The sequence below is a fragment of the Mucilaginibacter sp. P25 genome (assembly GCF_050859465.1).
Lineage (GTDB): Bacteria > Bacteroidota > Bacteroidia > Sphingobacteriales > Sphingobacteriaceae > Mucilaginibacter > Mucilaginibacter gossypii.
In genome coordinates this window covers 113625-343676 of record NZ_CP193937.1, presented here as the reverse complement: position 1 = coordinate 343676, position 230052 = coordinate 113625, and the positions used below count along the sequence as shown (strand labels likewise).

Annotated in this window: 239 protein-coding genes, 1 tRNA gene and 8 pseudogenes (2 of these 248 running past the window's edge); 121 read left to right on the top strand and 127 right to left on the bottom strand. The window is 42.8% G+C overall.

The features are described 5' to 3' along the window. From gyrB to ACRQ5D_RS01760, 3 genes are all read left to right on the top strand, one after another. A protein-coding gene (gyrB, locus tag ACRQ5D_RS01770) for a DNA topoisomerase (ATP-hydrolyzing) subunit B (RefSeq protein ID WP_091166682.1) crosses the window boundary here: on the top strand, window positions 1-394 show its end. Its footprint begins 1565 nt before the window's first position; the window shows 394 of its 1959 coding nt (coding positions 1566-1959); its start codon lies beyond the left edge, outside the window; its stop codon occupies window positions 392-394. Window positions 395-677: 283 nt separating this feature from the next. Then, window positions 678-1163: a YdeI/OmpD-associated family protein gene (locus ACRQ5D_RS01765; RefSeq protein WP_431199007.1), complete on the top strand. Its 486-nt coding sequence runs from the start codon at window positions 678-680 to the stop codon at window positions 1161-1163. Window positions 1164-1195: 32 nt separating this feature from the next. After that, entirely contained in the window at window positions 1196-1492 is a 297-nt protein-coding gene (locus tag ACRQ5D_RS01760; protein ID WP_091166687.1) for a YciI family protein, read from the top strand. Window positions 1493-1494: 2 nt separating this feature from the next. Here ACRQ5D_RS01760 and ACRQ5D_RS01755 read toward each other — a convergent pair whose 3' ends face one another. The 5 genes from ACRQ5D_RS01755 to rpsF form a co-directional block, all read right to left on the bottom strand. Further along, the gene (locus ACRQ5D_RS01755; protein ID WP_091166689.1) at window positions 1495-2580 is read right to left on the bottom strand and encodes an alpha/beta hydrolase; all 1086 of its coding nucleotides are present in this window, start codon (window positions 2578-2580) and stop codon (window positions 1495-1497) included. Between the two features lie 116 nt (window positions 2581-2696). Beyond that, complete coding sequence (gene mtgA, locus ACRQ5D_RS01750) at window positions 2697-3368, bottom strand: monofunctional biosynthetic peptidoglycan transglycosylase (RefSeq protein WP_218117281.1); 672 nt, start codon at window positions 3366-3368, stop codon at window positions 2697-2699. Window positions 3369-3574: 206 nt separating this feature from the next. Beyond that, the gene (gene rplI / locus ACRQ5D_RS01745) at window positions 3575-4018 is read right to left on the bottom strand and encodes a 50S ribosomal protein L9 (protein WP_091166691.1); all 444 of its coding nucleotides are present in this window, start codon (window positions 4016-4018) and stop codon (window positions 3575-3577) included. Between the two features lie 15 nt (window positions 4019-4033). Then, on the bottom strand, window positions 4034-4297 hold the full coding sequence (gene rpsR / locus ACRQ5D_RS01740; protein WP_022833472.1) for a 30S ribosomal protein S18: 264 nt from the start codon (window positions 4295-4297) through the stop codon (window positions 4034-4036). Continuing rightward, entirely contained in the window at window positions 4297-4665 is a 369-nt protein-coding gene (gene rpsF / locus ACRQ5D_RS01735) for a 30S ribosomal protein S6 (RefSeq protein ID WP_090528512.1), read from the bottom strand. Before rpsF ends, rpsR begins: the two co-directional genes overlap by 1 nt. A 148-nt stretch (window positions 4666-4813) precedes the next feature. On the opposite strand from rpsF, the gene ACRQ5D_RS01730 reads away from it, so the two are divergent. The 7 genes and pseudogenes from ACRQ5D_RS01730 to ACRQ5D_RS01700 all read left to right on the top strand — a co-directional run bounded on the left by ACRQ5D_RS01730 (window position 4814) and on the right by ACRQ5D_RS01700 (window position 9488). Next, a complete protein-coding gene (locus ACRQ5D_RS01730; protein ID WP_129571863.1) occupies window positions 4814-5434 on the top strand; it encodes a hypothetical protein in 621 nt (206 codons plus the stop codon). A gap of 86 nt (window positions 5435-5520) precedes the next feature. Beyond that, entirely contained in the window at window positions 5521-5757 is a 237-nt protein-coding gene (locus tag ACRQ5D_RS01725; RefSeq protein WP_090528506.1) for a hypothetical protein, read from the top strand. A gap of 469 nt (window positions 5758-6226) precedes the next feature. Then, window positions 6227-7606, top strand: coding sequence for a capsule assembly Wzi family protein (locus ACRQ5D_RS01720; protein WP_431199003.1), 1380 nt, complete (start codon window positions 6227-6229; stop codon window positions 7604-7606). Window positions 7607-7700: 94 nt separating this feature from the next. Beyond that, window positions 7701-8179, top strand: a pseudogene (locus tag ACRQ5D_RS01715) (AAA family ATPase); the annotation flags it as partial. Between the two features lie 72 nt (window positions 8180-8251). Continuing rightward, complete coding sequence (locus ACRQ5D_RS01710; protein WP_432329684.1) at window positions 8252-8401, top strand: hypothetical protein; 150 nt, start codon at window positions 8252-8254, stop codon at window positions 8399-8401. Between the two features lie 14 nt (window positions 8402-8415). Next, the gene (locus tag ACRQ5D_RS01705; RefSeq protein ID WP_432329682.1) at window positions 8416-8847 is read left to right on the top strand and encodes a hypothetical protein; all 432 of its coding nucleotides are present in this window, start codon (window positions 8416-8418) and stop codon (window positions 8845-8847) included. A gap of 65 nt (window positions 8848-8912) precedes the next feature. Then, the gene (locus tag ACRQ5D_RS01700) at window positions 8913-9488 is read left to right on the top strand and encodes a hypothetical protein (RefSeq protein WP_432328393.1); all 576 of its coding nucleotides are present in this window, start codon (window positions 8913-8915) and stop codon (window positions 9486-9488) included. A gap of 73 nt (window positions 9489-9561) precedes the next feature. Here ACRQ5D_RS01700 and ACRQ5D_RS01695 read toward each other — a convergent pair whose 3' ends face one another. Both ACRQ5D_RS01695 and ACRQ5D_RS01690 read right to left on the bottom strand, forming a co-directional pair. Then, window positions 9562-9984 (bottom strand): hypothetical protein, encoded by a 423-nt coding sequence (locus ACRQ5D_RS01695; RefSeq protein WP_091166701.1) that lies wholly within the window; start codon window positions 9982-9984, stop codon window positions 9562-9564. An 82-nt stretch (window positions 9985-10066) separates the two neighbouring features. After that, the gene (locus tag ACRQ5D_RS01690) at window positions 10067-10777 is read right to left on the bottom strand and encodes a hypothetical protein (RefSeq protein ID WP_091166703.1); all 711 of its coding nucleotides are present in this window, start codon (window positions 10775-10777) and stop codon (window positions 10067-10069) included. A 212-nt stretch (window positions 10778-10989) separates the two neighbouring features. Between ACRQ5D_RS01690 and ACRQ5D_RS01685 the strand changes: the two genes are divergently transcribed. From ACRQ5D_RS01685 to ACRQ5D_RS01675, 3 genes are all read left to right on the top strand, one after another. Continuing rightward, window positions 10990-12219, top strand: a complete 1230-nt coding sequence (locus ACRQ5D_RS01685; RefSeq protein ID WP_090529643.1) for an NADP-dependent isocitrate dehydrogenase — start codon at window positions 10990-10992, stop codon at window positions 12217-12219. A gap of 139 nt (window positions 12220-12358) precedes the next feature. Then, a complete protein-coding gene (locus tag ACRQ5D_RS01680; RefSeq protein ID WP_091166704.1) occupies window positions 12359-13339 on the top strand; it encodes a type I phosphomannose isomerase catalytic subunit in 981 nt (326 codons plus the stop codon). A gap of 25 nt (window positions 13340-13364) precedes the next feature. Beyond that, window positions 13365-13835, top strand: coding sequence for a hypothetical protein (locus ACRQ5D_RS01675; protein WP_091166706.1), 471 nt, complete (start codon window positions 13365-13367; stop codon window positions 13833-13835). Between the two features lie 54 nt (window positions 13836-13889). Here the strand turns inward: ACRQ5D_RS01675 and ACRQ5D_RS01670 are convergent, their stop codons facing one another. The 8 genes from ACRQ5D_RS01670 to ACRQ5D_RS01635 all read right to left on the bottom strand — a co-directional run bounded on the left by ACRQ5D_RS01670 (window position 13890) and on the right by ACRQ5D_RS01635 (window position 19875). Further along, a complete protein-coding gene (locus ACRQ5D_RS01670; RefSeq protein ID WP_091166708.1) occupies window positions 13890-14294 on the bottom strand; it encodes a response regulator in 405 nt (134 codons plus the stop codon). A gap of 16 nt (window positions 14295-14310) precedes the next feature. Continuing rightward, a complete protein-coding gene (locus ACRQ5D_RS01665; RefSeq protein WP_431199001.1) occupies window positions 14311-15444 on the bottom strand; it encodes a sensor histidine kinase in 1134 nt (377 codons plus the stop codon). A 99-nt stretch (window positions 15445-15543) separates the two neighbouring features. Next, window positions 15544-15735, bottom strand: a complete 192-nt coding sequence (locus ACRQ5D_RS01660) for a hypothetical protein (protein WP_432328392.1) — start codon at window positions 15733-15735, stop codon at window positions 15544-15546. A 494-nt stretch (window positions 15736-16229) separates the two neighbouring features. Then, window positions 16230-16421: a DNA alkylation repair protein gene (locus ACRQ5D_RS01655; protein WP_432328391.1), complete on the bottom strand. Its 192-nt coding sequence runs from the start codon at window positions 16419-16421 to the stop codon at window positions 16230-16232. Next, window positions 16399-16887, bottom strand: coding sequence for a DNA alkylation repair protein (locus ACRQ5D_RS01650; RefSeq protein ID WP_432328390.1), 489 nt, complete (start codon window positions 16885-16887; stop codon window positions 16399-16401). Before ACRQ5D_RS01650 ends, ACRQ5D_RS01655 begins: the two co-directional genes overlap by 23 nt. Then, on the bottom strand, window positions 16888-17358 hold the full coding sequence (locus ACRQ5D_RS01645) for a YciI family protein (RefSeq protein ID WP_091166714.1): 471 nt from the start codon (window positions 17356-17358) through the stop codon (window positions 16888-16890). Between the two features lie 127 nt (window positions 17359-17485). Further along, window positions 17486-18631, bottom strand: coding sequence for a 4-hydroxyphenylpyruvate dioxygenase (hppD, locus tag ACRQ5D_RS01640; RefSeq protein WP_091166716.1), 1146 nt, complete (start codon window positions 18629-18631; stop codon window positions 17486-17488). Between the two features lie 86 nt (window positions 18632-18717). After that, window positions 18718-19875, bottom strand: a complete 1158-nt coding sequence (locus tag ACRQ5D_RS01635; protein WP_091166718.1) for a homogentisate 1,2-dioxygenase — start codon at window positions 19873-19875, stop codon at window positions 18718-18720. Window positions 19876-20439: 564 nt separating this feature from the next. Between ACRQ5D_RS01635 and ACRQ5D_RS01630 the strand changes: the two genes are divergently transcribed. Continuing rightward, window positions 20440-21435 (top strand): fumarylacetoacetate hydrolase family protein, encoded by a 996-nt coding sequence (locus ACRQ5D_RS01630; protein ID WP_091166719.1) that lies wholly within the window; start codon window positions 20440-20442, stop codon window positions 21433-21435. Window positions 21436-21789: 354 nt separating this feature from the next. Further along, window positions 21790-22680 (top strand): flavin reductase family protein, encoded by an 891-nt coding sequence (locus ACRQ5D_RS01625; protein ID WP_091166721.1) that lies wholly within the window; start codon window positions 21790-21792, stop codon window positions 22678-22680. Window positions 22681-22724: 44 nt separating this feature from the next. Here ACRQ5D_RS01625 and ACRQ5D_RS01620 read toward each other — a convergent pair whose 3' ends face one another. From ACRQ5D_RS01620 to ACRQ5D_RS01585, 8 genes and pseudogenes are all read right to left on the bottom strand, one after another. Then, window positions 22725-23768 (bottom strand): ligand-binding sensor domain-containing protein, encoded by a 1044-nt coding sequence (locus ACRQ5D_RS01620; RefSeq protein ID WP_091166723.1) that lies wholly within the window; start codon window positions 23766-23768, stop codon window positions 22725-22727. A 229-nt stretch (window positions 23769-23997) separates the two neighbouring features. Then, the gene (locus tag ACRQ5D_RS01615) at window positions 23998-24540 is read right to left on the bottom strand and encodes a L,D-transpeptidase family protein (protein WP_091166725.1); all 543 of its coding nucleotides are present in this window, start codon (window positions 24538-24540) and stop codon (window positions 23998-24000) included. 371 nt (window positions 24541-24911) lie between these two features. Further along, entirely contained in the window at window positions 24912-25658 is a 747-nt protein-coding gene (locus tag ACRQ5D_RS01610) for a LytR/AlgR family response regulator transcription factor (protein WP_091166727.1), read from the bottom strand. Then, window positions 25655-26689 carry a sensor histidine kinase gene (locus tag ACRQ5D_RS01605; RefSeq protein ID WP_256337400.1) on the bottom strand — a complete coding sequence of 345 codons (1035 nt, stop codon included), beginning with the start codon at window positions 26687-26689 and terminating at the stop codon, window positions 25655-25657. The genes ACRQ5D_RS01610 and ACRQ5D_RS01605 overlap by 4 nt, the downstream gene beginning before the upstream one ends. 28 nt (window positions 26690-26717) lie before the next feature. After that, the gene (locus ACRQ5D_RS01600; RefSeq protein WP_090528450.1) at window positions 26718-27053 is read right to left on the bottom strand and encodes a DUF4288 domain-containing protein; all 336 of its coding nucleotides are present in this window, start codon (window positions 27051-27053) and stop codon (window positions 26718-26720) included. Between the two features lie 36 nt (window positions 27054-27089). Then, the gene (locus ACRQ5D_RS01595) at window positions 27090-27245 is read right to left on the bottom strand and encodes a hypothetical protein (protein ID WP_431198999.1); all 156 of its coding nucleotides are present in this window, start codon (window positions 27243-27245) and stop codon (window positions 27090-27092) included. A gap of 3 nt (window positions 27246-27248) precedes the next feature. Continuing rightward, window positions 27249-27341: pseudogene (locus ACRQ5D_RS01590) on the bottom strand (LiaF transmembrane domain-containing protein); the annotation flags it as partial. A gap of 2 nt (window positions 27342-27343) precedes the next feature. Next, window positions 27344-27943: a LiaF transmembrane domain-containing protein gene (locus tag ACRQ5D_RS01585; RefSeq protein WP_431198998.1), complete on the bottom strand. Its 600-nt coding sequence runs from the start codon at window positions 27941-27943 to the stop codon at window positions 27344-27346. Window positions 27944-27993: 50 nt separating this feature from the next. On the opposite strand from ACRQ5D_RS01585, the gene ACRQ5D_RS01580 reads away from it, so the two are divergent. Genes ACRQ5D_RS01580 through ACRQ5D_RS01570 form a run of 3 tightly spaced genes read left to right on the top strand, consistent with a single transcriptional unit; the run spans window position 27994 to window position 29786 of the window. After that, a complete protein-coding gene (locus ACRQ5D_RS01580) occupies window positions 27994-28131 on the top strand; it encodes a hypothetical protein (protein ID WP_167516053.1) in 138 nt (45 codons plus the stop codon). Between the two features lie 29 nt (window positions 28132-28160). Then, entirely contained in the window at window positions 28161-29366 is a 1206-nt protein-coding gene (locus ACRQ5D_RS01575) for a hypothetical protein (protein WP_091166730.1), read from the top strand. Between the two features lie 36 nt (window positions 29367-29402). Beyond that, a complete protein-coding gene (locus tag ACRQ5D_RS01570; protein WP_091166733.1) occupies window positions 29403-29786 on the top strand; it encodes a hypothetical protein in 384 nt (127 codons plus the stop codon). Window positions 29787-29872: 86 nt separating this feature from the next. Here the strand turns inward: ACRQ5D_RS01570 and ACRQ5D_RS01565 are convergent, their stop codons facing one another. Next, the gene (locus ACRQ5D_RS01565; protein WP_091166735.1) at window positions 29873-30280 is read right to left on the bottom strand and encodes a LiaF transmembrane domain-containing protein; all 408 of its coding nucleotides are present in this window, start codon (window positions 30278-30280) and stop codon (window positions 29873-29875) included. A 14-nt stretch (window positions 30281-30294) separates the two neighbouring features. Here ACRQ5D_RS01565 and ACRQ5D_RS01560 point away from each other — a divergent pair, with 14 nt between their 5' ends. Continuing rightward, window positions 30295-30465 (top strand): hypothetical protein, encoded by a 171-nt coding sequence (locus ACRQ5D_RS01560; RefSeq protein WP_176844434.1) that lies wholly within the window; start codon window positions 30295-30297, stop codon window positions 30463-30465. A 206-nt stretch (window positions 30466-30671) separates the two neighbouring features. Here the strand turns inward: ACRQ5D_RS01560 and ACRQ5D_RS01555 are convergent, their stop codons facing one another. From ACRQ5D_RS01555 to ACRQ5D_RS01545, 3 genes are read right to left on the bottom strand one after another with little or no spacing between them, the layout of a single operon-like run. Then, window positions 30672-31739 carry an agmatine deiminase family protein gene (locus ACRQ5D_RS01555; RefSeq protein ID WP_091166737.1) on the bottom strand — a complete coding sequence of 356 codons (1068 nt, stop codon included), beginning with the start codon at window positions 31737-31739 and terminating at the stop codon, window positions 30672-30674. Between the two features lie 11 nt (window positions 31740-31750). Continuing rightward, window positions 31751-32122, bottom strand: a complete 372-nt coding sequence (locus ACRQ5D_RS01550; protein WP_091166965.1) for a four helix bundle protein — start codon at window positions 32120-32122, stop codon at window positions 31751-31753. A gap of 17 nt (window positions 32123-32139) precedes the next feature. Continuing rightward, window positions 32140-33009: a carbon-nitrogen hydrolase gene (locus ACRQ5D_RS01545; RefSeq protein ID WP_091166739.1), complete on the bottom strand. Its 870-nt coding sequence runs from the start codon at window positions 33007-33009 to the stop codon at window positions 32140-32142. Window positions 33010-33326: 317 nt separating this feature from the next. On the opposite strand from ACRQ5D_RS01545, the gene ACRQ5D_RS01540 reads away from it, so the two are divergent. The 6 genes from ACRQ5D_RS01540 (at window position 33327) to ACRQ5D_RS01515 (ending at window position 39243) form a co-directional block, all read left to right on the top strand. Beyond that, on the top strand, window positions 33327-34223 hold the full coding sequence (locus tag ACRQ5D_RS01540; RefSeq protein ID WP_432328389.1) for a lysylphosphatidylglycerol synthase transmembrane domain-containing protein: 897 nt from the start codon (window positions 33327-33329) through the stop codon (window positions 34221-34223). A 100-nt stretch (window positions 34224-34323) separates the two neighbouring features. Next, the gene (locus ACRQ5D_RS01535) at window positions 34324-36105 is read left to right on the top strand and encodes an aromatic amino acid hydroxylase (protein WP_091166742.1); all 1782 of its coding nucleotides are present in this window, start codon (window positions 34324-34326) and stop codon (window positions 36103-36105) included. Window positions 36106-36223: 118 nt separating this feature from the next. After that, window positions 36224-36928, top strand: a complete 705-nt coding sequence (locus ACRQ5D_RS01530; protein WP_091166744.1) for an SDR family NAD(P)-dependent oxidoreductase — start codon at window positions 36224-36226, stop codon at window positions 36926-36928. 68 nt (window positions 36929-36996) lie between these two features. Continuing rightward, window positions 36997-38430: a PAS domain S-box protein gene (locus ACRQ5D_RS01525; RefSeq protein WP_091166746.1), complete on the top strand. Its 1434-nt coding sequence runs from the start codon at window positions 36997-36999 to the stop codon at window positions 38428-38430. A gap of 146 nt (window positions 38431-38576) precedes the next feature. Continuing rightward, window positions 38577-39104: a DUF6624 domain-containing protein gene (locus ACRQ5D_RS01520; protein WP_143020734.1), complete on the top strand. Its 528-nt coding sequence runs from the start codon at window positions 38577-38579 to the stop codon at window positions 39102-39104. A gap of 10 nt (window positions 39105-39114) precedes the next feature. Next, window positions 39115-39243: a hypothetical protein gene (locus ACRQ5D_RS01515; protein ID WP_431198994.1), complete on the top strand. Its 129-nt coding sequence runs from the start codon at window positions 39115-39117 to the stop codon at window positions 39241-39243. Window positions 39244-39343: 100 nt separating this feature from the next. Here ACRQ5D_RS01515 and ACRQ5D_RS01510 read toward each other — a convergent pair whose 3' ends face one another. Continuing rightward, on the bottom strand, window positions 39344-39829 hold the full coding sequence (locus ACRQ5D_RS01510) for a rhodanese-like domain-containing protein (protein WP_091166751.1): 486 nt from the start codon (window positions 39827-39829) through the stop codon (window positions 39344-39346). Window positions 39830-39870: 41 nt separating this feature from the next. On the opposite strand from ACRQ5D_RS01510, the gene ACRQ5D_RS01505 reads away from it, so the two are divergent. Continuing rightward, the gene (locus ACRQ5D_RS01505; RefSeq protein WP_091166753.1) at window positions 39871-40488 is read left to right on the top strand and encodes a class I SAM-dependent methyltransferase; all 618 of its coding nucleotides are present in this window, start codon (window positions 39871-39873) and stop codon (window positions 40486-40488) included. 177 nt (window positions 40489-40665) lie between these two features. Here the strand turns inward: ACRQ5D_RS01505 and ACRQ5D_RS01500 are convergent, their stop codons facing one another. The 4 genes from ACRQ5D_RS01500 to ACRQ5D_RS01485 all read right to left on the bottom strand — a co-directional run bounded on the left by ACRQ5D_RS01500 (window position 40666) and on the right by ACRQ5D_RS01485 (window position 42358). Further along, the gene (locus ACRQ5D_RS01500; RefSeq protein WP_431198993.1) at window positions 40666-40845 is read right to left on the bottom strand and encodes a hypothetical protein; all 180 of its coding nucleotides are present in this window, start codon (window positions 40843-40845) and stop codon (window positions 40666-40668) included. A 128-nt stretch (window positions 40846-40973) separates the two neighbouring features. Then, complete coding sequence (locus tag ACRQ5D_RS01495; protein WP_431198992.1) at window positions 40974-41144, bottom strand: hypothetical protein; 171 nt, start codon at window positions 41142-41144, stop codon at window positions 40974-40976. A gap of 160 nt (window positions 41145-41304) precedes the next feature. Further along, a complete protein-coding gene (locus ACRQ5D_RS01490; protein WP_091166757.1) occupies window positions 41305-41757 on the bottom strand; it encodes a hypothetical protein in 453 nt (150 codons plus the stop codon). 262 nt (window positions 41758-42019) lie between these two features. Beyond that, complete coding sequence (locus ACRQ5D_RS01485) at window positions 42020-42358, bottom strand: single-stranded DNA-binding protein (protein ID WP_091166759.1); 339 nt, start codon at window positions 42356-42358, stop codon at window positions 42020-42022. Window positions 42359-42509: 151 nt separating this feature from the next. Here ACRQ5D_RS01485 and ACRQ5D_RS01480 point away from each other — a divergent pair, with 151 nt between their 5' ends. After that, entirely contained in the window at window positions 42510-42872 is a 363-nt protein-coding gene (locus tag ACRQ5D_RS01480) for a hypothetical protein (RefSeq protein WP_091166760.1), read from the top strand. 13 nt (window positions 42873-42885) lie between these two features. Here ACRQ5D_RS01480 and ACRQ5D_RS01475 read toward each other — a convergent pair whose 3' ends face one another. Continuing rightward, window positions 42886-43059 carry a hypothetical protein gene (locus tag ACRQ5D_RS01475; RefSeq protein WP_189549455.1) on the bottom strand — a complete coding sequence of 58 codons (174 nt, stop codon included), beginning with the start codon at window positions 43057-43059 and terminating at the stop codon, window positions 42886-42888. An 83-nt stretch (window positions 43060-43142) separates the two neighbouring features. Between ACRQ5D_RS01475 and ACRQ5D_RS01470 the strand changes: the two genes are divergently transcribed. From ACRQ5D_RS01470 to ACRQ5D_RS01460, 3 genes and pseudogenes are all read left to right on the top strand, one after another. After that, the gene (locus ACRQ5D_RS01470; protein WP_091166763.1) at window positions 43143-44699 is read left to right on the top strand and encodes an amino acid permease; all 1557 of its coding nucleotides are present in this window, start codon (window positions 43143-43145) and stop codon (window positions 44697-44699) included. Between the two features lie 115 nt (window positions 44700-44814). Further along, window positions 44815-45959, top strand: a pseudogene (locus ACRQ5D_RS01465) (MFS transporter); the annotation flags it as partial. 12 nt (window positions 45960-45971) lie between these two features. Then, window positions 45972-46544 (top strand): MarC family protein, encoded by a 573-nt coding sequence (locus tag ACRQ5D_RS01460; RefSeq protein ID WP_091166768.1) that lies wholly within the window; start codon window positions 45972-45974, stop codon window positions 46542-46544. A gap of 602 nt (window positions 46545-47146) precedes the next feature. On the opposite strand, the gene ACRQ5D_RS01455 is transcribed toward ACRQ5D_RS01460, so the two are convergent. From ACRQ5D_RS01455 to ACRQ5D_RS01405, 11 genes are all read right to left on the bottom strand, one after another. Then, entirely contained in the window at window positions 47147-48319 is a 1173-nt protein-coding gene (locus ACRQ5D_RS01455) for an RNA methyltransferase (RefSeq protein ID WP_091166770.1), read from the bottom strand. Next, complete coding sequence (locus ACRQ5D_RS01450; RefSeq protein WP_431198990.1) at window positions 48316-49377, bottom strand: ABC transporter substrate-binding protein; 1062 nt, start codon at window positions 49375-49377, stop codon at window positions 48316-48318. The genes ACRQ5D_RS01455 and ACRQ5D_RS01450 overlap by 4 nt, the downstream gene beginning before the upstream one ends. Before the next feature lie 146 nt (window positions 49378-49523). Beyond that, window positions 49524-51053, bottom strand: coding sequence for a glutamine-hydrolyzing GMP synthase (gene guaA / locus ACRQ5D_RS01445; protein ID WP_091166967.1), 1530 nt, complete (start codon window positions 51051-51053; stop codon window positions 49524-49526). A gap of 540 nt (window positions 51054-51593) precedes the next feature. Beyond that, entirely contained in the window at window positions 51594-52559 is a 966-nt protein-coding gene (locus tag ACRQ5D_RS01440) for an SRPBCC domain-containing protein (protein ID WP_091166773.1), read from the bottom strand. Continuing rightward, complete coding sequence (locus ACRQ5D_RS01435; RefSeq protein WP_090528388.1) at window positions 52556-52876, bottom strand: ArsR/SmtB family transcription factor; 321 nt, start codon at window positions 52874-52876, stop codon at window positions 52556-52558. Before ACRQ5D_RS01435 ends, ACRQ5D_RS01440 begins: the two co-directional genes overlap by 4 nt. 290 nt (window positions 52877-53166) lie before the next feature. Further along, window positions 53167-53652 (bottom strand): DUF1572 family protein, encoded by a 486-nt coding sequence (locus ACRQ5D_RS01430; protein WP_432328387.1) that lies wholly within the window; start codon window positions 53650-53652, stop codon window positions 53167-53169. A gap of 180 nt (window positions 53653-53832) precedes the next feature. Further along, complete coding sequence (locus tag ACRQ5D_RS01425) at window positions 53833-54330, bottom strand: hypothetical protein (RefSeq protein ID WP_091166777.1); 498 nt, start codon at window positions 54328-54330, stop codon at window positions 53833-53835. After that, window positions 54314-54808 carry a sigma factor-like helix-turn-helix DNA-binding protein gene (locus tag ACRQ5D_RS01420; RefSeq protein ID WP_176844435.1) on the bottom strand — a complete coding sequence of 165 codons (495 nt, stop codon included), beginning with the start codon at window positions 54806-54808 and terminating at the stop codon, window positions 54314-54316. The genes ACRQ5D_RS01425 and ACRQ5D_RS01420 overlap by 17 nt, the downstream gene beginning before the upstream one ends. A gap of 800 nt (window positions 54809-55608) precedes the next feature. After that, window positions 55609-56595, bottom strand: a complete 987-nt coding sequence (locus tag ACRQ5D_RS01415) for an MlaD family protein (protein WP_091166782.1) — start codon at window positions 56593-56595, stop codon at window positions 55609-55611. A 28-nt stretch (window positions 56596-56623) separates the two neighbouring features. Further along, complete coding sequence (locus ACRQ5D_RS01410; protein ID WP_431198989.1) at window positions 56624-57265, bottom strand: ABC transporter ATP-binding protein; 642 nt, start codon at window positions 57263-57265, stop codon at window positions 56624-56626. A 142-nt stretch (window positions 57266-57407) separates the two neighbouring features. Beyond that, entirely contained in the window at window positions 57408-58124 is a 717-nt protein-coding gene (locus ACRQ5D_RS01405; protein WP_431200926.1) for an MlaE family ABC transporter permease, read from the bottom strand. An 877-nt stretch (window positions 58125-59001) separates the two neighbouring features. On the opposite strand from ACRQ5D_RS01405, the gene ACRQ5D_RS01400 reads away from it, so the two are divergent. The 5 genes from ACRQ5D_RS01400 to ACRQ5D_RS01380 all read left to right on the top strand — a co-directional run bounded on the left by ACRQ5D_RS01400 (window position 59002) and on the right by ACRQ5D_RS01380 (window position 65575). Next, entirely contained in the window at window positions 59002-59880 is an 879-nt protein-coding gene (locus ACRQ5D_RS01400) for an AraC family transcriptional regulator (protein ID WP_090528369.1), read from the top strand. Window positions 59881-60127: 247 nt separating this feature from the next. Beyond that, window positions 60128-61960 (top strand): sodium:solute symporter family protein, encoded by a 1833-nt coding sequence (locus ACRQ5D_RS01395; RefSeq protein WP_432328384.1) that lies wholly within the window; start codon window positions 60128-60130, stop codon window positions 61958-61960. A gap of 11 nt (window positions 61961-61971) precedes the next feature. After that, entirely contained in the window at window positions 61972-63168 is a 1197-nt protein-coding gene (locus ACRQ5D_RS01390) for a glycoside hydrolase family 130 protein (protein WP_091166790.1), read from the top strand. A 14-nt stretch (window positions 63169-63182) separates the two neighbouring features. Beyond that, the gene (locus ACRQ5D_RS01385) at window positions 63183-64406 is read left to right on the top strand and encodes an AGE family epimerase/isomerase (protein ID WP_091166792.1); all 1224 of its coding nucleotides are present in this window, start codon (window positions 63183-63185) and stop codon (window positions 64404-64406) included. A gap of 44 nt (window positions 64407-64450) precedes the next feature. Further along, complete coding sequence (locus tag ACRQ5D_RS01380; protein WP_091166793.1) at window positions 64451-65575, top strand: glycoside hydrolase family 26 protein; 1125 nt, start codon at window positions 64451-64453, stop codon at window positions 65573-65575. Window positions 65576-65647: 72 nt separating this feature from the next. Here the strand turns inward: ACRQ5D_RS01380 and nhaA are convergent. Beyond that, window positions 65648-66954 (bottom strand): annotated as a pseudogene (nhaA, locus tag ACRQ5D_RS01375) (Na+/H+ antiporter NhaA). Window positions 66955-67049: 95 nt separating this feature from the next. Between nhaA and ACRQ5D_RS01370 the strand changes: the two are divergent. Continuing rightward, on the top strand, window positions 67050-67337 hold the full coding sequence (locus ACRQ5D_RS01370; protein WP_091166797.1) for a hypothetical protein: 288 nt from the start codon (window positions 67050-67052) through the stop codon (window positions 67335-67337). Here the strand turns inward: ACRQ5D_RS01370 and ACRQ5D_RS01365 are convergent. The 3 genes from ACRQ5D_RS01365 to ACRQ5D_RS01355 all read right to left on the bottom strand — a co-directional run bounded on the left by ACRQ5D_RS01365 (window position 67300) and on the right by ACRQ5D_RS01355 (window position 70257). After that, a complete protein-coding gene (locus ACRQ5D_RS01365; protein ID WP_129571424.1) occupies window positions 67300-68538 on the bottom strand; it encodes an MFS transporter in 1239 nt (412 codons plus the stop codon). The two genes, ACRQ5D_RS01370 and ACRQ5D_RS01365, sit on opposite strands and share 38 nt — an antisense overlap. Window positions 68539-68729: 191 nt before the next feature. Further along, complete coding sequence (locus ACRQ5D_RS01360) at window positions 68730-69425, bottom strand: hypothetical protein (RefSeq protein WP_091166800.1); 696 nt, start codon at window positions 69423-69425, stop codon at window positions 68730-68732. A gap of 121 nt (window positions 69426-69546) precedes the next feature. Then, a complete protein-coding gene (locus ACRQ5D_RS01355) occupies window positions 69547-70257 on the bottom strand; it encodes a DsbA family oxidoreductase (protein WP_223266280.1) in 711 nt (236 codons plus the stop codon). Window positions 70258-70394: 137 nt separating this feature from the next. Here ACRQ5D_RS01355 and budA point away from each other — a divergent pair, with 137 nt between their 5' ends. Together budA and ACRQ5D_RS01345 are read left to right on the top strand one after the other, a co-directional pair. Then, window positions 70395-71189 carry an acetolactate decarboxylase gene (budA, locus tag ACRQ5D_RS01350; protein ID WP_091166804.1) on the top strand — a complete coding sequence of 265 codons (795 nt, stop codon included), beginning with the start codon at window positions 70395-70397 and terminating at the stop codon, window positions 71187-71189. 126 nt (window positions 71190-71315) lie between these two features. Then, window positions 71316-72554: a DUF3179 domain-containing (seleno)protein gene (locus ACRQ5D_RS01345; protein WP_090528340.1), complete on the top strand. Its 1239-nt coding sequence runs from the start codon at window positions 71316-71318 to the stop codon at window positions 72552-72554. 13 nt (window positions 72555-72567) lie between these two features. Here the strand turns inward: ACRQ5D_RS01345 and ACRQ5D_RS01340 are convergent, their stop codons facing one another. The 9 genes from ACRQ5D_RS01340 to ACRQ5D_RS01300 all read right to left on the bottom strand — a co-directional run bounded on the left by ACRQ5D_RS01340 (window position 72568) and on the right by ACRQ5D_RS01300 (window position 79485). After that, window positions 72568-72861, bottom strand: a complete 294-nt coding sequence (locus ACRQ5D_RS01340) for a hypothetical protein (protein ID WP_091166807.1) — start codon at window positions 72859-72861, stop codon at window positions 72568-72570. A 418-nt stretch (window positions 72862-73279) separates the two neighbouring features. After that, window positions 73280-73483 carry a heavy metal-binding domain-containing protein gene (locus tag ACRQ5D_RS01335; RefSeq protein ID WP_432329680.1) on the bottom strand — a complete coding sequence of 68 codons (204 nt, stop codon included), beginning with the start codon at window positions 73481-73483 and terminating at the stop codon, window positions 73280-73282. Window positions 73484-73503: 20 nt separating this feature from the next. Beyond that, window positions 73504-74421 carry a hypothetical protein gene (locus ACRQ5D_RS01330; RefSeq protein ID WP_432328380.1) on the bottom strand — a complete coding sequence of 306 codons (918 nt, stop codon included), beginning with the start codon at window positions 74419-74421 and terminating at the stop codon, window positions 73504-73506. Further along, window positions 74313-74951, bottom strand: a complete 639-nt coding sequence (locus ACRQ5D_RS01325) for a hypothetical protein (protein ID WP_432328378.1) — start codon at window positions 74949-74951, stop codon at window positions 74313-74315. The genes ACRQ5D_RS01330 and ACRQ5D_RS01325 overlap by 109 nt, the downstream gene beginning before the upstream one ends. Before the next feature lie 3 nt (window positions 74952-74954). Next, a complete protein-coding gene (locus tag ACRQ5D_RS01320; RefSeq protein WP_091166813.1) occupies window positions 74955-77309 on the bottom strand; it encodes a TonB-dependent receptor in 2355 nt (784 codons plus the stop codon). Between the two features lie 443 nt (window positions 77310-77752). Next, window positions 77753-78019: a hypothetical protein gene (locus ACRQ5D_RS01315; RefSeq protein WP_432328376.1), complete on the bottom strand. Its 267-nt coding sequence runs from the start codon at window positions 78017-78019 to the stop codon at window positions 77753-77755. Window positions 78020-78170: 151 nt separating this feature from the next. Next, on the bottom strand, window positions 78171-78530 hold the full coding sequence (locus tag ACRQ5D_RS01310; protein ID WP_091166816.1) for a hypothetical protein: 360 nt from the start codon (window positions 78528-78530) through the stop codon (window positions 78171-78173). A 242-nt stretch (window positions 78531-78772) separates the two neighbouring features. Continuing rightward, window positions 78773-79093, bottom strand: coding sequence for a hypothetical protein (locus ACRQ5D_RS01305; protein WP_431198985.1), 321 nt, complete (start codon window positions 79091-79093; stop codon window positions 78773-78775). A 155-nt stretch (window positions 79094-79248) separates the two neighbouring features. Continuing rightward, entirely contained in the window at window positions 79249-79485 is a 237-nt protein-coding gene (locus tag ACRQ5D_RS01300; protein WP_432328375.1) for a hypothetical protein, read from the bottom strand. Window positions 79486-79905: 420 nt separating this feature from the next. Between ACRQ5D_RS01300 and ACRQ5D_RS01295 the strand changes: the two genes are divergently transcribed. Next, the gene (locus tag ACRQ5D_RS01295) at window positions 79906-82122 is read left to right on the top strand and encodes a putative Ig domain-containing protein (RefSeq protein WP_091166824.1); all 2217 of its coding nucleotides are present in this window, start codon (window positions 79906-79908) and stop codon (window positions 82120-82122) included. Window positions 82123-82477: 355 nt separating this feature from the next. On the opposite strand, the gene ACRQ5D_RS01290 is transcribed toward ACRQ5D_RS01295, so the two are convergent. The 3 genes from ACRQ5D_RS01290 to ACRQ5D_RS01280 all read right to left on the bottom strand — a co-directional run bounded on the left by ACRQ5D_RS01290 (window position 82478) and on the right by ACRQ5D_RS01280 (window position 83965). Beyond that, window positions 82478-82879 (bottom strand): hypothetical protein, encoded by a 402-nt coding sequence (locus tag ACRQ5D_RS01290; RefSeq protein ID WP_431198984.1) that lies wholly within the window; start codon window positions 82877-82879, stop codon window positions 82478-82480. Next, window positions 82879-83331: a hypothetical protein gene (locus ACRQ5D_RS01285; RefSeq protein WP_431198983.1), complete on the bottom strand. Its 453-nt coding sequence runs from the start codon at window positions 83329-83331 to the stop codon at window positions 82879-82881. Before ACRQ5D_RS01285 ends, ACRQ5D_RS01290 begins: the two co-directional genes overlap by 1 nt. 190 nt (window positions 83332-83521) lie before the next feature. Further along, the gene (locus tag ACRQ5D_RS01280) at window positions 83522-83965 is read right to left on the bottom strand and encodes a hypothetical protein (protein WP_091166828.1); all 444 of its coding nucleotides are present in this window, start codon (window positions 83963-83965) and stop codon (window positions 83522-83524) included. A 313-nt stretch (window positions 83966-84278) separates the two neighbouring features. Here ACRQ5D_RS01280 and ACRQ5D_RS01275 point away from each other — a divergent pair, with 313 nt between their 5' ends. From ACRQ5D_RS01275 to ACRQ5D_RS01260, 4 genes are all read left to right on the top strand, one after another. Continuing rightward, window positions 84279-84707 (top strand): HAD hydrolase-like protein, encoded by a 429-nt coding sequence (locus tag ACRQ5D_RS01275; RefSeq protein ID WP_432328372.1) that lies wholly within the window; start codon window positions 84279-84281, stop codon window positions 84705-84707. Window positions 84708-84823: 116 nt separating this feature from the next. Next, on the top strand, window positions 84824-85168 hold the full coding sequence (locus tag ACRQ5D_RS01270) for an HAD family hydrolase (RefSeq protein ID WP_431198981.1): 345 nt from the start codon (window positions 84824-84826) through the stop codon (window positions 85166-85168). Next, entirely contained in the window at window positions 85161-85652 is a 492-nt protein-coding gene (locus ACRQ5D_RS01265; protein ID WP_091166833.1) for a hypothetical protein, read from the top strand. Before ACRQ5D_RS01270 ends, ACRQ5D_RS01265 begins: the two co-directional genes overlap by 8 nt. Beyond that, complete coding sequence (locus tag ACRQ5D_RS01260; RefSeq protein WP_091166835.1) at window positions 85643-86020, top strand: hypothetical protein; 378 nt, start codon at window positions 85643-85645, stop codon at window positions 86018-86020. Before ACRQ5D_RS01265 ends, ACRQ5D_RS01260 begins: the two co-directional genes overlap by 10 nt. A 166-nt stretch (window positions 86021-86186) precedes the next feature. Here ACRQ5D_RS01260 and ACRQ5D_RS01255 read toward each other — a convergent pair whose 3' ends face one another. The 9 genes and pseudogenes from ACRQ5D_RS01255 to ACRQ5D_RS01215 form a co-directional block, all read right to left on the bottom strand. Further along, on the bottom strand, window positions 86187-87155 hold the full coding sequence (locus tag ACRQ5D_RS01255; protein WP_431198980.1) for a fatty acid desaturase: 969 nt from the start codon (window positions 87153-87155) through the stop codon (window positions 86187-86189). Further along, complete coding sequence (locus tag ACRQ5D_RS01250; RefSeq protein ID WP_431200925.1) at window positions 87152-87223, bottom strand: hypothetical protein; 72 nt, start codon at window positions 87221-87223, stop codon at window positions 87152-87154. The genes ACRQ5D_RS01255 and ACRQ5D_RS01250 overlap by 4 nt, the downstream gene beginning before the upstream one ends. A 130-nt stretch (window positions 87224-87353) precedes the next feature. Next, on the bottom strand, window positions 87354-88355 hold the full coding sequence (locus ACRQ5D_RS01245; RefSeq protein WP_091166840.1) for a YncE family protein: 1002 nt from the start codon (window positions 88353-88355) through the stop codon (window positions 87354-87356). A gap of 56 nt (window positions 88356-88411) precedes the next feature. Next, window positions 88412-91431, bottom strand: a pseudogene (locus ACRQ5D_RS01240) (efflux RND transporter permease subunit). Window positions 91432-91661: 230 nt separating this feature from the next. Continuing rightward, window positions 91662-92588 (bottom strand): efflux RND transporter periplasmic adaptor subunit, encoded by a 927-nt coding sequence (locus ACRQ5D_RS01235; RefSeq protein ID WP_091166844.1) that lies wholly within the window; start codon window positions 92586-92588, stop codon window positions 91662-91664. Between the two features lies 1 nt (window position 92589). Further along, complete coding sequence (locus ACRQ5D_RS01230; RefSeq protein ID WP_431198979.1) at window positions 92590-93438, bottom strand: TolC family protein; 849 nt, start codon at window positions 93436-93438, stop codon at window positions 92590-92592. Window positions 93439-93487: 49 nt separating this feature from the next. Then, entirely contained in the window at window positions 93488-93835 is a 348-nt protein-coding gene (locus tag ACRQ5D_RS01225) for a hypothetical protein (protein WP_431198978.1), read from the bottom strand. Window positions 93836-93913: 78 nt separating this feature from the next. Then, on the bottom strand, window positions 93914-95161 hold the full coding sequence (locus ACRQ5D_RS01220) for a sensor histidine kinase (protein WP_091166847.1): 1248 nt from the start codon (window positions 95159-95161) through the stop codon (window positions 93914-93916). Next, entirely contained in the window at window positions 95161-95838 is a 678-nt protein-coding gene (locus ACRQ5D_RS01215) for a response regulator transcription factor (RefSeq protein ID WP_091166849.1), read from the bottom strand. The genes ACRQ5D_RS01220 and ACRQ5D_RS01215 overlap by 1 nt, the downstream gene beginning before the upstream one ends. Window positions 95839-95985: 147 nt before the next feature. Between ACRQ5D_RS01215 and ACRQ5D_RS01210 the strand changes: the two genes are divergently transcribed. Both ACRQ5D_RS01210 and ACRQ5D_RS01205 read left to right on the top strand, forming a co-directional pair. Next, window positions 95986-96399: an EamA family transporter gene (locus ACRQ5D_RS01210; protein WP_091166851.1), complete on the top strand. Its 414-nt coding sequence runs from the start codon at window positions 95986-95988 to the stop codon at window positions 96397-96399. 147 nt (window positions 96400-96546) lie between these two features. Then, entirely contained in the window at window positions 96547-99033 is a 2487-nt protein-coding gene (locus ACRQ5D_RS01205; RefSeq protein WP_091166854.1) for an outer membrane beta-barrel family protein, read from the top strand. 124 nt (window positions 99034-99157) lie between these two features. Here the strand turns inward: ACRQ5D_RS01205 and ACRQ5D_RS01200 are convergent, their stop codons facing one another. After that, complete coding sequence (locus ACRQ5D_RS01200; protein WP_091166857.1) at window positions 99158-99805, bottom strand: DUF47 domain-containing protein; 648 nt, start codon at window positions 99803-99805, stop codon at window positions 99158-99160. Between the two features lie 291 nt (window positions 99806-100096). Here ACRQ5D_RS01200 and ACRQ5D_RS01195 point away from each other — a divergent pair, with 291 nt between their 5' ends. The 19 genes from ACRQ5D_RS01195 to ACRQ5D_RS01105 all read left to right on the top strand — a co-directional run bounded on the left by ACRQ5D_RS01195 (window position 100097) and on the right by ACRQ5D_RS01105 (window position 116661). After that, complete coding sequence (locus ACRQ5D_RS01195; protein WP_091166858.1) at window positions 100097-100303, top strand: hypothetical protein; 207 nt, start codon at window positions 100097-100099, stop codon at window positions 100301-100303. Window positions 100304-100417: 114 nt separating this feature from the next. Beyond that, entirely contained in the window at window positions 100418-101011 is a 594-nt protein-coding gene (locus ACRQ5D_RS01190; RefSeq protein WP_432328367.1) for a hypothetical protein, read from the top strand. A gap of 13 nt (window positions 101012-101024) precedes the next feature. Beyond that, the gene (locus ACRQ5D_RS01185; protein WP_431198976.1) at window positions 101025-102821 is read left to right on the top strand and encodes a hypothetical protein; all 1797 of its coding nucleotides are present in this window, start codon (window positions 101025-101027) and stop codon (window positions 102819-102821) included. Window positions 102822-103093: 272 nt separating this feature from the next. Beyond that, the gene (locus tag ACRQ5D_RS01180) at window positions 103094-103612 is read left to right on the top strand and encodes a DUF2911 domain-containing protein (protein ID WP_091166863.1); all 519 of its coding nucleotides are present in this window, start codon (window positions 103094-103096) and stop codon (window positions 103610-103612) included. Between the two features lie 169 nt (window positions 103613-103781). After that, complete coding sequence (locus tag ACRQ5D_RS01175; RefSeq protein WP_431198975.1) at window positions 103782-104039, top strand: DUF3810 family protein; 258 nt, start codon at window positions 103782-103784, stop codon at window positions 104037-104039. A 2-nt stretch (window positions 104040-104041) separates the two neighbouring features. Further along, window positions 104042-104845 carry a DUF3810 domain-containing protein gene (locus tag ACRQ5D_RS01170; protein WP_431198974.1) on the top strand — a complete coding sequence of 268 codons (804 nt, stop codon included), beginning with the start codon at window positions 104042-104044 and terminating at the stop codon, window positions 104843-104845. 470 nt (window positions 104846-105315) lie between these two features. After that, window positions 105316-105945: a penicillin acylase family protein gene (locus ACRQ5D_RS01165; protein ID WP_431198973.1), complete on the top strand. Its 630-nt coding sequence runs from the start codon at window positions 105316-105318 to the stop codon at window positions 105943-105945. Further along, window positions 105939-107195, top strand: coding sequence for a penicillin acylase family protein (locus ACRQ5D_RS01160; RefSeq protein ID WP_431198972.1), 1257 nt, complete (start codon window positions 105939-105941; stop codon window positions 107193-107195). Before ACRQ5D_RS01165 ends, ACRQ5D_RS01160 begins: the two co-directional genes overlap by 7 nt. Continuing rightward, window positions 107192-107551, top strand: coding sequence for a penicillin acylase family protein (locus ACRQ5D_RS01155; protein ID WP_431198971.1), 360 nt, complete (start codon window positions 107192-107194; stop codon window positions 107549-107551). Before ACRQ5D_RS01160 ends, ACRQ5D_RS01155 begins: the two co-directional genes overlap by 4 nt. Window positions 107552-107578: 27 nt before the next feature. Next, entirely contained in the window at window positions 107579-107770 is a 192-nt protein-coding gene (locus ACRQ5D_RS01150; RefSeq protein ID WP_432328363.1) for a hypothetical protein, read from the top strand. A gap of 155 nt (window positions 107771-107925) precedes the next feature. Beyond that, window positions 107926-108066: a hypothetical protein gene (locus tag ACRQ5D_RS01145; protein WP_432328361.1), complete on the top strand. Its 141-nt coding sequence runs from the start codon at window positions 107926-107928 to the stop codon at window positions 108064-108066. A gap of 334 nt (window positions 108067-108400) precedes the next feature. Further along, window positions 108401-108709, top strand: a complete 309-nt coding sequence (locus ACRQ5D_RS01140) for an L-rhamnose mutarotase (protein WP_432328359.1) — start codon at window positions 108401-108403, stop codon at window positions 108707-108709. 34 nt (window positions 108710-108743) lie between these two features. Continuing rightward, window positions 108744-110096, top strand: coding sequence for an alpha-L-fucosidase (locus ACRQ5D_RS01135; protein WP_091166873.1), 1353 nt, complete (start codon window positions 108744-108746; stop codon window positions 110094-110096). 49 nt (window positions 110097-110145) lie between these two features. Beyond that, window positions 110146-111807 carry a UxaA family hydrolase gene (locus tag ACRQ5D_RS01130; RefSeq protein ID WP_432328357.1) on the top strand — a complete coding sequence of 554 codons (1662 nt, stop codon included), beginning with the start codon at window positions 110146-110148 and terminating at the stop codon, window positions 111805-111807. A 373-nt stretch (window positions 111808-112180) separates the two neighbouring features. After that, complete coding sequence (locus ACRQ5D_RS01125) at window positions 112181-112945, top strand: SDR family NAD(P)-dependent oxidoreductase (RefSeq protein ID WP_091166878.1); 765 nt, start codon at window positions 112181-112183, stop codon at window positions 112943-112945. Window positions 112946-112958: 13 nt separating this feature from the next. Next, complete coding sequence (locus ACRQ5D_RS01120) at window positions 112959-114248, top strand: alpha-L-fucosidase (RefSeq protein WP_091166880.1); 1290 nt, start codon at window positions 112959-112961, stop codon at window positions 114246-114248. Window positions 114249-114260: 12 nt separating this feature from the next. Next, on the top strand, window positions 114261-115112 hold the full coding sequence (locus ACRQ5D_RS01115; RefSeq protein WP_091166882.1) for a fumarylacetoacetate hydrolase family protein: 852 nt from the start codon (window positions 114261-114263) through the stop codon (window positions 115110-115112). Beyond that, a complete protein-coding gene (locus ACRQ5D_RS01110) occupies window positions 115099-115932 on the top strand; it encodes an amidohydrolase family protein (RefSeq protein WP_091166884.1) in 834 nt (277 codons plus the stop codon). Before ACRQ5D_RS01115 ends, ACRQ5D_RS01110 begins: the two co-directional genes overlap by 14 nt. A 522-nt stretch (window positions 115933-116454) precedes the next feature. Beyond that, window positions 116455-116661 (top strand): hypothetical protein, encoded by a 207-nt coding sequence (locus ACRQ5D_RS01105; RefSeq protein WP_091166886.1) that lies wholly within the window; start codon window positions 116455-116457, stop codon window positions 116659-116661. Between the two features lie 81 nt (window positions 116662-116742). Here the strand turns inward: ACRQ5D_RS01105 and ACRQ5D_RS01100 are convergent, their stop codons facing one another. Next, on the bottom strand, window positions 116743-117240 hold the full coding sequence (locus ACRQ5D_RS01100) for a DinB family protein (protein WP_091166888.1): 498 nt from the start codon (window positions 117238-117240) through the stop codon (window positions 116743-116745). Window positions 117241-117479: 239 nt separating this feature from the next. Here ACRQ5D_RS01100 and ACRQ5D_RS01095 point away from each other — a divergent pair, with 239 nt between their 5' ends. The 5 genes from ACRQ5D_RS01095 to ACRQ5D_RS01075 all read left to right on the top strand — a co-directional run bounded on the left by ACRQ5D_RS01095 (window position 117480) and on the right by ACRQ5D_RS01075 (window position 120752). Further along, window positions 117480-117959, top strand: coding sequence for a lipocalin family protein (locus tag ACRQ5D_RS01095; RefSeq protein WP_091166890.1), 480 nt, complete (start codon window positions 117480-117482; stop codon window positions 117957-117959). Window positions 117960-117985: 26 nt separating this feature from the next. Then, the gene (locus ACRQ5D_RS01090) at window positions 117986-118783 is read left to right on the top strand and encodes a HipA family kinase (RefSeq protein WP_091166892.1); all 798 of its coding nucleotides are present in this window, start codon (window positions 117986-117988) and stop codon (window positions 118781-118783) included. Next, a complete protein-coding gene (locus ACRQ5D_RS01085; protein ID WP_090528220.1) occupies window positions 118770-119144 on the top strand; it encodes a DUF3037 domain-containing protein in 375 nt (124 codons plus the stop codon). The genes ACRQ5D_RS01090 and ACRQ5D_RS01085 overlap by 14 nt, the downstream gene beginning before the upstream one ends. A 192-nt stretch (window positions 119145-119336) precedes the next feature. Further along, window positions 119337-119747 (top strand): hypothetical protein, encoded by a 411-nt coding sequence (locus ACRQ5D_RS01080; RefSeq protein ID WP_091166894.1) that lies wholly within the window; start codon window positions 119337-119339, stop codon window positions 119745-119747. Window positions 119748-119906: 159 nt separating this feature from the next. Continuing rightward, on the top strand, window positions 119907-120752 hold the full coding sequence (locus ACRQ5D_RS01075; RefSeq protein ID WP_218134398.1) for a ThuA domain-containing protein: 846 nt from the start codon (window positions 119907-119909) through the stop codon (window positions 120750-120752). 225 nt (window positions 120753-120977) lie between these two features. On the opposite strand, the gene ACRQ5D_RS01070 is transcribed toward ACRQ5D_RS01075, so the two are convergent. Continuing rightward, entirely contained in the window at window positions 120978-121868 is an 891-nt protein-coding gene (locus tag ACRQ5D_RS01070) for an IS1595 family transposase (protein WP_189549506.1), read from the bottom strand. 127 nt (window positions 121869-121995) lie between these two features. On the opposite strand from ACRQ5D_RS01070, the gene ACRQ5D_RS01065 reads away from it, so the two are divergent. Together ACRQ5D_RS01065 and ACRQ5D_RS01060 are read left to right on the top strand one after the other, a co-directional pair. Next, on the top strand, window positions 121996-122229 hold the full coding sequence (locus ACRQ5D_RS01065; protein ID WP_091175333.1) for a hypothetical protein: 234 nt from the start codon (window positions 121996-121998) through the stop codon (window positions 122227-122229). Between the two features lie 302 nt (window positions 122230-122531). Further along, window positions 122532-123383 (top strand): alpha/beta hydrolase, encoded by an 852-nt coding sequence (locus ACRQ5D_RS01060; RefSeq protein ID WP_091175330.1) that lies wholly within the window; start codon window positions 122532-122534, stop codon window positions 123381-123383. Between the two features lie 60 nt (window positions 123384-123443). Here the strand turns inward: ACRQ5D_RS01060 and ACRQ5D_RS01055 are convergent, their stop codons facing one another. The 5 genes and pseudogenes from ACRQ5D_RS01055 to rhaT all read right to left on the bottom strand — a co-directional run bounded on the left by ACRQ5D_RS01055 (window position 123444) and on the right by rhaT (window position 130601). Beyond that, window positions 123444-124226 (bottom strand): polysaccharide deacetylase family protein, encoded by a 783-nt coding sequence (locus tag ACRQ5D_RS01055; protein ID WP_091175327.1) that lies wholly within the window; start codon window positions 124224-124226, stop codon window positions 123444-123446. Window positions 124227-124470: 244 nt separating this feature from the next. Continuing rightward, window positions 124471-125859, bottom strand: a complete 1389-nt coding sequence (locus ACRQ5D_RS01050; RefSeq protein ID WP_091175325.1) for an FGGY-family carbohydrate kinase — start codon at window positions 125857-125859, stop codon at window positions 124471-124473. A gap of 4 nt (window positions 125860-125863) precedes the next feature. Then, entirely contained in the window at window positions 125864-127138 is a 1275-nt protein-coding gene (locus tag ACRQ5D_RS01045) for a sugar isomerase (protein WP_091175323.1), read from the bottom strand. A 173-nt stretch (window positions 127139-127311) separates the two neighbouring features. Beyond that, window positions 127312-129432, bottom strand: coding sequence for a bifunctional aldolase/short-chain dehydrogenase (locus tag ACRQ5D_RS01040; protein WP_091175320.1), 2121 nt, complete (start codon window positions 129430-129432; stop codon window positions 127312-127314). A gap of 33 nt (window positions 129433-129465) precedes the next feature. Continuing rightward, window positions 129466-130601, bottom strand: a pseudogene (gene rhaT / locus ACRQ5D_RS01035) (L-rhamnose/proton symporter RhaT). Between the two features lie 213 nt (window positions 130602-130814). Here rhaT and ACRQ5D_RS01030 point away from each other — a divergent pair. Continuing rightward, the gene (locus ACRQ5D_RS01030) at window positions 130815-132329 is read left to right on the top strand and encodes a gluconokinase (protein WP_256337557.1); all 1515 of its coding nucleotides are present in this window, start codon (window positions 130815-130817) and stop codon (window positions 132327-132329) included. 19 nt (window positions 132330-132348) lie between these two features. On the opposite strand, the gene ACRQ5D_RS01025 is transcribed toward ACRQ5D_RS01030, so the two are convergent. Continuing rightward, a complete protein-coding gene (locus tag ACRQ5D_RS01025; protein WP_256337555.1) occupies window positions 132349-132987 on the bottom strand; it encodes a sphingomyelin synthase family protein in 639 nt (212 codons plus the stop codon). 145 nt (window positions 132988-133132) lie between these two features. Between ACRQ5D_RS01025 and ACRQ5D_RS01020 the strand changes: the two genes are divergently transcribed. The 3 genes from ACRQ5D_RS01020 to ACRQ5D_RS01010 all read left to right on the top strand — a co-directional run bounded on the left by ACRQ5D_RS01020 (window position 133133) and on the right by ACRQ5D_RS01010 (window position 135019). Continuing rightward, entirely contained in the window at window positions 133133-133552 is a 420-nt protein-coding gene (locus ACRQ5D_RS01020) for a MerC domain-containing protein (RefSeq protein WP_091175313.1), read from the top strand. 214 nt (window positions 133553-133766) lie between these two features. Then, window positions 133767-134213, top strand: coding sequence for a Fur family transcriptional regulator (locus tag ACRQ5D_RS01015; RefSeq protein ID WP_091175311.1), 447 nt, complete (start codon window positions 133767-133769; stop codon window positions 134211-134213). Beyond that, window positions 134210-135019 carry an N-acetylmuramoyl-L-alanine amidase family protein gene (locus tag ACRQ5D_RS01010; protein WP_091175307.1) on the top strand — a complete coding sequence of 270 codons (810 nt, stop codon included), beginning with the start codon at window positions 134210-134212 and terminating at the stop codon, window positions 135017-135019. Before ACRQ5D_RS01015 ends, ACRQ5D_RS01010 begins: the two co-directional genes overlap by 4 nt. 119 nt (window positions 135020-135138) lie before the next feature. Here the strand turns inward: ACRQ5D_RS01010 and ACRQ5D_RS01005 are convergent, their stop codons facing one another. Next, entirely contained in the window at window positions 135139-135975 is an 837-nt protein-coding gene (locus ACRQ5D_RS01005) for an aminotransferase class IV (protein ID WP_091175305.1), read from the bottom strand. Between the two features lie 75 nt (window positions 135976-136050). After that, a complete protein-coding gene (locus tag ACRQ5D_RS01000; RefSeq protein ID WP_091175303.1) occupies window positions 136051-137085 on the bottom strand; it encodes an RluA family pseudouridine synthase in 1035 nt (344 codons plus the stop codon). 75 nt (window positions 137086-137160) lie between these two features. Between ACRQ5D_RS01000 and ACRQ5D_RS00995 the strand changes: the two genes are divergently transcribed. Together ACRQ5D_RS00995 and ACRQ5D_RS00990 are read left to right on the top strand one after the other, a co-directional pair. Further along, the gene (locus tag ACRQ5D_RS00995; protein WP_432328346.1) at window positions 137161-137634 is read left to right on the top strand and encodes a pyridoxal-phosphate dependent enzyme; all 474 of its coding nucleotides are present in this window, start codon (window positions 137161-137163) and stop codon (window positions 137632-137634) included. Continuing rightward, on the top strand, window positions 137619-138032 hold the full coding sequence (locus tag ACRQ5D_RS00990; RefSeq protein WP_432329678.1) for a 1-aminocyclopropane-1-carboxylate deaminase/D-cysteine desulfhydrase: 414 nt from the start codon (window positions 137619-137621) through the stop codon (window positions 138030-138032). Before ACRQ5D_RS00995 ends, ACRQ5D_RS00990 begins: the two co-directional genes overlap by 16 nt. Before the next feature lie 178 nt (window positions 138033-138210). On the opposite strand, the gene ACRQ5D_RS00985 is transcribed toward ACRQ5D_RS00990, so the two are convergent. Together ACRQ5D_RS00985 and ACRQ5D_RS00980 are read right to left on the bottom strand one after the other, a co-directional pair. Further along, window positions 138211-139314 carry an ATP-binding protein gene (locus ACRQ5D_RS00985; RefSeq protein WP_432328344.1) on the bottom strand — a complete coding sequence of 368 codons (1104 nt, stop codon included), beginning with the start codon at window positions 139312-139314 and terminating at the stop codon, window positions 138211-138213. Window positions 139315-139393: 79 nt separating this feature from the next. Continuing rightward, complete coding sequence (locus ACRQ5D_RS00980; RefSeq protein WP_432328342.1) at window positions 139394-140233, bottom strand: PAS domain-containing protein; 840 nt, start codon at window positions 140231-140233, stop codon at window positions 139394-139396. A gap of 333 nt (window positions 140234-140566) precedes the next feature. On the opposite strand from ACRQ5D_RS00980, the gene ACRQ5D_RS00975 reads away from it, so the two are divergent. The 3 genes from ACRQ5D_RS00975 (at window position 140567) to ACRQ5D_RS00965 (ending at window position 142559) form a co-directional block, all read left to right on the top strand. Then, window positions 140567-141586, top strand: coding sequence for an aminotransferase class III-fold pyridoxal phosphate-dependent enzyme (locus ACRQ5D_RS00975; RefSeq protein WP_431198966.1), 1020 nt, complete (start codon window positions 140567-140569; stop codon window positions 141584-141586). Further along, window positions 141586-141897 carry an aminotransferase class III-fold pyridoxal phosphate-dependent enzyme gene (locus ACRQ5D_RS00970; RefSeq protein WP_431198965.1) on the top strand — a complete coding sequence of 104 codons (312 nt, stop codon included), beginning with the start codon at window positions 141586-141588 and terminating at the stop codon, window positions 141895-141897. The genes ACRQ5D_RS00975 and ACRQ5D_RS00970 overlap by 1 nt, the downstream gene beginning before the upstream one ends. 224 nt (window positions 141898-142121) lie before the next feature. Then, on the top strand, window positions 142122-142559 hold the full coding sequence (locus tag ACRQ5D_RS00965) for a hypothetical protein (protein WP_091175294.1): 438 nt from the start codon (window positions 142122-142124) through the stop codon (window positions 142557-142559). A gap of 102 nt (window positions 142560-142661) precedes the next feature. Here the strand turns inward: ACRQ5D_RS00965 and bshB1 are convergent, their stop codons facing one another. Genes bshB1 through ACRQ5D_RS00950 form a run of 3 tightly spaced genes read right to left on the bottom strand, consistent with a single transcriptional unit; the run spans window position 142662 to window position 144526 of the window. After that, window positions 142662-143387, bottom strand: coding sequence for a bacillithiol biosynthesis deacetylase BshB1 (gene bshB1 / locus ACRQ5D_RS00960; RefSeq protein WP_091175290.1), 726 nt, complete (start codon window positions 143385-143387; stop codon window positions 142662-142664). A 13-nt stretch (window positions 143388-143400) separates the two neighbouring features. Further along, window positions 143401-143907, bottom strand: coding sequence for a glutathione peroxidase (locus ACRQ5D_RS00955; protein ID WP_091175288.1), 507 nt, complete (start codon window positions 143905-143907; stop codon window positions 143401-143403). Between the two features lie 4 nt (window positions 143908-143911). Next, entirely contained in the window at window positions 143912-144526 is a 615-nt protein-coding gene (locus ACRQ5D_RS00950) for a DUF4294 domain-containing protein (protein ID WP_091175285.1), read from the bottom strand. Between the two features lie 109 nt (window positions 144527-144635). Here ACRQ5D_RS00950 and ACRQ5D_RS00945 point away from each other — a divergent pair, with 109 nt between their 5' ends. The 6 genes from ACRQ5D_RS00945 to ACRQ5D_RS00920 all read left to right on the top strand — a co-directional run bounded on the left by ACRQ5D_RS00945 (window position 144636) and on the right by ACRQ5D_RS00920 (window position 152362). After that, entirely contained in the window at window positions 144636-146858 is a 2223-nt protein-coding gene (locus ACRQ5D_RS00945) for a RelA/SpoT family protein (RefSeq protein WP_090529622.1), read from the top strand. Window positions 146859-147017: 159 nt separating this feature from the next. Beyond that, window positions 147018-147485, top strand: coding sequence for a Fur family transcriptional regulator (locus ACRQ5D_RS00940; protein ID WP_091175283.1), 468 nt, complete (start codon window positions 147018-147020; stop codon window positions 147483-147485). 46 nt (window positions 147486-147531) lie between these two features. Continuing rightward, complete coding sequence (locus ACRQ5D_RS00935; protein ID WP_091175280.1) at window positions 147532-148809, top strand: adenylosuccinate synthase; 1278 nt, start codon at window positions 147532-147534, stop codon at window positions 148807-148809. A gap of 90 nt (window positions 148810-148899) precedes the next feature. Continuing rightward, a complete protein-coding gene (locus tag ACRQ5D_RS00930; protein WP_431198960.1) occupies window positions 148900-149286 on the top strand; it encodes a hypothetical protein in 387 nt (128 codons plus the stop codon). After that, window positions 149169-150164, top strand: a complete 996-nt coding sequence (locus tag ACRQ5D_RS00925) for an anthranilate synthase component I family protein (RefSeq protein WP_431200922.1) — start codon at window positions 149169-149171, stop codon at window positions 150162-150164. The genes ACRQ5D_RS00930 and ACRQ5D_RS00925 overlap by 118 nt, the downstream gene beginning before the upstream one ends. A gap of 239 nt (window positions 150165-150403) precedes the next feature. Then, window positions 150404-152362: a M1 family metallopeptidase gene (locus ACRQ5D_RS00920; RefSeq protein WP_091175278.1), complete on the top strand. Its 1959-nt coding sequence runs from the start codon at window positions 150404-150406 to the stop codon at window positions 152360-152362. A gap of 228 nt (window positions 152363-152590) precedes the next feature. On the opposite strand, the gene fmt is transcribed toward ACRQ5D_RS00920, so the two are convergent. Continuing rightward, complete coding sequence (fmt, locus tag ACRQ5D_RS00915) at window positions 152591-153508, bottom strand: methionyl-tRNA formyltransferase (protein WP_176844577.1); 918 nt, start codon at window positions 153506-153508, stop codon at window positions 152591-152593. Between the two features lie 33 nt (window positions 153509-153541). After that, window positions 153542-154783: an exo-beta-N-acetylmuramidase NamZ family protein gene (locus ACRQ5D_RS00910; RefSeq protein ID WP_091175274.1), complete on the bottom strand. Its 1242-nt coding sequence runs from the start codon at window positions 154781-154783 to the stop codon at window positions 153542-153544. A 155-nt stretch (window positions 154784-154938) separates the two neighbouring features. Here ACRQ5D_RS00910 and ACRQ5D_RS00905 point away from each other — a divergent pair, with 155 nt between their 5' ends. Next, window positions 154939-156090 (top strand): ABC transporter permease, encoded by a 1152-nt coding sequence (locus tag ACRQ5D_RS00905; RefSeq protein WP_311085185.1) that lies wholly within the window; start codon window positions 154939-154941, stop codon window positions 156088-156090. Window positions 156091-156092: 2 nt separating this feature from the next. Here the strand turns inward: ACRQ5D_RS00905 and ACRQ5D_RS00900 are convergent, their stop codons facing one another. The 5 genes and pseudogenes from ACRQ5D_RS00900 to mazG form a co-directional block, all read right to left on the bottom strand. Next, a complete protein-coding gene (locus ACRQ5D_RS00900) occupies window positions 156093-156845 on the bottom strand; it encodes an outer membrane beta-barrel protein (RefSeq protein ID WP_091175268.1) in 753 nt (250 codons plus the stop codon). Next, on the bottom strand, window positions 156842-158362 hold the full coding sequence (locus tag ACRQ5D_RS00895) for a hypothetical protein (RefSeq protein ID WP_091175265.1): 1521 nt from the start codon (window positions 158360-158362) through the stop codon (window positions 156842-156844). The genes ACRQ5D_RS00900 and ACRQ5D_RS00895 overlap by 4 nt, the downstream gene beginning before the upstream one ends. Beyond that, window positions 158355-158834, bottom strand: coding sequence for an RNA polymerase sigma factor (locus ACRQ5D_RS00890; protein ID WP_432328335.1), 480 nt, complete (start codon window positions 158832-158834; stop codon window positions 158355-158357). The genes ACRQ5D_RS00895 and ACRQ5D_RS00890 overlap by 8 nt, the downstream gene beginning before the upstream one ends. Before the next feature lie 238 nt (window positions 158835-159072). Next, window positions 159073-159498 carry a hypothetical protein gene (locus tag ACRQ5D_RS00885; protein WP_091175261.1) on the bottom strand — a complete coding sequence of 142 codons (426 nt, stop codon included), beginning with the start codon at window positions 159496-159498 and terminating at the stop codon, window positions 159073-159075. Between the two features lie 74 nt (window positions 159499-159572). Continuing rightward, window positions 159573-160375: pseudogene (gene mazG, locus ACRQ5D_RS00880) on the bottom strand (nucleoside triphosphate pyrophosphohydrolase). 138 nt (window positions 160376-160513) lie between these two features. Here mazG and ACRQ5D_RS00875 point away from each other — a divergent pair. Beyond that, window positions 160514-161344, top strand: coding sequence for a hypothetical protein (locus ACRQ5D_RS00875; RefSeq protein ID WP_091175255.1), 831 nt, complete (start codon window positions 160514-160516; stop codon window positions 161342-161344). Window positions 161345-161352: 8 nt separating this feature from the next. Here ACRQ5D_RS00875 and mnmD read toward each other — a convergent pair whose 3' ends face one another. Then, window positions 161353-162030 carry a tRNA (5-methylaminomethyl-2-thiouridine)(34)-methyltransferase MnmD gene (gene mnmD / locus ACRQ5D_RS00870; protein ID WP_091175252.1) on the bottom strand — a complete coding sequence of 226 codons (678 nt, stop codon included), beginning with the start codon at window positions 162028-162030 and terminating at the stop codon, window positions 161353-161355. 118 nt (window positions 162031-162148) lie between these two features. Next, window positions 162149-163498, bottom strand: a complete 1350-nt coding sequence (locus ACRQ5D_RS00865) for an MBL fold metallo-hydrolase (protein WP_091175249.1) — start codon at window positions 163496-163498, stop codon at window positions 162149-162151. A 149-nt stretch (window positions 163499-163647) separates the two neighbouring features. On the opposite strand from ACRQ5D_RS00865, the gene ACRQ5D_RS00860 reads away from it, so the two are divergent. Next, the gene (locus ACRQ5D_RS00860) at window positions 163648-164043 is read left to right on the top strand and encodes a hypothetical protein (RefSeq protein WP_091175246.1); all 396 of its coding nucleotides are present in this window, start codon (window positions 163648-163650) and stop codon (window positions 164041-164043) included. Between the two features lie 49 nt (window positions 164044-164092). Here the strand turns inward: ACRQ5D_RS00860 and ACRQ5D_RS00855 are convergent, their stop codons facing one another. The 3 genes from ACRQ5D_RS00855 to ACRQ5D_RS00845 all read right to left on the bottom strand — a co-directional run bounded on the left by ACRQ5D_RS00855 (window position 164093) and on the right by ACRQ5D_RS00845 (window position 166776). Continuing rightward, complete coding sequence (locus ACRQ5D_RS00855) at window positions 164093-164404, bottom strand: DUF1569 domain-containing protein (protein ID WP_431198956.1); 312 nt, start codon at window positions 164402-164404, stop codon at window positions 164093-164095. Then, window positions 164379-164540 (bottom strand): hypothetical protein, encoded by a 162-nt coding sequence (locus tag ACRQ5D_RS00850; RefSeq protein ID WP_432328331.1) that lies wholly within the window; start codon window positions 164538-164540, stop codon window positions 164379-164381. The genes ACRQ5D_RS00855 and ACRQ5D_RS00850 overlap by 26 nt, the downstream gene beginning before the upstream one ends. Window positions 164541-164700: 160 nt before the next feature. After that, window positions 164701-166776, bottom strand: a complete 2076-nt coding sequence (locus ACRQ5D_RS00845) for a M13 family metallopeptidase (RefSeq protein ID WP_218134515.1) — start codon at window positions 166774-166776, stop codon at window positions 164701-164703. Between the two features lie 765 nt (window positions 166777-167541). Between ACRQ5D_RS00845 and ACRQ5D_RS00840 the strand changes: the two are divergent. Next, a pseudogene (locus tag ACRQ5D_RS00840) lies at window positions 167542-170193 on the top strand (valine--tRNA ligase). 144 nt (window positions 170194-170337) lie between these two features. Then, window positions 170338-172104, top strand: a complete 1767-nt coding sequence (locus tag ACRQ5D_RS00835) for an ATP-binding protein (protein ID WP_431198954.1) — start codon at window positions 170338-170340, stop codon at window positions 172102-172104. A 192-nt stretch (window positions 172105-172296) separates the two neighbouring features. Here ACRQ5D_RS00835 and ACRQ5D_RS00830 read toward each other — a convergent pair whose 3' ends face one another. Both ACRQ5D_RS00830 and ACRQ5D_RS00825 read right to left on the bottom strand, forming a co-directional pair. Further along, the gene (locus tag ACRQ5D_RS00830; protein ID WP_091175242.1) at window positions 172297-174108 is read right to left on the bottom strand and encodes a glycoside hydrolase family 2 protein; all 1812 of its coding nucleotides are present in this window, start codon (window positions 174106-174108) and stop codon (window positions 172297-172299) included. Window positions 174109-174499: 391 nt separating this feature from the next. Continuing rightward, the gene (locus ACRQ5D_RS00825) at window positions 174500-174952 is read right to left on the bottom strand and encodes a type I restriction enzyme HsdR N-terminal domain-containing protein (RefSeq protein ID WP_091175240.1); all 453 of its coding nucleotides are present in this window, start codon (window positions 174950-174952) and stop codon (window positions 174500-174502) included. A 134-nt stretch (window positions 174953-175086) separates the two neighbouring features. Here ACRQ5D_RS00825 and holA point away from each other — a divergent pair, with 134 nt between their 5' ends. Both holA and ACRQ5D_RS00815 read left to right on the top strand, forming a co-directional pair. Beyond that, the gene (holA, locus tag ACRQ5D_RS00820) at window positions 175087-176109 is read left to right on the top strand and encodes a DNA polymerase III subunit delta (protein WP_091175238.1); all 1023 of its coding nucleotides are present in this window, start codon (window positions 175087-175089) and stop codon (window positions 176107-176109) included. A gap of 22 nt (window positions 176110-176131) precedes the next feature. Beyond that, entirely contained in the window at window positions 176132-176509 is a 378-nt protein-coding gene (locus tag ACRQ5D_RS00815) for a hypothetical protein (protein ID WP_091175236.1), read from the top strand. Between the two features lie 169 nt (window positions 176510-176678). On the opposite strand, the gene ACRQ5D_RS00810 is transcribed toward ACRQ5D_RS00815, so the two are convergent. Then, window positions 176679-177164: a hypothetical protein gene (locus ACRQ5D_RS00810; RefSeq protein WP_432328328.1), complete on the bottom strand. Its 486-nt coding sequence runs from the start codon at window positions 177162-177164 to the stop codon at window positions 176679-176681. A gap of 339 nt (window positions 177165-177503) precedes the next feature. On the opposite strand from ACRQ5D_RS00810, the gene cysC reads away from it, so the two are divergent. The 3 genes from cysC (at window position 177504) to ACRQ5D_RS00795 (ending at window position 179719) form a co-directional block, all read left to right on the top strand. Further along, window positions 177504-178064: an adenylyl-sulfate kinase gene (cysC, locus tag ACRQ5D_RS00805; RefSeq protein ID WP_091175231.1), complete on the top strand. Its 561-nt coding sequence runs from the start codon at window positions 177504-177506 to the stop codon at window positions 178062-178064. 25 nt (window positions 178065-178089) lie between these two features. Continuing rightward, on the top strand, window positions 178090-178878 hold the full coding sequence (locus tag ACRQ5D_RS00800; RefSeq protein WP_091175228.1) for a sulfotransferase: 789 nt from the start codon (window positions 178090-178092) through the stop codon (window positions 178876-178878). Between the two features lie 253 nt (window positions 178879-179131). Further along, window positions 179132-179719 carry a hypothetical protein gene (locus tag ACRQ5D_RS00795; RefSeq protein WP_143020891.1) on the top strand — a complete coding sequence of 196 codons (588 nt, stop codon included), beginning with the start codon at window positions 179132-179134 and terminating at the stop codon, window positions 179717-179719. A 443-nt stretch (window positions 179720-180162) separates the two neighbouring features. Here the strand turns inward: ACRQ5D_RS00795 and ACRQ5D_RS00790 are convergent, their stop codons facing one another. After that, window positions 180163-180648 carry a hypothetical protein gene (locus tag ACRQ5D_RS00790; RefSeq protein ID WP_091175224.1) on the bottom strand — a complete coding sequence of 162 codons (486 nt, stop codon included), beginning with the start codon at window positions 180646-180648 and terminating at the stop codon, window positions 180163-180165. A 290-nt stretch (window positions 180649-180938) separates the two neighbouring features. Here ACRQ5D_RS00790 and ACRQ5D_RS00785 point away from each other — a divergent pair, with 290 nt between their 5' ends. Genes ACRQ5D_RS00785 through ACRQ5D_RS00775 form a run of 3 tightly spaced genes read left to right on the top strand, consistent with a single transcriptional unit; the run spans window position 180939 to window position 183563 of the window. Next, complete coding sequence (locus ACRQ5D_RS00785) at window positions 180939-181346, top strand: EVE domain-containing protein (RefSeq protein ID WP_090528071.1); 408 nt, start codon at window positions 180939-180941, stop codon at window positions 181344-181346. Beyond that, window positions 181343-182461, top strand: coding sequence for a carbohydrate-binding family 9-like protein (locus ACRQ5D_RS00780; protein WP_091175221.1), 1119 nt, complete (start codon window positions 181343-181345; stop codon window positions 182459-182461). The genes ACRQ5D_RS00785 and ACRQ5D_RS00780 overlap by 4 nt, the downstream gene beginning before the upstream one ends. A 13-nt stretch (window positions 182462-182474) precedes the next feature. Beyond that, a complete protein-coding gene (locus ACRQ5D_RS00775) occupies window positions 182475-183563 on the top strand; it encodes a family 10 glycosylhydrolase (protein ID WP_091175218.1) in 1089 nt (362 codons plus the stop codon). A gap of 178 nt (window positions 183564-183741) precedes the next feature. On the opposite strand, the gene ACRQ5D_RS00770 is transcribed toward ACRQ5D_RS00775, so the two are convergent. The 10 genes from ACRQ5D_RS00770 to ACRQ5D_RS00725 all read right to left on the bottom strand — a co-directional run bounded on the left by ACRQ5D_RS00770 (window position 183742) and on the right by ACRQ5D_RS00725 (window position 191927). Then, on the bottom strand, window positions 183742-184191 hold the full coding sequence (locus ACRQ5D_RS00770; protein ID WP_091175216.1) for a MarR family winged helix-turn-helix transcriptional regulator: 450 nt from the start codon (window positions 184189-184191) through the stop codon (window positions 183742-183744). Window positions 184192-184248: 57 nt separating this feature from the next. Further along, window positions 184249-184425 carry a DUF5522 domain-containing protein gene (locus tag ACRQ5D_RS00765; protein WP_175489998.1) on the bottom strand — a complete coding sequence of 59 codons (177 nt, stop codon included), beginning with the start codon at window positions 184423-184425 and terminating at the stop codon, window positions 184249-184251. Continuing rightward, window positions 184425-185363, bottom strand: coding sequence for an MBL fold metallo-hydrolase (locus ACRQ5D_RS00760; RefSeq protein WP_091175214.1), 939 nt, complete (start codon window positions 185361-185363; stop codon window positions 184425-184427). The genes ACRQ5D_RS00765 and ACRQ5D_RS00760 overlap by 1 nt, the downstream gene beginning before the upstream one ends. Further along, window positions 185363-185959 carry a dephospho-CoA kinase gene (gene coaE, locus ACRQ5D_RS00755; RefSeq protein ID WP_091175212.1) on the bottom strand — a complete coding sequence of 199 codons (597 nt, stop codon included), beginning with the start codon at window positions 185957-185959 and terminating at the stop codon, window positions 185363-185365. Before coaE ends, ACRQ5D_RS00760 begins: the two co-directional genes overlap by 1 nt. After that, the gene (locus tag ACRQ5D_RS00750; RefSeq protein WP_091175210.1) at window positions 185959-186909 is read right to left on the bottom strand and encodes a CdaR family protein; all 951 of its coding nucleotides are present in this window, start codon (window positions 186907-186909) and stop codon (window positions 185959-185961) included. Before ACRQ5D_RS00750 ends, coaE begins: the two co-directional genes overlap by 1 nt. 182 nt (window positions 186910-187091) lie before the next feature. Continuing rightward, window positions 187092-187421: a preprotein translocase subunit YajC gene (yajC, locus tag ACRQ5D_RS00745; protein WP_091175208.1), complete on the bottom strand. Its 330-nt coding sequence runs from the start codon at window positions 187419-187421 to the stop codon at window positions 187092-187094. A 16-nt stretch (window positions 187422-187437) separates the two neighbouring features. Continuing rightward, the gene (locus ACRQ5D_RS00740; RefSeq protein WP_091175205.1) at window positions 187438-187878 is read right to left on the bottom strand and encodes a DUF1573 domain-containing protein; all 441 of its coding nucleotides are present in this window, start codon (window positions 187876-187878) and stop codon (window positions 187438-187440) included. A 9-nt stretch (window positions 187879-187887) separates the two neighbouring features. Next, complete coding sequence (gene nusB, locus ACRQ5D_RS00735) at window positions 187888-188835, bottom strand: transcription antitermination factor NusB (RefSeq protein ID WP_091175203.1); 948 nt, start codon at window positions 188833-188835, stop codon at window positions 187888-187890. 57 nt (window positions 188836-188892) lie between these two features. Next, window positions 188893-189978, bottom strand: a complete 1086-nt coding sequence (locus ACRQ5D_RS00730) for a Glu/Leu/Phe/Val family dehydrogenase (RefSeq protein ID WP_432328322.1) — start codon at window positions 189976-189978, stop codon at window positions 188893-188895. Between the two features lie 269 nt (window positions 189979-190247). Then, window positions 190248-191927, bottom strand: coding sequence for a S8 family serine peptidase (locus ACRQ5D_RS00725; RefSeq protein WP_143020890.1), 1680 nt, complete (start codon window positions 191925-191927; stop codon window positions 190248-190250). A 619-nt stretch (window positions 191928-192546) separates the two neighbouring features. Here ACRQ5D_RS00725 and ACRQ5D_RS00720 point away from each other — a divergent pair. Further along, entirely contained in the window at window positions 192547-194334 is a 1788-nt protein-coding gene (locus ACRQ5D_RS00720) for an ABC transporter ATP-binding protein (protein ID WP_091175198.1), read from the top strand. A 224-nt stretch (window positions 194335-194558) separates the two neighbouring features. Next, on the top strand, window positions 194559-194891 hold the full coding sequence (locus ACRQ5D_RS00715) for a DUF3276 family protein (RefSeq protein WP_090528014.1): 333 nt from the start codon (window positions 194559-194561) through the stop codon (window positions 194889-194891). Between the two features lie 93 nt (window positions 194892-194984). Here ACRQ5D_RS00715 and mgtE read toward each other — a convergent pair whose 3' ends face one another. Next, window positions 194985-196355, bottom strand: a complete 1371-nt coding sequence (gene mgtE, locus ACRQ5D_RS00710) for a magnesium transporter (RefSeq protein WP_090528011.1) — start codon at window positions 196353-196355, stop codon at window positions 194985-194987. A 218-nt stretch (window positions 196356-196573) separates the two neighbouring features. Between mgtE and ychF the strand changes: the two genes are divergently transcribed. After that, window positions 196574-197677: a redox-regulated ATPase YchF gene (ychF, locus tag ACRQ5D_RS00705; RefSeq protein ID WP_091175336.1), complete on the top strand. Its 1104-nt coding sequence runs from the start codon at window positions 196574-196576 to the stop codon at window positions 197675-197677. Between the two features lie 210 nt (window positions 197678-197887). Here the strand turns inward: ychF and ACRQ5D_RS00700 are convergent, their stop codons facing one another. The 3 genes from ACRQ5D_RS00700 to ACRQ5D_RS00690 all read right to left on the bottom strand — a co-directional run bounded on the left by ACRQ5D_RS00700 (window position 197888) and on the right by ACRQ5D_RS00690 (window position 199677). After that, the gene (locus ACRQ5D_RS00700) at window positions 197888-198244 is read right to left on the bottom strand and encodes a helix-turn-helix domain-containing protein (RefSeq protein ID WP_432329676.1); all 357 of its coding nucleotides are present in this window, start codon (window positions 198242-198244) and stop codon (window positions 197888-197890) included. Continuing rightward, window positions 198231-198689: an AraC family ligand binding domain-containing protein gene (locus tag ACRQ5D_RS00695; protein WP_432328319.1), complete on the bottom strand. Its 459-nt coding sequence runs from the start codon at window positions 198687-198689 to the stop codon at window positions 198231-198233. The genes ACRQ5D_RS00700 and ACRQ5D_RS00695 overlap by 14 nt, the downstream gene beginning before the upstream one ends. Before the next feature lie 103 nt (window positions 198690-198792). Further along, complete coding sequence (locus ACRQ5D_RS00690; protein WP_091175191.1) at window positions 198793-199677, bottom strand: oxidoreductase; 885 nt, start codon at window positions 199675-199677, stop codon at window positions 198793-198795. Between the two features lie 182 nt (window positions 199678-199859). Between ACRQ5D_RS00690 and ACRQ5D_RS00685 the strand changes: the two genes are divergently transcribed. Beyond that, window positions 199860-200150 carry a hypothetical protein gene (locus tag ACRQ5D_RS00685; RefSeq protein ID WP_091175188.1) on the top strand — a complete coding sequence of 97 codons (291 nt, stop codon included), beginning with the start codon at window positions 199860-199862 and terminating at the stop codon, window positions 200148-200150. 105 nt (window positions 200151-200255) lie between these two features. Here ACRQ5D_RS00685 and ACRQ5D_RS00680 read toward each other — a convergent pair whose 3' ends face one another. Continuing rightward, on the bottom strand, window positions 200256-201071 hold the full coding sequence (locus tag ACRQ5D_RS00680) for an SDR family oxidoreductase (RefSeq protein ID WP_091175186.1): 816 nt from the start codon (window positions 201069-201071) through the stop codon (window positions 200256-200258). 74 nt (window positions 201072-201145) lie between these two features. Here ACRQ5D_RS00680 and ACRQ5D_RS00675 point away from each other — a divergent pair, with 74 nt between their 5' ends. After that, the gene (locus tag ACRQ5D_RS00675) at window positions 201146-201505 is read left to right on the top strand and encodes a winged helix-turn-helix transcriptional regulator (protein ID WP_091175184.1); all 360 of its coding nucleotides are present in this window, start codon (window positions 201146-201148) and stop codon (window positions 201503-201505) included. Window positions 201506-201650: 145 nt separating this feature from the next. Here ACRQ5D_RS00675 and ACRQ5D_RS00670 read toward each other — a convergent pair whose 3' ends face one another. Beyond that, a complete protein-coding gene (locus ACRQ5D_RS00670; protein ID WP_189549506.1) occupies window positions 201651-202541 on the bottom strand; it encodes an IS1595 family transposase in 891 nt (296 codons plus the stop codon). A gap of 156 nt (window positions 202542-202697) precedes the next feature. Here ACRQ5D_RS00670 and ACRQ5D_RS00665 point away from each other — a divergent pair, with 156 nt between their 5' ends. After that, entirely contained in the window at window positions 202698-203711 is a 1014-nt protein-coding gene (locus tag ACRQ5D_RS00665) for a sulfatase-like hydrolase/transferase (protein WP_256337546.1), read from the top strand. Then, on the top strand, window positions 203708-204085 hold the full coding sequence (locus ACRQ5D_RS00660) for a hypothetical protein (RefSeq protein ID WP_256337547.1): 378 nt from the start codon (window positions 203708-203710) through the stop codon (window positions 204083-204085). Before ACRQ5D_RS00665 ends, ACRQ5D_RS00660 begins: the two co-directional genes overlap by 4 nt. 228 nt (window positions 204086-204313) lie before the next feature. On the opposite strand, the gene ACRQ5D_RS00655 is transcribed toward ACRQ5D_RS00660, so the two are convergent. Next, complete coding sequence (locus ACRQ5D_RS00655; protein WP_091174961.1) at window positions 204314-205261, bottom strand: polysaccharide deacetylase family protein; 948 nt, start codon at window positions 205259-205261, stop codon at window positions 204314-204316. 4 nt (window positions 205262-205265) lie between these two features. Beyond that, on the bottom strand, window positions 205266-205661 hold the full coding sequence (locus ACRQ5D_RS00650; RefSeq protein ID WP_091175176.1) for a DoxX family protein: 396 nt from the start codon (window positions 205659-205661) through the stop codon (window positions 205266-205268). A 178-nt stretch (window positions 205662-205839) separates the two neighbouring features. On the opposite strand from ACRQ5D_RS00650, the gene ACRQ5D_RS00645 reads away from it, so the two are divergent. Further along, window positions 205840-206589, top strand: coding sequence for a helix-turn-helix domain-containing protein (locus ACRQ5D_RS00645; RefSeq protein ID WP_431198953.1), 750 nt, complete (start codon window positions 205840-205842; stop codon window positions 206587-206589). A gap of 36 nt (window positions 206590-206625) precedes the next feature. Here ACRQ5D_RS00645 and ACRQ5D_RS00640 read toward each other — a convergent pair. After that, a tRNA-Arg gene (locus tag ACRQ5D_RS00640) sits at window positions 206626-206697 on the bottom strand. Window positions 206698-206964: 267 nt separating this feature from the next. On the opposite strand from ACRQ5D_RS00640, the gene ACRQ5D_RS00635 reads away from it, so the two are divergent. The 4 genes from ACRQ5D_RS00635 to ACRQ5D_RS00620 all read left to right on the top strand — a co-directional run bounded on the left by ACRQ5D_RS00635 (window position 206965) and on the right by ACRQ5D_RS00620 (window position 210503). Next, window positions 206965-207942, top strand: coding sequence for a glycoside hydrolase family 28 protein (locus ACRQ5D_RS00635; RefSeq protein ID WP_431198952.1), 978 nt, complete (start codon window positions 206965-206967; stop codon window positions 207940-207942). Window positions 207943-207955: 13 nt separating this feature from the next. Further along, entirely contained in the window at window positions 207956-208495 is a 540-nt protein-coding gene (locus ACRQ5D_RS00630) for a hypothetical protein (protein WP_431198951.1), read from the top strand. A gap of 293 nt (window positions 208496-208788) precedes the next feature. Continuing rightward, window positions 208789-209658 (top strand): inositol oxygenase family protein, encoded by an 870-nt coding sequence (locus tag ACRQ5D_RS00625; protein ID WP_090527975.1) that lies wholly within the window; start codon window positions 208789-208791, stop codon window positions 209656-209658. 251 nt (window positions 209659-209909) lie between these two features. Next, window positions 209910-210503 (top strand): RNA polymerase sigma factor, encoded by a 594-nt coding sequence (locus tag ACRQ5D_RS00620; protein ID WP_090527972.1) that lies wholly within the window; start codon window positions 209910-209912, stop codon window positions 210501-210503. A gap of 15 nt (window positions 210504-210518) precedes the next feature. On the opposite strand, the gene ACRQ5D_RS00615 is transcribed toward ACRQ5D_RS00620, so the two are convergent. Continuing rightward, complete coding sequence (locus ACRQ5D_RS00615) at window positions 210519-211160, bottom strand: class I SAM-dependent methyltransferase (protein WP_091174974.1); 642 nt, start codon at window positions 211158-211160, stop codon at window positions 210519-210521. Window positions 211161-211367: 207 nt separating this feature from the next. Between ACRQ5D_RS00615 and ACRQ5D_RS00610 the strand changes: the two genes are divergently transcribed. The 5 genes from ACRQ5D_RS00610 to ACRQ5D_RS00590 all read left to right on the top strand — a co-directional run bounded on the left by ACRQ5D_RS00610 (window position 211368) and on the right by ACRQ5D_RS00590 (window position 217523). Further along, window positions 211368-212213 carry a FecR family protein gene (locus ACRQ5D_RS00610; RefSeq protein ID WP_431198948.1) on the top strand — a complete coding sequence of 282 codons (846 nt, stop codon included), beginning with the start codon at window positions 211368-211370 and terminating at the stop codon, window positions 212211-212213. Further along, window positions 212192-212371, top strand: coding sequence for a DUF4974 domain-containing protein (locus tag ACRQ5D_RS00605; RefSeq protein WP_431198947.1), 180 nt, complete (start codon window positions 212192-212194; stop codon window positions 212369-212371). The genes ACRQ5D_RS00610 and ACRQ5D_RS00605 overlap by 22 nt, the downstream gene beginning before the upstream one ends. 270 nt (window positions 212372-212641) lie before the next feature. After that, window positions 212642-212905, top strand: coding sequence for a hypothetical protein (locus ACRQ5D_RS00600; protein ID WP_432328312.1), 264 nt, complete (start codon window positions 212642-212644; stop codon window positions 212903-212905). A gap of 35 nt (window positions 212906-212940) precedes the next feature. After that, a complete protein-coding gene (locus tag ACRQ5D_RS00595) occupies window positions 212941-215910 on the top strand; it encodes a SusC/RagA family TonB-linked outer membrane protein (RefSeq protein ID WP_432328310.1) in 2970 nt (989 codons plus the stop codon). A gap of 20 nt (window positions 215911-215930) precedes the next feature. After that, window positions 215931-217523 (top strand): RagB/SusD family nutrient uptake outer membrane protein, encoded by a 1593-nt coding sequence (locus tag ACRQ5D_RS00590; RefSeq protein WP_090527961.1) that lies wholly within the window; start codon window positions 215931-215933, stop codon window positions 217521-217523. Between the two features lie 76 nt (window positions 217524-217599). Here the strand turns inward: ACRQ5D_RS00590 and ACRQ5D_RS00585 are convergent, their stop codons facing one another. Continuing rightward, a complete protein-coding gene (locus tag ACRQ5D_RS00585) occupies window positions 217600-218487 on the bottom strand; it encodes an AraC family transcriptional regulator (protein WP_091174981.1) in 888 nt (295 codons plus the stop codon). Window positions 218488-218615: 128 nt separating this feature from the next. Between ACRQ5D_RS00585 and ppsA the strand changes: the two genes are divergently transcribed. From ppsA to fbp, 3 genes are all read left to right on the top strand, one after another. Then, entirely contained in the window at window positions 218616-220835 is a 2220-nt protein-coding gene (ppsA, locus tag ACRQ5D_RS00580) for a phosphoenolpyruvate synthase (protein ID WP_432328307.1), read from the top strand. Next, window positions 220795-221070, top strand: a complete 276-nt coding sequence (locus ACRQ5D_RS00575) for a putative PEP-binding protein (protein ID WP_432328306.1) — start codon at window positions 220795-220797, stop codon at window positions 221068-221070. Before ppsA ends, ACRQ5D_RS00575 begins: the two co-directional genes overlap by 41 nt. Before the next feature lie 76 nt (window positions 221071-221146). Further along, on the top strand, window positions 221147-222193 hold the full coding sequence (gene fbp / locus ACRQ5D_RS00570) for a class 1 fructose-bisphosphatase (RefSeq protein ID WP_091174985.1): 1047 nt from the start codon (window positions 221147-221149) through the stop codon (window positions 222191-222193). Window positions 222194-222491: 298 nt separating this feature from the next. On the opposite strand, the gene katG is transcribed toward fbp, so the two are convergent. Further along, window positions 222492-224768 (bottom strand): catalase/peroxidase HPI, encoded by a 2277-nt coding sequence (gene katG, locus ACRQ5D_RS00565; RefSeq protein WP_091174987.1) that lies wholly within the window; start codon window positions 224766-224768, stop codon window positions 222492-222494. 795 nt (window positions 224769-225563) lie between these two features. On the opposite strand from katG, the gene ACRQ5D_RS00560 reads away from it, so the two are divergent. Both ACRQ5D_RS00560 and ACRQ5D_RS00555 read left to right on the top strand, forming a co-directional pair. Continuing rightward, window positions 225564-227519, top strand: coding sequence for a sialate O-acetylesterase (locus tag ACRQ5D_RS00560; RefSeq protein ID WP_091175178.1), 1956 nt, complete (start codon window positions 225564-225566; stop codon window positions 227517-227519). 196 nt (window positions 227520-227715) lie between these two features. Then, on the top strand, window positions 227716-228006 hold the full coding sequence (locus ACRQ5D_RS00555) for a YciI family protein (protein WP_091174992.1): 291 nt from the start codon (window positions 227716-227718) through the stop codon (window positions 228004-228006). 72 nt (window positions 228007-228078) lie between these two features. On the opposite strand, the gene ACRQ5D_RS00550 is transcribed toward ACRQ5D_RS00555, so the two are convergent. The 4 genes from ACRQ5D_RS00550 to ACRQ5D_RS00535 all read right to left on the bottom strand — a co-directional run. Next, complete coding sequence (locus ACRQ5D_RS00550; protein ID WP_091174995.1) at window positions 228079-228516, bottom strand: carboxymuconolactone decarboxylase family protein; 438 nt, start codon at window positions 228514-228516, stop codon at window positions 228079-228081. Between the two features lie 71 nt (window positions 228517-228587). Continuing rightward, the gene (locus tag ACRQ5D_RS00545; RefSeq protein ID WP_091174998.1) at window positions 228588-229160 is read right to left on the bottom strand and encodes a Crp/Fnr family transcriptional regulator; all 573 of its coding nucleotides are present in this window, start codon (window positions 229158-229160) and stop codon (window positions 228588-228590) included. Window positions 229161-229269: 109 nt separating this feature from the next. Then, entirely contained in the window at window positions 229270-229614 is a 345-nt protein-coding gene (locus tag ACRQ5D_RS00540) for a hypothetical protein (RefSeq protein WP_129571323.1), read from the bottom strand. Between the two features lie 159 nt (window positions 229615-229773). After that, a protein-coding gene (locus tag ACRQ5D_RS00535) for a hypothetical protein (RefSeq protein ID WP_091175004.1) crosses the window boundary here: on the bottom strand, window positions 229774-230052 show its 3' portion. It continues 213 nt past the right edge of the window; the window shows 279 of its 492 coding nt (coding positions 214-492); its start codon lies off the right edge, out of view — the gene reads right to left on this strand; its stop codon occupies window positions 229774-229776.

Below are 230052 nucleotides of genomic sequence, written 5' to 3'. Positions count from 1 at the left end.
CACGCTGATCCTTACCTTCTTTTTCCGTTACATGAAGGAGCTTGTTGAAGCCGGTTATGTATATATTGCTTCACCGCCGCTTTACCAGGTTAAAAAAGGTAAGGAGTATGAATATTGCTGGAATGATGTACAGCGCGATGCTGCTATCCAGCGCCTTAAAGGTGCCGGTAAAGAAGACAGTGTGCACGTGCAGCGCTATAAAGGTTTGGGTGAGATGAACGATATCCAGCTTTGGGATACTACCATGAACCCCGCTACCCGCACGCTTAAACGTGCTACCATTGAAAACGCCGCCGAGTGCGACCATACCTTCAGCATGCTGATGGGTGATGAAGTTGCCCCACGCCGCGAGTTCATTGAGCGAAACGCTAAATATGCTAAGATAGATTCGTAAGCGATGCCCCGACCCCTGCAGGGGAGGGATGGTTGATACATTTTTAAGACCCGCTTCTTTTGAAGCGGGTTTTTTTGTAGGAGCTTGGTCCCTGCCAGGTTTGGCGGGGCGTATTTAAATCAATTTTGCCGGAGCTGTTGTAATCGCTAACTTTAATTATGGAACACTATGATAACCGGATTGATGCCTACATCGAAAAATCGCCCGAATTTGCAAAGCCGATTTTAAACTATCTGAGAGCTGTGGTGCATGAAGCCTCGCCTATGATAATTGAAACCATGAAATGGAGCATGCCTTTTTTGATTACAAAGGTGTGGTTTGCAATATGGCCGCTTTTAAACAACATTGCGCATTTGGTTTTTGGAAGGCATCGTTATTATATGACCCACAAAAGATATTGAGCCTGGCCGATCAGGCTGCAGGTAGCTTCGGTCGCCTGACCAGTATTGATGACCTTCCTCCAAAGGAAGCACTTATTGAGTTTATACAGCAGGCGATGGCCCTAAATGAAGATAATAAACCCAGGCCGGCTTCCCAAAAGAAGCCGCCCGCTCAACGCGACGAGTTGGTGGTACCTGACTACTTCGTGAAATTTTTAGAAGCCCATCCGCAAGCCTGGCTAAACCTTAACCAGTTCAGCTACTCGCAGAAAAAGGAGTATATTGAATGGATAACCGAGGCCAAAACCGAGGCCACCCGGCTTAAGCGTATGGAAACTGCCGCTGAGTGGCTTACTGAGGGTAAATCAAGGCACTGGAAGTACAAATAAATTCCCAATACCGAATATTAAACTTAACGCTTATGTTTTTCATCGATCTTAAGTATATCGCCCCTCTTGAAGAGGTTGATGCTTATATGGAGGTCCATCTAAAGCATCTTAATAAATATTATGATGAAAAGGTATTTGTTGTTTGGGGGCCTAAGGTGCCGCGCACGGGTGGGGTAATCCTGGCCTTTGCGGGCTCAAGGGAGCAAATAGAGAAGATCATTACCGAAGATCCCTTTTACAAGCATAAACTTGCTGAATTTACCGTCACCGAGTTCTTAACTCCTGTGTATCACCCAGATTTAACTGCGCTGCTGGACGGTGCAGAATAGGTTTAGTTTACTTTATCCAGCCGGGTTGGTTTTTCATTTGGAAAGCTGAAAACCATGTACATTTTGTTGCCTTCTGTATGGAAAGTAATATCGGCCCGTTCATTTTCGTACATAAAGAACGACGCTTTTGCATATGGCACAATTACCATAGGTATTGCATCATTTTGGACGAAGTATAGTTTGCCTTCAGCAACATAAGTCTTGAATTTGTTTTTGTCATCGCCTGCTATCTGGTAATTTCCTGCATATTGTTCCAGTTGCTTTGCAGATATATCAATAGCCTTATGCTGTTTACAATAGGCAAATTTTATTGCGTTTTGCATTACTTGCGCCAATGCTGCCCCATGCCCGGCATTTGGGGTGATTGCGATAGCAATATCAAGCCCTTTACAATGCTGGTTTTCCATGTAGATTTTAAAATCCCGAATGTTTTTGCTGGTTAAGAGCTCAAAAGAACCTACGCCTAAAAACACCCTGCAGTTAATGTCATGATTATTGGCAAAGTATTTTTTAGCCGAAGGGATTAGTTCACTTCCGCTGTTGCCGGGTGCCCCTATAAAGATCATATTAAATAGATTTGGATGCTCGAACAGTACCATGGTAGTGAACATGCCACCAAACGAATAACCGTATAGTGCTTTATTATCGCTTACACGGTATTTACTTTGTATAAATGGTATTACTTCCCGCTCAATAAATGATATGAACTTTGGTCCGCCGGTTGTGGGGTTCAGATCGCGGCTGCGCTGGTTTGGTTGGCTGCCGTAACCAATGCCTACAATGAGTGCTTCAGTGGTTTCATAATCCTGCCGGAGCATGTTGAAGCAGTTCATGGCAACGGTCATGTTCCAGTCGCCATCAGTCACGTACAACACCGGGTATTTGGTTTTAGTAGTATCATAACCCGGAGGAAAATGTACGTAGATGGTATAATCTTCACCAATAACTGTTGAGTGATAATCCCATTGCACCATGTCTTTGTCCGTAAAAGGGGCAGGGGTATCGCTTTTAACCTGCGCTGCAGCAATGTTTGCGAAAAAGATAAAAGCAAGTAGATAGAGGCTGGTCTTGATACTTTGTTTCAACATGGCGTGTGGTTATATAAATTAAGATAGTCTTAATTTACAAAAGGTTACAGCGTTGCTGAAATAAAAAAGGAATGCCGGGAAAGGAATTTTCATTCCCTCCTTAGGGGGCAAGGGGGCTAAAAATCCAGCGGCCCCAACCTTTTCATATTTTTCATAATAAGGTATTGCCTGTGCCTTAAATATTTGGTTGGGTTGGTGGCCGACCATTTCAGCGGGCTTGGGAAAATCACGGCTATGGCGGCAGCTTCCTGCCGGGTTAAATCGGAGGCTGGTTTGTGAAAATAAGCCTGCGAAGCAGCCTCAACACCGTATATTCCATCGCCCATTTCAATCTCGTTCAGGTAAACCTCCATGATGCGTTTTTTGCTCCAAAAGGTTTCTATTAATATGGTAAAATAAGCTTCGATGCCTTTACGGAGTATGGAACGGCCTTCCCAAAGGAAAACATTTTTGGCTACCTGCTGTGATATGGTACTGCCGCCAATTAGTTTTTTACTGTGCGAATTTTTTTCGATGGCTTTTTCGATGGCGTTAAAATCGAAACCGTGGTGCTCTAAAAAAGTCTGGTCTTCGGCAGCAACGGCGGCACGTTTCATATTGTCGGAGATCTCGTCAAAATCTTTCCATTTTTTATCTATCTTCCATTCCTTACCTGCCGATTTACGCTGGAAGCCGCGTTCGATCATTAACCAGGTAAAAGGAGGGTTTATAAAACGGTAACCAATTACGCCCAAAAGGCTTAAACCGAAAAACAGGATGAATATCAGTTTAAAAATCCTGAATATCAATTTAGGAATGCCATAAAACTTTGAATCCGATTTTGAATTCCGTTTGCCCGACGTTGATTTTTGGTTGTTTTTGCCGAAGAATTTGAACACAGTTATAAAATATTTCCTGATAAAAGAAGAGGGTGCTTTGCTTTAGCAAAACACCCTCTAAAATTCTAAAATTTTTCCAGAAATCCGAAATCGAAACTCCGAATTCCGAAATATAATTATTCCGCTACTACTGCAAACGGAACCTGTACTTTAACTTCCTTGTGCAGGTTGATGTTGGCTACGTATTCACCAACAAATTTTGGCTCCTGGTCAAAAGTGATACGACGACGGTCAACTTCAAAACCTTCTTTTTTCAATGCATCAGCAATTTGGATAGTGTTGATAGCACCGAAGATTTTGCCTGTTTCGCCGGCTTTAGCACCAATGTTAAGTTTAACACCTTCTAAACGAGCTGCAATAGCATCAGCATCCTTGCGGATTTTTTCTTGCTTAAATTGAGCTTGTTTAAGGTTTTCGGCTAAAACTTTACGTGCGCTTTCAGTAGCTAATATGGCGTAGCCTTTTGGTAAAAGGTAGTTACGGCCATAACCTGGTTTCACATTTACGATATCGTCTTTATCACCCAGGTTTTTTACATCTTGTTTTAAAATAACTTCCATTTCTTAAATCTCCTATTATTTTAATGAATCTGTAACGTAAGGTAATAAACCGATGTGGCGTGCGCGTTTAACAGCCTGAGCCACTTTACGCTGAAACTTCAATGAAGTACCGGTTAAACGGCGTGGTAATACTTTACCTTGGTCGTTAATGAACTTTAATAAAAAGTTTGCGTCTTTGTAATCAATATACTTGATACCGTTCTTTTTGAAACGGCAGTATTTTTTACGGTTATCCTCCACCTTTGGAGCGGTAACGTATTTAATTTGTTCGTTAGCCATTAGTTTGCTGCCTCCTCTGCTTTAGCTGCTGGTTTTTTGTTAAAAGCACCACTGCGTTTTTTGTCATTGTAAGCAATGGCATGTTTATCCAAAGCAATGGTCAGGAAACGCAAAACACGCTCATCGCGCCTTAACTCTATCTCCAATTTGTTAATTAATTCACCCGGAGCCTTAAATTCAGTTAAGTGATAGTACCCTGTAGTTTTCTTTTGGATTGGGTACGCTAATTTTCTCAAACCCCAATTATCCTCCTGGACAATTTCGGCTCCGCCATCAGTAAGAATTTTGCTGTATTTGGCATTTGCCTCTTTAGCAGTCTCTTCTGAAAGCAACGGGGTTAGAACGATCACGATTTCGTACTGTTGCATTATACTTGATTTTTAATTATTTGCCCGCCATAACGGGGCTGCAAATGTAGAGGTAATTATTGAAACAATCAAATGTTTTTAGATGAAATGCTACGTGTATAACAGCAAATTAGCCCGGCAGCGCTATATTAGCAGTCAAATTATTATTATGAAAAAGAACCTGCTCCTTTTTATCGCATTTTTTTTAACAACAACCAGCGCAATAAAAGCACAAACAATAGGGCCCGCGCAACAACGCCTGCTTGATTCGCTTTGTAAAGAATTGTCCAAAATTGACGTGGCAAAGATATCTACCAAACAGGCTGCCAATGATGCTTTTGAAAAGTGTTTTGAAAACCATGCCGACTTGCTAATGGATGTAGCCAAAGAGCAAAATGTTGAGGTAACCGATGAACCGGCAATGAGTAAAGTAGGCGTGGAGATCGGTAAAAACCTGATGAAGCAAAAATGCGGATCTTTTATGCAACTCGCCATGAAAATGGGAAAGGATGGCGATGCTGAGGATACCGGTACCCAGGTTACTACCGGCGTATTTAAACGGATTGATACAAAGGGATTTAATTATATTGTTATAACAGATAAGGCAGCGGCCGAAAAATCATTTATCTGGCTCAGGCAGTTTTCCGGGTCTGAGAAATTTATAGATGCTTCACCGGCTAAACTTGCCGGTAAAAAACTCCAGATAACCTGGAAGGATATGGAAGTGTATCTGCCGCAAGCCAAGGGGTATTATACTGTAAAGGAAATAGTATCGATAGATATTCTGTAAACGAGGGAGAAATTGTGTTGATAAAAACAAAATTTTTTCTAAAACTTATGGCATAGCTTATGGTTTTACTTAAAAACTCATAAGCTATGCAACCCGCAACTATTCAAGCCGAAAAAGGAACAAGCAATCCGCTTACTTTCGATGAGATCTTAATGTATGGCGGAGGGGATGATCCCCTTGAAGGCGACTGGGATGACCAGGAAGATGAAGATTTTGATGATATCCTTGAGGATAAAGAAGATCTGCATGAAATACAGGTTGATGGCAGTATTGGTGAGCCCGACCCCGAAGATGATGATCATTTGCCTGATGATGATATTTAATATATTATGTGTTAAGTCTTGTTTGTTTGACCGCGACATATTAAGTTCCTTTTTGCTTATTCCTGTTTATTTTCCGTTGTTGCCTTAAAAGGTGATCAGGGCAATTTGTTTCACAAATTGAGTTAAAACAAAATTGCGTAACAATCATAGCGCATATTCTTTTGTGTCTATTTTTTTCTCCATGATTTAATTTTTTTCTACCTGAATCTCATATGGTTAAACATATAGTTAAATTTAATTTCAAGTTAAAATGCGAATGATGTAATTTATTTGCTACATTACAATTGTTTTTGTATTAGTAATAGTATTATAAATGTGATTTTAATAAAAAAACAATATTATTTTTAATAAATTATCATTTTTCGTTATTTGAAATTAATCGTTAGCCGAAACTGTCTGTTATGAAAAAATTAGTCGTCTTATTGCCGATATTATTATCTTTTTTTTAGCAAAAGCACAAAATCAGGATGTGCATATTAGCCTGGAGGCCCAGGGCATTGTCACTACCAACAATTCAGTGCCATTTTGGTTAAGGGCAAATCAGTTTGGCAGTATTCCGTTATCGGGTGGGTCCGGTAGCTTAATCGGAAAAATTCGGAAAGATTATGATACAACAAAAACTTACGACTGGGCCGCATCCTTTGAAGGTAGAGGAAATGCCGGAAATAATAGCAAGTTTATTTTAGTTGAGGGATTTGTAAAGGCCCACGCCGGTATTTTTGAATTGAAAGCTGGCCGTTCAAAGGATATTGTGGGGCTTGTTGATTCAACTCTTTCTTCAGGTTCTTTTTCAATCTCTGGTAATGCCTTGGGTATCCCCAAGATAAGTTTAGGTATACCTGACTTTTATAGTATCCCGGTTTTGGGAAAACTGTTTGCATTTAAAGCAACTTTGGCAAATGGGTATTTAGGGAGTGTTAAAGTAAGAACAGGCGAAAAACCGTCAGATTTTAAAGGCTATTACATGGAAAATACCCTGTCCTTAAAAATAGGTAAGCCATCATGGAGATTTGATTTTTTGGCCTCTTATAATCACGAAGCATTATGGGGAAATGAAAGGCGTGTTTTTAAACGGTTTGAATTGTCTCCAGTCGACACCTATTGGTATGTGCTTTCTGGTAAACTATATCAGGGCAGTAAGGTTGGTAATCATTTAGGTTCAATAGATATAGGTGCTCAATATAAATTTGATGCACTTACAATTTCGGTATATCGTCAAAGCTTTTATGACATAGGTGCTTTAAAGTCTCTTGCAAATATAGCCGATGGTTTAAATGGTATAAGCTTAGTTAATAATAAACCAATTCAGAGTAGTTTTTACTGGAAGAAATTTTTATTCGAATTTTTATATACGGCGAACCAGGCCGGCACATTAAGTTCAAAACCAACCAAGTCTGGCGCCGAAAATTATTATAATAATTATGAATATGCAGAGGGTTGGTCATATAATGACATTGGCTTGGGTACGCCATTTATAACCACAATAAATGATGTGAAGAGCAAAGCAGGAAAAACATGGCAGTTTTTTATAAATAACAGGGTACTTGCTTTGCATGCTGCAACGCAGGTTTATGTAAACAACTGGCTTTATACAGCCAAATTATCCTATTCTAAAAATATGGGAACATTTGAAAATGGCACCGAAATATATCGTTCTTTAGGAGGGAAGTTAAAATATCCACCCCATTATGGTACCTTTAAAAAAGTGAATCAATATTCGACGTTTGTTGAAGGTTTGAGGCCTTTAAGAAATGGTTATTCTGTTGGATATGATCTGGCATATGATCATGGGGGCCTGCTTTACAATTCGTTTGGTATTATTTTAAAGCTGTCAAAAACATTTATGTAATAATGCCGGGTTTAACATGTGAAGAGGCCGGTGTGTAAAAAAATTAGCAAAACCGCTCTTTCACCAAATCTAATTTCTCACTACCTTAGCACTTGTGGATAATTTCATTGTTTCGGCCCGTAAGTATCGCCCGGCTACTTTTGAAACCGTTGTTGGTCAGCAACATATAACCAATACGCTCAAAAATGCTATAAAAAATAGCCAGCTGGCACAGGCATTTTTGTTCTGTGGTCCACGTGGTGTGGGCAAAACTACCTGCGCGCGGATCCTGGCTAAAACCATTAATTGTACCAATTTGCAGCCCAATGGCGAAGCCTGCGGCGAATGCGCTTCATGCAAGGCTTTTGAAAACGGAAATTCTTTTAATGTTCATGAGCTTGATGCTGCTTCAAACAATTCTGTTGATGATATCCGCAGTTTGATTGAACAGGTACGGATCCGCCCCAGGCGGCACGTTACAAGGTTTATATTATTGATGAGGTGCACATGCTGTCGCAGGCCGCTTTTAACGCGTTCCTGAAAACACTTGAGGAGCCACCTCATTATGCCATATTTATATTGGCTACTACCGAAAAGCATAAGATCCTGCCAACCATTCTTTCGCGCTGCCAGATCTTTGATTTTAACCGCATCAGGGTTGAGGATATGGCCAACCACCTGGCATCAATTGCCGGCAAGGAAAGCATAGGTTATGAACCCGACGGCCTGCATATCATAGCCCAGAAAGCCGATGGCGGTTTGCGCGACGCGCTTTCGATGTTTGATCAGATCGTGAGTTTTTCGGGGGGAAGGTAACCTATCGCTCGGTTATTGATAACCTGAACATACTTGATTACGATTACTACTTTAATATAACCGGGAGCCTGCTTAAGGAAGATACCGCTAAAGTATTATTGTTTTTTGATGAGATCCTTTCGCGCGGGTTCGATGGCGCTCATTTTATAGCCGGGCTTTCTGAACATTTCAGAAATCTGTTGGTGGGGAAGGATCAATCGACATTAAAGCTGCTTGAGGTGAGTGAAGGCATTAAAACAAAATACCTGCAGCAATCGCAGCAGGCATCGGTGTCGTTTTTGCTCTCGGCCATGAATATTGCCAATCAGTGCGATATTAGTTATAAGCTCAGCAAAAATCAACGGCTCCAGGTTGAACTGGCATTACTTAAGATGTGCCACCTGCCATCGGTGTTTAACCTGGCAACCACACCACTCACTGTAACTTCCGCGACCGACGGGGACTAAAAAAACCTGATACCTCAACAGTAACGTCTGTTAACGGAGCGCAGGCAAGCCCTGCTGTATCTGTGGTGAGCGAAGCCGCACCGGTATACAGTGCCCCACCAAAAGAGGTTGTAACGCCATCTGTACAGGTAAAAGAAACAATAACATCGCCTGCTGAAAAGCCTAAGATAGTAATGCCTTTGCGAAGTACGCTCACCCCTTCATTAACCGGTGAAGTTAAAACGCAGGAAGAATTACTTGAAGAAGAGGACCCATATTTAAAAGGAGAGGATAAAGAGGATTTTACCATGGATGCCTTTTTGCAATGCTGGAGCGATTTTGCTGCATTTGCAAAAAAAGAAGGTAAAAAAACTTTGCTAACCGTTCTTACAGCGGGCGCGCCGCGCATGCTAAAGCCCTATGTTTTTGAAGTAATAGTAGGCAATATGGTGCAGGAAAATATTTTCAGGGATGAAAAGCCCGTTATGTTGAATTACCTGCGCAGTGCACTTAAAAATTTTACTATCGAGGTAAACGCCAGGGTTGATGAACAAAAGGTAGTACGTAAGCCTTATACCGCGCCCGAAAAGTTTCAGCATATGGCAGCCCGCAACCCGCAGCTGCTGGAGTTGAAGAGCCGGTTTAATCTTGATTTTGATTAACCGGGTTTTAAATGCTGAGCAGTGAACTTGATTAAAAATCCACAACTCAGCAGTTAATAAATTATCTCAGGGGTTACCTATCATTTTTGGGGTATCCTTCTTCGTCAAGGTCGTCCCGGTCGTCTTCGGGAGTGTGAGAAAGGGCGGCATCAACCGGATCAATCTCAACGCTTTCTCCGTTGTCAATGTGCATTCCCAATTCATCTACATCGGTTTCAAGCGAACGGTCTTCGTCAAATTCGCCGTCTACATCGTAAGGGTTTGCCTCGTCATAGGTGGAGTTAAAATCCTCGCCGTTTTTTGCGGCAGTATGATACGGATCGGGATGGTCATAATCCGGGTCATCGCTTTTAACATCGTATTCGTAGCTATTATCGTCCGGGTTATAATTTAGGTCCTCCTTATCAATGGTTTCGCCCAGTTCATCTTTTAGGTTTTCGTCGCGATCAGGCAGATCATCATTGAAACCTGCATCGTCTATTTGATCGTTGTTCATAGGTTTGTTCTTTTATTATATAAATATACGCAGTAAAAATCCTGCCAAAAAGCAAATCAATCAAAAAAGATTTAGCCTAAGCTTAATAATGGATCTGTTTCCGGTAAGATGTAACACCACCAATGGCAAATTTAAAACCTAAAGTAACCTGCGAATACGCGTCGTTATGCGCGCCGGCAACGTAGGCGTCCAGATTATCGCCCATAATAAAATTGTATTGGTAACCCAGGTCAATTTTAACTGCAGGCTGGTTGTAACTGTTAAACAGCTTAAACTCATAACCCAGCCTTAGTGGTATAAATATTTCATTTGTTTTGCGTTCGTAGGGCAATACCCGGCCCTGCTCCAATAAAAGCGCATCCTCTGTCCTGTATACAACATTATTATTAATGTATCCTAATCCCGACGACAGGTAAAGGTTTTTAAAAGCATTGGCTATAGCACTTCTCGAGTAGTCAATCAATTCGCCTGCCTGTACCTGCACCCTGAAAGTGTAAGCACTGAAATGGTTTTCAAATTGCCTTTGTGTACTTGTAGCCGGCGAACCGCCTTTTAAACGGCCTACCTCCACATTAAATATATAATTTACAAACGGGCTTTGATTGTAAGTAAAGTTAAGATTTATGGAAGGTGTTGTTTTTAGGGTTTGCACATCGGTAGAACTGGCCTGGTTGATGCCTGCGGCAAAGCCAACGTCATATTGTGCATAATCAAAGCCTATTTGGGCTTTAGCTAAAAAAGATACAGAACACAGCAGGATTATAATGGAGGCTTTTAGTATGGATTTTATCATAAATAAACGGCAGCACCTGTATAAAAGGAGCTTGTTTTATGGTAAGCGTTTTATTTTATAAAAATAGCACCAAAGTTTATAAAAACAACAATGCCGGTACTAATAATTGTCATTATAACGAAATCTATAATTTTTCATTGCGTTATTTGATAAAATTGATAAAGTCAATTTTATATATTTGGGCCGTTTGTATAACAAAAACCACATCAGGCATGTCAAAAATAAAAGTAGAGAATCCGGTAGTTGAACTGGATGGCGATGAAATGACCCGAATAATCTGGAAATTCATTAAAGACAAATTGATTACCCCGTACCTTGATCTTGATATTAAATATTACGATCTGGGTATAGAGTACCGCGACCAAACCGACGACCAGGTAACTATTGACGCAGCTAACGCAATTAAGCAATACGGCGTTGGTATTAAATGTGCTACTATTACTCCCGACGAAGCAAGGGTGAAAGAGTTTGGGTTAAAACAAATGTGGAAATCGCCAAACGGTACTATCCGTAACATATTGGATGGTACTGTTTTTCGTGAGCCTATTGTTATGTCCAATGTACCCCGCCTGGTACCTAACTGGACAGCGCCTATCTGTATTGGCCGTCACGCGTTTGGCGATCAGTACCGTGCTACCGATTTCTTAACCAAAGGCAAAGGTAAATTAACCGTTAAGTTTACTCCTGAAGATGGCGGCCCCGAGCAATCATACGAGGTATTTAACTTTAAAGGTGATGGTGTTGCATTAACGATGTACAATACCGATGAGTCTATCAAAGGATTTGCGCATGCCTGCTTTAACCAGGCTTTAATGAAAGGCTGGCCTTTATACCTTTCAACCAAAAATACCATCCTTAAAAAATATGATGGCCGCTTCAAAGATATTTTTGAAGAGATCTATCAAAATGATTACAAACAAAAGTTTGAAGCAGCCGGTATCACGTATGAGCACCGCTTAATTGACGACATGGTTGCATCGGCCCTGAAATGGAACGGCAACTTTGTTTGGGCTTGTAAAAACTATGATGGCGACGTACAGTCAGATACTGTAGCACAAGGCTTTGGTTCATTAGGTTTAATGACCTCAACCCTGGTTACTCCTGATGGTACTGTAATGGAAGCTGAAGCTGCCCACGGTACTGTAACCCGTCACTATCGTGATCACCAGGCCGGTAAGCCAACTTCAACCAATCCAATTGCCTCTATTTTTGCATGGACAAGAGGTTTGGAATTCCGTGGCATCTTAGATAAGAACACTGAACTGATCAATTTCTGCAAGGCTTTGGAAGAAGTTTGTATTGAAACTGTTGAAAGCGGCAAAATGACCAAAGATTTGGCCATCACCATTAAACCAAAAGTGGAGCATGGTACCGATTACCTGTACACCGAAGAGTTTTTGGCTGCAATTGACGAAAACCTGAAAAAACGCTTAGGTAAATAATTGCCAGGCGATTTAAATAAGAAAAAGCTCATACATTATAGTATGGGCTTTTTTGTTACACATTAAGCTGAGTAAACCAATTTAGCGTTTTCAATTTTCTATTTAACTCCTAACTTAGCGGGCAAAAATACACAACACTATGTCGGCATTATATCCATTAAAATTTAAAACCATATATAAAGACAAGATATGGGGCGGTCAAAAGATAAAAACCTATTTGCATAAAGATTTTGGCAGCCTGCCCAACTGCGGCGAAACCTGGGAAATATCAGGCGTAAAATCTGATGTTTCGGTTGTAGCTTCGGGCGCTTTGGAAGGTGAATCACTAGCCGACTTATTAGAGCAATACAAAGATGAGCTGGTTGGTAAAAAGGTTTATGATCACTTTGGCAACATCTTCCCGTTATTGGTGAAATTTATTGATGCCAATGATGATCTTTCAGTACAGGTACACCCCGATGACAAGTTGGCCAAAGTACGCCATAACTCATTTGGTAAAACCGAAATGTGGTATATCATTGAAGCCGATCCGGGTTCGACACTGATTACCGGTTTTAATCAGGAAATGACCGAGCAAAAATATGTTGATGCTTTAAACAGCGGTCATATCATGGATATCCTTAACAAAGAGGATGCAGTAGCTGATGATGTTTTCTTTTTACCCGCAGGCAGGGTGCATACTATTGGCAAAGGTTTATTGATTGCCGAAATTCAGCAAACATCTGATATTACTTACCGTATTTACGATTTTGACCGTGTTGATGATAAAGGCAATAAACGCGAGTTACATACCGAAGAAGCTCTTGCCGCTATTGATTACAAGCATTATCCCGAATATAAAACCCGATATGAACCTAAAAAGAACGAGACTGTAAAACTGGTTACCTGCCCTTATTTTACTACCAATGTGCTCGATTTTGACGAAAGTACATCGAAAGACTATTCGGCACTTGATTCATTTGTGATCCATGTTTGTGTTGAAGGCGGTTATACTGTAAAATATAACAACCAGGCATATGCGGTTAAAATGGGCGAATGTATCCTGTTACCAAAAAGCATCGATAAAGTTGAGTTGGAAACAACAGGCGGCTTTAAAATACTGGAAAGCTATATTGAATAATAGCATACGGTTGTTTCCTGCGTTTATGAAAAAACAAATATATTTTTTAAGTCTGGCCACAGTAGCATTACTTGCGGGTAATGCCTGCAAAAAAGAAAAGGGTGAACCTGTAAATGCTTATGCAGGTAAGTATTCGCTGATATCAGAAACGAATATAAACATCACCACCGGTCACTCAGATACCTATACAAACGTTGTATCTCCATGCATAAGTGATAACCAAACTAACCTGAAAGGTGACGGCACATGGACAGCCGCTTACGTAGGCGCTGAAGATTGTTATGTTTCAAGGACTGATAATAGTTACACTATTATTGGGCAAAAGGGGGCATCTGCTTCAGGTTCCTGGGTGCAAAGCGGTAACCGGATAAAGTTTACTTTGTCTAATAAATCTGTTTCATACGGCGTGGTGAGCAATGTAGGCGGAAAAGTTCAGCTTACATTTAAAGATACCTCCCAATACTTTATTTCTACTTCGGTATTAATGAAGCAATAATAAATACGGAGCCTTTTAGGTTCCGTATTTATTTACTTGCTCGTTCACTTGCAGTTAAACGTTGTCAAAAACCTCTTTTAACTGATTTATTCTTACAGGTTTGAACAGATAGTCAGAAACCTCAGAAATATTTTTAGCCCGGTAGATATCGTTAAGATCAACTGACGAGCTCACGATATAAATAGCGATCTTTTTCCCCGTTTGGGGCTTTATTTTCGCAAATTCATGCATAAACTCCCAACCATCCATAACCGGCATATTAATATCCAGTAATATTACATCGGGTAAGTTATAATCTTCGTTTGCTTTTTTCAATGCGTAAATGGCTTCTTCTCCATTTACAAAATGGCTTAATTGGGTATTCAGCTCCTTTATGCTTATTAATTTTTTTAGGCCGTAAACGTAAATACTGTCATCATCCACAATCCAGGTGTTAGCCGGACTTCGCTCTGCAATCATCTCTTGGTAATTTTAATTATACCAATCTGATAGTAAATTTTGTGCCAACGTTTACTGTACTGTCAACTTTAATGCTTCCGCCTAATGCTTCAATCTGGTTACGGGTTATAAATAAGCCAATGCCTTTGGCATCCGTATTTTGATGAAATGTTTTATACATGCCAAAAATCTTATCGCCATAACGGTTAAGATCGATACCAATGCCGTTATCTTCAAAAATGAGATAAATATGTTTCCCTTCTGTAAAGGTATAGCATTTTATAACGGGCTGCCTGTCGGGGTGACTGTATTTTAAAGAGTTGGTAAGCAGGTTTTGTAAAATACTTTCCATGTAAGCCGGTATATAACTGATCTCGCGGCATTGCGTAAAGTCACTCTCTACGTGGGCGTTTATGGTCTCAATATTATTTTTTAGTGCCGAGCAAATGTTTTTGAACATCGGCTCCAACTCAACCACCTTCCGCTCTTTGGTAATTTCAGTTTGAATCTTAACTATTTCGTTGATGTGTTCGATGGTCAGATCCAGGCTGTCGCTGATGGTTTTAATATGCGAAAAGATCTCCTCCCGTTCTTCAGTTGTTTCGGTTTGTTCAAACAGGTTTACCATAAATTGAAGGTTGCCCGTATGCGAACGAAGATTATGTGAAACAATGTACGCGAAGTTTTGCAGGCGGCGGTTTTGGTCGGTCAGTAAATTTATCGACTGTTCAAGTTTCAGCAACTTTCTTTTTTCGCTGTCGATATCCTGAATAACCCCTTTAACAGATGTGCATTTGCCCAGGTGATCAATCACTGGTACAGCCTTTACTTTTAACCATAACATATTGTTTTTGGCCGAACGTAAAAGCAATTCAATATCAAAAGGCCTGCTATCTTCAACGGTATGGTTAATAGCATTTTGTAAAACAGGCCGGTACGGAGGCTCAAAAAAACTAATAAACTCTTCAACACTCAGTTTTAAATGATTTTGAAGATCAAATAAATCATATACCTGTTTTGACAGCACAATGGTATTGAGGTTTTGAGGGTCAATTTCCCAGATGCCTAAGCGTGCTGTTTTAAAGGCATCATCATTGGTGATTTGGTTATTTGCCGATAATAAGTCGTCTTGTTTGTAACGGTTGATGTTTATAAGCGAGCCATAAACCATACAGCCATGCTCATCGTCCAGTTTCCTGATAGCGGTTTCAAACCACTGGTACCCGTTTTTTTGTTAAAAAACGTAATTGAAGTGACGGTGTGTCTTCCGTTATCCTGTTGTTAATGGCGTTGAAAAAAACGGTTTATCGCCGTGGTAAAGCAGATGTTCAAAAAAAGTATAAGCATCACATTCAATTTCATTCACTTGATAGCCTAACAGTGTATAGAAGCCCGTTGACCATTTTACTTCCCTTGTATTGAAATTGTATTTCCAGATCCCCGTATCCAGATCATTGATCAAAGGGGTAAGATGTACATCATCGCCGGAAAGTTTACCCTTTTCAAAAAACTCATATCAACAATCTGTTCACTAATTCAATTTGTTTTTGACACGTGCATATGATTAAAACGTGTGCCATGATTTGAACTTTTTATAATTTATAACCATTAGTTGTGTGTCGTGTCTTCTTCTCAATCATTATTCCACATTTGCCCGGGTTCAAATATAATATTTTTGATACTTTATAATGTATTCTTTTACTGGTATTTACGGTTTGGAGAATATTTGACTATATCTACTACTAATTGAAGTAATATTTTACAAAAATATGCTCAGACTCTATTTTTTGTGTTGAAAAATGAAGGTATCCTTCATGAAATTGTTTGATGTAATTTAATTGTAAAAAATAGCGGGTACTAAGTTAATAAATATGGGTGAACTATTATTGGTTATTATAATGTCCTATTTTACAGGCAATTTGCCGGAGTTTAACTTTGTGGAAAAATATTAAATCGTTATTTGCTTATTAGTTCATCAAGCGCGTTTTTTGCAATCCATTTGGCTGATTTGCTGGGCTGGCCATAAATATTTTGTGCAGTGTTAATGGCTTTAACTTTTAATATATTATTCCGTTTGCCTATTTGGCGTAAAGCCCAGTTAATAGCTTTTTTAACAAAGTTCCGGTCATCCCAGGCTTCCCGCTCCATAATAGGAAACAGGTTTGTAAATATTTCTGTCGGGCGCCGTTTTATTATGAACTGCATATTCGGCCATTAAAACAAAACCGGCACGTTTTACAAATTCCTGCTCATGACTGCTATACTCAACAGCTTTATCAATGGCAAATGGGGTGCGGTCAAAAAGATTACCGCAAACCTGGTCGCAAATATCCCATGAATAAAAGTCGCCGGTCCAGCTGTCCATTAGTTCGGGGGTAACCTGTTTAGGATCGGCTATCATGGAGGCCAGCATCCGGGCTTCATGTATTTGCGTATCCCAAAGTGCTAAAGCCAGCTCATGATCTTTTTTAATGATCTTAGCCAGTTTGCGGATCTCCGGCAATTTTACCCCTAAAGCCCTCGAATTATCAATACCAAAACGGGCCATGCCTTTTAAGTACGCAGCATCAGCTTTTTCTTTAAGCTGTTCAAGTACAAATAGTACGTCATCCATTTAATTGGTCATGCTTTTCTTTTGGAGGGTATTGTGAATCGGCACTACCTGCATCAGCGCCGCGCTGCAATAAAAAGGATGAAGCTCCATCACTAAGGCCCCTGCTTTGATGGCTGGATCGGTTTCGGTGAGTTTTTGGGCTTCTTCTACGGTTTCTACATTAAAAATAAAGATCCCACGTAAGGGTTGGTTATCCAGAAACGGACCGGCCACAACTAACTTACCCTCGGCAGCAAGCCGGCCAATATTTTTAAGGTGCGCCATTTGCAGCTGCATATTAGCCGCCGAATCTTTGAGTTGCGTTGGCCCTTCTTTTAAAAAGGCTATCACATACTTTTTCATGCCGTAATCATCAGCCCCAAGCTTTTTAGCCAGGACAGCATCGTAAACAGGTTTTGAAGCAGCAGTATCCTGAGCTAAGCAGTTAAAGCTTAATGCAACAGCGGCAATGATGAGTAAAGCTTTCTTCATAAAAGTAATTATTGATTATATCAAATATAAATAATGCTGGCAAATAAAAAGCCGGGCAACCGCCCGGCTCCAAATCATAATTTCAATATTAAAAATCCGAAATCTAAATTCCGAAATCCGATATCAATCAAAGATTTCCCCTTACTTCCTGTTCTCGTTCAATGGCCTCAAATAGGGCTTTAAAATTACCGGCACCGAATGATTTGGCACCCTTGCGCTGAATAATTTCAAAGAACAGGGTTGGCCTGTCTTCAACAGGCTTGGTGAAGATCTGCAACAGGTATCCTTCGTCATCACGATCGACCAAAATACCTAAGCGTTTTAATGGCTCAAGGTCTTCATCAATATGGCCAACGCGGTCGATCAGGTCATCATAATAGGTTGAAGGAACAGTTAAGAACTCAACGCCACGATTCTGCAGCTCGGTAACGGTGGCTACAATATCATGCGTTGCAAGGGCCAGGTGCTGTACACCTTCATCCTCATAAAATTCAAGGTATTCTTCAATCTGCGATTTCTTTTTACCCTCGGCAGGTTCATTGATCGGGAATTTTACATAGCCGTTCCCGTTGCTCATCACCTTGCTCATTAAAGCCGAATACTCGGTCGAGATCATTTTATCATCAAAGGTGAGGATATTACGGAAACCTAATACTTCCTCATAAAAATTAACCCATTCGTTCATTTTATGCCAGCCCACGTTGCCCACGCAATGGTCAACATATAGCAGGCCGGTATCTGTCGGATTGTAATTATTTTCCAGCTTTTGATATCCCGGTAAAAACAAGCCTTTGTAGTTTTTACGTTCAATGAACATGTGCACCGTTTCGCCGTATAATTTAATGCCGCTGGTTCGTACTTCGCCGTTTTCATCAGTCAGGGTTTGCGGTTGCTGGTAAGGCTGGGCACCTCGTTTGGTGGTTTGCTCAAAGGCATCGTAGGCGTCGTCAACCCAAAGGGCCAATACTTTCACACCATCGCCATGTTTTTTAACATGATCGGCAATAGGGTGATCAGAGTGAAGAGGAGTGGTGAGCACTATCCTGATTTTGCCTTGCTGCAAAACGTACGATGCCCTGTCGCGCACCCCGGTTTCGGGGCCGGCATAAGCCAGGTTTTGAAAACCGAAGGCCGTTTTATAATAATGGGCCGCCTGCTTGGCATTGCCAACATAAAATTCCACATAATCGGTACCGTTAAGGGGTAGGAAGTCAGCCCCCTCTAAATCTCCCCCGGTAGGGGAGACTTTTTTATCTAAAGTTTGTGTGTGCATTTTAATTAGTGATTTAGTGAGTTAATGATTAGTGATTTTGGCATTACGGCTAATTGCCTTTCAGCTTTTACCTTTCGCCTTTAACCTCACATTTGCCAGCTCTTATAATAATTTTCGTCCTCAATCTTAATCGCGTCTTCCGTGAGCATCAGCGGCCTGAACGGATCGATCATCACCGCCAGCTCATCTGTTGATTCTTTGCCTATTGATTTTTCAACCGAGCCGGGGTGCGGGCCATGTGGGATGCCACCGGGGTGCAGGGTGATCTGCCCTTTTACCACGCTTTTGCGGCTCATGAAATCGCCATCTACATAATATAACACCTCGTCGCTGTCCACATTACTGTGGTTATAAGGTGCAGGGATAGATAACGGATGGTAATCAAACTTGCGGGGCACAAAGGAGCAGATTACAAAGTTATTACCCTCAAAGGTTTGGTGTACCGGAGGCGGCTGGTGTAAGCGCCCGGTTATGGGTTCAAAATCATGGATAGATAGCGCCCAGGGATAATGGAATCCATCCCAGCCCACAAAATCAAAAGGATGAGTGCCATATATATAGGGATAAATAAGACCTTGCTTTTTGATCAGGATCTTGAAATCGCCATGCTCATCATAAGTTTTCAGATCGGCCGGTAGTTTGATATCGCGCTCGCAATAAGGAGAATGTTCCATCAATTGACCATATTGGTTTCGGTAGCGTTTTGGCGGCCGGATAGGGCTAAAGCTTTCCACAATGAAAAGCCGGTTGCCCATGCCGTCAAACTCCATCTGGTAAATGGTGCCGCGGGGGATCACCAGGTAATCGCCGTATTGAAACTTGATATTACCAAAGCCTGTTTTTAAAGTACCTGTGCCTTCGTGAATAAAAACTACTTCATCGGCCTGGCTGTTCTTATAAAAATAATCGGTCATGCTTTGGCGCGGCGCTGCCAGCGAAATATGCAGATCGCTGTTTACCAGTACCGGCTTGCGGCTTTGCAGGTAGTCATCCTCGGGCTGGATATTGAAACCTATCAGACTGGTATGCTTCAGGTGTTTTTCGCGTGCTATTTTGGGCTCCACGCTGTAGGGCTCGCCAAGGGTTTTTACAATGGTGGGTGGGTAGGCGTGGTATACCAGCGAATAAAGGCTTGAAAAACCTTCTGTTGACACCAGCTCTTCGGCATATAAACTACCATCGGGCTTACGGAATTGCGTATGCCGCTTAGGCGGAATTGATCCTAAACTATGATATAGAGGCATGAATTGGTTTAATTGGTTAACAATAAAACGTATAAAATGCTGATTTGTGTTCGGGCTAAAAAGTCCGTAACGCCTAGCCTGACCATTTAATAAATAATGGTTAAAAAAGATAGAGGAAAGAGGAGGGGAAATTAGTATTGCGCCAGCACGATCTTGGCAAGCATAGCATCTCTGAACGATGACGCATCGCTCATGGAGGTTAACCCCAATGAAAACAGGAAATGCATTTGTACGCGTAACATGATACTAAGTTAGGGGGATTATTTTTAGGATGCAAATTTAGGGTTGAATAGTGAGTGGTTGATTAGGTGAGTGGTTAGTTATTTTTTAATTCTTACGCCGCCGCTCGGCTCCAGCCGAGTGGCGACTATAAAACGGCCTCTGGCCGCCGGCATGATGTATACAGGCCAGAGGCCTGGGAATAATTACCACTCGGCTGGAGCCGAGCGGTGGCAGTATATCTTTATATACGCCCGCGAGAGAGACCACTCAACTTAATCAACCATTCACTATAATTCCCTCAATCAAAATCATTAGCTTTGATTATACCAATTAAGCTACTCTATGAAATTAGTATCCTATAAAACCGAAGACCGCGAACATCTTGGCGTTTTTGTTAATGGCCACATCTACAATTTAAACTCATGCGATAAGCTGATCCCTGATAACATGAACGAATTTTTATGGGGAGGGCCAGAACTGATGGAACATGCCGCGCGGGTTAATGAAGAAATCCGGTCGGGAAAGATAGAGGCTAAAGAGGAACTGTTTTTTGAGCTAATGGCCCCGGTGCCGCACCCAACATCATGCCGCGATGGTTATGCGTTCCGTCAGCATGTGGCTTCGGCAAGGCGTAACCGTAAGCTGGATATGATACCCGAGTTTGATCAGTATCCTATATTTTATTTCACTAACCATAACGCTGTACAAGGGCCCGGCGAAATTGAATGTATGCCCGATCATTTTCAAAAGCTTGATTTTGAGCTGGAAGTTGCCGTTGTTCTCAATAAAAAAGGACGTAACATTACCGCCGCCGAAGCCGATAGCTTTATTGCCGGTTACATGATCATGAACGATATGAGCGCCCGCACCCTGCAAATGGAAGAAATGCTGCTGAACCTTGGCCCGGCAAAGGGTAAGGATTTTTCGACGGTGATTGGTCCCTGGCTGGTAACGCCCGACGAACTGGAGCAATATAAAGTACCTGCAAAACCTGGTCATACAGGGAATGCCTATAACCTGGAGATGAAATGCGTGGTGAATGGCAAACAGGTATCGGCAGGTAATATGGCCGATATGGACTGGACCTTTGCCGAGATCATTGAGCGAGCTGCCTATGGTTGCGATGTTTTACCGGGCGATGTAATAGGTTCGGGCACGGTTGGCACAGGCTGTTTTCTTGAACTGAATGGCACCGGCGTACTTAATAATGCCGATTATGAACCACAATGGCTGCAGCCGGGTGATCTGGTTGAAATGGAAGTTACCGGTTTAGGGATGCTGGGGAATATTATAGAAAAAGCGGATAGTAATTTTTCGATCTTGAAGTTAAAGAAGTAAAAAGAATATACCACACTATTGCAAATAATTGTGTTATTGCGAGAAATCATTAGGGAAACTCCGGAAAAAATGGTAATGACGTATAAAATACGTTTTAGAGATGGTGTGCGGGGCGCGTTAGTGATAGGAGCGGATACCGGCCTTGTGGCTAATGCCTGTGCAGTATGAGCGTATAGCACGGGCCGCAGGCAACGCTCATGTTTATAATATCGATCAAAAAAATATTTAATAACCAACAACTTACAACCAAGTCATTATAAGCGTAGCGTGGCACCCGCATGTTATACAGTGTGGCTTTGCTTACGCGCTATTGCCACCCTACGCTCGCAATGGCATGTTTTATAATATTTACCCATGCCAACCATCCATATATCCGATCTTTCTCCTGTTCAACTGCAAAGCTACCTGAACTTTGCGGTAGCACCACGACCGATTTGCCTGGCCTCAACGGTTGATAAAGCCGGGAATGTAAACCTGAGCCCATTCAGCTATTTTAATATTTTCAGCGTTAATCCGCCCATTTGTATTTTTTCGCCATCGCGCAGGGTAAGGGACAATACCACCAAACACACGCTCGAAAATATCAGGGAAGTGCCCGAATGCGTGATCAATATTGTTAACTATGATATGGTACAGCAAACTTCGCTCTCAAGCGTAGAATATCCTCAGGGCGTTAATGAGTTTATTAAATCGGGTTTAACGCAGTTACCTTCGCAACTGGTAAAACCCCCGCGTGTGGCCGAGTCATACGTACAACTGGAATGTGTGGTTAACGAAGTGATTGAATTGGGGCAAAGTCATGGTGCAGGTAATCTTGTGCTTGCCGAAATTAAGCTGGTCCATATTAATGATGCCGTTTTAGATGCAGAGGGCAAAATAAACCAGGCCAAAATGGACCTGGTTGCCCGGCTTGGCGGCGACTGGTATTGCCGGGTTACTAAAGATAACCTGTTTAAAGTAGCCAAACCCAATACCAAAATGGGCATAGGTGTTGATGCACTGCCTTATGCTATCCGTAACTCAAGGATCCTTACAGGTAACAACCTCGGGCAATTGGGTAACCTCGAAGCTATACCCGGCGATGAAGCTATTGAAGCCTTTGCGCTTACCCCGGAGATAAAAGAAGTACTTGATGCCACCATCGGCGATAGTCAGACCCGTGAGTTGCAATTACATTTGAAAGCTAAGCAATTGCTTGAAGAAGAGCGGGTTGAAGAAGCTTTGATGGCGTTGCTGATGGAATGATAGCTGAATATGTATTCTTCTGCCAGTGTAGTACGGATCATCAGCTACATCCCTTTAAAGTCTGTTATAGTATTTCCATCATACCGGTACACTCCACCTACAGCACCAAACCAAATATTTCCTTTATCATCTTCTAAAATCCCAAAAACCATTGGCTTATTAGTTATTTCGGTTACTGATGGCTTTTTATCAGACAAGGATTTTTCATCGTAACGAGAAAGCGCCCAGGCCGCTGTATTAGCGCTAAAACCAGAAAGTACCCTGTTAGGGTTATCAGCATTTTCTGAACTTGTCCAAATGTTTCCTTTTTTATCTTCGTAAACGTAACCCGCAAATTTCCGGGTGAAATTGGTAAATGAACTACCATCATAGCGCCACAGTCCATCACTGCCGGCGAGCCAGATATTGCCCTTTTTATCTTCCATTACAGAACGAACGTTGGTAAAAGGTTTACCATTACGGCTGAAAACGTTAAATATTTTTCCGTCGTACACAAAGGTGTTGCCTCTTGTTGCAAACCAAAGCTTGCCCGTTCTGTCTTCAATAATTGAATTAACTTCATAAGGTGCCCTATCCGGAAATGTTTTCCCTGTTGGGTCTTCATTCATCCCATTTCCGTTTATGATATAATTCCGAAATGATGTTCCGTCATACCGGCTTGTTCCACCCCGAACGCCGAACCAGATGCTGCCTTTTTTATCTTCATAAATACTTACAACATCATTATTGAGAAGGCCATCCTTTATTGTAAAATTGCGAAAGGATTTACCATCGTAACGGTAAGCACCTGAACCGATAGAGCCAAACCACAGGTTGCCTTTCTTATCTTCTAAAACAGAAAAAAAGCGGGCCGAAGTCACTTTACTTGTGATATTGGTAAAAGATTTCCCATCGTACCGAAAAATGCCATCAAAAGCAGCAATCCAAATGTTGCCTTTTTTATCTTGTATGATATTACGGGTAATTCGGTTAGGCCCGGCGAAAGGAACTACGTTCTCGGCATGTTTTTGCTGGGCCTGTACAGGGAAATAAATTACTCCTGCCAGCAGAATAATCAGGCAGGAGAAAACGTTTCTTTTCTTTTTCATATCATATCAAAGTTGATCCAGCGAAATTACTTTGATACCTCTCCGTCAGAAGAACCAGGATTGTAAATAAAAATGTAAACTTTGTAAATAAAGCCTCCATATTATGCCTGGTGGCCGAAGCCTCCTCTCCCAGGGAGTGCAAATACTTATTTGGATTGACATTGAGCTGATAACACCGATCACAAGCTAAATATTTGAGCCCCAACCGCGTAATTAAAAAAATCAACGGTCAATACGCGTATTCCTTCCCTTTAAGATGATAATCAACTGGTAGCTGTCGTTTTTCAAATAATTCGTAAGCCGGTTTGAGGTTGCGCCAAAAGGCATCCTGTTTGTAAGCCGCATAGCGCTTTAAGTTTGCGTCATCCATCCGGAAAGGGAAAATATCAACACGAACTTGCTTTTGGCCGGCTACAAACGCCTCGTAAACCAGGGTATAAATTTCTTCAATGCGCGCATCAGTCATGGCATAGCAACCTATAGAAGCACAATGCCCATGTACCATGATGGCGCTGCCGGTATAACCTTTAGCTTTATCAATGGCATTAGGATAGCCTACATTAATAGCCAGGTAATAGTTGCTTACCGGGTTAAGTTGTTTGGGTTCTATGGTATATAAGCCTTCCGGGCTTTTACCATCGCCGCTGCGGGTTTTGGTACCTAATCCGCCTGAATATGTGCATACGTCATAAGTTTTAAAGAGCTGGTATTTATTAGCCGATTTTACCCATACTTCAAGTACGCTGATGTCTTTAATGATACGGAGGTACACTGGGCCATAGGGGCAAAGCCTTTATCTTTAAGTTCTTTCTGAAGTTTAGGCCATATTTTAAGACGTACATCGGTGGCCCGTTTGCTGTCGGGGATTTCGGTTTTGTGAAGTGCTAATAATAGAATCAGCAACAACAACGTAATTGGTTTAGGCATTGGTTAGGTTTTTAACTATAATTATAGTTAACGGAGTTATTGGAAGGAAATTATGTGGGAGGGGAGATTTTTTGTTGGCTAAAAATGCAGGTTATAGTCTCCATGTCATTGCGAGCGCAGCGCGGCAATCGCACGGATGCATAGCCGCTCTGTATAGCATGCGATTGCTTCGTCGTCCCTCCTCGCAATGACATTTTTTGTTGTAAGCAGTTGGTGCTATATCCCCAACACCTGCTTCAACTTCACATACCCTGTTTTACTTACCGGGATTTTGGCACCCGATTTCAGGATGGCCAGGTGCGCGTCTTTTTCGTATGGATCGATACGGGTGATTTGTTGTATGGCTACGATGTAGGAGCGATGAACACGAACAAAATGATTAGGATCAAGGGTTTGCTCAAAAAAGCTCATGGTTTTGTTTTTGAGGTACGAGCCTTCTTTGGTGATCACACTTACATAATCATCATCAGCCTGCAAATACTCAACATCGGCAACGGGGATGATCTTTACCTTAGTGCCAGTTTTTACCACAATACGCTCATGCTGCGCAGGCGACTGGGTAGCGGCGGTTTCCAGCAACTCTTCCGTTTGTTTAACAGCCGGTTTTGGCGTGGCTGAAGCCAGGAATTTTTCAACCGCTTTATTAAAGCGTTCTTTACTGAATGGTTTTAATAAATAGTCAACCGCGTGTGCTTCAAAAGCTTTGATGGCGTATTCGTCAAATGCGGTAGCAAATATTACGGCAGGAGGCTGTTCAACCAGTTCCAACATTTCGAAGCCGGTAATTTTGGGCATCTGGATATCTAAAAAGACCAGGTCGGGCTGGTGCTGTTGAATGGCTTTAAGGCCTTCAAAGCCGTCGTTGCATTCCTGTATCAGTTCAATGTCTTTAAAATCAAGCAGGTATTCCCTTACAACCATGCGGGCTAAAGGTTCATCATCAATAATTAAAGCTCGCTTCATAGTTGCGGTATTTTTATAATGGTTGTGTACAGATCATCGCTCGCATGGGTTTCCATTAAATCATTGCGGGCATACAGCAAATATAATCGCCGTTGCACTCCCCGCAAACCAAAACCTGTACCTTTTTTTGGTTTAGATGTTTGCGGATCGTAAGGGTTCTGTACCATTAAGTTCAGGTAGCCATCCTCAATTTCACCGCGAATGCTCACTGTAACTTCGCCTATGGTGTCGTACAGGCCAAATTTAATGGCATTTTCAACCAAAGGCTGTAACAGCATGGATGGTAATATGGCACTTCCGCATTTGGGGTCACAGCTTATTTCGGTTTGTAGGCGGTGGCCAAAGCGTACTTTTTCTATGTCGAGGTAGAGGTTAAGATGCGCCAATTCCTCGGTAAGGCTAACCTGCAGCTGATCGTCCTTTTTAAGTGTTCCGCGCAAAAAGTCGGATAACTGGTGGATCATCCTGCGGGCCTCATCTGGTTTAAAGCCAATAAGCGCGTTGATGGAATTTAAGCTGTTAAACAGGAAGTGGGGCTGTAGTTGCTGCCTCAAATTATATAATTCGGCCTCGCGGGCCAACTGCTCAGCTTCGGTTTTGCGTTTCAGGGTTTCTTTCTGATCCAATTGCGAAAACCATAACAAACTGATCATCGCCATCCACCCTATAGCTAAAAAGTCGGTAAAAAAGCGGATGGTTAACGATTGGGCCAGGAAACCGGTGTAAATCGTATCGCTGTTAATTAACGGCAAAAGGTAACGGCAGCCGGCCGTACAGATCCCTGCAAGCGCAACACACCATATAAAGAGATTAATATAGCTGCCCTTGCCCGGTTGGTAGTAACGTAAGTTGTTATTGATAAGCCAGCATGCACATGAAAGCAATATGGCGCTTAACAGGCCATCGGTAGCGGCGGTGAACCATAAAAAACCAAAACTATGGATGATGTAAGTTTGCAATGCAGCCCAGGCCACACCGCATATTACAAATGCCGCGTATAGTTTTGATGATTGTATTGATGGAACTTCCAAAACGGGTTACTTTCTGTGGTTTTAAGGTTTAATTTCTGATGCCCAATAAGGCCGACTTATGATGCGCCCATGCAATGTACAGGTCGGCATCGGGTGTTTCGTGTATGTTGTAATACAATTCAGCACCGTCGGTAAGTTCGCCAAGCTGGTTAAGCTCGGCTACATCAATAAATTGCCATTTAACGGTTTGTTTTTCAATATTCTTGAAGCTATCCTGGTTGGCGTGACCTATCCGGTTAGCTTTTTCATAAGCTACCAGTTCATTATCTGCGCTGATCAATCTTAATTGCTCATCAAATTGCGCCTGATGGTCGCCATCCCCGCTTATCACCCTGAAAACTAATTTTGCTACGTACCAGTTCATGTTTTTATGCTTTTCGTAATTAGCTGCCTTGATTAATTAATAACTGCGGATATCCACCCCTGCAAATATGGATACGCCTTTAAGCACCAGCACCTTTTCGCTGCCTACACTTGCGGTGCTCCTGATGCGTTTATCATCAACACTGGCAAAAACCGCCGCCAGGTCAGATACTACCTGCCAGTTTGATGGCACAATAATTTTGGTGCCGCCGAAGATCTGGGTAATGTCAATGATAATGCGGCCGTTAATATCTGCCTGGGTAAAATCAAGCTCGGCCCCGCCAAATATGTTTACGATATCACCACCGCGGAACTGTTTGGAAAGAATGGTTTTGTTAACCCCACCAAAAATGGATACAGTATCGATATAATCATCGCCAGAATATTTGGTGTTGTATTGCTGTTGTTTTTGTGCGTAAGGATCAACCGGGGGATCTCGCTGCCTTCTTCTTTTACGGTGTAGTCAACAGTTTCGGCTTTTTCAAATTGGAAGGGCTCTTTTTTATCCCAGTTGGCCCATTTCTCTCCTTTGAAATCGTTTTTCCATTGCTGCGGATCAAAATGTTTGTTGCGCCTTAATATCAGCCACATACCAAATCCAATTACAGCTAAGGGCCAAAGAATACGGTCGGAATTATTGATGTTTTTGCTGAGCAGAAGCAATACACCTAAGCCTACCAGCAAAAGCCATGAGGCTTTTTTGTACTGATGCTTTGAGCCAATATAAAGCCCCCAGAAGACAAGCCAAAATGGCCACAAAACAATATTATGTGGTATAAAGAAGAGGTTGAACTGCTGAAGCAGCAGTATGCTGCCTACAGCAAGTAAAATGATCCCGGCAACAGACTTACCCTTGTTGGGATCTTTTGGATGTTCTATATCGTTGTTCATTGTATTATCTGCAAATTGAAATCATATCCAAAACTAAGGTAACATTATAGTTGAGCCAAACAAAAACTGGCGACGTATTTAAAGAAATCGGTGAAGGGGGATGTTTTGGCGGTGAAAAAGTTGCGGTTGATTTTTTATCATCCGGCAAAAATAAAAATTTGTATGTTGCGACGGTTTTTTATCTATAAATAACCATACTAAACTTTATCATATTAAGATGAAACAGGACTTTAGCCCATTCCGCGGCACTGTGTTTGAAAAGGAATACACCCTCAGTATTGGATGGAAAATATTTTTATACATCTTTATTGCGACGATGATTATCGGAGGGGCTTATCTGACTTATACTTCTATCGCCGATAAAAGTTGGTGGCTGCCGTCAATCGGTATTGCGCTGATAGCGCTGGGTATTTATTGTTATCTCGAATTAAAAGCAAGTAAGATAATTATATCCAATAACGGTATAAAAAGAGTAGGATATTTTAGCAGCCGGGAACTGTTGACGAATGATATTAAAGGTTACGATACCGCCCAGGGTAAAAGGATAACGATACGGCCTGTCGATAAATCAAATAAAGCAATAGTTTTAAGCGATTACAGCTACTTTTCTGACCATCGCGGGATATTGGAATGGATATTGGCAAATTGTAAGGATCTTGATGCCGAACAGGAACGGATAGGAATTGAGGAGATCCAAAACGACGATAGTTACGGCTACACCGGAGAAGAGCGGTTGGCCGAGTTAAAACGGTTAAAGCGATTTTGCTCGTACTTTAATTATGCCGGAGCAGCTGTGTGCTTTTGGGTGTTTATGTATCCCCGGCCTTATGATTTTGCTGTTTTAACAGGCATTGTATGGCCTTTAGTAGTGATGTTTGTGTTTTATTCAAAGAGAGATGTGGTTACGCTTAACAGTGCCGATAGGAAGAAACAGGCTGTATATCCATCACTGAACACTGCATTTATACTGCCGCCGTTTGCGCTTCTGGTAAGAACTTTTGTTGATTTTAAATTAATGCATTTAACAGATGCACTTTTGCCTGCAGCCGTAATTATGGTTGTTTTAGGCGCAGCTTTTATTGGGATAATAATGAGCGCGAAGGAAAAAGCACGTAACAACAGAACTACCTGGTTCAGCGCTGTGATGTTTGTTCTGTTATATGGTTTTACAGCACCTATCCTGATCAATTGTAATTTTGATTACGCCGAACCAAAAGTGTACACAGCACGGGTGCTTAACCAAAGGGTATTGACGGGGAAACATACTTCATATGAATTAACACTAAGCAAATGGGGGCCGAAAGAAAGCGAAGAAACCGAAGTATCCAAATCGCTTTATTACCAGGTCAAAGTTGGGGATACTGTATACATAAATCTAAAACCCGGACTTTTTAAAATGCCATGGTTTTATGTCAGTAAATAAGTTGGTAAATTAAGGGCTCAAATCCGGTCAAACTCAATGAAAATACTGGCGATATCAGCAGGCATATTAATAGCAATATTATCTGTGCTTGGAATGCTGAATTGTAAAGCACAGTTGCAGATACAAAATGAAGGAAGCATTGTAAAAATGAAAATAATTGAGCTTCCGGGCGTGTGTAGTGGAACTAAAGCTAAGTACTTTATGAAAGTATTTTATGAGGGGGCGACATACTCAAAGCAGATAGGCGCAAATTTTTGTGAGACGCACCGGGTAGGGAAAAATATAGAGATGAAGTATTTAAAAGGGAAAGATCAGATTCTTTTTCCTGAAGAAGATGTAATAGGTAATTTAATTGCCGCCACCGCAATATGCCTTTTGGGTATATTTATTATAATATACGCACTGAAAACACTGCAATAAGCTCTACTTGCCCGCGGTTTATATAAAACAAAAAGCCGGGGCTTTTTAAAAATGCCCCGGCTTTGATATATGATGGATGATTGAGTTTAAGCTTCGGTTTTGGGTTGTTCAAAGTCGAAGTGTTGTTTAGCTTTTTCGTTCTTTTCCCAGAAGTCCCGGTCGGTTTGTTTGGCCGGTTTGATGGCTATCCAGGTGCCAAGCAGCATCAATGCAATTGGCCAGGTTATACGGTCGGCGTTATAAACGTTATCATTTACCAGGAATATGATGCCTAACAGTATCATAAAGATCCATGATGGTTTTTTAAAGTCATGTTTGGCACCCATGTAAGCGCCCCAGGCTATGAACCACATTGGCCAGCTAAAAAGCCAGTCGGGAAGTAGGAAGGCATTAAGCTGATCTATCAGAAATAAACCACCGGCTGCCAGTAAAATTATTCCTAACATGATTTTGCCATTTCTTTTGTTTTCGGTGTTTATTATATCGTTGTTCATCGCTTTAAGTTTTAATGTTACCCAAAACTACTGCAACAGGGCAGGCGGGTCAATCAATTGTTGGCGATGTAAGGGGAGATGTCGGTAAAGTAGGGGATAAGGGCGGTGAAAAGAAGCGGAGCGGCAAGAGCCAGGAAGTCAAGAGTCAAGAAGCAAGATCAAAGAAGCAAGAAAAGAAAGAGTAGGTTCTTATTCAAAAATCAAATTGTCATACGACAGAGCACCGGAAGGAATGAGCGCCCGAGCGAAAGAGAAATCTTATGCGCCATATATCTCACAGCAAGGTGTATAAGATTTCTCCTCACACCACCCCATGCCCCCACCGGTTCTGTCGAAATGACAATTTTTGATCAAAAAGAACCCTCTCCTTTGGAGAGGGCAGGGTGAGGTCTTATTCCGGTTCTTGCTGGCTCAGGCAGTGGAAACTGCCGAGGCCCCAGATAATGTCGGTACTGTCAATGCCCACAACCTTGCGGTCGGGAAAGCATTTGGTTAATATATCAAGCGCTTTATCGTCGTTCTTTGAACGGTAAGTAGGCACAATAACGGCCGAGTTGGCAATGTAAAAATTAGCATAAGATGCCGGTAAACGGGTATCTTCATAAACAACCGCATCAGGCATGGGCAATTCAACAATGTTTAGCTGTTTGCCGTTAAGCAGGCGCATGGTTTTCAGCGTTTCGAGGTTTTCCTGTAGCAGGTGATAGTTTTCATCGTTCTTATCTTCCTCCACAACGGTAACTACGGTATCTTCGTTTACAAAGCGGGTGATATCGTCGATATGTCCGTCGGTATCATCTCCTACAATGCCATCACCCAGCCAAAGGATCTGTTCTGCGCCATAATAACTTTGCAGGTAGCTCTCAATTTGTTGCTGGTTAAGCTGCGGGTTCCGGTTTTTGTTAAGCAGGCAAGCAGTGGTAGTTAAAATAGTGCCTTTACCGTTAAAGTCGACCGAGCCACCTTCCATTACTATGCCGGGATTAAATACCGGCAAACCAAAGTGGTTACCTATTTTGGTAGGGATCACGTCATCCAGGTCGAATGGAGGGTATTTGCCGCCCCATGCGTTATAACCCCAGTCTACGATAGCTTTTTGACTTGTAGTTGGGTTGATCAAAAACGCCGGACCGTGGTCGCGGCACCAGGCATCATTGGTCGGGAATTCAAAGATCTCGATCTTATTCAAATCCACACCGGCATTCTGCAGTTGAAAAATTACAGATGCTTTCATATCCTCATTTACTACGTTGATACGTACCAGTTCGCCTTCGGTAACTACCTTAATGAACTCAATGTAAGGTGCGTAAATGGTATCGATCTTGCCCGGCCATGAAGCTTCCTTATGTGGCCAGCTTAACCAAGTGGCGGTATGTTTAGCCCACTCGGCGGGAAAAGAAAAGCCTTGCGAGGCGGGGGTAAGTATAATTTTGTCCATAGTCGATAGTCGATGGTCCATGGTAGAAGGTTTTATAGTGTATTTCTCAAAGCTGTTATCATTTTACATAATGCCTGGTATTCATTATATAATTTATGAAAATCATCTTCCTTAATAATTTTTCGTTTTTTGGCAATAAACAGACATGCTACAACTTCAATGGCTGATCTTAATGCGTAACTTAAAAAAGTTTTGAAAACTGCATTGGTTTGTCCCGTGCAACCTTCGGCGATATTAAGTACTACAGAATCAGCAGCCCTTTTTATTTGGGACGTTAAAATAAATAACTCTTCCTTCGGAAAACTGTTTTTTGTAAGTGAATTAATCTCATCAGTTAGCTCCAGAGCTTTTTGCCAGACCTGGAGGTTTTCAAATTTAAAGCCATACTTTTTACAATGGTCTATGGACTATCGACCATGGACTAATCCTCATCTAACAGTCTCTTTGTTATCGGCTGATAAGAATCTATGCGGCGATCCCTCAAAAACGGCCAGTGGCTGCGGTAGTAATCCGATTTATCCAGATCAAGTTCCTGTACTATAACTTCTTCCAGATCATGTGATGTTTGATGTATAATAGCACCAAATGGGTTAGCAAAGAACGAACCGCCCCAGAATTTTACACCGGCTTCCTCGCCAACACGGTTCACACTTACTACGTGTATGCCATTAGCTACCGCATGCGAACGTTGAATGGTTTGCCATGCGTTGTATTGCTCAACGTTGGTAGCTTCGTCTTGAGTGGTAGCCCAGCCAATTGCGGTTGGGTAAAATAATATATCGGCACCCATTAAAGCGGTGATACGCGCTGCTTCAGGGTACCATTGGTCCCAGCAGATCAATACACCTATACGGGCAAATTTGGTGTTGAATACTTTGTAACCCAAATCGCCAGGCGTGAAGTAAAATTTTTCGTAAAAGCCCGGATCATCAGGAATATGCATTTTGCGGTATTTTCCTAAATAGCTTCCGTCGGCATCAAGCACGGCAGTGGTGTTGTGGTAAACACCCTGAGCACGTTTTTCAAATAACGAAGCAATGATCACCACATTCAGCTCGGCAGCAACTTTTGAAAGCTCATCGGTTGATGGGCCGGGAATGGCTTCGGCCAGCTTAAAATTGTCGTAATTTTCTTCATCGCAAAAGTAAAGCGAGGTAAAAAGTTCCTGTAAACAAACTATTTGCGCGCCTTTAGCAGCCGCTTCCCTTACTTTAACAATTGCTTTCTGCAGGTTCTGCTCTTTATCAGCAGTACAGCTCATTTGTACTAAACCAACTTTTACTTTACTCATCTCCAAAAAATTTGCGCAAAAATAACACTTTGTTGTCAGGATTTTACCGATTTGATGTTATGATTACACAGCGTTGAATATTTGATTACAATAGCCATGGTTTAATTATTTGAGCTATGAATTATCCTGGTAAGAATAGCCCGTAATAATTAACTGATTTACTGGTTTTAATGTTTGTGAAAACAAAATGAAGAAAAATTGTTAATTGACTATCCCGTACATCCAAATAAAAAAATAACATAGCTTTGCAGCCGAATGACACAAACAGAAGACATCATTGACGAAGGTGCCGAACACAAAACCTGGAAAGGTAAGCTTTGGGGCGTTATAAAAGTAATCCTTATCATAGCAGTAACCGGGGGTTGCTTTACTATGTATTCAGTAAGGTTCCGTTTGCGAAAATTAAATATCGCTTAATCCATGCCGACCGCGCCTGGTTAGCTGCCGCTATTGCCTGTTATATCGGGTCGATGCTTTTTTCGTCATGGCGGTTGTTAAGCTACTTTAAATCCATCGGTTTGCGGTTAGACTGGCGCTTCAACCTGCGTTTATATTTTCTTGGCTTGTGCTATAACGTGTTATTACCCGGCGGTATCGGCGGCGATGGTTACAAAATTTACCTGCTGCATAAACGCTATCATTTGCCTACCAAAAAAGTATTCTGGGCTATCTTGTTTGACAGACTTAGCGGTTTTTGGGCCATAGGGGCCATTGTAGTTGGTTTGGTAATTTTAATACCAAGTTTTCCTTATCATCTGGCCTGGCCGCTTGGTATAGTATCGGTTGGTTCTGTGATCTATTACGCTGTAGCCCGCAAGTTTTTTAAAGAATACACTCACAACTTTATACAGGCCCACTTAAAAGCAATAGGTGTACAAAGTATGCAATTGCTTGCCATTGTTTGCTTACTGCTTGCGCAGGATTTTAACGGCAAATTTGCCCCTTACCTGTTGTCATTTCTTTTCTCATCGCTGGCGGCAATTATACCTTTTAGTTTGGGCGGCGGCGGTATCCGCGACGCGCTGTTTCTTACCCTTGCCCGTCAATTTAACTTAGCCGAAGATATGGCGGTTTACCTGAGCTTTGGATTTTATCTAATCTCAATTATTGTAGCTTTATTAGGTGTATATTATGTATTAGCTCCTAAGCGGCTTGAGGCCAGTCTTAAAAAAGGCGAAGAACCAAAATTGCAAAATCACCCGATAGAAGAATAATATTCTGCCTCTGTTTTAATTTCAGAATAATAAACTGAAACTTGTTTTCATGGCAACCATCTGCTAAACTTGGCGTTGTATTATAAATCGCAAGTTATCAATGAGCCATTTTAATGATTTTAATAATCCGCAGGTTGCGGCATTGCCCGGTCATTTAAAACAATTTATTGTCGACCAGCACTACGAGCATTATACGCCTATCGATCATGCGGTGTGGCGCTATGTCATGCGCCAAAATTATAGTTATCTAAAGGATGTTGCTTACTACCCGTACATTCCCGGCTTGCAAAAAGCAGGTTTAACTATTGAACATATTCCCGATTTACAGGAGATGAATGACGCCCTCGGCAAAATTGGCTGGGGTGCTGTTACGGTCGACGGCTTTATCCCGCCGGCAGCCTTTATGGAGTACCAGGCTTACCGGGTGCTGGTTATAGCTGCGGACATTCGCCAGTTAAAACATATTGAATACACCCCGGCGCCCGATATTATCCACGAGTCGGCAGGGCATGCGCCCATTATTGCCGATAAGGATTACCATGAATACCTGAGCTATTTTGGATCGATAGGGGCCAAGGCCATGTTTTCGGCACAGGATTTTGAGCTTTATGAGGCTATCCGGGCTTTATCGATATTAAAAGAAATGCCCGATGCCGATGAACAGGAAATCCTTAAAGCCGAAGAGCTGGTAACTTATTGCCAGGAGAATATGGGTGAACCTTCGGAAATGGCGTTGCTAAGCCGCTTACACTGGTGGACGGTAGAGTACGGCTTAATAGGCACTCTTGAACAGCCAAAAATCTATGGTGCAGGCCTGCTTTCATCTATCGGTGAAAGTTCAACCTGTATGAATAAAGATGTACAAAAGCTATGGTATACTATTGACGCTGTTAAATATCCTTATGATATCACCAAGCCACAGCCCCAGCTTTTTGTAACCCCCGATTTTCAAAACCTGATCAGCGTGCTGGAAGAGTTTGCCAATACGATGGCTTTCAGAAAAGGTGGTGCTTACGGATTAAACAAGGCTGTTGAAAGCAAAAATACCTGTACGGCTGTTTACAGTTCGGGCTTGCAGGTTTCGGGTAACATTACCGATTTTAAGACAGATGCAGCCGGCAAACCTTATTTTATAAAAACCACCGGCCCCACCGCGCTGGCTCTGAACAATAAACAGTTAAGAGGCCATGGTAAAGATTATCATAAAGATGGTTTCAGCTCGCCGGTTGGCAAATTGAAAGGCTATCACGATACATCTTTGGAGGATTTTTCGGAGTATGATCTGAAAGCGGCGGGTATAATAAAAGGGCTGGGAACCGAACTGCATTTTGAAAGCGGGATCACCGTAAAAGGCATTGTTAAAAATATCCTTTCAGAGGCTGGCAAAATCTGCCTGGTCACTTTTGATAACGTAACCGTTACTGATGATAATGGAACGGTGTTGTTTGATCCGGCCTGGGGCGTTTATGACATGGCTGTTGGCGAAGAGATCATTTCGGTATTTTGCGGAGCGGCTGACAGGGAGGCTTATGAAACCATTGTTTATAAATCCAAAACAGAAACATACCACGCCCGGCATGATCATAAAACCAAAGAACTGCACAGGCTTTACCAGCAGGTACGCAATTGCCGCACAAATCATGGCGATTATGGCTTTTTAGGCAATGTATGGCAGCAACTGCAAAAAGACCATCATGATGACTGGCTTTGTGCCCTGGAGATACTGGAAATACTTGACCATGAAGGCGTAGACCCGGTGTTAGCAGCCGAAATCAAGCATTTTCTTGAAGAAAAGGGCCGTAGCGAGCCTGAATATGGTAAGCTCATCAGCGACGGCTTTTACCTGATTAAACACCCGGTTGAGCAAAAATTGGTAGTTTAGCGTTGATTTATCATCTTAGAGGATAAATCACGCGTCATTGTGAGGAACGAGGCAAGTACGCGTGGGAAACGAAATTAATAACAAATAATCATTCCCCCTTTAGGGGGTTAGGGAGCATATGAACATCATAATAACCGGCGCCAGCAGCGGCGTGGGCTTTGAAGCCGTAATTGAACTGATACTTTCGGGCAGCCATAAGGTGATAGCGCTGGCCCGTTCACAGGATAAACTGGAACGTTTGCTGGAGATAGCACATGGTTTAAACCCCGATTGCCAATTGTTTGCCTTGAAATTTGATATAGTGCATGATGATTATGAAGGTTTGCAGCAGTTTATCGCTTCGCATTTTGATAACCGGGTTGATATTTTGATTAATAATGCAGGTGTGCTTATCAATAAAGCGTTTACCGAATTACGCGAGTCGGATTTTGTAGAGATGCTGCAAAGCAATTTTATTGGTCATGTACGTGCTATCCAGGCATTGCTTCCTTTAATGCCTGCGGGCTCGCACATTGTTAATATTGGCAGCATGGGAGGATTTCAGGGGAGCGCTAAATTTCCGGGCCTCGCGGCTTACTCAGCAAGTAAATCAGCATTGCACACGCTAACCGAATGTTTAGCACAGGAGTTAACCGAACAAGGGATCAAAATAAATTGCCTGGCTTTAGGATCGGCGCAAACCGAGATGCTGGAACAGGCTTTTCCGGGTTATCAATCGCCCGTAATGGCGTTTGAAATGGGTAAATATATAGCTGATTTTGCTTTAACCGGGAGTAAATTTTTTAACGGGAAAATAATACCCGTAGCAGCAAGTACTCCCTGAAATATTAGATAATATTGCAAACATTTTTTATAACTTAGTTATTATAAATATGTTTATGCCTGCTGCGTATGGACACAAGGTTTACGTCACTCTTTACTCATTCAAAAGATATTTTTTTTGTCATGGATATGAATGGCGTGATCATGCATACCAATCATGCTTTTCGTAATATCCTTAACTACAGCGATGATGAATTAACAGGCATCAATATCGAGGCCCTGTGCCATCCGGCAGATAAAGAACGCCAGGCAGAATCACAGGGCAGCCTTCTGCTTAATAAAAAATTAGTTGGTTACCAAAGCCGTATTAAAGCAAAAGACGGATGTTACTTTAGTATTATCTGGTCGGTAATATTGAATGAGGATGATAACCTGATTTATTCAAGCGGTAATACACTTGCCGGTATGATTGCCCAATCGGCAGATGATATTGTTCAGCATACCATTCAAAGCCTTAATGAAGGTTTTATTGTACTTGATGCCAGCTGGAATATAATTTCCTTTAACCCGGCCTTCCAGTCCATGACTAACCTTAGCTTAACCGAACTTGATCAGGCCAATTTTATGGAGATTAAAAGTCTTGGTTTAACTGAAAGGGTAGAGAACGAGTTTCAACTTTCATTAACCTGCAAAAAATCAACACAGGTACAATATTTAAATGCAAATTCAAACAGCTGGCTTCGCATCAATATATACCCATATCAGGAACATCTGGCTGTTTTTGTACGTGATATAACGGAAATAAAAATGCAGGAATGGGTATTAGAGCTTGAAAAAAGGGTGCTGGAGTTAAATGCTGCATCGCAATACACACTGGCACAATCTGCAGGCGAACTGCTTATGGGAATTGAAAGGATTTTCCCGGATATGATCTGTTCTGTTTTGGAAGTTGATGATGCACAGGAAAAATTGCATACGCTTGCCGGTCCGCGTCTGCCGCAGGCTTATAGCGATCAGTTAGAAGGCTTATTAGTAGGGCCAAATGTAGGGTCATGCGGTACGTCGGCATTTCACCGCAAGCAGGTTATTGTAAGTGATATCGAAAATGATCCCCTGTGGGGCGATTATGTGGGGCTTGTTAAACCCTACGGCCTTAAGGCTTGCTGGTCATCGCCGGTAATGAGTTCAAAAAATACCAAAGTTTTGGCTGTGTTTGGCATTTATTACCATACAGTACGTGAGCCAAATGATGATGAGTTGAGTATTATTGAGCGCACTGTAAATATTCTGAGAGTGCTGATAGAAAGCAAAAAGACCGAAGATAATATACGAGAACAAAATCATAGGCTGCAAACCATAGCTAATATCAGCTCGCATGAGTTGCGCAAACCGGTTGCAACTATCTTAGGTTTAGTTAATTTGTTTGATAATGAAGATCTTCAAAACCCGCTCAATAAAGAGATTATCGGGCATATTGATACAACATCGCAGCAACTTGACGGGGTTATTCATTCCATTGTGGAAAGAACGGCATATATCAGGGCTTCCGAGGCTGATATGTAAGTGGTGCTTTTAATCGGTAGTTATATTTTTTATACCTTAAAGTAAATAATAATGTAAAAACGGCCGATCTTTATCCCATGATCGTATCCTGGGGTAAAACGCAGATATAAGTAATCAGCAAATGAGTGGATATAAGCCTGTGCAGAATGAAATATTTGATTTGCATTAGTTTCTTCTTATTTGTGTGTGCAGCTTCTTTTGCGCAGGTTACCACATTCACCATTGACAGTAGTAAGTTAAACAGATCGTTAATGATTGTTTTGGATTCCGTTTATCAATCAGACCAATCTGTTAGAATAAAATATCTGTGGGCAAAAAGAGATAATGCACAAATCAATGTTGCCGATAGCCTGCAAGAAGTTATGCATAAAACCGACAGTCAAAATTTGATCAGGGTGAATGCTATACTAACAAAGTATGGTTGGCTGGGGCCGCAAAAAGTAGGTATTACGGGAAGTCAGGTACTGTTCCTGGTAATCCAACATGCCGATTTGCAAACGCAGCAAAACTATTTACAAATGATCAGAGCTGCGGAAAAAAATGGCGAAATACTTTCAAGCAACCTTGCTATCCTTGAAGACAGGATCAATATGCGGACCGGCAAGAAACAAGTTTACGGTAGCCAAGGATTTACAGATAAACAAACAGGCAAGATATATATATCCTATTGCTGATGTTGATCATTTGGACGAGCGACGTAAAGCAATGGGGATGCCACCAATGAAAGATTATGTTAAAAATTGGGACGCCGGGAAATATAAGAAGCAACTGCCCGAGATAGAGAAATTAGCCAGGGAGCAGGTTGTTAAATGACAATACCGGCATGGATGGAAATTACATTATAATTAAAATAAGGTTTCCTCTAAAAATGATGCAAGGCCCTTAGTAATAAAGCAAGGGCTTTGTTTATATGCTATTTATTCGTTTGTTTCTTAGCTATCGGATATCCTCTGGAAATCCAATTAGTTTGTAAATTTGTAGGAAGATCGAGCACTTTAATCTGAGTGAAGCCATTTTTCGACAATTCTTGATAGGCAGGCTGAATGTTGGGGCATTTGGTAAAAGGACAGCACCCGCAGTAAATAACTACAGGCTTATGCTTAGGTAAGTTTGTTAATAGTTGCCGCAGTTTTGTCATGTTCCGTTCATCGCTCACTGCACCTATATGTAAGGCTCCAGGCAAATCTTCAACTGCTCCAATGTTCAGGATTGCTATCTCTTCCTTTCCCGACTGTATAAAACCAGCCAAAACAGAAGGTTCAAGTAATTCACTCTTTTTCCAGGGATATCCGATTTCGGGCATCTTTAAGGGTTGATTTGATATTTGCGCTTTGGTTTGGAAAGATATTGATATAAGGAAAAATAAACTTATAAGTGAGATGGAGAAAATGTGTTTCATTTTAATTATCTGATATTTGCTGTCAAAGTTCAGAATTATTTATGAAAGAAAATAGGCAAGGGCATTGGGAGCATGTCTACGCAACAAAATCATCTAATGAGGTAAGTTGGACACAAACCGTCCCACAAACATCATTAAATTTCATTCATAGTTTCAACCTTCCTAAAGATGCCAAAATCATCGATATTGGAGGAGGCGACAGCAACCTGGTTGACCATCTTTTGAATGAAGGGTATCGTAATATTTCGGTGCTTGATATCTCCGAAGCCGCACTAAACCGCGCAAAGATGAGACTTGGACCGAAGGCCAATTTGGTAACATGGATTGTTTCAGAAATCACCGAATTTAAGCCGTCAGAAATTTATGATGTTTGGCATGATCGCGCCACTTTCCATTTTTTAACCACGCAGCAACAAATTGCGTCATACATTTCCATTGCGCGCAACGCAGTTAAACGTAACCTTATTGTAGGTACATTTTCAGAGAATGGCCCTGAAAAATGTAGCGGCCTTTCGGTAAACCGATATTCTAAGTTGCAACTGGAGCAGGTCATGTCTAACGGTTTTCAAAAACTAAAATGTATCAACGAAGATCATATTACACCATTTAATACGGTGCAAAACTTTATATTTTGCAGTTTCGAACGATGTTACACATGAAAAAAGCTCTTTTTCTAACGCTATGTATATTATAAAATAAGTTTCCTCTGTGTGTTCGCAGAACAAACCTGGATGCTGTCTATATAGTTGGGCAACTTAGGTTATAGACTATTATTTCTAAAATGTGTAAGTTAATATTATATCCTGATTAAACAAATGTTTTCCTAATTGCGATTATCATTGGTTTTCGTCGTAAATCCGAACGTAATTTGCAAATTCCGTATTTTGTAAGGCTACTTCAATTACAGTCTTAGCTAAGTCAAAATCTATTACTAAACAGCAAACTTCCATTGTTCCGCCACCAGTACTTCCGCCGTCACAATGTCCAAGACCTGTCCATCCTAAAACCTCGTCCATTTTGTTTTGAAGTCTTGTTCTTTTTTCAATGTCTTCTGGAGTCCCTATACCTTCAATTATATATTCGATTAAAAGTGTGTAGTGATCATCTATGTCAACGTGTCTATAACCTTCGTCTATTTTTTTGTTTATGATCGTTTGGATTTTTTTCGAAAGCTTGATAGCAAGCTTGAATGTATTTCTTCATTTTGCCCTACTTCGCCGACAATTCCCCAGTGAATTAATCCTGTTTTATCATCTTTATCCCAGGTTTCCCAATAGTTTATCACCGCGGCATCTTTTTTATATAACTTTAACATGTATCAAGCGTTAAGTATTTAATTACTATTTGTTGTCATTCGTTTTTAGACGATATCTGCGCCCGCATACCCTCGGGATTAAGCCTCTGCGTTTGATCGATACCTTTAATTGAGGGTCTATGCTTACGTGGTTTGTAATTCAAGCGAAGATGATTGCACTTTAATATATGTTTTTCTTAATCAGTCGGTGACTTCTGAATTCAATAACGTTTTTCGCAAAACAATCTACAATAGCATATATTGTGGCGGTTGTATAGTTTCGGGCTTTTGAGTCAACGGGGTGATAGCTTCCTCCAATAACTTCAAAAATTAATGGGATGTCTTCTCCTCTTATACCTTCAAGGTAACTTATAAAAAAACGTAATGCATGTTCACCCGCCTCTTTGGCTCCCCATTCATCAGGTAATTGGTCACTGTTTAGATTCCAAATCATCTTGGTATCGTACTCCAATGATTTGTAGATTTTGATTTCAATATGTCCATAATTTTCGTTTCGCCTTACGTACAGCCCTTTTCCTTCAACAGGGCTTAAATCCCAATCTGATAAGTGCTTATTTATATGGAAGAGTCTATGGGCTTTCATCATTACTCCATATAGTCGAATTTCTTTCATGGTTCAAGATAGCTAAGTAAATCTAATCATAATCAGCAAGACTAAGTGTTTGAAAGAATTCCATTGACGTATTTGACGACAAAGAACATCAAAGTAATAACAAAAATAAGTTTCCTATACGTTCTTATAAGAACAAGCCATGACGTTGTCCTGTCGTATAGGAAACTTGGGATTATTCATCCTTTGGAGATACCAAACCAACCGCGTTCACAGGTTTTACCCGCCAATGCCCTGTAGCCTTAGGCACCTCGCCCTTTTCTTTTCAGCCTTTAACGCCCACTTTTAAAAATTCGTTAACCACTATTTCGGATACGTAACGTTTAATGCCATCCTTATCGGTATAGTTGCGGTTGGTCAGTTTGCCTTCAATGGCCAACTCATCGCCTTTTTTAAGCAGGTCTTCGGCAAGTTTGGCTTGTGTGCCCCAGAAAATCAGGTTATGCCATTGGGTATCGGTTATTTTTTCGCCTTTATCATTTTTATAGCTTTCGTTGGTGGCGATGGAAAGGCGTACCATTTTTTTATTGCTGTCGAATACTTTTACTTCCGGGTCCATACCTAAGTTGCCTACCAGGCGCACACTGTTTCTTAATGAGTTCATCGTTTTAATATTTACTGTTTAATGTTTGTTTGAATTAACGATACAAAGGTGGGGAGGGCAAGAAAATTTAACCGGATATTAACCGTTTATAGTCGATAGTATCCGTTTGTAAGCGTTTGCAAACGGATAAATTAATCGCTATCTTTATGTCATGAACCAGGAAAGAGTATGCTTAGATTGTGGTACACCACTACAAGGCCGTGCCGACAAAAAGTTTTGTAATGATCTGTGCCGCAATAATTATAACAATCAGCTTAACAGTAACAGCTATAACCTGGTGCGTAATATCAATAATATCCTGCGCCGTAACCGCCGTGTGCTGGAAGAGTTGAACCCAACCGGCAAAACCAAAACAACCCGTAAAAAACTCACCGCAAAAGGTTTTGATTTCGACCATATTACCAGCCTCTATCAAACTAAAACCGGGTCGACCTATTTTTTTAATTATGAGTACGGCTACCTGTTATTAGATAATGATGAAGTATTGCTGGTGAAACGGGAAGGGGAGCAATAACAGTGGGCAGTTTTCAGTGAGTGGCAGTAACAGTTTGCAGTGAGCAGCAGTTCGCTGTAAGATTTGCCGGTTTATTTGCTTTGAGCTTTAGGCGTTCTGCATTCAGCTTTAAAATCTGATTCTCTATAGATTTAATAGCATTTAACAGTTTAATATTTTGATAATTAATACTTAACTGTTGTTTCATTCGGCGCTTTATGTTTTCAATAAATTTAAGTACGTTTGGGGAAATGTAAATTTTTAATTTTTGACTGATCTTACTAATTTAAAATGAAATTATTTATTAAAAAACCGATTGCTCAACTAATGGCTGCTTCGGCAGAGACGGAGAAGTCGCTCAAGAGAACCTTAGGCGTTGGCTCACTTATAGCACTCGGTATCGGCGCAATTATAGGTGCCGGTATTTTCGTTCGTACGGCAGCCGCGGCAGGTGAACATGCCGGCCCTGCGGTTACCATCTCTTTCCTTATAGCAGCCGCCGGTTGCGCCCTGGCCGGATTGTGCTACGCAGAATTTGCCAGTATGATCCCCATCGCAGGATCTGCTTATACCTACTCTTACGCTACCATGGGCGAGTTTATTGCCTGGATCATTGGCTGGGATTTAGTGCTTGAATACGCGCTTGGTGCCGCTACAGTTGCAATTGGCTGGTCGCAGTATTTTAATGAATTTTTAACCACTTTCTTTAACGTGCATATACCATACGCATGGTCGCACTCGTTTATGGAAGTGTCAAATACCACTGCAGGTATGTACGCCGCCGAGATGGGTACAAGAGGTATCGTTAACCTGCCGGCTATTCTGATCCTGTTCCTGTTAACGCTGTTATTGATTCGTGGTACTGCAGAATCGGCAGTTGTGAATAATATCATCGTAATTGTAAAAGTTGCCATTGTGTTGATGATCATTGGTTTAGGCTGGCACTTTATTAACCCGGCTTTCCATACCCCATATACCATCCCTGCCGATGCAGGAAAAATTAAAGTGAGTGCCGGTGTAGTTGACTATGCCGATACCTTTAATCACGGATGGCTTGGCGTATTACGCGGTGCAAGCGTTGTGTTTTTCGCCTTTATCGGTTTTGATGCTGTTTCAACTGCTGCTCAGGAAGCTAAGAACCCGCAGAGAGACATGCCAAAAGGTATTTTGATATCATTGGTGTTTTGTACAGTACTTTATATCTTATTCTCGCATGTGTTGACTGGTTTAGTGTCATACAAAGATTTCCTTATCCAGGGTAAAGAAGCTTCAGTAAGCTATGCTATCAAAACCGCTATGCCTGGTTACGGTTGGTTGGCGTCATTTGTTACTGTATCTATACTTGCGGGCTTCTCGTCTGTGATCCTGGTAATGCTTATGGGCCAAACACGTGTATTTTATACCATGAGTACAGACGGTTTAATTCCTAAAGTATTCTCAAAACTACATCCTAAATTCCGTACCCCTTATAAATCGCAATGGTTATTCTTTGTGTTCGTATCATTATTTGCCGGTTTTATTCCCGATAAATATGTAGGCGACATGGTAAGTATCGGAACGCTTTTCGCTTTTGTGCTCGTATGTATAGGTATCCTTATCTTAAGGAGAACCGATCCCGACATTGTACGCCCGTTCAAAACTCCGGCTTATATGATAGTTTGCCCGCTTGGTGCCCTCATATGCCTGTGTATGATTGCGAGTGAAGGCTGGGAAAACTGGGCAAGGCTTATCGTTTGGTTATTGATCGGTTTTGCCGTTTACTTTGGTTACAGTATCAAACGTTCGCATGTACGCCATGGTAAAGTTGAAGGTGCCAATAACCCTATCAACCCTAAATTTGTTGAGTAATCATAACAATGTTATCATAAACAAAAAAGGTTCTGAATTTTCAGAACCTTTTTTGTTACATTCTCTTTTTATACCAGTAAACCAATAAAACCGCTTCATGAAGGGCGATAAAAACCTGTGGGTATTAGTATTTGTATGTATCATCAACTCGTTAGGGTTCGGCATTATTGTACCGATACTTTACTCATACGGTAAAACCTTTGGCGTTACCGGCGAAACATTAGGCATCCTCACCGCTTCCTTTTCAGTAGCTCAGTTTTTTGCCACACCGGTTCTGGGTTCCCTGTCTGATAAATGGGGGAGGAAGCCTTTGCTAGTGATCAGCCTGGCAGGTACCTGTATTTCCTTTATCCTTTTTGCCGAAGCGAGGAGCATGATCATGCTTTTTGCAGCCCGCATCCTTGATGGGCTTACCGGCGGTAATGTATCCGTGGCGCAGGCCATGGTATCGGATACGGCTAAACCCGATAACCGTGCCAAAAGGTTCGGCATTTTGAGCTCGGCCTTTGGCTTTGGCTTTGTGATTGGGCCGGCTGTGGGCGGCTTCCTTAACAGGTACGGTATGCAGGTACCTTTCTTTTTGCGGCGGGCATTTCACTTATAGGCACACTTTGCAGCCTGTTCTTTTTAAAGGAAACCAACCCGCCCGATAAAACGAAAAAGAATTCAGAAAAAACTAAATTTTCGTTTACCTCGCTGATAACTACCCTTAAACGACCGGTTATCGGCACAGCTGTGTTTACCGGTTTTATGCTTACCATGGCGCAGTTTACCATGATCATAGCATTTCAAACTTTTACTGTTGATGTACTGAAGATCAACCCCACGCAGATCGGTATTCTGTACGCAGGTTTCGGCGTGAGTGGTATTATCATGCAGCTTTGTGTGCCGCTGTTCACCAAATGGTTTTCATCTAAATCAATGATCCTGTTGCTCTCTACTTTTCTTTGCCTTGCGGCGATGTTTGTAACCGGGCTCACCAATCATTTTATTCCTTTTGTTATAGGTATTTGTATTTATGGCTTGTTTAACGGTCTGCGTAATCCTATGCTCAACGCGATAATTGCCGATCATATTGATCATCAAGAGCAAGGCAAAATATTGGGCATCAATCAGTCATATGCTTCCATTGGTCAAACCCTTGGTCCGGTTACGGCCGGCTTTGCAGCTTTGCTATCGGTACATGCTATTTTCTTCTTATCTTCATGCTATATTTTAGCTGCGTTGCTGCTAAGCATCCGGTTAAAGAAAAAAGAATAAATTTAAGAGACCATGCCGCACCCATTTATTTTTAAGGAGATCATTTCGGTTACGATGATCCTTTTTGCTATTATTGATATTTTGGGTGGTATACCGGTAATTATCCAGCTCAGGCAACGTGTCGGTCATATCGAGTCGGAAAAGGCCAGTATAGCCGTGCTGGTGCTTATGGTAACCTTTCTTTTTATAGGGGATGAACTGTTAGCTGTAATAGGTCTGGATATTTCTTCATTTGCGATAGCGGGCTCACTGGTGATTTTCATTATAGCCATGGAGATGATCTTAGGTGTCGATTTTTTTAAAGAGGAATTACCACAGGCTGCATCCATTGTACCGCTTGCTTTCCCGCTTATTGCAGGCGCCGGTACCATGACCACGTTGCTCTCCCTTAAATCGCAATATCAAACGCAGAATATCCTTGTAGGTATTGTACTGAATACCCTTGTGGTTTATTTAGTACTTAAAAACGTAAAATGGCTTGAAAGGCTGCTTGGTCCGATTGGGTTAAGCGTGCTGCGTAAGGCCTTTGGGATAATTCTTTTGGCGATAGCTATTAAGCTGTTTAGGAGTAATACGCATTTGTAATCCCCTGATTTGTTTGAATATTTTAACCTGAACCAATGGACGAAGAACTAAAAAGGAAAGCCTACCTGCAAGCTTCAAGATTAAAAAACGAGGGCCTTGACAATGAGGTAATTTATGCCGGCTCGAAAAACAGGCTATCCCTGCTGATTTGATAGAACAAGTACTAAAAATTTAACTGCTCAAAAGATAGTTGACGTTAATAACGCGCAAAAACCATTCTTTAATTTAGCGCTATTAAAAATAGGAGTCGGTGTTCTTTTAGCTATTGTTTCAATGGTGGTTGTACCCGGTCAAATTATTTTGCCTATTGGTTTAATTGCAGGGGGATTATTACAGCTGTGATAAAAAGACCAATGTGAAATTCTCTGAGATGAGTTTGCAGAGGCACAAGTCAGCCTCCACGATATCCCCCTATTCAAGACTTGCGTCAAAGGGTACTATAGTATTCAATACTAACGCTGTCGCTCGGCTCCAGCCGAGTGACGATTATCCCCAGGCCTCTGGCCTGCGCGCTTAAAAAGGCTTAGCAATTCGACGGCGAGACGCCGCTTAATAGTGGTCACTCGGCTGGAGCCGAGCGACGGCAGCAATTATATATTTTATTAAACAATAGGAGAAGGGCTTAATCTCGCCACAAACATGGTATCTGCTTTACGCTCATAGCCTTTTAATACCGCTTTCTCTTCCAGTTTTAAACCAAGCTCGTTTACTAAATAATCAACTACATCTTCATTCTCACCTTTAAAGGCAGAACAGGTAATGTAGATGAGCGGCTTACCGGGCTTGAGGTATTTTACTACGTTTTGGGCAATACTCTTCTGAAGCTTTTGGAAAAACTCGATCTTGTGCATATCAAACTGGGCTATCATTTCGGGTGTACGTCCCCAGGTGCCCGAGCCACTGCAGGGGGCATCCAGGATGATCCCGTCGAAAGCGTAGTCATGCATCACTGAATCAATGTTTTGGGTAAGATCAAGTGCTTTTTTCTGGTATTTGGTTAATCCGGCCAATTGAAAGCGCTCATCAAGGTTGGCCAGGATAGATTCGCGGATATCGGATACAACCAGTTTAATATTAGGCTCATCCTCATGCAGTAATAGTGATTTACCGCCCGATGCCGCGCAGGCATCCCACCAGCTATCCCAGCGCTGAGGCTTAAAATAATTCCCTGTTTGCTGCGATGAATAATCCTGCACCTCAAACCAGTGTTGTTTAGGAAATATGGTTTCGAGGCGCGTACCGTTTGGCAGCGAATAACAGCCATTACCTTCGTCTTTAAATACAACCTGGGCTTTGGTTAGTTCGGCTTTTACCAAATGATCATAACCGTTGCGCACGCGGATAAACAGATCGGGCTGGCAAAAAAATGATTTCAGAAAAGCTTCTTTATCAATCCCTTCTGAAAGCTGGCTGCTCCATGGGAAAACATCTGCCAGTTTAAAATCAGGGTAGGCGGTTTTTACAAGGGCCAGTTTATCATCGTCACTAAAACCAACACATACAGCCCACTCTGGTTTGAAGTGTTGCAGGTAAGAGTTGGTTTGGGTATTGCATAAAAATTCGGCAACCAGCAGCCGCTCATCTTCAGAAACATCAGGCAATGCCCTGCCCAGGCGAAAGTAATTGTATACTAACCGGTTGGCAACCCGCCTGTCGGTTGAGCCCATTTGTTTGTTTTGCCGGTAAAAGCCGGGTAAAAATTTACTTAGTGGCGTATCGGCAGGGTATTCACCCAAAATTCGCTGAAACGTTTTAAGCTGATTTATAGCCTTCATTCTACCTGTTTTAGCTCAAAGTTAGTGTACATTAATATATTTACGTGGGTGTTGATCCAGCCCTGCCCCGGCTTTTTGACAAAATGGAAGCCATTATGCAAACCTGTAAAATCCGTTCCTTCTATGGATTGCATGCCTTTATCCGTAAAGAGTAGCTTTCCAAAATACAATCCTTCATCAAAACCCTTAATGGCGTATTCGGTCGGTTCAACGTGATAAGCACGCCTATAGTTACGTAAAAATGTTATTGTAGCCCCCGCTTTGTAATTTATTTTTTCGGTAGAGGTAATATGCGTATTCAAACGTTGTAAAAGTTGCGGTTTCAGGAAACTGAACTTCTCCCAGCTCGGGTGCCCAAACACCATAACCGGATAGTGTTTGTTCAATGTATCTAAAGATCGGAGGGTTACACCTAAAAATGCCTGATCGGTTGCAGGGATCACAAACACATTTTTTTCGGTTTTTGATAGCTGCGGCAGCAGGCTACTCAGTTTGCCCCGTATAACATATACGTTGGTGACCTTTACCTTCTTTTTACTTAAGCTGTCAATAGCCTTTTTAAAGTTAATAGCGTAATCACTTTCCTGGTTAAAGCCCGAACGCAGAATGAAGATTTTTTTAGGTTTAACCGTTCTGTTAATGTATTCGGCAGCGCCCCATGCGTGATATTCAAGCGGAGGAATAGCAGTGATTAAATTTTTGCTTTTAATTGTGCTTGGATTGGCAGGCGATAAAGGAGATAAAATTGGTCCCTTTGAATACGACAATGCGCCGGAGAAGGATTTTACGCCATCCGGGAAAACCGGGCCCACTATCAAATCGCTTGAACGTATAAACGCGTTTAAAGCCAGGTCATGTGCCTGCATGGCTTCGTCTTTCGAGTCAAAGATTTGTAGCCTATAATTATTTCCGTAAGCAGTAAGCGAATCGAGGGCGAGCTTAAATCCCTGGTAATATTCAACAGCGATATTGGCCTGGCTTAATTGTATAGGGCTATATTTTTGAGCCGGATTTAAATGCTCAAGATTCAAAGGCAGGATCATGGCTATAGTAGCCACCTTTTGCTCCGGAGCTTTGACCGGTTTTTCGGAGGTATTATCGGGCTTTTTTCGGTATCAGTCGGTTTTTTACGGTAGTTGCTACCGGCCGCGTTTTGGGTGAACACGCGGCCAGCAGCAAGGCTATGCAAAAAAACGGTAACCACTTATTCCCACTCAATAGTGGCCGGTGGTTTTGAACTGATATCATATACTACCCGGTTAATTCCTTTTACGTTGTTGATGATCTCGTTGCTGATCTTGGCCAGCAAGTCGTACGGTAAATGGCACCAGTCGGCGGTCATCCCGTCAACCGATTCAACAGCACGGAGACAGATCACGTTTTCGTAAGTACGCTCATCGCCCATTACGCCTACCGACTGTACCGGTAAAAATATAGCGCCGGCCTGCCAAACTTTATCGTAAACCCCGGCAGCACGTAAATTGTTTATATAAATTGCATCAGCTTCCTGTAGTATCGCCACTTTTTCGGGTGTGATGTCTCCCAAAATCCTGATAGCCAGGCCTGGGCCCGGGAAAGGGTGCCGACCTAAAATATTAGGATCGATCCCTAAAGCTTTACCTACTTTCCTTACCTCATCTTTAAACAAAGTGTTAAGCGGTTCAACTACTTTAAGTTTCATAAAATCAGGCAGACCGCCAACGTTGTGGTGCGACTTGATGGTAGCTGAAGGACCTTTTACTGATACCGACTCGATAACATCGGGATAAATAGTGCCCTGGCCAAGCCATTTCACATCCTGTACCTCATGTGCGGCATCATCAAATACCTCGATAAACACGCGGCCGATAGCTTTACGTTTCTTTTCAGGATCGGTTAAGCCCGCAAGCGCGTCATAAAAACGTTGTTTGGCATCGATGCCTTTTATGTTTAAGCCCATGTGTTGGTATGAATCAAGTACTTGCTCAAATTCATCCTTACGCAAAAGGCCGTTATCTACAAATATACAATGCAGGTTTTTGCCGATAGCATGGTGCAGCAATACTGCCGCAACCGACGAATCAACACCGCCTGATAAACCAAGTACTACTTTATCATCGCCCAGTTTTTCGCGAAGAGCGGCAACTGTGGTTTCGATAAACGAGTCAGGTGTCCAGTCCTGTTTGCATCCGCAAATGTCAACCAAAAAGTTTTGCAGCAATTGTTTACCGTCAATACTGTGGGTAACTTCCGGGTGAAATTGGATGCCGTAAGTTTGGGTTCCGGTTACCTGGTAAGCGGCAACTTTAACGCTATCGGTACTTGCAATTACCTCAAAGTTATCGCCAATGGTAGCAATGGTATCGCCGTGCGACATCCACACCTGTGAGCCACCGGGAACATCCTTAAATAATGGATTCTCCTTTTTGATATATTCCAGATTGGCGCGACCATATTCACGGGTACTTGATGGCAATACCTCGCCGCCATGAAAATGGGCAACGTATTGAGCACCATAGCAAACACCTAAAATAGGGCGTGTGGTGTGGAATTTTTCAAACTCGAAATGAGGAGCATCTTCCTGCCTTACAGAATAAGGGCTGCCGGAAAGGATGATACCTTTTACAGTGCTGTCAATTTCGGGATAATGATTGAAGGGGTGGATCTCACAATAAATATTGAGCTCCCTGACACGGCGCGCTATAAGTTGGGTGAATTGCGAACCAAAGTCAAGAATGAGGATTTTTTCTTGCATGGGCAAAGATAGGATTTTGATTTCGGAATTGGGAGTTGGGATTTCGGATTTTTTTATTTGATGATTTGCCGATGAACTTGCGCTCATCTGTGATGAGTGCTTAATATGGTTCGGCATTTGTAATGCGAGTTGCGATGCAATCGCTAAGCCACGTTAAGCGCCCGTTTTTAACCTACCGTGTACCCATATCTTATCAAACCTTCTGATTAAACAAAAGTAGTTGTCATTTCGAACGAACCCTGGGCGGGATGGTGCGCTGGAGGTGAGGAGAAATCTTCTACAAGCAGCAAACTCGCTATGTATGGCGTATAAGATTTCTCCTCGCGCCCAGCTTTTCCCTGCGCTGGCTCGTTCGAAATGACATTTTCTTTAATAAAAAGATATGGGTACACGGTAGGTTGCAAACGAGCGCAAGTGGATTGAACAGCGGACCTGAATGGTGTATGCATCAGGGTCCTCTGCGAGAGACCCTGATGGGACGTTAAGCTATATTAAAATCGCAATTAAAATCCCAGTAAACCAACCCCCCCAAATCCCGGTTCAAACGTTCTGATAATTCAGCATCCAGTTAATACCGTATTTATCCGTAAGCTCCGCGAAGTATGCCCCAAAGAACATATCGCTCAATGGCATAGTAACCACACCACCAACCGAAAGTTCGTTGAACAGGCGCTCGGTTTCTTCGCGGCTTTCGGGTTCAACGTTGATGTGCATATTATTGCCGGTCTGCAGTTTAAAGCCCATACTCTCCGGCGCGTCGGTAGCCATCAGTACGTGGCCTCCCATAATGGTAAGTTCGCCGTGGATGATCAATTTTTTATCAGCTTCGTTCATCCGGACCTCAGCCGGTAACTCTATATCGCTGAACCGCGTGAGTTTTTTACCTGTAAACTCACCCTTAAAAACCTCTTTGTAAAAGGTTAAAGCCTCTTCAGTGTTTCCGGGGAAATTTAAATAAGTGGTAACCCTTGCAGCATTGCCCGGTTTCAGATCTTTCCTGATTCTGAAAGCTGTGCTCAGGTAATGATCAAGGTTGCTTAAGCCGGCAGTGAAGCCTTCCTGGAAGCCTATACCAACAATGGTTTGCATATCTTCCACTTTGTCAAAATAGATATCGATGTTAACGGTAGTATGCTCACCCTTGCCGGTAAAGTTCTTCTCCCAGTTCATAACAGGGAAATTGGTATTGGTTACAGCATTTTCGTCACAAAAGGAAACAGCATTGGCAATTTTTTGCGGAGCTACGATGGTTTTATACTCTTCCTTGCACCATGTTGGATGTTCAGTATGCTCCGGGCCAACCATCTGGTATAACCAGTAGCCGCCTTCCCTAAAATCCATGGTTTTTGTTTCGGTGCGATAAGGTTTTGGTGCCCACCACTGGTCAAGAATTTCACTTTCGGTCCATGCCTGCCATACTAAATTGAGTGGCGCGTCAAAAGTTCTTACCACATTAAGCCGTCTGTTTTGCAGGTCTTTGGTAAATACGGTTTCGTTGTTTGTCATGACTGTTTGTTTTTTAGGTTTTGTAGTACGTTATCTAACTGGCTAAAACGGGTTTCCCACAGGGCGCGGAACTGGTCCATCCAAACATCCACTTCTTTCATTTTTTGAGCGTTAAAATGATAATAAATTTCGCGGCCGGTTTGTTTTTGATTAACCAGCTGGCATTCGCTCAGGATTTGGATATGCTTGGATACAGCTTGCCGGCTGCTTTGAAAATGTTCGGCAATGGCATTGGGTGTCATAGCCTGCAAAGCAAGCAAACTAATGATGGCCCTGCGGGTAGGATCGGCAATGGCCTGAAATACATCTCTTCTCATAAAATCTTTTTTTGCAACCGTTCGATTGCAATATAAATGCAATTAATTGGTTGCGGAAATTTATTTGGAAAATGTTTTAGAGCTGAGATTGAAAGTTGAGCGTTCTGTGGTATTATTAAAAAATGAAGGAAAATATTTTTTGTAGAGACGCATAATTGCGTCTCCCGAAGGACAAGCCGATTTCAAAAGCGTATCAGGTAACGTAAATTGCAAGCAGGAGACGCAATTATGCGCCTCTACATTCAATAATTATCGTTTTTAGACAGCTTAACTACTTGATGATAGATAAACTATTTCTCATCAGTAAAATGAACTTTCCGTTTTTCCTGGGCGAACTTATCTGCATTATAGTTTTCAGATTGCCCCCTCGGGATAGATAATGAATGCCAGTTTTCATTGCACAACATCTTACCTAAAAAAACTATCTGGCCAACGTGGTAGGGGTAATGGGCCAGCTGCCGGTTAATGGCTTCCATAACTGTATGGCCCTGGTTGCGGATATAGACGATCTTACCGAGATCGTCGGCGGTTAGTTTATCAAGCGTATCAAAAAGGCATTGCCATCCCTGTTCCCAGGTTTCGGTAATTGTTTGGCGGGTGGGGGTAGAAGGGGTAAATTCAGCTTCCCGGTTACGGGTGGGTTTTTCGCCATCAGTAGTAAAAATATCAGTCCATCGGGAAATCATATTGCCTGACATGTGCTTCACGATCATGGCAATGCTGTTTGATTCGGGGTTGTATTGCCAATATAATTGTTCTGTCGGTAAGCTGTTCAAACGTTTTTTCGCCGAGGGATTTGTAATAGGCAAACTGCTTTTTTACACTGGTTAGATAGTCGTTTTCCATAAGTTAAAGTTAAGAGGTGGTGGTTTAATAAACAACAAAAAAGGCATCCCTCGGGATACCTCAAATGTTTTTTTAAATAAATCTAACCTCTAATTTCCAACCACCAACCTCTATCTTTTCTTCAATTCCCTGATCTCGGTTTTTAACTCCTGTAATTGTTGCCTGGTTTGACGGTTTTCAAGGTAAAAATATATCGCGAAGCCTAAAAAGATCTTCCCTAACACAAACACAGCAGCAAAGACCCAGCGCCACGATTTATGCAGGCGCATATGGTTCGATTCCGATTCAATCGGGATGAATTGATCTTCGGGAGGTGTTTTTTTATGCTTATTACGGCCATCGTCTGAAGTGCGGAATTTAATTGGTTGTGCCGGATTTCCCTGGTGGATAAGGCCGTCTATCTCATCTTCTATCTTTTCCCACATATGCGGAGGCGGTGCAATAGCCATTTCACCTGCAAGCTTTTCCATGTCAGTTTCCAGTTGCTTCAGGGCTTCCTCCACTTCCGGATGCTTGGCCTTCATGTACATTAGCTCCCTTACTTCCTCGTCGGTAGCTGCGCCCATTACAAAAACTTCAAGAATGCCGCTGTCAATGTATTTTTTCATCGTTCCTCCCGTTCCTGATAATGGTAAAACATTCTTTTAATATTTTCCTTATTTCTTCCGCTGTTTTGTTCAGTTCTTTTGCAATATGCGATGTTGTTTTGCATTGATAATAAATATCGCAAAAAACCTGACGCTGTAATGGTGTCATCAGGCTAATAGGTTTATTATTTAAGAATGGCATACACTGTTCTGCTTTTTTGCCGGTATCATTATCTGGTGTTTCAAAAAAATCAGCCATTTTTTGGCGCGCCATTGTCTGCAGGCGGCAAAATACGTTCATATCTGTTTTTGAAAGCTCTTCTATTTCGTTAGGTACATCGTTAAAAACAGCAATAAGATACTGCTCAGCTACCAACTGGTTTTGCACCACCTCAAAAATATAGCCTAAAAGCGTTGCGGCATAGTTGTCATACAGGGTTCGTATAACCGCCGCCTTGCTCTGGCTGAGGGGGGCAGGCGTTTGTAACTGCGGCTTCAAATCAGGAGTCAATTAAAGAATAGTATAAGTTCAATATTTAATCAAATATATAAAAAAATTATATTTTAAGTTAATGAATGATTTGTGCGGGAGTGTGAAGAGTGATGGGGCCTTCGTGATTAAACTGGTGTATTATTTGTATTGTAAATATCATTGATGGTGACTATCGGGCTGCAACATGTTTCGCTGGTACTTGATTCGGAGCTGAGGTGAAAATAAAATTTAAAAAAAGGGAAAGACCTGCATTAACCGATTATATGACCGTAATTGAACATGATATGTGCAGAATCAGACACTTGGAGCGAATGTTTTTTTGCTTAAAATATTGGTTTTTAATTATTTAAAACAATGGCACGATATGCGTGTATACTAAAGTACAGGCTGAGATTTAACCTGGTTTAGTTGATCGATATCAATGAGATGTTGTCGAGATTGCGTTCCGGGGTGAGATACGGAACGCATTTTTTTGAGGGGTTATCAAACGAAAGTAATTGTAATTTCGAAACGAGGAACGGGTGAGAAATATTATACGCCTGATAAACCTCGCCGTTGTTGGTGTTGTCGCCAACAACTCCGCGCCGCTCAATTACTACGTGGATAGCAAATGGTGATTTCGTGATTATTAGAGATAAAACAGGCAAAAAAGTTGTTGGTGACAACACCAACAACGGCACGAGATTTCTCTTTTGCCCCGGTACCTACGCGCACCCCGGCCCTATCGAAACGACATTTTTTATAGAAGGTAATCTGCGAACAGTAGTCACTAAAAAAGGAAATAGAAATAAGTTTTTAAGTAATTACTATTTTCCTTTCAAACTATCAGCTTTTGCTTTTTCTTTCTTCTTGAAAAAACCTCTCAGGAAAAAGTTATGCTGAACGGCTTCCAGGTCATCATTTAATTTGATAGATGCTGCCTGCAGGTTATTAATGGCCGATTGTGTTTGTACTGCTGCTTTTTGATCGTTTAACAATACTCCCAGCGCATTATCTGTGCTATTAAGCTTATTGCTTGCTTTGGTAAGGTTGCTAGTAAGCGTTGAAGCATTTGCAGCGGTTTGCTGCAGTTGGCCTACCGCCTGTTTAATTTGGGCAAAGGTAGCTGTGTCCGTAAGCATTTTATCGGCAAGACCGCCTTTGGTATTAATTTTTTGGCTAAACTTATTAAGCTGTACAGCCATTAAAGCCGCGCTTTGGGTGGTGGCCTGCAGGTTACGCATAGCGCCACGTAGTTGTATGGCCATGGTACTGTCGGCCAATAAAGCGCCTACAGTGCCTTTGCCTTGCAATATGTTATGGCTTAGTGATTTAAAATCGTTGGTGATGGCTAACAGGTTTTGGTTATTGTCCTGCAGGGTTTTAAGCATATCATCGGTTGACAGCATTTTTTCTGATTGCAATACATCACCATCTTCAATTACCGGAGCCTGCGGGGTACCGCCTTCTATTACAATAAGCTTATTACCTATTAAACCATCTGATCCTATTTTGGCCTTTGCGTTACGACGGATATATTGCTGCGTAGCCTCGTCAACATTCATATAAACCTCAACCTCTGATGGGCCAATGAATTTGATAGCACTGATAGTGCCTACTTTAACGCCCGAAAACCAAATGGCGTTCCCTTTCTTTAAACCGGCAACGTCGGTAAATCTGGCGCTTAGTTTTATATTTTTAACAAAGGCTTTTTGCTGGCCGCCCAGTGTAAATACCCCTAATATGAACAATACGAGCCCAAGTGCCAGGAATATGCCTACTATGATCGATTTTCTGTTTTCTGCTGGATCCATGATAATGGTATATCTTATCTAATTGTTGTTATTCAATAAAGTTGTAATCGTAAAATGGTTTCACCCGGCTATCGGTGGTGTTAAACACCTCGTCGAAAGTGCCGGTGCGCTGAAACTGCCCGTCTAAGAGCATGGCTATCCTGTCGCCGGTTTGCTTGGCGCAGGTAAGGTCATGTGTTATGATGATGGATGATGTATTGTAACGCTGCTGCACCTCGTTAATCAGGTCATTGATTTCGATACAGGTGATGGGGTCAAGGCCGGCGGTGGGTTCATCATACAGCATAACCTCGGGGTTCAGGATCAGCGTGCGGGCAATGCCGATACGCTTACGCTGCCCGCCCGAAAGTTCGGATGGCATCTGGTTGATGGTTTGCGAAAGTCCAACCGCGTCAAGCACCGTTTCAACCGCGGTATTGATCTCCCCGCGGGTAAGGTTACGTTTGTTACGCACCAACGGGAATTCCAGGTTTTTACGCACGGTCATACTATCGTACAAAGCACTGTTCTGAAACGAAAAGCCGATACGGATGCGTAATTTCTGTAAGTCATCTTCGGTAATATGAGCGATATCCTGGCCAAATACTTTTACCATTCCCTCATCGGGTTTAAGCAGACCCGATATGATCTTAATCAGTACCGACTTACCTGTACCTGATCGGCCAAGCACCACAAGGTTTTCGCCCTGGTAAAGGTCAAGGTCGATACCGCGGAGTACGGCATAATCCTGGAACGCTTTTTTAAGCCCCTGATGCTGATAACCGGGTTATTATGATCTGTCTGTACTGCTGCCTTTTTCATACTTCCATAAATTAGCGGAACCAGCCGGTTATTTGTACAATAATAACTTCTTCAATAAACACCAGGAACATGGCGGTAATTACCGCGCCGTTTGCTGCTTTACCTACGCCTTCGGTTCCTTTATTGGAGTTATAGCCCTGGTAGCAGCCCACAATGCCAATGGTAAAGCCAAATACAATTGATTTTATAAGCGATGCCACAAAATCGGTAAAGGTTAGCGGCTCAAAAACTTCCTGTATAAAAGTTGTCCAGGTGGTGCCTTCGTTCATGGTTACATTTAAATACCCACCAAATAAAGCCACAAAGCCTGTATAGGTTGATAAAATTGGAATAGTAAGCGTGGTAGCCAGTACGCGGGTACATACCAGGTATTTAAATGGTTTGGTGCCCGATACTTCCATCGCGTCTATCTGCTCGGTAACGCGCATGGACCCCAGCTCGGCGCCAATGCTTGAGCCTACTTTTCCTGACGCTATCAGCGCGGTAACTAATGGGGCAAGCGCACGCATAATGGCTATGGATACCAGCGAGGGCAACCACGATTCGGCGCCAAATTGTGATAACGATGGCCTTGATTGCTTGGTAAATATAACCCCCACAATAAAACCCGTAACCGATATCAGGGTAAATGAACGCACACCTACTTCATAACACTGGCGTATAACTTCCTTAAGTTCAAAAGGCGGTACAAAAGCTTCTTTAAAAAAGCGGATGATAAACTGGTTTATGCGATAAAGCGTTAAAAAAAGTCGCTCAGGCTTTGTTTAAGCTTCACGAATCTTTTGTTTGTATGCCTGGTTATGCTTTGCGTATTGTCCATTAAAAATGTACTTGTATATGCGTATGGTAACTCTACAAAACCCGCAGGTGTTTGTTTGCTGTACCGTGTTTTATTTCACTAAGATACTTTGGGCAACTTTTTAAATCGTTTTAAAAAGAGTTTGTTTAATTGATAAAATGACATAAAAGTATTAGGTATCGATGCTTTATTTTGAGTGTTTACAGTAGTAATTTAAACGTTTTTGGTAATTTAAAACTAAATAATGAAAAAAAGTATTACATCTTGCCCGTGCATTAAAAGTACATTTGATGCTAAATCAATTATAAAATGCTGTAGCAAAAGGCCGGCCAAAATCTCTGCCGGCAAATTATCAATACAGTATTAATGACAGATTAAATTACGGCTAAATAAACCTTTGACCGTTTGGGTTAAATGTTTAAACCAATTTGTCTGCAAACCTAAAAGTTAAAATTTATATAGCGCAGTACAGCCCCTAAAATATTAGTTAATGAAGTGTAAAATTTTGATAAGTTGCCTTATATTATACTGTATTGTCGGGCATTTTAAAACTCGCTGCCAAATTCATTTGAGTTTTCACGGCTTGATATTAACGGCAAATTATCAGATAGTGAGGTTAACTGTGATTTTGCCATACACTAACGTTAAACCATACAGGCACATTTTAATTGGTTACGGTGCTGTAAGGAGACATAATAGGCGATGAAGTAACGAAAATTAATAATTAATTGTTTAATTGACATTTTGAAAGTATAAAAGTGTTAAATTAGTATCATTAATTAGTAAACTTATTTTAGTGGGATTTTATGACTACAAGTAATGTAATGCGGGAGATAACTCCGCTAACGCCAAGTGATTGTTTTACTATTTTTTCGAGGGTAAAAAAGAAATTTGATTTTCCACTTCATTATCATGACGAATACGAGCTTAATTTAATTATCAACGCCAAAGGGGCCAAAAGGGTAGTAGGTGGCCATATTGAGGTTATTGAAGAAGTAGAGCTGGCGCTGATAGGCCCAAACTTATACCATGCCTGGTTTACGCACCAATGTCAAAGCGAAGATATAACTGAAGTTACCATCCAGTTTCATAAGGATCTGTTTGATGAAAAGTTTCTGAAGCGAAATCAGTTAAGTTTTGTAAAAAGCATGCTCGAGCGCTCGCAAAGGGGGATTTCTTTCTCATCGGAAACCATTTACGCGCTTAAAGACAGGATTATGCAATTGGATAAAAAGAGCGGTTTTGACTCCGTATTAGAGCTTCTGTCCATTCTTCATGACCTGTCAATTTCCCGCAATATGAAAATGCTGTCGGATCCAAGCTTTACAAATGAGAAGTTTTACTACAATAGCCGCCGCATCGAAAAAGTGTTTGAGCACATGAATATTAACTATAACAAGCAAATCACCCTTGCCGAAGTAGCTAAAATTGCCAATATGCCCGAAGCTTCATTTAGCAGGTTTATCAAAAAGCGCACGGGCAAAACCTTTATTGACAGTTTGAACGAGATCAGGCTTGGGCATGCTTCCAGGATGCTTATTGACTCTACAACCACGGTAGCCGAAATTGCCTATAAATGCGGCTTTAACAATATCTCCAATTTTAACAGGATTTTTAAGCGTAAAAAAATGTGTATTCCCAAAGAATTCAGGGAAACCTATACCGGAAACCGCGTATTTATTTAACTGGTATTTATTTGGCTTTATGGCTGGTTAAAAATGTATCAGCCTATCGATAAAGTTAAATATAAGGTTAAAAAAGTATTATAAAGTTGCTGATAATAAATTCATTTTTGAGTAATGACCGTTAGGATCAGAATTTTCAGAATTTAAGAATTTTCAGAATGCTTGAACATCGCCCTATCAGCCTTTATGTACTGGATTATTTTAATTCTGTTAATTCAAAAATTCTGTAAATTCCGATTCAGACAAGATGAAGTTACACTTACTTGATGTTGCCATTATAGTTTTATACCTGCTGAGCACCATTTTTATTGGTTTATGGTACCGTAAAAAAGCTCGCGAAAATAAGGAAAGCTACATGCTGGGCGGCAAATCTTTACCCTGGTATAAACTGGGTTTAAGCGATGCCTCCGATATGTTCGACATCAGCGGCACCATGTGGATGGTAAGCCTGTGCTTTGTTTATGGCATGAAAAGCATCTGGATCCCCTGGCTATGGCCCGTATTTAACCAGGTGTTTTTGATGATGTACCTGTCGCGCTGGCTGCGCCGGTCAAACGCCGCTACCGGGGCCGAATGGCTGGCAACCCGTTTCGGTAAAACCGGGCCGGGAGTAACAGGTTCAAATGTGGTGGTTATCGCTTTCGCGCTTTTGAGCTGTTTTGGCTTCCTGGCTTATGGGTTTATTGGTTTGGGCAAGTTCATTGAAATATTTATTCCCTGGGACCTGGTTAAAGCTTACGTGCCCTTCCACGTGGCGCCTCAGTATGTACCGCATATGTACGGGATCATATTTACGCTATTCGCCATGTTTTATTCTATCATAGGCGGCATGCATAGTATTGTACTGGGCGATATGATCAAGTACGGCATTATGACGGTGGCCTGCGTGTGGATCAGTTTCATAGCTGCAGGCAAACTCAGCGGCAACCACCTCAATGTGCCCGATGGCTGGTATAGCCCTTTTTTTGGTAAAAATCTTGGCCTCAGCTGGACGGGGATCATCAACGAGGTAAATAACAAGATCAAAGAAGATGGCTATTCGCTGTTCGGCCTGTTTTTTATGATGATGACTTTTAAAGGCTTCTTCGCGGCAGTGGCCGGGCCCGCACCCAATTATGATATGCAAAAGATCCTCTCCACCCGCTCGCCCGAAGAGGCCAGCAAAATGAGCGGCTTTGTAAATATCATCCTGCTGCCTATCCGTTATTCGCTTATTGTGAGTTTAACTATCCTGGGCGTACTTTTTTATCACCAAATGGATTTGAAAGACGCCAAAGGGGCTATTGATTTTGAACGCATCCTGCCGGCCGTGATCAACAGCTTTTTGCCCGTTGGTTTGGTTGGCTTGCTGCTGGCCGGCTTGCTTGGGGCTTTCATGAGCACCTTCAGCGGTACCATGAACGCGGCGCAGGCTTATATTGTGAATGATATCTACCTCAAATACATCAATCCAAGGGCATCTACCAAAAAAATCATCACCGCCAACTACATGGTGGGGGTTTTTGTGGTAGCGGTGGGCGTGATACTCGGCTTTTTTGTAAAGGATGTGAATAGTGTGCTGCAATGGATAGTATCGGCACTTTATGGCGGTTATATAGCCAGTAATGTACTTAAATGGCATTGGTGGCGCTTTAATGCCAACGGTTTTTTTTACGGCATGCTTTCGGGGATTTTGTCAGCCATGATATTCTCGCTTATTATCCCTTCGGTCCAACTGTTGTACTGGTTCCCGGTGCTGTTTGCCATCTCGCTGGGGGGCTCGGTTATCGGCTCGTACGCTACAGCGCCAACGGATATGACCGTGTTGCGGTCATTTTATACCACCGTAAGGCCATGGGGCTTTTGGGGGCCTATTAAGGCTTTGGTAATGGAGAAAGATCCATCATTTGTGCCCAACAAAAACTTTAAGCTAAACATGTTCAACGTGGTTATAGGCACTATTACACAATGCTGCCTTACCATACTGCCCATGTACCTGATACTGGCACAAAAAGCATCACTCATAGTTACCATAGCCATACTGGTGGTTACTATTACCATACTGAAAAAAACATGGTGGAATAAATTAAAGGACTATTGATAGAAAACTATATGACGCAGGAATTTAACCAAAGGCTCGTTCAACTACAGGCCGAACAAGCTCAATTGATTAACCGGCAAAACCAGGTTGAGGAAACAGGCAACGGTATTTTTTGCCGGTTTAAATATCCTGTGCTTACTGCCGCCCATACCCCGCTTGAGTGGCGGTATGATCTTGATGCTAAAACCAACCCTCATTTAATGGAACGTTTTGGTATTAACGCCGTTTTTAATGCCGGCGCTATAAAGTTTAACGGCAAATACCTGATGGTAGCAAGGGTTGAAGGCGCCGATCGGAAATCATTTTTCGCTGTGGCCGAAAGTGCTGATGGGATCAATGGTTTTAAATTTTGGGATTACCCGGTTGAACTGCCCCAAACCGATGAACCCGATACCAATGTGTACGATATGCGCCTTACCCAGCATGAAGATGGCTGGATCTATGGCCTGTTTTGTACCGAACGCCGTGACCCTGAAGCTCCGTCATATGATCAGTCGATGGCGATAGCGGCCTGCGGTATTGCGCGTACCAGGGACCTGGTAAAATGGGAGCGCCTGCCCGATCTGAAAACCAACTCGCCCCAGCAGCGCAACGTAGTATTACACCCCGAGTTTGTTGATGGTAAGTATGCCTTGTATACCCGTCCGCAGGATGGTTTTATCAGTGCAGGGACCGGCGGTGGAATAGGTTTTGGCTTGTGCGACACTATGGAGAACGCGGTTGTTGACCACGAAACTATCATCCACAATAAAAGCTACCATACCGTTTACGAAGCCAAGAATGGCCAGGGCCCGGCGCCAATCAAAACGGAAAAAGGCTGGCTGCACCTGGCGCATGGCGTACGCAATACAGCTGCTGGTTTACGTTATGTGTTGTACATGTTTATGACCGACCTTCATGACCTTACTAAAGTACTTTACCAACCAGCAGGTTATTTTTTGGCCCCGGTTGGTGAGGAGCGTATTGGCGATGTATCAAATGTAGTGTTCTGTAATGGCTGGATAGCCGATGATAACGGATCGGTTTATGTTTATTATGCGTCCTCAGATACCCGCATGCATGTAGCCACAACTACAATTGATAAACTGATAGACTATGCCATGAACACACCGGCCGATGGTTTGCGTTCGGCCTCATCGGTACAGGCAGTGTACAATATTATCGATAAAAATAAAGCTTTAGGCCAATTACAGGGAGCCGGCGCCTGAACAGAGATTTAAACATGCTTCAACTATCAAATACTGTTTCAAATCATCAGCTTGCTATCTTCAGCAATGAGCTAACAGGTGAGCTGAAAAATATCCTCAACTATTGGCTTAATTATACTGTAGATGAAGTAAACGGTGGTTTTTGGGGCAAGATTAACAATGATAACCAGGTTACTCCCGGTGCCCCCAAAGGTTCGGTCTTAAACGCGCGCATCCTGTGGAGTTTTTCTGCTGCTTATAATCAAAATCCTGATGAAGTTTATTTACAGGCAGCTAAGCGGGCCTATGATTATATCAAAGCTCATTTTGTTGATGATGAGTTTGGCGGCGTGTATTGGTCGGTTGATTACAAAGGCGATATGCCGGATACTAAAAAACAGGTATATGCCAATGCCTTTACCATTTACGCGCTGAGTGAATATTATATAGCTTCGAAATCGGAAAGGGTAAAGCAGGAAGCCATCGGCCTCTATCATCTTTTGATCAATAAAAGCTACGACAAGGATAAAACGGGTTATCTCGAAGCTTTCACGCGCGATTGGCAGCCGCTCGGCGATCTTAGGCTAAGCGCTAAGGATGCCAACGAGAAAAAGACCATGAACACCCATCTGCACGTACTGGAAGCTTATACCAACCTGTACCGCATCTGGCCCGATGGCGGACTTAAACAGCAGATTGAAACCCTGATCAATAATTTTTTTGATCATTTTATTGATGCTGGAACCAGGCACCTCGTGCTGTTTTTTGATGAGGATTGGAACCGCCGGTCAGAAACCATATCGTACGGGCACGATATTGAAGCCACCTGGCTTTTACTGGAGGCCGCCGAAGTTATTGGTAATCAGGAAATGATCGAGAAGGTCAGCAGCACTTGCATCGCGATAGCAGAAGCAACTATACAGGGTTTAGATGTTGATGGTGGCTTATGGTATGAATATGAACCGGCAAATGGTCGTCTCATCAAAGAAAAACACTGGTGGGTACAGGCCGAAGCTATGGTAGGTTTTTACAATGCCTGGCAGGTTAGCGGTAATGATAAATACTTTCATTTGGTCCTTAAAAACTGGGCTTTTATAAAAGATAAAATACTTGATAAACAAAACGGTGAATGGTTTTGGGGTATCAAAGCCGATGGCAGTATTATGCCCGGCGAGGACAAAGCAGGGCTTTGGAAATGCCCCTATCATAACAGCCGTGCATGTATTGAAATTATCAGGCGTATAGGCCCGATAAATTAGCCGTAAAGCAAGGCTTCAAATGGTTTAACTTAGCGGCAGTGATTATGATAAAATTTTTTAGAAGGATTGCTGTTTTATACCTGCTGATCCATAGTTCAACCGCTATGGCGCAGCTGTTTGAACCTGCCGATAAGCACGCCACAACCGAAACCCGGCAGCTTTTTTACAGTATGCAGCGGCTGCTTAACGTGGGGGTAATATTTGGCCACCATGATGACCTGGCCTATGGTGTGGGATGGCGTAATGAACCAGGCCGCTCAGATGTTAAGACTGTTACCGGATCATACCCGGCCCTGTGTGGTTGGGATTTGGCCAGGATTGAGCACGACAGCATTCACGATATTAACGGAATCGCCTTTGAACAGCAGAAGCAGTTTGTTAAGGATGTTTACGCGCGCGGCGGCATCAATACATTTTGCTGGCATATGGATAACCCGGCCAATGGCAAAACCGCCTGGGATACCACGCAGCATACCGTAAAAGATCTTATCCCCGGCGGCGCGTTTCATAATGTATATATTGAGTATCTTGATCGTGCGGCCAATTATTTAGCTGATATGAAAGGCCCGGAAGGCGAGGCTATCCCGATATTGTTCCGGCCATTTCATGAACTTACGGGCAATTGGTTTTGGTGGTGCAAAAACACCTGTACCCCCGATGAATTTAAAGCCCTGTGGCGTTTTACTATCGATTACCTGCGGGATAAAAAGAAGCTGCATAACTTGCTCATCGTATATTCGGCGGCTGATTTTGAATCGGAAGATGAGTTTTTGGAACGCTATCCCGGCGATGCTTACGCGGATTTTATAGGCTTTGATAATTATTGTACGCAAAGCGTTGAGCGTTTTCAAGCTAAGCTGGATCAACGCCTTGCCATTGTTGATGGCATCGCTGTAAAACACCATAAAATAGCATGCCTGCCCGAAACCGGCTATGAAGGTATCCCCATGCCCAACTGGTGGACGGATATATTACTGCAAGCCCTCGCTAAGCATAAAGTATCCTACGTAATGGCATGGCGCAACGGAAACGATCATCATTATTACGTTCCCTACCCCGGCCAAACCAGCGCCGGTGATTTTATAAAGTTTTATAATAGCCCGCAAACCATTTTCCAAAACCGCATAACACCACTGGGCATTTATGGTAAGCCAAATTGGAAGCAGTAGCCTTGCGGTTCATGGATGATAGTTCATGGTTCATAGAGGAGGTGGATAATACATTCATTTTGGCTTTATGCTTTAAGTCTTCGGCTTTTTGCTTAAAACAGCTACCCCCGATATCCCGGCCAGCAAGGACGCTAACAGGATCCCATACTTGGCCTGGTCAATCATTTCGACATGATCAAAGGCTAATGCCGATATAAAAAGGGACATGGTAAAACCTACGCCTGCAAGCAAAGCCACACCTGTCATTTGTTTCCAGGATGAGCCTGCGGGTAATTGTGCGCCAAATTTTACCATGAACCAGGTAAAGAGCAATACACCTGTAAACTTGCCGGCAAGCAGGCCTATAGCCACACCCATGCTAACAGGGTTGGCCAGTGACGAGAAAAAGTCATGGCTAACAATAATCCCGGCGTTGGCTAAAGCAAAAAGCGGCATGATGACGAAAGCTACCCAGGGATGCAGGGTGTGTTCAATTTTTTGCAGCGGTGTTTCGGCGTCAAGGCTCAGCTTTTTTATTTTATCAATAATGTGGTGCTGTCCGGGCGTTATAAGCGTGCTGTTGTTTGGTTGCTCGTTTTCAAAATCGGTAAGGTATTGCTTTACAGATTGGGTGTAACTGATCTCGCTGATGCGGGTACGGGCAGGAATAGTAAAAGCCACCAATACACCCGCAATAGTTGCGTGGACGCCCGAAAGTAAAAAAGCTATCCAAACAGCGAAGCCTATGATCAAATAAAAAGCAGTACTCCTGATCCCCATTTTATTGCCGATAAGCAGCAGCACCAGCAGCCAAACCCCAAAGGTAAGTGGTACAAGCGCTATGTGACTGCTGTAAAACAGGGCAATTACCAATACCGCGCCAAGGTCATCGGCAACGGCCAATGCTGATAGGAAAACTTTTACAGAGGATGGAATATGTTTGCCCGCCATAGATAGTAAAGCCAGTGCGAAGGCTATATCTGTAGCCATCGGAATTCCCCAGCCATGGGCCGATGGCTTACCTGTATTAAAAAGGAAAAAGATGAAAGCAGGCACCAGCATTCCGCCCAATGCGGCAAACATAGGGAGTGAAGCTTTTTTACAGAGGATAGTTCGCCGGCCATAAACTCGCGTTTTAACTCGAGGCCTATCACAAAGAAAAATAAAGCCATAAGGCCGTCGTTGATCCAAAGGTGCAGCGGATGGTTTAAAACATATTTATCAAAACCGAGCGATAGTTTGAGGTCCCAAAGTTGGTGGTAACTGAGCTGAAAAGGCGAGTTTACCCATACGATAGCCACAATTACGCTGATAAAAAGCACTATGCCGCCGGTATGTTCCTGGTTTATGAATTTGCTTACCGGCTGCGTGATTTTATCAATAGGGTAGCTTTGTTTCATAGATGCCTAAAATAGGGATTAAGTTTGATTTTTTGGTGAGATGATCTGCCAATTACATCGGATTAAAACAAAACCCGGCCATAAAACATTTATCAATGAAACCGGATATTATGAATAACTATCAGCAAAAATGGATAAGTACATTGAAAAACGCTCATTTAAATGGTTGGGAGATCAAGCCGCAGGGGGATGATATTTTTGTGGAGATGCCGCATGTTACAGACCTTAAACTAATAAGGGATAACCTGCCCGAAACACTTGCGCTGATGGCCTTGGATATTAATTTACCGAAGGAAAGGCTGAAGTTTATTTTTCACAACGGGTACGAGCAGTTTGAATACCTGCTTAACCCTGCCGCTGCGGATTTGGAACAGGAGGACTAAAATCAACGGTTGTTGTATCGTTGGGTAATTCCTCTTTGGTATTATCCGAATCAATTTTGGCCATTGTTGATACCACTACTACCGAAATTCCCATACAGGCAATCAGGATAAAAGAGGCCCTGAGGGTAGCAATTCCTGCTATAAAACCGATAACCGGCGGACCGACTAAAAAGCCCATAAAACCAATAGTTGATACTGCAGCCAGTGCAACGCCCGGCGACATAGTTTTTGATTTGCCGGCAGCGCTGTATACCATAGGCACTACAGATGATACACCGGCACCAACCAGTAAAAAACCGGCCATGGCCGTATAAACATAAGGGAAAGCTACCGCTATTAGCAAACCTGTTGCGGTTAATGAGCCGCTAACTTGTAAGGTGCGTTTTAAGCCAAATTTGTGAGCAAACCAATCGGCCACAAAACGGCCGCCTGCCATGGTGAACATGAATGTAGTAAAGCCTATGCCAACCAACGCCTCGGGGGCCAGTACTACTTTTTTGAAGTAGATCACGCTCCAGTCGAACATAGCGCCTTCGCAAATCATGGAACAGAAGGCTATAATACCTAATTTGATGAGCGATTTATCGGGCATTACAAACACAGGCCCGGAGTCGGTTACTTGATCATCTTTCAGGTAACGGGCAGCTACGGCCACGCCAATCGCTATCACGATCAGCATTAACGAAAAATGATGAAAAGGGATAATGCCGTTGGCTATCATGAACGTACCTATACCTGCCCCGGTAAAACCGGCCAGGCTCCACAAGCCATGAAAAAATGCCATAATAGGCCTTTGATAAAGCTGCTCGGTAGCCACTGCCTGTGTGTTTACCGCAATGTTTACAGAATTGCTTGCAAAGCCGAAACAAAGCAGGCAGATGATAAGCTGAAAAGTATTTTGTGCGAGGCCTAAACTTACCAATGCAGCAGCGTAAACCAACAGCGCGGCGATAACGAGTTTTTTACTGCCTATTTTGGTGATGATCCAGCCCGAGAAAGGCAGGGAACACATGAGGCCAACCGGCAGGGCGAATAACACGGCACCCAAACCGGCGTCTGATAAACCTAAATTTTGCTGAACAGTAGCAATGCGTGATGCCCAGCTTGAGAAACTTAACCCCGCCATAAAAAACATAGCACCCACGGCAATGCGGAGCGTTAACTTGTTAATGGTATCTGTTTTTTGTGGGATATTGTTCATGTTTTAGTATTGCCATAGTGTCTAAATGACACTATGGTTAATTGCCACAAATATAAGGCAATTAATTGTACTTTTAATAAGCTAAATCGTTTTTTACTTTTACGTGAATTAAACACTATATAAACGGAAAAGCGCTCGCTTAGCCTGTAATTGACTGAAAGCGAACGCTTCTATAATCTTGCTTTATATTGTTAAGTTTTTACATTAAAGGAGCCAACAACGACATATGATATACCGGTATTCAGGTTTTTAAACTCGGCCCTGAAAGTACCTACTGCATTTCCTTTGCTTGCGCTTGAATGATTTAACGTTGTAAACTTAACTTTGCCACCGAAAAAAGTAGCATCTATATTTGCACCCAAATTAACATTCAAATCTATTAGATCATAGGTGCCTGCGACCACTGTATTGGCTCCTAACTGAAATATATCCGAACCATTACCATTGATGTACGAAATCATAGTAGTTCCGGTAGTAGATATCGGACTTTGATCTATAGATGTAAGCATAGGGCCGCTCTTTACAACCTTGGCACCTCCATCAACCTGGTAGGAGATGGTTCCTTGCGAAGTAGCCGGGTAATCAGAGCCGTCGTCAGCTGTGCCAGTTCCAGTTCCTGTACCTGTACCTGTTCCCGTGCCCGTCCCGGTTCCTGTACCCGTTCCAGTTCCAGTTCCGGTTCCCGTGCCCGTCCCGGTACCCGTTCCAGTGCCAGTGCCAGTGCCGGTACCCGTACCCGTACCCGTCCCGGTTCCTGTACCTGTGGTAGGGACAACGGCAATTGCTTTTGTTTCTTTATCCGGCCCGAGCGGTGGGTCAAGTTTGCAGCTACTTACCGAAGCTGCTATTAAAAGAAGGGTAATTACTTTACAGTAAATTTTTTTCATATATACAAAGAGTGATAGTTTATGGTTTTAACGGTTTAAATATAAGTATTTTAGCTCTTTGTACGTAGGAGAAAAACTATTTGATACAAATAATGTTAAGAAAAGTTTACAATTTTTTCAATTATTTACAGTCGCCATCGGGGCTGCATGATTCGCCTTCGATCGTATCAAATGCTGGTTTGGGGTTTTCTTCCTGCCAGCCGGTAAAGGCTTTTGCAAGGGTATCTTTAAATACGGCCACCTCCTGTGCCCCTGATACGGCATATTTGCGGTTCATTACAAAAAACGGAACACCACGCACTCCTAAATATTGAGCTTCGGCAATATCGTGTTTTACCTCGTCGGCGTAGGTGTCGCTTTCAAGCATTTGTTTAATTTCTTCAGCGTTCAGGCCAATCGCCGTACCCATTTCAATAAGAGTTTCGGTATCATCAATATTGCGGCCTTCGGTAAAATATGCCCTGAACAAAGCTTCTTCGGCAGCGTCTCCTAATCCATGCTTTTTGGCCAGATGAGCTAACCTGTGCGCATTAAAACTATTAGCCACAACCGATTTGCTGAAGTTATAAGTAAGGCCGGCCTGCGCTGCCATTTGGGTAACATGGTCGTTCATCTGTTCGGCATGGTCAAGCGTCCATCCTTTTATATCGGCCAGGTACTGGTTAATGCTGATATTGGGGTTGGTTTTAAGGTCGGGGTTTAGCTGAAAGCTTTTCCATTCTATCTCAATTTGTTCTTTGCCTTCAAAGCCGGCCAGTGCTTCCTCGAACCTGCGTTTGCCTATATAACAAAACGGGCACATCACATCCGACCATATTTCTACCTTCATCATTTCTATTTTAAATGTTTAAACAAATTTAAGGCCTGTAATTCTTATCCCCGTAAAGGCAAAGTAAAATTTAACAGGCTTTGTTAGATGCCAGAGTGATTTTTGAACTACTTTTATTGCTTTAAAAACACGTTCCCCTCATGAAGAATTTATGCCTGAGATGCTTTTTGCTCTTAATGATCTTTACAAGCCTTAAAACATCGGCACAACAAAAAACAACTGATAAAAATTTATTCAGCGCAGGTTACGCGGCAGGCTTTATTGGCGGCTTGTATGATTCCTATTATCCGTATAAACAATTAAAACAACATGGCGATTTTGGTTTGGGCGCCCCGGGCAAGCTTGATGGTGAGCTCATGGTGTTTAACGGCAAACTTTATCAAACTCAGTCAACGGGTAAAACAACCCAACTTGCCGATACCGGCAAAACCCCTTATGCTGTGGTTTGCTTTTTTCATGCCGAAAAAACATATAAGTGTAATAAGCCTTTATCCAAGTCGGCACTGTTTAGCTACCTTGACAGTATCTTAACCAACCAGAACGGGATCTACGCTATCCACATCAAAGGAAATTTTAGTATGGTTAAAACAAGGGCTTTCCCGCCGGTTGATAAACCTTATTTGCCCTTGGCGGCGATGCTTGACAGGCAACATTTTTTTGATTTTAAGAACATCAAAGGCGATCTTATGGGTTTTAAGATCCCTGCACTGATGGAAGGAGCGCATATCAGCGGCTACCATTTTCATTTTTTATCTGATGATAAAACCGGTGGCGGCCATATTATTGATTTGCTTGCAGATGATATCACCATTGAAGTTGAAACGTTAACAAGCTATACCATTGACCTGCCGCAAACGCCGGAATTTAACAGCTTTGACTTTAAGAAAGACCGCAAGGAAGAGATTAAAAGCGTGGAGAATGGAAAAAAGCAATAATGACTGATCGTTTTTATTTGGACGATAATTTTTTGTAATATGTAAATTTTTATAAATTAGGAAATTATAAACCAATTATAAACTTATTGAGGTAACAGCCCAATGCTGAGGATTTATTGAATAAGCATGAGATGGAACAGTGCTAAAATATTCTGGATAGGTATCATTTTACTTGTGGTACCCGGCCTTGTTCATGCTTACCTGCTCATGCCATTTCCCGGCAGCCAGGATCTGAATGCCATAACCCTGTGTTATTATCTCGAAAAGGTGATCATGCCGCTGCGCTTGATTGGCTTGCTATTCGTTGTTTGGTACCTGTTTAAATTCTACGCTAAAAATACCTTTAAACAAAAGGCTGTTAAAGCCGCTGTTTTTGTGCTTTGCATAGGCAGCTTTTACATAACCGATTATATGTATAAGGCAGAAACCATGTTTAAAGAAACCACAAAAGCTGTTTTTGCCAATGGATTAAAAAACAGGGTGCCGTTAAGCTACCTGGTAGTGGGTGTTGTAAACAACGGTGTAGCCAAAGCTTATCCGCTCATCTACCTGGGCTATCATCATAAACTGCAGGACGATGTAGGCAATAAACCCGTTTTGGTTACCTATTGCACCATGTGCCGTACAGGCAGGGTTTACAGTCCGGTTATAAACGGTGTAAGGCAAAACTTCAGGTTGGTGGGGGCAAGGCACTACAATGCTATAATTGAAGATGAAAACACTAAAACCTGGTGGTACCAGGCTACCGGTAACGCGGCTGTTGGGGAGCTGAAAGGAAAGCAATTAACCGAGCTGCCTTATGAACAATTAACCCTCGCGGCCTGGTTACAGAAACATCCCGAAACGCTCATTTTACAACCCGACAGGCTATACACCGCAGATTATGCCGACCTGAAAAACTACGACCGTGTGCAAGCTATCGACCGTGACAGCACTATAAAAAACAAAGATTCCCTGATGCGTAAAAGCTGGGTAATTGGTGTGATCATAAACGGCAAAGCCAAAGCTTACGACTGGCGCCACATGTACGCCAAACGCCTGCTGAATGATGAGTTGAACAAAAGTTCACTGCTTATTGGCATTGAAAAGGACAGCCTCAGCTATCATGCCTGGAATACATCAGTAAGCGGTAAAACCCTTCACTTTAAACTGGATGATAAAGGCATGCTCACCGACGAAGAAACCGCTTCGGTTTGGGATTGGGACGGCCTGTGCTTAACCGGTACACAAAAAGGGCAGCGCCTTGCTAAAATTCAGGCCTACCAGGAATACTGGCACTCATGGAAACATTTTCATCCCGGTACCGTGTTTTGGAAAGGCGATGAATCGCTGGAGCAAACGGCATCCATTTACCCGCCTTTTTAACAAGCGGCTTTAATTAAATAGCGGTTGCTATTTTGCTGATGTCATCGTCATTAAGCAGAGCGTCTTCAGAAATGTTGGGGTAATACTTATTCAGGATCTTTTGAATAAGCTGGTAGCTTTCGATGGATTGAATGGGAGCGGAAGCCAGTTCAGTGATGGTTGAACCAATGAGCTTAAGTTTTTTTGCCTCGTACTGGTTGATTACAAAGTCAGAAGTTTTTTTCTTACGGCTTTGTTGTATGAGATCATCAAGTTTCTTGATCTCTTCAACCAGGTCAATCATTTTTAATACTTCCACCTTTTTCATCAGCGCCAAAATTAGTGATTTATTTGTAACAGGGGGTATAACGGGATATAAGTTGTATTGTTTGTAAGTATGAGACGGGTGGAAGCTGTAATTGTTACGGATAGAAATTGCACACCTTTTCAACGTGTGCAAGCTGAAAAAATTAAAAATATGTCATTGCGAGTGTTTAAATCCGGAGGCCTCTGAAAGTGAAATGACAAAAGAGAGCCTGTCAGTCTGAGCCTGTCGAAGACTCGCGCGCAGAGGCCTACCCACCATGCTTCGACAGGCTACCCATGACACCGTTTTAAGTTGTCATGGGTAGCGAAGCGTGGCAATCTCGTAGCTAATGCATAGCCGCCCTGTATAGCTAAAAGATTGCCGCGTCGCCTCATTGCATTGGCTTATGCTACTCCTCGCAATGACATTTTTTCTTTTACTATTTCTTATCCTCCGTTGTATCCCTTTCAACCAGGGCCATGCCGCATTTAGGGCAGGTGCCGGGTTTATCAAACGTAAGATCGGGGTGCATGGTGCAGGTGTATTTTCCTTTTTTCTTTACTGTTGAGGTGGTGTCGGTTTTGCCGGTGCTTTTAACCGCACTGTTGCAGGCGCCAAGGGCAAGGCCGGCTAAGGCTAAAATGATAAAGCTTTTTTCATTGATTATTTGTTTTTGATGAATGAGGCCAACCCGAACAACGATACTACCAGCACACCTAAAGAGGCCAGTATACTCACTATGTCGCGGATATCCTTACCCGCCCAGGTCATGCCGAAATATTTGTGTAAAAATATAAAAGAAAGCCCTTCGGCCCTGTCAATTCCTGCAACTTTTGTAGCCAGTTTTGATGAGGTAGTTTCAATATACCAATTGCTGCCGTCGGCATAACTTACCCTTTCAACCGGCAGGCGTTTGTTGATGAAACCATACTCGTTATCAAACTGCTTTACCTGGTTAACTTTTACCCTGCCATAAAATTTATCAGCATCAAGGCTGGTATGGTAGTAGGTGCTTAAAAAACGGGCATAATCCTCATCTCCATTAATTTGTTCTATGCCGGTTAAGGTGTTAAAGTAGGAGATCTGCTTTTTATTATCAGTTACCTGGTAATAGCTGTTGCCACCAAAGTTAACCACGGCTATCCTCTTGATGATACTATCGGCAACAGGAAGCTGAAGGTTGGAGATAGCCAGCTGTTTCCTGTCGATCACTTGTCCATAGTCGGCTTTAGGCGTTTCGGTATTATGCAGCTTTACCGCAAGGTGGAATGCCCCGCTGGTCACAAAAGTAAACATCACAAAGGAAACGATAAGGCCTATCTGCCGGTGATAACGATGAACGATGCGCTTGTCCTCACCGCCATTTTCTTTTCGCTTTTGAGTTACGGATTTAAACTTTTTCCACATTAAACCATAAACAGTTAAGCCGCTGATGAGGGCGAACAGCATTACCACCATGATGATGAGTAATACTACATTTCGGAAAATATCGCCGCCGATATCAGCCAAAAACTGCCAGGTATGGAATTGTTCAAACAGCCAAAGGAAAGCCTTGCGGGTATTATTGTTAAATGTACCCATGCGGCTCTGACTGGTTTCGATATAAATGTCCATGCCATCGGGACGGTCAAAGCTAATCTTCCAAACAGGCAAAGGTGATTGATGGGCTGGTATTGCCCATCAAATGTTGTTTGCAGAGCGATCTTTTTAATGTTAGATGTTGAGTCCTGCGTAAAATAGCGGGCAAGATAAGTGGCATATAGCTTATCCCCATCTTTTAACAATACCCCGTCATTGGCCGAGTAGTAATTGTACACACTATCTTTATCCAGCACCTGGTAATAGGTGTTGTGATTAAAGTTAATCAGTCCGAAGTTTCGGATAACGGAGATATTATTTTTATCCAATACCTGCTGAATGCTGAGTACCGGTTTCATCTGGCTTTGAGGCAATGGTTTGAACACTTCCTCCGCAATTGAAGGCCTGAACCAGTTTGACATGAATGGGTGTGAAAGACCGCTCAGTGTCCAGAAGATCACCGGGATGAGGGCTGTTAAGCCCAGCACCCGGTGCCATTTATAAAAGTTGCTTTTTACTGTTGCTGATGCCATTGATCAATATTTTGAAAATGAATAACTGATGCCCAGGGTGTAAGTACGTGGCGGCGCGGCGTTATAGGTATCGCCGTACTGGCTGCTGGTTACTGTTGTAGCGTAAAGCTTATTGGTTAAGTTAAGCACATTGAACCAGATGCCCGCGCCTTTTAATACGCTGCTTTTTACATCATAACCCAGACGCAGGTTGTAAATATCATAACCTGAGTAAGTTTTGGTATTGGCTGGGTTGGTGTAGTATTGATTAATGTGCTGCCACTCTGTTGCTATCCTGAAACCAGGAAAGTACTGCGGCTTGTATGTGAGTTCGGAGTTGGCAATCCAGGCTGGTGCGTTGTTCATGCGTTTGCCATCATAGTTGGTTACCGTGTTGGTGCCGGTGGTGTAATTGGTGGTCACCTCGCTGTACTCAACATAGGTATGTTTGGCATTGGTACCGCTAAACCTGAAGGTAAGCTCTTTAACCGGGGCCACAGTAACCGAGTATTCAATCCCCCGGTGACGTGTTGCACCTGCGTTTTGGTTCTGGGTAGTGTTATCCGGTAGCAATTGGTTAATGATTTCGTTATGGCCTTCCAGGTCGAATATACTCAACTCAAAATACAACTTTTTGTTAAACGCCGAAAACCAGCCACCCGCTTCATAATTATCAAAAGTGGCCTGTTTAAGCTGGGTAAGCTGACGTGAACTGTACAAATCACCTGTCTCTGGTGGTTGGAAACCTACGCTATAGTTGGCGTAAATACCTTTGTTATTGCCAAAGTTATAGGTGATGCCCAATTTGGGAGCAACGATATTAAAATTGTTGGTTTCCTGTTGTTTATACTTGGTTTGTCCGGCCGGGATCTCATTATCAAAGTTGTAATGAACCCTGTCATAACGTAAACCACCAACAATCCTCAATGCTTCAGTAGGCTTGACTTCATACTGGACATAAGCCGCGGTGTTGAACAACTTGATCTTGTAGTTGTCAATGTACCTGCCTGTATTACTGAAGCTGGTGTAATAGTTGTTAGCTACATCTTTGGTGATATCAAGATATTGGGCATAATATGAACTCGGGCTGTCATCCATATAAACACCACCAATGAGCCTCGAATGCAGGAAATCAAAATCAACCCGGTGCTGTGCCAGTAAGCCATAGCTGTTGAATTTTTGATCGTTTACCTGGCCGTTGCTGCTTTTGTAAACACCGTTAGCGTCGCGCACGTCGGAGATATAGTAACTTGGCAATTGCGCTGTAGAGTTATTGCGGAAAAAGAGCGTTACAAAAGTGCTGTTCTTGTCATCCCACTGATGATCCAGACGGGTGCCGGCACGAAACGATTTTACCTTGCGATAGGTGAAACGTTGGTTGGAGCCGTAGCTACGGTCATAAAACCGGGCGCTGTCCAAACTACCCGGAGTTTGGGTGTTCAGATAATTATAAGCAACTGAAGTGGTAAGTTTAGTTTTGGCGCTGAAATCATAGGTAGTTTTAAAATTGGCCGAGTACTTATCAAAATCAGAATAATCCTGCCAGCTATCGGTTTGATGGGCTACATATCCACCTGCATACAAACCAAATTTGCCCTGGGTAAAACCGCCGTCGGCATCAACACGGCGGTAATGATAATTATCGCCCTGAACAGAAACATTGCCGGCGTAACCTGTAGGCGGGCCCTGGGTAATAAAGTTAACCGCGCCACCAATGGAGTTACTGCCGTAAAGCGATGATGCCGGCCCTTTGATCACTTCGATATCCTTAACGCCCGACATGTTGATCTCATACAGCGAGTTATGGTTGAAGATGCCTGTAGGGCGGATAGGTACGCCATCTTCCATATACAGGTAAAGTGCATTGTAAGTTATAGGCTGACGAATAGCCATGGTGTGCTGTTCGTTACCCAAATTCACCATGTAAACACCTGCAACCTTGTTCAGCAATTGATAAAGGGCAGTGGCTTTGGTATCCTTAATTTGGGTAGAATTAATTTTGCTGATGGCGATAGGTGCGTCCTGTCTTGCCTGTCCTTCGCGGCTGGCGGTTACTACCACAGGTTGCAGATCGACAGTAGAAGGTTCTAAGGCAATATCAAGCTTTTGGCCTTTTATGGCAGATACCTCAATAATGCGCGCGCTGTAACCAACCATGGCAAATTTAAGCCGGATAATGCCTTGGGTATTGATGCTGAACTGCCCTTTGGCATTAGTCATGCCAAGCTTTGCACCTGTAGCTGCATCGGCATTGCAAATTGATGCACCCGCGATGGCTTCGTGGGTATTGGCATCTGTTATGGTGCCCTGTATGTTTTGGCCGTGAGCCAGGGTTTTAACGAGTATAAAAGTTATAAGTAGGATTAAATATCGTTTCATTATATATTATTACGGGAGTTGCTTCCCGGTGTAAAAATGGGTAGAGTAGAGTGTGGGTTGATTGATAGGAGAGTGTAAAGGTGTCTTCTACCCGTCATTGCGAGGTAAGAAGCAATCCCCGATCAGCAGGGTGGCTACGCAAGGCTCTCGGTATAGTTTGGGATTGCTTCGTACCTCGCAATGACGGAATGTTTAAAACCGATCATACGTAGCAGATACGATCCTATCGCAAAAGATAAAAAAGCTTACTTTGTAAAGCATGAGATTGCCGCGCTTCGCTCGCAATGACATAGTTTTCACACCATACCATCAATCAAAACCAATAAAAATGAAATGATTATCCTAACTGCGGAGGCTGGAATATCGTAGCCGGGCGATCGGCCGGTACGGTGGGGGTGTAAGGGGTTGAAATAACCTGCAACAGGCTGGAGTGGAATTTTACATCAGTTGAACTGATGACATAAACCTCCTGAAAGAGGCTCTTTTGCGACTGCCTTTCTGTCGCTGGCCTGCTTGTCCTCTGCCTGTTTGATCTTTTTCGCGAAGTAGCATTTGCCATCGCAGTGCAGCCAGGGTCTGTTCCTGTTTTCGCAAAGCTTGGTAGCAATGTAATTCCTGTTCAGCTCAAAACCCGCGAAAATAAAAAAACGCGAGAAGTTGACCGTGATCAGTGAAAAGATGAGTAAATAGGCTGTAATACGTTGCAGCATGGCGCAAAGGTACGCCCTGTGGGTTTAATAAGCAACTTTAGTTCTAAGTCTTAAGTCGAAAGTACTAAGTCGGAAGTCTCAGTTTTAAGTCTTAAGTTCAAAAATCTAAATGCATAACCCGACTAAAGACTTTTGACTTAGTACTTTCGACTCAAGACTTGTCTCTTTTCAACGTAGCATGCAGGTGTTGGCCTTTGTAAACCAGGTCCATACCAATAGAATCCTGATAAACTTTACCCGTATGGGGCGAACTGCCTCCCGGTACCGGGATACTGAAAGAGAAATTATCACCGTTGATCATGCCGTCGGTAATCGCTACATCCCCTTGTGGCGCATGGGCGGTGCCGGTAAGCTTGCCGCTATCGATCCTAAAAGTGTAGCTTAATGGAAAATGATCATCTCCGGGAAGTTTTAATGAACCTATCCATCTGCCGTTAATATCGGCCATCGAAATAAAACTGAAAGCGGTAATAATAACAAACGCACTGATCACCAGGAACTCTTTTTTCATTGTTGATATAGTTTAAGCAGATACCTATATGCTGTAATTTTAAACTATATACAATTTTATTGCCTTTAAGTTTAAAAAAAGAAAAACCTTACCGGACGGGTAAGGTTTTTCTTTTTTGATATTTAAGATACATCATCCTGAACTTGTTTCAGGATCCCACGAGACAGGCAGACCATGCAAGCTTGCTTAGCAAGTGGGGTGCTGAAGTAAGTTCAGCATGATTATCTTGTTATCAAATAAGGTTATTTCTTTTCAACCGATCTTTTCAATACCGAGCTGCTTTTTGAGCCATTGATATCCAGTTCAACGCTAACCGAATCGCCCATGAATTTGCCTGTATGAGGTATCACGATACCGCTGGTGGCTACTGTAAATGAAAAGTCGGTACCATTGGTTTTGCCTTCTTTAATGTCAACGTCGCCTTCCGGAGTTAAGGCTGTGCCGGTCAGTTTATCGCCATCAACCTTAAAATTATAAAGCAGTGGGTATTCCTGGCCGTCGCTTGTAACTAATTTGCCTGCCCATTTGCCGTTAAGATCAGCTATAGCTGCAAGACATATCATAAAGCAGCTTACCAATAAGGTAGTAGTAAAAATCTTTTTTTCATAAATGTGAATTTTGGTTTATAAATATAAGCACCTTGATTTCTAGGATGAAATGATTACATGATATTTTATGATGTGAAATTTAAATATCATGTAATTCTTAAATCAGGAAATTAAGGTTGTTGAGCTCTTTTTAAAGTGCTATGTACTTTTGAACCATTGGCTTCAATATCAACACCTACCGAATCGCCATAGAATTTGCCTGTATGGGCAATGTGGATATCTTCGATGCTTACGGTAAATTTGAAACTGTCGCCCGTTATTTTGCCGTCTTCAATCGGCATATCGCCTTTAGGTGTTTTGGCTGTGCCGGTTAGTTTGTCCCCATCAATCTGAAAATTATAAAGCAATGGATAAATTTCACCGGTTTCTGTTTCAAGCTTGCCTTCCCACTTTCCGGCAATTCCGGCAATGGCTGCAAAGCAAACCGCAATACAAACTATTACAAGGGCTAAGGTTAAAAAGTCTTTTTCATAGCTGTTGTTTTCATCGGTAAATGTAAAATCGATATTAAACCAAAACGTAAACTGTACATTAAATTTACTGCCTGCAGTATTATCGATTTATGAACAAAAACTGTACTATAACAGCCAGGTAATTAATGCTGGATTGTTTTTTTACTTTCATTTGTATTTAGGAGCATTTTTTGACTATCTCTAAATAAATGTTAATGATACATTTCCAATTATTCAAAATGATTGTACCTTTAAATCTGCATACTAACCGGGCGAAATCCTGTTTCGCTTTTCACTTTTAAACAACCTATAATAATGAAGAAAATTTTTACCGCATTGCTATTGTTGGGTGGTACATATCTGGGCGCTTCGGCTCAGGATGTTCAGCTTAACAAAGGCTGGAAATTTGCCGTGGGTGATTCTGCCCAATGGTCGTCCCCAACTTTTAACGATCAAAACTGGCAAAACATTGATGTCGCCCATTCCTGGGAACCGCAGGGACACCCTAATTACGATGGCTTCGGCTGGTACCGTATCCACGTAGTAATCCCTTCATCGCTTAAGGAGAAAGCCTATTTAAAAGATAGCCTCCGCTTAAGCCTGGCCAGTGTTGATGATAACGACGAAGTGTATTTAAACGGAAAGCTTATCGCCAAATATGGCGGTCACAGCGGAACCATTAAAGATGGCAATTACGGGCCGCGCACTTATAGTATCCCGGCTTCAGATCCTGCAATTTTGTGGGATAAAGAAAACGTACTGGCCATCCGTATTTACGATACCGGGGGCGACGGTGGTATTTACGGCGATAACTTTTCTATTGCCATGGCCGATGTAATGGATCACGTTACAGTTAATACCGATGGCGATTTTAGTTTCCAGGAAAATAACAGCCTGGCCAAATCAGTTAAATTGGTAACCACCAATAAATACCAGTACCAGGGTACTTTGGCTTTTAAAGTTACCGATCCTGAAACGGGCGCCGTAATCTACGAAAAAACAAACCCTGCAAACTTTACCACAGGCAAGCCTTTTACCTATTCGTTTGTGATAGCCCGGTTAGCAAAAAAATCGTATACCATAGCTTATACTTTTACAGATCAAAAATCTGGTAAAGAGATTGTTAAAACCGAAACTACGCCTTATGTACTTACGCCTTACCCATCGCCCAGGCCAAAAATTAACGGAGCCGATGTTTACGGTGCAAGGCCTGGTAACCCTTTCCTTTATCTGATCCCGGCAACCGGTAAAAAGCCGCTTAACTATAAAGCTGCGGGCTTGCCTGCCGGCTTAACGCTTGATGCTAAAACGGGTATCATTTCGGGTGTGGTAAGCCAAAAGGGAGATTATCCTGTAACGCTTACCGTTACCAATAGCTTAGGCAATAAAACCAAAACACTAACTATTAGCATTGGCGATAAAATTGGCCTTACCCCGGCCCTTGGCTGGAACAGCTGGAATGCCTGGGGCTTGAGCGTTAATGACGAAAAAGTAAAGATCTCGGCTAAAGAAATGTCGGAGAAATTAAGTGCTTATGGCTGGAACTATATCAATATCGACGATGGCTGGGAGGCGGAAAACCGTGCTGCCGATGGTGCCATCGTAGCTAACAGTAAGTTTCCGGATATGAAAGGTTTAACTGATTATGTACACAGCCTTGGCCTGCATACCGGGATTTATTCATCGCCTGGCCCGCGCACCTGCGGCGGCTTTTTGGGCAGCTGGCAGCATGAAGACCAGGATGCCAAAACTTATGCCGACTGGGGTTTTGATTATTTAAAATACGACTGGTGCTCCTACTCGGAAGTTACCCCTCCGCATCCCGACCTGCCTGCACTTAAGAAACCATATGAAGTAATGCGCACCTCTTTAAATAAGGTAAACCGCGATATTATGTTCAGTTTTTGCCAGTACGGCTGGGGTGATGTTTGGAAATGGGGTGCCGAAACCGGCGGCAACAGCTGGCGTACCACCGGCGATATCCAGGATACCTGGAGAAGTATGAGTGATATTGGCTTTAGCCAGGATCCTGCTTCGCCTTACGCTGGTCCGGGGCATTTTAATGATCCGGATATGCTGGTTGTAGGCAAAGTAGGCTGGGGGCCAAGCCTGCACAATAGCCGTTTAACTTATGATGAGCAATATACCCACATCAGTTTATGGAGCCTGCTGTCTGCGCCGCTGTTAATCGGCTGCGATATGGGGCACCTGGACAGGTTTACGCTTAGCCTGTTAACGAATGATGAAGTACTGGCTATTGACCAGGATGCCTTAGGCAAAGGTGCAAGACAGGCTTCTAAAACAGATGAGCAGCAGATTTGGGTAAAAGAGCTCACCAAAGGCGAAAAAGCAATAGGTTTCTTTAACACATCTGATAAATATCAAACTGTTAACCTGGAAGCTAATGACAAGCTGTTAAAAGGCTTTACCAAAGCCCGTGATGTTTGGGAACAGAAATACCTGATAGCGGTTAACCACAAATATACTTTCAAAATCCCACCGCATGGCGTAAAGCTTATTAGGGTTATGTAAGGATTTAGGGTAGGGAGATAAAAAACACGCGTCGTTGCGAGGTGCGAAGCAATCCCCGATGAGCAGGGCCACCCTGTATAGTTTGGGATTGCTTCGTACCTCGCAATGACGCTTTTTATTTGATTAGCTGATTTTATAAAAATCAATTTGGCACATCGTTTCATGTCCCCTCAGGGTCTCTCGCAGAGGACCTTGAGGTTCACTGCGTTTTGGTTAGAACAGCTGATCTGGCGTATATCAATCTGCATGACGTATACATCAGGGTCCTCTGCGAGAGACCCTGATGGGACGTTGATAGCAAAAATGGCCTATATCTATTCGATAAAGGCCATTTTTATATAACGTAGTTTGAAAATCAATTTGGCACATCGTAATGATATACCGGCGAAAAAACTCCTTCACTTGTAGTGTAGTAGCCTTTACCATCGGGCTGAAAACCTATCGCCTCGCCCTGTTTTTCAACTTTGTAGGTAAGTTCCTGTGGCTTGCGTACCATAGTTTCCCATATGGGTTCGTTATGCTGGCGGCGCCAGTAGTAAACTTTGTCGTAACTTTTTAGCAGGATCTGCTGCCCGTCTTTAGAGATATCGCCGGCTGTGATCCATTTAAAAGGTTTAAAGCCCGCGAAGTACAATTTGCAGCGTTTGGTTAATACTGTTGTTGTATTGGCCTGGTATTTTAACGGACTGGTGTAAACCGCAACGGTATCACCCCTTTTACTTACAATGATCAATTGCTTGCCTATCGGGTCAATCATCAAAGTTTCAGCATCTTTGGGGCCATCCGGATATTTAAAATCTGCCCGTACAGCTTGTGTGTTTGTAATAGCCTTATCGCCTGTAGCCCATGATTTTTTTCGGCCATGCGGTAAACTGTAATATATGGCCTGTTTTGATTGTTATCGCCTATATCGCCAAGGTAAACGTAGCTTTTACCTTTTTCCGGTCCGGGGCCAACATCAATATCTTCACAATCCTGTACGCCCAGCTTTTGAGTGCTGTCACCCTTAAAATAAATGGTTGATTTGAGTTTGCCTTCGGCTGTTATAGCAAAAAAACGGCTTGTATCGCCGCTGTCGTTATGTACATAATAGGTGTCGGGGCTAATGGATGACGCCGCAATACCCGACGTTTCATCCATCTCTTTATCATTTAGGGTGCCTGTAATGTCCTGCCTGTCGAGCAGCCTGTGCTTGGCGAAGGCCCCCATGAAAAGTAGGGATACAATGGGTAAGAGTATATTTAATTTTTTTGACCGGCTCATTCTGTTTCTTGCAAACAATAACGCAAATAAAGCGCATTAGTATGAAGTTGACATTAATTATTTGATTTTGTTACGACTATATGAAAATTATATAACAAACAGGGCAATGGTACACAATATTCGTACCACGAAACATTTATGCCGATTCAAAGGCATGTAATAAGGCGCTTTGCCGGAATATTTCTGCAGGGGTACGGTAATCGGCCAGTTCAAGTTCCTGAACATATTTGCAATTGCAGGGGTGCCCGGGTTCAATAAAAACAGGCATATCATAGCCCAGTTGCTGGTAGTATGGAGTGATGAACGCTTTTACAGGCAGTTCGTTTGCTGCGGAAACAACATTAGGCGTAAGTTTTTTTAAGGGCTTTAAAAGTATTTTAATTTCACAAAGTTTAAAGTTGTCATAAAGCGGGATCCAGCGTATTACATCGTCAATACTAACTGCTATGGCATTATGTTTTACGCCGGTAAGGACGCCAATATTCACTTCGCTATTGTTTAAAAGACTAATGATCATAACCTGCTGACCGATATAACGACTAAAAATCACGAGCTGGGCTATCACACTTACTTGTTTCATTTTGCTAATTTTATTAGCAAAATACGGAAATTAGTTAGTAAGATGCAAGGGCGAATGCGAAATGGTTGACATTGATAATGCTAAACCATGATGTAATAAAATTGCGGTCATGTTCAATGGTACATGCCGAAAGTTTAGTGCAGCGCAATCGGTGGTTAGCCATTTAAGTTTAGTAACTTCATTGGCTAAGCCCCCCAAATTATATTTACAAGAGGATATAAAGAATTGCTAAAAATATTAGCTTTAATTAAATTAATCTTTATAATTTTATAATTCAGAACTTTAGTTTATAAAACAAGTAATCTATCTAAATATGGAGCAAATAAAAAAAGAAGATATCAATTTCGTGATAACTGATCTTGATGACACAATATGGGATTGGTTGGAGATGTGGTATCAATCATTTATGCCGTATCTAAATAGAATAGTTGAAGAAACCGGCATTAACATAAATATTTTAAAAAAGGAGTTTAAAGCACTTCATGAAAAATATGGAACGACGGAGATGTCGTTTATTTATAAAGAGTTGCCATCTATTAATCAGTCTTTTTATCCGATTTTTGAAGAGGTTGTTGACGGTAAAAAAAGTATATTACATGAATATAATTCTAATAAAAAAAATAATTTAACTGCTTACGAGGGCGTTATAGACACATTAAAGTTTATTAAAAATCAAGGCAGTAAAATAGTAGCGTTTACTGAATCAAATGTTTTTTTACCAAGTATCGTATTAAACACTTAGGTTTAGATACTATTATCGATACCGTATATTCTCCCGAAGGTTATCAAATTCCTGGTTCGGTTTACAAACACTATTCAGAAGATTATTGGGATCTTAAGCAAACAGAAATTAAAACCTTGCCGAAAGAAACTCGTAAACCTAATGTTGAAATATTAAATACTATTATTAAAGATTTTAACGCAGATAAAAGTAAAAGTATTTATATTGGAGATAAATTAGATAGAGATATTTATATGGCGCAGCAAGCTGGTGTTACGAGTGTACATGCGGAATATGGGCATATAATCGACGGTGATAGATATGAGTTGTTAAAGGAAGTTACACATTGGTCACCGGGAGATGTGGAAAGAGAGAAGCAATTTAAATCTCAAAAATTAGATATACCCTCTCCCGATTATACTTTAAAATCTTTTGATGAATTAATAACATTATTTCGCTTCACTAAGTTTGCAGATGCCTAATCAAAACTCTCGTCAAGGTATTGATAATACTTTAAAAATATGGGAAAAGACTATTGATGTTCAACAGCATTTTAATGATATTGAATTACAAATAAGAAACTATACTTTAACTTTATTTACCGGCATAATGGCTGGAATAGGCTATTTATTAAAGGAAAAAATTAATATAGATCTTCATGGTTATATTATTCCCTCCTCGGCCATAGCGGCATTAATTGGTATGATAATCATGTGTGCATTTTACTTTATGGACAAATATTGGTACCATAAGCTATTAAAAGGATCTGTTAAGCATGCATTGGACATCGAAACATTAATTCAATCAACTCATCCTGAGATTAATTTGACTTCAAAAATAGGCGACGCAAGCCATATTAAATTTTTTGGATTGAAAGTAGATTCCGATAAAAAATATTGGTTTTTTTACTACCCTTTAATATCTATATTTTTTGTTTTATATATAGCACTTTTAAAATGGGCTTGATTAAACCTTACATTCGAAGCATAAAAGTTGTTTTCGGGATACTATTATTAATTGGCTTAACTATTTACGCAGTTAGACGCGAAATTCCGTTGAAACGTAATATTCAAGGTTTTGTAAAAGAGAACTTTCCTGTTTATAAAAATTATGAATATATTGATGTGCAACAATTAGGACATTTGGATCTAAAGTCGCAGATTCAGTTTGGTATAATTATAAGCCCCCAAGAACTGGATAGGTTGTCGTCATCTGATACGCGTGTGTTTGTTCACAAATTTAGACTCAATGATACATTATATAAACTTAATTTGTGTGTTAATTCAAAAGACAGTGTGATTGCTATGGGTAAACCACTAAAAGTTTTATGGTAAATTAACTTCCCGTGTTGCGTAATCGTGCGGTTCTATAAGTAGTCACGGGTATCCGGATCTCAATCCCTCGCTGCATATGCGCCAGTATCTGAAATGTTTTTGGGCGTGGGTCGGCAATGTGCTACCAATAAAAAAAGGCCTTTTTCAAGGCCCTTTCTCATTTTTATTATTTCTCAACATCAATAAGCTCCGGCTTTGTGGCTTCGGACTTGCTGAGGTCAATATCCGGTTTTGAAATATCTGTTAGCGCTACGCGGCCACGGTCTTTACGCAGGATGCGGTTAAACAACGAGATCTCCCTGTCGAACAAAAACTGGAAAAACAGTTTGGTCCATGAGGTGTGATAGTATAATGTATCATAATATTCCGGGGCAGTTTTCCTAATCTCGGGGAGCTTGTTCCATGGGATAGAAGGGAAATCATGGTGCTCATTGTGGAAGCCCACATTAAATGCTACCGCGTTAAGGTTGCCATAATAGCTGTATGTTTCCTGTTCTTCGGTAACGGTAAGGTAATGTTCCTGGATCCAGCGGGCGCCCAGCGGGTGCAGGCCAACTGAAAAAGAAAAGCTTAACAGCAGAAACGCTACTGCATGCCAGCCCATGAAATAAGCGATAGCGGTTGTAAATGCTGCCTGTAATAACCAGTTTGTCAGGATCCAGCCGTCAAAAGGATGGATTTCCCTTAAACGTGAAAGGCGAAACAATTGAAATACCGGGAAAAACAGCAGCCAGATTGCTTTACCAAAAAATGAATTGCTGATCAGTTTGGCTTCCCAGCGGTTAGGCAAATCGGCGTCAAGCTCATGCACACCTTGGAAAGAGTGATGCTTGATGTGGTATTTTTCGAATGAAATAGCGCTTGGCAATATCTGCGGTAAATTGGCAAACATGGATGCCCAACGGTTTGCGTTGCGGTTTTTAAACAGCAGCTGGTGTGTACATTCATGGATCATTACAAACAGCGCATGATCGGCAAAAGCGCCGAGCAAATAAGCCGCTCCGAAAACTATCCACCATGACTGGTCGCGTACAAACCAGGCTAAAACAACCTGGAAAGCTACTAAACCAATAATGGCCCATATGGTTGCGGGGTTTTTACCAATAAGCTTTCGCAATTGCGGAAACTCCTTCAAGATTTTTTTGTGCGGATACGATGAGGTTCAGACTCCTGGGAATAAACAAAATCAGTCTTTTTAATCATATAGTGTTAAAACGTTAAATATAACGATAACGTGCGCAAAAGTTCATTTTTTTGTAAAAATTAATTAGCAATATTAGGAATAAACAAAATCTTCACGATCATTTCATATAAATTTTATACATAATTTACGTTAGTTTTGCTTAAAAACAAGCACCTTAAAAGTATTTGGAATGGCTTTACGTGTACCGGGCTCAAACTGTGCAACGCTTAAATAAATTTTGTGGGTTTTGGCGTCAAGTGTCATCGTGCGGGCCCGTTCGGCAGTTTTTAGGGTTTGGATCACCTCATATTCATCAGCCGATTTTTGTTTGATGACGGTAGTGGTGCCATCGCCGCATGAGCAAAATATAAGTTTGGTTTCAGGGTCATAAACTACCGCGTCAACACCCGCGCCAATTGGCAGGGTAGCAGTCACTTTACCTGTTTTGATATCAACAACACTCACCCCTTTATTTTCGCGGCAAACGGTAAACAATTTCTGATTAGCGGCATCAAGCGCTAAGCCTGTTGGGCCGCCGCAGGGGGCAAGGGGATAGTTTTTAACCACTTTAAGGCTTTTGCTATCAATAACATTCAGGCTGCTTTTATCTTCAAGGTTATTGTAGATTTTACCTTTACCGTCCGATACTGCAAACTCGGGGCCGCCGCCAAGTGCAACCGTGCCAACCTGTTTAAGCGTTGCCGGGTTAATTACCGATGAATTATTGCTTTCGCCGTTAAAGGTAAACACCCGGTCGGAGTAGGGGTCATACATAATGGCATCCGGGCCATTAGCATTGGTAAGGGCAATGGTAGTTATGGTTTTAAAAGTTTTTAAGTCAAAAACAACTACGCCATTTGCCTTGCCATCGCTGATGAAACCACGATTAAGTTTATTTACTATGGCTATGCCGTGAACGCCTTTCATGTTATCAATAACGCCAACCGGCTTTTCGGTATCCAGGTTAATGACATTTACAGCGGTGCCATGCGATACATACAGGTTGCGGTTGATCTTGTCTATAGCCAGGTAATCGTAACCTCCATCACCCGGTAGCGCGATGGTTTTATCGGCCACATAGGTTTGCGCGTTCAGTTTAAAAGGAGCTATACCTGCTATGAGCAAGGCTACGGCCAAAATTTGCTTTTTCATTTTTCGGGAGTGTTTATTGCCATGAAATTAAGTCCCGAATCTGTAAAAATGCTGTGTTAACCGCGGTGGCTTTCATTAATTTCATTTAAATGGGTGTTAAACCCTTTGCTGTACAATATACGGAGCATTGCCGGTAAAACAATAAGCAGTAATGGCAACGCCGCTAAAAATCCGCCGATAACCGCAATAGCCAGTGGCTGATGTAATTGCGCGCCCGCACCTATGCCTAAAGCAAGCGGCAACAGGGCTATAATAGCGCCCAACGCGGTCATCAGTTTTGGTCTTAAACGGGTACTGATGGCAAAGGTTATAGCGGCGTCAATGTTTTTATTTTCATTTTCGATAGCGCTTTCCTTAAACTGCAGAAAGGTGAAAATGGCGTTTTCACCAATAATGCCTACAATCATAATCAACCCCGTATAGCTGCCCACATTGAGCGGCGTACCGGTAATAAATAAGGCCAGGAAGCTACCGGCGATACCTAAAATGCCAATCATCAAAATAAGCAGTGCTATCCTGAACTGCCTGAACAGGAATAATATCACACCAAAAACCAGTAAACAGGCAGTTATCAGGATAATAAGCAATTCTTTAAATGACTGCTGCTGCTGGGCGTAAGCTCCTCCGTACTCCACATGGTAACCCGTTGGCAGGTTTACGTTGTCATGGATGGTTTTTTGAATGGATGTTATTACAGTACCCAGGTCGCTGCCTTCTAGCCGGGCGCTCACTACATTCATGCTTTGCAGGTTTTCGCGGTTGATCTCGGCATCGCCAGGCCTTAGCTCTACCGAGGCAAGTTCGGTTATAGGGATGAGTTTACCGTTGGGTAAAAATATATGCAGGTTATGGATATCATTCACGTTAAGCGAGCGGTTACCCGGGTAAACCATGCGAATGGGTGAGAGTTGTTCTTTCTCCAGTAAGCTGCCTATCACATTACCTTCCAGCGCGGTTTGGATCTGCATTTGCAGATCGGCGGCGGTAATTCCATACTGTGCGATTTTGCTGTAATGGGGTTGAATGCTTACCGAAGGACCGGCGATAACAATACCCGGCAGCACATCGGCAGTGCCTTTTACTTTTTCAACCAGCCCGGCTATCTGCCTTGACAGGTTTTGCAATGTTTGTTGATTATCACCAAATACTTTGATCTCGATAGGCTCGGCTGATGTGGTGAGGTCGCCAAGCATATCGGATATCACCTGGCCAAACTCAACCTGCAGCGCGGGTTGGGTTTCTTCAACTATTTTGCGCAAATCGCTGATCACCTCTTCGGTGCTTTTGGTGCGATCTTTTTTAGCTGGATAAGATAATCGCCGCTGTTAGGCTCTGTAATAAAAAAGCCCATTTGTGTACCCGTGCGGCGCGAATAGGCAGTTACATCCGGATGTTTTATGATCTGTTTTTCTATCTGGCGCAACATCCGGTCGGTTTCTTCCAGTGATGTTCCGGGAGGCGATTTGTAATCGAGCACGATGGCGCCTTCGTCCATATCGGGCAGGAAGCCGGTCTCCAGCAATGGGGGCACAATCACAATTACGGCAGCCAACGCGGCAATAATGATAAGGCTTACATAAGGGCGCAGGATAAAGAAGCTTACCCACTTTTGTTGCTTAACTGTATGTATTTCTTCTGCCTTGGCTTTTGCTGTATTTAATTTAGGCTTACGCGTTACGAGCAGGTAAATTACCGGTAAACCGATCCAGGTTACAAAGAATGAACTCAGCAAGGTAATGATCATGGTATCGGTAAGCACCTTGAAGTAGGCCCCGGCCACACCCGTCATCAAAACAAACGGAATAAAAATTACGATGGTACTAATAGATGAGCCCACCATGGCCGGGAAAAGATAATCAATAGCCTTGCGTACCAAATGGCTGCTCAGCTCATCAGGGTGTTCTTCATGTACCCGGTGGATCTGCTCAACCACTACAATGGCATCGTCAATAATTAACCCTATGGATGCTGCGATAGCACCCAGCGTCATGATATTAAAAGTATAGCCAAGCCAGTACAGTATAAGTAATGTAAGCCCAAGTGTAACCGGGATGGTAATCAATATGGTTATACTTGCCTTGAACGATCTTAAGAAGATAACCGCCACAATAATAGCCAGGAGTAAGCCTACCCAAAGGCTGTCGCTCACACTCCTAACCGAATCGTTCACAAAATCGGCCTGAACATAATATGGCCGTATACTTATACCCCGCGGGAGTAGTTTTTTCAGCGCGTCAATCTTATCAGCCATATCGTTACTCACCGAAATTAGGTTGGCATTGGGTTGCTTCACTACGGCTATCAGTACCCCATCATGACCGTTGGCGTTGATGCGGGTGTATTCAATCCCTTCGTTAACCTGGATGCTTGCAAAATCCTTGAGCCGAACTATCCTTTTGCGGTTGTTGCTGATCACCAGGTCTTCCAACTGATCTTTGGCGTTGATGGTAGCATCAGTAACAGTGAGGTACATGCGCTTATAATCAGACAGGTAACCCTCTGATTTTACAAAATTGGTAGTAGCAAGCGTATTGCTGATAATATCAGGCGTAAGGCCTAATGAGGTCATTTTTTGCTGATCGAGCGTGAGCCAGTATTCTTTGAGTTTACCGCCGATCACCCTGATCTCCGATACCCCGTCGACCTGCGAAAGGAATGGTTTTACCGTGTAAGTAGCTAATTGCCTTAACTCGATAGGAGACAGGTTGTGGCTTTCCAGTGTGTACCCGCTTACCGGTAAAATGGAAGGGTTCATTTTGGCTACGCTGATATTTACATCGACAGGAAGGTCGTTCTTGATCTGGTCGATGCTCGACTGGATACGCTGCTGGCTCAGGTCGATATCAGCATTCCAGTTGAGCAGTGCTGAAATTTCACAGCTTCCCCTGCTGGTAGTACTGCGTACCAGTTGCAGATCCGGCACCTGCTTAATGGCATTTTCCAGCGGTTTGGTAACCGTAACCATCATTTTATTTACCGGCTGCAGGCCCTCGTCGGCAATGATTTTGATCTTTGGGAAAGTGATTTCAGGAAAAAGCGAAGTTTGCAGTTTTGAATAGGCAAACAAACCGCCCATAATAATCAGGGCAAGTACCAGGCCTAAAGGCTTGCGGTGGGTTATGAAGTAATTTTTTCGCTGGTTCATAGTATAAACCCCACTCAACCCGCTCAGCCAATCGGCGGAAAGGTTTAAAATAGCTCTCTGATCGTGGGATGGTCAGAAAGTTTTCTTGTATTTATCTAAGTCCAGATCTCTTTTTTAAAGCTCTCTTAAAAGTCTTCCCTTTAAGGGAGATTTAGAGGGGCTTACTCTACAATTTTCACTTTAGCCGTATCTGCCAGTCCATAATTACCTGTTGCTACAATTTTATCGCCTGGCAAAAATTTGGGGGTTAAAATTTCCACCCTGCCGCCGGTTTCAATGCCTTTGGTTATGGCAGTTTTTACGGCGGTAGTAGGATTGATCAGCTTCATTACCCAAAACTCCGTTTGTGTTTCATTGCTTAGTATGGCCGATTTTGGAAGTGATAGCGTATGCGGGCGTATCGTTTTAATGATCCGCGCTTTGGCTACCAAATTTTCGGGAATGGGATTGGCGCTGTTTACCTTAAGCACAATGCCCTGGGTTTGCGATAATGAATCAACAGCGGGCATTGATGAGCTTACCTGTGCCGTAAGTTTTTCACCGCCGGGCAGTACAAGTTGTACGTCCTGATTGTTTTTTACATAGCTACGCAGTTCATAAGGCAATTGCATCACAAATACAAAGCTTGAGCGGTCGCTGATCACGGCAAGCTGCTCGCCATCCTGCACATAATCGCCTTGTTGATGGTTGAGTTGGGTAACGTAGCCATTACCGGCAGCTTTTATTTTATTTACGCCCGAAAACTTAAACGTAGTATCCAGCACATTGATGCTGTTGCCAATGCTTTGCGCTTCCTTGGTTTTTATGCTGAATAAAAACTCGCCTTTATTTACATAGTGCCCCGGCAGGATATTTACCTTTTGGATATACCCGTTGGCATTTGCCTTAACAACATTTTTTTGTTGAAAAACAGATGTGGCGCTAAGGTCAATGTAATCAACCATAGCACTATTGGCAACCGTGGTTACGGTTACGGGCGTTTGAGCTGCTGTTTCTGCATCGCCGGCATCATCTGCAGGAGTGTTGCCTTTGCAGCTATACAGCAAGGTTAAAAGGCCTGCAAACAGGTATATATGTTTAAATTTCATGTTATTTATTCCAGTAATTGAGCTGATTAATGAGCTGCAGCTTATTAATATTGGTTTGTGTTTTAAGGTTTTTTATAGCAAGATAATTATTAATCGCCAGCACCAGGTCGGCTACCCGCACATCGCCGGTTTGCAGGAGTTGGGTGTCAACTTTTACCAGGCTTTCGGTGTATTTCATTTGGTCGTCAATCTGGTTTAGCAGTTTCTCTGAACCATCAATCTGTTGGTTTAGCTGGGCAATCTGCTGGCGGTATTGGGTATCAAAAAACGCTTTATAGCTGCGCCGGGTATCCTCTTCTAACGAAAGCTTGCGGTACTGGATCTTACGCTGGCCTCCATCATATAATGGCAGGGTAAAACTAAAACCAACGCTGGCCCCGAAATTTTTATACGCTGGTCCGCTCAGGAAATCAGAATTGTAACCGCCGTCGGCCAGCAGGTTGATCTTGGGCTTGTAGCTGAAATCAACTAATGAACGGCTATTCACCAGCTTAAGGCTGTCCGTTTTATACTGGTTGAAAAAGATGCTGTTGCTGATATCGGCCCGGATAGTTTTTTGAATACCGGGATCCTGTAATTCGATGTAACTGGTATCGGCAATGCCGGTTAAATAGTTAAGCGTTGTATAGTCATTTTTATATTGCAGCCTTGCCTGCGACAGTGTTAACTCTTGCTGCTTAAGGGTAACCAGAAAGGTAAGGTAATCGCTTTGGCGATAAACATTGGTGCGCGTTAGTTTTTTAAGCAGCGCTTCCTCCCGGTTAAGCAGGCTGATCACTTCCTGGTTAAATTTTACCTGCTGCAGGCTGCCAAATGCGGCGATGTATTGTGCAGTGACTGCTTTTTTCAAATCCTGTTCGGATATTTTAGCGGTATTGAGCACCGATTGCGACTGTAGCTTAACGGCGTCGATCTGCGCGGCGATATTTTTTGCTATCCAGCGATTGATTGATGCCTAATAGTGCATTAAGCGTATGCTCGTTGGTTATAGCAGGGGCATAGCCATAGCCGCCGGCAACCGGCGCGTAAAGACCGGCACTGTTAGCGCTTACCTGTGGCCTGTAACCTGCCCTGATCCGGAGGCTGTCCAGTTGGCCTGACGCAACCTGGTTTTGCAGGTCCTTTAACAGCGGGCTGTTGCTTTTGGCAAGCTCCAGGTAATGTTCAAGATTGTAGGTTTGTGCCTGTATAGCAGCACTAAACAGGCAAAATAAAAAGCCGAAAACCCATTTTATCCGGATGGTCAAAATAATGCGTATTGTGTTAAATAATAGCTAAGCTACACGATAATTCTGGAAAAAATTGGTAGGGGCAGTGTAACAAATTTAAAAGTTAACCGTGAAGATATGGTAAAGTTCTTCATAACTGTAAACCAGCTGATAACCCAAACTTTCGCAGATCTGTTTGGAGATAGTGAGCCCCAGGCCGCTGCCTTCGGATGTGGATGCTTTATGAAAACGTGTAAAGATATTTTCAGGATTCAAGGCTACTTGCTCACCGGTGTTTTTGATAGTTAAATTTTGGCTTGTGAGGCTGATGATGATCTCGCCGTTAGTTCGGTTATGCCGAACAGCGTTGATGATTAGGTTATTTAACAATATCTCAATAAGGTAATTGCTGGCATCAATTTCTTTTTCGCCAATTGTTGAAATAACCGTTATTTCTTTGTCGTTGAAAATATCTTCCAATTGATACAGCAAATCATCTATAAGTTCCTGCAAATCCAGGTGCTGTCGATCGTTCAGTAGTTTGTTCTCAATCTTGACCAATAATAACAACGATTGATTAAGCCTGCTCAGGCGGGATACAGCACTGTAAAGGTCATTGAGCAATTTACTTTGATGCTCACTAAAGTTTTCTGTCTGGATTAGGGTATCCAGTTTTGAATTGATCACAGCGATAGGGGTAAGCAATTCGTGCGAGGCGTTTTCGGTAAAGGTTTTAAGGTCTTTGTAGTCTTTTTTTACCCGTTCGGCCATGGCGGTAACTTCGGCCTGGAGTTCGTTAAACTCGTCGATAGTGGTATTGGGAGATGGCATTTCGCGGCTATCGGTAACGTTAAATAGTTTCAACTCGCTCAGGATACTGTAAAATGGCTGCCAAAGCCGGCTCAATATGAGGCGATTGGTAATTACCAGCACCAGCAGCAGTAATAAGATAACGCCAATGGTAATGCCGAAGATGATCTGGATCAGATCTTCCGTTTCTACTTTTGATTCAACTATCAGAATTTTATAATACCTGTCGCCAACTTTTACCGAACTGACCAAACCGCGACCTGATTCCGGCTCGTCTTTTTCGCGGTAATAAGTAGTGTTAAAAAATTCGCGTTTAACGGAATTGGGTTCGGCCGAAATAAAGGTGATCTGCTGATCTTTAGAGGCGAAAACCTGGGGCAGGTGGTGATTGAGCTTTACGTAATCAAAAACTTCCTGCTCTTCAACCTTAAGTGAATTGTCTTTTTGATTAGTAAGGATGAGGCTGATGGCCTGGTAATAAATGGCACCGGTTATCAGCATGATAACGATAGTAGCAATTAAATTTACCCGGTTATACCTTTCCGAAAGCTTCATTATTGATCGGCAAATTTGTAGCCCATACCATAGGCTGCATAAATATAATCCTTACCGCCGGCTTCCATTATTTTTTTGCGGATGTTTTTAATGTGCGAATAAATAAAGTCGAAATTATTGACCAGGTCGATGCCATCGCCCCATAAATGTTCGGCAATGGCGTTTTTTGAAATTACCTTGCCTTTGTTGGAGATAAAATAGATAAGCAAAGCAAATTCCTTACGGGTAAACTTTACCGGCGTGCCGTTTACAGCTACGGTTTTGGCCATCAGGTCGATACTGAGCTCGTTAAAGTTAAGCACGTTGCTGCCATTGAACATTTTACGCCTGATGATGGCAGATACCCTCGCCTTCAATTCCGAAAGGTGAAAGGGTTTTACCAGATAATCATCGGCACCGAGGTCAAGGCCCTGGAGGCGGTCATCGAGCGAGTTTTTGGCCGATATGATGAGCACCCCATCGGTGTAGTTATTGGCTTTAAGCTTTTTTAATATATCAATACCATTACCGCCGGGCAAGGTGATATCCAGCAGGATGCAATCGTAACGGTATAATTCAACCTTTGCGAGGGCTGCTGCATAGCTGGCCGCGGTTTCACAAATGTTGCCGGCTTCGGTAAAATATTCTTCAATACTTTCGCGCAGGCCTTCTTCGTCTTCGATGATGAGTATTTTCAAAACGTTTTTTTGATAAAGTTAAAACGCCAATTTGTACAGATTCTGGATTTTGAGCAGAGGCTAACAGCTATCTCACAGATTTTGTACAGAATACCTAAGCAAATTTGCATTTAGCTTGTTGCAAGTTAAAAACAAAATTGGATCATTATGTGGTGGATCTACGCATTACTTTCGGCACTGTTTGCGGCGCTTACAGCCATTTTTGCCAAAATAGGGATTAAAGGAGTTGATACCGACCTTGCTACGGCCATCCGTACCGTCATAATCCTGATCCTGGCCTGGGCCATATCGCTTTTTAAAGGGACTCATGGCGGTATCGGCAGTCTTACTAAAACCAACTGGACTTTCCTCATTCTTTCGGGCTGTGCAACCGGCCTTTCGTGGATCTGTTATTTCCGCGCCCTGCAGTTGGGCAAGGTAAGCCAGGTTGCCCCGGTTGATAAACTAAGCGTTGCTTTGGCCATAGCGCTTTCTGTTATTTTTCTGGGCGAGCCATTAACTTTAAAAAATGCCATAGGCGCGCTGCTTATCATTGGCGGCACAATTGTATTGATTTTCTAATCTTTTTGTAACATGCTCATATACAATGTAACAAGCATATATACATAACAAAAACATATTGTAACAAATACACTTCAATACCATTTAATTCAGATTTAATCCAATCTTTCTTATAAAATTTGTGGTTCCAAACACCCGTATTTTATAATGAAGTCTGTTTTTTTGATATTATTTTCTTTTATTTTTATAACCACCTTACACGCCCAAACTGTCCCCGGAGCCAAGGGGAAAATCACCGGTAAAGTTACCGATGCCACTACCAAGCTGCCGGTTGACTATGCCACCGTATCTGTATTTAAACAAGGCGCTGCTTCACCCTTCAATGGCATCAGTACCGATCCCAAAGGAAATTTTAGCATAAATAACATCCCCGCCGGGGAGTATAAAATAACCGCCGAATTTTTAGGTTTCCAGAAAGCAACTATCGAACATGTAATGGTTAAAGATGGAGCCGTATCATTGGGCGAGATCAAATTAGCTCCGGTTGCCAATGAACTAAAAGGCGTAACCATAACTGCCAAAGTACCTACTGTTGAAAACCGGATAGATAAAATGGTTTACAACCCTCAAAACGATTTAAGTGCACAGGGCGGCGTAGCTATTGATGTATTGAAAAAAGTACCGCAGATCACGGTTGATATTGATGGTAATGTGGAGCTTCAGGGCAATGCCAATATCCGTTTTTTGATCAATGGTAAACCATCAAGCATTTTTGGGGCCAGCCTTGCCGATGCTTTGGCCAGCATCCCGGCCAGTCAGATCAAAAGTATTGAGGTGATTACCAGCCCTGGCGCCAAATATGACGCGGCCGGTACGGGAGGTATCGTAAACATTATCTTAAAAGATAGCAAAGTGCAGGGCGTTAACGGCAGTGTTAACCTATCGGCAGGTACCCGCCGCGAAAACGGCTCATTTAACCTCAATGCCCGTAAAGGCAATTTTGGGGTTAACGCTTTTTTTAGCGGTAACGCCCAGATCAATAGTAACGCACCCAATACCCGTAACCGCGTATCAACCGATTCGGCCGCTAACAGGACCACTCTTTTTCAGCAGGGCAGCAATAATTTTAAACGCAGCGGTTATGAATCGGGCATTAATTTTAACTGGGATATCAGCCCTAAAGATCAGCTGACCGCAGGTGTGGGCTTTAATCATTTTGGTAACCATGGCAACGGAATTACCAACCAGGATCAAAGCGAGGTTGACGCAGCAGGTAACCCGATATCTGATATCAGGAGTATCCGTAACTCAAGCAGTAAATTCAGTGGCTACTCAACCGATGTAAGTTTGAATTACAAAAAAACTTTCGCCAAAGAAGGACAGGAGCTTGATGTATTATATTCATCAAGTTTTGGCCGTAATTCGTTCAGTTCATTTCAGCGGCAGGATTATGATTCGGGCATAACCTCATCCGGTATCTCCAACAACAATCCGGGTAAGGACAGGGAGACCGATATTTCTGTTGATTATACCCAGCCGGTAAGCAAAAACTTTACACTGGAAACAGGTGGTAAGCTTGTATTTAACCACATCAATAATAATGTGGTGACAGATACCCTTTTTGGCGGTAATGCTTTCGTGCCCAACCAAAATCAAACCTATGGTTTTACTTATGAACGCAAGGTATATGCCTATTACCTATCAGCTTCAGCGTCGGTATTTGATAAATTTTTGGATGTGAAAGCAGGTTTAAGAGATGAGTATACTACTACTAAGGCCGATTTTCAGGGAGTAAATATTCCATCTTATAATATCCTTGCGCCATCGCTTGTGTTTTCGCACAAATTTGGCAATGGTGCTGAGTCTGTTAAATTGAGCTATACACGCCGCATCCAGCGTCCTGATTATGGCGATCTGAACCCCTTCCTGAACATCAGCGATCCGCATAATATCAGTACAGGTAACCCCAACCTGAAACCCGAAAAAGGCGACCTTTTTGAGTTAGGCTATAACAAATCATTTGATAAAGGCGCCAATATTAACATAGCAGCTTTCTACCGTCGTAACACCGATGATATTCAGCAGTTCACTACCTTCTATTCTACGTTTGATGTAAACGGCACTACCTATACCGATGTGTCATTGAACCAGCGCTATAATATAGGTTCGGAAGAGCGCACCGGTATCAATATTTATGCTTCGGTACCGGTAACCAGTAAACTAAGCCTGCGTACCAATATGATTTTTAGCGACAGGCGCAGCACCAACCCGGGTTTTGCCAATGTAAGTGCCTTCGCATACCGCCTTAACCTCAACGCGCAATATAGCTTTGGTCATGATTTGAGCGCGGAGTTTTTTGGTAACTATAACTCATCGCAAAAGGGCATCCAGGGTACTAATCCCAAATTTGTATTCTACAATTTTGCCATTCGCAAAATGTTCATGAATAAAAAGGCGAGCATCGGCCTTACGGCTACCAATCCGTTTGCCAAATACGTGAGTCAAAGCTCATCAACCTTTGGCAGTAACTTTTATTCAACCAACCTGAGATTAGTGCCGGTACAGTCGTTCGGCATAAGCCTGAGTTATAAGTTTGGCAAGCTTGAATTTAAGAAGGAGCGGGAAAAAGAGAGAAACAATGAGCAGGATAATAATGGAGGTGACAATGGTCCTCAAACTGATAAGGGGAAATAACCTCACCTAAATCCTCTCCAAAGGAGAGGACTTTAAAAACAAAAAACGCGATGAGTTATCATCGCGTTTTTTGTTTAAAATATCTATTTAAAGCCCTCTCCTTTGGAGAGGGTTGGGTGAGGTCTTATCCGTTCTTGATCAGGATACTTTCAATGATCAGCGTTGTATCTTCACAGCTGTCGGTAGCAGTTTCCATGGCTGCAAAAACGTCGGTGTATTTAATTAATTCAATCGGATCTTTTTCATTATTGAGCAGATCGGCAAAGGCCTTATTATGAACTGCATCGGCCTGGGCTTCCAGTTTTTTGATGTTACTGCAAAGCTCAAAAATTTCGGACGATTTGTTCAGGTTGTTCATGGCGTTTACTGCCTTTTCAAGCTCGGTACTGGTTTTAAGGATCAGGGCAGCCAAATCTATCATTGGCTGGGTAATAACAGGTACGTTGTAAAGGTTTATTCTGCGGGCGGCCATGGTAATCCTGTCTGCTACGTCATCAATGGCCGATGCCAGTTCGCACATATCCTTACGGTTAAACGGCGAGATCAGCGTCCGGCCCGATTCGGAGAATACCCTGTGCGTTATCTCATAACTTTTAAATTTCAGCTTATCAATATGGGCAAAATTAAACTTCTGCTCATATGAGGTGGGGGCATTAACGGCTTCATCCAGTAGCCTGGCCATTTCGGTAACATTGGCTACAGCAGTGTTGAACAAATCGTAAAAAACCTGGTTTGAGTTTGGAAATATCGATTTTGAGTTAGTGCTCTTCATTGATCTGTCTTATCAGTCGTGAATTTACAGTAGTTATATTAAGTGGATTTTAAAATATGTCACTATAAATTATTCAGCGGATAAAAGTAACCATTAATATAATGCCAATTGTTAAGTTAATGTTAAGAATGGTTAAGCCAATGTAATAAAACGAAATTAGTGAGGTTGTAAGTTGCTGACTTAAAGTAAAAAGAAACCTGCTAATTGAATAAGGAAAATTGTGTAACATTTGAGTTTAATTAAAACAATCCTGCCATCTGCAGTATTGTATTTGTATTAGTCAATCCAATTATGAAAGCCGGGGAAAAGCATTATAAATGCGTAAACAGCAAAACAGGTTACGCCATTTATTACCATTCGCTGGGTAGGGAGCTCAGCAATGAAGAAGTGAAAGCCGAATTAGAAAAAATACGTGCGCGTGTAGCTATTCAAAACGGTATTTACCTTGAAACACTTTACTGGGAAGAAATCAAGCAGGATGCCGAACTGACGCAATAGCAGGCGCAGTTTTGTAGGTGTGTATAACTAATTTAAAATGAGTGTTTTTGCAAATAAATACTTATATTTAATTGCCATTATATAACCAGTTTTAACCTGCTGTCATTCCCGCTTATGAAAAAGATAGTTTTATCGCTGTTAGCGGCATGGTGTTGCTCTGTGCCTGTTTTTTCACAAAATAATAATCCGGTTTCACCTTCCGTTCCTTTAGACGCTGTGGTATCGCGTCTGCAAACTTTATCGGCCAATAAAGCAGTTGAAAAAGTGTACCTGCATTTGAATAAACCTTATTACAATGCAGGCGATACCATATACTTCAAAGCATATGTAACCCTGGGCGAACAGCATGAGCCTTCAAAGTTAAGTGGCATGTTACATGTCGACCTGGTTAGCCCCTCCGATTCCCTGCTGCAAACTATCCCACTGCAAATGGTTAACGGCCTGGCCGCAGGCGATTTTAGTCTTCCCGGTATCTTGCCCGGAGGAACCTATCGTATCAGGGCTTATACTAAGTGGATGATCGATAACGGGCAGAGTTTATTTGACCGGCAGGTAAACGTCAATGGCGGGGCATTTGCAGGCAATAAAGCGTTAGTGGTTAAAGCAGGTAAACCTAACATCGCTTTTTTCCGGAAGGGGAAGTTTTGTAAACGGTATACCAATCAAACTGGCCTTCAAAGCGGTAAGTACAAACGGTCAGGGGCTTGATGTTAAAGGTGTTGTGGTTGACAACACCAATGCCGAAGTAACCAGGTTTGAATCGAAACACCTGGGCATGGGGCTTATATTTATTACTGCCGAAGCAGGTAAAACTTATAAAGCTAATTTAACCTATGCCAATGGTACCAAAGCGATAGTGGATTTACCGAAAGCCGATAACGAGGGGATCACGTTGATGGTTAACAATGATAATCCCGATAAACTTGGCATTGAAATAAATGCCAATAAAGCTTATTACCTTAAAAATAAGAACAAGGAAATAGGGATAATTATTTATTCGGCCGGTAGTATCCGCTCGGTAAAAACCGTGCTTGATAACCAGGTGCTCGACCTAAATCTTAATAAAAAAGATTTTAAAACAGGTATAGCCCGGATAACGCTTTTTTCGGAGCAGGGCGAACCACTCAATGAGCGCCTGGTATTTATCCAAAATCCCGACCTGTTAACGATTACATCTGTTAGCGATAAACCTTTATACCCGGTAAGAGGAAAGGTGCATATTGCTATCAATACTAAAAACAAAAATGGAGAGGCGGTAAAAAGCTATTTATCAGCAGCAGTTATTGATGCCGACAAAGTTTCCACAACCGGGGACGATGAAAATAGCATATTATCAAGTCTGCTGCTAACTTCAGATCTGAAAGGGGCAATTGAGCAACCCAATTATTATTTTGCTGATGTTAGCAATGATACCCGGTCAAACCTTGATGTATTGATGCTAAGCCAGGGGTACCGCCACTTTGAGTGGAAGCAAGTGCTAAATGATGCCAACACTGCCGCAGTGTATACTGCCGAAAACGGTTTCGATGTATCGGGCCAGGTGAAAACAATTTCGGGGAAGCCGGTTGATGGCGGTACGGTAACCCTGATGCCGCAGGCAGGCGGGGCTTTATTAACACAAACCACCGATCATGATGGTAATTTTACTTTCAAAAACCTGGTTTATGACGATAAAACCCCGTTCATGATCCAGGCTAAAACGGCCCAAGGGAAAAGTAATACCAAAATATCCATTTCTCAGGCAAAGGCATTAACAAATATCAAAACCGGAGATTTGATGAGCCCGGCACAAGGGGTAAATGGTGCGGGCTTTGATAAAACTACGCAACAGCCGGTTTATATAGCTGATGCAAATAGCAGGGCACTTAATGCGGTTACCATTAGTGAAAGAGGCATTAATGCCGGTAAGCTTACTACAGAGTTTTTGGGGAAAAATAACCTGCGAGACCAAAGCACCCTGTCAAACGGGTTGCAGGGACGTTTAAATGGTATTGTTTTGAGACAAGGTGTGCCCTACCTGGCCGACAAGGTGAACCCGGTCATGCAGGGAGGGCCAATGTTGATTGTAGTTGATGATACCGTATTGCCGGCCGGAACAAGTATTGATAATTACAATGCTGCTGATGTTGAAAGTGTAAATGTGTTAAAAAATAACGATGCTACCATATATGGTGTAAGAGGGGCAAATGGGGTATTGGTGCTCAAAATGTGGAAAACTCAAGCTCCGGTTGTTTCAAATAATGTGATTTCGCCAGGCTTACTGTATTTTACAGCAAGGGGTTTTTACAAAGCCCGTACCTTTTATTCGCCGGTTTATGAAGCATCAACAGGTGCTGATAAGAAACCTGACGCAAGAACCGCTATCTACTGGAACCCCGATATTGTAACTGGCAAAGATGGCAATGCCTCGTTTGATTTTTTTAATGCAGATAGCAAAGGTAATTACCGTTTGGTGATAGAGGGTATTGATGAAGCAGGCAATATAGGGCGGAGCATATTAACTTATAAGGTACAATGATGCCGGCGCATAAAAAACCCTGCCATGGTAGGCAGGGTAAAAAAACCACAACAATTGTTTAACCTTTGGGCTATGAATCCCTCCGGTCTATTCCTAATTGCAATGTGATCTTTCAATTATTAAACAATATAAAATCAAAATAGTTTAATCATCGGGTGTTTATTTTCAGTGTTTTATGTGTTAAAATCACCTCTCGAAGGTATTTAAACGAATAGTTGTTTTTAAATCAAATTTCAATCTATCTTTATATTAAATAAATTATGAGAAATCTTATGAAAAAATCATTTCAGCTTAAAGCAGCATTCCTGTTTGCTTTCGCCTTATTAGTATCAGCGGTAACCTTTGCCCAGAACAAACCTGCAAGCCCGCGCGATAGCGTTAGCGGTACAGCTGCAGGTTCAACTATTACTATTAACTATGGCAGTCCATCGGTTAAAGGCCGTAAAATTTGGGGCGGTCTTGAAGCTTACGGTAAAGTATGGCGTGCAGGTGCTAACGAGGCCACAACTTTTACAACAACAAAAGATATCAAAGTTGAGGGTAAACCACTGGCAGCGGGTACTTACGGCTTTTTCCTGATTCCTGCCGAAAACGGTACCTGGACAGTTATTTTTAACAAGGTGGCCAAACAATGGGGCGCGTTTAAATACGATGAGTCAAAAGACGCCCTGCGTGTAAACGTAAAAACCAAAGCCGCGCCAATGCACGAAAGATTAGTTTATACAGTTGATGCAAAAAGCTTTTGCATGTTCTGGGATAAGATCGTAGTGCCGGTGTCTGTAAGTAAATGATATTCAGTAACCTTATTTTTCACAATTTTTAAGGCCCCGCCAGGGGCCTTTTCTATTACCCGGGTTTTAGCGCGCAAAAGCATTCTTTTTTAAACCTGAACCCTAAAGCGCTATATTTACCTTAGATAATGCGCTACCCAACCCAAAAAAACCTGTACTAAAAAGAATCATGGCGATAACATTATTGGCATTGACTATTTTTTTGCTGATGCTGTTTGCTGATCATCCGGTGGCTGTTGAACGTTATTATGCCAATGGTTTTTACATTGTCATATGCCGGGTTTTTCATTCCGTTTTAAACGTATTTCCGTTTAGTGTTGGCGACATTGCATATATAGCCGTGGTTATTTATTTGATTTATGCGGTGATCATGTTAATTGCCCTGTTGTTTAAAAAAAGATTTCAAATGGCTGGGAGACTTTTTTAGGGTTGGTTATAGGTATACAGGCAGGCATTGTGGCTTTTTATCTTTTGTGGGGAATGAACTATTTCAGGCTGCCGGCCTCCGAGCGGCTTGGGCTCAGGGATACTGCTTTTACAACCGCTGATCTTAAAGCGGTAACCCGGATCCTGATTGACAGCGCCAACGTTACCCGTGCACGGCTTACACCAGCAGACTGGGCCCAAAGTAATACCCATATTTATAATACAGCACGGCATGCCATCGGCGTGCTCAGTAAAGATTCTGTTAATTTCAGGGCTTATAATCCTGATGTAAAACCATCGATATTGACGCCATTATTAAATTATATCGGTACCTCGGGCTATTATAACCCTTTCACCTCCGAAGCCCAGGTAAATTACCAGATGCCCATTTTTAACCGACCCTTTGTGGTATGTCATGAAATGTCGCACCAGATGGGGTACGGGGCGGAGGATGAAGCTGATTTTGCCGGCTTTGTCATCGCCGTAAAATCACATGACAGGTTGTTACGTTATTCGGCATATCATCTCGCCGTGCAGGAATTCATGCACTCGCTTGGCGCCCGTGATACCCTTGCGCATAAAGAACTCAAAGCGCTCATCAGCAAAGATGTACGCGGCGATTATATCACCGAGCGCAATTATTGGCTGGCCTACGAAAACAAGCTGGGGGCCATAAGCAGTGTTTTTTACGATAATTTCCTGAAAGCCAACAACCAGCCCCAGGGCCTCGAAACCTATAACCGCATGGTGTTGTTAGCTATGGCGTGGTACCGAAACCAATGGTTGTCATCGGCTTCGCGGCATTGAGTCATTTTGGAAGGCGATATGCAACTGTTTTGGAATTATCGAGCCATGAAATACAAACAAAATGACTTAATGATGCAAAGCAAAATGACTCAATGACACAAGGTAAATGACCTAATGACGCGAAGCAAAATGACGCGAAGTGAAATTGAGCGTAGCAGATAAAAAAATGCGTTCCGTATCTCACCCCGGAACGCACACAATATCACGTCTCAAATGATATTGAATCAACTAAATCTCAGATATCATATTAAATGTGTACCCAAGTTCTTTATATTCGGATACCGGAAAGGAAACCGGTACAGAAATTTATCAAATGTTAACTATACAGTTTAAAAGTACAGCAAATAATTACCTTAAAAAAAGCCGATTGTAAATATTTGAATAAAAACGGCAGTGCTATGTAATTATTATGAATTAATCTCCAAATTTACTTCAAAATCTTTAAAAAGCCTCGTTTACTTCACATTTATATGGATAAATTGTTTGGTAAAATTGCTGTTACCGTGAAAGTTAATTTTATTATTGTTTCAATGTTTCTTCCTGCTTTGGTTTTTGCTCAAAAAATTAATCAAAAGGAAATAAAACGGAGCGAATCATTAGCAAAGTCAGTAACCATTATCAGGGATAATTGGGGAGTTCCTCACATTTATGGAAAAACAGATGCCGCTGTTGTTTTCGGATTGATGTATACCCAGTGCGAAGATAACTTTAAAGGTATTGAACGCAATTACCTTTACCAGCTAGGCAAACAGACCCAGGTTGATGGCGAAACTAATTTATATACCGACGTGCAACTGCAACTGATTGCCGATAGTGCCGATGCCATTAAAGATTATAAAACAAGCGCCCCCTGGTTCCGGAAACTGTTGGATGCGTTTGCCGATGGCATTAACTATTACCTATACAAACATCCCGAAGTAAAACCCCAGGTATTTAAACATTTTGAACCCTGGTACGCGTTGATGTTTACCGATGGCAGCGTTGCCGCTACCGAAACCGGGGGGATTAAACTAAGCGAAACCAAAGAGTTTTACAGTACTGCCCCCGAAAAGCTCGGCGCGGTGATCAGCGAGCCGGAAAAAATATTTACGACATGGTGAACGAGCGCGAAACCGGCTCAAACGGCTTTGCTATAGCACCATCCAAATCGGCATCGGGCCATGCTTTGTTGTATATCAATCCGCATGTGCCGTTCTATTTTCGCAGTGAGGTTGCGCTGGTAAGCGATGAAGGCCTTAACGCGTACGGGGCTGTTACCTGGGGCCAGTTTTTTATTTACCAGGGCTTTAACCAGCACTGCGGATGGATGCATACCAGTGCCTATGCCGACGTAGCCGATCTTTACGCCGAAAAAGTGAGTAAAAAAGAGGGTAAATGGTATTACGAATATGATGGTAAGCTAAGGCCCGTTATCACCCGCGAACTATCTTTCAAAATAAAGCATAACGATGAGATTGAACAGCGCTCCATAACAGGCTATTATACCCATCACGGCCCGGTGCTGGGCGCCAGGGATGGTAAGTGGATGGCACTTAAAGCTAACAACCGCTCATACAATGCCCTGGTTGAGTCATGGCTGATAACCAAAGCTAATAACCTGGGCGAATATAAAAAGGCCATGAATATGTTATCAAACGCTACAAACAGTACCGTTTACGCAGATGATAAGGGGAATACAATTTTTTGGTACGGCAACTACATCCCCAAACGCAATCCCAAATATGACTGGAGCCTGCCGGTTGATGGCAGCACATCAGCTACCGAATGGCAGGGTGTCCACAAGCTGAGCGAGATCATCACCATTACCAACCCCGCCACCGGCTGGATCCAGAACTGTAATTCAACACCATATACGGCTTCGGGCACGTCAAGTCCGGATAAAAGTAAATACCCGGCGTACATGGCCCCCGATGGTGAAAACTACCGGGCAGTAACTGCTATCCGGATTTTAAAAGATGCGAAAAACCTTACGCTTGATGGCCTGGTAGTCAAAGGGTATGACCACTACCTGGCCGCTTTTGACGATCTGTTACCCTCACTTTTTAAAGCATACGATGCAGCCCCCGATTCTGTAAAGCAATCGCTTGCTGAGCCAGTAAAGATACTGCAGCAATGGGACAGGAATACCGCTATCCATTCTGTAGCCAGTTCGCTTGCTATTGAATGGGGCACCCTGATGGTGAAAGCACTGCCGCCGCCTCAAACCGATCAGGAAAGCACTTTTATTACCCGGCGCTTTCAAACATTGGTTAAAACCATAAGTCCGGCGCAGCAATTAGCCTGGTTAAATGATGTACTTAAAAATTTGCAAAGCCGTTTTGGTACCTGGAAAGTGGAGTGGGGGAGATGAACCGTTACCAGCGCCCGGATGATGGCATTAGCTTTGATGATAACAAACCCAGTATCCCGGTTGGTTTAACAGGATCGGGCTTTGGACAGCTGCCATCGTTCCAGAGCCGTACCATGAACACCAACAAGCGGTATGGATATTCGGGCAATAGTTTTATCGCTGTTGTGGAATTTGGTACACGGTTAAGGGCCAAAAGCATCGTAAATGGCGGCAGCTCTTTTGACCCTGCATCAAAAAACTTCACCGATCAGGAGCAGGGCATTATTGACGGTAAATTTAAGGATGTGCTGTTTTACAAAAAAGATGTTTTAAAGCACGTGCAGCGCACCTATCATCCCGGCGACGGTTTTAAATAGTAAAAAGTATATTTGGTAAGTTAAAAAATGAAGAGAACCCTGTTAATTGCCTTATTGTTGTTTTGCAGCGAAACGTTGTTTGCCCAAAGCATAACCATTAATGATCTGGCAAATATCTCCAATCTTTCAAACGCCGAAGCACACAACTATCTTACCCTCGGGAAAAATTCAAGCGCCGGTATCTCCAGGATGTTAACGGCAACAGCATTGAGCACCTGAACAGGATAGGGCCGGATAATAAGGAAGAAACCATTGTAATAGGCGTTAGTAGCAAGCTTAGCAGCGGAGCTGTACTGCGTACCGTTACCTATACCACTTCTACACCGCAACACATCATTAATTTAATAGGCCAGGCTAAACACATGGGTCTGATCATGAAACTCCACGGCTCTGATGTGAAAAACGATATCTATCTTTTTGATAATGATTTTTTCCATATCGTAATATTCCTTAATCACGATAATATCTCCGGCTCGGTAGAAGTGCACCAAAAGGAATATTTAGGTTTTGATTGATTCTGAACCATGATTTTAGGGACTTAAGGATTGCCGGGATGATAATCGAAATATCCCTGGCTATTTAAAACCTGTCCATTTAACAAATTCAAAAAACAGTTCAGACAAAAATCCTGTCCATCTAATAGATTCCTTAAAAATCCCGTTTCAGAAAAAAACTGACAATCCCCAATCTCTAAAAATCAAAGTTCAAAATCAACGCTATCAGCGTAATCAAAACACATCAACGGTCTATGCCAAAATAGTTGAACATTTTGTTTAATTCCCGATAACTATTTACCTGCAAACCTTATTTCTTTGTATTACCGATATAAACTTTTTTGAGAGCTATTCTATGAGCCAGCGATACTGTTTAACCCTCGATCTGAAAGACGACGCGGCACTCATTGCCGAATACGAAAAATATCACCAGGCTATTTGGCCCGAAATTCATGACAGCATTATCGCCAAAGGAATCACCAAAATGGAGATCTACCGTTTTGATACCCGCATGTTCATGATCATGGAGGTTGATGATACTTTCAGTTTCGAAAAATCGGCAGCTTTAGATGCGGCGAACCCTAAAGTAAAGGAATGGGAAGATTTGATGTGGGGATTTCAGTCGCCGGTAAAAATGCGCCCGCAGGTGCAAAATGGGTTTTAATGGACAAAATTTTCTCCTTATAAATAGAATAGTTATGCTAAAGAAACTACAATTACTGTTGATGTTTGTGTTGCTGATGGCCCCATCGGTATTTGCCCAAAAAATGATAGGCACCGAAACCGATACCCAGAAAGAGAAACGCATGGAATGGTGGAAGGACGACCGTTTTGGTATGTTCATTCACTGGGGCCTGTACTCGCAGGCTGCCCGCCACGAATGGGTAAAGCATAACGAAAAAATTGATAACGCCGGTTACCAGAAATATTTCGACCAGTTTAACCCCGACCTGTTTGACCCGCAAAAATGGGCAAAGCAGGCCAAAGCGGCAGGGATGAAATATGCGGTACTAACCACCAAGCACCACGAAGGATTTTGCCTGTTCGATTCAAAATTTACTGATTATAAAGCTCCCAATACCAAAGCCAAACGCGATCTGGTACGTGAATACGTAAACGCTTTCAGGGCACAGGGTTTAAAAGTTGGCTTTTATTATTCGCTGTTAGACTGGCACCATCCGCAATATACTATTGACGAGATCCACCCACAGTCGCCTGCCGATAAAAGCGATGCCTCATATGCTAAACTGAACAAAGGGCGCGATATGGCCAAATACCGCCAGTACATGCGCGATCAGATCACCGAACTGCTAACCAAATACGGCAAAATCGATATCCTTTGGCTTGATTTCTCATTCCCGCGCAAAGATGGTCACGGTAAAGGCAAAGACGAATGGGGATCTGTTGAGTTGCTTAAGCTGATCAGGAAGTTACAGCCGGGCATTATTGTAGATAACCGCCTTAACTTGGAAGAGTATAAAGACGGCGCTGATTTTGAAACCCCTGAACAGGTAAGCACTGCCGAACTGGCCAAATACCGTGGCAAAACCTGGGAAACCTGCCAAACCTTTTCGGGTTCATGGGGGTACTACCGTGATGAAAATACCTGGAAAACCCATCGTCAACTGCTCGATCTGTTAATTACTTCGGTAAGCAATGGCGGCAACCTGATCCTGAATGTGGGGCCAACCGCACGCGGCGAGTTTGACTATCGTGCTACCCGCGCGCTGGATAGCCTGGCTTACTGGATGCACGCCAACAGCAAATCGGTATACAACTGCACGTTTGCTCCTGATACTTATAAAATACCAGAGGGAACCAAGCTTACTTATAACAAAGCCGCCGGTAAACTGTATATACATTTGTTTAACTATCCGCAAGGCAAGCTGGTTTTACCTGGTTACAAAGGCAAGATCAAATACGCGCAGTTTTTAAATGACAGCTCTGAACTTTTATATAAGGATGGCAGCGGTGACGACCTGGAGTTAACGCTCCCCGCACAAAAACCGCCGTATGAAATTCCGGTAATTGAACTTACGCTTCAGCAATAAGCAAAAAAATATTGTCCTTACTAAAAAAAGGGCCGATCATATACAAATAATGTCAACACAAAAGGAAACATATTTAAGGATCCATCCGCATGATAACGTACTGGTAGCCTTACAGGACCTGCCGCAGGGAACCGTTATCACGTTTGATGGACAAACTTTTACACTGGTAGATAAAGTAGCGGCAAAGCATAAATTCGCCATTAACGAACTGCCGGTAGACAAGGAAATTTACATGTACGGCGTGCTGGTAGGCAAAGCCTCGGCCGTCATACCGCAGGGTGGTTTGTTAACCACCGAAAATGTGCACCACGCAGCCGAAGGCTTCCATTTGGGCGAACGCAAGCTACAATGGCACCAGCCCGATACGACTAACTTTGAAGGCAAAACCTTTATGGGCTACCACCGTGCCGATGGTTCGGTAGGTACAGGTAACTATTGGATAGTGGTACCGATGGTTTTTTGCGAAAACAGGAATATCAACGTATTAAAGGAAGCACTGGTTGATAAGCTGGGCTACAAAAAAGCCAAAAGCTACGAGGGCGATGTGGAGCAGTTGATGGAACTTTACCAGGCTGGTAAATCTGTAGAGGAGATCTTGAACGCCGATATCCAGGTATCCGAGGATAAGCCAAACTCTAAACGCCTGTTCAAAAATATCGACGGTATTAAATTTCTGAGTCACAGCATGGGTTGCGGCGGCACCCGCGAGGATTCAGATACCCTTTGCGGATTGATAGCAGGCTACATTACCCACCCCAACGTGGCCGGAGCAACCATATTAAGCTTAGGCTGCCAACATGCGCAGGTGAGCATTTTGCAAAATGAAATTGCTAAACGTGATGCTAATTTCAGCAAGCCGCTGGTAGTATTGGAGCAACAAAAAGTAGGCACCGAAAGCCAGCTATTGAAACAAGCTTTGAAACAAACCTTCGCGGGTTTAGTGAAAGCCAATGAAACAACCCGTCAACCTGCACCATTGTCAAAACTGTGTATTGGCTTGGAGTGCGGCGGTTCGGATGGTTTTTCGGGCATTTCGGCTAACCCTGCATTGGGTTACTTGTCTGATTTGCTGGTTACCATGGGCGGATCCGTGATCCTGTCGGAATTCCCTGAGCTTTGCGGTGTGGAGCAGGAACTGAGCGACCGTTGTATCGATGTGGAAACCGCTAGCCGCTTCATGCACCTCATGACTACTTATAATGCACGTGCAGAGGCGGATGGATCGGGCTTTTATGCCAACCCGTCGCCGGGCAATATCCGCGATGGATTGATCACTGATGCCATTAAATCGGCAGGTGCCGCTAAAAAAGGCGGTACGTCGCCGGTAACAGCAGTTTTGGATTATCCTGAAAAAGTAACCAAACCTGGTTTGAATTTACTATGTACCCCCGGAAGCGATGTGGAAAGCACCACTGCCGAAGTAGGCGCAGGCGCAAACATCGTACTATTCACTACCGGTTTGGGGACACCTACTGGCAACCCGGTTACGCCGGTCATCAAACTATCAACCAATACGGCTATGTTTGAGCGTATGCCCGATATTATAGATATTAACTGCGGTACCATTATTGAAGGTTCCGAAACCATTCACCAGGCCGGCGAGCGGATCCTGGATTACGTAATAAAAGTAGCCAGCGGCGAAGCCGAACCTAAATCGGTAAAACTTGGCCAGGATGATTTTATCCCGTGGAAGAGAGGGGTGTCGTTGTAATATAGGAGGTTGTTGGTGACAACACCAACAACGGCGAAAGATTTGCGTGGAGGCATAAAGTTGTAGGTGACAACACCAACAACGGCGAAGAGGAGAGTGTCGTTATAACATCAATAAAAGCTGGGGCTCGTGCGATTCCCTCCCTCGGGAGGGTGTAGGGAAGGGTTTCTTCGATATGCTTAATCGGCAAGCATGGCGTATAAACCCCTCCCTGCCACCGCATAGTCCAACCGCACCCCTCCCGAGGGAGGGAATTGAAAAAAGTTGTTGGTGACAATACCAACAACGGCGTTGAGAGATAAAATATTAATAACCATAAAACAAAAAAGTCTCCCCTTTCGGGGGAGATTTAGAGGGGGCCCGGCCCGTACTTATGTTCAAACTAACCAATAAATCAGTAATTATAACAGGCGGCGGCAGCGGCATAGGCAAAGCTATGGCCGTGTTATTTGCACAGCAAGGCGCCGAGGTTCATATCATCGAATTAAACGATCAGGCGGCAGCCGATACCGTGACCGAAATAACTACGGCGGGCGGTAAAGCTACGGGCTATGCCTGTGATGTAAGTAACCAGCAGCAAGTGGTTGATACTTTTACCAAAATAGGTAAGATAGATATCCTGATCAATAACGCAGGCATAGCGCATATTGGCAGGGCAGATAATACCAGTACCGAAGATTTTGAGCGTGTGTTTAACGTGAATGTTAAAGGCGCTTACAACTGCCTTTACGCGGCCCTCCCGGCAATGAAAGCCAATGGCGGCGGCGTGATCCTCAACACGGCTTCCATAGCAGCTAGCGTTGGCATTACCGACAGGTTTGCTTACTCCATGAGCAAGGGCGCCATCCATGCTATGACCTTATCTGTAGCGCGTGATTTTCTGCATGATAACATCCGTTGCAACTGTATCTCGCCGGCAAGGGTGCATACACCTTTTGTGGATGGGTTCATCGCCAAAAACTACGCTGGTCGTGAGGATGAAATCTTTGAAAAGCTCTCAAAAAGTCAACCGATAGGCAGGATGGGTAAACCGGAAGAAGTAGCTGCTTTGGCACTTTACCTTTGCTCAGACGAAGCTGGATTTATTACCGGCACCGATTATCCTATCGATGGCGGCTTTATCACCCTGAACAATTAAAACCTGACTTAATATGATTAAAAAGCTATTATTAATGGGTATGCTGCTTGGCGCCGTACGCGCGGGCGCTCAAACCTACACGCCAACGACCGACAACCTTGCTGCAAGGCAAAACTTCCAGGATATGAAGTTTGGCCTGTTTATTCACTGGGGTATTTACAGTGAGCTTGGCGCGGGCGAGTGGGTGATGAATGAAAAGCATATCCCTTATGATAGCTATAAACGTTTGGCCGATTTCTTTAATCCGCAGGCTTTTAACGCCCACGACTGGGTGATGTTTGCCAAAAAAGCGGGCATGAAGTATATCACCGTTACCTCGCGCCATCATGATGGGTTCAGCATGTTTGGTACTAAAGCATCGCCGTACAATATTGTTGATGCTACTCCTTACCACAAAGATCCTTTAATGGAACTGGCACAGGAATGTGTTAAGGAAGGTATTGAGCTGCATTTTTACTATTCGCTATTGGATTGGGGCCGCAAGGATTATGCTTATGGCAGTCCGATAGTTGACGGCAAGCCCGCAAACGGCGACTGGGACAGCTACATCAGTTTTATGAAAGCGCAGCTTACGGAACTCATTACCAAATACCCCGGCGTTAAAGGCATTTGGTTTGATGGCCACTGGGAGCGTGATGTTAACTGGCATTATGACGAGATCTACGGATTGATCCATAAACTGAACCCTGCTATACTGGTAGGCAATAACCATCACCTTGAGCCAAAAGAGGGCGAAGATTTTCAGATGTTTGAAAAGGATTTGCCCGGAGCTAATACTACAGGTTTCAGCGGTAAATCAAAAATAGGTGCATTACCTTTGGAAACCTGCGAAACCATTAACAACAGTTGGGGCTTTAACATTACCGACAGGAGTTTTAAGTCATCCAAACGCATTATCCATTACCTGGTTAACGCGGCCGGTTTAAATGCGAACTTTTTATTGAACATAGGCCCGATGCCAAACGGAAAAATTCAGCCTGAATTTACCGATACGCTGGCTGTTGTAGGCGCCTGGGTACAAAAAAATGGCGAAGCGATTTACGGTACCCGCGGCAGCGGTATCCCGGCACAGCCATGGGGAGTAATCACTCAGAAAGATAAAAACCTGTATGTGCATGTGATGACAGCACCGCAACAACCCTACGTTTTCATTCCGCAATTAAAAGGAAAAGTAACCAAAGCCGCTTTACTGGCCGATGGCAGCGCGGTGAAATTTAAACAACAAACCGAGGGCGTGTTTGTATATCTTAGCGGCGTGGCAACCGACCCTAACGATACTATTATTAAACTGACAACTAACTAATACAACGATAATATGAAACTTATACGATTTGGCGAGATTGGGAAAGAGAAGCCGGGAATTATACAGAACGATAAAAGATATGATGTATCGGCCTTTGGCGAAGATTACACCGAACAGTTTTTTGAAACAGATGGCATCAACCGCCTTACCGCTTTTGTACAGGATAATTTACTGCCCGAAGTTGCCGATGATGTACGCTTAGGAAGCCCTATCGTGCGCCCTTCAAAACTGGTTTGTATTGGTCTTAACTATGCCGACCATGCCAAAGAAACCAATGCACCGCTGCCGCCTGAGCCGGTGATCTTTATGAAAGCTACCACCGCTATTGTTGGTCCGTTTGATGATATCATGATCCCTAAAAACTCCGTAAAAACCGATTGGGAAGTGGAACTTGCTGTGGTTATCGGGAAAAAAGCATCGTATGTGGAAGAAGCTGAGGCTATGGATTATGTGGCCGGTTACGTACTGCACAATGACGTAAGCGAGCGTGAGTTCCAACTGGAGCGTAATGGTACCTGGGATAAAGGTAAAGGCTGCGACACCTTTGCGCCGCTTGGTCCGTTTTTAGCTACACCTGATGAAATTGCTGATCCGCATAACCTGCGCCTATGGTTAAAAGTTAACGGCGAAACCATGCAGGACGGTACTACCTCAAACTTTATATTTAACCTGCCGCACCTGATCTCGTATACCAGCCAGTTCATGACCCTGCTGCCGGGCGATATTATATCGACAGGTACACCTGCAGGTGTTGGATTAGGAATGAAGCCGCCGATCTACTTAAAAGCGGGCGACGTGGTAGAATTAGGTATTGAAGGCCTGGGTGAATCAAAACAAAACCTGATAGCTTATGCTAAAAATTGATGCACATCAGCATTTCTGGCAATACAACCCGGTAAGGGACAGCTGGATCACTGAAGACATGCAGGTAATAGGGCGGGATTTTTATCCCGAAGACCTGTTACCTGTACTGCAAAAACACGGCATGGATGGCAGTGTCGCCGTCCAGGCCGATCAGTCGGAAAAGGAAACGGAATTTCTGTTAGATCTGGCATCCGTTAATCCCTTCATCAAAGGGGTAGTAGGCTGGATAGATTTGAAAGCCGATGATCTGGAAGACCGCCTGCATCATTTTAAGAAATACGAAAAGCTTAAAGGCTTCCGGCATATTCTGCAGTCGGAGCCCGATGAGCAATATATGCTTGATCCGCAATTTAAAAAAGGCATCGCCGCTTTGGGCAAACACGGATACACTTATGATATCCTCATCTTCCCTAACCATTTGCCGTATGCCGCGCAATTGGCAGCTGAATTTCCGGATCAAAAGTTTGTGCTCGACCACATGGCCAAGCCCTACATCAAAGCCGGGAAAATAGATGGCTGGAAACAGGATATCGAAAAGCTGGCAAGCTATCCCAATGTATCCTGCAAGGTATCGGCCCTGCTCACCGAGGCGGACTGGGACAACACTCCCGCAGCTGATTTTATCCCTTATATCGATATTGTATTCAACGCTTTCGGTATCAACCGGGTATTGTTCGGCTCCGACTGGCCAGTGTGCCTCCTGGCCGGAGGCTATGAAAAAACAATGGAGGTAATGGACCTGTATGCTGAAAGACTATCAGCTGCAGAAAAGGAATTGTTTTTTGGTGGGAACGCGGCTGCTTTTTACGGTTTAGGGTAAATTCCAGATACTTAAAAGTACCTAAAATGTCATTTCGATAGAGCATTGGGGCGCTGAGCGCCGGGGGCGAAAGAGAAATCTTATACGACTAACAAGAACGCATGTTCGGGACAGGGCGCATAAGATTTCTCCTCACGCCATCACTATCTCCCTGCCCGCCTTCGTCGAAATGACAATTCTTTTTATTCATTTCACGTTCCATAATCTCATCAAATTCCGCGTTTTTACGATACTTCGCCACTGTACTAAAATCACTAAACTGTGCTGTATATTATTTATTTCAAAACGATAGGCTCTATTATCAATATGATAGCGCAGTGTTTAGTGCATTTAATTATAAATCAATTAAATGTCAGCATAAATGTAATATTACGGTAACACAGAGCGTCAGATATAAGTATGGCACACATTTAGCTGTATGTACACATGATGGGTATAAAATAACATTAAAAAGGCGAACCATTTCTCTCCCGATAACGTTATATGGGTACCAATCAGACTTAAATTTTTATGTTAGACGTTATGTACACAACCCTGTTACAAGTTGTAGTCCTGCTTGCGGTTTTCATTTTGCCGATGTTCATATTTGGCAAAAAGATCAGGAACAAAAAAGTAAAGACCGTTAATTATAAGATAGATACCGATACCTCTGAGGCCCGATATGCTATTAATGAAAATGGCTTCCTTGAAGAAATAAACACAGGCAAGCTGTCAAAGCACCGTAGTTGAGTGCAAAACATACAAAAGCAAAGCACACTTTTGCCTGCTTTGCTTTTGTATTTAAAAACTGATCTTATTACTCCTGTTTTTTCAGAAGCCCTGCTCATCGGCACTTGGGCCGTAGCTGCCCGGTATCGGGATATCCAGTAAACGTAAATAAACTCCCAACTGTGCCCTGTGGTGTACAATCTGGCAGTAAGTCATCCTGATCACTTCTGCTTTTGTCCGCTGATTAAGGATCTGTTCGCCATTACGGAGCGTCCAGATTTTATCAAACGTACTAACGTCAGCTTTTTGCAGGCTCGAATAGCCATCGGCCAATGAATCCTCAAACAACTTCAGCAAATCGGCAGTGCCGCTCACTTTTTTAGGCTCGTAAGGTACAGTGGCAAAATCCAGTTCGTCGGTATTTAAGGTAATAGTAACCCAGGTAGGTAATTCAGCAATGTGGGTCGAGAGCTGTTCAATGGTCATGCTTTTAGGGTGCGGCTTCCACTGGTATTTATCGTCGGGGATGCGGCTCAGCATTTTTTCGGTGGTTTGAGCTTCCTGCTCCATCTCCTGCAATAACGATTTCAAAGTGTCCATAAGTGTTGTTGTTTGTTTTATGATGTAAAATAACAAAGGGGTAATGACAGCCCTATGTCAGCAGGGACCGGGGAGGGTAATATTATTTTTCTGAACCGTGATTTTTAGGATTGGCAGGATGTTGTTGGTGGATAGGGTTCATTACCCGCTCTGTTAATATACCCTGATGATAGGTACTTGAGATTTTTCCATGAGTGGTTTTGCTGATTAAATATTAACTTCGTAAAACCTTATAACAAATGAAGAAACAAAACCTGTTGTTGCCGGCAATTTTAGCGTTGGCTATCGCATCCTGCAAGAAAGAAAAAAATGATCAGTCCAAAGATATTCCTGTAACAACTCTTATTATTGGCAATTGGAAAGCCACTTCAATAGCCGAAATAGATTATACAGATGGAATACGCACTGGCTATGATACTATTGCAAATTATCCTTTAATACAATTTAAACAATTTAATAAAGATGGCACCGGAACAAGTACGAACAATTTATTTACTTATGAAAAGTTCAACTTCAGTATTTCCGGTAGAACGTTAACGCTTACAAACGATACAGTAACAGATTATAACGACAAAACAAAAAGCAGGCTACCTGATAGGGTATTTAAAATAATAAAAGTGAACTCAGCTACTCTTGGTTTATACTATGAAGTTCCGCCGTATGTAGAGGATGGAAAAAATAAAAGCTTCACACAAAATACTTACTACACCAGGCAGTAATGTAAGTATTGAATAAATTTGCAGCTATGAGTTACACACCACCACAGCTCCGCACCGTTAACGTGATCCGTTACGTAACGCCTTTGCGCGAGGGCGGGTCATTACCGGCCATTGCCGAAGCTGATGACGAATTTTTATATGTACTGAAATTCCGTGGGGCAGGCCAGGGGGTAAAAGCCCTCATTGCCGAACTTATTGGCTGCGAAATAGCACGCCTGTTAGGTTTCAAGGTCCCTGAGCTGGTATTTGCCAATTTAGATGAAGCCTTCGGCCGTTCGGAGGCTGATGAAGAGATCCAGGACCTGCTGAAGTTTAGTGTAGGGCTTAACCTGGCGCTGCATTATTTGTCGGGCGCTATTACTTTCGATCCGGCGGTAACTATTGTTGATGGCAAACTGGCTTCGCAAATAGTTTGGTTCGATTGTTTGCTTACCAATGTAGACCGCACCGCCCGTAATACCAATATGCTGATATGGCATAAAGAATTGTGGATGATTGATAACGGCGCCGCGCTGTATTTCCATCACTCATGGAATAACTGGCAGGAAATGGCTACCCGCCCGTTTTTACAGGTGAAAGACCATGTGCTGCTGCCCCGCGCCAACCAACTGGATACGGTTGATGCTGAATTTAAAGCAATCCTAACGCCCGAAAAGATCCGTGATATTGTGGGCTTGATCCCCGACGAGTGGATCACCTACCGCGATTTTGAAGAAACGCCTGAAGAAGTGCGGAATATATATGCCGAGTTTTTAATAACCCGGCTGACCGCTTCAGATGTATTGGTTAACGCCGCAAAACAAGCCCTATATGCAGGTATTTGAGTACGCCATAATCCGCGTTGTACCAAGGGTGGAGCGCGAAGAGTTTATCAATATAGGGGTGATCCTGTTTTGTCCCAAACAAAAATTTTTAAAAGTATTGTTCAAGGCTGATGATGCAAGGTTAGCTGCCTTTTGCGGTGACCTTGACCTGGATTGCCTGAAGGAAAATATTAATTCGCTTGAGCGGATCTGTAATGGCGAAAAAGATGCAGGGCCAATAGCTCAGTTAGATCAGCCATCACGCTTCCGTTGGCTTACGGCTACACGCAGTACGGTGGTGCAGGCATCCAAAGTGCATCCGGGCATGACCGCTGATGCGGAGGCTACGCTGAACAGGTTGTTTGAGCAGATGGTGTTGTGATGATATTTGCCCGTGAGGACACAGGCAAAGGGGAAGACAAGAAACTCGCGCTCGTTTGTAACGAGTGCGTAGCTGGGTTTGCGTTTATAACGCACAGGCGATACAATCGCCAAACCATATTAAGCGCTCGTTGCAAACGAGCGCAAGGAGGGAAGCTATTGGAACTTTGTTTATGATACCACTCCTATACAAATGCATTCCGCCACAGCGACTTTTGAAGCCGAACTTAATAAAGCTTTGGACATACTAAAACTCAATAATGGTTATGATGGAAGGATAGTGCTCAATGAAATCTTCATATCTGTTTTACAAGCCACTTCTGTTAATAAGACCGATTCGGCAAACCTAAAGATCAACGGTTATGGAACACGAACCTTTCCTGATACTTGTTTGATGGTTGATGAGGAAAATTACAAGTCGATACTAAAATCTGCACAGAGTGATTCCTTAGTCAACTTTTATATAGGAAGTGTATTTTTAAATCATCAAAGAATTTTTAACATCAACTATCCTGCTTTAAAGCAAGGTAAAAAAACATATTATAAAATTGACGTTTACAGACAACCATGCGTTATGGATGCGGTGCCAATCGCTATAGATTAATTATGTACGGCAGTATTTGTGTTAACCCGCCGCGACAGTGTTACAGTGTTGTCATCAACTTCTAATCCCCCCTACATCACCTCTCACCCCCCACTTTTACTAACGCCGACCCTGTAAATCCCTTATTTTTATATCACAATTATAACCACGGGGATTTTTATGATCTATCAAATCAATATCAGGAAAGTAATACTGTTTGCCATCGTGCTTTGCATGGCATTTTTTTGTGTAAGCAGCGCCCATGCCCAAAGCCATAAAAAATTCAAAGTAATAGCCTTTTATACCGGCCGGAGCGACCTGGCGCATATCAGCTTTGTGCACGAGGCTAATCGCTGGTTTCCTAAAATGGCTGAAAAGTACAATTTTACCTACGACAGCACCAACAACTGGGCAAATATGAACCCGGAGTTTTTGGCCAAATACCAGTTAGTAATATTTTTAGACACCCGCACTGATAACCCCGAACAGCGTGCAGCTTTTGAACAGTATATGAAAAAGGGCGGCGCCTGGATGGGGTTTCATTTTTCGGCCTTCGCGCTTACGCCCTCGGACTTTCCGCAAAACTGGGACTGGTACCATAACGAGTTCCTTGGTTCGGGACAATATGTGAGCAATACCTGGCACCCAACTTCGGCGATTTTAAGAGTTGAGGATGCTAATCATCCGGTAATCAAAGGCCTGCCCACCATTTTTAAAACAAACCCTAACGAATGGTACCGCTGGGAACACGATCTCCGCAAAAATCCGGATATCGATATCCTGCTTGCGGTTGATTCAACAAGTTTTCCCTTGGGTACAGGCCCAAAGCAACACGAGATCTGGCATAGCGGTTACTACCCCGTAGCCTGGACTAATAAAAATTACCGCATGGTTTATTTCAACATAGGCCATAATGATATGGACTATGACGGCGGCACCAACAAAGAGTTATCGCAAACTTTTGAAAATGCCGATGTTGATAAACTGATCATCAACTCGCTGCTTTGGTTAGGCAGAGGAAAGTAGTGTCACCAGCCCACTGAAGCAGAAGTTTTATTTTTACGTGGGTTTAGGCGTCCACGCCCTGAACCGTAACCTAAGAAAAAAACTCTTCAAAAGTGGGGGAATGTGCGATTCCCCTCTTGAGAGGGGCGGAGGGGTGTGTTATTCTACGTGGGGCTTATCGCTTGTATAACACACCCCCTGCTCCCGCTCTTTCCCACCGCGCCCCCTCTCAAGAGTAATAGCCCATCAAGAGGCAGTAGCCATTTTGTTAATTAAAAAGTTAAACACCTGGTTATTGCCTCTATTGTTATATTTAAATGTGAACTCATTCAGGTATGATTGCAAATGTCTGAGCGATACTTTATGGTATTGACCATATATCCCCCGTTTTAACAATGTCCAAAAGCCCTCAATCGTATTGGTGTGATACTCTCCCCGGGCATACTCTTCTTTTTCCTTGTTTAATACCTGATGTTCACGGAATATTTTATTTAAACCGGCATATCCACCAAAGCCGTCCGTTACAATAGTAGCATCTGTGCTCACTGATTGTTCAACAATGGGTTTGAGCGTTTTCCCATGTGCCTTATCTATGACCTGAAGCTTTAGACGGCCATCCCGCTCCAATAACCCAATCACGGGCTGTTTATCCTGCATGCCGGTGACCTGCAAATTATTATCGCGCCTTTCCTGCCGCTTTTTCTTTGAGTGATTGGCTTTTTTACCACCTAAATAAGTCTCATCTACCTCAACAATACCCTTAAACAAACCGCCATCCCCGCCGTCCCGCATGGCTTCCCGTATCCGCATCTGCAAATACCAGCCTGTCTTACGATTGCATCCCAGATCCCTGCTTAACTGACGTGCAGATAACCCCTTTTTCGCATTCAGCATTAATGAAATAGCCAAAAACCATTGCGGCAAAGGAAGTTTGGTGCCCTCGAAAACAGTGCCGACCAAAACGCTATAGCTGCGGTTACAGCTATTGCAAATATGCCGTTGGCTTTCCTGGCGCTTGCTGCTCCGTTTGCTGTTGCAATACGGGCATTCTGGCAATCCTTGCCATCTTAATCCTTCAAGATAGTCTATGCAACTGGACTGATCTGGAAAACGCTTAATCGTCTCTATGATATTCATTATCATAAATATACAAATTATTCCTGCCTTTTCATGGGCTATTACTCTCTCAAGAGGGGATTTTAAAGCGCTTACGCTAAATTAATCCCTTAGGTAATGGTTATGGCGTCCACGCCTGAACATGGTCATGGATGGAGCGGCTATCGCTCCCGGTCACAGGCAGAAAATCCTGCGTATTCCGGCGCAAAAAACTATCGGAAAAACAGACCATAAAAATGGTGTCGCTACCTTGTCAGTATGCAAGACAGGCAAAGCCGCCATTTGGTTTTTTCTCAAAAAAATCCTAAAAATCAGCAAAAATTACACTTTTAAATGTCGCCGTTTTAATCTTTCGAAAAAAAGTATTTTAAACTCTTTATAGTTTTAAGTGTTGATTATCAGTATTTTAATGATGTTTCAGGTAAATGATTAAAGTATTGAACATCAACGTGTTTCATAAAATAGGTGTCCCGCGTTTTTACATTCAGAATTTGGAACACTCCAGTTTTCCGGAAAAAGAACGCCGGGAGGATTTTTAAATTTTTATGGGGAATCAAAAATTTGGGACATGCGTTTTGTTACAATTGGAATGCAAGGCTTCGTCGGGACAATGTAAATAAAATACCTATTGGTATATTTTAAAGGCGCTTTTGCTTATTTTGCCGACGAAATCCTGCGTCGCTTATGAAAAAGTTAAAAACGGTATTTAACCAGGTAAAATCTCTTAACGGCGCCGGGGCGCCTGATATGATCAGTTTGCTATGGCAATTGATCTGTTATTCGCCCAAAATGCCGGTACGCCTGCAGCAGCAACTTTTGCTTGATGAAGCCAAACCTTTTACGCTTGAAGTAGACGATCCTCATTTTGCCAAATCTACTTTAAAGTTCAAGGGGTTTACCTGGGGAGAGGGGAAACGCAAAATACTTATCACCCACGGCTGGGGCTCAAAAGCCGCCGACTTTGCCGAGCTCATCACAGCTTTAAAAAGTGTTGATGATATGCAGGTAATAGCTTTCGATGCACCGGGTAACGGCAGCTCGGAAGGAGAGCTGTCAAACCTCCTGCTCTTTGCCAAAGCTGCGACTACGGTAATCAAAACCTTTGGCGCACCCGATGTGCTCATCGGTCACTCGTTAGGGGCAATGGCCAATGCCATCGCTATTAAGGAAACAGCTATTCAGCCTGCCTTGCTCATCAGCATTGCCCCGCTAATCAATCTGAAAGAGAATTTTATAGCCAGCCTGAACGCGGCCGATGTAGCTCCTGGTTTACAGGATCAATTCTTTACTAATTTTGAGTCATTGTTTGATATGGAGGCTTCGCATTTTACACTCCATAATTTATATCCTGGCGGTTTGGTCAGGAGGCATTGGTTAGCCTATGACCCGGAAGATAAAATTGCACCCTTCGCATTCCTGGAAAACTTCCTTATCGCTCATCCCGAAGTTGAGACCAAAGTATACCAGGGCCCCGGTCATGAACGCGTTATTAAAGATGAGCTTGTTATATCAGATCTCGTTAGTCTGATAGCTTAATTTTTATATATAGTAATTTGGCTTTAAGCTTTTAGCCTTCTGCTTTTAGCTTTTATAAAACTATTTAGCGGCCATCACCTCATCCATGGCTTTCATAAAAGTTGTCACTTCAATTTCGTTTCGGTGTGCCTTTAAATATGCTAACAGCTTCCTGTGCGCATCTGCGGGTGTAACCAAATAATCGCCGCCTACGCCGTGAAACATGAAGATGCCCAGTCCGCCGCTTTGTTGTACTTTCTTTACAAAATCTATCAGGGCATCGCCGGTTACCGGGTTGCCTGTTACGCCCCATGAGGGCACTTTTAACGGGTCGAGGTTTTTAAAATCAGTGATCACAGCATCCGGTCCGCCGCCTATACGGGCGTATTTTGCGAGGCCTGCTTTACGCAGGGTATCAACATAGTTCACGCCGCCAACTTCAACCTCGGTACATGGATATGCATAGGTTCGGCTGCCTGTTTTTCCATCAACAGCAAAAAGCAGCGTGTTCATTTCATTGATCTCGCGCAGCATCATGTACGGTGTATAAATAGCCGAATTGTTAGCCGGATTAGCTTTTACATTAGTGAGCAGGCAAGGGTGATATAAAGTGTGATTGGCCAGTTCATAACCTTTTTTGCCTACCTCGCGCCAGCGCGGCAAGGTAGCTTCGGTCATGTTGCCCATTAAAAAGAAGGTGGCGGTAAGGTGTGCAGAATCGAGCTGTGGTATGGCTATGTTTAACTGTGAATTGATGCCGTCGTCATAAGTAAGCACAATAATGGCTTTTTTATGCTTAGCTTGTTGGGCATTGGCAATAAATGCAAAATTGAGCAATAACAGAAACAAAGCGAATCTTTTCATGAGAGGGTTATTGATTGGTTGCCCTAAAATAAAAAAATCCGGTCGATAACCGGATTTTTAAATAAGAGTTTCGTTTATAAAAATGTCATTTCGATAGAGCTGGAACGGATGGTGTGCGGGCGCGAAAGAGAAATCTTGTACACCTTGTTGAGCCTAAATGCATGCCGTATAGGATTTCTCCTCACCCCAACCTTTGGCCCCCCGCCATTCGTTCGAAATGACATCGGTTTTTACCGAAATAGAGCTATACAACCTCGCTCTGCACCCCCGAATAATATTTCAGCTCGATCAGGTCATGCGGTAGTGTTTTGGTATTCCAGGCATGATGAATAGCCAATGCCGTACCTACGGCAGTTGCCTGTGCCATCGACGCGGCGTAAACTTCCAAATGAGGGAAGGCCAACGCCAGCAGGTGCATGAAAACGCTGTTTTTACTGAAGCCGCCATCTACAAAAATGCGTTTTACCTTACAGCCGTTTAAAACATAATTGGTTGAGATGGTTTGCTGGGCAATAATATCAATCATGAGTTGGTGGTAAGCTTCAACATCATCGGCAAAAATGTTTAAGTCGCGCTGCTCAAATGCCGATTTCTGTAACTGGCCTTCATTTTCGTCGGCCTGTAATGAGGGTTGATTATTTAGCCGGGCTGCAATTGCAGGATCATAATTTATGGTACGATACCTGATCTCGTCCTGGTTAAAGTGGGCGGCTATTCTTTTTACTTGCTGCTCATATTCATAACCCGTAAACAAGCGTGAGGCTTTCACCGGGCTGCCTTTGTATTGCAGGTAGTTAAGACAATCATGCTTCAGCTCATCAGCCGTAAGCGGTGTTTGGTTAAAAGGGTTAAGACTGATTGACCAGGTACCTGTAGAGATCAGCACAAAAGGCATATTAAAGCTTACCAGGTAAGGGATCAGCGCTGCCGAACTATCGTGCAACCCAATACCAACCTTGTAAGTACTGCCCGGAAACTCGGCCGGAAGCACACTATCCGCGGGATGCAGAGGTGCCATTTTGGGCAGAATCCCTTCAGCATTAAGCCAGTTGTGATAGGTGTTCTTAGCAAAATCCCAAAGAGCAGTGTGGCAGCCGATACTGGTTAAGTCGCTCACCATTTGCCCGCTGATAAGATAGCTCATATACTGGGGTAGGTGTAAGGCATACTTTATCCGCTTAAACACTTCGGGCTGTTGATATTTAAGCCTGTATAACTGCAATCCCGAATTAAGGTTGCCCAAAACCGGCGAGGCGGTCTCTAAAGCAAACCTGGCTTCGTCGCCATAGTTTTCATAAAACTGCCTGCCCAGTTCAGGCGGATATGGCTTAAGGTAATTATAAAGTGGGGTAAGCGGCTTGCCGTGTTCATCAACATAAACAAAGCTGGCGCCGTAAGTTGAAAAGTTGACCGCCTTAAGATCAAACTCCTTATGCTTAAAAATTTCGCGCAATGAATCAAACACCGATAACCTGAGGCTGTCGAGGTTTTCACATGCGTCGCCATCTTCGTCGTGGGTTTCCAGGAAACGGGCTGTACGTTCAAAAACTATCTTGTAGTTTTCATCGAACAGGAACAGCTTCTTGTTGGTTTTACCCACATCAAAAACGGCTATAACAGGTATCGGCTCCATAGGCTTACAATCCGGTTGATACTGCTTTAGCTCCTCTTTCGTTTATCAGTTGCTGCCTGATAGTTTGCTGCCTGTAAACAGCCAGCGGGTTTAACGCGCCGCCTGCTCTTAAGCGTGCTTCGGCCAATAACGAACGGACGTCGGTGCGGTAAGCCTGCTGCAATATTTCCTGGGCAAGTACTACATCATTATCCTGTTGTGCCTGTACCAATGCTGGAGTATCTACTAACAATGCCTGTGCATAGGCTATCTTAATGGCTTCTACTGATTGTAGCAGGTCCTCAATCGGATCTTTTACATTGTGTGAAGCATCGATCATCCAGCCTATAGAAGTGGCGTGTGTCATGCCGCGGGCGTCCATACCTTCAACCAGTTCGTTAAAGATCAGGAACAACTGGTATGGGTTGATGCTGCCAACGGTAAGGTCATCATCACCATATTTTGAATCGTTAAAGTGGAAACCGGCCAGCTTGCCTTCCATCAGCAGTAATGAAACTATCTGCTCAATGTTTACGCCCTGTAAGTGATGACCAAGATCAACTAATGTCTGCGCTTTTTGGCCCAGTTTTGATGATAGCAGGTAAGATTGACCCCAATCGCCAATAGTGGTTGAGTAGAAGTTAGGCTCATAAGGTTTATACTCAACCCAAACTTTCCAGTCATCGGGCAAGGCCTCATAAATTTCCTGCAAGCTTTCTAAAGTGCGTTCAAACGCGCCGCGCATATTCAACTGACCGGGGAAGTTCGATCCGTCCGACAGCCAAACAGATAATGCTTTTGAATCAAGCTCAACACCGTATTTGATCACCTCAATATTGTGGGCAATAGCCTGTTTGCGTACCGCTTTATCTACATGGTGCAATGAGCCAAATTTGTAGCTCAATTCCTGATTAGGCTGATCCTGGAAGGTATTTGAGTTAACCGCGTCAAAATGCAAACCCAATTGTGCCGCATGGGCTTTGATAGCTGAGGCATTGGATGGGATATCCCAGGGAATATGTAATGATATAGAGTTGCTGCTACGGTTAAGTGCATGGATCAAGCCCACGTCTTCAATTTTTTCTTCCAGGCTGCGGGGCTCACCACCGCCCGAAAACCTGCCGAAACGTGTACCGCCGGTACCTAAAGCCCAGCTTGGTATAGCAATATTAAAATCAATCAGTTTTTGCAGGATAGTATCCAGGTTTTTTACGTCACCGGCAACAAAATCAAACTTGCGCTGGTGATCTTTCAGTTGCTGATGATTGGCTTCATCAATTTTATATTTTTCTAACTGCATAATTGGTATTGGTTATAAAGCAAGTTCAAGTTTGACGCTTGAACTTGCAAAATTTATAAATATGTCATTGCGAGGAACGAAGCAATCGCATGCTATACAGAGTGGCTACGCATGGTGGTCATGCTTCCGTGCGATTGCCACGCTATCGCTCGCAATGACATGGGTTACTGTAACTATCGCACAAACGCCATCGCCACGCCGCCATCAACATTCAACACGTTACCGGTTGATTTGTTGAGCAGGCCGCCGGTAAAGGCAAAGCAGGCATTAGCAATATCGGCAGGTAGTATTACCTCGTTCAATAATGTGCGTTTTGCATAGTAAGCAGGCAGTTCATCCACGGTAACGCCGTAAGCTTTAGCACGGCCTTCGGCCCATCCGCCGGCCCAAATGTTGCTGTCGCTGATTACGGCATCCGGGTTAACTACGTTCACACGGATCTTGTCGGTACCAAGCTCGGCCGCGTTCAGTCTGCTCAGGTGTAACTGGGCCGATTTTGCCGAGCCGTAGCCGGCGTTGTTCGGTCCGCTCACTAAGGCGTTTTTGCTTACAATGTTGATAATGTCGCCGCCAATGTCTTGTTTTTTCATCACAGCAACTGCCGCCTGAGTAATAAAGAACTGGCCTTTAACCAATACATCGTACAATAAGTCCCAGTCTTTTTCAGTATGGTCGGCAATTGATTTAGAGATAGATAAACCGGCATTATTTACCACTATATCCACACCGCCGAAAGCTAAGGCTGCAATTTCAAGTGCTTCGTTGATCTGGTCGGCTTTGGTTACGTCAAGTACGGCTGTGGTGTATGAATCTTTGCCGTATTGTTTTTTAAACTCTTCACCTGCGCCTTCCAAACGCTCGGCGTTCATATCATTCAGAATAACTACAGCGCCTTCATCAACAAATTTTTTGGCGATAGCTTTACCTATACCACCAGCACTACCGGTGATCAGGGCAATTTTACCTGATAAAGCTTTTGGCTTAGGCATGCGCTGTAATTTAGCTTCTTCCAATAACCAGTACTCAATATCAAACGCTTCCTGGCGCGGGAGAGAAGTGTATTCCGAAATTGCTTCAGCACCTTTCATTACGTTGATGGCGTTGGTATAAAACTCGGCGGCAACGCGGGCGGTTTGTTTATCTTTTGAAAAAGAGAACAAGCCTACACCCGGATACAGGATGATAACCGGGTTGGTATCCCTGATAGCCGGGCTGTTATCATGCTTGCAGGTATTGTAATAGTCGGTATACATTTGGCGGTAAGCCTCAAAGGCAGGAGCCAAACGTGCTTTTAACGCGGTAACATCGCTCAGGTCTTCGCCCGGTGCAAGGTCAAGTACCAGCGGACTGATCTTGGTGCGAAGGAAATGATCCGGGCAGCTGGTGCCTAATGGTGCTAAACGGTCAAGATCATTGGAGTTGATGAACTCCAATACGCGGGCATCATCCGTAAAATGACCAACCATGTGCCTGTAGCTTGAACAAAAACCGCGCAATACCGGTGCAAGGGCAGCAGCCTGTTTTTTACGGCCGGTCTCGTCAAGGCTTTCCACTTTTTGGCCACCGAAAACAGGGCCTTTTTTTCCGTAGTTTTCTTCAAGATATTCGGCACAGCGCTCAATAACCTCGAGCGTATTCATGTAGCTTTCGTAAGCTGTATCGCCCCAGGTGAATAAACCATGCGAACCTAACATAATACCGCGGATGCCTGGGTTTTCATCCAAACATTGTTTTAATTGCAAGCCTAATTCAAAGCCTGGTTTTTTCCATTCAACCCAGCCGATGGTACCGTTAAAAAGCTCCTGGGTTATTTTCTTACCGTCTTTTGCGGCAGCAATAGCGATGGCAGCATCCGGGTGCAGGTGATCGATGTGTTTGAATGGCAGGAAGCCGTGAAGCGGCGTATCAATAGATGGTGCTTTCGAGTTAAGATCGTAGATGCAGTGATTAAACAACTCAACCATTTCATCTTCAAATTCAACCCCGCGATAGATGTTTTTCAGGCTGCGTAAACGATCAACATAAAGGGCAGCCAAGCCGCTCTTTTTCAACGTGCCAATATCACCGCCTGAGCCTTTGATCCACATTACCTCAACATCGTTGCCGGTGAGTGGATCTTTACTCATCAACTTGCATGATGTGTTACCACCACCATAGTTGGTAAGGCGCAGATCGGCACCCAAAAGGTTGGAGCGGTATATGAGCAGGGCTACTTCATCGCCCGCCAGTTCGGCGGCTTTTGCTTCATCCCACAAATAGCTTACGTGTTTAAATTCAGTTGTTTTCGACGACATATATTTTAATTGTTGAATTATTGAGTTAATGAATTATTGATTTGTTTTTATCGTTGGCTTATTTAATTCGGCTTTTACCGTCGGTTTTTCGGGTTTTATCTTATTCCCATATCCCACAACCAGTACCGATATTACAATTACCGCTATACCGGCTATTACCGTTGCGAATGCTTTTTTACTTACGCCTTTCCACTCTTTAAGTACCAGGCCCCACGTATTAGCTATCAGGATAATGAAAGCCATGTGCAGGATCCAGGAGCTGGCGCCATTCCCCATTTTGCTTTCGCCCATACCGTAAAAAAGAACTGTAAAAACCAGGTCGTGCCGGCCAGTGCCGCAAACAGGTAGTTTTTAAGGAGGGGTGTTTTTTTATCGGTATAATTATCAAACGTTTTATTGCGGGCATTTAGCACCATACACCATATAAAGTTAGTGGTTAAACCGCCCCATAATATAATAATATAGGTTACATTGTTTGAAAACAGGAAGTTACCTTGTCCCGGATGCGCCGCCTGCCAGATCTGGTTAGCGGTATCGGCCATTGGTTTCCCGGCTTCAATACCGAAGTTGAAACAAGCGCTCAGGATCCCCGAAACTACGGCCACCAGTATACCTAAACCAAAGCGGTAATCTTTATTCTCCTGGGCTATGGTTTTATCGGCCGACAGTTCTTTCTCTTTCATCATACCTGCTTTACCGCATATAATAATGCCCACTACACAAAGCACAATGCCCAATAAAACCATCTGCCCCCATTCGCTGTGCATCATCAGCGTAAAAGTATCTTTCCCCTCTTTCGGGAAAAGGTCATAATACACCGATGGAATTATCGATCCAAAAACTGAGCATAAGCCCAGTATAATGGTGCTACCCAGCGATACTCCCAAGTAACGTACCCCTAATCCATATGTTAAACCACCAATGCCCCACAGCAGTCCCATAAGGTACGTCCAGCCAAGGGTAGCTGTAGCTGTATGGCTTATAATGTCGGCAAAGCCGGGAATAGTAAGCCATGCTGCCAGCGGTGGTACAATGAGCCATGAAAAAATGCCGCCTACTATCCAGTAGCTTTCCCAGGCCCAGCCTTTTATTTTTTTGTAGGGGATGTAAAAACTCCCCGAAGCAAAGCCACCGATAAAATGGAAGATGACCCCTAAAATTACTTGCATATTCTCTGATTGGTTTATATTGGTATGGCTAATGTAGATAATTTAAATGCCTGAACTGTCCTTTGCTGTCATGGATGTAACCGTAATTTCGTCTTAACCGGGATTTTAAGGATTAATGGGATGGACAGGATTTCATAAGCAGTTTTACGCTAAACTGTTAAAGAAATCCCTTAATCCTAAAAATCCCCCCAAATCCCGGTTCTGTTTATTATTTTGGCAATCAAATACATCTCCATGCAGGCATATATTTTAGGTATTGATATTGGCACCGGCAGTACAAAGGCCGTAGCGGTAAGTTTAACGGGTGAACCATTAGGTACAGTATCCAATCATTACCCCATTAATAGCCCCGAACCCGGTTACAGCGAACAGAATCCGCTGTTGATTTGGGACGCTTTTGTAAAATGCCTTGCTGGTATTACTGCTAAATTGGGCGCCGCCCCGCAGGCCGTGAGCCTGAGCAGCGCCATGCATAGTATTATTCCGGTTGATGAGCATGGCGAAGCACTGCTGCCTATGATGACCTGGGCAGATGCGCGGAGCGAGAACATCGCGCAGGCATTGCGTGCAACGGAAAAAGGTGAACGCCTTTATCATAACTGCGGCACTGCGATCCATGCCATGTCGCCCTTAAATAAGTTGCTGTGGCTGCGTGATAATCAAAGTAAGATCTTTGAAGCCGCCCATAAATTCATTTCGATAAAGGAGTTTATCTGGTTCAGGCTTTTTGGTGTTTTTGAGGTTGATTATTCCATTGCGTCGGCTGCGGGAATGTTTAATATTGTAACGAAAGAATGGAATGATGAGGCTCTTACACTCACCGGTATCACGGCTTCAAAATTATCAACCCCGGTTAATACCACTTATTACCGGAACAGTATCAGACCCGAAGTAGCTGTGTTAACCGGGATAAATGCCGGTACCCCGTTTGTTATAGGGGCAAGTGATGGAGCCTGTGCTAATTTAGGCAGCCACACAACCGGCCCGGATGTAGCGGCGCTTACTATAGGCACCAGCGGCGCGGTGCGCATTACCAGCCCGAAGCCGGTTTACAATTACGAAGCCATGGTTTTTAATTACCTGCTTGATGAGCAGACTTATGTATGCGGCGGAGCAGTAAATAACGGAGGTATAGCGGTAAACTGGCTGCTCAAAAACTTTTTGCAAAAGGATAACCTTACCGCTGCTGATTATGACGCTTTATTTAATGAGATAGCAACAATGCCTGCCGGCAGCAACGGGCTTATATTTTTACCCTACCTGTACGGTGAACGCGCCCCGCTCTGGGATACCAAAGCCTGCGGCACCTTTTTTAATATCAAGCCGGCACATACCCGGTCGCACTTTTTACGTGCGGGGCTTGAAGGCATTTGCTTTGCACTGAACGATGTGCTTAAAACATTGGAAGATGCATCGGGCGGGATTATACAAGTTAATATCAGTGGTGGTTTTACCAGCTCGGCAGTATGGACACAGGTACTGGCAGATATCACCGGGAAAAGGCTCGCAGTGCTTCAGTCTGAAGATTCATCGGCGCTCGGCGCTATTTATCTCGCGGCACGGGTATTATATCCTGAAAGTTATGACAAGCTTACCCGTGTTGAACAGCAGGATTTTATCGAACCAAGTGCTAAAAACCATGAGGTTTATAGCAGGATGTTCCCTGTATTTAAAAAGCTGTACGGTGATTTAAAGGACAGCATGCATTTGGTGGATGGATGGGAGTGAAGACTGATTAAAAAAGTCATCATTCCAGCCCCAGCCATTTAACCAATCTCCAGCAACCATATACAAAAAATGGCGCGGCCACTACATCAATAGTATAATGAATATGCTGTATCAACAGTAATACTACCAATACAATTGCACAGGCCAGGGCGATCAGTTTATCTGTTCGCTTTTGCAGGTGGAGGTACACAAGTACCATGGTTGCTGTGTGGCCCGAAAAAAACAGGTCTTTGGTGATAAACGTATGCCCGTAAAACACGCTTGTGCTTGGGTCAATAAGCGGAACAAGGCCCACTGGCGGATTGAGCTTGACCAGGCCGATGGTAATAAACCGGGCAATACATACAAAATTAAGTGTCCAGATATAAGTGATACATATCCTCGGGTTATAAAGCGCCCGCCACATCATCAGCATGCCCATGCTCCAGATGAGTATAAAAATCGGGACTGAAAGATCGTAAGAGGGTAAATGGGCCAATACCCAATCATTAAGTACAACCCCGTCCTGCCTTTTTTCAATATACTTGAAAAAAGACGGTAGCAGGTTAATGATGATGACTATGACCATAGTGGCGCCCAGTAACTTGAGCCTGCTGGCCTGGGTATCATAGGCGCTCTGCCAAAGCTGTTTTATATGATAAATGGAGGCTAAATTCAATCTATGTTTTTTTATAAAGCCTGCAAAAATACAGTTTGCTGGTTAATATTAAGTAATTGTCAGGTATTTGTTAATTTAATAGATGTAGATATGGATAGTGAAAACAAATGCAATTGTGTTGCATTAACTTGTTTATATTTGCGGCATGGATTTTCAAAAGCTTTCACCCCGGTTGGATAATATTGGTATCACTGCTTCAACGCTTTGTGCTATCCATTGTGCGGTAGTGCCTTTGTTGTTTACCAGTTTGCCGTTGGTGGGCCTCGGGTTTTTGGCTAACGCCTGGGTAGAGTGGGGGATGATCATTTTCGCCCTGGTGATAGGAGTGTATTCTATAGGCTTATCTTACCGGCGTACGCATCGCCGTTCAGTTCCACTATTTATGCTTGTATCAGGTTTTGTTATCATCATGGGAGGGCACGCGTTTACAACAACAGGAAAATACGAGGCTATGATAGTTCCTGTTGGGGGCTTGCTGATAGCCGCCGCGCATTATATAAATTATAGGTATACCGGTGCCTGCAATCATGATCATAAAACATATAAACTTGAAAAGGTTGAGTAATGGATAAGCGCCACAGGAAATTCTTTTATGCATTTTTGCTGTTCAACTGCTTTTTGAGTCCGGCTTGTAATCATGAAAAGCATGGTGCCCCGGCTGTATCAAACCGTCATACTAAGCCGATAAAAAATACCGTTATAAAAGCCGGCAACTAATGGCGTATATTATACGTACCATTATTAAATTAGCGGCCTTATAATTATTACCCAATTGATACATGACACAAACCCGCGATATACATCATTTTGAGCACCTGCTTGATAAACATCACCTGAAAAAAACTGCGCCCAGGCTGCGGGTTTTATCTATGATGTCGTCAAGACATTCCGCTACCTCGCAGCCCGACCTGGAGAACCTGATGCATGATATTGACAGGGTTACCCTTTACCGGATCCTTAATGCTTTTGAAGAAAAAGGGATCATCCATAAGATATTTGATTTAAACGGTACGGCTAATTATGCCCTTTGCTCATCAAGTTGTAATGAGCATGATCACCATGATGAACACCTGCATTTTAATTGTACCCAGTGCAAAAATGTGTATTGCCTTAATGATATGAACCTGCCCGCTATAGATCTCCCTGCGGGATTTGAGTCGCATGGCTTTACCCTGTATGCTCATGGCTTATGCCCCAGGTGCAGTAAAAAGGCGGTGAAAAAATGAAATACGTCGCTTTGCCCGGGATGATCATCCTGGTGTTCCTGTTTCAAAATTCATTCGCGCAGCAAAAAGATACTATACCTGCTGTTACAACTTTTAGGTTTAAAACGGTTGTTATTGATGCCGGGCATGGCGGTAAGGATGCCGGGGCACGTGGTTCACATTCGTTTGAGAAAAATGTAACACTGTCCATAGCCCTGAAGCTCAAGGCAGCTCTTGATACGGCCATTACTGATGTTAACGCTATCCTTACCCGTACCGATGATACCTTTATCCCGCTAAACCAGCGCTCGGCTATTGCTAATCAAAACCATGGCAACCTGTTTATTTCCATTCACTGCAATTCATCGCCCGAGGGCACTGCCGCACGTGCACACAAGCAAAAAGGTGTACTGATGCTGGTATACGGTTTCCACCGCCTTAAGGAGCAGGAAGAGGCCGTACGCGAAAATGCTTCTATTTTTCAGGAAAAGGATTACAAGCAGAACTACGAGAGCTATGATGAAAGCGATCCTTCAAACCTGATCGTACTGAATGCTTATATTCAAAAATACCGTAAGCAAAGTATCCGTTTTGGTGATCTGCTTGACGATGAGTTTACCGGGGTAGATGGCCGCGAAAGTAATGGTGTGAAAGAACAGGGGGTATTGGTGCTGGCCCATAGCGCGATGCCTGCTGTATTGATAGAAACCGGTTTCATTAATAACCCCGAAGAGGAGGAGTACCTTAATTCGGACGAAGGGCAGCACGAAATTGTAATGACAATCATCAGGGCACTTCGAAATTACAGGAAGGCAATAGGGGCATAAAAAGCTAAAGCTGAAAGCCCAGCCTTCCGTTACATGGGTTATAGGATTTTCGCCTCAATCCGGCGCTCTGCCCCTCGCTGGTCCGTCGAAATGACGTTTCTTATTAAAATATGTTTAGCTTATAGTTTATTCAACTCATCCATCAGTACCTTGCTGTACTGATTAAAATAGCGCCTTACCCCAAAACCCATAACGGTTTGGATACCGCGGGTGGCGTTGGTTAAAAATACTTCATCGGCCTCGTATAAAATATCAGGATTGATCTGGGCTTCGGTGATATCAATGTTGTTTTCTTTTGCCAGTTTGATCACTACCTGGCGCATTACACCTTCAACGCAGCCCTCGCTTAACGCCGGGGTATATAAATGATTTTGGTAATTGATGAAAATATTGGAACTGCTGGCTTCGCACAGGTTACCGCTTTGGTTCAACAGAAAAACATCATCCAGCTTGTTTTGGGTTTTATACAAACCCGCCATTACATAAATAAGCGAGTTGCATGTTTTAATGTTCGACAGATAGTTGGACGGTTTAGGCAGTTCCGTAAACACATCCATGATCAAGCCCTTCTCATTCAAAAAATACCTGGGCTCTTCGGATGGGGTTAGCTCCAGGCAATAACCCATTTTATTTTGAGTAGGGGTATAAAAGCCTTCGGCATCGCGGTAAACTGTCAGGCGCAGCCTGCCGTGTTTAACTTTATTTCGGCGGGCAAGCTCACTAACTATTTCGTTCAGGAACCAGGTATCCATTTGCGAATAACCATCAATTTTAAGGGCTTTCATGCCCCGCTGTAGCCGGTCGGCATGCAGTTCGGCAAATTTCAATTTCCCTTTCATTAGTCGCATGCTTTCAAACAGGCCATCGCCATATTTAAAGCCCCTGTTACCAATGGTAAGCAATGGTGTGTTTTGAGGGAGATATTCGCCGTTAAAATTGATGAATACGGGCATCATAGGACGGATAGATATTATAATTTAATCGTGTTGTTAATAATTACCGGGTGTTGTTGCTCTTCTATCTAACGTCTGTTATTTCGTATCTGTATCGCTGTACTTTCGCCATTTTGCAAGTACGGCCTCAAAATCAGCCGGCAGCGGCGATTCAAAATGCACCTGCTTTTTTAATGTAGGATGTAAAAAGCCCAGTGTTTGTGCATGCAGGGCTTGCCGTGGCATCAGCTCAAAACAATTTTCAACAAACTGTTTGTACTTGCTGAACATGGTGCCCTTTAAAATTTTATCACCGCCGTAAGTGGCGTCGCTAAACAGGGGGTGACCGATATGCTTCATGTGCGCCCTGATTTGATGGGTACGGCCGGTTTCCAGCTGGCATTCAATCAGGGTAACGTAACCCATTCGCTCTAAAACTTTATAGTGCGTTACAGACCATTTTCCTTTTTCGGGGTCATCATATATCGACATTACCCGCCTGTCGGCAACACTACGGCCAATATAGCCGGTAACGGTGCCGTCTTCCGGTAAATCGCCCCAGGCAAGCGCTATATATTTACGGGTGATGGTATGCTCAAAAAACTGCTTAGCCAACCAGTTCATGGCACGCTCATTTTTGCTGATAAGCAGCAGGCCTGAAGTATCCTTGTCAATGCGGTGTACCAACCCCGGCCTGCCATCGTTGCCCGGTAAGGTTGGCAATTGCTGAAAATGGTAAACCAGCGCATTAACCAGTGTACCCGTATAATTGTTATAACCGGGATGTACCACCATACCGGCTTCTTTGTCAACCACCAATACATCATCATCCTCATAAATAATATTGATGGGGATGTTTTCGGGATATACTTCTGTATCGCGCGGAGGGTGTGGCAGCACTACCGAGATCACATCAAGCGGTTTTACCTTATAGCTTGATTTGATAGGTTTATCGTTCACCAGCACATTGCCCAGCTCAATAGCATTTTGAATACGGTTGCGCGAAGCATTCTCCACGCGGTGCATCAAAAATTTATCAATCCGCAAAAGCGACTGGCCCTTGTCAACCACTACGCGTAAGTGTTCATACAAGTCCTGTTCTTCCTGCTCAATAAGTTCGGGTTCGTGTGCCATTTGAGGCGCAAAAGTAATCGTTTTTTGTGGTAGGTTAAACGTAATATTGCAATAGCATTAACGTCGTATTATTTTATGAACATCGATCTTGAAATTTTTAGCCCGGTACAGCAAATCAACAGCTCATTGTTTGATAGCCACGGCGTAAAAGTTTTCATCAAGCGCGATGATCTCATCCATCCAATGATATCGGGCAATAAATGGCGCAAGCTTAAATATGTGCTTAAACAGGCTCAAGCCGAAGGCAAAACACACCTCGTAACGTTTGGCGGAGCTTATTCAAACCACCTGATGGCTACAGCTGCGGCTGCTGCAAAGTTTGGCTTTAAATCAACGGGTATTGTAAGGGGAGAGGAAGTTGATAATGATACCCTGTTTTTATGCCACCTGCATGGTATGGAACTGCAGTTTACCGATCGTAACAGCTATCGTGATAAACTTGCACTGTTCAATCAGTATTTTGGTAATGATGAACAGGCTTTTTTTATTGACGAAGGGGGGCATCTGCCGAAGGTGCCAAAGGCTGCAGCGAACTGGTTAACGAGTTAACAGAAAGCTATGACTATATCTTTTGCGCCTGCGGTACAGGTACAACAGCGGCAGGTATCATTAACGGATTAAATGGTCATCAGCTTAAAACAAAGTTCAACGCGGTTCCGGTATTTAAAAACGGTGGTTTTATTAAAGAGGAGATAGGCCGGTTCTTAACAGCCCAGACAGATTATAACATACATACCGATTACCACTTTGGAGGCTATGGCAAAGCGAATGACGAGCTTATCAGTTTCATTAAACAATTTGTAGCAACAACAGGGATATTGATAGAACCTGTATACACCGGTAAAATGATGTATGCACTGTATGATTTAATAAGCAAAGGGCATTTTAAACCCGGCAGTAAAATCCTGGCTATTCACAGCGGGGGATTTGGGGATTATTGGGGATGAAAGAAAAGTTTAATCAACACTAATTAATCAACACTAATTACACGAATGAGGTCGAATTTTCGCGAATTGGAATTAAATAGCCCTAATTTCACAAATGCGTCCGAATTTACACGAACCAACTAATTCGTGTAATTCGTTCTAATTGCTCAATAATACGCTAAGCATTCGTGCATAAATTTCAATTCGTGTTTATTGGGATCTCAAAATGGAAGGTTGAGCCTTCGCCGTAAGTGCTTTCAACCCAAAGCCTGCCCTGGTGGCGGTTAACAATTTCCTGGCAAATGTACAGGCCAATTCCTAACCCCGACATGTGAGAGGCGAGGTTCTCAACGCGGTAAAAACGTGAAAACACCCGATCCAGTTGATCGGGCTGGATCCCGATGCCAAAATCCTGCACCGATACCCTGAATTTGTTGTTGATCACAAGGGCTTCGATGATCACTTTATCTGCCTTTGGCGAATATTTAACGGCGTTGGTTACCAGGTTAATGACAACCTGCTCAATACGCTGGCTATCGGCATGGATAATTAATTCCCCGGCAGGTAAATTCAAAAGGAGCTGATGGGAGGGGCCGGTTTGTTGCAGGATCTCCCTCAATTCGGTAAGCAGTTTGATCACATCGAAATCGGTATAAGTAAAAGGCAATTTACCGGTCTGGATTTTGGTAACATCAAGCAAATCCGATATCAGGATGGTTAATTTGCCTACTTGCTCCAATGCCCTGTTGGCCAGTACTTTGCTTTTATCATCCGGTGGGAGGTTACGGGCAATGATTTGCAGGTAACCCTTTAAACTGGTGACCGGTGTTTTTAACTCATGGCTTGCAAGCCCTATAAATTCATCCTTTTTTTCATTAAGCTCTTTAATATTTTCATAAAGCTTGGCGTTATCAAGTGCTACCGCGGCCTGGGCGGCAACAGCCAAAACAAGTTGCTCGTGCTCCCTGGTAAATCTGGCCCGTTGTTCGTGCCCAAAAAATAACCCGCCAATCACCTCGCCCGATTTGCCCCTTACCGGAACCGCGAGGTAGCTTACTACCGGGAGGTGCCCTTTAGGCTGGCCAAAATGTGGTGCATTTTTTCCGTAACGCGGGTCTTTGGTTATATCATCAACCCTTACCGTTCCCTCGCCACTGAAAGTGGGGTGAAAGACTGCCGTATTACGCGGCATACCAAATTTTTCAAATGCCTCACGCGGCGCGCCCGAAAGCGTGAACAGCATATATGATTCGCCCTGCTCATTAACCTGATTGTGAAAAAAGCGCCAAACTGCGCGCCGCAAAGCTGGGTAGTGGCATCGGTAACTTTTTGCAGGATATTTTGAATATCCAACTCGGCCGAAATAACCTGTCCTATGGAGTTTAAGATTTCCAGGCGTTCGGCATATTGTTGTAATCTTTCTTCTGATTTTTTTGCCTGCCTATATCGCGGATTATTTTTGAAGCCCCTATTACCTTATTGCTGTTGTTTCTTATAGGAGATATGGTAAGCGAAATTTGTATTTCCTCGCCGCTTTTTGTTTTACGTATGGTTTCAAAATGTTCTATCCGTTCGTTGGCCCGTATTTTATTAATGATCATTTCTTCTTCATTATAACGGTCTTCCGGTATCAAAACCGTGATATGTTTGCCTATGATCTCATCTTCTGTATAACCAAATAAACGTTGGGCCGCGCCGTTCCAGCTGGTAATTACACCATCAAGGTTTTTACTTACAATGGCATCTTCTGATGATTCAATGATAGAGGCCAGCATCCATTGCTTTGATTCGGTATTTTTTTGTTCTGTAATATCTATCAGGGTATTGGCGGCGCCTGCCAGTTCGCCATTTTCATTAAAACGGGGTTTAGGGTTGGATAATATATAACTTACACTTCCATTAGGACGTTTAATAAGCATTTCCTGCTGCTTTACAGGCTTGCCATATTTTAATACTTTGCCCGTTGGTGTTTCATCGGGAGTTAACAGTATACCATCGGATGTAAATATCTCCCAGTTTACATACCACTTGTCTTTATTAATGTGAGGCGTTTTGCCCCAAAGCGTTACCGCCGCTTTGTTAAATGAGGTTATGTAGCCCTCTTTATCGCAGGTGTAAACTGCAACGGGCAGGTCTTCAAGTAAATCCCAGTCGGTACTATTGATAAATGTTAATTTTGGGACCGGTTTTGAGTTGCTGGCAGATAATGGTTCTTCTCCCATAGTTATAAATATCCCTTTTGGTTGTATCTGCCACTAATTTAGTATTAAAATAATCAACCTATGTCAAATTAATTAAAATGAAAATTTTATCAAGCTACCCCGGTACAATTCAGGTTCGCAGGAGGAGGAATTTGATGTTAACCGGGCGGAAAATGTAAATTTCGGCTGCATTTTTTTATGAATACTGTGGTTGAAGCAGGTGTACCGGTTTTGAGTTTGGTACAAAAAGTAACTTTAAACAATTTAAAGTTACTTTTTTGTCAATCGGTTCAAAAACCGCTTAAATTTTGATTTTAGGCGGTTTTTACTAAATTTGTAATAAACCAAATTAATATGTACAACCTACTTGTTTCTCCGCAGGATGTCCAGGCATCGCTTCAAAAGCATGTACTGGCCGATGGATTCGACCTCACTTTTGATATGGAAAAAAGTAAGGGTGTTTATATTTATGACGCAAAATATAACCGCACACTGCTTGACTTTTTTACCTGCTTTGCTTCGGTGCCTTTGGGCTATAACCATCCCAAAATGCTGAATGATGAAGAGTTTAAGAAAAACCTCATGCTTGCGGCATTAACCAACCCGTCAAATTCAGATATCTACACTACGCAATACGCCCAGTTTGTTGAAACATTTGACAGGATAGGGATCCCCGAATATTTACCGCATGCTTTTTTCATTTCCGGTGGTGCGCTGGCTATCGAAAATGCGCTGAAAGTAGCTATGGACTGGAAAGTGCAGAAAAACTTTGCCAGGGGCTATACTAAGGAAAAAGGTTTTAAAGTATTGCACTTTGAGCATGCTTTTCATGGCCGCTCGGGTTATACCCTGAGCCTTACCAATACCTTGCCTAATAAAACCAAGTGGTTTGCCAAGTTTGACTGGCCGCGGGTATCTGTGCCTTATATGAATTTCCCTTACAGCGATGCCAATCATGAAGACCTGTTAAAGAGAGAGCAATTATCGGTGGCACAAATCAGGAAAGCATTTGAAGATAATAAGGATGATATATGCGCCATAATAATTGAGCCTGTACAATCAGAAGGCGGTGATAACCATGTACGCAAAGAGTTTTTAGAGAAGCTGCGTGAACTTGCTGATGAGTACGAGGCATTGCTGGTTTACGATGAGGTGCAAACGGGAGTTGGTTTAACAGGCAAATTCTGGTGCCATGAACACTTTGGAGAAAAGGCGCGCCCTGATATCATTGCCTTTGGTAAAAAAATGCAGGTTTGCGGCATATTGGCTGGCCGGCGCATTGACGAGGTTGAAGATAATGTATTTAAAGTATCATCGCGCATAAACTCAACCTGGGGGGCAGTTTGGTTGATATGGTACGCTCGTCAAAAATAATGGAGATTATTGAGGAGGATAAGCTTTGCGATAATGCGGCAGTAATGGGAGAGTACCTGCAAAATGGTTTGAGTGAAATTGCCGAACGGCACCCGGTTGTAAGTAATGTGCGGGGGAAAGGGTTGCTTACTGCCTTTGATTTTCCGGACAAAGCAATAAGGGACAGCTTTATTAAAAAAGGTTTTGATAATAATATTATGTACCTTGGCTGCGGCGAAAGGAGTGTGCGTTTCCGCCCCGCGCTGATCATCGAAAAAAGCCACATTGACATAGGCCTTGACATGCTTGAACAGCTTTCGGTCACTTTATAACACAGTAAATAAAGAAAATTAATTCCGGCTACAGCCAAATCCGCTCATGAAACGGATGAAATTAACTAATATTTAATAAGGTAAAATCGGCATCTATTATTTGCAAAAATAGAAAGATATTAATATACGCTACTTTTTTTCCAAAATCCGCTATATTTTTTGTTATTATTCCGATTAGATTTGTTGCAACCCTATTAAAGTAACGTAGTTCTATTTCAAGCACCATGAGCAAACACATAGAGAAATTAAAGAAACAACTGGTTGAAGTTGCCGAGGTTGTAAACTCATTCAAATCTGAAGCCGTGCAGGTTCGTATAATTGACCGTTTACTGGAGGTTATGATCGAATCGGAGAAAGTAGATGCCGAGGGTGTTGAAATGTTTGGTAAAAAAGTAAGGAAATTACGCATTGAAGATGAAGGCGGAGGTGTTTCAGGGCGTAAAAAGCCTGGTGCTACCAAAATACTTAATCAATTGCTGAATACAGATTTCTTTGATAGTCAGCGTTCTATTTCATCAATTGCCAATTACTGTAAAGAACAGTATGACTCTGACTTTAAAACATCTGAACTTTCAGGGATCCTCTTAAAATTAGCTAATGAAAATAAGCTCAGAAGGGAGAGGAGCAATGAAAATAATCGCTTTGAATATATTAAAGCATAAATATCATCATACTTGCTTAAATAAACAGGGAGCCTGATTTTCAGGCTCCCTGTTTATTTAAAGTGGAATTTATTATATATAACTTATAGTTAAGTATAAGTATTATTTAAGGTTAAATAAATTATCTACTCCTAAAATTTTTCTGCTCGTAAAGCCCTCGGCGTATTTAACCTGGATGCTTTTACCAAACTCGCGTGCCCGGCCGGTTACTATTTCAATAAAATTGGATGTTGAAATATAGGTTTGAGGTTCTTCTTCCCAGCTTGGGTTATAAAATTGCGATCCGTAAGCATTAATACTCTCTATCTTTTTATCCCAATGTTCGGTTACATCAATTAATATATCAGGGGTAATATAATTATCCTGTATAAAATGCAGCACCATGTCTGGCCGCCAGGCCTCTTGTGGTGTGCCATCAATATCAAATGTTTCTATTTTGCGAAGGCCCGCTAAAAATGCCGAGGCTTCAACAAGTTCATTTGCCCGGCCATGATCGGGATGGCGGTCATGGTAAGCATTGGTTATTACGATGGAGGGGCGAAATTTGCGGATGGCTTCAATAACCTTTACCTGGTGTTCGCGGGTATTTTCAAAAAAGGCATCGGGCAGGCCAAGGTTTTCACGTACGGCTAAACCTAATATTTCGGCGGCGGCGGCAGCTTCCTGTTTACGGATCTCGGCCGAGCCGCGGGTGCCCAGTTCGCCACGGGTAAGGTCAACAATACCAACTTTGTAGCCAAGGGCTATATGTTTTAAAATTGTACCTGAGCAACCTAATTCAGCATCATCAGGATGTACCGATAAAACTAATATATCTAATTTAAGCATGCGCAAAAGTAATTCATTGGTTAGACGCCGCTGTCAGCAGGCGGTCAATCTTTCGCCTGATTTTTGAGGAGTTTGGTTTGGTGAAAGGGTAGTAAAAATCAACTACATGCCCATTCTTATCAATCAAAAATTTATGAAAATTCCAGCGCGGAACCGACCGCACATTGCCATTCTCCTTTTTATCGGCAAAAAATTGATACAAAGGGTCGGCATAGGGGCCGCGTACCCTTATTTTTTCAAATATGGGATAATTTGCTCCATTGGCTTCACAAAAAACGGCAATAGCCTCACCGTCTAAAGGTTCCTGGCCGCCAAAATCATTTGAAGGGAATGCAAGAATTTCAAAGTCCTTGCCGGCAAGCTCAGTTTTTAAAGCTGCCAATTCTTTTAGCTGAGGTGTAAAACCGCACTGTGATGCCGTGTTTACAATTAAAAGAACTTTGTTTTTATATTCGGAAAGACTGATCTCTTCACCGTTTAACTTTTTAACGTTAAACCGGTAAATGCTTTTGTTATCCATTAAACTAATTGCTGTATGAATTATATCCGGCCTGATTTAATATGGCCTCGATATCCTTCTGTTCTTCAGGGTCGTAGGTTTCTTTGAGATTATGACCAAATATGCTGGCTACCGACTGGAACATGAAAGCCTTAAAGCCGCCTTTTAATTCTTTAACCATAGCAAAGCTGGTTTGCCCGGTTTCGCGGTCAATAAGCTTAATTAAAACTTCGCCCTGACTAATTGTCAGGTTTTTGATCTCTTTATTGAACAGGTTTTTTATTTCACCCTCGCAGGTGCTTACGAGTTCTTTTTGTTTTTTCCTGTCGGCGGTAACGGCAAGGTCGCGTTGTAACTGGCGGTACCTTTGCCCTGCAAAACGTGCGTAAGGCAGTACTTTCATTACATTATAACGCAAACGACGGTAGTTTAGCCTATCGGCCTCGCTCGCAAAAATACGGGTATCTACAATTCTAACCTCCGGCTCAACTATCCATGGCACAAGCTCACCGTCAAGGTTGGTCATCGCTGTTTTGATGGTATCATTTTTGCCAAGAGTTACGGGTGCAGGCGTAGCTGTTTGGGCCTTTGCAGCACCCATTAAGCAACATAACAGCAGCGTAAAACCAATAAATTTCATATTTTTACTTAATACAAAAATAATGTAATTTTTTTTGGTATTTTACTAATACCTGCAATAATATTTATTTGCTGCATGTTTATGATTGAATACCGCTAATACCCCGTACATGAAAGACTTAGTGATAGACCTGGAAGCCGAGAAGAACGAGATACTAAAAAGATACCGTGCTTTGTTGCGTGCCTGTAAATCAACCCTGCAAAAGGGCGATAAACGCATGATACGCAAGGCATTTGATATGGCGCTTGAAAGCCATAAGGATATGCGCCGTAAAAGCGGCGAACCCTATATATATCACCCTATTGCTGTTGCCCAGATAGCCGCCGAAGAAATTGGCCTGGGTACCACCTCAATAGTGTGCGCCCTGCTGCATGATGTGGTTGAAGATACCAACATGACGCTTGATGAAATTGAGATGGAATTTGGTAAAAAGGTGGCCAAAATTATTGACGGCCTTACCAAAATATCAGGCGTATTTGATACCAACAGCTCATTGCAGGCCGAAAACTTCCGTAAAATGCTGCTTACCCTTGCCGACGACGTAAGGGTGATATTGATTAAGCTTGCCGACAGGCTGCATAACATGCGTACCATGGAGTTTATGCCCAGGGACAAGCAGCTTAAGTTATCATCAGAAACGGTTTACCTGTATGCGCCCCTGGCACACCGCCTGGGCTTGTATGCCATAAAATCTGAGCTGGAAGACCTTTCCATGAAATATATGGAACGTGAAACTTACCAGTTCATCAAAAATAAACTGAACGAGAAAAAGGCCGAACGCGAGCGTTTTATCCGTGATTTTATCGAGCCAATAAATAAATCATTACAAAGCCAGGGGCTTGAGGCCGATATATTCGGGCGACCGAAATCTATCCACTCCATCTGGAATAAGATGAAAAAGAAATCGATACCTTTTGAAGAGGTATATGATCTTTTCGCCATCCGGATTATATTGGATAGCGCCCCTGAACATGAAAAGGCTGATTGCTGGAAAGCCTACTCTATAGTAACCGACCAGTACCGTCCAAACCCGGACAGGCTGCGCGACTGGATTTCATCGCCCAAGGCCAACGGTTATGAGTCATTGCATACCACGGTAATGGGCCCTCGGGGGCAGTGGGTTGAAGTACAGATCCGTACCAAGCGCATGAACGAAATTGCCGAAAAAGGTTTTGCTGCACACTGGAAATACAAGGAAGCCAGCACCGACAGCGGCCTTGACCAATGGGTACATAAAGTGCGCGAAATGCTCAAAAATCCCGATACCAACGCGCTCGACTTCATCGATGATTTTAAGATGAACCTCTTCAGCGATGAGATCTTCATTTTTACGCCAAAAGGAGCGCTGATCCAGTTGCCTTTAAATGCTACAGCGCTTGATTTTGCCTTCGAGATCCATACCGACGTAGGCGCAAGCTGTATAGGTGCCAAGGTAAACCATAAGTTGGTGCCGCTAAGCTACAAGCTCCAGAACGGCGACCAGGTAGAGATCATTACCTCGGGCAAACAAACACCTAAGGAAGACTGGCTTAACTTTGTGGTTACCGCTAAGGCTAAGGCTAAAATCAAGTCGGCTTTAAAAGAGGAGAAACGCAAAATTGCCGAGGATGGTAAAGAGATCCTGGAGCGTAAAATGAAATCGCTTAAGATCACTTACAATTCCGAAAACCTGCAAAAGATCAGCTACTTTTTCAAGCTGCAGGCCACTCAGGATCTTTTTTACAATGTTGCCAAGGGCATTATTGATATGAAGGACCTGAAAGAGTACCAGGCATCCGAAAAAGTGATTGATAATAAGCCGCAGGATAAAATTGACCAGGAGCAGGTTCAAAACCTCATCAAAAATATCAAGGCTAAAGACAGCGATATCCTGCTTATTGGCGAGGATATGCAAAAAATAGATTATAAGCTGGCCAATTGTTGTAACCCTATCCCCGGCGATGATGTTTTTGGTTTTGTTACCGTAAGCGACGGTATCAAGATCCACCGTACCAATTGCCCCAATGCGGCTAAGCTCATGGCCAACTACGGCTATAGGATAGTAAAAGCCCGCTGGACAAATCAGCAGGAGCTTGCTTTTCTTACCGGTTTGCGTATTACCGGTATTGATGAGGTAGGGCTGATCAATAAGCTTACCACCGTAATATCAAATGATTTTAAAATAAACATCAGATCTATCACTGTTGATAGTGATAATGGTATATTTGAAGGCTCGCTGATGTTGTATGTGAATGACACCAGTCACCTTGATACCCTGATTAAAAACCTAAAACAAGTAAAAGGCGTAACCGCGGTTAACCGTTTTGATTCGGCAATTGAAAAAGCATCGTGAGGATAGAAGCAGGAAGTCAAGAGTCAAGAAGCAAGAAAGAAGCAGGAAATTAAGAATTATGAGGCAAGACAGAATTCACCAATCTTGATTCTTGACTCTTGACCTCTTGTCTCTCTAATCCATAATTTATTAATAACTTTGCCCCGTTAATACATCATTATGTCACAGCAGGATACCATACCAATGGTTAAAAAAATTTTTGAGGCCTACCTCGAAAATAAAAACCTCAGGAAAACCCCTGAACGTTTTGCTATACTCGAAGAGATATATTCCCGTACAGATCACTTTGATGTGGAGTCGTTGTACATCCACATGAAAAATAAAAAATATCGTGTAAGCCGTGCAACGGTTTACAATACGCTTGAGCTGTTGGTTTCGTGCGATCTGGTCACTAAACACCAGTTTGGTAAAAACATGGCCCAGTTCGAAAAATCATACGGCTACAAACAGCACGACCATATCATTTGCATCGACTGTGGTAAAGTGGTTGAGTTTTGCGATCCGCGCATCCAGCAGATCCAGAGTATGATGGGCGATATATTAAAATTTGACATCAAACACCACTCTTTAAATCTTTATGGTAATTGTGCCAAATTAAGAGAGGGTTTTTGTGACAGAAAAATTTAACTTTGCCCCCTTTCATAACACATATTCTTGAACTTACGATAAATTAATGGCTGTTGACGTATTATTAGGCCTCCAGTGGGGCGATGAAGGAAAAGGAAAAATTGTTGATGTGCTTAGCGCAGGTTACGACCTGATTGCACGTTTCCAGGGCGGACCAAATGCAGGTCATACTTTAGAGTTTGACGGTAAAAAGTTTGTTTTAAACACCATTCCTTCAGGTATATTTTTTGAAAACACCATGAACCTTATTGGTAATGGTGTGGTGATTGATCCTATCACCCTGAAAAAAGAACTGGATAAATTAAAAGATGCGGGGCATGACCTGTTGGCCAAAAAGAATCTTTTAATTGCTAAAAAAGCACACCTGATATTACCAACTCACCAGTTGCTTGATGCCGCTAATGAAAAAAAGATGGGTGAAGGCAAAATTGGTTCAACTTTAAAAGGTATTGGTCCAACTTATATGGATAAAACCGGTCGTAACGGTTTACGTATTGGTGATATCACCCTGCCCGATTTTAAGGAGCGTTATCAGAAGCTGGTTGATAAACACGTATCAATGCTGCAGCAGCTTTACGGCGAGGTAGCAGATTTTTCAGAACGCGAAACATTGTTTTTTGAAGCTCTCGATGTTTTACGCCAATTCCCGCTTGTTGATTCTGAACATTTGGTTAACAACTATATTAAAGAAGGCAAAAAAGTTTTAGCAGAAGGTGCTCAGGGCGCTATGCTTGATATTGATTTTGGTTCATATCCGTTTGTAACTTCATCAAATACTACCGCTGCCGGCGCTTGCACAGGTTTAGGTATTGCCCCACAGCAAATTGGCGAAGTAATAGGTATTTTCAAAGCTTATTGCACCCGTGTAGGTGGCGGTCCGTTCCCAACCGAACTGGAAAACGAAACAGGTGAGGAACTACGCAAAGTAGGCCATGAGTTTGGTGCTACTACAGGCAGGCCACGTCGTACCGGCTGGATCGATCTTCCTGCTTTAAAATACGCTATTATGCTTAATGGCGTTACTCAACTGGTAATGACCAAGGCTGATGTATTAAGCGGTTTCGATAAAATTTATGCTGCTACTCATTATAACTACCTGGGCGAGCAGATTGATTATATGCCTTACGATATTTGCTCAGTTAAACCAGAGCCGGTTTACAAGGAAATTAATGGCTGGAACGAAGACTTGACTGGTATTACCGAACTGTCTGAGATCCCGGCTAAGCTGCAATCATACATTGATTATCTTGAGGCCGAACTTGGCGTACCAGTGAAATATTTATCTGTAGGTCCGGACAGGAAGCAGACTTTAACATTACATTAATAGGTTATCCCCTATATTAATTAGGGTTAATAATAAGAATAAAAGGCCGGGCATCCCGGCCTTTTTCATTTACTTGGTTATTTTTGCAGGGTGATAGTACAGGTTAATGATCTGCCGGGATTCAGAATAAAGGCGTTGCAATGGGCTGCAACTTTTGACACACTGTGTTATCTTGATTCGAACGGATTTAATGATCCCTATTCCAAATTTGATACGCTGATAGCGGTCGGCTCCCGTACCTCTCTGAATGCTAACGCCGGTAATGCTTTTGATAAGCTTGATGAGTTCAGGAAAAGTAACCCCGGATGGATGACGGGTTTCCTGGGCTATGACCTCAAAAATGAAATTGAAGCGCTTACATCCACCAATCCCGATGGTTTAGAATTTCCAGACCTGTATTTCTTTGTTCCTCAGCATCTGATTTTGATAAGGGGGAGGAGGCTGAAATTATTTCAGATAATCCCGAACTTGTCGTAAGATCAATCATTGAGCAGGGTTTAATTGAACCTGTACAGCAGGCTAATATCAACCTATCCCCACGCTTCAGCAGGCAGGAATACATTGACACGGTAAACAAAATAAAAGAGCACATTACCCAGGGCGATATTTATGTCACTAACTTTTGCCAGGAATTTTTTGCAGAGGATGTACTTCTTGATCCGCTGGAGATTTTTACGAGACTGAACGAAGTTTCGCCCAATCCGTTCTCCACTTTTTTTAAATGGAATGGGAATTATATTCTCGGCGCCTCGCCCGAACGATTTTTGGCTAAACGGGGAAGTAAACTCATTTCGCAACCCATAAAAGGTACGGCTAAAAGGATGGATGATATTGAAGCCGATGAACAGGCTAAACAGAGCCTGCGCAGCCATCCCAAAGAACTGCAGGAAAACGTAATGGTTGTTGACCTGGTAAGAAATGATTTAACCAGATCGGCTAAACCCGGCACGGTTAAAACCGAAGAACTTTTTGGTATCTACAGCTTTAAGCAGGTGCACCAGATGATCTCTACGGTGGTTTGTGAAATAAAGGACAGCCTTTTAAACGTACAGGCCATCAAAAACACTTTCCCGATGGGCAGCATGACAGGTGCCCCGAAAGTTAGCTGTATGCAGTTAATGGAGCGATATGAGCGCAGTAAGCGTGGCGTATACTCAGGTGCAATAGGCTATTTCAGTCCGGATGATGATTTTGATTTTAACGTAGTGATCCGTTCATTGCTTTATAATTCCTCCAATAAATACCTTTCGTTTCACGCAGGTGGAGCTATAACTTATCACGCTATCGCCGAAAATGAATATGAAGAATGTTTGTTGAAGGCGCAGGCGGTTATGGAAGTTTTGGGCGGGGAGTGAAAAATCCAGAAAAATGAAAATAAGTAGTTCATTATTGGCGCAAGTGTTGAGCGATGGCCAGTGTACATGCTCACTTGTGCCTGTAGAGTAGTAGCAGTTTTCTCCGTGACTTGTCCTGATACTGTTTGTCCTATGGGAGCCGCATGTGATGTGCCTCTACAAAACACGTTTTACAGATCATCAACTTTTATTATATTGAGCTGTAAAAATTTCAAATCTCCGTTTATTAAATTATTAATATGTTAAGACCCCTACAAAACATAAAGCTAATTATCGTTTCCCTGTGTTTATTAGCAACCGATATCTCTTCAGCCCAAACTAAGTATCGTCCTTCAGATTTATTCCCGGCACAACCCTTATTACCTCCGGGCAACTCATATCGTACCGCTGCCGGTGAACCTGGCCCTGCCTACTGGCAAAACAAGGCCGATTATGTAATTGATGTAGCGCTTGATGATAAAACCAACGTCATAACCGGTACAGCTACAATTACTTATACCAATAATAGCCCCAAAGCCCTTTCGGCACTGTGGTTGCAACTGGAACAAAATGTGTTCAAAAAAGATTCGCGGGGGATTCAATCCAAGCTATTTCTTTACCAGGATCCTGAAAAAACTACTCCTGATGGCGGATACCAGGTAGAAGGCGTGCAGCTTGCCGGAAACAAAGTTGGAAACATTAAATATCATATTTATGATACCCGGATGCAGCTTGAGCTGGCACAGCCGCTGTTAAGCGGGCAGGCCATAACCTTTAGTATCCGGTACAGGTACAACTTCCCGGTCAATTATAAAAATGCTGATTTCCTGGTTAACCGCACCGATATCCTTCCAACAAAAAATGGCAATATTTATGCTGTAGCACAATGGTACCCCAGGATGTGTGTTTTGGATGATGTAGAAGGATGGAACACGCTGCCGTACTTAGGTAACGGTGAGTTTTACCTGGAGTATGGTAATTTCAGGGTTAATATCACAGTGCCATCGGGACTTATTGTGGAAAGCTCTGGAGATCTGCTCAATCCTGAAGAAGTACTAACACCAACCGCACTCAAGCGCTGGCAGGCTGCCAAACAAAGTGATGTGCCGGTGCAGATTCGTACAGCAAAAGAAGTAACCGACCCTTCATCAAGGCCTGCAAAAGCTACCTGTACGTGGAAATTTAAACTGGATAATGCAAGGGATTTCGCGTGGACGGCCTCGCGCTCATTTGTTTGGGAAGGCTTGAGTTTTAAACTTGCCGATGGCAGGCGGGTAATGGGTAGCTCGGTATACCCGGTAGAATCAGAGAAACAAGGTAGCTGGAAACGCTCGTCGGAGTATATCAAATTTACCTTGCAGCATTTTTCCGAAAAATGGTTCCCATACCCTTATAACAAAGCGGTTAACGTTGCTTCAAACCTGGATGGTATGGAGTACCCCGGCATGGTTTTTTGCTCGGCAAAAGATACCGGCAATATGTATTTTGCAGTAGTAAACCATGAGCTGGGCCATACCTGGTTCCCGATGGTAGTGGGCAGCAATGAACGTAAATACGCATGGATGGACGAAGGGTTTAATATGTTCATTGACAAAATTGCTACCAAAGCTTTCAATAAAGGTGAGTTTATAGGTTATGTAGAGATCGATAGTCCGCTTGATTCCCTGTTTGCGGAAAAGCTATTGCCTATTGTTACCCGTCCTGATGCTTTACCCGGCAACCAGGTATATCCGTTGCAATATCAAAAAGTGGCTTATTCGTTAGCACTTTTGCGTAACCAAATTTTAGGCACGGAGCGTTTTGATCGTGCTTTCAGAAAATATATCCGTGATTGGGCCTATAAACACCCAACCCCATGGGACTTTTTTAGGAGTATGGATAGTTCGGCCGGCGAAGACCTAACCTGGTTTTGGAAATCGATGTTCCTCGAAAACTATCGCCTCGATCAAAAAATTGTTAAAGTAGAAAGTAAGGCGGGTTCCCAGCCTATTATTACAGTCGAAAATATGAACAAAGCAGCCATGCCTTTGGTTGTTGAAATAACTTATGCTGATGGCTCAAAAGAGCATCGTGAATTCCCGGCTGAGATTTGGGAGTATAGCAGCGTTTATTCCTTTACCGGTGATAAAAAAGCAGCTGTCGCCAAAGTAGTTATCGATCCTGAAAAGATCTACCCGGATGTGGATAGGAGCAATAATGGTTATGAAGTAAAAAATTAAAAATCAACTCATATAAACAAAAATGTCATTTCGATAGAGCGAGCGGGGGAATAAGCGCAGGAGCGAAAGAGAAATCTTATACGCCCTGCCTTGTTACAGGGCTTATAAGATTTCTCCTCAAGCCCTGCAATACCTTTTCACTGTTCTGTCGAAATGACAATCGTAGATATTAACTTCCCGTCCCATCAGGGTCTATCGCATAGAGCCCTGATGCTCAACGAAATGTTCTTACAACTTCACACCCCTTAAAAAGTCCTCAATACCCATGCGTTTCTTGCCTTCTAACTGAATATCTTTTAGCAACACAAAACCATCCTTAGCCGCAAATTTCAAATAGGTTTTATTGTCGGTTAAAAAGCCGCCGGGTTGTATGGCCGGTTCTGATAATTGATATTCAGATGCATAAACTTTTAGGCTTTTGCCGTTAAGCTCGGTGTATGCGGTGGGTACAGGGCTCAGCCCGCGAATTTTGTTATAGATCGACAAAGCTGGTTGTATCCAGTCAATCCGGCAATCATCCTTAAAAATCTTTGGCGCGTGTTTCAATTCTGTCCCCTCGGCTAATTGCGATTGCGGGTGTTCGTTGTAACGTCCGCTCTCAACCGCTTTAACTGTTTTAACCAGCAGCCCTGCACCTTTGTTCATGAGGCGGTCATGTAATTCGCCGGCATCTTCATGGCCGGTAAGGGTTATTTTTTCGGTGAACAGGATGTTACCGGTATCAATATCGTGTTTTAAAAAGAAGGTGGTTACGCCGCTTTCTTTTTCGCCGTTAATCAGCGCCCAGTTAATGGGGGCGGCGCCGCGGTATTGAGGCAATAATGAGGCGTGTAAATTTATGGTACCTTTGGCAGGCATGTTCCAAACTGCTTCGGGCAGCATCCTGAAGGCTACAACAACCTGCAGATCGGCTTTCAATGCTTTCAATTCGGCAATAAAATTCTCATTCTTAAGTTTTTCGGGTTGCAGCACTTTTAGGCCGTTAGCTACGGCATATTGTTTAACAGCCGACTCACTAACTTTTTGTCCCCTTCCGGCCGGTTTATCGGGCGCTGTAACAACAGCAACGATATCACTGCCGGCTTTAATTAAAGCGTCTAACGAGGCAACGGCAAACTGAGGGGTACCCATAAATATAATTCTCATAGTATGTTTAGGTATTAGATGTGCTTTATTCTGTTATTCGTATAGTAAGTATTTTTTGCGTATAGCTTTAAACTTAGTTAGTCCGGGTTGCCAGCCAGCACGGATCTCATCTTCGGTTTTGCCGGTTTCAATTTGTTTCCTTAGTTCGGCTGTACCCGTAAGCTTTATAAAATAGGCATTAAAGAAATGGTCCTTATCCGGAAATGCGTTATATAACTCCAGGAGCCATTTCAAATTAATAACACCTGTACCCGTGATATCAGTTGGCGGAATATTTTGCAGATTAATGCCAAAACATTCCTGGTCTTTCTGCGGCGGGTTCTCGCTCATACCCGGGATACTTTTGGGCGTAAACGAAAAACTGTATTTACCTTTCAACGCCGGGTGCCCCAGTACGGCAAAGGGGAAGAGCGTACCCCTGCCCAAACTAAATGTTGTACCTTCAAATAAGCAGGTACTCGGATATAATAAAATTGATATAGGCGTATTTAAGTTGGGCGAAGGGTTTACGGGTAAGGTATAAGGCAAATTATGCTTGTAATTAGCCACTTTAATGATCTTCAGTTTACATTTAACCCCATTTTTTAACCAGCCTTCGCCGTTTATCATTTGGGCATATTCGCCAATAGTCATACCGTGGGCGATGGGGATGGGGTGCATGCCCACAAATGAACGGTTAGCCGTATCCAGAACAGGGCCATCAATTAAATAACCGTTAGGGTTTGGGCGATCAAATATCATGAGCTCTACATTGTTTTCGGCACAGGCCTCCATTAAGTAATGCAGGGTTGAAATATAAGTGTAAAAGCGTACGCCAACATCCTGTATATCAAATATCATGAGGTCGATACCCTTCAAATCGGCCGGGGTTGGTTTATAATGTTTGTTACCGTACAGCGAGATCACAGGTAAACCGGTTTTAGGGTCTTGAGTGTCGCCAACAGTAGCGCCATTACTGGCATTACCCCTAAAACCATGCTCGGGGCCAAAAATCTTTTTTACGTTTACTCCTAAATGCACCAAACTATCTACACTGGCAGTTAAATTTTTACCAATAACCGAAGTTTGATTAATCACCATGCCTATATTTTTTCCCTTAAGATAGTTAATATACAGCGGAATCTGATCAGCTCCGGGAATAATAGGGCTGTTTTTTTTGTTTTTTGAGATGGATGCCGTCTTGCAGCTTTTATAATTGGTTGCCTGGCTGCAGGCCGTGTTTGCAAGTAAAACTGTTATCAGGGCAAATCGTAAAAAAGCACAAATCTTATTCATAAAATTTTGAGTTGAAACAATTTTAAAAGTAGCAGGTTTAACAGCAAAACCGCATATTTGCGAAGGTACAAAAAATCAGTCTGCCATTGAGTTTCGCCTCCTTTATATCAGCCCGTATAACATTTAAATCAAAACGCACATTTTCAAAACTGATAGTGCGTATTGCAATAATAGGCATTATGCTGGGCCTTGGTGTAATGATACTGTCACTTGCTATCGTTAAAGGGTTTAAACACGAAATCCGCAATAAAGTTCGGGGCTTTGCCGGCGACATCCGTGTGGTTAAGTTCGACCTGAATAACTCTTACCAAAGTTCCTCATTTCCTGCTGATAGTGAATTTGTTAAGCGCGCGCTTAAAAGTCCGTTTATTACCCACGTAATGCCGGTGGCCACCAAACCGGGCATTGTTAAGGCTAATAATGAAATTGAAGGAGTGGTACTTAAAGGCGTTGACAAAAATTACGACTGGAGCTACTTTAAAAAAATGATGGTAGCCGGCGAGGTGATCAGCTTTGCCGATTCGGTTGAGGCGCAAAAGGAGATCATGATTTCGCAAACAACGGCCGACAGGCTTAAACTGAAAGTAGGGGATAAGCTGCTGATGTATTTTGTGGAAGATGATCTGCGCAGGCGCCAGTTTAAGATCAAAGGTATTTTCAATATCGGGGTTGAAGAGGTTGATAAAACCTTTGTGATAGGTGCCTTATCGCTCATTAACCGCCTTAACAACTGGAAGCCGAACGAGATAGGCCAATACGAACTACGCGTAGCCGATTTTGATCATATTAATGAAGCCGCCTATGCGCTCGAGACTGTTTTGCCGGTAAAATTGAAAGAGTATACCATTGAAGAAGATTACCCTACCATATTTGAGTGGCTCAACCTTTTGGATGTAAATTCGGTAGTGATGCTGGTATTGATGGTGGCCGTCGCTGTTATTAATATGATATCGGCCCTGCTGATCATGATCCTTGAACGAACCGCTATGATCGGGATGCTCAAAGCCATGGGGGCATCTAACTGGGCCATCCGCAAAATATTCCTGATCAATGCCAGTTACCTGATAGGATTTGGGCTGCTATTGGGCAATTTACTGGGTATAGGCCTCGGCTATTTCCAGATGTACACTCATTTTTTCCAACTGGACCAGGCTTCCTATTACATGACCTTTGTGCCGGTTGAGTTTAATATTTTTGATATTGTTGTCCTCAATATTGGTACGCTGATCATTTGCCTCCTTGTACTTATTATACCTTCAACGCTGGTAAGCCGGATCTCGCCTGTAAAGGCTATCCAGTTTAAATAAGTTTAAAGCAACCGGTAACTTAATCCCAGTCTAAAATATTCACTATGCGCATTAAAGGAGGCATCGCCTACCATGTCTTTCATATAATTGGTCAGGCCATGGGCAAAGCTTGCATTTAACCCATAGCGCCCGTAACTGGCTACAGCACCAAGGCGTAATCTAACATCGGTTGGTGCTTTGCTTCTTTTAAAATCAATTTTATAAATTTTACCGTCTTTATCTTTTACTTCACCTTTGTCCCTGCTATCCAGTATCAGACCAATATCCATCCCCGGTAAAATATCAAGCTTAACTTTATTAAGCTGAAACCGATAACCTATATACGGGTTAATGTTAATACTCTGGTTTTGGAAAGCAACATGACCGGTTACTGCAAACCTGGGATCATTTGCTGTTATAGGTAAATAGTCACCGTACAAGACAGTTGTAATCGGTGAGTATTTATCGATATTAACTTTACTTCGTAGTAATTCATATCCCCCCTGCAGCCCGACTATAAACCCGCCTTTTGACACGGTTTGAACCTGGATACTACCACCATAGCTAAAGCCATTTTTGCTGCCGTATGGGTTATTGGCACGGTTCATCGGATCTCCGGTGATTGAGCCTTGTAATACCTGGGTGGTAGCCGATGATGATTTACCCGCAAAATGAAATAAACCGGTGTTGGCCTGTACAGTAACTTCTAACTTTTGAGCACGGAGCTGCAACCCACTAATCAACAATGGGGCAAGGATAAGGATGTACTTTTTCATTTTTTATGTGTTGTAAAGTTCAGTTTCAGGTTTAAGCCGCCTGCCCCAAATTTTATCTGCTGCGAGCCAAGGCCGTCAAGCGGGTATTTCAAAAATGGTTCAATAATTATCCTGTTGCTTTTGCCAAGCGGATAGCCAACACCAAATGCTACGTTCAGGGTTTTGGCAAAATAAAAGCTATTGAAGCTTTTGTGCGTTGTTTCATCGGATGTTTGCGGTTGTACACCTGCAGCCTGTGCCAACCCCGGGTAACTGTAACTTGCCGTGTAGGCTTCATTTATAAATGTGCCCGAACTTAAACCTGCAGAAATATAAGTGTCATTTTTTTGCGGGTTAAATTCATATTTAAGGTTAACAGGAATATCCAGGCCGATCAGGTTAGCACTGTAGTTTTTAAATGAAGGTGTAGACGATACTTTACTAAAATCGGCCAGGGTGTTATAGGCTGTGCTTAATGATGGCGAAAATGACACCGCAGCCGCAACATTTGAGGGTTGGTTTTTATTGTAATTAAGCGTGTTTTGGGCCAAAGCTAAACCGGTAGAAAGTTTGAGGTTTTTGCTTAGCTTAATATCAGATGTAAAGCCGGCGCCGGCATTTACCTGGTTTTGGCTGCCCTTAGCGTAGTTAAAGAATGTAGCCGCGTAAACACTGAATTTTACCCTGCGTTCGTTCATGTCCATATCAGGTTTTTTAGGCTGATCCTGATCGCTGGCAAGTAAAGATTCCATAGAGTTGATCTTTGGTTTTACTTTTACTACTGATGGAACAGCAGGCGGGTTTGCAGTAACAGGTTTGGTATTTGCCGGAGGCTGTACAGCAGGGTTATTAGCGTATTGCTGCGTGTTGGTTTGCTGCAATACAGATTTTACACTATCAGCTTTTTTAGCCGGAGTTACGTTGATTACACTGTTATTAGCCGGTTGAACTGTAGGGGGCACGTTGGTTTTGGCAATACCGTTAACTGGGTTTGCAGTTACAGGATTTGCCGGCACAGGTGTAAACGATGGTACGGTTGCTGCCGGTTGATTTACGATTGCGTTGCCCGCCGGTTTATTTAAAGCGCTATTGTTTGCAAGTACGTTTGATTTATTTGCCGGGGTGTTGCCTGCCGGATTCAGTTTTGTTGCTGAGGATTGGGTGTTATTGTTGCCCGCAAGGTTTGTTGCAGGTGATTGCTTAGTTGTTACAGGAGGCTGTGCCGGGGTAACGTTTTGAACATTGCTATCTGCTGTGTTGCTTTGCGGCAGCGCAGGTTTTACCGGTTTAGCCGAAAATGTTTGGCCATCATTATTAACATTATTTTTGTTCGATGCTATCCATAAGCCTATACTCAAAAACAATAACAGGACAGCAGCGGCGCTTGCCCACCATAGGTAAACCGGGCGGCGCTGTTTTTCCTGAACAGGGAATCTCTCCCTGAGCAGCAGCCAGCCTTCATCAGCGGTAGTGTCTTCGTAATTATCAAACACTTCCCTGATGCGGTCTCTTAAGTCGTTATCCAACTGGTCATCCATGGTTTTGTGCTTCTTTTCTTAATATACTTCTTAATCTTTCTTTCGCCCTGCTCAGGTAAACGCGTGATGAGCTTACCGGGATGCCGAGCGTTGTGGCTATTTCGTCATGGTCATAGCCGTCTATCTCATACATGTTAAAAATAGTTCGTTGTATAGCCGGGAGTTCAACCATCAATTTTAAAATATCCTGTACGTTTAAATTATCAACTGGCCCCATATTACTCCTGATAGGGGCGGCATTTTCCAATTCAACATTAAGCTGGAATTTAAGGTCTTTGCGCCGGCGGTCGATGGCTGTGTTAACCAAAATGGTGCGGAGCCAGGCTTTAAACGGCTTATCGATATTGTAGCCGCCAATAGCGTTAAACACTTTTATAAAAGCGTCATTTACAGCTTCAAGGGCATCATCGCGGTTTAAACTGTAACGCAAACTTATACCCATAGCATAGCCATAGAACTGCTTATACAGCAATTCCTGATGTTTTAAGCTGCCTTTTTTGCATTGCCTTACGATCTCTTCTTCGGTAATGCGAGGGGTGGATGCATTAAATGTACTTAGTTCCGCTAAATGTTGTTTTAAAGCCTTTACGCAGCAAAAGAGTTAAATGATACAAAATAAAAAAAATTGCCCGGATTATTTGCTGTAGTAATCAAAAAAAGCCGGTACCCTCAATGTGGCACCGGCAACGTAATAAAACAATAAAAAGTAGTTAATTAGTTTTCTTCAAATTGTATTGAACAGTTAACGTATCGCCGTTGCTGTTACGCTGCATTTGAAGTATAGTGCCATCATAGTAATACTGGTAAACACTTTTAAGGTGAAATTTATTAACACCCGGTACTACTGCTGATGAATCGTTAAACTGAATATAATATCCGTTGTAAGCAAATGAGCCGTAGCTTGCTACGTGTTTCCTGGTATCGGCAGCTACTTTAAATGAAGTTGCAGTAAGTTTTAAAGCTATGGTATCCCGAATGGTATCATAACCGGTACCAGTTGTTTTTTTAACAAGCGCGCCAAATACGCCTGTAAAATTACCTTGTGGCTGAGCAACCGGAACAACCTCATTTTTGGGCGAGCAGGCTACGCCTAATGTTAACAGTAATGGAAGCAGGTAAAATAAATTACGTTTCATATAATCTTATCTCGTTATCAATTTTTAACCATTACGCACGTTTTTAACTAAACGCTACAGCCGGGCTGTATTATTTACAGTTTTTTTGCCTCGTCCCAAAAAATATCCATCTCAGCAAGGCTCATGTCATGCAGCTGTTTGCCGTTTTCCTGCGCTTTAAGCTCCAGGTATTGAAAGCGCCTAATGAATTTTTTATTGGTTTTTTCGAGGGCGTTTTCCGGGTTGATATTAATAAAACGGGCATAATTGATCAGTGAAAACAGCAGGTCGCCAAATTCGGCTTCGGCCCTTTCATGGTCGATAGTGCTTTCATCTTCGGCATTAAATTCGTTTTTAAACTCCCGCATCTCTTCCTCAACTTTTGCCCAAACCTGGCTTTTCTCCTCCCAGTCAAACCCAACGCCACGCGCCTTTTCCTGTATGCGCGATGCTTTTACCAGTGCCGGCAATGAAGAGGGTACGCCGCCTAAAACAGATTTGTTGCCTTCTTTAAGTTTGATCTGCTCCCAGTTACGTTTTACATCTTCTTCGTTTTGCACCTCAATGTCGCCATAAATATGCGGGTGGCGGTTGATGAGTTTGTCGCAAACGCTGTTCAAAACATCGGTAATAGTAAAGTCGTTGGTTTCGGAAGCTATTTTGGCATAAAAACCAGGTGCAGCATAATATCGCCAATCTCTTTTTTTATTTCGGGCATATCGCCGCCTAAAATGGCATCGCTTAGCTCGTAGGTTTCTTCAATGGTAAGGTGGCGCAGGCTTTCCAGCGTTTGCTTTTTATCCCATGGGCAATTGGCCCGCAGGTCGTCCATTATTATGAGTAACCTGTCGAACGCGATGGAGGCGGTAGGGGCAGTTTCAGGGGCTTTTAGAGGCATAAATTATTTATAATGAATACTTATGCTGCAAAGGTATGATAACATCTTTAATGAAAACTTACTGTATCATTAATTTTAAACTAACATTAATTAATTTTATTAGCCAATTGTTAATGCTACCCATAAGCACATTTTACCATGAAAAAAACTTACCTGTTTATCCTTCTTTTTGTTTCGATAATTAAAGCAAGCTATGCTCAACAGCAGCCTGCCGGCGATGTGGCCAATAGCACCTTCAGCCAACCGCAGCCTTTTTTGTTTACTATAAGCACACTTAATCCGCAAGGGCGCAACTGGAGTTTAAATTATTCGGGCGGATATGGTGAGCACACCGTTACACCCCTGGGTTTTGATGGTGTTGATCAAAATTTTTCGGCCAGGGGGTACCTGGGCAATAAGTTTACCTTAATGGCCATGTTGGGTACAGGCTTTAGTAACAATGGTGGTGTGCGTACCCTGCAGCAAGCCGAGGTACTGCGTGATTTTATTGGCGGCACTCAGCCTATGGGTTTCAGGGCGGGGGCGAGCCTGGGCTTCAGAAGGGAGTTTAACAGTGATGCTGTAGCGTTCAGCCGTATAACCGCGGCATATGAGGTATCAAAATGGAAGCTTGGCGCTAATCTTCGCTTTGAAAAAGCGTTTTCAACTCACCGCGATGGTTTGGATTTGATAACCAGCGTTGGTGTGCACCGTCATATCTCGGGCCAGCTTTTCGGCGGTTTTGAAGCGGTAGGGCAGGACCTGGAAGGTTTTTGGGAAGCCGATGAAGCCGAAGGCGGTGCCCGTTTATTGATCGGTCCGTCGCTTAATTACGCTCCTGTAAATTCGCGGCTGGCGTTTTCACTTTGCGGCGGCCCCATTATTTACGCTACCCGCAGCGCGGCAACCCAGGGCCAGTTTGCTTATCGCGAATTGCCGACTACCAATGGTTTCACACTGAAATTCAATGTAGGCTTCCGGTTTTTATAACAGGAAGATTAAAGTTTTACTGCCCTGAGCATTTCGCGTTTGCCGGGTGCTCCGGGTGCTTTCTCTATTTTAAAGCCCTGGCTTTTGAGCATGCGTTTCAGGTTGCCGGTAATAGCATAGGTAACAAACACACCACCCGGTTTTAAAAAGCTAACAGTATGACTGATGGCCTCTTCATCCCACATTTCGGGTTGATGGGCTGCGGCAAAGGCGTCGAAATAGATAATATCAAACTGCTCGTCTGTGTTAAAATCAAGCAGCTTGCTGTGAGCGATACATAGCTGGTTTGTGGCATCGATTTGAACTTTACCTGTTAATGCAGCAGAATAATTATTGTTGAATTGTTCCCAAAGCAGCCCCGGGATGTATTGCTGGTAGCCGGTTTGCGCCATCATTTCGGCGCTTACGGGGTAAGCTTCGATACCGGTGTAATCAAGTTTTATTTGCGTGCCGGTACAAGCATCGGCCGTTAACAGAAAGTTGAGTCCGGTGCCGAAACCAACTTCGAGGATACTAACCCCGCTGGTGTTATTCCGCTCCAGGAAATATTGTAAGCCTGATTTAACAAATACATGCAAGCTCTCCTGCAAAGCCCCGTGGCGCGAGTGGTAATGCTCACCTACTTCGGCATTGTAAATTGTATTTGAGCCATCGGCTGTGGGGACTATGGTTAGTTCATGGTTCATGGATGATAGTTCATAGTTTTGGGTAGTATACTTAGTTCATGGTTTATGGATGATAGTTCATAGTTCATAGTTTCCAAGACCTTATTGGCCATGATCCATGAACTATCATCCATCACCATTAGCCATGAACCTCTTTCATCATCTCCGTTACCACCTCACCCAGGTCATAAACCGGTACGGCATTTATTGCAGCCGAAACAATGCTCACACCGGCAGCCGAACGATAGCCTGCAGCGCAATGCACTATGACAGGTTTATCGGCAGGGATCTCACTAACGCGTTCGCGCAGTTCGGGCAAAGGTATACTAACGGCATTTTTAAAGACCTTGCCTGCCGCAACTTCTGCCTGATTGCGTACATCAACTATCGTGTAATCATTTTCATTTGCCCTGAAGGCGTCTAAATCAAGATCGGGGGATACTTCATTGGCGTTTACAGGAACCAACAATGCGCCTTTGATATTTTGTTCGTAACCTATTTTGGCTGCTTTTTTAATCAGGATATCAAGCTTATCATCATTTTCGGCAATGAGGTAAAACTGCTCATCAGGGCCGATAATGGAACCCAGCCATGTTTCAAATTTTTCACCATCCTGCAGGTTAATAGCGCCATGCAGGTGACCGCTCCTGAACTGTGCTTTGGGACGGCCATCAACTATTAAAATGTCAGCTTCCAACGCGCTGCCTTCCTCCATACGGGGTACAGCAGTAATGCTGTCTTCAAAGCCCGGTACCCCGTTTTTATTCAACAGCACATCACGACCGAAGTATTTGGGCATAAAAGGCTGATCGGTGGTAAGCGTTTTAACAAATTCCAGCTCATCCATCAGTTGTAAGGCATAATTTTCGCGCAGTTCGCGGCCAATGGTGCTTTCCAGCTCGGGGCTCATGTTTTTACCGCATAACGAGCCCGGGCCGTGCGCCGGGTAAACCACTACGTTTTTGGGAAGGGTCATGAGTTTTTGCCGGGTGCTTTGAAACATCTGGCGGGCAAGTTCCTCTTTTTTTGCAGTAATGTTACCTACATTTTCCCGCAGGTCCGGTCGGCCTACATCCCCAACAAATAGTGTATCGCCGGTAAAGACGGCGGTTTCGCGGCCTTCTTCATCTACCAGTAAAATACAGATAGAATCGGGCGAGTGACCGGGAGTATTGATGGCTTTTAGTTTAATATCGTTAAGCTGGATAACGTCGCCGTCATCAAAAGTTTCGTGCGGATATGTTGCGCCGGTTAACTTGCTGCAATAAATTACAGCGCCTGTGGTTTCATGAATTTCGAGGTGCGAACTTACAAAATCCGCATGCGGGTGGGTTTCGATAACACCTACAATATCGGCATCGTGCTGGGCCGCGAAATCATAATAAGGCTGCGGGTTACGGGCCGGGTCAATAACTATCATTTTGCCCGTACGGATCACGGCATATGAACCATGCGCCAGGCCTTTATCGTAAAATTGTTGAATGATCATATTTTGCCTGCAAAGATAATGGTTAGGCGGAATGTTTTATTTGTGCAATGTTTGGGTGGTGTAAATATTGATCGCTTTGTGTAAATCTGTGAAGAATATTATCTATATAAAATAATTAAGTTTGATATAGCACTTTTAATATAAAAACTATGATATTCTCCGATTTTTCAAGCGAATTTAAAATGTTGGATTATCTTGTATCTCATAGCCAATTATTAATCAGGAGCATGAGAAGCCGTGAAAGAGAATATAACATCGATATCATTTTTAAAGGGGTGAGAACACTGATTATTGATTCGGTTTTTGAAGGATTGGAAATATCATTAACCGATGAAAATCAAAACATAAAATTAATTGAAGATCATGGTTTTGTAGTAAATCATAACTATAAAGTGTTTTTATTGGAAAATGAAAGCGGACAAAAACATTTTATAAATGCGATGGCTTTCGGCTTATTTCACAATAGGCTGGATATCCATGAAACAAGTTTAGGGCGGTATGATTGGGGCGACTTAAATGATGAAATGGTTTTATGGTATAAATAAAACAGTATGGTTTCTTAGTCGTGTCGTGAATATTTCCTCCTATCTGCCCTTAATTACTAAATTGCCTCAAATGATGGTCAACATGTTTATAAGCTAACTGACCCATTTGTTCCCTGGTCATTTCGCCAAAAAAAGTATGCTCAAAATCAGTTTTTGAAGTTTTGCCATATTCCTCAACCAGTTTAATCCATCGTTTTTTTTGTGCTTCTACATCGCCTCCTGTTTCAGTTACTTTACATTGTGGAACAGTAGGGCTATTTTTTGCTACGGGGCTATCATCCTTTATCATGCTTTTCAAAGCTACCTTACCAAACAGGCGACCGATGAACGAGCGTTTATAGACTGTTATGCCCAGGTACATTCTCGTCCGAAAGGGTGCAATGTTTCAGCATTTGATAAACATTCATTTTACCCCATTGTGGCTGGCTGTTTTCGTTAATTAAATTGATGCGGGTTATGAGGCCATCGCGGGTTTCTTTATCAAATATTGTTTTCATTGTTTTAAAAGGTTTATAAGATAAAGCTACTGCGAAATTACAAAACAAGCACAGGGGTTTTTGAGCCATAAACAGGGAGGGTTTACGCCAGTAAAGTAACTTGTAAACCAAACAGGCCCGGTTTCATAACCGGGCCTGTTATAAAAAACAAAACTCTTGCTTACCAGATCTTTGTCCTGTCTTCAGGTTTTTTATACATTTTATCGCCGGGTTTTACATCAAATGCTTTGTACCAGGCGTTGATATTGGTTACAGGCGCATTGGTACGGAACTGCTCGGGCGAGTGTGGGTCGGTCAGGATCCGTTGCGCCGCCGACTCCGGAGTTTGTGATGAACGCCATACCTGTGCCCACGACAAAAAGAACCGCTGATCGGGTGTAAAACCGTCAATGGTATTAGCCGACTGGCCTTGTTTGGTTTTGCTGAATGCCTCGTAAGCAATGTTCAAACCACCAAGGTCGGCAAGGTTTTCGCCAAGGGTAAGTTTGCCGTTTACGTGCAGGGTATCAAGAACGGTAAAGGCATTGTATTGTTTAACCACCTGGTCGGCGCGCGATTTAAATTTATCGGCATCTTCTTTGGTCCACCAATCGCGCAGTGTACCATCGGCGTCGTACTGGCGGCCCTGGTCGTCAAAGCCGTGGGTCATTTCATGGCCAATTACCGCTCCAATACCTCCGTAGTTAACGGCGTCATCAGCCTTAAAATCAAAGAACGGGAATTGAAGGATCCCGGCAGGGAACACAATTTCGTTATTAGTTGGGTTATAATAAGCGTTAACGGTTGGCGGTGTCATTCCCCATCGGGTTTTATCAACAGGTTTGCCTAAACGGCTAACGTTAAAATTATAGCGCCATTTGACTATTGCATGCAGGTTACTGAAGTAATCGTTACGGTTAATCACCATGCCATCGTATTTTTCCCAGTTGTCCGGATAGCCGATTTTTACGGTGAAAGCATTAAGTTTTTTAAGTGCATGTTCTTTGGTTGCGGGGCTCATCCAGTCAAGGCGCTTAATCCTGTCGCCAAGAGTTTCTTTAAGATTGTTTACTAAATCAACCATGTATTGTTTGGCGGCCGGGGTAAAGTATTTTTCAACAAAAAGCTGGCCCAGTAATTCGCCAAGGTAGCTATCAACAAGGGCACTCATACGCTCAACGCGTGGTGTCTGTACTTTTTGACCGGTTAGCGTGCTGTTGTAAGCAAAGCTTGCGTTAGCAAAGTCGGAGCTTAAATAACTGGCTGTTCCTCTTAAAATATTCCATCGCAGGTATATTCTCCAGTTAGCGATCGGGGTAGCTGCAAACAGCGAGTCGGTAGCTCTGAAAAACGAAGGCTGGCCAACAAGAATGCTGTCCTGTCCGCCTGCATTAAGGGCAGGAAGTATTTTTGACCATTTTAAATGTGGGGTTTGTTTTTCAAAATCTGCAATCAGGAACTTGTTGTAGGTTACATGCGGATCGCGCATGGCTACACGGCTCAATTGCGCCTTAGCCCAGGTATATTCAAGGCCGTAAACTATAGCAGTGTTTTTGGCTGCTTCATCAGCACTGCTTCCGCTAAGGGTGAACAAAGTTGTGATCAGCTTTTTTAAGGCGTCCTGTGCTTTTTTTGAACGCGGATCGTTTTTGAGGTAATAATCTCTGTCGGGCAGGGTAGTGCCTCCCTGACCAAGGCTTATCACATATTTGTTTACATTCTTTTCATCCTGTTCAACCCCAAACCTGAAAATCGGCGCACTTATTCCGTTAACGCGCTCATAAATCAGCTCATTAATAAAGTTGTCAAGGGTTTTTAACCGGTTAATGCGCTCCAGGTCGGGTTTGATGGGGGCATAACCGTTTTTTTCGATGGTTAGGCTATCCATACCACTGGCGTACAAATCTCCCACAAGTTGTTTCAGGCCGCCTTTGGGTTGTGATGCTGATGTCTGGCTTACTTCATTCAGCAAACCAATGAGCCTATCTGTATTTTCCTGGCGCAAAATATGGAAACTACCCCAGCGGGTTTCTTTAGCAGGGATGCCGTTTTGTTTTAGCCAGCCGCCATTGGCATATTCAAAAAAATCATCGCCGGGTTTTACGCTCAGGTCCATGTTGGCGGGATCGATAAATTTTTTAGGAGGGGCGGAGGTTTTGTGCCTGGATTTTGCGGGTTTTGGGCCATCTACGGCAAACACATTTACCGACATGCCAAGGCAGGCAGCCAGTAATAAACAGTTAAACTTTAATTTCATGTCAATACTTAAAAATTAAAGTTAATAAATAGCAGGTATTAAACACAAGTGGCCGGGGGCAGGCCTTTAGTGATTGAACCAGTTAATGATGGCCTCGAGTTTTGTTTTTTTCAAAATATCAAGCCAGAAACGGTGTAAGGGTAATGTTTTCATGACAATTTGAATGTTACATATATAATAACTTGTTAATTGTAAAAATATTGTGGGAGTGGGGTTGTTCATGGTTGATAGATCATGGTTCATGGTTTATAGATGATTGATCATGATTGCATGTTGTAGTGATAATCATTTTACAATGTACTGGTTTGCGTTAGGGATGGTAGCGGATACCGGCCAAGTGGCTAAGGCCTTGTGCAGTATGAGCGTACAGCCCGGGCCGCAGGCAACGCCATTATTCTGAACCGGGATTTGGGTGGATTTTTTGGGATTAATGGGATTTTATAAAAATTTTTTAACTCAAATAAACTCGATGGGATAGGTTGGTACGGTGAAAAAAACTAAACAATACGTAAAAACAACTAAACGCTAATCTCAATTCTCTAATCTCTTTTTCCGGGCATTACCTGCGGCCCGGGCTGTACGCTCATACGCCTGAGGGCATTACGCTCATTGGCCGGTATCCGCTACCGTCCCTAATGCTGCCTGCGCTCTTGACCGATCAAAAACTATCAGTTTAAAACCATCATCTATGAACCATGGACTATATTCCCAAAAAATCCCTCAACCTTTGGCTATGAACCGTTAACTATCGTATTTTTGCGCGTTATGAGTATTGCTAAAACATATATCCCAAAGGAAACCGAAGAAAAATGGTACAGTTACTGGTTGCAGCACGGCTTTTTTAAGTCGGTGCCTGATGAGCGCGAGCCTTATACCATAGTGATTCCGCCGCCAAACGTTACCGGGGTTTTGCACATGGGCCACATGCTTAATAATACCATACAGGATGTGCTGATTCGCCGTGCCCGTATGAAAGGCAAAAATGCCTGCTGGGTTCCCGGTACCGACCACGCCAGTATTGCTACCGAGGCCAAAGTTGTTGCCATGCTTAAAGAGCGCGGTATCAGCAAAAAGACCTTACCCGCGAAGAGTTTTTAACCTACGCCTGGGAGTGGAAGGAAAAATACGGCGGCATTATCCTGGAGCAGCTTAAAAAATTAGGTGCCTCCTGCGATTGGGACCGCACCAAATTTACCATGGACGAGAACCTTTCGGAAGCGGTTATTGATACGTTTATCCACCTGTATAAAAAAGGTTTGATCTATCGCGGTATCCGCATGATCAACTGGGACCCGCAAGGCAAAACCGCGGTAAGTGATGAGGAAGTAATCCGTAAAGAGGTTAATCAGAAGCTCTTTTATATTAAGTACAAAGTCGTAAATCTGAAGTCGGAAGTTGAAAGTCAAGAAGCCACTTCAGACTTCCTAACCATCGCTACTACCCGACCTGAAACCATTATGGCTGATGCAGCTATCTGTATCAATCCTAATGACGAGCGTTACATGCACCTGCACGGTAAAAAGGTTTACATCCCGCTGATCAACCGTGAGATCCCGGTGATTTTGGATGATTATGTGACTATGGATTTTGGTACCGGCTGTTTGAAGGTTACCCCTGCACACGATTTAAATGACTACGAACTGGGCCAGCGTCATAACCTGCCGGTCATTGATATCCTGAATGACGACGGCACCCTGAACGAAAAGGCGCAGATACTGGTTGGAGAAGACCGCTTTGCAGCCCGAAAAAAATAGCCGTACTGCTGGAAGAAGCCGGCGTACTGGAAAAAGTTGAAGAATACAAATCTCAGGTTGGTTTCAGTGAACGTACCAACGCGGTTATTGAGCCAAAACTATCAATGCAATGGTTTTGCAAGATGGGGGAGATGGCTAAGCCTGCTTTGGATTATGTATTGAACGGCGAAATAAAACTGATCCCCGAAAAGTTTGTGAACACTTACCGCCATTGGATGGAGAATGTACGCGACTGGAACATCAGCCGCCAGCTGTGGTGGGGACAACAGATTCCGGCATGGTATTTACCTACAGGCGAATTTGTAATTGCCAAAAACGCTGGAGAAGCATTGAAGGAAGCGCAACTTAAAAATCCCGCACTTACCGCTGCCGACCTTACCCAGGACGAAGACGTAGTTGATACCTGGTTTTCATCTTGGTTATGGCCCATCTCGGTATTTGACGGTTTTAAGGATCCGAACAATGCTGATATCAATTATTACTATCCAACCAATGATTTGGTTACCGCGCCGGAGATCCTGTTTTTCTGGGTTGCCAGGATGATCATGGCCGGCCATGAGTTTAGGGGCGAAGTACCGTTCAGGAACGTATACCTTACCGGTATAGTAAGGGATAAGCAGGGGCGTAAAATGTCGAAATCATTAGGCAATTCACCCGATCCGCTCGACCTGATTGAAACATACGGCGCCGACGGCGTACGTGTAGGCATGCTGCTATGCTCGCCTGCAGGTAACGATTTGATGTTTGACGAAAGCTACTGTAAACAAGGCAGCGGCTTTGCCAACAAAATATGGAACGCCTTTAAACTGGTAAAAGGCTGGGAAGTTAATGAAAGCCTTGCCAACCCTAACGGCGTAGCCATTGAATGGTTTGCCAACAGGTTTAACCAGGCGCTAACCGAAATTGAAGCTAACTTTGCCCAATACCGTTTATCAGAGGCCTTAATGGATACCTATAAATTGGTATGGGATGATTTTTGCGCGTGGTATCTGGAGATGATCAAGCCGGCTTATCAGCATCCTATTGATAAGGCTACATATACGGCTACTATTCAATTCTTCGAAAATATTTTAAAGGTATTGCACCCTTTTATGCCGTTCCTTACCGAAGAATTATGGCATGATGAGCTGTTTGGCGACCGTACTGAATTAGACTGCTGTATTGTAGCGCAATTGCCCGCTATTGGGGAAATTAATTCACGTCTATTAAATGAAACAGAGCTTGTTAAAGATGTGGTAACCACCATCAGGAACACCCGCAAAACAAAACAAATTTCTGACAAAGAGCCGCTTGAGTTATTTGTTAAATCAAATTCGGGGATCAATTACGACCAGTATGAAGCTATCATTGCAAGGCTTGCCAATATCAGCAAGTTTGAATCGGTAGCCGATAAAGTTGAAGGGGCTATTAATTTCTTAGCCTCAACAGATGAGTTTTATATTCCGTTCAGCGAAGAAATTGACCCGGTTGCCGAGTGTGCAAAACTGAAAAAGAGCAGGAATACCTGTTAGGTTTCCTGAAATCGGTTAATGCAAAATTGGGTAACGAACGGTTTATGGCCAATGCAAAACCCGAGATTATTGAGGTGGAGCAAAAGAAAAAGGCCGATGCCGAAGCCAAATTAACCATCATTGAAGAAAACTTAGCAGCTTTGGCTTGCTAATTGCAGAACTTACCGGCTTTGCGTAACAAGCTACCGTACAGTATTTTGATGGCTGTACGGTGGCCTGCCCAATTGCAAGGCCAATGTTAAGTTCTGAATATGAGTAATAAAGTAAGTTTTTTTAACTTATCAATTTATAAGATTTTGTCGAAGGAGCAATCGTTCCTTGACCAGGCCCGGATTCGTTTATTGTATTATGGGTTCTTCCTTATTTTTGTTGCCCTTGGGGCACTTTACCTGAACGTTTATTTCCAAAACCAAAAAATGCTTGCTGATACCGCCCTGTTTTTGATGGGAGCGGTAGTGGTGTTATTTAAGTATTTAACCTGGCGGCCCGACTGGCGCAGCGCAGCACATGCCCTGCTTATTGTGGGTACACTTGTTAATACCAGCCTGGTTTATGCCTCTATGCAAACGGTAAATATCATTACCGTGCAGGTAATTATAATCGTGATCGTATTCAGCTATTATATGCTCGGCCAGCAATGGGGGCTCATGTACTCGTTGCTCAATACAGTACCGGTTTTGGTATTTATGATCATTGAATATAACAGCGGTTACATTATTAGTATAAAGCCTAACAAAGTTGATCAGTCTACCATTATCATCAGCCTGTTTGCCAATTTTATATTGCTTATTTTTATCCATAGCCATTTTTACACTGCTTTCTTAAAAAACATCAGGCACCTTAAAAATAGTAGCAGGGAGCAGGCCCGGCTTTACAGTAAGATGGAAACGGCCATTGAAAAGGCAGAGAAATCGGCCCAGGCCAAATCAGAGTTCCTGTCAACCATGTCGCATGAAATCCGTACGCCGTTAAATGCGGTGATCGGGATGAGTAATTTGCTGATGATGAGCAATCCGCGGCCCGACCAGCGGGAGAACATCGAAATTCTTAAGTTTTCGGCCAATAACCTGTTAGCCATTGTTAATGACGTGCTTGATTTCAGCAAGATTGAATCGGGGAAGGTAGTATTTGAAAATATCCGCTTCAACCTTGTTGAGCTGATGAACAATATTTGCGGCGGGCAGATACTGAAGGCCGAAGAGAAAGGCTTGCTTTTTAAGCTTGATGTTGATAGCTCATTGAAAGATAAGGTGCTTTTTGGCGATCCTACCCGCATAACCCAGATCATTTTTAACCTGGTTAGCAACGCTATAAAATTTACGCCGCAGGGAAACATATGGGTAAGGGTTACTTGTGTGGAAGACCGGCATAACACCGTTACCGTTAACTTTTCGGTAAGGGACACCGGCATCGGTATCGAAAAAGAAAACCTTGAAACTATATTTGAACCGTTTACGCAGGAATCATTAGCTACTACCCGCGAGTATGGCGGCACAGGGCTTGGCCTGGCCATAGTTAAGCGTTTGCTTGAGCTGCAGGAACTGCAAATGACCGTTAACAGTACGATCGGGCGCGGATCAGAGTTTTCTTTTCATATGGAATTTCCTGTATCTACAGAAGTATTGCCGGTTGCAGTAGCCACCGCTCCTGAAGCTAAACAAATTTCAGAAAACCCGCTGGCCTGTTTACGCGTGCTTATTGCCGAAGATAATATGGTTAATGTGATGCTGATGAAGAAACTGATGAGCAAGTGGAGCATTAACCCAACCATTGCCGAAAACGGCGAACGGGCAGTTGAGTTTATGCAGTACGGCAATTTTGATATTATATTAATGGACCTCCAGATGCCGGTAATGAACGGTTTTGATGCAGCTAAAGAGATCCGTAAAATGGCCGATCCTAAAAAATCAAGCATACCGATCATCGCGCTTACTGCTTCTGCACTTTTTGATATCAAAGAACAGGTATACGAAGCCGGCATGAACGATTATGTATCCAAGCCATTTAAACCGGATGAACTGCTGGAAAAACTTAATAATTATACATTGAACAAGGTGGGTTGAGCCCCACCCAAACCCTCCCCGGAAGGGAGGGCTATGCCATTGTTGGTGTTGTCACCAACAATTCCTAATGCTCTTTTAATCACGTTATTTCATATTGCCAGTTAAGCTCCCGGTTGCTTATTTAATGCTATAACTGCGTGGAGTAGAGTTGTTGGTGACAACACCAACAACGGCCAGCGCTCACCTAATGCCCTATCTATTCAACTTATCCCCCTCCTTAATCACCGCCTGGTTTACTTCCTTTACTCTTTCGAACTCCATTTTTTCAACGGCCCTGTCGTAGGTTAAAACGCCGTTTACTTCGTGTTCAACGTCGGTGGTTTGGGTATATATGGCAACGCTCAATCCTTTATATTTCATTAATTGCTCTACCTCATCAAGCAAAAAAACATAACGGTCGGTAAGTCTGGCTTTGGTTGGCTCATAATCATAGGCATCGTTATGCACCGGCCACATATGACCGCGAACAAACAGGCCAACGCCGCCAAATTCGCCCAGCGAGGCCGCCCGGCGGCTATCAGGAACGGAAGCACCATACGGGCCAACATAAATATGTGTATCCACGTAATCGCCATTGCCCGGATCGCCGTAAGGTTTTTGGTAACTGGGATTATTGTTAAAGCCCGAATTGCCATTAACTAATCGCGACGGATCATATTGTTTAACCCAATTGGTTATGTTTTTTACATCAAAAGCACCCCAGTTTTCATTGAAAGGCACCCATGTAATAATGGAGGGCGAGTTATAATGATCGTCGATGATGGCTTTTAATTCTTTCCGGTAAACCGTCCTGTTTTTGGTGGTGTCTTCATTCTGATACCATATAGCGGGCATGTCCTGCCAAACCAATAAGCCCATTTTATCGGCCCAATAATAAAAACGCTGCGGCTCGGTCTTCATGTGCTTACGGATCAGGTTATAGCCCGCTTTTTTGGTGTATTCTATATCAAATTTAAGGGCTTCTTCCGTAGGTGCGGTTAAAACACCGTCGGGCCAGTACCCCTGGTCAAGCAAGCCAAGCTGCATGATGAATTTGCCATTAATAAGCGGACGGATCACGCCGTTAAGCTTACCCAATTTAATATCACGCATGCCAAAATAGCTTTTAACCTCGTCGGCTTCGCTGCCATCAGTATTGTATAGGGTAAGCTTCAGATCATACAAAAACGGAAAATTTGGTGTCCATAAAACCGGGTTATCTATCGGCAGGTAAAAATATGCTCCTCCGGTTGCATCAACCTGTGAAACTTCTTTGCCATTGTTTAAGGCAACTGCTTTGAGTTTACCTGCACCTGTAGTATTAACAAACACTTTTAAACGTTTACCTTCCACGTCTGGCAGCAGGCGGATGTTTTTAATATATGATTCATTTACAGGCTCCAGCCAAACGGTTTGCCAGATGCCCGAGGAAAAAGTATAATCGCCGCGGGGACCGCTCTTGCCCGATGGTGTTTTACCGTCATTGGGGTCATGAGCAGCAACAATAAGGGTATTGCTGCCTTTGGCGAGATATGGAGTAATATTAAAACTAAATGAATCGTACCCACCCGAGTGTGAGCCTGCTTTCTTTCCGTTTATAAAAACAGTAGCGTCATGATCGACAGCGCCAAAGTGAACAATAACCTGTTTGTTTTGCCATTTTGACGGGACCTCAAAGCTCCGGTGGTACCACATATTTATTTCCTGGTTGCGTTGTATACCTGAAAGCACCGATTCGGGACAATAAGGTACCAGGATCTTGTCGCGCTTACCCTCAAATGATGCGGGCGTTTCAGGATTTAGTGCGTTGGGGGCGTTTTTACCACCCTGGTAATCCCATTTACCATTTAAGCACAGCCAGTCATTACGCTGTAGCTGGGGACGGGGATATTCTGATAAAGGTATTTCGGCTTGCATGGCGGCATTGGTCCATTGAGTTGGAAGTTTGGCTTCCTGGGCAAAGGCGGTGCATCCGTATAATACTGCGGCCAAAAGCAGGGCTTTCGCTTTGAGATAGGCGTTCATAAGGTAATGTTATAATTGATGAGGTTATGAACGCCAAAATAGGGAATTGATAACTGTTATCATAACATTTTATTGGGAAATAGGATGTTGTCTGAACCCGAATTTATTGAATTTAGGGAACGAGCAGAAAATGCTATACACATTCCATGAATTCTTCAAATTCGTTTCCCCATGGCGCAAGTGTTGTGCGGCTGTTAGAAGGGTGGATCACTTGTGACTATAAAAATCAACCCGCAGTATTTGTTTAGGAGGAATGATTGATTGGTAATTGGAGAAGTTACAAGTCAGCCATAGCGCTGCCCTGCACTCAAGACTTGCGCCAGTGAGGGCAGAAAATGCTATACACATTCCATAAATTCTTCAAATTCGTTTAATTCGAGTTCAGACAGCTTCAGCCCTTAACATACCCAGGCAGTTCTTCAATAAACTGGTAAGTACAGTTTTCATGATCAATAGTACAATAATAGTGTTGCAGGCCATTGCTTACTGCAAGTAATGACACCTTATGCACCATGTTGTACCGGGCAATCTGATCGAAGGTCTTTTGGTCGATAGTTACTGATGGTGCTTTGCATTCAACCATTAAAATGCGTTGTCCGGACGGGTTAAATACCACAATGTCGGTACGCTTTTGAAGCGTGTTGAGCTTAAGGCCGCCTTCCAGCTTAATTAATGAGCGGGGGTAGTTTTTTTGTTTGATAAGGTATTGTACAAAATGCTGGCGTACCCACTCTTCGGGTGTAATGATGATGGTTTTCTTACGGATCTCGTCAAAAAGCGTTAATGTTCCGTTATCGTCGCTTATTTTAAAAGGGTAGGGTGGCAGATTAAGCGGTTGGAGCATTTTTGAAAAGTCTGAAGTATAAAGTTATGAGCCCTAAGTTGGGCATCAAAATTAATAAATATATCATTGGGCATTGGCTAAATAAAAATACATTCCACTTTTGACTTTCGACTTAGTACTTTTGAATCTGAAATATGACTGCTGCCGAGATATTAAAGGACCTTAAGAACCGTAAGTTTAAACCGCTGTACCTGCTGCATGGGGAGGAACCTTATTTTATCGACCTGGTAAGCAATTACGTTGAGCACAATCTGCTGCCAGAACACGAACGCGGCTTTAACCAAACCGTAGTGTACGGCAAGGATACTGATATCATGACTGTGCTCAATGCCGCCAAGCGTTACCCCATGATGGCCGATTACCAGGTGGTACTGGTAAAAGAAGCCCAGGACATGAAATGGGGCAAGGACGATGACAATAAAAAAAGCATCGACCCGGTATTGAGCTATCTCGAAAACCCGCTGCCCAGTACTATTCTTGTTTTTTGCTACAAATACGGTAAGTTTGATAAGCGCAAGAAAACATACAAAGCCATTGAAAAGAACGGGCTTATTTTTGAGTCGGCCACTTTATATGATAATAAGGTGCCGGCCTGGGTTGAAGGGTATGTAAGCGAGAAGGGCTACAAAATGAACCAGCAGGGATCGGCCATGATTGCCGAGTACCTGGGTAACGACCTGGCTAAAATTGCCAACGAACTCGAAAAACTGATGCTGAATGTTAGTGCCGGGCAGGAGATTACCCTGAAGCATATCCAGGATAATATTGGTATCAGTAAGGAGTACAATGTATTTGAGCTGCAAACGGCCCTCACCAAAAAAGATGCTTACAAGGTAAACCAGATCATCAATTACTTTGAAGCCAATCCCAAATCAAATCCCATTGTTTTGGTGCTCGGCAACCTGAATAACTTTTTCAGCAAGGTGCTGGTGTACCATTACGTAAAAGATAAAACCCCGCAAAACCTTGCCCGCGAAATGGGCGTTAACCCATACTTTATTAAAGATTATGAGCAGGCCGCCCGTAACTACCCACTTGGTGAAATTTTCCAGGTGATCAGCTACCTGCGCGAATATGATTTGAAAAGCAAAGGCGTTGAATCAAACGCGCCGCACGGTGAGTTGATGAAGGAGTTGATGTTTAAAATCCTGCATTGATGCCGATTTCGATTTAACAGTTATGACCCTATCCTCGCAATCAAAAGTTAATATAGCATCCGGCATGATCCGCGTATCGGCGGTTTTGTACCTGGTTTATTATTATTTGAACGGCGGAAGGTCGGCTTCTTTTCAAATCGCTTTAGCAACGTGCATAGCGCTGGGCATTTTACTTTTACTGGCTTTATTTATCAGGCGGGGTTATAAATGGGCAAAATGGCTGCTATTAGGCTTATTAATCTTAACTATAACGCCTGACGCTATAAATCTGCCCGCAACTTTTAAGGCAAACTTTTATGCAGGCTGCATCGCTGTTATAATTGACCTGTTACAAATAGGGGCGCTTGTTTTACTTTTTATGCCGGGTAAAGAAAAGCCGGTTGCCGAGGATGCTGAATAGTTTTTTAATGATTATTTGTTAAAAGGTACCCGGCTTATGATAGCATACATGAGGCCGCCAATTGTAACAATAAACCATAAGAAATATAAAGACTTTTTCAGGTCATTTATTTCTCTATCCTCTTTCAATACTAATGCCCTGAAAGCCGGTGAAAAAAGTGTCAGTGCGATCATAAAAAAACGAACAGGAGTGACACGAGCGAATAATTTGCAGCACGGCCAACCCCTTCTTTTATAAAACCGGCAAAAAGAGGGATATTCCAGCCCGCTAAAAACACAATTAATGCTGCAGTTTTAAATGGTATTCTGCCCTGCCCCTGCATTTTCTTAACCTGGTAATATTGTACCTGGTTATTGGCGGTTTTATTAAAGAATCCTGTTGCTTTTATGTTTTCAATTATGTCATTGTAAGGCATGTTTGCTGTAAACATAACTTTTTTAGGGTATGACGATACGTTGTGTATTATCTTGATGCCGCTGCCGGCAATTGAGGATGCATATTCGATTTGAACAATATCATCGGCGTTAAAAAATAACTGGCCTAACAAACCAAGGTTAATCTTGAGTACAGAAGTATCAGCTTTCAAAGCTGCAAAAGGTTTGGAGACTTTGGTATTGCCAACATAGGCACCCCCGTTAAGTAAAAATTCGTTCATGTTTATTGTGATAGGTTCTTTAGCCCACAGTAAATATATCATAAAAACGGGTCCTCAAATAATCTCAAAAATCATTTCTAATAAATTAAATAACGTAACATTTTTGTTAAGTGTAGCGTTGGTTAGTGTTTGACCGTATACATCCATTTATTCGTTAAATCTTCATTTTTAGCCGGTATTGGCTGTTTTTTTCTCCTGACTTTCCGTTGTTCAGTGTTGCGTGTAATTGATTATTTACAATGTAACAAAATTCATCAGCCAATTAATTTCCTAAGTTCACTCATCCTAAGCAATATGTTAAGCTGATCAATAAAGCATACTAAATAAAAAAATTAAGGCATGATACTTTTATTTTGCGGATTATCAGGTGCGGGAAAAACTACTTTGGCAAAAAGTGTGGCCGCCGAATTAACAAGCCTGGGCATTAAAATTGAGATCATTGACGGTGATGAATACCGCGCGGCACTTTGTCGTGATCTGGGCTTTAGTAAGGAAGACCGGAACGAGAATATCCGCCGCCTGGGCTTTGTAGCCAGTCGTTTCAGCGCTCAGGGTATTGTTACCATAGTGAGTGCTATAAATCCATATGACGATGTCAGGCAGGAACTTGCCGAAAAATATGATCATGTAAGTATTATCCACGTAGATTGCCCGGTGAACAAGCTGATAAGCCGCGACACTAAAGGTTTGTACAAAAGGGCGTTGCTGCCGGATGGGCATCCTGATAAACTACCCAACCTGACAGGTATTAATGATAGGTTTGATGTGCCTGTTAAGCCCGGCCTATACATTGATACCTGCAATTATACCATACAACAAAGTACCTCATCACTGCTCTATTATATTATAAATAACCTGCATCCTGTTAAGCAGACGAATAAGATACCAAGCTACTCCTGATAAAGAGGACGCCCATAACAGATTTATGCAAAAAAGAGTACTGATCATTACCGGAATGCACCGTTCCGGAACCTCGCTTATTACCCAGTGGTTGAGCAAATGCGGTCTGCAAACAGGCGAAAAACTGGTACCCGGCGGCCATGGCAATGTGGAAGGGCATTTTGAAGATATTGAATTTTTAAAAATGCACGAAGAGATCCTGGCCGGCCATAACCTGCCCAAAACCGGGCTTACGGTTGAGCATGTGGCCCAGTTTACCTTGTACGAAAGGGAAAAGCTTAAAAGCATTATTAAAGTTAAACAACAGTTATACGACCAATGGGGCTGGAAAGACCCGCGGACCTGTCTGTTTCTGGATGTATATAAAGAACTGCTGCCCGATGCCTGTTACCTGGTTATCCTGCGCGATTATCAGTCGGTAGTTAGTTCACTTTTACGGCGTGAATTTAAGTGGGTGGAAAACAGGTACATGGCGCGTAAATATTTTTCAAGGCTGGTATGGACAAAATTTCGCCGCGGCCGCCGCATGGTGCAGTTTTATAATGATCATGCCACCGAATACCTGAAAGTTTGGATAGCCTACAACCAGGATATTTTGAAATGTATTGAAACACTGCCCCGGTATGCTTTTGTAGTTGTTAATTATTCGATGCTGAAAGACGCGGATGAACAGGTTTTTGAGTATCTGAAAGACAAGTGGAACCTGGCATTAAAATACTCCAGATTTAAGGATATTTTTAAGGAAAACCTGATCGGCCCCATGTCGCTTTTGAACAATATATCAACGATAAGACCCTCATTACGCAGGCCATAAAACTACAGGCCGAGCTTAAAGAATATATGCTGACTGATTAGTATCAAAAGTTTTTTGCGGTTTATTATACATTGTTGCGAAAGAAGTAAACAAGTATCTGTGCAATAAAGTGTAAAGGTAGCTCAATTTGTGATACAATCGTTATTACGGTTTGATAATCAGTTGATTATTTCTCCAAATTCGTTTTACTCAATGGCTTAAGTACCCCTTGTTACGGTGCTGATTTAGCCGTTGTAAAACGAAGGAGGAGGATATGAAAGCTAAGCTTTTTTGCTACTTGCCCTACAGAGTAGTTATGGGGCTTTTGATCATCATGTGTTTACATTCGCCGGGTTTTTCACAGGCAGGGAAAATTGGGTCGCTGGCATATTTAAGGGCACGCAACGGAATTGGCGGGTTTAACCTGGGCGGCTTATTAACCGGCGAGCAGGAGCAGGCTTTAACTTACATTGATGGTGAAGGCAGCAAGCCCGATGCTGATAGCTGTGTTACCTATGAATATCATCCGGATAAGCAGCTGGAACTGGAAGAGGGGCTAACCGCAACTCATATTTGTGTACGTACATGGCAAAATAAAATAGTAAATATTTATGTTTTCTTTAACCGTAACCAGGGCTATAAAATGCTCAGTAAATTTTTGCACTGGTACGGTACCTTCACCGCAAAGCCAAATGATTACCAGGACGTTTATCTGTGGGATTCGCGCACGGTAAAACTATTGTTGAGCTATCACCCCGATGATGACCAGGGAATTGCTGTTTTTACTTCTGTTCCTTTAACAAACACTATCAACGCACAAAATGCTAAAAGGCTGACCCAGTTGTTAACGAGTAATGAATGATGGGCTTCCTTTGTTGTGTTCTTTTATTTTTTGTTTTGAAAGCTTTGCCATTTATCTATTTCAGATAAATAGTCCAGACTTTTGAAGAACGCCTCGATATAGGAAAATTATTTGTATTGACGTTCTAAAAATCTTTTGATATCGGCTTTAAGATTGTCGGGGTTATATATTTTTATTTCAACCCAAAATTCTGGGCAAATTTCATTTTTGAAATGTACCCAAATACGATTTTTGTCATTGAGGCTTAAGCTACTTCAAAAGTTGCAGTTCTAACAGTGTTCTTTGCGCTATCACTTAAAATTAGACTTCCTGTTAGGTTGGTTATAAAAGTTATTGTTGGATTTTTCATTGGTGTTCAGTTGGGCTGTTTAGTACCCTCACTATATATTACGATTAACTTAGTGACTAACAAAGTGAAATTTTTAGAACACCGGATTATATCGCTATGGGTTGATATAACTACATACTATGTGGTCTTCATTTCCTAACTTAACGTGTTCATAACAGTATTTCGAGGCTGCAATAGTTTTATTTTGACTTTGGTTATTCATAATATAATTTCCTTCATCTGAATTTTCAGGAAAGAGAAATATCTCTTTTTCAGTTAATGAATATTCTTCATAGTATTTGAAAGAATTTGGAGATTTTAAAATTGTTCGGTGTAATGGAATAAGAATGGCAATTATTTTTGAGTCATTATATAAATTTTTTATAGTATCTATTTTGTCGACTTTATAACTTTTATATAATTCAAAAATATCTACCTCATTAATAAATATTAATTCGGTTCCACCATCTTCATAATCTGCAATTATTTCGTATAAATCTTCTTTCTCATTTATTGAATAAATCAATCCCCTTTTGACGTCCATAGATTCGGAATCTGCATAAAAATCAACAAAGTCTCCAATTTTCGCTTCTATATCCATTTTGTGAAAATAGAGAAAAGTAATCAATCACGCTCCCTTTTCTGCAGTATATATCTGTTACCCGAATCGAATTATACAGGAGGATGGCGAAAAACGAAGCATCATTTAAACCGGGGGAGTCAGGTAACCTGAAAGGTCGGCCACAAGGCGGTAAGAATCATGTTCCCCACCCCTACATCACCACTCCACCCCGTAATTTCATTGTAACAATACCCTGTATTGCCTGTAGCGCATTTTAGTTTACGCTCCCTTTTTTACATTTTTACGTTACAAAAAATTATACCGTACAAATGCAACATTGGTTAGTAAAAAGTGAGCCCTTTAAATATAGCTGGGAAAAATTCAATAAGGATGGTCGTACCTTTTGGGATGGTGTGCGCAATTACCAGGCACGCAATAACCTGAGGGAAATGAAGGAGGGCGACCTGGTGTTATTTTACCACAGCAACGAAGGAAAAGAGATTGTAGGCATAGCCAAAGTTGTTAAGGAAGCTTACCAGGACCCCACAACCGATGATACCAATTGGGTAGTGGTTGACCTTGCCCCAGTTGAAGCCCTGAAAACCCCGGTAACCCTTGAGCAGATCAAAGCCGACCCTAAATTACAGGACATTGGCCTGGTAAGACAGGGGCGTTTATCGGTAATGGGGGTAAAGCGCGAAGAGTTTGATTACATCTTAGCGCTGGGCAGTAAATGAAACTGAGCAACATCTTTGACAATTGTTTTATTAAGCCGGGCCTTACAGCCGCTTTATTTATACTCCCGGGATTTGTAAAAGCACAGGACGCTTTTAAAGAATTCCCTGATCTGTTTACCACCCCTTACGGCTATGTTGCGAAACACGTAAAGCAAGCGCCGGTAATTGACGGCGATGTGGAAGATGCTGTATGGCAGCAGGCCAAATGGACCCGGGACTTCCAGGATATTGAGGGTCGCCTTAAACCGCAGCCTCCGCTGCAAACCAACGTTAAAATGCTTTGGGACGATAGCTGCCTGTATGTAGCAGCCCGGATCAGAGATTCCCATGTTTGGGCTACGCTTAGCCATCATGATGATATTGTTTACAAGGATAATGATTTTGAGCTGTTTATCGATCCCACAAACAGCACACATAAATATTTTGAAATTGAGGTGAATGCCCTCAATACCATTTTCGATTTGTTTTTGACCAGGCCTTACCGAAATGACGGCGCCGCGGTAACCGGTTGGGATACGCATGGCCTGCGCTCGGCGGTAAAAGTTGAGGGTACGCTGAATGATCCTACGGATACTGATAAAGGCTGGACGGTTGAAATGGCTATCCCATTTAAAGCCATAGCCGGTGGCTTTAACCGCGCTGTGATAAAGGATGGTACTTTATGGCGCATCAATTTTTCGCGGGTGCAGTACGATATTAAAGTGCAGAATGGCAAATATGTAAAGCTGCAGGATAATGCCGGGCATAATTTGCCCGAGCATAACTGGGTTTGGAGCAACCAGGGACTTATCAATATGCATTACCCCGAACGCTGGGGCTACCTCCTTTTCAGCGATCATGAGGCTGATGACGCGACGTTTAAAATGCCTTGCGCCGAAGAGCAAAAGAAATACCTGTGGCTGGTTTATTACAAGCAAAAGCAGTGGTTTAAAGATCATCACGAATACTGCACCTCATTAAACAACCTGGGTGTTGAAAATAAGGTAACCGTAACGGGCCATGCTAACGAACTTAAGCTGGAAGCAACTGCCCATCAGTTTATAGCTTATATTATCGATAGCAAAAACCAAACAACCTATACCATTGACCAGGATGGCCTGGTACAGCACAGATAATCCCTAAAACTCCATGAATAAGCGCGAATTTTTAAAGGCCGGTTTATTGGCCGGCGTGGCTGCCCAGTTGCCCTTAGCAAGCAATGCCGCTGTTGAAGCTGCCAAAAGCAGCAAGAAAAAAGCCATGAAAAACTGGGTATGGATCAACCCTAACCCCAAAGATACAGATGATGAGCTGGCCACCCGCTACGCTTCCTACAAAGCATCGGGGATAACGGGTATATTTTTCGAGAACGACAGTGAGCGCCATTTCCGTGCCGCTAAAGCTAAAGGCCTGGAGGCCCACCGCTGGATCTGGACTTTTAACCGTGCCGAACTGGTAACCGAAAAGCCCGAATGGTACAGCAAAAACCGCAAAGGCGAATCATGTGCAGATCATCCGCCTTATGTGCAGTATTATCGCTGGCTGTGCCCGTCGCGCCCCGAAGTGCAGGAGTATTTAACCAAAACTGTCGATGATATTTTGGCTAAAGATTATATCGATGGTATCCACCTGGATTATGTGCGTTATTGCGATGTGATATTGCCTGTAAACCTTTGGGACCATTACAAGATCGATCAAACCAAAGAGCTGCCCGAATATGATTTTTGCTACTGCGATGTTTGCAAAGCCAAATTCAAGGAAGAATACAACCAAGATCTCGATCAGATCCAATATCCTGAAGCAAGCCTTTCATGGCGCTTGTTCAGGTATAATAACATAACCCGCGTAGTAAACGGTATTTCGACTGTAGCCCACCAGCATAAAAAACAGATAACAGCGGCCGTATTCCCAACACCCGAAGTTGCCCGCCGCAACGTAAGGCAGGACTGGACAAACTGGAACATGGATGGCATTTGCCCCATGATTTACCACGGTTTTTACAAAGAAGGCGTGAGCTGGATAGGTAACGCAGTAGCGGAAGGTGTGCATTTTTTGGCCGGAAGGTTTCCGCTATATGCAGGTCTGTATCTTTCAGATTTTAAGAGTGATGATGAGATCCGCACCGGTATTAAGGTGGCGCTTAAAAACGGCGCAATGGGCGTTTCTTTCTTTGGTAACGTAGGGCCGGAAGTGCTTGCTATACTGAAGGATGAAGTGGCTGTATTTAAGGCTTCGTAACCAATTAAAGTTTATACATGATATGTCATTGCGAGGAGGAACGACGAAGCAATCTCGTAGCCGATGCAGATCGTACATGCGTTGGCTACGAGATTGCCGCGCTACGCTCGCAATGACATGTTTTTATTTTGAATTTAAAGGCAATAAACCTTTCGCCTTTTCCCTTTCACCTAAAAAATCATCCCCGCATTTTGTCCAATAGATCGCTTAGGGTCGCGGCTTCATCTTCGGTGAGGTTATTGCTTAGGATTTCTTTGGTTTTAAACTCGGCGTCCATTTTTGAAAGAGTTGCAAGGCCTTCTTCGCTGATGCGGATATCTACAGCGCGCCTGTCTTTATTATTGGTGCAGCGTGATACCAGTCCTTTTTGAACAAGGCGGTCAACAATCCGCGATGCATCCGACATTTTATCGATCATCCTTTCCTTCAATAAATTTATGGTAGCCGGTTTGGGGTATTGGCCGCGCAGGATTCGCAGTATATTGAACTGCTGCTGGGTAATATTATGTTTTTCAAAATGACAACGAAAATAGTTAGCCAGCCAACCTTGCGTGTATGCCACGTTAATGGCCACTTTGTGGTAGTTGTCTTCAAAATTGGTACTTTGTATTTCGTCTTCTATTCGCATAGTAATAGTAATGAATTGGATGCAAATATGTTTAATTATTTTTAATTTAACATTGATTTATTTATCGCTACCGTCTGATTCAGTGTCATTTCCAAATAATTTTACCTTGCCATAACCCCAGGGGCAGTGCAGGCACTTGTTTTTACAGCAATAGCCCCGCTTTAAATGGTAGGCTTCGGTAAAAACAAAATTGCCATCTTCGTTGATATAATAATCAATGCCTTCCTGCAACATCAGTTCAGAATTTTTACAAAGATATCATCTTTAAAATAAGCTTTCAGGTGCTCGCCTTTACCGTGAAGTGTCCACACCTGTTTGGGTTTGGTGTTGGCGATGGTTTGCAGGATATCGTTCCAGTCCACATGGTCGGATATAAAGAGGGTATCCTGGTTATTAACCTGCAGGTTTTTCCATCCCGATGCAAAAAGGCGTTTTACTCCCGTGGCCCTGATGTAACTGTCGAAAGTAAAGGGCGGTACAATGTAAACAAACTCATCCTGCACCTTCATCAGTTTGCGGCCGTAAATTTGGTACTTACCGGGATGGAAGCCCATCTTTTCATAAATGGCATTGATGGGCATTATTTTATGATGTACCAGGATCTTTTTTTGCGGGGAATGTTCGGTAATGAGGTTGATCAACCGCTGGCTTTTACCCAGCGCATACGCACCAAGTAAAATATTGCTTTTAATATCGTTAATCTTACGGATCTCAGTCACCGGATCGGGATGGATAACAGCCGGATTGGCAAAAGTACTCTCGGTGATCAGCACGTCGGTGGTAACCCATTCAATAGGTTCGCAGGTAGCATCGGGCTGTAGCTTGTAGTCGCCGGTGTATAAATACCTTGCGCCTTCATACTCCATCAGTATTTGTGCAGAACCAAGCATATGCCCCGCCGGGATCAGTGTTACCGTAACCCTGTCTACTTCAAACGACTGGTTAAATGCAGCTATGTTAAAAACTTTGGCGGCGGTACGGTCATACCTAAGCTGCATAATGCTTGCTGTGGCACGTGTGCAGTAAACGTTGTTGTTACCACTTATGGCATGATCGGCATGGGCATGGGATATTACAGCCGTTTTTACCGGCAGTTGCGGATCGATATAAAAGTCGCCGTATTTGCAGTACAGCCCTTTTTCGTCAAAAGAAACAAAATCGTCAAGTATCATTAATGCTGAGCGAGCGATAAATAAAGTTCATGCAGGGCTATTACCTGCGGTATAACCAATTGTTTACCATCGTTAATAATTACATCATTGGCCAGTTTCAGTTTTTCCTCCTGCGATAGCTGGCGGGCCTCGCGGCTTTCAACATCGGCCCGGCTAATGCCGTCGCGCTGTATTACGCGGGCAATGCGAACTTCAAGCGGAGCGGTGATCATAATGGCCCTGTCGCAGATTTTGTATGAGCCGCTTTCAAACAAAATGGCCGCTTCCCGGATCACGTAGGGAGCATCCTTGTGCAGTTGGTCAAAACTATCAAAAGCCCTGAACACGGCAGGATGTACCAGGGCGTTAAGCTTTTCAAGTTCGGCTTTATTGTTAAAAACTATCCCCGATATATATTTGCGGTTCAGGCTGCCATCATCAAAATAAGCCTGCCGACCAAATGTTTGTTTAATACCTTCAATAAGAAGCCGGTCGGTAACCATTACTTTTTTGGCTTCGTCATCGGCATAAAAAACAGGGATGCCAAGCAATTCAAATACCTGGGCTACGGTAGTTTTGCCGCTGCCTATGTTACCGGTTAAACCTATTTTAAGCATTATTTTTTTATGTAGAAGTCAATATTGGCAGGGGCAATCTTTACTATTTTACAAAAGGGAGGCATATGGATAAGTTTTACCGGCAGGGCTGTATAACCCTTATCGCGCCAAAGATTAAGATCGGCAACAGCCTCAAACAGGTCTTCATCAATATCGGCATACCGGTTTAAAGACGTAGTAAAAGTTACTTTAATTTTTTGCGGAAATACTTTTACGGTGTAATAGTTATTGTTATTGATCAACTTCACGGGGATCTCCAGCGTTTTTTCGGTAAATTCATCAACCGGGACAATGGCCTGTACCGAGCGTGGATAAACATTCAGGTTGCCTTCATTGCTGGGCTTTAAGTTAACCCGGGTATTAATGGTTTCATTAACATTACTGAATTTAAGCGAGTCTGTTTTCCACGAGGTGATTTGCTTCAGGCGTTCAATAGGGCCGCTCACGGTAACATAAGCAGGCCTCACCGTTATGTTACCAGATACGGCAAATTGCTTTTGATAGCTAACGCCCATGGTAAGCTGAACGGGTACCTTTTTGATAAGGCGGTTACTGAAATCAAAATAAAGCGTATCCGGGTCAATAGATGAAACGCGGTTAGCCGGATCTTTCCCCATATTCATCTGCTTAAGCTGCGTGCTGTCGATAACCACATAATTGCGGGTTTCGAGCGAGCGGAGGTCAACAGTTAGTGGCCTATTATCGCTGTTGAGCCTGGAGAACAGCATTTGCCAGCCGGTACCCTGTATGGTAGCATCAACAGTATCGGGCTGCAGCGAATGAAAAGCCCGCCTTTGCGGAGCGTTTTTAAAAGTTAAAACTTTTTTAACCTTATACGGAAGCGGATCGGAAAGGGTAGTAAAAATCCAGGCAATGATAGCCAGCGACAAACAGGTAAAAAATACCGAGAGCCGCCTGCGTTCTGTTGCCGATAATTTTACTATTGCCATATTTTAAGCTGAGGGCTTAATGCTAAAAGCTGAAAGCCGAAAAATGTATTGCTCATTTCTTAACCTTCAGCTTTTGCTGTTTTATTTATAAGTATATTTTGCTTTCGGCTTTAAGCGTTTCGCTTTAGTTTAAACTAAGGTTGTTTTGGCTTTTGGCCTTTAGCTTTATGCTTTAAGCTCAATTACGCTTTCTTTTCAACCACCGGTGTGTTCAAAGCTTTTGATGCCTCAAGCGATATGGCCGATTTATCAAAACGGATCTTGCCGTTTTCAACCTCAACCAAAAATGTGGTTTCGTTTAAATCAACGATACGGCCGTGGATGCCGGCTGTAGTTATAACCCTGTCGCCTTTTTTAAGTTCTTCAACGTATTTTTTTTGATCTTTTTGCTTTTTAACCTGCGGGCGGATCATAAAGAAGTAAAACACCACGATAATCAGTACCATTGGTACTAATGAACCGTAGCTGCCTAAGCCGCCGCTTGAAGCCTGTAATAAAATAGTAGCTATCATTTGTTTAAATTAATTGTTATTTTTTTAAAACCTCGCCAATTAAATGTACCATAGTTTCGGCAGGCTGGGTGTTTGCCGTAACGGTTATTTGTTTATCCTGTAAACCGCTTTTACCGGCACTGTTAAAAGTAACGCTGATCACGCCGCTTTCGCCGGGTTTAACTGGCGCTTTTGGCCAGGTAGGGGTAGTACAGCCGCAGGTAGCACGCGCGTTGGTAATAATTAACGGCGATTTACCGGTATTGGTGAACTTGAAATCGTATGATACCTTGTCGCCTTCTTTGATCTTGCCGAAATCGTGGCTTTCCTTTTCAAATTTAGCTACCGGCGCGTTAGCCGCGGTTGCGGCGCTATCGGCATTAGCTTTTGAAGCGTTATCGGCTGTGTTGCCGTTGCTGCTGTTGCAGGCCGATAATAACATGCCTGCTGCTACTAAGCTTAAAAATAGTTTTTTCATTTTTTAATATTATTCTATTAAGCCACGGCCTATCTTTTTGATTTTGTTTTCGGCTTTAAGCTCTATTAAAATCTTGTCCAAGATACCGTTTATAAATGAATTACTCTTAGGCGTGCTAAACTCTTTTGATATTTCAAGATACTCGTTTATAGTAACCTTAACCGGGATAGAATTAAAGTTAATAAACTCAGTTATAGCCATTTTCATTAACAGGGTATCCATCATGGCAATACGCTCGGGCTCCCAGTTTTGTGTTTTAGCGGCTATCAGCTCATGGTAGGCCTCATTGTACCTGATGCTTTGCTGAAACAGGTTTACCACAAAATCACGGTCCTCAACCCAGTTGCCGGTAATTTCGGCAAGCTGGTTAAGCTTGTAATCATCATGCGAAAAGTTTTTGAACGTTTTGGCAATCAGCGCCTGGAGCACGTCTTTATCAACAGGCCAAAAAATAAACCTGTCTTCAAAAACCTGCTCGGCTAATGATGATTTAAGGATAACCTTTTTGAAAATGAATTTGATGATATCCTTGTCTGTTTGCAGTGTATCGTCTGTTTTGGCAAGATACTCGGCATACTCGGGCGAGTTTTTAAGGATAATGAAAAGTGATTTTGCAAGTTCGGGCTCAAAGGTCCAGTCAACTTTGTACTTTTTCCAGGCTGTAATGTATTCCTTATTATCATTCAGGCTCAGGATAAACCTGTTGGTGAGGATCTTTAGGTTTGCATTTAAGTCATCGGCGGTAGGGAGGTGTTTGTTGGCGCGTTCCTGTGCGTCATTCGCGGCAAAACTTACTACTTCATTAATTAATGATAGCATCCAGATATACATTTCGTAAACCTGGTCAATGCTGCTCAACATGTTTTTCTCGAATAGCTTAACATCTTTCGTGTCTGATTGATGATACGCGTACAGTGCCTGTAATACCTTTACCCGGAGGTGCCTTCTGTTTAACATTTTTGTAAGAACGATTTGGTTTGCTTATGCAAACGGTTTATATAAAAATTAATTGTTTTAATAGGATGATTTTACTTTTCTGATGTCTTCAATGCGTTTTTCGGCTATTTTATTGGCCGCGCTAATGGTTGGAATGTTTTCGGCCTTTGACAGCTTTAACACATTGCGCGTAGCCTCATAAATATTTTCTGTAAGCTGTAAGGTACGCTTTTTATTGAAATTCATCAACTCCGAATAACCGGTAATAATACCACCCGCGTTGATCACATAATCGGGGGCAAAGAGAACCCCTTTATCAAGCAGCATTTGCCCGTGCACACTCTCGTCAAGCAGTTGGTTATTGGCCGAACCCGCAATAATGCCGCATTTTAATTTAGCAATGGTTTGATCATTTACGGTACCGCCCATAGCGCAGGGAGCGTAAATATCGGCATCGATATCAAAAATATTATTATTTGATACCGGCTGCGCGCCATATTTTTTGGAGATCTGGCTTACGCGTTCCTCATTAATATCGCTGGCGTAAACTTTTACATTTCTGTCCCTAAGCAGGCGTACCAGGTTTTCGCCCACATGGCCAATGCCCTGTACAATAACCGATTTGCCTGTTAAGCTGTCGCTGCCGTACATTTCCCTAACACAAGCCTTAATGCCCATCAAAACGCCCAGCGCTGTTATTGGCGATGGGTCACCGCTGCCGCCGATGTTTTCAGGAGCGCCGGTAACATGGTTGGTTTCCATTTTAATGTACTCCATATCGCGCGGACTGGTGCCTACGTCTTCGGCAGCGATAAATTCGCCGTTAAGGTTTTTAATGAACCGGCCAAATTTACGCAGTAAAGCTTCGTTCTTGTCCTGGCGCGAATCGCCGATGATCACCGAATAGCCGCCGCCAAGGTTAAGGCCGGCTATCGCTGCCTTGTAGGTCATGCTTTTTGCTAATCGCAATACATCATTAAGGGCATCACCTTCGGTTTTATAGGCCCACATACGTACGCCGCCAAAAGCAGGGCCAAGCGTTGTATTGTGGATTGCAATAATAGCTTTCAGATGGGTATCAGGATCGGTACAAAAAACAACTTTCTTATGCCCGAAAGCGTCAAGCTGGTTAAATATGGATTCCGGTGGATGTTGTTCAGGCATTAGTACTATAAGTAAATGTCTTTAAGCGCACAAAAGTAGAGGTTTTTTTAATACTGGCAAAGATATTAAGTTGCAGTATGTATGAAAACGCCATTAAATATGTATCAACAACCTTTAGTTAGATATTAAAGGCTTGATGATTATAATTGGATTATGAAAACAAATTTGATTTTGAGGGAATTTTCGGGTTTAAATTTGTGGCTTATTATAAATGAGCGCATTTACCGCAAAGTATGGCCTTGCAGTAACGGATATATATCATATTCATATTATTTAGCATCAGATATAGTTTTAGCAAAATCCATAGCTTTTTGCATATCGGCAAGGCCATAACCGTAAGGCATAACCGGGTTATTATATTTGTTAGCTGATTTTCTGAGCACCACAAGCAGATCTCTATTAGTTAGTTTGGGATAAGCCTGCCATAAACAGGCAGCCAGGCCGCACATAATAGGGCTGGAATAGGATGTGCCCATTCGTTCTTCCGAAACCCCCATCGGGTTAATCACACCGGCTCCTATGCCCACCGCTACAATATCGGGTTTAACACGGCCATCAACTGTTATTCCAAACGACGAGATAGGGACAATAATACCTGTATAGTTAACTGCACCTACCGTTAGCACATCAGGCGAATCGGCAGGAGTACCTACCCATTGCTGTTCGTTACCTGCACAGCATACAATAAAAATGCCTTTGTTAAATGCAACATTGGCTGCCCTCGTGGCCATTGCCGTTTTTCCGTCCATATCCTCAAATTTATACCGGGCCTCGGTCAGGTAATAACCATTTGTATAAGTAAGCGACGAATTAACGATATCTACCCCAACGCTATCGGCGTACTCAATGGCGTTAACCCAGTAATCTTCTTCAATAGGATACTCTGTAGATGCATCCTCAGTATGGAATAACCAGTAATTTGCTTCGGGGGCTGTGCCTACATAGGTTCCGGGTTTATTCACCGCCATGCATGATGTAACCCATACGCCGTGGTTATCAATAGCATATGGATCGGGACTTTCATAAACAAATGATTTTGCGCCCTTGATGCTAATGTTGTTAAAAGCCGGGTTGGTTTTCAGGTTGATAAAGCCTGCGTCAATAACGGCAATATCAATCCCGGCGCCTTTAAAACCCTTGTTGTGCAGGACCTGCCCGTTGGATGTGCTGATATTTGCTGTTGCCGCGCCATAATCAAGCGGCGTATTCGCGGTTTGGTTTGAACCAGGCTGTGGTATATCGTTGTATTTGGCAGGTGGGGTGCTAAGTCTTGGCCCTTCCCACACCAATATCACATCTTTTACAAATGGCAGCGCTTTATATTTATCTACCAAAAACTGATCGGATGTGTTTACACTAACCGTGTTAAGCCATTTGCTTTGTGCTACTATCACACCGCCTACCTGTTTTATCGCTTTAATATAATCGGGAGAGATCGGGAGGTCTGTTCCATCAATTGGGATATTACGTTTCCGGCGGCGCTCAATTGCTCGCGCCGATAAAAATTCGGATGGTTTATTTATCGAATAAGCAGATGTGCCCTTGTCTTTAAGTATGAGCCTATATTTGTAATCGTTTTCGTCGGTAATGGTCACTTTACATTTAGCAAAGGTTTTTCCATCTGTAAGGGTAGCAACAATATTGGTTTGCCCTGCCGCTAAGCACGAAACCAAGCCATTGGCAGTAACTGTTGCTATCCTGGTGTTTTCGGAGCTCCAGGTTATTTGCTCAGATCCCGAGCCATTGCTAACCGTTGCTTCTAACCGGTAAGAATAGATCGGGTTTTTAACTACATTTAACGATGAAGGATTAATAGCTATTGTTGTAGTTGGCTTTGGTGGACTATCGGTCTTTTTACATCCGGTTGCAAAGAAACATATAAGTAATAAGTATAAAGGGAGTGTACGTAATTTGGCAGTCATCAGGAGCGAGAGAGATATTTTGGTCAAAGGTTAAGTTTAATTATAAATTATAGAAGCAGATCAATATTACCCGCTTCCGTTTTGTAAACGCGGCGAAGGTACTGTTATTGCAGGAAACACCGGCCATTGTGTTTGATTTTACGGAGCCTGGTATTTAAAACAGTAATATTAAAAGCCTGTTAGCTTAAAATTTATTGACAAGCCTCATGCGGCCTGGCGCTCCGCTTGTTAAAAATTGATGACGTGTAGCCCCTTACTTTTGATAAACGATTAATTAACAAAGCGCAATCATACTGGCATGATCCTGTCAGTGTTCAACTTTTAAAAAACGGGTGTTCAACTTTTTACTTCTTGATTTTGTAACTGATTGATTATTAGGATGTGTGTGTTCAATTGGACTTTTAAGGGCGTTTGTGTTGTTTGTAATGCATTGATTATCAATGGTGTTTATTTTAGAAAAATATGCAAGTGTTCACACTTTTAAAAATTGAACACTTCCAGGATTATTACGGGTGTATCAATGTAACATTCTTACATCCTCCCGACTTTTCCATTCCATCACTCTCCCCAAATTTTAATACTTTTGATTATTATGTCAGGGCTTTCCGACTTTCGGACATTCCCGACTTCCGGACTATAATAATAAATGAAAGACCTCGCATACCTTAATAAGTTTTTTTACAAATACCGCTGGCGGCTTATCCCGGGTGTGTTGTTTGTAATTATATCCAATGTTTTTGGTGTGCTGCCGGCACAGGTTATCCGCGTAGCTTTTGACCTGGTTACCGAAAACATAGGGGCCTACCAGCTTTTCTCGGGTTTCGACAGGCAGAGTTTTATTTACGATATTTTCGGTACCAGCTTATTCCTGTTTGGTACACTGGTATTGGTGCTGGCCTTGCTGCGGGGCCTGTTCCTGTTTTTTATGAGGCAAACCATCATCCTCATGTCGCGCCATATCGAGTACGATTTAAAAAACGAGATCTACAACCACTACCAGGAACTTTCTCTCGCCTTTTATCGCCGCCACAATACCGGAGATTTAATGAACCGGGTAACGGAGGATGTTAGCCGTGTGCGCATGTACCTTGGGCCGGGGATTATGTACTCCATCAATACCGTAGTATTGTTTGTTATGGTAATATATGCCATGCTTACAGTAAACGTACAACTGGCCATTTTTTCGGTATTGCCATTGCCTATTTTGGCCGGTGTTATTTACTATGTAAACAATATTATCAATCACCGCAGCGAGATGATCCAGGAAAGGCTGTCGGGCTTATCCAGCTTTGTGCAGGAAAACTTTTCGGGTATCAGGGTGATCAAATCGTACGTGCGCGAAGGCTTTGTGCGCGAAAACTTTGCCAAGGAGAGTGAAGACTATAAAGTGCACTCTATGGAACTGGCTAAAGTACAAGCCCTGTTTTTCCCGATCATGTTATTACTGGTAGGCCTCAGTAACGTAATAACCATGTACGTTGGCGGGGTGGAAGTAATAAAAGGTAACATTACCCCGGGCAATATTGCCGAGTTTATTGTGTACCTCAATATGCTGTCGTTCCCGGTTATTTCGCTGGGCTGGGTAACCTCACTGGTGCAACGCGCCGCCGCCTCGCAAAAACGCATTAACGAATTTTTGCATGAAAAGCCCGAGATCATTTCGCCGCTTGCAGACAAACACCATGTTGAGGGATTGATTAAGTTTGATGATGTGTCATTCATTTATCCCGATACCGGCATCCAGGCCTTAAAGAATGTTTCGTTTACCGTAGAGCCGGGGCAGATGCTGGCAATTATAGGTCGGACAGGTTCGGGTAAATCAACCATTGCCAACCTGGTAATGCGTATGTATGATACTACAGGCGGGGAGATCACCATTGACGGTCGGCCGATAAAATCACTTGGCCTCGAAAACTATCGCTCGCAAATAGGTTTTGTACCGCAGGAGGTTTTCCTGTTTTCGGATACCATAGCCAATAACATTGCTTTTAGCGCCGATGTACTAAATATGCCGGTTGTTGAGCAGGCCGCCAAAGATGCCGCGGTATACAATAATATCATTGAGTTGGAAGAGGGTTTTACAACACTCATCGGCGAACGCGGCGTTACCTTATCGGGCGGGCAAAAGCAACGCGTATCCATTGCACGCGCCATATTTAAGCATCCGCAGGTTTTGATCTTTGACGATTGTCTTTCGGCAGTTGATACCCGCACGGAAGAGGAGATCTTGAATAACCTTGGCCGGGTAATGCAGGATAAAACAAGCATCATCATAGCCCACCGCATTTCCACCATAAAAAATGCCGACAAGATCCTGGTAATGGATAACGGCGAAATTGTTGAGCAGGGTAACCATGCGTACCTCATGCAGCTTAAAGGCACCTACTTTGAGCTTTACGAAAAACAATTACTGGAAGAAGAGCAAAACGCATAACGAATGGGTACAAGTGAGCATTCCCGCAACCTCCGCACAACACTTGTGCCAGTAGGGAGATGAACTGGTATGCGCTCTCTTTTCACAGCTCACCTGTAATTGGTCATCCACACAAAAAAATGACACTTTTGTTTCAAAAAACTCAATAATAACGAATAAAATACTTGCACTTTGAAAATTTATTTATATTTATGCCAACCAAAACTAATTACAGGTAAATATATATGGGAGATTTTGACAATAGAGAGCGTGAAGAGGTTTATTCGAAGAAGGTGAGAGCCGGGAAGCGGACCTATTTTTTTGATGTAAAAGCAACCCGTTCAAACGATTATTATGTTACTATTACTGAAAGCAAAAAACGTTTGGAAGATGGGGTGTTTGTAAAACACAAGATCTTTTTATATAAAGAAGACTTTGAAAAATTTGCCGAAGGTTTGAAAGATACCATCGACTACATCAAATCAAACCAGGAGGTAGTTGAGAAACGCTATGAGTACAGCGAAAACCCTGAAATTGCCAGGGCATCTGCCGATGAAGATTTTTCGTTTGAGATCTAATTACTACAGAACAACACTAAACTAAAATAATTAAAGCCCTGCTTCTTATTAAGAAACAGGGCTTTTTTCGTGTGTTATATTTGAAAACGAGGATTACAATAATATACCCCGCATAAATATTACGGCTATAGTAAAGTAAATAATCAAACCGGTAACATCTACCAGGGTGGCTACAAACGGAGCCGACGAGGTAGCAGGGTCGGCACCAAGTTTCTTCAACAAGAGCGGTAGCATCGAACCTGACAAAGACCCCCATAAAACAATGCCGATAAGGGATGCGCCTACTGTAAAACCTACCAGCATCCAGTGCGGGCCGTAAATATTGCTGAACATGCTCCAGGCCGCTATACGTAAAAAGCCTATCAAACCTAAACAAACACCAAGCATTAAACCCGAAAGGATTTCCCGCCGCATTACCCGCCACCAGTCGGCAACGGTAACTTCACCAAGGGCCATGGCCTGGATAATGAGGGTTGAAGCCTGCGAACCACTGTTACCACCGCTCGAAATAATTAATGGAATAAAATAAGCCAGTACAACTACTTTGGAGATCTCATCGCCAAAATAACCCATAGCGGTAGCGGTAAGCATCTCACCTAAAAATAAAATGATGAGCCAGCCTACGCGTTTTTTTACAAGTTTAAAAAGGTTGATATCAAGATATGGTTCATCCAGCGCTTCCGTACCACCTATTTTTTGGATATCTTCGGTATATTCTTCGTTAGCTATCCAAAGGATGTCGTCAACTGTTACAATGCCAAGCAATACGTCATTATTATCAACAACAGGTAGGGCGGTGCGGTTATTCATCCTGAAAACGTTGATTGCTTCTTCCTGCGGATCACTGGCACTAAGCGAAATCAAACGACCATCCATTAGCTCACTCACCTTGGTTTCGGGCTTTACCAATAAGATCTCACGGATCCGGATGTCATCAAGTAAAACACCGTGCTCATCAATTACATAAATAACATCGATGGTCTCTGAGTTTTTACCATACCGGCGAATGTGCGAAAGCACACGGCTTACGTCCCAGGTGCGTTTAACGGCAATATAGTCGGGTGTCATTAAGCGGCCAACGCTTTCTTCTTCGTAACCTAAAAGTTTTAAAGCCTCCTCGCGGTTTTCGCGTGAAAGTTTTTGGATAAGTTTTTGAACGGCGTCACCATGCAATTCGCTGAAAAGTGACGTACGGTCGTCAGGAGGGAGTTCGTTGATCAGATCTTCAAGCTTTTGACCCGAAAGTTTTTTGATGATCCGCTCTTGCACAGGGAATTCAAGGATGCGGAACACGTTAACCGCGCGGTTAAGCGAAAGGGTTTCGATGAATTTTGGGCCATGTTCAGGAAGTTCACCAATCAGTTCTTCAACATCCGATATGTTAAGGTTGTTCAAATATTCCTGTAATTGGGTATCGTCTTGTTTTTCCAGTAACAATTCTACTTGCTCAACCATTTCTTCCATATATAGGCCCTCCTTTTTTACATCGGTGTATTAATATTTTGCTTCTTTTTTCCGAGCGCAAAAGTCGTTTATTTTTTCAAATTATAAGGCAAAATTTTCTGTTATCTTTGCGCTTTTTAAAGTGAGTGGTTTATTAGGTTAAATGGTTGATTAGTTTACCAAAATCAAAACTTAATCAACCCAATCAACCATTCACTCAATCAACTAAAAACACAAAAATGGGTTTACAATGTGGTATAGTAGGTTTGCCGAATGTGGGCAAATCGACACTTTTTAATTGCTTATCAAACGCTAAGGCACAGGCGGCTAATTTTCCGTTTTGTACCATCGAGCCAAACGTGGGTGTAATTACAGTGCCGGATGAGCGCTTAACAAAGCTTACCGAAATAGTACAGCCAAAATCAATTGTACCAAACGTTATAGAGATAGTTGATATTGCCGGCCTGGTTAAAGGGGCCAGCAAAGGCGAAGGTTTAGGTAACCAGTTTTTGGCGAATATTCGCGCTACCAATGCTATCATCCACGTATTACGTTGCTTTGATAACGATAATGTGATCCATGTTGATGGCTCGGTTGATCCTATCCGCGATAAAGAGATCATTGATACTGAACTGCAGCTAAAGGACCTTGAATCTATCGAGAAAAAGATCCAGAAGGTTGAAAAGATGGCTAAAACCGGTGGCGACAAAGAGGCCAAAAAAACCTTCGATGTTTTAACCGTTTATAAAAATCACCTGCTGGAAGGTAAGTCGGCCCGTACTGCACCTGTTGAGGAAGAAGATAAAGAATATGTAGCCGACCTTTGGCTGCTTACCGCCAAACCGGTATTATATGTTTGTAATGTTGATGAAGGTTCGGTAAGTACCGGTAATGCTTACGTTGAAAAAGTAAAAGCAGCCGTTAAAGATGAAAATGCCGAAGTGCTGATCATTTCAGCCCAAATTGAATCTGAAATTTCACAACTGGAAACCTATGAAGAACGCCAGATGTTTTTGGATGACCTTGGTCTTACCGAATCGGGTGTTAACAAGCTGATCAAAGCGGCATACAGGTTATTAAATCTGGCTACTTACTTTACTGCCGGTGTGCAGGAAGTTCGTGCCTGGACTATTACCCAGGGTTTCACCGCGCCACAGGCAGCAGGTGTGATCCATACCGATTTTGAAAAAGGCTTTATCCGTGCCGAAGTAATTAAATACGAAGATTTTGTGAAATTCAACGGTTCTGAAGCTGTGATCAAAGAAAACGGCAAGCTGGGTGTTGAAGGTAAAACCTACATTGTGCAGGATGGCGATATTATGCACTTCAGGTTTAACGTTTAGGGAATAGACCCAAGACGGCAAGAGTCAAGAATTAAGAATTTAGAGTCAAGACAATAAGATACAAGAGCCAGGAAATGAGATCTAATCCATTCCTGGCTTTTTTATGTCTTAGCTCTTGACTCATGATTGCTTGACTCCTTTTCTCGTCCTGATTCTTAAGTCCTGACTTCTTGTTTCCTGATTCTTGATTTCTTGACTCTACCTCAGCGGTTACACCGCCGACGGCGCTACCCCATAAGCTTTTTTAAAGGCGAAGGAAAAGTGGGAGAGATCTTTAAAGCCCACATTGATATAAACATCAGATACCTTGTGCTTCTTTTCTTTGATCAGGAAATAAGCGTCCTTCAATCGTTGCTGTTGGATCCACCGGTTGGGTGATATATTAAAGATCCGTTCAAAATCGCGCTTAAACGTTGCCAGGCTGCGACCGGTTAAATAGGCAAAGCGGTTTAAATCGACATTGAAGCGATAGTTTTGAGCCATGAATGCCGCGAGGTCAATTTTGCCGGGTTCGCTGAAATCAAAGAGGATATTTTTTAGCTCCGGATTGGTTTCAAGCAATATCATCACAGCTTCCTTTACCTTGTGCAGGGTAAGGGCCGGGCTGATTTCTGTCGCCGGTTTTATCCATATAAGGACTTAACGATGCAATGTAATTGTTGAAAAGCTCGTTTGGTCTCAGAAACAAAGCGCTTTCGCCTGAATACTGGCCATCTGCTTGCAAATCAAGTTCGGCGCTCATGCTTTGCAGGGTAGTTTGATCCATGCCGATCGTGATGGTTTTGAACTCACCGCCTGCGGGTGGATGCTTTACAAATTTTGCCAGTTCGTTCCGTTTCAAAAAGCGGTAATCGCCCTGTTTAAAATAATAGTTTTTACCGTTTACATAAAGCTCCGAATCGCCGGAGAGGATATAGCCGAATACATGGTCGGCAATAAATTGCTCGCCGGCCCTGCTCACTTGCGAGTAGCAGGAATAAAGTATCCGCGGCGACGTTTTTGTATTTGACACAGGCATGTTGTTCAAATTTAATAATAAAGAAAGACTTACGAAGTTTTGAAAGTTTCGTAAGTCTGGTATATCCCCGGGAACAGTCCCCACAACCGAAATTATATTATGCTTTTTGAGCTGTTATTGATTTCCCAAATTCTGTATTCAGAAAATCCTCTGCTTCGGCATGATCAGTTGAAGTTGTAATTGGAAGCCATTTTTCAAATTCGGCTTTGCGTGCTTCATCGGCAGCTTTTAATAAGCCGGCGGCTTCGCTGCCCAATATAAGGTGTACAGGAGGCTCCGGATGTTCAACAAGATCAACCATTACCTTCGCTGCTTTTTTGGGGTCACCTACAGGAATAAATTTGCCGCTCGATAAATAATCGGCACGCGCGTCAACAGTTTGTTCATAGCCTTCTACCTTTGGTGCATAGCTCATCGAGTCGCCGGCCCAATCGGTACGGAAGCCTCCAGGCTCAACGCTGGTAACCAGTATGCCAAGTGGCTTTACTTCTTTAGCTAAAGCTTCGGTGAAGCCGCTCAAACCAAACTTAGCTGCCTGGTACATGCTTAAACCTGCATTACCAACGCGACCACCAACCGAGCTGATCTGTAAAATACGGCCCGAACGTTGTTTGCGCATATAAGGCAATACCGCGCGGGTGATTTCGATGGGTGCATAAAGGTTTGTTTCCAGCTGACTGCGTACCTGCTCATCAATAAATGCTTCGGCTGCGCCAATGATACCAAAACCGGCGTTATTTACCAATACATCAATTTTGCCAAAGTGGGCTACCGCATCGGCAACGGCTTTATGTACTGCCGGGTAATCGGTAACATCTAATTTTATCGGATATACCTGCCCGGGATATTTATCAGCCAGATCTTTTAATTGCTCTGGGTTACGTGCTGTAGCGGCAACATTATCACCTGCTGCTAAAACTGCTTCTGTAAGGCTGCGGCCTAATCCGCGGGCGCTGCCTGTTATAAACCATACTTTTTTCATAGTGTTATCTTTATTTTGATAACACAAAGTTAAGCTGGCAGGTGGCGCGGCGTTTTGTTGAAAAGCTCAAGTTGCTTTGTTGAAAAGGTCGGTCTACAGGTTTTGATCGTTAGGTATCGGATAAAGAAGCCATATTAGATAAAGAAGCTATATTAGTAGATAGAGAAAGAATAATAAATGATATGGTATCTAAGCAGTTAGAATATATTGATAACGGTCGTGAAGGGTACGTTATTTATAGGGATGGAGATATTAAGTTGAAGTTTCTGTACGAGTTAGCTGCCGGCAGGTACGTTGCATTGATATATATTCCGACAGCGGAAAGTTGGTTTGAAAAAACAGGGATACCTATTAATAACAGGCATCAGATAATAGAATTTATAGCATGCCAGGTAGTAAAAGATAGGGCACCCAATGCAACTTACGAATTATATGATGATTGTATAAGTCTGTTACAAGAAACCGATCGGTAAACTGTAAGCCCTTAATGCTGATAATAATAATTGCCCCAATATACGAGCTGGTTCATTAGGCTCGGTTTATCAAGGCAATCCTAAAATCCTACAAATCAAGGTTCATTAAAAGAAGCTGCTCATTTTCTCCATATATTCCTCAATAGGCATAGTACTGCGCATATTCATCAGCATGTTACCCATATCGCCTATAACGGTGCGGAACTTGTCGCTTTTGCCGGTAGCAAGATCATCAATAGCGTTAACAATAAGCATCGGATCATCAAGTTGTGATTCATCGCGTGAGCCCATCAGGTTTTGCAGTTTGCTGTTAAGTTCAATGTACGCGGTTATATCCGGGTTTTGGTTCCAAACCACGCTTTCAACAAAGTTGTTGCCTTTGGATCCGCCTTGCTCTATCAGCCTTAAATGAATATTAAGCGGTTTTAGTTCGTAATAGAGCCCTTCGGTAAGGCCCTCCAGCGCAAATTTCGACATGTTGTATAATGAGCCAAGCGGTACAGCGGTAGTAATACCCATAAAGGAGCTGATGTTGATGAACATGCCCCCATTGTTTTGCCTGAAATGGGGCAGGAACGCACGGATCACGTTGATAGGGCCGCGGGCATTTACCGCAAACTGCCAGTCGATGTCTTCTTCTTTAGCAAGCTCCAATGCGCCGTACGTACCCATACCTGCATTGTTTACCACAACATCAATTTTACCGAAAGCGGCTATCGCTTGTTCAGTTGCCGTTTTTACCTGATCAAGGTTGGTTACATCTAACTTAAATATTTTGATATTGGGATATTGTGTTAGTTCGGTTTCCTTTTCGGGGGTACGCATGGTAGCGGCTACATTCCAGCCTTGTTGTGCAAAATGTTTAGCGGTTAATTTGCCCAGTCCGCTGCTGGTTCCGGTTATAAAAACTGTTTTTGACATGGTATTTTATTTTTTATGCAAAAGTATACTGGAATTGATATAATTTTGTAATCAGTTACACAGAGTATACCAGTATGGAAGAGGAAATAACGTCACACCAACGTAATCATGCCGATGAGCGGCAGGCTTTACAAGATACCATGTATGTTATTGGCGGTAAATGGACACTGCCAATCATTAATTCCATTTGCAATGGAAACAAACGTTTCAGAGAAATTGAGCGGAGCATTCCCGGCATCACCACGCGTATGTTATCGCGCGAGCTGAAAACTATGGAAAGGAATAAGCTTGTTAAACGTACTGTAACGCCAACTTCGCCGGTTTTAATTGAGTATGAATCTACAGAGTATTGCCGGAGTTTTGGCGGCATTATTTTAGAAATGATAAAATGGGGCAAGGAGCACAGGGAGATGCTGCGCAAGGCTGATAAATAGTAGTATTTATAAAAGCGGGAAAAGCGCGATTCCCCTCTTGAGAGGGGCGGAGGGGTGTGTCTCAGCTTTTGATAAACATGCCGCAGAAACACACCCCTGCTATCACTCACTCCATCGCGCCCCCTCTCAAGAGAGTAATAGCCCATCAAGAGGCAGTAGCCATTTTGTTAATTAAAAAGTTAAACACCTGGTTATTGCCTCTATTGTTATATTTAAATGTGAACTCATTCAGGTATGATTGCAAATGTCTGAGCGATACTTTATGGTATTGACCATATATCCCCCGTTTTAACAATGTCCAAAAGCCCTCAATCGTATTGGTGTGATACTCTCCCCGGGCATACTCTTCTTTTTCCTTGTTTAATACCTGATGTTCACGGAATATTTTATTTAAACCGGCATATCCACCAAAGCCGTCCGTTACAATAGTAGCATCTGTGCTCACTGATTGTTCAACAATGGGTTTGAGCGTTTTCCCATGTGCCTTATCTATGACCTGAAGCTTTAGACGGCCATCCCGCTCCAATAACCCAATCACGGGCTGTTTATCCTGCATGCCGGTGACCTGCAAATTATTATCGCGCCTTTCCTGCCGCTTTTTCTTTGAGTGATTGGCTTTTTTACCACCTAAATAAGTCTCATCTACCTCAACAATACCCTTAAACAAACCGCCATCCCCGCCGTCCCGCATGGCTTCCCGTATCCGCATCTGCAAATACCAGCCTGTCTTACGATTGCATCCCAGATCCCTGCTTAACTGACGTGCAGATAACCCCTTTTTCGCATTCAGCATTAATGAAATAGCCAAAAACCATTGCGGCAAAGGAAGTTTGGTGCCCTCGAAAACAGTGCCGACCAAAACGCTATAGCTGCGGTTACAGCTATTGCAAATATGCCGTTGGCTTTCCTGGCGCTTGCTGCTCCGTTTGCTGTTGCAATACGGGCATTCTGGCAATCCTTGCCATCTTAATCCTTCAAGATAGTCTATGCAACTGGACTGATCTGGAAAACGCTTAATCGTCTCTATGATATTCATTATCATAAATATACAAATTATTCCTGCCTTTTCATGGGCTATTACTCTCAAGAGGGGATTTGAAAAACATTATTCAAATAGTTATTCCATTCCCCATTGTAAAAGTTAAGTTATCTTTAACGGTCATCCGTTATAAAAAACTATTTTCACCGGGTAATGAAACGTCTCACCAAATTAACCTGCAAAGGCCTTTTCCTTTTGGCTTTCATATTTTTAATTGTACCTGCTTCGGCACAAAAAAAGCAATTACCTAATATCATTTTTGTTTTGGCCGATGATATGGGGTACTCCGATTTAAGTTGCTATGGTAACCCGGTGATCCGTACGCCATTTTTAGATAAGATGGCGCAAAAAGGTGTGAGGGCAACTAATTACGTGGTAAGCAGCCCAACCTGTACACCATCAAGGGCTTCATTACTAACCGGGCGTTATGCATCAAGGATGAATTTGCCTTACCCTATAGGGCCCGGTTCATCGCTTGGGATTCCTGATCAGGAAGTTACCATTGCCGAAATGCTGAAACAAATTGGCTATAAAACAGCCATGATAGGCAAATGGCATCTTGGCGATCATGCAGCTTACAACCATCCCATGGCGCAGGGTTTTGATTCATACTATGGTTTGCTGTACAGTCATGACTACCGTTCGCCTTATGTTAAAACAGATACAACTATTAAAGTATTCCGCAATCATAAGCCCGAAGTTCTAAGACCTGCCGATTCATCATTGATTGAGTTATACAAGCGCGAAGCTATCCGCTTTATTAAGGAGCAGAAAAAGGGTGATAAGCCGTTTTTCTTATATCTCGCTCACAATATGCCGCATTTGCCGGTAGCCTTTGCATCATCAGCAAAAAATAAAAACAGAAGCGATGGCGGTCATTTAGGCGATGTGGTTGAGCAGCTTGATGAAAGCCTTGGCCAGGTTTGGAACGAGCTGGAAAAACAGGGACTGGCTGATAATACGATATTTATGTTTTCGAGCGATAATGGTCCGTGGATAGATTTCCCTGACCGGATGCTGGGCGATAGCGCCACCAAACATTGGGATGCGGGCACAGCCGGAGTTTTTCGCGGCAGCAAAGGCTTATCTTATGAGGGCGGTGTACGCGAGCCATTCATCGTTTACTGGAAAACCATACCCCGGTTGGCGCAAGCATTACCAGTATGATGAGCAACCTCGATGTATTGCCTACCCTTGCCAATTGGACTGGTGCCCCGCTGCCGAAAGGCCGTACACTGGATGGGCAGTCGATAGCTGATGTGCTGACCGGCAAAGCACCTAAACACCCGGAACACAAACCTATTTATTATTACAACAACAGCGTTTGCGAAGCCGTACGCCTTGGCGACTGGAAGTATCGTGAAGTAAAGGCAAATAACAACGTTGGTGGCGTAGCAGGTTCACCGCTACCTGCAAAAACCGAACTGTTTAACCTGGCTTATGACCCTAGTGAGCGTACTAACGTAATAAAAGAATACCCTGAAATGGCCCAAAAGTTAAAAGCTCTTTTTGACCAATATCCGGGTATGAAGGAGAATTAGGAATGAAAATAAAAATAAAAGTCATGTTGAACTTGTTTCAACATCCCAATAGTTAAGCAACCGTGCTAAGCAAATCGGCTACTTGTTATGTGGGGTGTTGAAACAAGTTCAACATAACCTGTTTATTTAAAATAGGCGTAATGCTGGGCCCGTCGAGGCATAGTGGGCGGGGCTCTACGCGCGAGTCTTCGACAAGCTCAGACTGACAGGCCTGCTTTAGTCAGAGGATTAACTTTCTTTTATCGTCGTTTTATCCTCCAAAGCCATTTTAGCGATCTCATCTTTGCGTTTAAAGCTTACGCCTTTGTGCTGTTGTATGTATTTGATCAGATCATTGGCGGCTTTAACCATTTGCGGGGTACCGCCAATGCGATCGTGGAAACTGATTGACATTTGGCGGCGTTTAAACTCAGCCTCGGCATAAAGCTGGTCGAATTCCATTTTTACCTGTGTGAGAAATTGGTCTGCCGAGAAATTTTTGCCTTCAATCAGCACGATATCGTTGTTACGGATGGTATAAGGCACCACCACGAAGTCTTTTTGATTTACCGGGATGATGAAAGGCTCATCGCGGCTCAAATCGTCAATATGGTATACGAAACCAAGTTCCTGTAATATTTTCAGCGTGTTTTCGCCGCGGCGCAGCCAGTTGGCATTGTAGCCTACGGGAGTAAAGCCGGTTACTTTTTTAATGGCATCGGCGCCATCTTTTATAAACTGCTTTTCCTGTTCATAAGGCATGGTGTACTGCGTTGCCCAGTTCATACCATGCGCTGCTGCTTCGTGCCCACGGTCAACAATTTCTTTGGCTAATCCCGGGTTCTTGAGCACAGCCGAACCAACCATGTGCGATGTTACTTTTATGCCCAGCTTGTCCCAGTTATCCAGCATGCGGGGGATCCCTTCTTTATAACCATATTGAAACCAGGTTGCACCGGGCAAATCAATAAAGCCTTTTTGCATGTTTTGCGGAAACGGGCTTTCGGCGTTATCCGGCTGACCGCCTGCTTCAAACTGCATGGATACTGAAACCACCAGTTTTGAACCATCGGCCCATTTTGAGGTGTTAAAGTTGTTTAAAGGTGTGCTTTGTTTAGCTGATGTTAAATTACTGCCCACAAGGCCGGCCAACCCTAAAAGCCCGCCTTGTTTTACAAAATCTCTTCTTGAGCTCATGATATTATTTATTGAAGAAAAGGTTATCTAATGAATAGGTATTGCTAGCCGCAAACTGAAGAAGTACGGCGAAGAAAGCAGCATGGATCAGTTGTGAAGGAAGGATCTCCCAATTCTCGATCAAACAGCTGCCTAATATTAATATGATCATTACCAGGCCACCGCCAATTAAAGCGGGTTTGGTAAACAGGCCTGATAAGAGCAGTATACCTATGGTAAATTCGGCAATTGGTAACAGGTAACTAAAAGGTGTTACCATAGCTTTAGGCAGCATTGATTTTTCAAATGTGCCAACCATCCACTGGCTAAAACCACTCAATTTAGGTAAGCGAACCAATCCGTGACCAAACATGCTGGCCCCAATAGCCAGTCTTAAAAGCAAAAAAGATGTAGTGTTCATTTCGTTTTGTTTTGATAAGTCAAAGTTCTGTATAATCAGTGCCTTGATCTTGTACATTCAGTGGGATGATCTGTAACTTTACGGGTATGGAAACCAAGAACCTGTACAGGCCTTATGAACTGGAGTTGCTTGAAACAAGCCAGTACACAGCTAAACCGCACCGCAATACTTTTTTGAAATGGTATTTACGCTGGAAGGCAAGGGGATCCAGATCATTAACGGGCATGAACTGCCTTATGCTTCTAATAAATTCTTTTTGATTTTTCCGGAAGATCACCACGGCTTTGAGGTGCACGAGCTAACCCGCTTTTACTTCATCCGCTTTACTGATAGCTACCTGAAAACACAAAGCGAAAAGTGGGTTAAAAAAATGGAATACATTTTTCATAACCATAACCATTTGCCCGGTTGCATCCTTAAAACAGTTACCGATAAGCCGCTGGTAAGGGCTCTGATAGAAGCACTACAACGGGAAACTTCAAATGATTTTCCACAGCATAATGAGGTAGTTGAGCAATTGATGAATACTATTATAACTATTGCCGCCCGCAATATCACGCTACAGCAGCATGCCAATGTTTTAAAACAACCTTCAACAACTACGTTGCCGCTGCTTAACTATATCCACGAATATATTTACCAGCCCGACCGCCTGAAAGCCGAGTGTATAGCCTCCTCATTTAATTTTTCGCCCAACTACATCAGCGAATATTTTAAGAAAACCACCGGCGAAAGCTTGCAGCAGTATATCACAAGCTATAAACTGAAACTGATTGAAACCCGCCTGCAATACACCGATAAACGCATGAGCGAAATAGCCTATGAGTTTGGTTTTACAGATGAAAGTCACCTGAACCGTATTTTTAAAAAATATAAAGGAGAGAACCCTACGGCGTATAGGAAGAGATATGGGGAGATGAATAGATGACACAAAAAGAGACTTGCAACTTGCAAGTCTCTTTTGTGCTCCCGACGAGATTCGAACTCATATCGATGGTACCGGAAACCATAATTCTATCCATTGAACTACGGGAGCAGACAGGGGCAAAGATATAAAATTGATTTAAACCAAAAGCATTGTTTGATATATTAACGTGTAGTAATAAAGCGTAAGTTTAATAAGGGTTATTGTCAATATTACTGCTTTTACGTAAACGTTTACGTAAATAAAAGTACACCGCCACCGTTAATTAAATTGAAAGTTTAATAGTTTAGGTGTTTAATATACAATTAAACGCTTCATTGTTCGTAAACTCAATAAGCGATAAACCTGCTTGAATTTTTCTTTTAATTATAACTAATAATGAAAATCCTTCATTTTTTAATGCTGCTTATAACGCCATTTGCCTGTTTTGCGCAGCAAAAAGTATTTAACATTACCGATTATGGTGCCAAGGCCGATGGTATGACCAACAATACAATCAGCATTCAAAAAGCTATTGATAATGCAAGCGCACAGGGAGGCGGTACTGTATACGTGCCTGCCGGAAAGTTCTTAACGGCTGCTATCAGCCTAAAATCAAATGTTACTCTTAACCTTGCCAAAAATGCTGTATTGCTGGGCAGCGCAAAAAGAATTGATTATGGCGAAGGCCATGCAGCGCCATTGATAGCCGCCAATAACCTGCAGCATATTGCCATAACAGGTAAAGGCACCATTGACGGAAACGGTGAAGAATTACTGAAAGACCTTTTCGCGATGCTGAAGGCAGGGAAATTAAGAGATTCGTTATGGCAAAAACAAAACCCCTGGGGGCAAACCCAGCCCGAGGAACCTAACCGCCCTAAGCTGATCCATTTTTCCAATTGCACCGATGTGCAGATAAAAGGTGTAACCATGAAAAACGGTTTGGTATGGGTACAGGATTACACCAAATGCCGCGATCTGGTTATTGACAGTATAAAAGTAGAAAGCAATACTTATTGGAATAACGACGGTATTGATTTGGTCGACTGCCAAAATGTAAAGCTTACCAATAGCTTTTTTAATGCCGATGATGATGGCATCTGCCTAAAATCAAGCGACAGGAACAGCTGCTGTGAAAATATTTATGTAGCAAACTGTACCACCAGGTCAAGCGCAAGCGGCATCAAATTTGGCACGGCTTCGCGTGGAGGTTTTAAAAAGATAACGATAAAGAATGTGAAAATTTACGATACCTACCGGTCAGCCATTGCTTTGGAGTGTGTTGATGGTGGCGTGATGGAAGATATTGATATCAGTAATATCAATGCGGTAAATACTGGCAACGCCATTTTTATCTCGTCTCGGCCATCGTAATAAGGATACTGTAGTGAGCCGCATCAATGGTATCCGCATCAGTAATGTAACTGTAGATGTACCTAAAGGAAAACCCGATAAAGGTTACCCGATGGAAGGGCCTTTAGTTAAAGGAAACCATAATACCTTTCCTTCGTCAATTGCGGGCTTGCCTGGTCACCCGGTTAAAAATGTAACGCTTGAAAATATTAAGATAGTGTATCATGGTGATGCCAGCAAAGCTGTGGCGAACGTTAGCCTCGATTCATTGACAAAGATCCCGGAAAACCCGCGTGATTATCCCGAGTTTTCCATGTTTGGAGAATTGCCGGCCTGGGGTTTTTACGCACGGCATGCAGAAGGGGTAACGTTTAAAAATGTAACTCTTAGCTGCCTGGGGAATGATTTCAGGGCTGCCGGTGTGTTTGATGATGTGGATAGGTTGACTATTAATGGCCTAAAAATACCGCAGGTTAAATCGTTGCCGGTGGTTGTATTTAACGGGGTAAGCAAATCTTCGGTTAAAGGCATTCAGATTCCCGGAACGAGTAAAAATAAGATCGTTAAGAGGTAATTTCATTTCACATCAGGAATCAGCCTTGCTAAATCAATTTAAGGGCTTTTAAGGTCGTGCGTGCGGCTTTTAACGTTAGTGTAACTTAATCGTTTACGTAAATAAATATTGCATTTAATATAAAAGGACCGTTTTTTTTATCAAAATTTAATCATTATAAAACTAAACGGAGCATTGAATTGCAGCTCCAGTAAAACGTAAAGCCGCAATAATTAATTGGATTTTTCTGTGGTATTTGGTTTGGGAGCGCAATAAATATCAAGGTGCTTAATATTTAATAAAAGCTTTACAGTATGGAAAAGTTAACTGAAAAAGAGATATCGCCATTGCCGAGTCTTGACGTATGGGAAGATGATGTATTGAGCAGGTACCCGGAACCAGGTACCGAAAAGGCCAAAGAGGAGTTCAGGGTTTATAACGACGATGAAAATAACCCGGTGCGGGAATTTTACAGGCTTAACCATACTTATCAAACCTATGGCAATGTATTGGCCAAAAAGGCCAACTTTTTACAGTTTGATAAAAAGGAGATGCCATGGTGGTCGGCAATGGAATACCTGAACACACTGGTTGATGAATCGGATCCGGATATCTCGCTTGATCAGCTGCAGCATTTACTGCAAACATCTGAGGCTATCCGCGCCGATGGACACCCGGATTGGTTTGTATTAACAGGCTTTATACATGATTTAGGCAAGGTACTTTGCCTTTTTGGCGAACCGCAATGGAATGTAGTGGGCGACACGTTCCCGGTGGGCTGTAAATTTTCGGATAAGATAGTTTACCCGGAATTTTTTGCCGCAAATCCTGATAGCTACGATGAGCGTTACAATACCAAATATGGCGTTTATACTCATCAATGCGGGCTCGAAAATGTGCATATGTCATGGGGACATGATGAGTACCTGTACCATATCACCAAAGATTACCTGCCCGAAGAAGCTTTGTACATGATCCGCTATCACTCATTTTACTCACAGCACCGCGAAAAAGCGTATGACCATTTGTTGAATGCGCATGACCAGGAGATGTTTAAATGGGTTGATAAATTTAATCCGTACGATCTGTACTCTAAAAGCCCGAAACCGCCAGTAGTATCCGAGTTAAAACCTTATTATGAGGATCTGATTGCCAAATATCTGCCTGCAACAGTTAAATTGTAATTTAACGGGCTGTAGTTTTAGTCCCGTTTTTATATATTGGTCATTCCAGTTACCTGTTTAGCCCAGGCTATAAAAAATAAGTTTATAGTCTGGGTCAAACTTTACAAAAGGCCATAAACCTCCTGCCTGTTACTAAATAAATAATTAATGGCGCTGCCATGGCGTGGCTTCGTTGATTGAAAAATAGTTGTACTTTTAACAATAATTCCTGCCTGTTGATTAAAGAATAAATAAATAATTATCAGTTTTTTATGGATTCAAATGGAGATAAAGATTTAGTGTTTCGCTTACACGATGATGACATCGGTGCATTTGATATGCTTTATCAAAAGTATCATCAGGCTATTTATCGTAACATATTCAAACTCACTAAGGACGATGATATCGCCCGGGATATTTTGCAGGATATTTTTGTTGCCCTATGGGAAAAACGGGCTGATATTAACCCCGATCAATCGGTAAGCGGCTGGTTATTTGTATTGAGCTTCAATAAATCCATCTCCTATCTCCGCAAAAAAGTACGCGAAACGGCTGTTGTTAACACCATGCCTTTTGCTGAAATGGAAACCGATAACGGCGACGTACAGTTAATGGATGAGCAATATTATTTATTACAACAAGCTATTAACCAATTATCGCCGCAGCGAAAAAAGGTATTTACCCTTTGCAAATTGGAAGGGAAAACCTATGAAGAAGCTGCCGAGAAATTGAACCTTTCTAAACATACTGTTAAGGAATACCTCGGACATGCGGTTGTGGCAGTTAAAAACCACATAAAAGAACACCAGGCCGAATGGAAAACCGCAGGAGTTATAATGGTTTGTTATTGGATTGGAACAAATTGATGATGGGGATTTATTTTAAACAATTGCTCCAACTAATTTCTTTCTTCCTACAAACCTGATAACCGAGCCTTGTCCGCTGTGATAAGGCCCTTCATTTAAATGGATCGCCGTTTCCAGAAGTTCTAAAATCTCGTAATTATTAAAATCTGTTTTAATTTCCTCTAAAGAAAATAGTGATTCGATATCTCTCGGACCGCCCATTTTTTCATCTTTTGCAAGGTAGTCAAGGTGACTTTTACTAAAAGCCTCAAAAATGATAAGCCCTCCGACGTTTAAATATTTATTAAGGCTTTGATGTACAAGTGATTTGATGTTGGGAGGAAAGTGCGCATAAATCAAGGCGATCACGTCAAATTGCCCCGCTGTATAGTTGAGCTCCTGCAACTCTCCAACCTGATAATCAATAGCTACCTGTTTTTGTTCTGCAAGTTTCAGGGCTTTCTTTTGTCCCTCAACACTTATATCGAATGCAGAAACTGCCCAGCCAAGCCCGGCGGCAAAAACAGCATTGCGCCCTTCGCCTTCTGCAGGGAAAAGAATTTTGCCGGGTTTTAAAAGTGACAGTTGTTGTTGTAGAAAATTATTAGGCTGTTCACCATAGGCAAATTCTTCTTCGGCATATCGTTGGTCCCATTTTTCTGTCCAGGCATTTTTCATACAGAGGTAATTATTTAGCTATTTATTGATGATAAAGGTAGTATTTAAGTAAGTTAACACAAGGGCTGCAGTACATTGATGACAATAATGTGGCTGTGAAAAAAATTAAATGCAGCTCAATTTTATGAGTTTTTATTTTTCTTAAAAATAATTGTAAACCCATCCCCCCGTTTTAAAGCTCCCGGCGTATTTATATAAAAATAGCTTGTGGAAACTATAGTCAAACGCTTAGAAAGGCTTTATAATACCGAGAATTTAACTCCTGAGGACAGGCGCTGGCTTGCCGAATACCTGCAAGGAGATGTTTCAGAATTATATCTTATAGCGCTTGAAGGTTTCAGTAAGGATGCTCTGGAAAAGAAGATCTCTCTGAGTGGAGAGGCATCTGATCAGATACTTAACAATATCCATCAGCGTATAATTAAGCCTCCGCCCAGAAAGGTGTTTCCTCTTTGGCGTTTGCTGGTAAAGCTGGCCGTTGCCGCCTCTGTAACCGCTATTTTTAGTGCCGGCTATATCTTCAGAAAACAGTTGGACAACTGGTTGAACCCTGTTACTTACCAGGAAACGGTGGCACTAAACGGCGAAATTAAACTGATCACTTTACCTGATGGTACGAGCATTTGCCTTAATGCCGGCAGTAGTTTAAAGTACCCGGATAAGTTTAAAGAGAAAACGCGGGAGGTTACACTTACAGGCGAGGCTTTCTTTAAAGTGGCGCACGATAGCAGTAAACCGTTTGTTATTCACTCGGGTAAAATTAAAACCACTGTTTTAGGTACCAGCTTTAATGTTAAAGCTTATACCGAAGATAAATCGGTTAAGATCACCGTGGTAAGCGGAAAAGTAGGAGTTGTTCCAACGGCCTCAAAACATCCTGCTGTATTACTCACAGCGAATATGCAAATGGTTTATAACAAAACCAGCCAAACAGTGCTTACCGAAAAAATAAATGATGCCTCGTCGGTGGTCAGCTGGCAGCAGGGTAAGCTGCAATACCATAATACCCCCTGTTTGATGTTTTGGCCGATGTGCAGCGAAAATATAATGTAACAATCAGAGCCGACAAAAATTTATTGAACTGTACGTTATACGCCGATTTTAACAATATGCCATTAGAAAAAGTATTGAAGCTGACCGAGGCCCTTATAAATGCCCATTTTAAAAAGGCAGGCGATGCTTATACGTTAAAGGGCAAAGGCTGTAATTAATGTACCTGATATACCAATTATAAAAACAAATAAATGTTTGACAACCTAAAAAAATGAAATTGCTATGAGTTGAACCAAGGAAAAAGAGAAATGATCCTCCAAAATGGCCGGGCCAGTTTTGGAGGAATAAAATGTAAAGATTTTTTAATGGACCATGCACAGGGCCTCTCACAACCGCAGCACGTTCCAGCTTGACCTATAACACTTTAATATAGCAAAAATATGAAAATAAACATACCCGAAAGAGTCTTTCGAGCCATAACATTTGTTATGAAAATTAATGCGATCATTTTATTAGTAGTCTGTTCCCTGTCAACCATTGCCATGGCTGATAATTCATACGGACAAAGCGTGCTGGAAAAGCCAGTTACCGTTAAATTAAAAAATACCCCTCTTGCTGATGCACTGGAGCGGATTTCAGCCAGTACCGGCGTACGGATCATGTACACCGGGAATAACATTGAAAGCGATGTTAAAGTAACCCTTACAGCTCATAACGAAAAGCTGGAGGCTGTTTTGAAAAAGTTTTATTAGATAACCAGTTTACTTATACCGAAGTTGAAGGAAGTTTGCTGGTTAAACCCGCCCCAAAGCCACCGGTAGAGAAGAAGATCGAGCTCCCGCCGCCTGTTATTGTTACCGGATCTGTAGTAGATGATAAAGGCCAGCCCTTAATAGGTGTTTCTGTTAAAATAGAAGGCCTTGCAACAGGTGCGGTAACCGATATAGATGGTAAATTCAGGGTGCAGGTTGCCAACGAAAAAGCTGTACTGGTGTTTTCTTACATAGGCTTTGAAACTCAAAAAATAGCCGTAGGCAAACAAACATCTATAAAAGTAATTTTACTGCCTTCGGCAAACTCGTTATCTACCGTTGTAGTAATTGGTTATGGTACTACTACCAAAAAGGAATTGACCAGCGCTATTGCAACTGTAAAAGCCGAGCAATTTAATGCCGGTGTTGTTGCAACTCCTGCTGATCTGTTAGAAGGTAAAGTAGCCGGTTTAAATATCACCAACGATGGTAACCCTAATGGTAAAGCTTCGGTAACACTGCGCGGTCCATCTTCAATAAGGGCTGGCGCAGCGTCTGTGCCTTTTTATGTAATTGACGGCGTGCCCGGCGCCGATTTTAACCTATTGGCTCCATCAGATATTGCTTCGATAGATGTGTTGAAGGATGCTTCGGCAGCGGCAATTTACGGAACCAGGGCTACCAATGGTGTAATTATCGTTACTACCAAAAGGGCAAAAGCAGGTCAGTTAAGGATGACTTATAACGGATACGGATCATTTGAGAAAGTATCTAACCAGTTTAAAGTTGCCAGCGCCGACCAGTTAAGGGCCTATGTAAAAGCTAACGGACAAAGTTTTACCCCTGCGAATGACAACGGTGGCAATACCGACTGGCAAAAAGCTGTTGAACGTGGTACAGGTTTCTCTCAAAACCATAACCTGTCTTTTGGCGGCGGTACCGATAAAACTACTTATAACGGAAGCATAAACTACCTGCAAAATCAGGGTATCGTTAAAAGCAGCGATATGAAGCGTGTTATAGGTAGGCTTAATATCACCCAAAAAGCGTTGAATGATAAACTGAAACTGGACTTTTCATTAAGCAATTCGGTAACTAACGCCAATTTGTTAGTTAATGATATCCCGCTGTCATCTGCAAACGGACAAAGCCCCGGCTTGTTTAAATCAATAGTTCAATATTTACCAACACGTACTATTTATAATCCTGATGGTACTTTTTACAACGATCCTACTTTAAAATTAGGTTATAACCCGGTAGGGCTTATTACTAACGATAGCTACAAACAAAAAGTTAACTTGTTGCTGGGTAATATACGCGGTGAGTTGATACTGCCTGCCGGCCTGCTTTACAATTTTAACTTAGCTTACCAGGAAACAAATACCGACAATAATACTTATTACAACTCTGCATCAGAGCTGGCACCTGGCCTCAACGGCAAAGCCATCCGTTCAACTTATGAGGATAACAAAAAGTTGTTTGAAAACTATTTGACCTATGCTCATAAATGGGGCGATAAACATGATTTTAAAGCCCTGTTTGGCTATTCAATAGATCAAACTACCACCGGGAATGGCTTTCAATCAACCAATCAAGGATTTATTTCGGATGCTACGGGTTCAGACAATCTTAGTTTAGGTACGCCTTCCGGGAACTACCGGGTTGATTATGGTAACGTTAACGTCGAAACTTTACGTTTGATATCCTTTTACTCTCGTCTTAATTATAGCTACAGGGGTAAATACCTTTTACAGGCATCTTTACGACGTGACGGTTCAAACGCCTTTGGTACTAATAAACGCTGGGGGTATTTCCCGGCTGCTTCGGCCGCATGGCGGGTTATCGACGAGGGCTTTATGAAATCTCAATCCTTATTTGATGATTTGAAATTGCGCGTTGGCTATGGTAAAACCGGTAACTCATTAGGCTTCTCGCCTTATACGCCCCTCACGCTTTATGGCACTACCGGTAGCTTTTATTACAATAACGCTTATATTGGTGCAATTGGTGTAACTCAAAACCCAAACCCTGATTTGAAATGGGAAAGTACGGCTACGTTAAACGGCGGCGTTGATTTTTCCTTATTTAAAGGACGTTTGGGCGGCTCGGTTGATATCTACAATAAAAAAACAACCGATATGATCACCACGGTACCGGTGTCGCTTATTAACAACTTTGTAAATACAAAAGTTGAAAACGTAGGTAGTATGACCAATAAAGGTGTTGAGATAGCCCTTAACGGAACGCCAATAAAAACAAAAGATTTTACCTGGAGCAGCTATGGCAATATCTCATTTAATAAAAATAAGATCACTGCACTGGCGCCAAACCTTTCAAAAATATATGCAGGCGATCCGGAAGGTCCCGGACAAAGCGGTATCAAAACATCAATCATTGAGGCCGGTTATCCGCTTGGCGAATTTTACACCCTGAAATACCTTGGTCGCACCAATGGTGTATCTACCTTCATGGGTGCTAATGGCCAGCCAACAACAACACCTCAAAGTACCGATCAAACTTATGCAGGCAATGCCCAACCTACATACACATTTGGTTTTGGTAATGATCTTACCTATAAAAACTTCAGCCTTAACTTCTTTTTCAGGGGACAGGGTGGGAACAAGATCATGAATGCATCATTAGCCAGCTTTAACCAGCCTACCCAGGCTTCGGTACATGGGGTACCTGCTTTAACATTAAGCGAGCCGGGTACCGATGTTAATGCCTATTATTATTCAACACGTTATCTCGAAAGCGGTGCATTTATCAGGTTAAGTAATGCTACACTGGCTTATAAAATAAATGTTGCGGGTAATTATGTACATGGCATCCGGTTGTATGTTACCGGTACCAATTTATTCATCATCACCAAATACAAAGGCGTGGACCCTGAATTGAACTTAAACATCGATAACCAGGCAAGCGGCCAGTTTATCGGGGTAGACAGCAATAATTTTTATCCAAAAACAAGGAGTTTCCTTGCCGGCGTACAAGTTGATTTATAATAGATTTTAACCTAACAGACATGAATAATTTAAAAAGATATATAAAACCTGGCCTCATTGCCATGTTTATAGGAGCAATTTACCTTTCAGGTTGTACTAAATTGGATATCACGCCAAAATCGGCGCTTACAACGGCTAACTTTCCTACTACACCAGCGCAGTATGTAGCTGCTACCGGGCCTATCTATACCTCGTTTCGCGGGGCGCCGGGCAGGCAATACTGGTTGTTGCAAAATTTAAGTACCGATGAATGCGTACTTGTTGCACGTGGTGGTAACTGGCTTGACGGCGGTACCTATTCAACCGTAAACCTGCACACTGTTACGCCTGATAACGGCATGACCGAAACTTGCTGGTCGGGAGGTTACGGAACCATCAGTTTATGTAACCAGGTATTGTCGTTATTGGCACCTACGCCCGAAAGCGATTCAAAAAAACAAACCATTGCCGAAATTAAAACCATGCGCGCCCTGTCATATTTTTACCTGATGGACCTGTTTGGTAACGTGCCTATCAGCAAAACCTTTGGCGATACCACCAACCTGGGCACCCAGCCAAGGGCGGCAGTGTTTGCATTTATTGAAAGTGAATTGCTTGCCCAAATTCCTGATCTGAGCGGGACAGCAGGGGTAACTACTTATGGCAGGCCGACCAAAGGTTTGGCTTATGCAATACTTGCCAAAATGTATTTGAACGCGCAGTACTATATCGGCACTCCAAGATATCAGGATGCTGTTACTATGTGCGATAACGTTATAAAAAGCGGTCAATATGGTTTAGATGCAGATTATTTAGGCATGTTTAAGCCTAATAACGGCCCGGGTGTTAAAGACTTTATTTTTGCCATACCTTATGACGGCATTTTGGCACAGGGGCAGTACTACGCACGCTGGACGCTGAACCCTAACCTGAAAAGTAAGTATAAAATGCCGTACACGCCAGATGGGCCGGTGTACACTTACAAAGAATACTATGCCTTGTTCAATGACGCGAACGATATCCGTAAAAAACAATTTTTAGTTGGCAAGCAGTACAACAATGATGGCTCTCCAATATTAATTACAACAACTAATATCGGACTGGATGCAAGTTATTCCGGCCCTAAGCCAAATGATATAGTGATCCACCAGTTAGAGTTTACACCTGATATTGTGTGGAAAAACCCGGCAACTTTTGACATCGGTAATGATGAGCTTGCTAATGAAGAAGGTTACAGGAACAATAAGTTTTATCCGGATAGCTTAAGTAATGACCGTAACCAGGGCAATGATGTGCCTATGTTCAGGTATGCTGATATTTTGCTTGAAAAAGCCGAGGCTATTTTACGCGGCGCATCAGCAACCAATGGCGATTCGCCTTTATCATTGGTTAACCAGGTGAGGGCGCGTGCAAAAGCTTCGCCTTTAACTTCGGTAACACTGTCTGATATTTTAGATGAACGGGGCCGCGAATTTTCTATGGAAACGTGGCGTCGTAATGACCTGATCCGCTTTGGTCAGTTTGAGAAAAAATGGGGTATAAAAACAGATGCCGATCCTAATAAACGCATTTTCCCGATCCCAAGACCGGAAATGCAGTTGAACCCGAAACTGGTACAAAATCCGGGTTATTAATTTAGTTCTATTATTTATTTAACAAACGCAGGCCCTAAAAAGCCTGCATTTGTTTTTTAGAAGGGCTTTAATGATCCTAAAACTCCCTGAATTTTCTCCGGTATTCCATTGGTGTGCTCCCGGTAGCTAATTTAAAATACCTGTTAAAGTTTGAAAGGTTGTTAAACCCCGAATCGCGGCTGATTGAATTTATATTTTCATTGGTCTCCCTGATCAGTTTACACGAGTTTTCTATTCTTACGGTCAGTAAAAAATCAAAATAGGTTTGGCCGGTACGCAATTTAAAATAATGGCAAAATGCTTTCGGTACCATGTGTATGATGTTTGCTATTTCCTTAAGCTTAATGTCTTTGTAAAAATTGTCCATGGTATACAGATAGATCTTCGTTAGCCGCACTTCATCTATCCTGTTAAAGATCTTCTTCTCCGTTTCACCGGCAAGGTTTGAGACCTGTTCCCCCTCGGCAATTTTATTTAACAGTTGAAGCAATAACGGAAGCTGTTCATACCTGGCCGAATTTTCTATTCGGTGGATAAAGTCGACCGCAACAGCTTTAGAATTTTCATTGATCAGTAATCCATTCTTGGTGCCATTTAAAAGATTGTTTATCAGGTTGTTTTCTGGCAGCGTCATGAAAGTACTTCCCAATTTATTGGGATCAAAATGAAGGGTAAGCAACTGTAGCGGTTTGGGTATTTTACCGCTTTTCATGGAGTAATCATAGTAGCGGTTAGTTTCAAACTTAAACATATGGGGCACGTTACAGCCTATGATGATCATGGTATCCCCTGAAATTCTTTTTGAAGTATTTCCTATCGAAAAAGTGCCTTCACCACTTATAATATAAATAAGTTCCAGCTCGGGATGGTTGTGGAAGTTATTGATAGCATGGTAGGTTTTTGCTTCGGCTATTGTAAAAGCTGAATTGTCGACTTTCAGGACCTGCTCAAAGAAATCTTTCATTTTTATACTATAGTGATATAAAAAGCTAAAAATAGTCAATATGTTATGAATATAGTATTACTTGTTGTGAATATTTAGGCATTGGGCAGTTTGTTAAGCGCCTAACTTCGTTTTATAAAATTTAAGCCATGAAGGAAAAGAAGTTTACTATGAAACTTATTGAAGCTTCGATAAGTGACATTGAGTTAGTAGGAGGTAAAAATGCATCGCTTGGAGAAATGATGCAGAACATATCGCAGTTTGGTATTGATATTCCTGATGGATTTATCATAACAAGTAAGGCTTATTACCAGTTCATTGCAGACAATCAGCTTGATAAAATGATCAGGGATATCCTTGAGGATAAAGACCTGTCCAACTTGCAGGTTCTGTTATCCTGTGGCAGTAAAATACGAAAGCTTATCCAAAACGGCCGGTTTTCTGTTGTTATGGAGAATGAGATCCTTGAAGCTTATAAGGATCTGCTGATCCAATATGCAGATAACGCAGCCGACGTTGCAGTCCGCTCATCGGCTACTGCTGAAGACCTGCCCGATGCATCATTTGCCGGCCAGCAGGATACCTATTTAAACATAAGAGGGGAAGAGAGCTTATTAACAGCGATAAAAAATTGTTTCGCCTCATTATTTACCGACAGGGCAATCAGCTACCGGGAATCATTTAATTATGATCACTTTAATGTCGGCCTTTCTGTTTGTGTTCAAAAAATGGTGCGCTCAGATAAAGGCGTTTCGGGGGTTGCATTTTCGTTAGATACAGAAAGTGGTTTCAAAGATGCCGTAATCATTAACGGATCGTACGGCTTAGGCGAAATGCTGGTACAGGGATCGGTTAATCCCGATGAGTTTATCGTTTATAAGCCGCTGCTTGAAAGCGGTTTCAGGCCCATCCTTGAAAAGAAATTAGGCAAAAAGCACATAAAGATGATTTACGGCAATTCCGTAGAAGAGGCTGTAAGAGTCGTTGATACTCCTGTTGATGAAAGCTCAAGATTTTGCCTGTCGGACGATCAGATCATCCAATTGAGTAATTGGGTAATTATCATTGAGGCCTATTACACTAAATTGAAGGGTAAATGGTGCCCGATGGACATTGAATGGGCTGTAGACGGGATCACCGGCCGGCTGTTTATAGTGCAGGCAAGGCCCGAAACTATTCACTCACGCAAGCAGGTAAACCTGCTTACCGAATTTCGTATTAATGACCCGGACAGAACGGATAGGATCTTGCTGAAAGGTATTGCTGTTGGCGATAAAATAGCGACAGGTAAAGTGCATAATCTCACCGGTATCGGGAAGCAAAATATCCACGAAATCAACTTTTTACCCGGCGATATCATGGTAACCGACATGACCGACCCTGACTGGGAACCGGTAATGAAAAAAGCATCAGCTATCATCACCAATAAAGGAGGGCGAACCTGCCATGCTGCCATTGTTGCCCGGGAGTTAGGCGTTCCGGCTATAGTTGGCTGCGAATGCGCTACCACTATCCTAAAAACCGGTGATGAAATAACCGCTTCATGCGCCGAAGGAGATGCCGGAATTATTTACAGCGGCATAGTAGCATTTACTAAGCGGGAACATGATCTTAATGACCTGCCTGAAATTGAAACCCCGCTGATGATGAATATCGGATCGCCTGAAATAGCATTTAATTATGCGCATTATCCAGGAAAGGGTGTAGGCCTTGCCAGGGAGGAATTTATTATCAATAATTATATAAAAATTCACCCGTTGGCCCTGCTCGAACACCGAAACCTGAATGATGCTTCGTTGACCGCTCATATTGAGGAAGCTATGCTGGGTTATGAGAGTGAAGAAGCTTATTTTATTGAAAAGTTATCCTACGGAATAGCTAAGATAGCCGCTGCATTTTATCCCAATAAAGTAATTGTACGTTTCTCGGATTTTAAAACCAATGAATACTATAATATGCCCGGCGGTAAGTATTTCGAACCGAATGAGGAAAATCCAATGATCGGTTGGAGGGGAGCATCCAGGTACTATTCTAAAGTATATAAAGATGCTTTTGGGATGGAATGTAAAGCTATTAAGAAGGTACGCGAAATGATGGGCCTTGATAATGTGGTGGTGATGATCCCTTTTTGCCGCACAGTGAATGAACTTTCATTGGTATACGAAACCATGAACGAGTATGGCCTGAAACGCGGTGAAAACGGGCTTGAAGTTTATCTGATGGCCGAAGTTCCGTCGAACGTGATCCTGGCCGAACAATTTGCCGATCATGTAGATGGTTTTTCAATTGGCTCTAACGACCTAACCCAGCTTGTACTGGGGCTCGACCGTGATTCTGTCTTTAGTGGCGGGCTTATACAACGAGCGTAATGATGCGGTAAAGTTCATGATCTCATCGTTAATAAAAACTGCAAAGAAAAAAGGCGTGAAAGTGGGAATCTGCGGGCAGGGGCCATCCGATTATCCTGATTTTGCCCAGTTCCTGGTAGAAGAAGGGATTGACAGCATCTCCGTTACTCCCGATTCGTTTTTTAAAACCGTGATGGCTATCAAGAAGATAGAAGATGAAATTGAAGAGGCGAAACGGCTGTGCCTATCTGCCTGATACGAACGATTTATTAACTAACGCTAAAGCCGCTACTCAATCCGGGTAGCGGTACTAATCTTAAAACTTTATTTATATGAAAGCGGTAAAAACTTTAGGCCAATTTATCATCGAAAAACAAGCAGAATTTCCATACGCCAAAGGCGAACTTTCCAGGCTGCTGAGAGATATAGGTATTGCGGCAAAAATTGTTAACAGGGAAGTTAACAGGGCTGGATTAGCTGACCTGACCCATGATAACGGTTCGGTAAATATACAGGGAGAAAGCCAGAAAAAGCTGGATGTTTTTGCCAATGAACAGTTTATTTCGGCCCTACAGCACGGCGGTGAATGTTGTGTGGTAGTATCCGAAGAAAGTGATGAATATATTGATATCGACAGTGAGATCTCAAAAAATGCTAAATATATCGTTGCGATAGATCCCCTGGATGGCTCGTCTAACATTGATGTAAATGTGAGCGTAGGCACTATTTTTTCCATTTACCGCAGAAAAACAGCAGACGGGCGGGCGTCGATTAAGGATATTTTGCAAAGGGGCTCGGAGCAGGTGGCAGCGGGGTACGTAATCTATGGTTCATCAACCATGTTGGTTTACACTACCGGGAAAGGGGTGAATGGTTTCACCTTAGACCCCTCACTCGGTGAATTTTGCCTCTCGCATCCCAAAATGCAAATCCCTGATGATGGGGTAATTTACTCTATAAATGAAGGCTATTATTCTCATTTCCCTGACGGAGTAAAAAAGTATATCAAATACTGCCAGGTAGAGGATGTAACAACAAACAGGCCGTTTAAGGCAAGGTATATCGGATCGATGGTGGCCGACCTGCACCGGAATATGATAAAAGGCGGGATTTTTATTTACCCGGCAAATGCAAGCGATCCAAAAGGGAAACTGCGTTTAATTTATGAGTGCAACCCTATGGCTTTCATCATTGAACAAGCTGGGGGAAAAGCCAGTAACGGGTATCAACGCATTTTAGATCTTGATGTTACCGAGCTGCATCAGCGTACAGGCATCTTCATCGGCTCAAAAAATATGGTGACTAAAGCAGAAGAGATGATGAGACGCTTTTCGCCAATTACAACCAATGTTGACTATAGTTATATGGAATTAATATAATGAAGCTCAAAGCAGAAAGCACAACGCTAAAAGCGATAAATTGATTTAAAGACAAACCGGGGGCGCTATTTAAGTTTACCCGGATTTTTAATTAAAAAACTGTGGGCTATTATTTACATGTATTACATGTGAATAATAGCCCAACAGTGTATTCATAAATGACATTAGGTGTAGAGGGACTGCCATCCTGAGCTTGTCGAAGGACGTGCGCAGAGGCCCTACCCGCCATGCTTCGACAGGCTTAACATGACACCCATTTTTTTCCAACACTGTATTTGTTTACAGCATCACTTTGATATTAAGCCAGATCAAACCTGTCAAGGTTCATCACCTTGGTCCAGGCAGCTACAAAATCTTTTACAAATTTGTCTTGTCCGTCGGCACTTCCGTATACTTCGGCAATAGCTCTTAATTCAGCGTTGGAGCCCAGCACCAGATCGGCACGGGTTGCTGTCCATTTTACTGTACCGGTAGTACGGTCGCTGCCTTCGTAAAGTTCTCTATCGGCAGCCGTAGCTTTCCATGCAGTGCCCATATCAAGTAGGTTTACAAAAAAATCGTTGCTAAGCACACCTTCGCGCGCGGTGAATACACCATGTTTCGATCCGTCAAAATTAATGTTCAATACACGCAGACCACCTAACAATACGGTTAACTCAGGAGCGGTCAGGGTGAGTAGGTGCGCTTTATCAATCAGCAATTCTTCGGTTGATACGGCAAATTTTGACCTGCGGTAGTTGCGGAAGCCATCGGCTGCCGGTTCAAGATAGCCAAATGATTCTACATCGGTTTCTTCCTGCGAAGCATCGGTTCGGCCCGGAGTGAACGGAACGGTGATGTTATGACCCCCATCTTTCGCTGCTTTTTCAACGGCAGCACTTCCTGCCAGCGCAATCAGATCGGCCAGTGAGACTTTCTTACCATCGGTTTGAGCACCGTTAAACTCTTTTTGGATGCCTTCAAGCACGCTCAATACTTTTTGCAACTGGGTAGGGTTGTTTACCTGCCAGTACCTTTGCGGGGCCAGCCGAATGCGGCCACCGTTTATACCACCGCGTTTATCAGTACCGCGGAAGGTAGAAGCAGAAGCCCATGCTGTTGAAACCAACTCAGGTACACTTAAGCCTGATGCCAAGATCTTTCCCTTTAAAGCAACAATGTCACTTTCAACTATCGGTGCATAATCAGCAGCGGGGATAGGGTCTTGCCAAAGTAGTACCTCTTCAGGCACATCGGCACCAAGGTAACGCGCTCTTGGGCCCATATCGCGGTGTGTTAATTTATACCATGCGCGTGCAAAAGCATCAGCAAACTGATCGGGGTTTTCCAGGAATCGCCTTGATATCTTTTCATATGCAGGATCAAATCTTAAAGAAAGATCGGTGGTGAGCATGGTTGGTAAATGCTTTTTCGAAGCATCATAAGCATCGGGGATGATAGCTTCTGCGTTTTTAGCTACCCATTGGTGAGCACCTGCAGGGCTTTTAGTTAGTTCCCACTCAAAGCCAAACAGGTTTTCGAAAAAGTTATTGCTCCATTTGGTAGGGGTTGTGGTCCAGATTACTTCCAGGCCACTGGTAATAGTATCTGCTCCTTTCCCAGAGCCGTAACGATTCTGCCAGCCAAAGCCCTGCGATTCAATGTCAGAAGCTTCAGGCTCTTTACCTACGTTATCTGCAGATGCAGCACCATGGGTTTTGCCAAAAGTGTGGCCGCCTGCAATTAGCGCAACGGTTTCTTCGTCATTCATCGCCATCCGGCCGAAGGTATCCCGGATATCTTTAGCTGCCATGATAGGATCGGGATTGCCATCGGGGCCTTCGGGGTTTACATAAATTAGGCCCATTTGCACGGCTGCAAGCGGTTTTTCGAGGTTCCGTGTATGAACATCGCCATCAGCATCATCGTCTGATACCAGTACACCATCACCTTCCTTCACACCCGGTGAGCCATGTGCATAACGCACATCGCCGCCAAGCCAGGTAGTTTCTGAACCCCAGTAAACAGATTCATCTGCTTCCCAGGCATCTTCACGGCCACCGGCAAAGCCAAAAGTTTTAAACCCCATTGATTCAAGCGCTATATTTCCGGCAAGGATCATCAGATCGGCCCACGAAATTTTGCGGCCATATTTTTGTTTAATGGGCCAAAGCAGCCTGCGGGCTTTATCAAGGCTCACATTATCGGGCCAGCTGTTGAGCGGGGCAAAACGTTGTAAACCTGCTCCGGCACCTCCGCGGCCATCACCTACGCGATAGGTGCCGGCACTGTGCCAGGCCATGCGGATAAACAAGCCGCCATAATGGCCAAAATCTGCCGGCCACCAATCCTGCGAATCGGTCATAAGCGCGTGTAGGTCTTTTTTTACAGCTTCAAGGTCGAGGCTTTTAAAGGCTTCAGCATAATTGAAATCTTCATCCATAGGGTTTGATAATGAAGAATTCTGCCGAAGGATATTAAGCTTTAACTGATTAGGCCACCAATTTTGGTTGCGTGTACCGCCGCCGCCAACGTTGTGCTTCATTGTACCGTTGTGAAACGGGCATTTACTGATGTCATTTGATCCGTTTTCCATAATTATAGTTATAAATTGAATAGACTGCTTAAACCGTCGTTGGGTATTAAGTTTTATAAAAGTAGGATGTTAATAGCAACAATCACAATCAATTAATTCTATAAGCGGATAGCTAAAAGCTATAACGTGGTTAATGATGGCCGGGCTTTTAAAGAGGTAAAAAGATGCGGTTATATCCGCCAAATTGCATGGGCCGGTAACAGTAATTTATAACCTTTATATTAATTAATAGGTAAAAAACACCTTTTTTACATCCTTCTTAATCTTTTTATTAACGAAATGTTTAGTTTTGCATCAACCCTAAACTTATCAGTATTGAAAAAAATATCCCATCCTGTAACAATAACCCTATCAAATTCGTCTTCTTGAAATATGAAGATGTTAACGGCTGTGTCCGGTTGATTGGTTTAACGATGTTTTTTGCTGAAAAATTTACGGTATAATTTAAACATAGCAGGCAGCGTTTAATGCTGCCTAACGATATTCCCGATAGTTCTTTAATGGGTATTTTCATTGTAAAATACAGTTTTAGTTAAAAAACAATGTGTTAGCCAGGGATAGCACATTGTTTATTCCCTTCCGGGCCAACTTATTTTATCCAGGCGCTTTCTCACATTATTCTTCGAAACTTATAAATGCAAATCGCTTTTTAGGTATTTTATATGCTGCGTTCATAGCCTTACAGAATTGAATTGTTTGTTAAATGTTGCCAGGACGGTTTTTAATTTGTCAATTACAGCACTTAACTTTAGGGCCAGTCAATTCATCAAAAACTATAGTATTAAATCTAAATTAATGAACCTCAAAAAGTGTTTATCCATACTAATCGGAAGCTTATTGCTTAATGCCGGTGCATTTGCCAAAGTGATCATGCCGGGTGTTTTTAGTGATAACATGGTTTTGCAGCAAAAAACCATGGCTGGTATATGGGGCACGGCCGATGCCGGTAAAACGGTATCCATTACCTCGTCATGGAACAACAAAACCTACACAACCATTGCCGATGCTGATGGTAACTGGAAAACGAAGATCAAGACGCCGTCGTACGGAGGGCCGTACCAGGTTACTATAACTGATGGTAGCGAGCCCGTAGTTTTAAATAATGTATTGATAGGGGAGGTGTGGATTTGCTCCGGCCAGTCGAACATGGAAATGCCCGTGGCCGGTTGGGGCCAGGTAAATAATTATAAAGAAGAAATAGCCAACGCAAATTATCCGGAGATCCGTTTGTTACAGGTATCGCAGGCAACGAGCCTTACCCAGCAAACTAATATAAAAGTTGCCAATAACGGCTGGATGGTATGCTCGCCTCAAACTATCGGCGAATTTTCGTCGGTAGCATATTTTTTTGCCAGGGAGATCAATAAACGGGTTAAAATTCCTATCGGCCTCATCAGTTCAAATTGGGGTGGTACTATGATCGAAGCCTGGAGCGATGAAAACACGCTTACTAATAACCCGGTTTTCAGCGCACAGATCAAGCAGCAGCAGGAATCTGCTAAAACAGAAACGCCATTAACCTTTGCACAAAAAATGGATGCTTGGAACAAACTTGCCGCCGCTGCCGATTTGGGGTATACCAATAATAATGCGTTTAATCCTGATACCGCCGGCTGGCGGAGCATGCTGCTGCCCCAGTTTTTTGAAAAAGGCGCTTTAGGAGATTTCGATGGCGTTGTTTGGTTCCGAAAAAAGATCACCATTCCTGCAGCCTGGGCCGGGCAGGATGTAAAGATTAGCCTGGGTAAGATAGATGATAATGAAATAACATTTTTTAACGGTGAAAAGATAGGCGCTACGGATGGTTACACACAGTCGCGTAATTACATTATTCCTGCTCCAAAGGTTAAGGCCGGGGAGTCGGTGATCACCGTGCGGGTTTTTGACAGCGGTGGTGGTGGCGGCCTGTATGGCGCCGACGAAATGCAGTTGGTATCAGCATCGGGCGAAAAGATCTCCTTAGCCGGTAACTGGGATTATAAAGTAGGTTTTAATATAAAAAGCCTGCCGCCAATGCCTGTTGCCAATAACCCGAACCGTTTGGCTGTGTTGTATAATGCGATGATTAATCCGCTTACACCTATGGCTATCCGTGGCGCTATCTGGTACCAGGGCGAAGCCAATACAGGCAGGTCGGGCCAGTATAAAGAATTGTTTGAGGGCATGATAAACGGCTGGCGTAACATTTGGAACGAAGGCAATTTTCCGTTTTACTTTGTACAATTAGCTAACTGGCAAAAACGTGATACCGAACCTGTTCCTTCCGGCTGGGCCGAATTACGAGAAGCTCAAACCCAAACACTTGAACTGCCTAACACCGGCATGGTCGTAGCTATTGATCTTGGTGAGGCCGATAATATCCATCCTAAAAATAAGCAGGAAGTGGGCCGCAGGCTGGCATTGGTCGCGCTTGATAAAACCTATCATAAAAAACAGCCCTATTCCGGGCCGATGTACAAATCACAAAAAATTGATGGTGATAAAATTGAATTAAGCTTTAATTATACCGATGGCGGTTTAAAAGCGCAGGGAGGCGACAATATGCAGGGTTTTGCCATAGCCGGTGAGGATATGAAGTTTCATTGGGCTACCGCAGTTATAAAAGGTGATAAGGTTATTGTGGGCAGCCCGGATGTTACAAACCCCGTTGCCGTAAGGTACGCCTGGGCCAATAACCCGGTAAGTACGTTGTACAATGGCGTTGGATTACCAGCTTCGCCTTTCCGTACGGATAATTGGGAAAGGAAGTAATTAACATAATACAACGTAACCATCTTCTAAAATCCAGACTTACGAAGCTTTTAAAGCTTCGTAAGTCTTCAACCGCTCTGTCAGTTATAACAATGGCCTCGGATCAAATATTACCCTGATGGAGTTTATCTTACTATCAACCACATGATACCACCCGCAGCTGCATCATTCAGTAATAATTATTAAATTTATTAGGATGAAAAAGCATTTCGTAATAAAGCTGGTGGGTAACCGCCCAACGTTTCCTAACGATATGACCGATGACGAACGCGTTATTATGCAAGCTCATTCCGAATATCTGAAAGGGAAAATGAAAGAAGGCCTGGTGCTTATCTTTGGCCCGGTTTTCGATCCGAAAGGCGTTTATGGTCTCGGGATTTTGGCTGTTGATGACGAAGCCCAGGTCGGCGAAATTATAGCTAACGACCCGGCCAATGTTTTAGGCACTTATGAAGTGGCGTTAATGATGGCCTCGGGCGCAGATTAGTTATTAATTTAACAACAAAGCCGCCCGGTACTACGCAGGCGACTTAAAATCAAAACAACAAAATTAAAAGGATTAATTAAGCGGTGGCTGAAGTTGGGTAGTTACACCAATGCGGTTCCAGGCATTAATGGTGATGATAGCCATAATTACTTGCGCTAAATATTTTTCGTCAAACAACTCAACAGCTTTTTTATAGGTTTCGTCAGATACGCGGCCAGTGATCAGTGTTACTTCTTCGGTAAGGGCCAGGATAGCGCGTTCCTGCTCATCAAAAAAAGGTGATTCGTGCCAAACGTTGATGTTATAGATGCGGCGTTCGGTTTCGCCGGCTTTGCGTGCATCTGTAGTGTGCATATCCACGCAGTAAGCACAGCCATTAATTTGTGAAGCGCGGATCTTGATCAGGTCTTTATGACGGGTGGTTAACTCGGTGCTTTCAATGTATTTTTCAAGGGCAATCATGGCCCTGTATCCAGCTGGTTCGGCGGTGTTTATTTTTAAGCGGTTCATGTTTTTTCTTTTTTGTTAATACAAAGTTGGGGATAAACACGCCCTAAAAAAATGAACTGAGTTTAAGAAAATCAGATTTTTTTAGCCCTTAACCTGCTCAAAAATTGTGGGGTGAAGCCTAAATAGGAAGCAAGCATATATTGGGGTACCCGCTGTACAAAGGCCGGAAAAAGGCTGGTGAAATGCCGGTAACGCTCCTCGTCGTTTTGATTAAAAATGTATCCAATACGCCGTTGCGATGCAACAAAGGCTTTTTGCATCATGACGCGGAAATAGCTTTCCATCTGTGGAACCGCTTCAAATAATGCTATACGGTTCTTTTCGGTAAGCAACAGCATTTCTGAAGCCTCAATGGCTTGGATATAGGTTGTGGCGGGCTGGTGATTAAGAAGACTGTCTTGATCGGCTATCCACCAGTTTTCCAAACCGAACTGGATGATCTGCTCATTGAGCTTGTTATTAACAAAGTATTGCCTCACCAGGCCTTTGGTTACAAAATAGTTACCAGCACAAAGTTTGCCGGGTTCTAAGATGAATTCCTTCTTTTTAAAGTTCTTAGGCTCAAAATGCCGGCAAATGGTTGTCTCATCGGCCTCAGATAACTGGACGTATCTTTTAATGTGGTTGATGAGTTCGGGATACATATATCAGGCTTGAGTTGATCGACACAAATCTCTCGAATTAGATTGAATTGGCCAATTAGAGTTATATCTCCGGCAAAATAAATGTTATTTATATTAAAGCCCCAATTGATTATGCAGTGAGATGTTTCCAAATCGTCCAACGTTCGTTCGCCAAATTTTCGATCTGATGCTGAACTATAGACAGCTTTAGTTCTTGATAGTTTTGGTGGTAATAGGTTGATAGTTTCGCTACCTTTTCATCGCCTGCAATCAGGTATAGATATTCGTTCGCATTTTTCTTGCCAGATATCGAATAGGTCAAAAATCCTTCAATATCACTTGTTTTATAAACTTTCTTCAAACCAAATCCAAAGTTGCGGACCCTGATTACCGTGTCACCATTAATAATGATTTTATGTGCTTTATGATTTAGTTGATGCCCTATCAAACTACAGATAGTCCAGTTAAATATCATATAAGGAAATATTAGGAAATGAAGGGGCTTACCGTGAGCAAAAAGAATATCGAAATTAATGAAAACATAAATAAACATCAGGCAGCTCAAAAACAGGCACATCAGTATAAGGAATTTAGGCCAAAATTTGAACTTGGATCTCATTTGTCTAATACATCATCAATAAACTTTACCTGTACCATCAAGTTCTGCCTTTTCCTCATACCCTAAATTTAAATCATCTTCAATTTTTTGCTTTGTCGGGCGCAGATAAATAAAGTAGGCTATGATAGCTCCGGATATGCCCAAAAAAATCAGGTTGCCGGTTAGCATGAAGCTCACAATAGCAAAAAGGGAAGGCCCCTCTAATAAAGCAAACCTCACGATCAATGCAGATTGATAAGCAGCGAGTTTAGTCTTCAACGGACTTTGGCCGTCAATTTTGCTCACCATTGTTTT

Coding starts and splice junctions, on each gene's coding strand:
- ACRQ5D_RS01765 (WP_431199007.1), top strand. CDS start 678: ATGGAGCATGCCTTTTTTGATTACAAAGGTGTGGTTTGCAATATGGCC.
- ACRQ5D_RS01760 (WP_091166687.1), top strand. CDS start 1,196: ATGTTTTTCATCGATCTTAAGTATATCGCCCCTCTTGAAGAGGTTGAT.
- ACRQ5D_RS01755 (WP_091166689.1), bottom strand. CDS start 2,580: ATGTTGAAACAAAGTATCAAGACCAGCCTCTATCTACTTGCTTTTATC.
- rplI (WP_091166691.1), bottom strand. CDS start 4,018: ATGGAAGTTATTTTAAAACAAGATGTAAAAAACCTGGGTGATAAAGAC.
- rpsR (WP_022833472.1), bottom strand. CDS start 4,297: ATGGCTAACGAACAAATTAAATACGTTACCGCTCCAAAGGTGGAGGAT.
- rpsF (WP_090528512.1), bottom strand. CDS start 4,665: ATGCAACAGTACGAAATCGTGATCGTTCTAACCCCGTTGCTTTCAGAA.
- ACRQ5D_RS01730 (WP_129571863.1), top strand. CDS start 4,814: ATGAAAAAGAACCTGCTCCTTTTTATCGCATTTTTTTTAACAACAACC.
- ACRQ5D_RS01725 (WP_090528506.1), top strand. CDS start 5,521: ATGCAACCCGCAACTATTCAAGCCGAAAAAGGAACAAGCAATCCGCTT.
- ACRQ5D_RS01710 (WP_432329684.1), top strand. CDS start 8,252: ATGGCCAACCACCTGGCATCAATTGCCGGCAAGGAAAGCATAGGTTAT.
- ACRQ5D_RS01695 (WP_091166701.1), bottom strand. CDS start 9,984: ATGAACAACGATCAAATAGACGATGCAGGTTTCAATGATGATCTGCCT.
- ACRQ5D_RS01690 (WP_091166703.1), bottom strand. CDS start 10,777: ATGATAAAATCCATACTAAAAGCCTCCATTATAATCCTGCTGTGTTCT.
- ACRQ5D_RS01685 (WP_090529643.1), top strand. CDS start 10,990: ATGTCAAAAATAAAAGTAGAGAATCCGGTAGTTGAACTGGATGGCGAT.
- ACRQ5D_RS01680 (WP_091166704.1), top strand. CDS start 12,359: ATGTCGGCATTATATCCATTAAAATTTAAAACCATATATAAAGACAAG.
- ACRQ5D_RS01675 (WP_091166706.1), top strand. CDS start 13,365: ATGAAAAAACAAATATATTTTTTAAGTCTGGCCACAGTAGCATTACTT.
- ACRQ5D_RS01670 (WP_091166708.1), bottom strand. CDS start 14,294: ATGATTGCAGAGCGAAGTCCGGCTAACACCTGGATTGTGGATGATGAC.
- ACRQ5D_RS01665 (WP_431199001.1), bottom strand. CDS start 15,444: ATGGTTTATGGCTCGCTTATAAACATCAACCGTTACAAACAAGACGAC.
- ACRQ5D_RS01655 (WP_432328391.1), bottom strand. CDS start 16,421: ATGGAGCGGGAAGCCTGGGATGACCGGAACTTTGTTAAAAAAGCTATT.
- ACRQ5D_RS01650 (WP_432328390.1), bottom strand. CDS start 16,887: ATGGATGACGTACTATTTGTACTTGAACAGCTTAAAGAAAAAGCTGAT.
- ACRQ5D_RS01645 (WP_091166714.1), bottom strand. CDS start 17,358: ATGAAGAAAGCTTTACTCATCATTGCCGCTGTTGCATTAAGCTTTAAC.
- hppD (WP_091166716.1), bottom strand. CDS start 18,631: ATGCACACACAAACTTTAGATAAAAAAGTCTCCCCTACCGGGGGAGAT.
- ACRQ5D_RS01635 (WP_091166718.1), bottom strand. CDS start 19,875: ATGCCTCTATATCATAGTTTAGGATCAATTCCGCCTAAGCGGCATACG.
- ACRQ5D_RS01630 (WP_091166719.1), top strand. CDS start 20,440: ATGAAATTAGTATCCTATAAAACCGAAGACCGCGAACATCTTGGCGTT.
- ACRQ5D_RS01625 (WP_091166721.1), top strand. CDS start 21,790: ATGCCAACCATCCATATATCCGATCTTTCTCCTGTTCAACTGCAAAGC.
- ACRQ5D_RS01620 (WP_091166723.1), bottom strand. CDS start 23,768: ATGAAAAAGAAAAGAAACGTTTTCTCCTGCCTGATTATTCTGCTGGCA.
- ACRQ5D_RS01610 (WP_091166727.1), bottom strand. CDS start 25,658: ATGAAGCGAGCTTTAATTATTGATGATGAACCTTTAGCCCGCATGGTT.
- ACRQ5D_RS01600 (WP_090528450.1), bottom strand. CDS start 27,053: ATGAACTGGTACGTAGCAAAATTAGTTTTCAGGGTGATAAGCGGGGAT.
- ACRQ5D_RS01585 (WP_431198998.1), bottom strand. CDS start 27,943: ATGAACAACGATATAGAACATCCAAAAGATCCCAACAAGGGTAAGTCT.
- ACRQ5D_RS01575 (WP_091166730.1), top strand. CDS start 28,161: ATGAAACAGGACTTTAGCCCATTCCGCGGCACTGTGTTTGAAAAGGAA.
- ACRQ5D_RS01570 (WP_091166733.1), top strand. CDS start 29,403: ATGAAAATACTGGCGATATCAGCAGGCATATTAATAGCAATATTATCT.
- ACRQ5D_RS01565 (WP_091166735.1), bottom strand. CDS start 30,280: ATGAACAACGATATAATAAACACCGAAAACAAAAGAAATGGCAAAATC.
- ACRQ5D_RS01560 (WP_176844434.1), top strand. CDS start 30,295: ATGTTACCCAAAACTACTGCAACAGGGCAGGCGGGTCAATCAATTGTT.
- ACRQ5D_RS01555 (WP_091166737.1), bottom strand. CDS start 31,739: ATGGACCATCGACTATCGACTATGGACAAAATTATACTTACCCCCGCC.
- ACRQ5D_RS01545 (WP_091166739.1), bottom strand. CDS start 33,009: ATGAGTAAAGTAAAAGTTGGTTTAGTACAAATGAGCTGTACTGCTGAT.
- ACRQ5D_RS01535 (WP_091166742.1), top strand. CDS start 34,324: ATGAGCCATTTTAATGATTTTAATAATCCGCAGGTTGCGGCATTGCCC.
- ACRQ5D_RS01530 (WP_091166744.1), top strand. CDS start 36,224: ATGAACATCATAATAACCGGCGCCAGCAGCGGCGTGGGCTTTGAAGCC.
- ACRQ5D_RS01525 (WP_091166746.1), top strand. CDS start 36,997: ATGGACACAAGGTTTACGTCACTCTTTACTCATTCAAAAGATATTTTT.
- ACRQ5D_RS01520 (WP_143020734.1), top strand. CDS start 38,577: ATGAAATATTTGATTTGCATTAGTTTCTTCTTATTTGTGTGTGCAGCT.
- ACRQ5D_RS01510 (WP_091166751.1), bottom strand. CDS start 39,829: ATGAAACACATTTTCTCCATCTCACTTATAAGTTTATTTTTCCTTATA.
- ACRQ5D_RS01505 (WP_091166753.1), top strand. CDS start 39,871: ATGAAAGAAAATAGGCAAGGGCATTGGGAGCATGTCTACGCAACAAAA.
- ACRQ5D_RS01500 (WP_431198993.1), bottom strand. CDS start 40,845: ATGGACGAGGTTTTAGGATGGACAGGTCTTGGACATTGTGACGGCGGA.
- ACRQ5D_RS01495 (WP_431198992.1), bottom strand. CDS start 41,144: ATGTTAAAGTTATATAAAAAAGATGCCGCGGTGATAAACTATTGGGAA.
- ACRQ5D_RS01490 (WP_091166757.1), bottom strand. CDS start 41,757: ATGAAAGAAATTCGACTATATGGAGTAATGATGAAAGCCCATAGACTC.
- ACRQ5D_RS01485 (WP_091166759.1), bottom strand. CDS start 42,358: ATGAACTCATTAAGAAACAGTGTGCGCCTGGTAGGCAACTTAGGTATG.
- ACRQ5D_RS01480 (WP_091166760.1), top strand. CDS start 42,510: ATGAACCAGGAAAGAGTATGCTTAGATTGTGGTACACCACTACAAGGC.
- ACRQ5D_RS01475 (WP_189549455.1), bottom strand. CDS start 43,059: ATGAAACAACAGTTAAGTATTAATTATCAAAATATTAAACTGTTAAAT.
- ACRQ5D_RS01470 (WP_091166763.1), top strand. CDS start 43,143: ATGAAATTATTTATTAAAAAACCGATTGCTCAACTAATGGCTGCTTCG.
- ACRQ5D_RS01460 (WP_091166768.1), top strand. CDS start 45,972: ATGCCGCACCCATTTATTTTTAAGGAGATCATTTCGGTTACGATGATC.
- ACRQ5D_RS01455 (WP_091166770.1), bottom strand. CDS start 48,319: ATGAAGGCTATAAATCAGCTTAAAACGTTTCAGCGAATTTTGGGTGAA.
- guaA (WP_091166967.1), bottom strand. CDS start 51,053: ATGCAAGAAAAAATCCTCATTCTTGACTTTGGTTCGCAATTCACCCAA.
- ACRQ5D_RS01440 (WP_091166773.1), bottom strand. CDS start 52,559: ATGACAAACAACGAAACCGTATTTACCAAAGACCTGCAAAACAGACGG.
- ACRQ5D_RS01435 (WP_090528388.1), bottom strand. CDS start 52,876: ATGAGAAGAGATGTATTTCAGGCCATTGCCGATCCTACCCGCAGGGCC.
- ACRQ5D_RS01425 (WP_091166777.1), bottom strand. CDS start 54,330: ATGAAAAAATACATTGACAGCGGCATTCTTGAAGTTTTTGTAATGGGC.
- ACRQ5D_RS01415 (WP_091166782.1), bottom strand. CDS start 56,595: ATGGATCCAGCAGAAAACAGAAAATCGATCATAGTAGGCATATTCCTG.
- ACRQ5D_RS01400 (WP_090528369.1), top strand. CDS start 59,002: ATGACTACAAGTAATGTAATGCGGGAGATAACTCCGCTAACGCCAAGT.
- ACRQ5D_RS01395 (WP_432328384.1), top strand. CDS start 60,128: ATGAAGTTACACTTACTTGATGTTGCCATTATAGTTTTATACCTGCTG.
- ACRQ5D_RS01390 (WP_091166790.1), top strand. CDS start 61,972: ATGACGCAGGAATTTAACCAAAGGCTCGTTCAACTACAGGCCGAACAA.
- ACRQ5D_RS01385 (WP_091166792.1), top strand. CDS start 63,183: ATGCTTCAACTATCAAATACTGTTTCAAATCATCAGCTTGCTATCTTC.
- ACRQ5D_RS01380 (WP_091166793.1), top strand. CDS start 64,451: ATGATAAAATTTTTTAGAAGGATTGCTGTTTTATACCTGCTGATCCAT.
- ACRQ5D_RS01370 (WP_091166797.1), top strand. CDS start 67,050: ATGAAACCGGATATTATGAATAACTATCAGCAAAAATGGATAAGTACA.
- ACRQ5D_RS01365 (WP_129571424.1), bottom strand. CDS start 68,538: ATGAACAATATCCCACAAAAAACAGATACCATTAACAAGTTAACGCTC.
- ACRQ5D_RS01360 (WP_091166800.1), bottom strand. CDS start 69,425: ATGAAAAAAATTTACTGTAAAGTAATTACCCTTCTTTTAATAGCAGCT.
- ACRQ5D_RS01355 (WP_223266280.1), bottom strand. CDS start 70,257: ATGATGAAGGTAGAAATATGGTCGGATGTGATGTGCCCGTTTTGTTAT.
- budA (WP_091166804.1), top strand. CDS start 70,395: ATGAAGAATTTATGCCTGAGATGCTTTTTGCTCTTAATGATCTTTACA.
- ACRQ5D_RS01345 (WP_090528340.1), top strand. CDS start 71,316: ATGAGATGGAACAGTGCTAAAATATTCTGGATAGGTATCATTTTACTT.
- ACRQ5D_RS01340 (WP_091166807.1), bottom strand. CDS start 72,861: ATGAAAAAGGTGGAAGTATTAAAAATGATTGACCTGGTTGAAGAGATC.
- ACRQ5D_RS01330 (WP_432328380.1), bottom strand. CDS start 74,421: ATGGGTACATTTAACAATAATACCCGCAAGGCTTTCCTTTGGCTGTTT.
- ACRQ5D_RS01325 (WP_432328378.1), bottom strand. CDS start 74,951: ATGGCATCAGCAACAGTAAAAAGCAACTTTTATAAATGGCACCGGGTG.
- ACRQ5D_RS01320 (WP_091166813.1), bottom strand. CDS start 77,309: ATGAAACGATATTTAATCCTACTTATAACTTTTATACTCGTTAAAACC.
- ACRQ5D_RS01315 (WP_432328376.1), bottom strand. CDS start 78,019: ATGCTGCAACGTATTACAGCCTATTTACTCATCTTTTCACTGATCACG.
- ACRQ5D_RS01310 (WP_091166816.1), bottom strand. CDS start 78,530: ATGAAAAAAGAGTTCCTGGTGATCAGTGCGTTTGTTATTATTACCGCT.
- ACRQ5D_RS01305 (WP_431198985.1), bottom strand. CDS start 79,093: ATGATATGTCTTGCAGCTATAGCTGATCTTAACGGCAAATGGGCAGGC.
- ACRQ5D_RS01295 (WP_091166824.1), top strand. CDS start 79,906: ATGAAGAAAATTTTTACCGCATTGCTATTGTTGGGTGGTACATATCTG.
- ACRQ5D_RS01290 (WP_431198984.1), bottom strand. CDS start 82,879: ATGATTGACCCGATAGGCAAGCAATTGATCATTGTAAGTAAAAGGGGT.
- ACRQ5D_RS01285 (WP_431198983.1), bottom strand. CDS start 83,331: ATGGGGGCCTTCGCCAAGCACAGGCTGCTCGACAGGCAGGACATTACA.
- ACRQ5D_RS01280 (WP_091166828.1), bottom strand. CDS start 83,965: ATGAAACAAGTAAGTGTGATAGCCCAGCTCGTGATTTTTAGTCGTTAT.
- ACRQ5D_RS01275 (WP_432328372.1), top strand. CDS start 84,279: ATGGAGCAAATAAAAAAAGAAGATATCAATTTCGTGATAACTGATCTT.
- ACRQ5D_RS01265 (WP_091166833.1), top strand. CDS start 85,161: ATGCCTAATCAAAACTCTCGTCAAGGTATTGATAATACTTTAAAAATA.
- ACRQ5D_RS01260 (WP_091166835.1), top strand. CDS start 85,643: ATGGGCTTGATTAAACCTTACATTCGAAGCATAAAAGTTGTTTTCGGG.
- ACRQ5D_RS01245 (WP_091166840.1), bottom strand. CDS start 88,355: ATGAAAAAGCAAATTTTGGCCGTAGCCTTGCTCATAGCAGGTATAGCT.
- ACRQ5D_RS01235 (WP_091166844.1), bottom strand. CDS start 92,588: ATGAAATTTAAACATATATACCTGTTTGCAGGCCTTTTAACCTTGCTG.
- ACRQ5D_RS01220 (WP_091166847.1), bottom strand. CDS start 95,161: ATGAAGCTTTCGGAAAGGTATAACCGGGTAAATTTAATTGCTACTATC.
- ACRQ5D_RS01210 (WP_091166851.1), top strand. CDS start 95,986: ATGTGGTGGATCTACGCATTACTTTCGGCACTGTTTGCGGCGCTTACA.
- ACRQ5D_RS01205 (WP_091166854.1), top strand. CDS start 96,547: ATGAAGTCTGTTTTTTTGATATTATTTTCTTTTATTTTTATAACCACC.
- ACRQ5D_RS01200 (WP_091166857.1), bottom strand. CDS start 99,805: ATGAAGAGCACTAACTCAAAATCGATATTTCCAAACTCAAACCAGGTT.
- ACRQ5D_RS01195 (WP_091166858.1), top strand. CDS start 100,097: ATGAAAGCCGGGGAAAAGCATTATAAATGCGTAAACAGCAAAACAGGT.
- ACRQ5D_RS01190 (WP_432328367.1), top strand. CDS start 100,418: ATGAAAAAGATAGTTTTATCGCTGTTAGCGGCATGGTGTTGCTCTGTG.
- ACRQ5D_RS01180 (WP_091166863.1), top strand. CDS start 103,094: ATGAAAAAATCATTTCAGCTTAAAGCAGCATTCCTGTTTGCTTTCGCC.
- ACRQ5D_RS01175 (WP_431198975.1), top strand. CDS start 103,782: ATGGCGATAACATTATTGGCATTGACTATTTTTTTGCTGATGCTGTTT.
- ACRQ5D_RS01165 (WP_431198973.1), top strand. CDS start 105,316: ATGGATAAATTGTTTGGTAAAATTGCTGTTACCGTGAAAGTTAATTTT.
- ACRQ5D_RS01160 (WP_431198972.1), top strand. CDS start 105,939: ATGGTGAACGAGCGCGAAACCGGCTCAAACGGCTTTGCTATAGCACCA.
- ACRQ5D_RS01155 (WP_431198971.1), top strand. CDS start 107,192: ATGAACCGTTACCAGCGCCCGGATGATGGCATTAGCTTTGATGATAAC.
- ACRQ5D_RS01150 (WP_432328363.1), top strand. CDS start 107,579: ATGAAGAGAACCCTGTTAATTGCCTTATTGTTGTTTTGCAGCGAAACG.
- ACRQ5D_RS01145 (WP_432328361.1), top strand. CDS start 107,926: ATGAAACTCCACGGCTCTGATGTGAAAAACGATATCTATCTTTTTGAT.
- ACRQ5D_RS01140 (WP_432328359.1), top strand. CDS start 108,401: ATGAGCCAGCGATACTGTTTAACCCTCGATCTGAAAGACGACGCGGCA.
- ACRQ5D_RS01135 (WP_091166873.1), top strand. CDS start 108,744: ATGCTAAAGAAACTACAATTACTGTTGATGTTTGTGTTGCTGATGGCC.
- ACRQ5D_RS01130 (WP_432328357.1), top strand. CDS start 110,146: ATGTCAACACAAAAGGAAACATATTTAAGGATCCATCCGCATGATAAC.
- ACRQ5D_RS01125 (WP_091166878.1), top strand. CDS start 112,181: ATGTTCAAACTAACCAATAAATCAGTAATTATAACAGGCGGCGGCAGC.
- ACRQ5D_RS01120 (WP_091166880.1), top strand. CDS start 112,959: ATGATTAAAAAGCTATTATTAATGGGTATGCTGCTTGGCGCCGTACGC.
- ACRQ5D_RS01115 (WP_091166882.1), top strand. CDS start 114,261: ATGAAACTTATACGATTTGGCGAGATTGGGAAAGAGAAGCCGGGAATT.
- ACRQ5D_RS01110 (WP_091166884.1), top strand. CDS start 115,099: ATGCTAAAAATTGATGCACATCAGCATTTCTGGCAATACAACCCGGTA.
- ACRQ5D_RS01105 (WP_091166886.1), top strand. CDS start 116,455: ATGTACACAACCCTGTTACAAGTTGTAGTCCTGCTTGCGGTTTTCATT.
- ACRQ5D_RS01100 (WP_091166888.1), bottom strand. CDS start 117,240: ATGGACACTTTGAAATCGTTATTGCAGGAGATGGAGCAGGAAGCTCAA.
- ACRQ5D_RS01095 (WP_091166890.1), top strand. CDS start 117,480: ATGAAGAAACAAAACCTGTTGTTGCCGGCAATTTTAGCGTTGGCTATC.
- ACRQ5D_RS01090 (WP_091166892.1), top strand. CDS start 117,986: ATGAGTTACACACCACCACAGCTCCGCACCGTTAACGTGATCCGTTAC.
- ACRQ5D_RS01085 (WP_090528220.1), top strand. CDS start 118,770: ATGCAGGTATTTGAGTACGCCATAATCCGCGTTGTACCAAGGGTGGAG.
- ACRQ5D_RS01080 (WP_091166894.1), top strand. CDS start 119,337: ATGCATTCCGCCACAGCGACTTTTGAAGCCGAACTTAATAAAGCTTTG.
- ACRQ5D_RS01075 (WP_218134398.1), top strand. CDS start 119,907: ATGATCTATCAAATCAATATCAGGAAAGTAATACTGTTTGCCATCGTG.
- ACRQ5D_RS01070 (WP_189549506.1), bottom strand. CDS start 121,868: ATGAATATCATAGAGACGATTAAGCGTTTTCCAGATCAGTCCAGTTGC.
- ACRQ5D_RS01065 (WP_091175333.1), top strand. CDS start 121,996: ATGGATGGAGCGGCTATCGCTCCCGGTCACAGGCAGAAAATCCTGCGT.
- ACRQ5D_RS01060 (WP_091175330.1), top strand. CDS start 122,532: ATGAAAAAGTTAAAAACGGTATTTAACCAGGTAAAATCTCTTAACGGC.
- ACRQ5D_RS01055 (WP_091175327.1), bottom strand. CDS start 124,226: ATGAAAAGATTCGCTTTGTTTCTGTTATTGCTCAATTTTGCATTTATT.
- ACRQ5D_RS01050 (WP_091175325.1), bottom strand. CDS start 125,859: ATGGAGCCGATACCTGTTATAGCCGTTTTTGATGTGGGTAAAACCAAC.
- ACRQ5D_RS01045 (WP_091175323.1), bottom strand. CDS start 127,138: ATGCAGTTAGAAAAATATAAAATTGATGAAGCCAATCATCAGCAACTG.
- ACRQ5D_RS01040 (WP_091175320.1), bottom strand. CDS start 129,432: ATGTCGTCGAAAACAACTGAATTTAAACACGTAAGCTATTTGTGGGAT.
- ACRQ5D_RS01020 (WP_091175313.1), top strand. CDS start 133,133: ATGGATTTTCAAAAGCTTTCACCCCGGTTGGATAATATTGGTATCACT.
- ACRQ5D_RS01015 (WP_091175311.1), top strand. CDS start 133,767: ATGACACAAACCCGCGATATACATCATTTTGAGCACCTGCTTGATAAA.
- ACRQ5D_RS01010 (WP_091175307.1), top strand. CDS start 134,210: ATGAAATACGTCGCTTTGCCCGGGATGATCATCCTGGTGTTCCTGTTT.
- ACRQ5D_RS01005 (WP_091175305.1), bottom strand. CDS start 135,975: ATGATGCCCGTATTCATCAATTTTAACGGCGAATATCTCCCTCAAAAC.
- ACRQ5D_RS01000 (WP_091175303.1), bottom strand. CDS start 137,085: ATGGCACACGAACCCGAACTTATTGAGCAGGAAGAACAGGACTTGTAT.
- ACRQ5D_RS00995 (WP_432328346.1), top strand. CDS start 137,161: ATGAACATCGATCTTGAAATTTTTAGCCCGGTACAGCAAATCAACAGC.
- ACRQ5D_RS00980 (WP_432328342.1), bottom strand. CDS start 140,233: ATGGGAGAAGAACCATTATCTGCCAGCAACTCAAAACCGGTCCCAAAA.
- ACRQ5D_RS00975 (WP_431198966.1), top strand. CDS start 140,567: ATGTACAACCTACTTGTTTCTCCGCAGGATGTCCAGGCATCGCTTCAA.
- ACRQ5D_RS00970 (WP_431198965.1), top strand. CDS start 141,586: ATGGAGATTATTGAGGAGGATAAGCTTTGCGATAATGCGGCAGTAATG.
- ACRQ5D_RS00965 (WP_091175294.1), top strand. CDS start 142,122: ATGAGCAAACACATAGAGAAATTAAAGAAACAACTGGTTGAAGTTGCC.
- bshB1 (WP_091175290.1), bottom strand. CDS start 143,387: ATGCTTAAATTAGATATATTAGTTTTATCGGTACATCCTGATGATGCT.
- ACRQ5D_RS00955 (WP_091175288.1), bottom strand. CDS start 143,907: ATGGATAACAAAAGCATTTACCGGTTTAACGTTAAAAAGTTAAACGGT.
- ACRQ5D_RS00950 (WP_091175285.1), bottom strand. CDS start 144,526: ATGAAATTTATTGGTTTTACGCTGCTGTTATGTTGCTTAATGGGTGCT.
- ACRQ5D_RS00945 (WP_090529622.1), top strand. CDS start 144,636: ATGAAAGACTTAGTGATAGACCTGGAAGCCGAGAAGAACGAGATACTA.
- ACRQ5D_RS00940 (WP_091175283.1), top strand. CDS start 147,018: ATGTCACAGCAGGATACCATACCAATGGTTAAAAAAATTTTTGAGGCC.
- ACRQ5D_RS00935 (WP_091175280.1), top strand. CDS start 147,532: ATGGCTGTTGACGTATTATTAGGCCTCCAGTGGGGCGATGAAGGAAAA.
- ACRQ5D_RS00920 (WP_091175278.1), top strand. CDS start 150,404: ATGTTAAGACCCCTACAAAACATAAAGCTAATTATCGTTTCCCTGTGT.
- fmt (WP_176844577.1), bottom strand. CDS start 153,508: ATGAGAATTATATTTATGGGTACCCCTCAGTTTGCCGTTGCCTCGTTA.
- ACRQ5D_RS00910 (WP_091175274.1), bottom strand. CDS start 154,783: ATGAATAAGATTTGTGCTTTTTTACGATTTGCCCTGATAACAGTTTTA.
- ACRQ5D_RS00900 (WP_091175268.1), bottom strand. CDS start 156,845: ATGAAAAAGTACATCCTTATCCTTGCCCCATTGTTGATTAGTGGGTTG.
- ACRQ5D_RS00895 (WP_091175265.1), bottom strand. CDS start 158,362: ATGGATGACCAGTTGGATAACGACTTAAGAGACCGCATCAGGGAAGTG.
- ACRQ5D_RS00885 (WP_091175261.1), bottom strand. CDS start 159,498: ATGAAACGTAATTTATTTTACCTGCTTCCATTACTGTTAACATTAGGC.
- ACRQ5D_RS00875 (WP_091175255.1), top strand. CDS start 160,514: ATGAAAAAAACTTACCTGTTTATCCTTCTTTTTGTTTCGATAATTAAA.
- mnmD (WP_091175252.1), bottom strand. CDS start 162,030: ATGAACCATGAACTAACCATAGTCCCCACAGCCGATGGCTCAAATACA.
- ACRQ5D_RS00865 (WP_091175249.1), bottom strand. CDS start 163,498: ATGATCATTCAACAATTTTACGATAAAGGCCTGGCGCATGGTTCATAT.
- ACRQ5D_RS00860 (WP_091175246.1), top strand. CDS start 163,648: ATGATATTCTCCGATTTTTCAAGCGAATTTAAAATGTTGGATTATCTT.
- ACRQ5D_RS00855 (WP_431198956.1), bottom strand. CDS start 164,404: ATGTACCTGGGCATAACAGTCTATAAACGCTCGTTCATCGGTCGCCTG.
- ACRQ5D_RS00850 (WP_432328331.1), bottom strand. CDS start 164,540: ATGAAAACAATATTTGATAAAGAAACCCGCGATGGCCTCATAACCCGC.
- ACRQ5D_RS00845 (WP_218134515.1), bottom strand. CDS start 166,776: ATGAAATTAAAGTTTAACTGTTTATTACTGGCTGCCTGCCTTGGCATG.
- ACRQ5D_RS00830 (WP_091175242.1), bottom strand. CDS start 174,108: ATGAACGCCTATCTCAAAGCGAAAGCCCTGCTTTTGGCCGCAGTATTA.
- ACRQ5D_RS00825 (WP_091175240.1), bottom strand. CDS start 174,952: ATGCTCCAACCGCTTAATCTGCCACCCTACCCTTTTAAAATAAGCGAC.
- holA (WP_091175238.1), top strand. CDS start 175,087: ATGACTGCTGCCGAGATATTAAAGGACCTTAAGAACCGTAAGTTTAAA.
- ACRQ5D_RS00815 (WP_091175236.1), top strand. CDS start 176,132: ATGACCCTATCCTCGCAATCAAAAGTTAATATAGCATCCGGCATGATC.
- ACRQ5D_RS00810 (WP_432328328.1), bottom strand. CDS start 177,164: ATGAACGAATTTTTACTTAACGGGGGTGCCTATGTTGGCAATACCAAA.
- cysC (WP_091175231.1), top strand. CDS start 177,504: ATGATACTTTTATTTTGCGGATTATCAGGTGCGGGAAAAACTACTTTG.
- ACRQ5D_RS00800 (WP_091175228.1), top strand. CDS start 178,090: ATGCAAAAAAGAGTACTGATCATTACCGGAATGCACCGTTCCGGAACC.
- ACRQ5D_RS00795 (WP_143020891.1), top strand. CDS start 179,132: ATGAAAGCTAAGCTTTTTTGCTACTTGCCCTACAGAGTAGTTATGGGG.
- ACRQ5D_RS00790 (WP_091175224.1), bottom strand. CDS start 180,648: ATGGATATAGAAGCGAAAATTGGAGACTTTGTTGATTTTTATGCAGAT.
- ACRQ5D_RS00785 (WP_090528071.1), top strand. CDS start 180,939: ATGCAACATTGGTTAGTAAAAAGTGAGCCCTTTAAATATAGCTGGGAA.
- ACRQ5D_RS00780 (WP_091175221.1), top strand. CDS start 181,343: ATGAAACTGAGCAACATCTTTGACAATTGTTTTATTAAGCCGGGCCTT.
- ACRQ5D_RS00775 (WP_091175218.1), top strand. CDS start 182,475: ATGAATAAGCGCGAATTTTTAAAGGCCGGTTTATTGGCCGGCGTGGCT.
- ACRQ5D_RS00770 (WP_091175216.1), bottom strand. CDS start 184,191: ATGCGAATAGAAGACGAAATACAAAGTACCAATTTTGAAGACAACTAC.
- ACRQ5D_RS00765 (WP_175489998.1), bottom strand. CDS start 184,425: ATGTTGCAGGAAGGCATTGATTATTATATCAACGAAGATGGCAATTTT.
- ACRQ5D_RS00760 (WP_091175214.1), bottom strand. CDS start 185,363: ATGATACTTGACGATTTTGTTTCTTTTGACGAAAAAGGGCTGTACTGC.
- coaE (WP_091175212.1), bottom strand. CDS start 185,959: ATGCTTAAAATAGGTTTAACCGGTAACATAGGCAGCGGCAAAACTACC.
- ACRQ5D_RS00750 (WP_091175210.1), bottom strand. CDS start 186,909: ATGGCAATAGTAAAATTATCGGCAACAGAACGCAGGCGGCTCTCGGTA.
- yajC (WP_091175208.1), bottom strand. CDS start 187,421: ATGATAGCTACTATTTTATTACAGGCTTCAAGCGGCGGCTTAGGCAGC.
- ACRQ5D_RS00740 (WP_091175205.1), bottom strand. CDS start 187,878: ATGAAAAAACTATTTTTAAGCTTAGTAGCAGCAGGCATGTTATTATCG.
- nusB (WP_091175203.1), bottom strand. CDS start 188,835: ATGTTAAACAGAAGGCACCTCCGGGTAAAGGTATTACAGGCACTGTAC.
- ACRQ5D_RS00730 (WP_432328322.1), bottom strand. CDS start 189,978: ATGCCTGAACAACATCCACCGGAATCCATATTTAACCAGCTTGACGCT.
- ACRQ5D_RS00720 (WP_091175198.1), top strand. CDS start 192,547: ATGAAAGACCTCGCATACCTTAATAAGTTTTTTTACAAATACCGCTGG.
- ACRQ5D_RS00715 (WP_090528014.1), top strand. CDS start 194,559: ATGGGAGATTTTGACAATAGAGAGCGTGAAGAGGTTTATTCGAAGAAG.
- mgtE (WP_090528011.1), bottom strand. CDS start 196,355: ATGGAAGAAATGGTTGAGCAAGTAGAATTGTTACTGGAAAAACAAGAC.
- ychF (WP_091175336.1), top strand. CDS start 196,574: ATGGGTTTACAATGTGGTATAGTAGGTTTGCCGAATGTGGGCAAATCG.
- ACRQ5D_RS00700 (WP_432329676.1), bottom strand. CDS start 198,244: ATGATATTGCTTGAAACCAATCCGGAGCTAAAAAATATCCTCTTTGAT.
- ACRQ5D_RS00690 (WP_091175191.1), bottom strand. CDS start 199,677: ATGAAAAAAGTATGGTTTATAACAGGCAGCGCCCGCGGATTAGGCCGC.
- ACRQ5D_RS00685 (WP_091175188.1), top strand. CDS start 199,860: ATGGTATCTAAGCAGTTAGAATATATTGATAACGGTCGTGAAGGGTAC.
- ACRQ5D_RS00680 (WP_091175186.1), bottom strand. CDS start 201,071: ATGTCAAAAACAGTTTTTATAACCGGAACCAGCAGCGGACTGGGCAAA.
- ACRQ5D_RS00675 (WP_091175184.1), top strand. CDS start 201,146: ATGGAAGAGGAAATAACGTCACACCAACGTAATCATGCCGATGAGCGG.
- ACRQ5D_RS00670 (WP_189549506.1), bottom strand. CDS start 202,541: ATGAATATCATAGAGACGATTAAGCGTTTTCCAGATCAGTCCAGTTGC.
- ACRQ5D_RS00665 (WP_256337546.1), top strand. CDS start 202,698: ATGAAACGTCTCACCAAATTAACCTGCAAAGGCCTTTTCCTTTTGGCT.
- ACRQ5D_RS00660 (WP_256337547.1), top strand. CDS start 203,708: ATGATGAGCAACCTCGATGTATTGCCTACCCTTGCCAATTGGACTGGT.
- ACRQ5D_RS00655 (WP_091174961.1), bottom strand. CDS start 205,261: ATGAGCTCAAGAAGAGATTTTGTAAAACAAGGCGGGCTTTTAGGGTTG.
- ACRQ5D_RS00650 (WP_091175176.1), bottom strand. CDS start 205,661: ATGAACACTACATCTTTTTTGCTTTTAAGACTGGCTATTGGGGCCAGC.
- ACRQ5D_RS00645 (WP_431198953.1), top strand. CDS start 205,840: ATGGTATTTACGCTGGAAGGCAAGGGGATCCAGATCATTAACGGGCAT.
- ACRQ5D_RS00635 (WP_431198952.1), top strand. CDS start 206,965: ATGAAAATCCTTCATTTTTTAATGCTGCTTATAACGCCATTTGCCTGT.
- ACRQ5D_RS00625 (WP_090527975.1), top strand. CDS start 208,789: ATGGAAAAGTTAACTGAAAAAGAGATATCGCCATTGCCGAGTCTTGAC.
- ACRQ5D_RS00620 (WP_090527972.1), top strand. CDS start 209,910: ATGGATTCAAATGGAGATAAAGATTTAGTGTTTCGCTTACACGATGAT.
- ACRQ5D_RS00615 (WP_091174974.1), bottom strand. CDS start 211,160: ATGAAAAATGCCTGGACAGAAAAATGGGACCAACGATATGCCGAAGAA.
- ACRQ5D_RS00600 (WP_432328312.1), top strand. CDS start 212,642: ATGAAAATTAATGCGATCATTTTATTAGTAGTCTGTTCCCTGTCAACC.
- ACRQ5D_RS00590 (WP_090527961.1), top strand. CDS start 215,931: ATGAATAATTTAAAAAGATATATAAAACCTGGCCTCATTGCCATGTTT.
- ACRQ5D_RS00585 (WP_091174981.1), bottom strand. CDS start 218,487: ATGAAAGATTTCTTTGAGCAGGTCCTGAAAGTCGACAATTCAGCTTTT.
- ppsA (WP_432328307.1), top strand. CDS start 218,616: ATGAAGGAAAAGAAGTTTACTATGAAACTTATTGAAGCTTCGATAAGT.
- fbp (WP_091174985.1), top strand. CDS start 221,147: ATGAAAGCGGTAAAAACTTTAGGCCAATTTATCATCGAAAAACAAGCA.
- katG (WP_091174987.1), bottom strand. CDS start 224,768: ATGGAAAACGGATCAAATGACATCAGTAAATGCCCGTTTCACAACGGT.
- ACRQ5D_RS00560 (WP_091175178.1), top strand. CDS start 225,564: ATGAACCTCAAAAAGTGTTTATCCATACTAATCGGAAGCTTATTGCTT.
- ACRQ5D_RS00555 (WP_091174992.1), top strand. CDS start 227,716: ATGAAAAAGCATTTCGTAATAAAGCTGGTGGGTAACCGCCCAACGTTT.
- ACRQ5D_RS00550 (WP_091174995.1), bottom strand. CDS start 228,516: ATGAACCGCTTAAAAATAAACACCGCCGAACCAGCTGGATACAGGGCC.
- ACRQ5D_RS00545 (WP_091174998.1), bottom strand. CDS start 229,160: ATGTATCCCGAACTCATCAACCACATTAAAAGATACGTCCAGTTATCT.
- ACRQ5D_RS00540 (WP_129571323.1), bottom strand. CDS start 229,614: ATGATATTTAACTGGACTATCTGTAGTTTGATAGGGCATCAACTAAAT.